We start from the raw sequence: 226,669 nt of genomic DNA, 5'->3' as shown, positions 1-226,669 counted from the left end.
ACCAGGTCCGGAATCGCCGACCAGTCCCCCACGTGAGCGCCGATTCCCATGGTCTGCGCCCCGGTGCGCGCGGCGATTTCCGCCGCGAGGTCCACACACTGCTGTGCCTTGCGGCTCGCGATCACCACATGTGCGCCTTCGCCCGCGAACGCCCATGCCATCGCGGCGCCCAGGCCCCGGCTGCCGCCGGTGATGAGAACTACTTTGTCCCGCAGGTCGTTTCGACTGGTGTCCATATCTCTCTCGGTTCTGTCGGGCAAGCTCAGTACAGCGATTCGCCGCCGTCGACGATGTGATTCACACCGGTGACGAAACCTGCTGCGGGACTGGTCAGATAGACCGCGGCGGCGCCCATGTCGGCCAGGCTGCCGGGACGCCCGAGCGGCACGGTGGCCGCCATCTTCGCCAGGGTCTCGGGATTGCGCTCGATCGACATCGGCGTCGCGGTGATGCCGGGCGACAGCGCGTTGACCCGGACCCCGACGCTCGCCAGTTCGTAGGCGGCCACCCGCACGAACTGGTTGAGCCCCGCTTTGGTCGTCGAGTAGTGGATGGTGCCGGGGCGGGCGCCCAGTGCCCGGATGGACGACACGACCAGGATGGCGGCATTCCGGGTGGGGTCGGGGCGCGTGGCCATGCGGGTGGCGGCCTGGTGGCAGCACCGGAAGGTGCCGTTGAGATTCAGATCGAGGGTCGACTGCCAGATCTCCTCGGTCATCTCCAGGAACGGCACCATCGAGCCGCTGCCGGCATTGGCCACGAGAATGTTCAGGTTGCCGAATTCGGTGTCCACGGCATCGAACATCGCTGCGACGGAGTCGGGTTGGCGAATGTCCACCTCGACGATTTCGACCCGCTGCCCGTCCTGCGCCAGGGCACGCAGCTGCTGCTGGGCCGCCTCCAGTTGCGGACGGCGGCGCGCGGCGATCATCACGTCGGCGCCGGCGCGCACCATGGCTTCGGCGATGCCCAGGCCGATGCCCTCGCTACCGCCGGTGATCAAGGCGGACTGCCCGGCGAGGGCTGCGATGCTGTTGTCGTTGTTCATGAATCCTTCTTTCAGACGTCGAGGATCAGGCGCGCCGACCGAGCTCGGGACACACAGGGCATCATCGTTGTGCCGCAGGCACGTTCGTCGTCGGTGAGCACCGAGTCGCGGTGGTCCGGCACGCCGTCCAGAACCGGTGTTTCGCAGGTCCCGCAGGTGCCTTCCGCACACGAGGAGATGATCTCGACTCCGGCGTCCTCGGCCACCGCGAGAATCGACCGCCCCACCGGCACCCTGACAGTGACACCGCTGAGGGCGAATTCGACCTCGAACGCGGTCTCGGGCTCGTCGGTATCGATCTGCCGCGCAACGAATCTCTCCACTCGCAACGTTCGTGGATGCGCCGGATCGGCGCAGCGTGCCTCGAGCGCCGAGAGCATGCCTTCCGGACCACACGAGTACACGACAGTGTCGGGTTCGGTCGCGGCGATCAGCGCGTCCAGGTCCGGGATCCCGTACTCGTCGTCGGGACGGATCCGGGCCCGGTCACCGAACTGCGCGAGCTGATCGGCATACGCCATGCCGGAACGGGAACGGCCGCAGTAGAACAGATCCCACGGGGTGCCCTCGCCCTGCAGTTTCGCGATCATCGGCAGCAGTGGAGTGATACCGATCCCGCCGGCCACGAACAACACCCCGGGGGCACCTACGGACAACTCGAAATGGTTGCGCGGCAACGAAACCCGGACCATCGAGCCCTGCTCGATGCGCGTGTGCGCATACCGGGACCCGCCGCGGCCCTCGGGCTCGCGCAGAATGGCCACCGACCATCGATCCGCGGCCGGAACGAGACCGGTCAGCGAATACTGCCGCACCAGTTCACCGAGTTCGACATCGATGTGCGCGCCGGGCTCCCACTGCGGCAGCGCGCCGCCGCCGGGCCGGGTGAAGGTCAACTCCACGACGTCGTCGGCGACGACATGTCGTTTCGCGACACACAGTTCCAGATCCATTGCCACTTCCGATAAAGCGAGTCCGAGGGGAAGCCGGTGCCCGGCGAATTCATATCCTTCGCCGGGCGGTCGGCGATTATCCGTAGTCACACCATTCGGTCAGGCGACCATTGTCGAATGTCATGATCGACAACACATTCAGCTTGCAGAACTCACCGGCGCTGCCGAATCCGGGAACGTCCACGGTGGCGGTGCCCTGCCAGGTCGTCTCGCGCATGATCGAATTCCCCGTCGTCGCCCAGCGGGTGGTCTCCCCGATGGAGCGGTCGGGGAAGACCTGGCTCATCTGCTCCACGGTCTGCAGCATCAGATCCCGGCCCTGGGCCGCGACGCCGCGGTTCTGATGAACGACGACGACATTCTCATCGACGAGTTCGCGCAATGCGTCCAGGTCCAGTCGATTCCACGCGTCCACGACGGCATGGGCCAGCGACAGCAGCTCTTCGGAGTTGGTATTGCTCACAGTTCGATCCTTACAACGGGCGATCGGCGGATTACGCTTCGACGTTCACGATAAATTCGTGAATGCCGCGAGTAGGCATGGAGTGGTAGTGCACCGGCTGGTCGGCGGCGAGAGTGAATCGCGGCAACTTCTCGACGATCCGTTCCAGCGCACGGGTCATGATCACGCGCGCGAAGTTGGAACCCAGGCAGCGATGCGGACCTATGCTGAAGGCGATGTGGTTCTTGTCCTTGCGATGCAGATTCCACACGTGCGGATCGGGGAATTTCTGCGGATCGCGATTGGCGCCGTTGTAGGAGGTCCACACCTTGGCGCCGGCCGGCAGATCGGTGGTGCCGACGCTGACCGGACATGTCGTGGTGCGCTGCAGCACGGTCACATTCGCGAACATCCGCAGGCCCTCTTCGATGGCGTCCGGAATGAGCGCGGGATCGGCGACGATCTCCGCGAGGTCGGCGGGATGCGTCGACAGGTGGTGCAGAATGCCGCCCAGCACCGTTCCGGTGGATTCCAGGCCCGCGATCGAGAGCGGAAGGACCACGGCGATCCGCTCCTCGCGGGTGGGCTCGCGGCCACCGACCTCCTGCACCTGACACACCAGGCTGACCAGGTCGTCCTCCAGCGGCGCCGCGGTGCGCTCGCGCACCAGCGCGTCGATCGCGGTGTAGAGGCTCACGAAGGCGGTCTCGGACTCCTCGGCGGTCTCACCCACGAAGATGTCGTGCGCCCATGTCATCCAGTCGTCGATGCGGTCGCCGTCCAGATTCAGCAGATTCGAGAACACCGCGCGCAGTTGCAGCGGACGCAGGAAATCCTCCATCATCCGGAAGCGGCCGGCCGTGATTCCCGTGTCCAGGAGCGCATCGATATCAGCGGTGATCATCGGGAGGAAACGCCGCATCTTCTCCTCGGTCAGTTCCGGATTGAGGAGTTTGCGCCAGTCGGTCTGTGCGGGCGGATCGAGGTCCTCGGGCAGGAATCGGCCCTCGTTCTTCGGCGGTTCGGCGCGATTGTCGTGCCCGAGAATCGCCACGCCCTCCTCGGAGGAGAAACGCTTCCAGTCGCGCAGGATCTTGAATACGTCCGCATAGCGGGTAGCGACGTAGCAAGGGGTTTCGCCCTGGGTGTGCACGGCCAGCGCGTCGTCGGCCTGCAACCGGTTGATTTCCGGCCAGAAGTTCTCGTTGAAGTCCTCCGACCAGAGGTCTATCGGACATTTCGTCGGATGCTCGGTGGGTGATTGCTGGGTCATCGTCGACTTCTCTTTCTCATTCCACCGCGATCGCGGCTTCCGGACAGACGCCATCGATCTCGGCGCCCTGCGTTCCCCCCGGGACCACACCGTCACCGCGCACCACGCCGCGGCCTTCGTCATCGGCGGCGAACAATTGCGGGAATCGCGCATAACAGCGACCGTGCGCCTGACAGAAATCCGAATCGACTGAAATCTTCGCCATGTGAACTCTCCTACGCTCGCGCCAACTGACCGCCGTCGACCGGAATGGCGACACCGTGGATGTAGCGCGCCTCGTCGGAGGCCAGCCACGCGACCGCATTGCTGACGTCTTCCGGCTCCACCCACGGGATCGGCAGCAGCGTCAGCTGAGCGAACAACTCGGCCGCGTCGTCCGGTGTCGGATTCTCGAGGTGCGGCAGGAACATCTTCAGCAGGCTCTCGTTGATCGCCATCGGCGTATTCACCGCGCCCGGATTCACCGAGTTGACCCGAATATTGTGTGGGCCAACCTCATTCGCGAGCGAGAGCATCAATCCCTGCAACCCGTGCTTGGACGCGGAGTAGTGGGATTGCCCCGGTGCGCCGCGCAGGCCGACGGTGGAACTGACGAAGACGACCGAACCCCCGGTGCCACGTTCGATCATGCTCGGCAGCACCGCACGGCAGGCGTGCCAGGCTCCGATCAGGTTGGTGTCGAGAATGTCGGTCCACTGCTGATCGGACAGGCCCACGACCTGGCCCTGATTGGAGATCCCGGCATTGGAGACCAGGATGTCGATGTGGCCGAACTGCTGCAGCGCCTCGTCCACCACCGCCTGTAGTGAAGCCAGCTCACGCACATCGGCGGCGCGAGCGATGATCCGCCGCCCCTCCTTCTCGACCAGCCGCACCGTTTCGGCCAGGTCATCGGGGGTCCCCTGGGAGTAGTCCAGGGCCGCCTGCTCGCGACACAGGTCGACAGCGACGATATCGGCGCCGTCCCGCGCGAGCCGCACCGCATGTGTTCGGCCCTGCCCGCGAGCGGCACCGGTGATGAACGCGACCTTGCCGTCCAACCGCTTCATGTACGCCTCCTCGGCTGATCTGACACGGAGTCATAGCGGCGGACGCGTGCGCGTCCAGCCGACTCATGGTGAAAGTCCCGCTCCGTGACGGGAATCGGCCCGCCGATGGCTTGTGACTGGCGTCACCTCTCGGGCCTCAGAAAGCACTATTGCTCATGAGGAACTCCGAAGTCAAGGGACCCTTGATAATTCCTCATGATATTTTCGCCTGGACAAGATCGGGGCAGGTGAGGGCCCCGAAATGGGCTGGACACACAGGTAGGACAGCACCCGAGAAAAGCGCGCCAACACCGATCGCCGCGACGGGTAGCCACCGCCGCGGTGCTCGTTCTGGACCTCGCGTCCAGCTACCGGATCAACGCACGACCCCTGGCTACAACCATTCGATCGGAGATTCGAGCGGCACGGACAGATGCTCACGGCAGTACTCCACGACACCGCCGAGGTGCTGCCACATCAGCTCCCGGGCTCGCCGGGGGTGCCCCGAGGCGATCGATGACGCGATCTGCAGATGGTCGTCGATGAGCACGTCACGCAATGCGCGTGGATCGTCCAGGACCGCCACGTGGTGCGCGACGATCTGGCCGTAGGTCTCCAGGCTCAACGCCAGTACCCGGTTGCCGGCCAGCCCGGCGACGGCATGATGGAATCCCGCATGCCGCTCCAGATAGTCACCGAGCGCATCCGGTGCGCCGTCCTCGGATTCGTCGTGCGCGTGCACGAAGGGCTCCATGCGAACCGCGCGCAGATCGGCATCCGGGTTCCGGGCAGCGCGCTCGGCGAGTTCGGCCTCCGCCCAGACCCACGCTTCCAGGAGCTCGTCGTACGTCGCGCCCTCCATTGTGTAGAACAGCGCCGACACCCTACCCAGATGGGCGGAGTCGACCGCGCCGACGATCGGACCGCCTCCGGGCCCGCGGCGGATCGTGATCATGCCGTGGACCTCGAGCAGGCGCAGACCTTCGCGCAGCGATTCCCGGCTGACGCCGTACTTGTCGAGCATCGCCGCCTCCGACGGCAGGTTCGCGCCTGCCGCCAGCCCCCCGCTGCGGATATCACCCACGATCGCGCGGGCGACGACCTCGGCCGCTTTGAGGGGTCGCAGCAGGGAAACCTCACCCCGTGCGCCGGAACTGTCTCCATTGACCTCGGTGTTACGCATGTTGGCTGTCAACTTGCTTTCCTGTTCGGCGGTGGCCATGCACTGGACGAAGTCATACACACCTGCGGTATCAGTGCGCTACCGAAGGACGGGAGGCCGAGAGCCCGAGCTGCTCGGCCGCGGCCGCGAGGTTGTCGCGCCGCTCCTCGAGGGTGCGGCCGTGCCAGACCGTATCCGCCCACAGCACAAGATCTTCCATCCCGTGTTCGCGATAGCGGTCCATGTCGGCGGCATCGGGCGCGGCGATGCGCACATAGCACGCAATGGGGGCGGGGCGCCCGAAATCCGCGCACATGTGCCGAATCCGGCTCACCATGTCGTTGCTCTGCGCGAAAGTCGGTGTACCCGAGGTGAACCAACCATCCCCCAAGCGCGCGGCGCGAGCCAGCGCGGCTTCACTGTTCCCGCCCAGCACCACGGGGATGTCGACCGGCCTGGAATGCAATTGCACAGCAGGGAACCGAAAGTGGGCTCCCACATGAGCGAACTCGGCGCCGGACCACGCCTTGCGCAAGATCTCCAGGCACTCCTGCGTGCGCGAGACCCGCGTACGGAACGGCACCTCCAGCGCCTCGAACTCCTCTTTCAGCCATCCGGCACCGATCCCCAGAAGCACTCGGCCCGCACTCAATTCGTGCAGCGTGATCGTGGTGCGCGCAATGTGCAACGGATGCCGCAGCGGCGCCACGTACACCGCGGTGCCCAACCGTATCCGGGTCGTTCGCGCGGCGATGGCAGCGTGCACGAGCAGTGGGTCCACCAACTCTGTCGATTCGGCTACGAGCGGCCCGCTGTGATGCTGCTTCGTCCCTGCCGAGGGATGCTCCCCCGCCTGCACAACCGGCCGCAGCACATGTTCACCCAGCCAAAGGGCGTCGAAACCGGCCACATCCGCACAGACGGCCAGCTCGACGAGGTCGGCTCCCGTCAGTCCATAGGCACTGAGACCCACCGATGGCATCGACCACTCCCATCTCGCTCACGCTTGCCGAGCGTTGCCTCCACGCAGAGTCGATATCGAAAATTTCTCGTGATACAGACCCGTTCACCATGGGTGCCAGCAAACTTTCGCCACAATTTATCATGATGATTATCGCACTGCCAGGTGCAGTTGCCACGCACCGACAGCGCATCGGCGCTCTTCCGGCCGAGCCGTGTGCGACTTCGGCGATCACCCAAGGGCAGCCGCCCACGACGGCTGGGCGGCCGAGGTAGGGCAAGTGGCTGGTGGCCCATGTCTCTCTGCGAGAGCAGCGTGCGGCGAAGAGATCCGGCAGCGGCGTCGCGATGGTCCGGTCCCGCTTCCCGCGGAGGTAGATCGACGGCGTGTCCCGGCTGCTCACGTGAGCAGGGGTGGCGGCAAAGATCGACGAAGGTTCCGGACGCGGCAACTCCACCGCACGTGTGGCTACCGTTTCGTCGACGTCGCCGTAGAGCTGCGCGCGGACGTCGTCGGGATCGAGCCGAGGCCGCCCGTCCGAGTCCGGCAACGCGGGCAGGCCCTCGCCCGGCTCGCCGGCGGTCTCCGCGAGCAGCTCGGCCGGAGATCCGCCGCCGCTTCCTCTTGTCTGGTTCCGGCGGTTCATGTTCGGGGTCAGCTGCCCCGTAGCGTGCCGCAGAAGACCGGCCGGGTCGACTCGAACCGCCTGTCGCCCTTGGGGGTTGGCTTGCCGATGATGTGTCTGCCCGTCCGGTTTCCGTTGGGCCCCATCGGGTGTCCGGGCGCGGCATCCTGGCACCGACTCATCGTCGCCGACGCGGTGGAGCTGCGTCGCGCCGCCGGATGAACCGCTACTTCGCCAGGGCCTTGCCACCGGTCGGCGCGACCGCGAACCAGGTCCCGCCGACGCCCTGCCCCAGCAGATCTGCCGGGCGCTTGTCCTTCGAGAAGAAGTACACCGGCCAGCCTCCGATGGTGATCTGGCACGAGCCGTCCGCGCGCTCGACGAAACCGGTCAGCCGGGGGTTGATACCGTCCACATACAGATTCTGGCCACGACTGACCAGCAGCGGCGGCCAGGTGAGGGCGCAGTCGCCGTTGCAGTTCGACGCGGACGGCTTGGCAGTGTCCTTGTCGAACCGGTAGAGCGAGCGGCCGTCGTGGTCGGTCACGCGCATTCCGACAGCGGGGTCGATGACCACCCTGAGTTCGATCGCATTGGCGCCCGCAGGCGCGGGCCCGTTGTAGATGTTCAGCCACCCTTGGGTTTTCGCAAGCACGGGTGCCGACGCCGACGGCGCTGCCGGATCCGCGATGGCAGCCGGAGCGGCGGACAGGGCCAGCACCCCGGCCGCGGCGACCGCGGCGACCGCGGTGGTGATCATCGTCGTGATTCTCGGCATGGGTTCCTCCGAAGGTGGTTGCGTTGCCAGCGACCGCAATTCTTCGTCTTCGGAGCCGAATGTTCTGTTCGCGCGGTGACATTCGGTGTGTATCCGCGCCGACACAACACCGATACCACGAGCCGCCCTGTGAAGCGCCTGTCGACGGCGCAACCGCTGACGCCGCACGCTACGAGCCTGCTCGGATAACACCGGGTTCGGTGGATGGTTGACGCTCGTCGCGCCAATCGTTCGGCGGCTGAACACTCGCGATATCTTGCTGCCGTCGCTACCAGCGCAAACCGCTCGACATGCGGCATGAGCGCTCACTATCCTTGCCCGCAGTCAGACCTGGGCTGTCCATGCGCGTAGGACACTGGGCCGCAGGAAGCAGTTCCGGCCCTCAACTGCGGGGAGCCGCGTCAGCGGAATCCGAGAGTGGTGAGATAGGTTGCGGTGGCGTTGGTTTCGGGCGCACCAATGCGGCGATAGATCTCGAGGGCTTCGCGTAGGTGGGTGAGGGCGGTGTCGGTGTCGCCGAGGCCCTCCAGGCTGCGGGCAGCGCCTTCCAGCGCACGGGCCTGTTCGTGTCGGCTTCCGATGTCGCTGGCCAGGTCGAGCGCGTCGGTGAACATCTCCAGCGCCTGATCGGGCGCGCCGGTCGCGAGTCGTACTGTCCCGATCCGGTTGAGCGTCTGAGCTTGGCCGTTGCGGCTGCCGATCTCCCGGTGGATCGTCAAGGCCTGCTGGAGCAAGTCGTCGGCTTCGCCATAGGCCCCGGTGTTCGCGCGCACGAAACCAAGGTTCTTGAGTGCCTGAGCCTGACCGAACCGGTCGCCGATCTCCCGGAATATCGTGAGAGCCTGCTGGATAAGGTCGGTGGCCTCACCAAAGGCCCCCGTTTCCGCGCGCACGGTCCCGAGATTGCCGAGAGTGTTGGCCTGGCCGAACCGGTTGCCGATCTCCCGGAAGATCGTCAGAGCTTGCCGATACAGATCGTCCCCCTCGCTGTAGGCCCCGGTGTAGCTACGCACCATGCCGAGATCGTTGAGGGCCTCGGCTTGGCCGAGGCGGTTGCCGATCTCGCGGAAGATCGTCAGCGCCTGCTGGTGCAGATCGGCGGCCTCACCGTAGACCCCGGTCAGTCTATTCACGCTGCTGAGGTTCTGGAGTGCGTTGGCTTGGCCGAGGCGGTTACCCATCTCTCGGAAGATCCTCAGAGCCTGCCGATACAGGTCGACGGCTTCACCGTGAGCCCCGGTCCTGCGGAACGCGGTGCCGAGGTCGTCGAGGGCGGCGGCGTGAGCGAGCCGGTCGCCGAGCCGGTCAGCGGCCTCGGTGGCGCGCTGATGTAGCTGCCGAGCCTGGGACCATGGCCCATCTCGCTCCAGCAACCCCGCCAGCAGCCCGGTCAACACCACCATCCGCGCGGGCTGGTGGGTGGTGGTGTGCTCGAGGCAGGCCAGCAGATTCACCCGCTCGGCCCGCATCCAGGCCAGTGCCGGGATCTCGCCACCGAAATCCCGGCTCGAGCTGCTCGGCAGCGAGGCGATCGGTCCGGAGGTGGGGTTCGTGCGGCGTGCCAGCCACCGGTCCGCGGCGCCAGAAGTGTGCTGGTAGTAGTCCAGCAGCCGATCCAGGGCCTCGTCGTTGTCGCGGTCGGAATCAGAGGTGGTCAGGGCGCGCGCATAGGCGCGCAGCAGGTCGTGCAGCCGGTAGCGGGCCGGGCTGGTCTCCTCGAGCAGGTGATCGGTGTAGAGGGCCTCCAATTCGTGTCGTGCCACCTCGACCGGGATATCGGCCAGGACCGCCGTCGTGTAGGCGTCGATATCAGGTCCTGGATGCAGGCCCGCGCGGCGGAACATCAGCTGCTGGCGGCGTGTCAGGTCCAGGTAGGACAGGGTGAACGCGGCGCGCACCGCGCGATCACCGGTATCGAGTTCGGCCAGCCGATCCGCCGCGACCGCGAACCGGTCGGCCAGCCCGGTGAGAGTCCACATCGGATGGTGGGCAAGGCGTCCAGCCAGCAGCACGATCGCCAGCGGCAGATACCCGCACAACCGAACGATCTCCACCGTCCCCGCTCGCTCCGCCGGGGTCTGGACTGTTCGGCGGGCCAGCGTGGTGAACAACTCGGCGGCGGGGCCGGGGTCGAGGACCTCCAGCGCCAGTGGCAGCGCCTCGTCCAACGCGATCAGGCGCCGGCGACTGGTCACCAAGGTCACACACCCATCGCTGGTAGGGAGGAGGGGTTCGATCTGGGTGTGGTCGCGGGCATCGTCCAACACGAGCAGCACCCGCTTGTCCGCGAGTCGGTCGCGCCACATGTCCCGCCGCCCGGCCAGTGTGTCGGGCAGGAACCGGGGATCGACACCGAGCCCGGTCAGCAACCCTGCCAGTACCTCGGCGGGGTCGGCGGGCGTCTGGCCGGGGGTGTGAGCGTGCAAGTCCACGAAATACTGCCCGTCCGGGAACCCGGGTGTGAGTGCGTGGGCAGCGCGGGTGGCAAGAGCGGTCTTCCCGATCCCGGCCATGCCATCGATAGTGAGGATCGACACCATTCGCTCGGAACCTGCCTCCGCCAGAATGCGCTCCAGCTCCTGGTCCCGGCCGATGAACGTGCGGACATCGCGACGTAGCGCGGCGGTCACCACCGGACGCGACGGTGTCCGATACACCGTCGTCATGTTGACAGGACCGCGGTTGCCACCGCCGATGTTCACTTGCTGGGCATGGTCGCGGGCCTCGAACTCGGCCACAAGGGTTTCCTTCGTCAGGCGAGATTGATAGTGCCGACGTTGTCGCCACGAATGTTGACCTGCCGTGCCTGATCGAACGCCTGCGCCACGAACACATCGACGGCACGGTCCTGCCGTGCCACGGTGACCAGCCGTTCGACCTCGGCGGCGAACCGCGGATCCGCTGCCGCGACCGCACTGATCCCAGCGGCAACCGTCGATGGGTCCCCCGCGCTCGGAGTCGTCTCCACTGTGGTTGTGGCGGTGCCGGATCCGGGATGAATGTGCAGCTTCGCGGCCACGACTTCCCGTAATCGTTCGACTGCTTTCCAGGCACTCCCGCCCGCGTCCTTGGCGAAACCCTCCCCGAACTTCGATGCCAGCAACGCCGCGGCGGCGATTCCCAACGACACCGGCTCCATATCCCCACCTCGACAAGACTCGAAGACTCGGTCATCAGACCACCTCATCGTAGGCCCCGGATCCGTTCCACCGCCGAAATCAGCAACCGGAGACACTCGGGATGTGGCGCTGTCCTCGGCTGCGGATCACTCGACATCGCAGCCTGGCAAGCAATGAATAAGGCTCGCTCGAACACGCGGAACGCGGCATGTGCGAATTTCGCCGAAGCCGGCCGACCCGTGCCTATGACCAACTCCTTTCGACCGGATCAGGGTCGTATCACCTGCCCATTGACCGTCCCGTAGACCAACCCGAGGTAGGCGCTGACCACCTCGGATACCGGGGTGCCCGTCGCGCCGTCACGCCCCATCGACTCGAGCGTCTCCGAAATCCAGCCTGGACTAACCGAATTCACCCGAATCCCGCGCGGCATCTCCAATGCCGCGGCGGGAACGAACCCGTCGAGCCCGGTGTTGACCGCCGCGCCGAACGACAGGCCCGGTTCGGTGGACGGGACGAAACCACTGGTGATCGTGACGAATCCGCCGTCGTTCACTCGTCGCGCCGCCTGGCGGACCAGGCGGATCTGGCCGAGATCAAGGTCGGACGCGAACCTGTGCGCCCAGCCATCTTCACTGTCGGGATCCCCGTCCATCACCGTCAAGATCCTGGCGGAATCTGCCCGGTGACAACTGTTCACATCCCTGGGGCAAGGGCGAACAAGGGCTCTCGCGACCCTTTCGGTGATTCTCGCGCCATCTTCGGCCGATTACCGGTTACCGTCGGGCCCTTGGCGCAGGATGTGTGCGTACGGGTCGGCGTCGGCGCCGATGTGCTCGGGCATCGGGTAGTAGGTCTTGATCAGGAGATTGCCGTCGAAGTCCCAGGCGAAGGTTTCGATGCTGTGGACCATGAGAACGTCATCGCCTGTGCCGAAACGGTTCTCGCACACCCAGGCCGTCTCGTTGCCGTTGACCTGGACGGTCACCATCGTGATTCGCAGCAGTTCCTCCGAACAGATCCCAGCCGTGCGTGGTCGCGGCGGCGAATCCGGTAACTTCACGATCGAGACCCCCACTCTTGACGAGATTGCTGGCGTGGGCGCAGCCGGAGATGCTTCGATGATCGGGTGCCGATGGAGTTCGAGCCCTATCGAGGCGAGTTGGTTGCCTACTGCTATCGGATGTTGAGTTCGGTGCATGAGGCCGAGGACGTGGTGCAGGAGACCATGTTGCGCGCGTGGCGGGCGCGGGATCGGTACGACAGCACCCGCGCATCGGTGCGAACGTGGCTGTATCGAATCGCCACCAACGCCTGCCTCACGGCACTGGACCGACGAGCGCGACGGGCGCTGCCGTCCGGTCTGGGGCCGGCCTCCGACGACCCCGATGCGGAACTTCTTCCGGCACTGGATATTCCGTGGCTGCAGCCGTTTCCCGACCTGCGTTTCGAGACCGCGGCAAGAGATGATCTGCGATTGGCGCTGGTGGCGGCGATGCAACTGCTGCCGCCGCGCCAGCGGGCCGTGCTGATCCTGCGCGAGGTGCTGGAGTTCAGTGCCGTCGAGGTCGCCGGGCAGTTGGACACCACGGTCGCAGCCGTCAACAGCGCGCTGCAGCGGGCGCGGGCCGCGCTGGCCGATGCGCCCGGTGCGGAGCTGATCACCGAACCGGACGATCCCGAGGTGCGCGCGGTGATCCACCGCTACGCACGGGCGTTCGAGGCGGCGGACGTGCCCGCGCTGGTGCGGTTGGTGACCGCCGACGCGGTCATGGAGATGCCACCGGTGCCGCTGTGGTACCGCGGGAGCCACGATTATGGCCGATTCCTGCAACGAGTGTTCCGGATGCGTGGAACCGATTGGCGCATGCGGCATCTCACCGCCAACGGCCAGCCCGCGCTCGCCGCCTACGCGGCCGCACCGGACGGCGGGCATCACTTGCACACGCTGCAGGTCTTCACCGTCGTCGACGGCCGTATCGCCCGCAATGCCGTCTTCGCGGATCCCGCGGTGTTGGGCCTGTTCGGACTGCCCGAGCACATCGGTTCCGAATAATTTCGACCAGAGCGATGAGACGGGGCGCCTGGGCCGGTAGGTACCTGTGAGAGACCGATCAACCCTAAGGACATCATCATGAGCGTTGTCGTCAGCGAGTTCATCACCCTGGACGGACGGGTGAGCGACCCGGATGGCCGGGCGAACACCCCACACGGCGGGTGGGCGTTCCGGTACGGCCCCGAAGCCGTTGCGGGAGACAAGTTCCGGCTCGGAACGCTGCTGGACGAAGGAGTCATGCTGCTGGGGCGCAGAACCTGGGAGTTGTTCGCCGCCATCTGGCCGGGGCGCGACGACCCGTTCGCCGCGCGGATGAACGCCGCGACGAAACTGGTCGCATCCCGGACGCTCACCGACGTCTCGGCATGGAAAAATTCTCAGCTCCTCGACGGCGATCTCATCGAGGCCGTCGAGAGCGAGAAGCGGGATGTGATCATCACCGGCAGCCTGAGCATCGTGCACCTACTGATGGGTGCGGATCTGATCGACGAGTATCGCCTGCTGACCTTCCCGACCGTGCTCGGTAGCGGTGCGCAACTGTTTCCGCCCGACTCACCGATGGACCTGGACTGCCAGGCGATCGAACCGGCGGGTGCAGCGGTTTACGCACGATACGGCAGGCCCGCACAATAACCGGGCACTTCCGCACGCGGCGCGATCGGCCGTATAACTCTGCGGCCGAACCGCAATGGGACCCGGGGGCTACCCGGGTGCATAGTGTCAGCCGGTCAGGGCTGTCCCGTACCGCTCGACTGCCAGGTAGGGATTCAGGTGGGGATGGCGACTGCCGACAGCGACGTCCCGCCAGTACCGCTGCAGCGCGTTCGCCGTGCCGAAGCCGCTCGCGCCGGATAGGTCGAGCATGCGTTCCATGGCGGATCGGCAGGTACGGGCGGCGTCGGCGAGATCCATGTGCAGGCGAGGGCTGTCGTTCTCCGACAGTTCGATCGCGTCGGTGTCGTGGGCGACCGCGAGCATGGCGGTCTCGGCGCGGTGCACCAGGTGAGTGGCCTCCGCCAGCCACTGCCGGGCGCCTGCGGACTCACCCATCCGGGTGTACGTGGTCATGAACGGCTTGCGGTCCGAGGCGAACATCGCGCCGACCACGTCCAGCGCGCCCAGCGTCGCGCCCACAACCGGGCTCAGCACCGTCATCGAGTACAACATCAGGTCCGCGGTCGTGAAGGGCGCGGCGGTCGCGACCCGCTCGGCCGGCACGAGGAGATCGTCGGCGACCACGGTCTGGCTGCCCGTGCCGCACATGCCGGCCATGTGCCAGGTTCGCTCGATGGCGAGATCGGCCACGGGGACGACGGCGAAGGAGAACACGCCGTCCACGACCACGCCGAGCAACGCCCAGACCGCGTCCTCGCATCCTGACACGTTCGGCCAGCGGCCGCTGATCCGCACCCCGCCAACGCCCCGTTCACCCTGTCCCCCTGGGATTCCCGATCCACACCACAGTGCGTCCGGGTCCGCGAAGAGGTCCCCCTCCAGGTGGTACCGCACGGCGATGTTCTTGGCGGTCAGGCAGGTCCCGGTCACCCATGCGCTGGACGGACACGCTCGGCCCAGACGAGTCAGGCACCGGGCGACTGTTTCCACGCTCGCCCACCCACCGCCGTATTCGCGCGGTGTCCGCAGCCCGAACAAGCCCGCGCCACGCAGCGCTTCCAGGCTTTCCGCCGCGAGCCGCCCGCCCTGCTCGGTCTTGTCGGCGTTGGTCCGCAGGACCGCACCGATTTCATCCTCTGTCGCGTCATCGATCACGATGTCAACCCAACCACCCACGGGGCCGGGCAGGCCATACGCGAGCGACCTCGGTACATACGCGGCTGTGCGCGGCGGGGCTGGCTAAAATCGGCCGTATGGACCTGATGAGCGAGGTCATCCGCATGGTTCGGGTCGGCAGCGTGGGCAGTCGCCTGATCAGGCATTCGGACCCTCGGGGACTCAGGTTCCCCGCCTTCTCGGGCAGTGGGTTCCACATCATGTTGCGAGGCACCTGCTGGTTGATCACCGAGGACCGGCCGCCCGTTGCGCTGCGGCCGGGCGACATCGTGCTCACCTCGTCCGGCGCCCAGCACGGATTCGCCCGGACCCGACGAGCGCTGGCCGACCTGCCGCCCTCGGCGATGGGGCCGATCCCGCCCGCGCCGGGGCCGTGCGACTTCGAGTTCCTGTGCGGCGCTTACCGACTGGAGCACGGTTACGCGCCTCAGTACCTGCGCGCACTACCCGACCTCATCGCGGTGTCACCGGATTACGAGCGGTACCCCGAGATGCGGGCGCTGGTCGCGATGCTCGAGGCGGAGGTGGGCCGAGCACGGCCGGGTAGCGGGGCGACACTGCGATCGCTGCTGGACCTGATCCTGGTCCAGGTGCTGAGGCAGTGGCACGAGCAACACGGCAGTGCGCCGGGCAGCGACGATCCCGCGATCGCCGCCGCGCTGCGGCAGATCCACGAGCAGCCGCAGCACCAGTGGACTGTCGGCAGGCTCAGCGATGTCGCGGGGCTGCCCCGTACCGCGTTCAGCCGACGGTTCACCACACTCGTCGGGCAACCGCCGATGAGTTACCTGATCAGCTGGCGGCTCGGGTGCGGTGCCCGGTTGCTCCGGGAGACCGACGCTTCGCTGGCCACGATCGCACGGGAGGTCGGGTACTCGACCGAATTCTCCTTCTCCAATGCGTTCCGCCGCGAGTACGGTATTGCCCCAGGCCATTTCCGCCGTGCTGCGTTCGCCATGCCGATGGCCGAGGTATCCGCGACCGCCGAATGACGCCCGGGGCCGGACGCCCCCTCACGAACGTCCGGACCCGGGACATCACAACGTCAGCGGGTGGCCGGACGACGCACGTAGCGGCCCGTGGGCTGACCGGTCACCTTGCCGTCGGCGAAGATTCGCGCACCGCGCAGGAAGGTGTCGGTCACCGTTGAGCCGACCTCGAGGCCGCGGAACGGGCTGTATTCCTGGGTGGATTCGGAGTCCTCGGGCCGCACGGTCCACGAGCGGTCCGGGTCGACCAGGGCGATGTCGGCATCGAAACCGGGCGCGATATCGCCCTTGGTGTGCAGGCCGTAACGTTGCGCGGGGTTCCACGCGGTCAGCTCCGCGACCTGTCGCATCGACAGACCGCGCTTGCGGCCCTCGCCGACCAGGCCGGCCAGCAGGTATTCGGTGCCGCCGAATCCGGACTTGGCGGCGAAGATGTCCGCCGGGTCGTCGCCGAACTTGGTGGCCTCCTTGCAGCACGCGTGGTCCGAGACCACCCAGCTGATGTCACCGGCGAGCAGATGCTCCCACAGCGCCTCGACATCGGCCCGCGGGCGCAGCGGCGGGTTGACCTTGCCGCCGATGCCGTCCGCGGTGGTGATGTCGGTGAGCAGGTGCCCGATCGTGACCTCGCGCCGGAAGTCCACGTGCGGAAAGGTTTTCGCCATCAGCATGGCCGCCTCGAGCGCCTTGGCCGAGGACAGGTGGAGCAGGTTGATATTCGGCAGCTGAGTCTCGTGCGCGAGATAGGAGGCGATGGTGACCGCGAGGCCCTCCGAATGCGGCGGCCGCGACGCGCTGTACGCCTCGAGCCCGGACAGCTTGCCCTCCTGCTGCACGATCTTCGTGTACGCGGTCATGATCTCGGCCGTCTCACAATGCAGCGACAGCGAGATCGAGTCGGCGATCTCCGGGAAACGCTCGCGCGCCGCCTGCACCCCGCGCATGACGAATTCGAAGTGGGCGATGTCGTAGCGCTCGCCTTCGGGAATCATCAGGAAGGAGTTCTGGTCGTTGGATGCGCCGTGCAGGCCGTGGCTGCCGTAGAACATGAAGATCTTGAACGAGCTCACGCCGTGCTCGCTGATCAGCTCCGGGATCTCCGCGATATGCGAGGCCTGCATGGGCGCGAGGTGAAATGCGTAGTCCACGAAGGACTTTCCCTCGGAGGCGGCGAGCACCTCGGGGAACACCTCCGAGTAGTCCCCACCCCGGTTGAGGTAGTACTGCCCGGTGCGCATGTAGGTCAGCGAGGTGGTGACCCCGCCCTGCGCACACGCGCGGCTCTCGGTGCGGGTGTCCTCGTCGAGCGGGTTGTAGATGCCCCAGTGCTGGTGCGCGTCGACCACGCCGGGAAAGGCCAGCTTGCCGCCACCGTCCACGACCTCACGGGCCGAGGAGACATCGAGGTCCGGACCGACTTCGGTGACCTTCCCGTCACTCACCGCGATATCCGCGAGCGGGGTGTCCTCCACCCCGGGACGGACGACGCGCACATTGCGGATGATCAGGTCGTGGTTGGTCATGAATTACCTTTCAATTCTAGGGAATTCGGCCACCGAGTGCGTGGCCGCGAGGTAGGCGAGGCCCAGCGCGGGCAGCAGCCCGTTACCGGCCAGATATCCGGCCGCGCCGTGACCGGAGATGCCGACGGCCGCGCCGCCGGAGGCATACAGACCCGGAATCGGATCGGAATTCGCATCCAGCACCCGAGCGTGCCGGTCGACCACGAGTCCGCCCTGGGTGTGGAACAGCGCGGGCAGAATTCGCACCGCGTACAGCGGGCCGCTGAGCGGCTGCTCGAATCTGGTGCGGCCGAACCGGTCTCGCAGTTCGTCGCCGCGGGCGACCGCGGACGCCTCGACGAGTTCGGCGGCCAGGGCTTGCGCGGGAACGCCGATGCTGTCCGCGAGTTCCGCGACCGACTCGCCGTGCCGCACCGCGCCACTGTTCACGACATCGACGTAGTCTCCGAAAGCCATTGTGGCACTGTGGATTCTCTCGTCGTAGATCAGCCAGCCGGATGCGCCCGGCTGTCCGGCGAGTACCGCGGCGTACTCGGAGTAACCGGTCGATTCGTCGCCGAATCGGCGGCCGTCGGCCGTGACCACGAAACCGCCGTGCATGACCACGGTCCAGGTGACCAGTGTGCGCGCCTCGGCCGAGAGTCCGGCGTGGCCCTGGTAGGCGTCCAGGTAGGAGACCGCGGCACCGAAATCAGCGCCGATCCGCAGGGCGTCTCCGGTGGAGTACTCGCTGCCGTGGTATTCGGCATCGGCGATCTCGGGCAGATGTTCGGTGACCAGCTCCCGATTCGCGCCATAACCGTTGGTAGCCAACAGAAGTGCGCCGGTGGAGATCTCCTCCTCGCGGCCGTCCGGATAGGACACCGTGACGAGTAGACCCTCCTCGGTGCGTCGTGCCGCGGCGACCCGGCCGGGAATCAGCGTGTCGATCAGCGATTCCTGGGCCACCGCGTCGGCGAGGTGGTGCAGCAGTCGCGAACCGTGCCGTCCGGGAATGGAGTGCACCCGCTGTGCGCTGTGGCCCGGATAATCGAAATCGGTGGGCAGTTCGATCGGGAGCCCGACATGGTCGCCCAGCCATTCGACGAGTTCAGCGCTCATACCGGCGAGCGCTTCGGCGACCGGTTTCGCGAAGTCGCCGTGCGTCTTCGCCGCGATATCGCCGAGGAACTCCTGCGGCGAGTCCTCGATTCCGGCGGCGCGCTGCCAGCGTGAGCCCGCGCCCGGAATCATCGCGGTCGACATCGAGGTGTTGTTACCGCGCAGGTAATGCTCGTTCGCCTCAACGACGAGCACCCGCGCACCCAGCTGCGCCGCCCGCAACGCCCCGGCCAGGCCGCCGCCCGCCCCGGCCACGACCAGATCGACGTCGCTCATATTGCGCCCTCCACAGCCTGAACACCGGCGCGCACGCAAACGCAACCCTGCCGCGGTCGGCCCCGACCACTCATGGCGCAACCCGTTCCAGCATGCGAGGCAGCCTGCGTGGCAACACTCCGCTTCCAGCCTCGACCGCTCATGCCGGACCCGCCAGGAGCCGCAGGGCATCGGCGACCGGATCGACGACGAGCGGGCCGCCCTCGGTGTGCTCGACCTCGACCGCGGAGCAGCCGTTGATCACGGCTGTCGCGCCCCGGGCCGACAGATCGTCCAGCGCGGATCGCATCGCGGCGTTCCAGCGTGCGCCGTCGGCGACCGCGCCCAGATCCAGATCCAGCACCGCGACGCCGAGAAATGAATCGCCGCAACCGTATTCGCGTACCTTGCGGGCCAGCTCGTCGGCGATCACCTGGTTGCGGGTGACCGCGGCGACCCGGTGCCCGTCGGCGACGAGCCGCTCCACGACGACCTGCAACATGCCGCGCTCCCCGGCGGGCACGCCCGGATCCAGAACGCAGTCCGGCATCCGGAAGTCGTAGCCTTCGGCGGTGGCGAACGCGGCCGCGACGGCTTGTTCCGAGGCGTGCAGGTCGGCGGCGCTGGCGAGCTGGGCGGGCGCCGCCGGTCCGGCGTCCACGAGTTCCACGGTGATTCCGTCCGGCGCCAGCTCGTTGTAGCGGCGGCGTCGGCGGTCCAGTTCCTCCGGGTCGACGTGGATCGGCGTCACCGAGAAGATGCGGCGCATCAGGACTCCTTCGTGCGATGGGACGGTCATGCGGCGAGCGGGGCGAGCAGTGCGCGGGCGCCGGGGGCGGCGATCATCCCGTCCACCACCGCGCCGATCGTGCGCACTGCGGTCTGGTCGAGCAGCCCGGTGAACAGCGCGGCCAGGCGGTCGCGGTCGAAGGGCTGGAAGTCGGTGTCGCCGATCGGATTTCCGGCCTCGGCGGTATGCGTGCGCCCGTCCGCGAGGCGCACCGAGATCCGGGCGGCGCGGTTGTCGGGCAGTTTCGCGGTCAGCTCGGGAACCTCGCTGATCCTTACTCCGGCAGCGACTTTCGCGATCTCGGGGGCGTCGTCCGGCAGCAGTGCGGTGTAGCGGGGCGTGACTTCTCCGTACAACAGCGCGGTGGCCGCGACGAACGGTACCGAGAACATCGCGGACAACTGGTTGTGCCAGCTCGTCCGATCGAGTCCCGCGGCGAGTGCGTGCGTCTGCACGTCGATTCCGACGGTCGCGGTTGCTATTTCGGCAGGGTCGGCCTGCGTGCCGAACAGCGCGGTGCGGGCGTCGATCAGCAGGTCCGCGACGGGATGGGTGTACGAGCACGACGAATGCTGCTTGAAGTAGTTGCCGGTGATGTCGAAGCGGGCGCCCAGCTCCCGGCTCAGCTCTTCGGGCGCGAAACTGCCGAGCAGCTCACCCAGTGAGCGGGCGGCGGTCCCGGTGTTGCGTGCCGAACCGGCCAGGGCGAGGCGCGCCGCGGCGATCCCGGACGCGTTCGCCGCACCCAGCCAGGCGTCGCGCACCGGGTTGCCGTCCAGCGCCGAATCGAAATGCCCGGCCACCGGCAACCCGGAACCGGCGTCGATGGCCGCGGCAGTGCGTTCGGCGTCCAGGCCCAGCAGTCGGGCGCAACCCGCCGCGGCACCGGCCACACCCCAGTTGCCGTGCGGGTGCGCACCGCGACGCAATGACGTCGCGCGGCCGAATCGAGCGGCCACCTCGTAACCGGCCAGCAGTGCCGCGGCCAGATCCGGGCCGGGCACATCGAGTTCGGCGGCCAGTGCGAGAACGGCCGGGAACACGTGTGCCGCCGGATGCCCTTTGGCGTACTTGTTGCCCTCGTCGAGTTCCAGGCACACCGTCGCGGGGCCGTTGAGCCAGGCCGCGGTCACCGGATCGGTCGAGCAGCCACCGCCGACGACCGGGCTGTGTCCCGGCGGCGCGGGCCACGCGGCACGAAACGCCCGCTGACCTTCGGTGCGCGCGCCCACCGCGTTCGCGGCCAGAACGTCGAACAGCACGATGCCCAGTCGCTCGGCCACGGGTTCGGCCACGGCGTCCCAGCGCAGTCCGGACACCCAGGTTCCCAGTGCCGTAACGGATTCGGTAACCGAAGAGGTCATCTGCGACCTTCACCGCCTTCCAGAATTTCAGCCGTACCGCTGAGCGGACCGCTGGATATGTCTTCGATCCTGACACTTAGCCGGACTAAACGTCAACCGTTAGCTGCGAAATCCAAAAGATCCACTTGACAGCAGGGGCATACCTGATGCTTTCCTGGAAATCGACAACGTCCGAGCCGTTCCGCTGAACGGTACGACCTTACCGGGAGAGTCATGACCGAGCCCACGCCGGGCACCGAGGCCGCCGCACGCGTCGCCGACGTGCTGCTGCTGTTCACCGACGGACCGTCCCGGCTCGGGGTCAGTGCGATCGCCCGCGAGCTGGGCCTGAGCAAGGCCGTGGTGCACCGCATCCTGCAGTCCCTGGCCACCCGCGGGATGGTCGTGCTGGATCCGGACAGCAGGCAGTACCGGCTCGGCGCCGCGGCCACCGCACTGGGAGCGCGCGCGTTCCGCGACTCGGACCTGCGCGCCAGCGCACTGGACCTGCTGCGAGCGTTGCGTGACGAAACCGGCGAGACCGCGACCCTGACCGCGCTGGTCCCCGACGGCCGGATCTACCTCGACCAGGTCGAGGGCACCCACGAGATCAAGATGACCGTCGAGCTGGGCCGCCGTTTTCCGCTGCACGCGGGCAGTTCCGGCAAGTGCATGCTCGCCTTCCTGCCCGAGGACGCCCGCCGGCGAGCCCTGGCCGGACCACTGGCCGCGCTCACGACCAGCACCGTGACCGATCCCGATTCGCTCGCCGCCGAACTCGACGACGTGCGCGCACGCGGTTTCGCGCAGTCGGGCGGCGAGCGGCAGGCCGATGCGGGCTCGGTGGCCGCGCCGGTCTTCGGCATCACCGGCGAGGTGATCGGCTCGATCTCGGTGTGCGGTCCGCGCTACCGGGTCACCGAGGAATTCGTGGAGAAGATCGCGCCGCGCGTGGTGGACACCGCCGAGCGCATCTCCCGCCGAATGGGTCATCGCGGCTGAAAAAGCCGCTGTACGAGAGGAATTCAGTTGACTGTGCAAGCGTTGGCCGGGATCAAGGTGCTCGATGTGGCCACCCTGTTCGCGGGGCCGATGGCCGCGACTCTGCTGGGCGACCACGGTGCGGAGGTGATCAAGGTCGAGCACCCGCGCGGCGACCCGTCCCGCACCCACGGTGCCAGCAAAGACGGGATCGGGCTGTGGTGGAAGATGTTGGGGCGCAACAAGAAATCGCTCACCCTCTATCTGGGCTCGCCCGAGGGGCAGCGGCTGTTCCGTGAGCTGGCCGCCGACGCGGACGTCATCATCGAGAACTTCCGGCCCGGCACCCTGGAGCGCTGGGGTCTGGGCTATGACGTACTCGCCCAGGACAATCCGGGACTGGTGCTGGCCCGGGTCACCGGATTCGGCCAGTTCGGTCCCTACTCCGCGCGTCCCGGTTTCGGCACGCTGGCCGAGGCGATGAGCGGATTCGCCGCGCTGACCGGTGAACCCGACGGCCCGCCCACCCTGCCGCCGTTCGGCCTCGCCGACGGCGTCGCGGCGCTGACCACCGCGTTCGGCATCATGACCGCCCTGCACGCCCGCCGGGCCACCGGCCGCGGCCAGATCCTGGACATGGCGATCATCGAACCTCTGCTGACCGTGCTCGGCCCGCAGATCACCGCATACGACCAGCTCGGCGTGCTGCAACCGCGCACCGGCAACCGATCCACCAACAACGCGCCGCGCAACACCTACCAGTGCAGCGACGGCAGCTGGGTCGCGGTGTCCACCAGCGCGCAGTCCATCGCCGAGCGCGTGATGCGCCTGGTCGGCCGCGCGGAACTGATCGAGGAGCCGTGGTTCGCGGCCGGTCGCACCCGCGCCGAACACGCCGACGAACTGGACGAGGCGGTGGGTTCGTGGATCGCCGCACGCGGGCGGGACGAGGTGGTCACCGCCTTCGAGGAGGCGCAGGCCGCGGTCGCCCCGATCTACACCGCCGCGGACATCATGGCCGATCCGCAGTACGCCGCGCTGGGCAGTGTGCTGCGGATCGAGGATCCCGAACTGGGCCCGCTGAAAATGCCCAACATCCCGTTCCGGCTCAGCGACACCCCGGGCGAAATCCGCACCACCGGACCGAAACTCGGCGAACACACCGCCGAGATCCTGGCCCGCTTCGGCATCGACGAGCAGCACCTGAGCGAGCTGCGTGAGCAGGGTGTGGCGTGATCGGCAAGGCCCGCAGCTGGCTGTACGTCCCGGCGCATCGCCCCGAACTGCTCGCCAAGGCGATGGCCGGTCCGGCCGACGCGGTGGTGTACGACCTCGAGGACGCGATCGCCGCACCGGACAAGGCCGCCGCCCGCGCGAACGCGGTCACCGCGGCGGCGCAGACCTGGCCCAAACCGCTGTGGATCCGGATCAATTCACCGCAAACCCCTTGGGGCGAAAGCGATGTCGCCGATCTGGCCGGACGCGGAGTGGCCGGAATCCGGGTACCGAAATGCGATGATCCCGATGCCGTGGCACGGATCGCCGACCGCCTCGCGGCTCCCCTGCACCTGCTGGTGGAATCCGCGCTGGGCGTGGAGAACGCGTTCGGGCTCGCCGCATGCCACCCGCTGGTCGCCTCGGTCTCCCTCGGCGAGGCCGACCTGCTCGCCGACCTGCGCGTGCGCGACAACACGGCACTGGAATGGGCGCGCCAGCGCGTGGTCACCGCCAACCGCGCGGCCGGGCTGCCCAGCCCACCGCACGCGGTCTGGACCGACGTCGCGGACCTGCACGGACTGGTCACCGACAGCGCCACCGCCCGCGACCGCGGCTTCTTCGGCCGCTCGGTGGTGCATCCGAAACAGATCGAACCGGTCAACGCCGTGTTCACCCCGAGCCACACCGAGGTCGACGACGCTCGGCAACTCCTGAACTCCTTGCACGGCAAGGATTCCGCCGCCTGGCTGGACGAGCAGGGCCGGTTCGTCGACCCGGCCGTCGTCGCCCGTAGCCGATGGGTGCTCGACCTCGCCGAGCAATTCGAAACAGAAGGGACCACATCATGACCGACGCCGTAACCGGCACCCTGCTCGAGGCCGTCGCGCAAGGACTCCGCACGATCGAGCTGGGCCAGCCGCTGTTCACCGGAATGCCGTGCTCGCCCAACCACCCCGGCTTCCGGATGACGCTGGCTCGTCGGCACGGCGACATGATGCGCCCCGACGGCGGTTCGGCGAGCAACGAGGTGATCATCACCGGCGGGCACGTCGGCACCCACATCGACTCGCTCTCGCACGTGAGCCACAACGGAAAACTGCACGGCGACATCGACGCCTACGCCGCACAGCGCGGCGGGAAGTTCAGCGAGCACGGCACCGAGAAGATCCCGCCGATGATCACCCGCGGCGTGCTGCTGGACGTCGCCGGAACCAAGGGCGTGGACACCCTCGAACCCGGTTACGGAGTCACCGAGGCCGACCTGATCGCCGCGGCCGAGCGCGCCGGTGTGCGCCCCGAGGCCGGTGACGTCGCGCTGGTGCGCACCGGCTGGGCCCGTAACTTCGACGATGCCGCAACGTATCTGGGCCACGACACCGGCGTCCCGGGATTGACCGTGGATGCCGCGTCGTGGCTGGCCGCCCGCGGCGTCGTCGCCACCGGCGCGGACACCACCGCCTACGAGCAGATTCCCGCCGGGGCCGGACACCGCGAACTGCCGGTGCATCGAGTTCTGTTGGTGGAGAACGGAATCTACATCATGGAGCATCTGAACCTGGAGGAGGTCGCCGCCGCGGGGCTGGCCGAATTCCTGTTCGTGGTCGCGCCGCTGCGCATCGTCGGCGGCACCGGTTCCCCGATCCGGCCGTTCGCGGTGGTGGGCGCGTGACACCCACTCCCGCACAGCAACTCGGCGCACTCGCCGCCCGCGTCCACGCCGACGGCCTGTCCGCCGACCTGCGCACCGACCTGGCCGGACGCGTGCTGGACCTGCTGGGCAACTGCCTGGCCGCACTCGGCGAGAAACCGGCGGAGGTCGTTCGCGCGGTGGTCACCGAGTGGGGCGGCCGACCGGCCGCCACCGCACTGGGCATCGAGGGCGGGCTGCCCGCGCCGTCGGCCGCGCTGGTCAACGGAACCCTCGCGCACAGCCTGGATTTCGACGACACCCACCTGCCCTCGGTGCTGCACCCGTCCTCGGCGGTGATTCCCGCTGCGCTCGCGGTCGCCGAACGGACCGGCGCGAGCGGGCCGGCCTTCCTGGACGCCGCGACCGTCGGCATCGAGGTGACCTGTCGGCTCGGCATGGCCGGTTACGACGAGGAGAACGCCAATTCGGTGTTCTTCGATCGCGGCCAGCACGCCACCGCGATCTGCGGGGCGGTCGGGGCCGCGGTCGCCGCGGGCATGCTGCTGGGTCTGGACGCGGACGAGCTGACCTCGGCCATCGGGATCGCGTGCAGTATGGGTTCGGGCGTCATCGAGGCGAATCGCACCGGCGGCACCGTCAAACGCGTGCACTGTGGCTGGGCCGCGCACGCCGGTGTGGTCGCGGCGCAGATGGCGCAGCACGGGCTCACCGGCCCGCCCACGGTGCTGGAGGGCCGGTTCGGCTTCCTGCAGGCGTTCTGCGGCGACCGGTTCGACATCGAGCAGGTCACCCGAGGTCTCGGTGAGCACTGGGAGACGCCCGGCATCTTCTTCAAGCCGTACCCCTGCAACCATTTCACCCACGCGGGTGTGGACGCGGCGTTGCGGCTGCGTCGCGCGGGGATCGATCCGGCCCGGATCACCGAGCTGACTCTCGGTGTGCCCGAACCGGTTCTGCGCACCATCGGCGAGCCGATCGAGGAGAAGCGGCGGCCGCGTTCGGGGTACCACGGGGCGTTCAGCGGCCCGTACACCGTCGCCGCGGCCCTGCTCGGCGGCGGCGGGCTGGGTGTATTCCACGAGGATTTCACCGACAGCGCCGTGCGGGATCCGGCCCGACTGGCGATCGCGGACAAGGTGAACGTGGTCGCCGACGCGGAGTGCACCCGGATCTTCCCCCGTCAGTTCCCCGCTGTGCTCACGGTCCGTCTGGACGACGGAACCACCCGCACGGAACGGGTCTCGCAGAATCGGGGCGGTCCGGCGAACCCGTTGTCACCCGAGGAGCTCACGCTCAAGTTCACCTCGAATGCCACGCGGTCGGTTCCGGCCGACACGGCCGAGCGCCTCGCCGAGGCGATCTGGCGGCTGCCCGCGGGCGGTCCGGTGAACGATATTTTCCAGAACGTTCCTATCAGCGGAACATAACCCGCGCAATTTCCCGAATTCATCGGGCAGTTACGCGAAAACCCTGTGCCGAAACAATTCATGACGCATAGTTTCAGCACCTTTTATTCAATATGTTCCGCCAAGCGGAACGGTGGACAATGAGGTAACCACCATGCGCCAACATTTCCGTTGGGCGACGGTCGCGATGATCGTCGTCCTCGTCATCATCAATTACATCGACCGCAGTGCGGTCTCGTATGCGGTCAAACCGCTCGAGGCCGAATTCGGCATCGACTCCGCCGATTACGGCGTCATCAGTTCCGCGTTCTCCATCGGGTACATGGTGTTCGCATTCCTCGCCGGTCCACTGGTCGACAAATTCGGTCCACGCCGAATTCTGTTGGTGGGCATGGTGTTCTGGTCGGTCGCCACGGCGATCACGCCGATCTCCGGCGGTTTCACCGGTCTGCTGCTGATCCGCATCGTGCTCGGTGCGGGCGAGGCACCCGGTTTCCCCGCGGCAACCCGCGTGATCAGCCGCTGGCTGCCGAGTGTGGAGCGCGGCTTCGCACTGGCTCTGGTCGGCGGCGTCGCGGTGTCGGGCAGCCTGCTGATCGGCGGGCCGATCGTGACCCAGCTGATCGCGAGTCTGGGCTGGCGCGGCATGTTCTGGGTGCTGGCCGCACTCGGTGTGCTGTGGGCGCTGATCGCGGTCGGACTGCTCGCCAACACCCCGGCCGCCTCTCCCCGGGTCTCCGAGGCCGAACGCACGTACATCGAGTCCGGGCAACTGGCCGAGGAAACCTCCGAACGCCAGGAGAAGGTGAACTGGCGGCGGATCTTCACCAACCGCAATCTGTGGATCGTCGGCGTCGGCTACTTCGCCTGGGGCTACATCTTCTGGGCCTTCATGTACTGGCTGCCGGAGTACCTGTCGACCTCGTACCACCTGAGCGTCAAGCAGGTCGGCGCGTTCACCGTCGCACCGTGGGCCGCGGGCGTGGTCGGCGCGCTCATCGGCGGTGTGCTGGTCGACAAGGTGTACGCCCGCACCGGACGCATTCGCAGTCGCTTCACCATCATGGGTATCGCACTGCTGCTGGCCGGCGCCGCGCTGATCCCGATCGTGAGCGCGCCCTCGCTGGTCACGGCCGTGGTGTTCATCTCGATCGGAGTCGGCTGCGGTTTCGTCACCGGCGGAATCTGGTGGGTGGCCGCGATCGACGCCGAACCGAGTCAACCCGGCACCGCCGCCGGATTCGCCGACGCGTGCTTCGCACTCTCCGGCGTGGCCGCCCCGCTGGTGATGGGCTTCATCGTGCAGAGCACCGGGACGTTCGCCAGCGGATTCGTGGTCATGGTGGTGCTGGCGCTGCTGGGCGCGGGGCTGATGCTGTTCGGCACCCGCGAACCCGAGCGGGAGTCGGAAACGACCGAGGCGCAGGCCACCACGCTCTCCTGACGAGGCCGACTCCGGGTGCGTTCAGTGCCGGGCATGCATGCCCGCGCGGTACGCACCCGGAGTCGTTCCCATCGTCTGGGCGAAGGTGTGCACGAACGCACTCGTGGTCGCCCAACCGCAGGCGTGCGCGGTCTCGGTGACCGCCGCACCTTCGGCGAGCATCACCATCGCGGCGAAAACCCTTGTACGAGTTCGCCATTGCGGGTAGGTCATCGCGAACTCGGTGCGGAACAGCCGGGACAGTGTCCGTTCGCCGGTGTGCACTCGGCGAGCCAGATCCGCGAGGGTGCACGGTCGCCGCAGATCGGACTCCACCAACCGACATGCGTTCGCGAGCCGGCGATCCCGCGGCGCGGGCAGCGTGAACGGCTGTTCCGCGACGCAGCGCAGCCGATCCCGCAACACCGCCCGCAGGTGCCGGGTCTCCACGGCGGTGAGCGTCGGGTCGGTGAGGGCGATGAGCAGTTCACGCACCAGCGCGTCGACCGCGATGATCGTCGGCGTCCGGACATCCAGCAACGCGGCGGTCCCCCGCGCCGGGAAACCGACCGTGTGAAATCGGCTGCGGCCGTAGAACCGATGTTCGTGCCAGGTGTTCGCCGGAATCCACAGCGCCCGGTCGTTCGGCGCGATCCAGGATCCGCGTTCGGTGTGGATCGCTAGGACGCCCGAGCTGACATAGATCAGCTGATGGTCGTCGTGCCGGTGCCGATCGATGACGTCTCCGCCCGCGCGGGCCTCGGAGATCGTCGGCGCAACCGGCGTATAGCGGATCGCAGTCATCACCGGTCAGAATACGGCGAATCCGCCACCGGCGAATCCGTCTCGGGACGCCTGATCGGAACACGAGTCACTCATGTCGCGAACTCGTCACCAGGCGATACCGGCTCACGCAGCACCGTGGAGATCGCGATCGCCAGCACCGGCACCGTGGCCAGCACCACCAGCGCGCCGCGCGGACCGTAGTGACCGGCGACCAGCCCCAGCAGCGGCATGAACAACCCTCCCGCGCTGACCGCGAGCCCGAGCGTGACACCGGCCGCGGTGCCCGGACGGCTGGGCAGATAGTCCTGGCCGAGTTTGATCAGCACGGCGAACGGGATGTTCGAGATCAGGCCCACGACCAGCGCCAGCGGCAACGCGGCGTACTTGTCGTGGCAGGCCAGCATGAGCCACAGCGCCGGGAGCATGGCGGCATTGCCGAGCTGCACGGTGCGCACCATCCCGATCCGATCCGCGAGCCTGCCGCCCAGCAGTGTGCCCAGCACGCCGCCACCGAGTTCCAACGTCAGCGCGAGTCCGCCCAGCGCGCTGCTCGCGCCCAGATGCCGGATCCAGTACAGCGAGATGAAGGTGTTCAGTCCTGTCGAGATCGTCGATCGCACGACCTCGACGGCGGTCAGCCCCGCGAACAGCCCGATTCGATCCCGGCCCGCACGTTCGACCGGTCCGGTCACGGCATCGGCCTGGCGGCCCTGCTGCCGGAAGAGGATGAAACCCATGAGCACCGCGGGCGGGATGAACAACGCGGTCGCGCCGATCCCGAGCGTGTCCAAAGCCGGCGTCACCAGCGCCGGTCCGACGAAGAATCCGACACTGCCCCCGGCCGCGAAATAACTCATCGCGGTGGCACTGCCCCCGGCCGCACGCCGGGCATCGCGTCCGGCTGGCGGATGGAACATCGCGATCCCGAACCCGGCCAGCAACAGCAGGCCGAACACCAGCGGATAACTGGGCACCAGCCCCGACAGACCGGCTCCGATACCCGCCAGGCTCACCCCTACCGGCGACATCCACCGCAGCCGCCGCCGATCCGCCAGCAATCCGATCCCCACCTGCGGCAGCGCACTGCCCAACGTCGCGGCCAGCGCCAGTCCCGAGGCCTCGACATAACCGAAATGCCGCTCCAACACGAAATACGGCACGGCCGCGGGCACGAGGCCCTGATAGAAGTCGTCGACCGCATGCGCCGTCGCCCAGACTCGCATCCGCCGCCAATGCCCCACCCCGTCGCCGACATCCCGCGGCCGGATCAATTCCCGAATCGAACTCACATATCAACGATCGGCAATCCCGCGCTGGCGCGCTTCCCGTAATCGGCCGATCGATATCGGAAATCCGCCATTGGACCTGACACGGCTGGAATCGCACCCGAAGTCATTCGGCCACAAGCAATTACATTTCTACCTGAACAATCGATCCACACCGGCCCGAACGACGGCAGCGTATCCCCGGCGTCCGCGCACACAAGCTGCCTGATTCTCGCTCGCATGTCAGGTCCCCAACGCACATCTCTGCACAATAACCTCCACAGCCCTCGACAGTAGCCAATCCCCTTGCGCGCCAGATTGTCTGCTGTCGTGGTTGTCGAGGACGGGCCGCTGTGCCGACGACTCACGCACGCATTACGTCACCGGCAGCGTCATGCGACCGATGCCGCCGCCACCTCACTCGATTCAGACTTCGAGTAGCGGAAACCAGCACGACGACCCGGCAACGATACTCACTGAACGGAACACTCGATGACCACCTTTCCCGCTCCCCCCGCCCCCGCACAGGACCGCCGGTTCGTTCTCGGCACGCATCTGCGCCTGACCGTGCTCACCGCGCCCGAGGAGACCGACGGCCGCCACGATCTGGCCGATGTCACCCTGCCGCCGGGCTCGAATACCCCGCTGCACAAGCACACTCGCTACGAGGAACGGATCTGGGTCGTCGAGGGCGCTGTGACCGTGTGGGCCGGTGCCGACACCTACACGCTGGGACCGGGCGACTTCTACACCATCACGATGAACACCCCGCACGCGCTCGAAGCCGGTGCCGCGGGCGCACGGGTTCTGACCATGAGTTCCCCCGCATATTTCGTCGACCTCATCCGACGGGCCGGCACACCGCAGGCCGACGCGACCCCGGACACCGAGTGGGACCTCGCGTTGTTCGACAGGATCACCGCCGAACAAGGGGATGTCATCCTGGGCCCGCCGGGAATGACACCCGCCGATCTGCCCGGTAACGCGGCGTAGGCCGGAATTCTCGCAGGACGTTGGTGCGGCTGGGCTCTCGAACCCATCACCGCCATTTCCAGCGCGACCCCGCGACGAGGCCCATATCAGCGGCTACCTATGCCGGAGCTTGTGCGGCGAGTAAGTGGCCGAGCACCGGGGACAGCGGATCGGCGAGCAATTCCTCCGGCGTCCCGATCGCGGCGATCCGGCCGTGGTCGACGATCGCCAGACGATCGGCGCGGTTCAGTTGGCCGACCAGGTCGTGGCTGATGAGCAGTACGGTGGTGCCGGTGTCGCGGCGGAGCTGCTCCAGGTGGTCCAGAATGCGTTGTGCCAGTGGCTGATCCAGCGCCGTGGTGATCTCGTCGCAGATCAGTACCCGAGGACGGGACAGCAGAGCGCGGGCGAGGGCGGCGCGTTGGAGTTGACCACCGGACAGTCCTGACGGGTAGCGCGCGGCTTGGTCCGCAGTGATCTCCAGGTCGATCAGGGCTTCGACAGCCTCGCCGCGCGCACCGGTCCGGTCGAGTCCGCGCAAGCGCACGGCGGTGGCCGCGACCTGGTCCAGAACAGTGCGCCGGGGATCGAACGAGGCCGCGGACTCCTGCCACACGTATTGCACAGCGGCGATCTGCGCGCGAGAACGCCTGCGCAGCACCGGGATCGGCTCGTCATCCAGCCGGATCTCCCCCGCGCTCGGGCGCACCAGACCGGCAATACAGCGCGCGATCGTCGTCTTGCCCGCACCCGAGGCGCCTATGACACCCACCAGCTCCCCGCGCCGCAGCTCCAGATCAACTTCGTGGAGGATGGCCGAATTCCGCAGCGCCACAGACACATTGCGCATCCGGAGAATCTTCTCACCGCCCGGTGGTCGCGCGGACTGTGACGGCGCGGCCGGTGCGGCGGGCTCGTCGGCGGCCAGGCGCCCGTCCCGCACGAACACCGTCCGGTCACCGATCTGCTGCGCGGCGACCCGGTCGTGGGTGACCAGCACCACCGCCTTCCCGGACCGTCGCAGGGCCGCCAGTCCGCTCAGGAGTGCGGCCCGTGCGATCGGGTCCAGTCCCACGGTCGGCTCGTCGACCACCACGACATCGGGCTCGCAGACGAGGACCTGGGCCAGTGCGAGCCGGGCACGTTCCCCGCCGGAGAATTCGTGCGGGAATCGACGCATGATGCGTTCCGCCGGATCGGCGTGGAAGCCCGCAGCCGAGAGCGCTTGTGCGACAAGCTCTCTGCGCACCTTCCGCCGGTCCCGCCATCGCCTCGGCCGACCATGACGCAACTGCACCAGTTCCCCCAGCGCGGAACCGATGCGGCGGGCCGGGTTCAGGGTCGAGGCGGCATACTGTGGCAGAAATCCGATCCGCGGCTCGGCGTCGCCGTACCGGATCTCCCCGGAAACCTCGATCCCGGGCCGCTCGATACCGGCCAGAATGCACGCGATGGTCGTCTTCCCAGCTCCCGACGGCCCGAACAGGGTGAGGATCTCCCCCGCGCGCACCTCGAGATCGATATCCTCGACCAGCACGGCATCACCGGCGCACACCCGCACGCCACGAAGCGAAACAAGCACCTCGCCAACCTCATCCACCTCGGCTCACCCGCCGCGAATCGCGCACCGCGACCGTGCGCGGATCGGCGAGCAGATCATCACACAGCAGATTGACGCCGACCATCAACAGCACGATCAGCCCGGCGGGCAGCGCGATCGACCACGGCGCGATGGTCAGCGCGTCCTTGTTCGCCGCGACCGAGACCGCCCAGTCGGTCGAGGTGGTGTCGAACCCGAGCCCCAGGAAGTTCGCCGAGGCCAGAAAGTAGACCGCGGCGGTGAACCGCACCCCGAGGTCGGCGGCGATCGGCCGGATCATCTCGCGCGCAGCATAATTCGCGTAGCGGTGGCGACGGCTCTCGCCCTGCATCCGCAGCGCGTCCATCACCGGACCGTGCACGACCGGCCGCGCGGCCATGCGCACGAAACGCGCGATCGGCGCGACCAGCGCGATACCGATCGCCACGGCGATCGCCACGGCCGACCCGCGGGTGCGCAGCGCGGCCACCATGATGATCAGCAGCGAGGGCAGGCACAGCAGCACGTCCATCGGCCGCATCAGCAACTCGTCGAGCCAGGCGCGCGGAGCCGCCGCGGCAGCCACACCAAGAACGAACCCCACGGTGTAGGAACCGATTACGGTCAACGCGGCGACGAGGAGGAAAGTGTGCCCGCCGACCAGGGCCGTGGCGAGCACATCGCGGCCGAGCCGGTCGGTGCCCAGCGGCGACCACGACGACGGACCGAACGGCGCCTGCCGCTCACGCGGCGCGGATCCGGCGAACGCGGGCCCGGCCAGGGCGATCACCAGCGGAACGGCCACCAGCGTCAGCGCGCACCACCGTCGCGCGGTCATGCCCCGACGCCTTCGCGCGACCGCGGAACCATCCGGCCACCCAGCAGGTCGATCCCCAGGTTGACCACGATCGCGAGCACACCCGTAATGAGCACGATCGCCAGAATCACCGGATCGTCCCGATTACCGATCGCCCCGATCAACTGCGAGGCGACCCCGGGCATGACGAACACGGCCTCCACGATCAACACGCCCGAGAGCAGTCCGTCACCGGTGCGGCCCAACTCCTGCAACGCCGGTCCGAGCGCATTCGGTGCGACGTGCCGGACCAGCAGCGATCCGCGCCCGACCCCGAGCCGCCGCGCCTGCTGCACATACGGCTGGTCCATGACGTCCACGACACCGGATCGCACCAGCCGCACCAGCGGTGCGGCCACCCGGGCGACCATCACGATCAACGGCAGCACCAGATATTCCGGCCGCGTCAGCACCGTCTGCGGATCGGTCCCCAGAAAGGTCGCGGGCAGCAGCCGCAGATCCACCGCCACATAGGTCACCAGCAACACGGCCAGCACGAAATCCGGTATGGAATCCAGCGCGATGCTGACCGAGGTGATCACCCGATCGCGCACCGAGCCCGGTCGCAGCCCTGCGGCGAAACCGGCCGTCACCGCGACGGGCACCAGCAGCGCCAGCGCCAGCACGGCCACCAGACCGGTCATCAGGAACGGCTCCGCGATCAGACTCCCGACCTCCTGTCCACTCGCGTAGGACACTCCGAAATCACCGGTCGCCGCATGTCCGAGCCAGTGCGCGAAGCGTTGCGCCGGTGCGACATCCAGTCCCAGCAGATGCCGGGCCGCGGCGCGCTGATCCGCGCCGAGGATGTCGTTGCTCCGCACGTCCGCGGCATCACCGGGCAGCAGCAGCGACAGCACGAACACCAGTACCAGCAGTACGACCACCTGCCCCGCCCCGATCGCGGCGCGCCGCAGTACGAAGCGAGCTGTCACCGGATCGCGACCACGATGCGGTCGTCGCCGTATTGCCACACGGTTCCCGCCTCGGCGAATCCGGCGGCCGTCGCGAAGGCGAGATAGTCGCGCACGCTCGGCCGATCGTGCACCTTGTGCTCGAATCCGCCGGCCCGCAATCGAACCAGCTCGGCGAGTTCGGGCGCCCGGTCCACCGCATCCCACCACGCGGCCCAGTCCTCGTTCGCGGCCGTCGCCGTGCGGCGCGCACGATGCGCGGTCAGCGCCTTGGCCAGTGCGTCGAGGCGAGGCGCGTGCACACCCTCGTAGAGATGATCACCGTCGAGGAACAGCCCGCCCGTCGGGAGCGCCGCGGCGCAGGTTTCGATCAGCGCGCGCAGCGGCTCCCGGTTCATCCAGTGCAGGGCGGTGGTGCTCACGAACGCGTCCGGAGCCCGGTCCAGTTTCAGGGTGTCGAACCAATTCGGTTCGCGCAGATCGGCTTTCACCGTCCGGAAGCGGTCGCCACCGAGCGTGGCATCGGCCAGTCCCAGCAACAGCGGGTCCGCGTCGACGCCGACGATGCGCGCGTGCGGGAGCCGGTTCAGCAGTCGCGCGGACAGCGTGCCCGGTCCCACGCCGAGATCCACGATCAACGGATCGGCGCGGCCGAGCAGTTCGGCGAGGATGTCACCGATCACCTCGAAGCGCTGCTCGCGATCGGGCATGTAGAACTCCTGCTGGCGATCCCAGCGATCGACCCAGTACTGCGCCCGCGCCGCGTCCAACTCCCCGGCCATCACGCCGCCACCTCGTCGAAGCGGGCCCACTCGTGCGAATTGGGCACCGCGGCAGGAGTATTGCGGAAACCCTCGCGGGCAGCAGTGTTCCAGCGGGTGCTGCCGAAGAAGACGAATCCGCCCCGGTCGTAAAGGATTTCGTGCATCGTGCGGTAGATCGCCGCACGCGCCTCCGCGGTCGGCGTCGCCTGTGCCTTGGCGTACAGCGCGTCGAATTCGGGATCGGACCATCTCGTGCGATTCTGCGGGGCCGTGGTCAGCAGCCGCGAGGCGAAATGGTTCGGGATCGCCAGCGGGCCCGACTGGCCCATCGTGAGCTGACCGGTCTTCAACGCGTCGGCGTAGTAACTGTCCTTGGACCCGATGACCACGTTCACCTGCACACCGCATTTCGCGGCCTGATCGGCGAAAAGTCTTGCCGCTTCGACGAATCCGAAATCCACCGGCGCGGTGAACAGATCGAAGGACAGATCACGCACACCGGCCCGGCTCAGCAGACGGCCCGCCTCGTCGGGGTCGTAGGTGTGCTGGGGCAGTTCGGCGTAGTACTGATATCCCTTGCCGAAGACGTCGTTGGCGACCTCACCGTCCCCTTCGAGCGCGACCTTCACCAGTTCGTCGCGATCGACCATGCGCATCACGGCGCGGCGCACGTCCGGGTTGTCGAAGGGCGGGCGATCGGTCTTCATGGCGAAGAAATAGATGCCGCTGTTCGGCGTCGACCGGACCGAGATTCCCGCCCGGCCCCGCAATACCCGCGCCGCGGACGGGGTCAGGTTGTCGGCGTAGTCGATCTGACCGCTCTGCACCGCCGACAGACGCGCGTCCGCATCCGCGCTGACCAGCCGCAGATGGCGGATGGCGGGCACACCGTCCCAGTATTTCTCGTTGACCCGAGCGGTGAACTGCCTACCCGCCTCGAAGGATTCGAAGACGAACGGGCCCGTGCCCACCGGTTTCGAGAAGTCGGTCGCCCCGTCCTGGACGATCTTGGTGCCGTACGCCGACAACGCCAGCGGAAATTCGAACAATGGTGTGCGCAAGGCGATTTCGACGGTCCGGTCGTCCACGGCCCGGCACTGCGACAGATCCACCTGCGCGAGGGTGGCCGCGGCGATGAACGGCGATCTCTGCGGCGGACCGAGTACTCGCGCCACGGTGTACAGCACGTCACGGGAGGTGAACTTCTTCCCGTCGTGCCACTGCGTGTCGCGCAGGGCGATCCGCCATCGGGTGCCGTCGGCATTCGGCTCGCTCGACGCGGCCAGACGCGGTATCGGGGCCATCGTGTGGTCGATCTCGAACAGCCCGTCGTAGACCGTCTTCATCCGCGCTTCGTCGATGAACAGCGAGGCCACACCCGGATCGATGCTCTCGGCCGCACCGGAACCCTGGAAGGCGGCGGTGAACGTGTCGGTGCTCGCGGCGCCGGACCTGGTCCCGCAGCCCGCAGCCAACGCCCCCGCGGCAATCGCACTGCCCAGCAGGAGATCTCGCCGACTCAACCTCGACCGCATGTCCGACTCCCATCGCGTCTGGCACTTCACGCGAGGAAACATGCACAAGACGAACCACCTGCGGTGATTCTCTCGGCGCATCGACCATATCCGCGTGATCGTGACCGTCCCGGTACTGCCGTCCGCAGGTATCTGGCTCGGCTCGCAGAGCCTCACAGTTGCGGGACAGCGCCGGATTCGCACCGGACTTCCCTACGGATATGCGACATATTACGCATACCTCCCCCGTACCCGGCCGCGACGGTGCCGTTCTCACAGCAGATAGCCGAAAACCCGGGCAGGGCCCGGGTTTTCGGTGTCCGCTGTGGATCAGCGCGTGGCGATGATCGCCGAACCGTGGCCGAACAGCCCCTGGTTCACCGCGATACCCGCCCGTGCGTTCTCCACCTGACGCCCGTCGGCCTGACCACGCAACTGCCAGGTGAGCTCGCAGATCTGCGCGATCGCCTGCGCGGGAATCGCCTCACCGAAGCTGGCCAGTCCGCCACTGGCGTTCACCGGCACGCGACCACCCAAAGTCGTTGCCCCACTGCGCAACAACTCCTCGGCGCCGCCGACCTCACACAGCCCGATGTCCTCGTACCAGTCGAGTTCCAGTGCGGTGGACAGGTCGTAGACCTCCGCGAAGGACAGCTCGTCGGGTCCGAGACCGGCCTCCTCGTACGCTGCGTCCGCGATCGCCGAGCGGAATGCGCGCGGCGGCGCGTCGAACGCCACGGCGGAGTCGGTCGCGAAATCCGGCAGGTCGAGAACGGTTTTCGGGAATGTCGGCGTCACCGTCGACAAGCCGCGGATACGGACCGGATCGGCGATGCCGTGGCGACGCGCGTACTCCATCGAGGTCAGCACCAGGGCCGCGCCGCCGTCGCTGGTCGCACAGATGTCCAGCAGCCGAAGCGGATCCGACACGACCGCCGAGGCCGCGACCTCCTCGGCCGAGACCTCCTTGCGGTAGCGGGCGTACGGGTTGTTCAGGCCGTGGCGCGCGTTCTTCACCTTGACCGCGGCGAAATCGTCGAGGGTTGCGCCGTGCAGCGCCATCCGGCGACGGGCGTACAGCGCGAAATAGATCGGGTTGGTGGCCCCGAGCAGGTGGAAGCGCAACCAGTCCGGATCGTCGCGGCGTTCCCCGCCGACCGGCTGGAAGAAGCCCTTCGGGGCGGCATCCGCACCGACCACCAGCGCGACGTCGGTCAGACCGGCCAGGATCTGGGCGCGGGCGTTGGCGATGGCCTGTGCACCGGAGGCGCAGGCGGCGTAGCTGCTCGAGATCCGCGCACCCGACCAGCCCAGTGCCTGAGCGAAGGTCGCGCCGGACACGAAACCCGGGTAGCCGTTGCGGATGGTGTCCGCGCCCGCGATATACCCGACGTCGCGGTGGTCCACTCCGGCGTCCGCCAGCGCCGCACGCGCCGCGACCAGCCCGTATTCGACGAAGTTGCGGCCCCATTTGCCCCACTGGTGCATACCCGCACCCAGGACGGCGATGTCGCGATTGTTCGTATCAGGCATCGACCGGCCTCCACATCCACACCGTGCGCTCCGCTTCCTCGTCCTCGTACAGCACGCCGAGGGTCAATTCGACCGGCATGCCGACGGCCAGGTCGTCCACGGTCAGTCCGCGCACCACCTGTCCGAGGATCACCATCTGCTCGACCTCGAGTTCCACCGCCGCGACGACGTAGGGCTCGAACGGATCGGGCGAGACGTACGGCGCGGGCGGCTTGTACCGCGCATCGGCGTACGACCAGATCCGGCCGCGCGTGGAGAACAGGTATTCGGCCAGCTCGGAGCCGTCCTTCGGACTTGCACACTGCGGATTCCGGCAGGCCAGCGTGTTCCGCGGGAAGTACGGCGTGCCACACACCCCGCACCGACTTCCCACGAGACGCACCACACCGTCGTCCGCAGTGAACCAATCTGCCACCGCAGGGCGTTGTTCTTTCTGCACACCCCGACGTTATAGGAACACGTTCTACTTTGGCGAGACCCTCCCGATCAGTGATCCACATCCGGAAGTACGACGTCCCGTTCGAGAGACGCCCACGCCGATGACCACCAGGCAAGCCGGGACCCGACGACCACAGTGTCCGCACTGCCGAACCCGCTCTCGACTGCGGGGATCCGTGCCCCGGATCCGGGCTCACTTGCCACCGATCGTCCCGAAATTCCTAGTCCGACCAGTAGCTCAGCATTGCCTCGTCCGCCAATTGCGTTCCCCCTGAGGTGATCACGAGTTCGGCGCGAGACAACATGTACTGCACCCCGGCATTCGTCACGAGAAATCCGCTAACAGTCCGCACCGGGTCATCGATCTCGACCGACGACCCGTCTCCGAGACGCATCCCCTTGTAATACAGGCGACCGACCCCGGTTTCACAGATCACCACGAGCGACGAGACCGTGCGCCCGATGGCCACCGCCGGATTCGTGAAGTCACAGCGCGCTCCCGGATAGGCGAGAAACCCCTGCCTGTCGGTACCCGCCACAAGATCATCGACGCCGCCCGTAGGAGCAGGGGCCGGAGCAGCGGAAGCCGATTCCAGATCCGGATCCGGCGGCGTCGTCACCGTCGGCGCGGTGCCATCGTTCGCCACCGACGTCGGGACGTCCCAGGCATTCGCGGCGACGTCGTGGTTCGACTGCAGCGCGAGAACCCCGCCGAAGACCACCAGCACCGCCGCGACGGCGACCGCGATCAACAACGAATCGACGACCGGAGAGCGGGTAGCCCCACGAGCCGCCGCAACCGGTTGCCCCACCTGCGGATGACCACCGGGCCCGGGTGCCGGGTGACCACCGGGCGGCATCGACTGCCACATGACAGGCGGAACGGATGACAGCGTCGTCGCTCGGCGTCTGTTTCGCGCCCGATGGACGACCAGAAAAATCAGGAGGGCCAGCCAGGGCCATTCGAACAGGCAGCCGACGAAAGTCCTTGCGACAGAGGGGCTCCCTGCACCGAAACCGACCGCGACAGCAGCTCCCAGCCGATAGGGCCACAGCACGAATGCCCAGATCACCGCGAGAACCACCAGCGCGGCAACGATTGTCAGACATCCGCTCCCACCACCACCGGAGCCGCGACCGCCTCGACCGGAATGCCATGCGTGCCCCACCGACAACGGCCCCGCTCCGAATCCGACGCCACGGGTCGACACACCGGCGCGGAACCCGAAGGCACCCAGACCGATTCCCAGTTTCACTCACCCAGCGTATTGGTCAAACCCACTGTGCCTCTAGGGTATTCATGCCTCAATACCAGCGGAGCCGCATACCGACGCCGAATGGGGGGCGCGACCGAGCAGCCGGTTCGCTTCACTCACCAACCGTGCCGTTCATCGCGGGGGCCCACCACTCGAGCCTCCCCGGGATCAGGCGATTCGGAAGTCCGGGATGGTTTTCATCAGTTCGGCCCATTCCGGGTAGTCGGCGAGTTTGCGGTCGTGTACGGCCATGATCTTTGCGGCCAGGTCGGGGTCGAGGTCGTCGGAGACGTCGGGGCCGATGGCCAGGCGGGACAGGTGCGGGATGATGTCCGGATCGCCGGCGAGGTGGATCGGGTCGTACATGTATCGCTCGAGGGCGGCGATGTCGGCGATGCCGACGCAGTAGCCGTGCGTGTAGCCCTCGGTGGGATCGCCGAGGTGTTGGCCGACGGCCGAGAACGATACGGATTCGACGGTCGAGGTGCGCCGCATCAGGGCCAGAACCTGGGCCCTCTGCTCCTCGCTGGTCTCGTCGCGAAATCCGAAGCGCAGCATGTGAACGATCATGACGATCTCCCGGATTGAACTTGCTGGTTCACTTTTGTGAACCGAACAAGAAAATAGCTGGGTTGCACCAGTGAGTTCAAGGGTTTGCACCGAACCGATAATCTGTGGAGGTGACGAAAGCTGCGGGCGGACACGGCCGGATCGATAAGCGGCAGGCCATCCTCGACGGGGCCTTCGCGGTCTTTGCGCGCCGCGGCTACAGCCAGGCGTGCGTGCAGGAGATCGCCGACGAGGCGGGAGTCGCCAAACCGACGGTCTACAACCATCTCACCGACAAGGAAACCCTGTTCCGGCACGCCATCGAAACCGTCGCCGACGCGGTCGGCGCGCAATGCGTCGAGGCTATCGCGCCGTTGCGCGATCCGGCTGCGGATCTGCGTGCGGCACTGAATGATTCGGCACTTCGGTTACTGAAGATCTGTGCGGGAGATCGGTCCCGGTCCCTGCGCTCGCTGACCACCGCGCAGATGCCGGTCTTTCCGGATCTGCTCGAGATCGTGCAGGATCGAACGTCCGGGAGGGTCACCGAGGCGATCGGTGATCGAATGGCGCACCTGATGCTCGCCGGTCGCCTGCGATCGGCCGATCCGGCGACGGCGGCCGAGCAGTTCCTCGCCCTGCTCACCGGGCCACTGCAGATCCGCTCGCGGGCGGGCACCCGCACACTCGCGCTCGCCGAGCTGCGCACACTCGCCGACGCCGCGGTCGACACCTTCCTGCGTGCCTACGAGAATCCGCCGAGCTGACCCGAGCCGATCCTGCCCCCGATACCGTGATGGCCGGGCCCCTCGGATAAAGGCCCGGCCATCACCGATTCCGCCAGTACCGTGGAACGCGAACACGTTTCGACGGCACGAACCACACATAATCCATTGCCTGCGGAGACCGGCCGGGCGGCTCAATGCTCTACCGACCTCCGCGTGCGAGTTCAATTCTCGCGGACCGCGAGGCCGGACCCCATATCGACGCCGACAAACTCGATCCGCCGGATTTTGTCGGTGCCGACAAGCCCGCGCCGACGGTCCCGCGCGCGAGAACGCTCGCCGATTGCTCAGCGCCGATTGCATGATCCGCGACTCCGGTGATCGGCCCGGTAACATCGCGTGGGTGCGTCGCCGTGAACCGCATCCGGACCTTCGGGAACTGCTGGAATCAGAACGACGGCGACTCGACGAAGTCGCCACCGAACTCGTCGTGATGATCCGGGACAACATCGAGATGTACCGGGACGAAGCGGCCGTTCCCACCGCCCTGCTGCAACGATCCGCGCGCAGCAACCTCGAAGGTATCCTGAATTTCCTCGAGTTCGGCCAGGAGGCCGATATCAGCGCTGCTCGACGCACCGGTCAGGAGCGCGCGGCGCAGGATATCGCGCTGCCGGAGGTGCTGCGGGCCTTCCGGCTCGGATTCGTCTGCTTCTGGAACTGGATGCTCACCGCCGCCCGGGAACGCGACGAGCGCGCCGTCACCGCGCTGACCGATATGGTCTCCGAACTCTGGGTGCTCAGCGACGAATTCTCCACCGCCGTGACCGAGAGCTACCGCAGGGAGAAGACCAAACAGGCAGTGGCGCTGGACCGACGCCGTTCGGCACTGGTCGCCGGGCTCATCGATGGCACCCTCGGCGACCACCAGACCCCGTGGGAGATCGCGCAACTGCTGGATATGCCCTTCGAGGGCGCGTTCCTGGTGGTGGTGGCCGAAACCCCGCCGGCCGATGGCCGCGCCCTGCCGCATCTGGAGGACCACCTGTCGCTGCGCGACATCCGATCCGCGTGGCGCTCGCAACCGGATCGCGAGATCGGCATCGTGCACCGCAACCGCCGCCACACCACCGAGGGCCTGCTCGAACTGATCTCCACCACCGCCACCTCCCGAGTCGGCGTGAGTCCGGAGTACACCTGCCTGGACCGGACCTCCCGGGGCGCGAGATTCGCCAGCATCGCGCTGGAAGCGATGCCCGCCGGATCCACCGGGATGAAACAACTCCCCGACACCCCACTGGGCGAACTGGTACTCAGCCATCCGGATACGACCCGCCGCTTCGTGCGACGCGTCCTCGGCGAGATCCTCGCATTGCCCGACGAGGATCGCAGCACCCTGCTGTCCACCGCACAAGCCTGGATCGGCGCCCACGGTTCGGCCGCCGAGGCCGGACGCATCCTCTACTGCCACGAGAACACCGTCCGCTACCGCATGCGCCGCGTGGAGGAACGCCTCGGCATCGCCCTGGACGACCCGATCAAACACGCCGAATTCGCCGCCGCCCTCGAAGCCATCCAGGTCTTCCCGGACCTGTCCACCGTCCGCCTCGAGCCCGACCAGCGGATCTGAGACCGAATCACCCGCCCCGAATCGCCTCCGGGAAGCCGAATGTCGTGACCAGCGCCGGGTCGTGGAATTTGATCACGCGGGAAACGCCTGTGGGAGTGGCGATCAGGACGACGACGCCGTCGGGGTGGAGGGAACCGTCGGTGCCGCAGTGGTACACGACCGCGGCGGGGTGGCCGTTGGCGGTGGTGGGGAGCATGCGCCAGTCGCCAGGGGCGCCCAGGACGTAGGTGGCGAGCATGTGGATGCAGCCGCGGCGACCGGATTGCCAGTCTGCGAACGGGGTCGCCTCGAGGGTGGCGTCGGCGCGCAGGACCTGTTCGAGCATGCGGGCGTCGGAGTGTTCGAAGGCGGCGATGTAACCGTCGAGCAGGGTGCGGGCTCGTGGATCGGTTGGTTCGAGCACAGTTTCGCGGTTCGGGTCCAGGTCGTTCAGGCGGCTGCGGGCGCGTTGGAGGCCGCTTTTCACCGCTGCGGTGGTGGTGTCGAGGATTTCGGCGGTTTCTGCGGCGGAGAACGCCAGTACCTCACGCAGGATGAGAATCGCGCGTTGCCGAGCGGGCAGGTGCTGCAGGCCCGCGATGAGCGCCAACCGGAGCGACTCGCGCGCGATCACCACCGCGGCCGGATCGTCGGCGGTGGGGGTCAGCCAAGCCTCCGGAATCGGCTCCAACCACGAAACCTCGTCCGGGCCAAGGATATTCGGCGGTCCATCGACCGCCTCACACGGACCGGACAGGCCGGAGGGCAGGACACGGATCGAGCGTGGCTCCAAGGCCGTCAGGCAGACGTTGGTGGCGATCCTGTAGAGCCAGGAGCGCACCGAGGAACGTCGCTCGAAGCCCGCATAGGCGCGCCACGCGCGAAGGTACGTCTCCTGCACCAGATCCTCGGCGTCCTGCGCCGAACCCGCCATCCGGTAGCAGTGCGCCAACAGCTCACGCCGAAAATGCCGGGTCTCGGCGGTGAACCGGTCTCGATCCGCCTGCGGATGCGATGTCACCGGCGAAAGCCTAGTACTCAGGGCACGAGGGCGAGTTTGCCGACCGTCGCCCTGGATTCCAGCTCCGCCAGTGCCTTCGGCCCATCGGCCAGGTCGTACACCGTGGGCTCGGCAGGAATCAGCACACCGGCCGCGATCAGCGCGGACAGCTCACCCATCACCTCCCCGAAGATCGCCGGTGCGGCCTGCATCAGCACACCGATATTGAGCCCGATGACATGCACCTGATGCCGATATACCAACTCCCGGTTGGTGATCGGGACTTCGCCGCCCGCCAGCCCGTAGACGACGACGCGTCCGGTGACCAGCTCGGCCGCCGCGAGACTTTCGGCGAACATGGCCCCGCCCGCCGATTCGAGCACCAGATCGACGCCGCGACCACCGTTCAGCGCTCGCACTTCGGCAGCGAGATCACCACCGCGAGAGTCCAATACGTGGTCGGCGCCCAGCGCCAGAACCGTCTCGTGCTTGTCCGGCGAGGCGGTCGCGATGACCGTCGCACCGTAATGCTTGGCCATCCGCACCGCGGCCTGTCCGGTGCCGCCCGCCGCCGCGTGGATCAGCACGGTCTGTCCCGCGGTGATCCCACCGAGCGGCACGAGCGCGGCCAGCGCGGTCGGCCAGTTCACGACCAGCCCCAGCGCCTGTGGATCCGTCCAACCGGACGGCACCGGCATCGCCGCGACCGCGGGCAGAACCATGTACTCGGCGAATGCGCCCGCACCGACACCGACGACATGGTCACCCGATCGCAGACCGCTCACTTCCTGCCCGACCGCGACGATCTCACCCGCGGCCTCGAAACCTGCCACATACGGCGGCTCCGGCCCGTCGGGCGACGTCCCGTGGGCCTGCATCACGTCTCGGAAGTTGCCCCCCGCCGCAGCAACCCGGATCAACACCTCACCCCGCCCGGGACTCGGCACCCGCGCATCGGTGATCAGCCGCATATCCCGCGGTCCGTCCAGGGAGGTCTGCTGCAGCGCGCGCATGGTCGTGGGAATACTCATCGGCGATCGGCCCTTTCGTTCGACACGTGTGAGAGGGCGATCCGGCACAGGCCGTTTCCCTCTCACCAGGTAGACCACCGCCACCGTGAAAAGGAATCGGCCCGCGACGACGAATCCGGTCCGAGAGCCGTCGGCAATCGAACATCGACGGTCCTCGCCGAGGAGTGAGGGTCAGGCGTTCGCACCTTTCAACGCCGGGAGAACACCGCCACCAGGAAATCGGATCGCGGGGTGAACGGGCGCAGATCCCAGGTGGACAGGAGTACGTCGGCGTGCAGGCCCACCGATTCGGCGTCGGCGAGGAATTCGTCGAAGTCGTATCCGCGGCCGCTGCCGAGTCCGACGACCACTCGACCGTCCGTGGCGGTGTGGCGGGCGAATCCGGCCAGCACGTCACGTCGTGTGGACACGGCGACAAAGCCCATCACGTTGCCCGCGCACAGCACCACGTCGAACTTCGTGGCGATCCCCTGTTCAGCCAGGTCGAGCTGGGCCAGATCGCCGACCAGCCAGCGCGGCCCCGGGAAGTCGAGCTCCGCGGCTTCGATCAGTACGGGGTCGACGTCGACGCCCACCACCTCGTGCCCGGCCCGATGCAGATATCCGCCCAGCCGTCCGGCGCCGCAGCCGGCATCGAGCACCCGCGAACCGCGCTCCAGCATCGCATCGACCATGCGTGCCTCACCGAAGATGTCCTGCCCCTCGGCCGCCAGATTCCGGAACCGCTCCGCGTACCGCACCGAATGCGTCGGATCGGCGGCGGTGATCTCCTCCCACTGACTCAATACGCGCGAACTCATCGGCTGCTCCTTCCACACTCTCGGCCCGTTCCGAATTGTGCGGTCACAGACGATTCTGCGCGATAGCCCTGAAGTAACTTTCACCGCTCCCTAGCCGCTGAGCCGCGCACCCGAATCGAATCCCCAGAGCGCCAGCGTCAGAAGAAGATTCACGCAGATCATCACCGTGATACTCGCTCGCATCGCCCGACCGGCAGCCACCCCGACACCTTCCGGGCCACCGCTGGAGTAATACCCGTAATAACACTGGATGGTCGTCGTGATCACCACGAACACAACGGCTTTCGCCAGCGAGTAGACGATGTCGGAGCCGCTGAGCACCATCCGGAAATAGTGCTCGTAGGTGCCCGGCGTCCGGCTGCCCGCGACGCCGATGGCGATCTGGACGGCGAGGAAATTCATCGCCAGACACACCAGATACAGCGGGACGATGGCCGCCACCGCCGCCATCAGCCGGGTGGTGACCAGATACGGGATGGATCGGATGGCCAGCGTTTCCATCGCGTCGATCTCCTCGGAGATGCGCATCGCGCCGAGTTGCGCGGTGAAGCGGCATCCGGCCTGTGAGGCGAAAGCGATCGAGGCCATGATCGGGGCCAGTTCCCGGGTCGAGGCCGTCGCGGAGATCAGCCCGGTCGCCGGGCCCAGACCCAGCAGTTTCAACGCGCTGTATCCCTCGATGCCGACCAGCGCGCCGGCGCTGGCGCCGAGCACGATGATGATTCCGGCGGTCCCGCCGCCCACGATGAGCGACCCGTTCCCCCAGGCCACGACCGAGACCAGGCGCAGGAATTCATTGCGATAGTGCCGCAGCACCACAGGTATCGACAAGATCGCGCGAACGAAGAAGCGCCCCATGTGCCCGAAACGCATGACCAGCCGCAACGGTGCGGCGCTGATCCGCACGAGACCACCGAGCCCGATCGGATAATACGGTGCCGCCATCGCTACAACGCCTCTCGCGGAAACAGCAGGGTATAGATCTCGGTGAAGCCGACATTCACCACCATGAGCAACACGATCGAGGCCACGACGGCGGCGTTGACCGAATCCGCCACACCACTCGGACCGCCCTTGGTACTGAGCCCCTTCTGACACGCGACCACCGTCACGATGAGCCCGAAGACAACCGATTTCACCACCGCCAGATACATGTCCCCGATCGTGGCGAAGGAGGAGAAGGTGGCCACGAAACTGCCTGGCGTCCCGCCCTGCACGTAGACGTCGAACAGATATCCGGCGATAAATCCGACGAAGGCGCTCAATCCGGTCAGCCCCACCGCGACCACCACACCGGCCGCCACCCGCGGCACCACGAGCCGATGGATCACCTCCACGCCCATCACGGTCATGGCGTCGATCTCCTCGCGAATCGTGCGCGACCCGAGATCCGCGCAGATCGCCGACCCCACCGCCGCGGCCAGCAGCATCGCCGTGACCACCGGTGCGGCCTGCCGGATGACGGCCAGCCCGCTCGCCGCACCCGCGAGCGAACTCGCGCCGACCTGTCCGGCGATCAGCCCGAACTGGATGGACAGCGTCGCGCTGATCGGCAGTGCGACCGCGATGGTCGGCACATACGAGGTTTTCACCATGAACGCGGCCTGCTGCACGAACTCCCGGAATACGAACCGTCCCGTCGCGATATCCGAGATCAGGTACTGCACCGCGCGAACACCCAGAACGAATTGGGAGCCGACCGTATCGAGCGAGGCGATCGGATGACGGCGCAGATAGCCGCGTCCCCAACCTCTGACACCCGTTGCCGTGATCGTCATCAGGCCATCTCCACCTTCGCGGCCAGCCACCGACCTGCGACCGAGCGCATCGTCATGATGATCCGGCTCCGATCCATCCGCGGATCGGGACTCACCGCGTTGGTGATCTCCTGATCGACGAACAACATGACCACGACCTGATCTCCGGACGCGCTCTGCACGCTCGCGTCCACGACTTTGCCGACACTGCGGGCCTTGTTGTCGATCAGCATCTTCTTCAGCTGGCTGCTCGACTGCGCGTACATGCTCTTGAAATCGCCTGTGGCGCCGTCCAGGACGTGGGCGTAGTCGTCATCGATGTGCTGGGAATCGATACTGGTGAGCGCCACGGCATAGTTCTGCGCGGTGGACAGTGCTTGCTGGGCCGCCGTATCGACCTCGTCGCGCTGGCGTAGTTTCCAGCCGAAAATCCCGGCGAACACCGAGGATACGATCGCGATGACGATGATCAGTGCGGCGCCCGAACGCACGAACCACCATCTCGCGCTGCACTTTCCGAGGTCGGATACGGTCTCGTCCGATCCGGCTTCGCCGTTCTCGAGGTCGTTGTCGTCCTCTGATCGGGCGTCGTCGGATCGAACGCTCTCCGGTTCGTCGTTCTCGGATTTCTCGGTGACTGTCGAATCGGGATCGGTCCCCGGGACCTCCGACTCCAACTGTGCTGTCGACATCGGTCTACTCCTGAAATACGTTGCCGAGCTGATCATCTGGGCGGTATGTACGGCTCGGGCACGCCGCCGTACGGCGTGGGAATCGACCATCTGCCCTGCGGTGTCGGGTCGGTGGTCGCGAGCGGATTCACCCCGGGCGGCGGATGAGCCGTATCGTCCCCGGGCGGCTGCGGCGCATTGCGCGCGCCGCGCACCACCAGACTCGGATCCGGGTCCGTGCAATAGGTGTACAGGTACGGCTCCGGATAATTCGGCACGGTGATGGGCTTGCGGGGCAGGTTGTAATCGCACTGCTTGCGCGGGTACAGATTCACCAGCGCCCACACCGCGTTGTCGTGAAACGCTCCGGCCAGCGCGTCCACCGCCGAACCGGGACGTTGCTTCGGGAAGAAGAACTCCCGCATCGCCGGTACGTGCAGATACGACATCTGCGCGACGGTGCCGAGATTGCCGAGCAACTGCACCATCGTCGGCGAATTGTCGGCGATGATCTGATCCATCGCATGCAGAGCCCGAGGGCTTTCGGTGACCAGAGTCCGGTAGCCGCCGGTCATCCTGTCCACGCCCGCGGCGGTCCGATCCAGATCGGCGGCCGTCGCAGCCAGGCCCGGAGACAGATCACGAACCGTGGACAGCACGATTTCGCTGTTGCGCAACAGGCTGACCGTCTGCGGCAGAACCGAACCCAGCGTCGTGATCAGCAAGGTGCCGCCCCCGATGATCGCGGCCAGCTTCTCCGGGGCCTGCGGGCTGCCGCCCAGTTCCTGCACGATCGAGGCGAGTTTCGCCGGATCCAGTTGCACGACAGCGCCGTTCATATCGCCGAGCAGTTGCGCCAGCGTCACCGGCGCGGAGGTCCGGTCCACGCCGACGGTCGCGCCATCGGCCAGATACGGTCCGGTCGAGGTCCGCGGCACGAAGTCCAGATACTGCTCACCGGCGGGCGAGAGCGCGGCCACCCGGGCCGTGCTGTCGGCGGGTATCTTCGCCGAACCATCGATCGCGACCACCGCCACGACGACACCGTCGGCGATATCCACCGATTTCACCACCCCGACCCGCACCCCACGCACGGTCACATCCCGATTCGGTTGCAGCCCACCCGATTCGGCGAACCGGACACGAACCAGATACGTCGACCGGAACGGATCTGCCTGCAGCGACCCGAAAACCAGATAACTCGCCCCCAGCACCGTCGTCAGCACCAGCGCGATCCACGAGACGGTCAGCCGATGGCCGGAAAGGTACGCCGCGACCGCACCGAGCGTGTCCCTCGCCCGCTGCCCCCGCATCGCCCGCGTAGCGTTCATCGTCCGGGTCCGATCACCCGATCGTGCAAGCGCTGCAACGTATATGCCAACGATCCGACGAAGTTCGCCCAGTCGGTCCCGTCCGGAATCCGGGCGTCCGGATTTCCGGGGAAGTTGGGATCGGGCGCCGCACCGACCGCGATCTTGGTGACGTCGGCATCCGCACCCGCGCCGGTGGACGAGGCCACCTTGCCGCCGACGATCCCGATCGATGCGTTCAGGACGTTAAGATCCAGTCCCGGCTGCTCGGCCGCGGCGTTCAAACCGGCCGACAGATTGTTCATATCCGTGATGAGACTGCGTTTTCCGGTTCCGTTCACCGAGGGGAATTTCTGGAGTTCCCCCGCGATGCGACTCAATCGGGCCGCGAGATCGACGATGTTCTGCGTGTTGCCGCTCACGGCCCGCACCGCGGGCCCCGCGGCGGCCACGGCCGCATTCACCGTGGACTGCTGTGCGGCGATCGTATCGGTCAGCGTTCCGGTGTCGCGGATCGCCGCCTGGATCTGATCGGATCGCTGTGACAATGTCCGAACCAGCGTCGAGGTCTGGGAGATCAAGTCCGCCAGGCGATTTCCGCGCCCATCGAGATCCGCCCCGAGCCCGTTGACGACCTTCGCCAGATCGCGAACCGCGCCGCCGTTCACCAGCAGGGCGGCCCGGCTCAGCACGGCCTCGATGGTCGCCGCGTCCGAGGTGGCGGGTTCCGGGATGACCGAACCGTCGTGCAGCAGTGCCGATCCCGTGGCGGCGGGCGTGGTCAATGCCACGAATACATCACCCATCGGTGTGGCCGAACGCAATTCAGCGGTGGTGCCGACGGGAAGTTGTACGCCCGAGCGGATTCGCAGGGAGACCACGGCGGTGAAATCGTGCGCGTGCATCTGCTCCACCTCGCCGATATCCGCGCCCTGCAACTTCACCTTCGCCTTGGTCGGGAGGTTCAGCGCATTGGCGAATTCGGCGGTGATCGTGTACGTGTGCGCGCCGACCGAGGGCGCCGGTAGTGGCAGCGAATCCAGTCCGGCCGAACATGCGGTCGTCGTGAGCGCACCGGCCAGGGCGGCCGCTGTCACGCCGCGACGTAGTGTCCGCACATCCTTCGCCGTCATTTCCGCACCCCCGCAATTCCGGCCAGCATCGCGGTCACCCCGAAATCCGGGCCCATATCCGAGGCCTTCCCGGTGGCGCACCCCAACTGTTTCAACTGGAGCAGATTGCACACCTGTTTCACCATCTGGCCGTCCAGAGCGATCTTGTCGACATTCACGTGCACACGTCCGGCGCCGGCCTGCTGATCGATCGCGTTGTACGCGTTGTCGGTGACGAGTGGGAACAGATCCAGGAATTGCCCGATACTGCGCTGATAGTCCGCCAGACTCCGCACCAGCACATTCGCACCGGCCGCGGTCCCGGACACCGTGCCGCGTTCACGCTGCATGAGATCCGCTGTCCGCGTGATGATCTGATCGAGTTTCGCGCCCGTGTCCCCCGATCCCAGGTTCAGATCCGCGAGCATCTCACTCATCTGGTGCACGGCGGCGGCGAACGCGCGGACCTTCCCGTCGTTGTCGGCGGCGGTGGCGGTCAGGGCATTCAGATCGTTCACGATCTCGGTGATGGCGTTCCTGGTCGCCGCACCGCCGTCGTCGCCCATGCGCAACGCCCGGGACAGCTCGTCCAGCGCGGCCTTGATATCCCCGCCGTTGTGTGTGGTCACCGATGCGCCGAGATCGACCATATTCGCCAGGGGCCCATTACCTTTGCCGTCTCCGCCGAGCGAGCGCGACAATCGGTCCGCCGTGGACAGTAGGCTGTCGAATTCGACCGGCGTACGTGTCCGATCGAGGGACAGCACCGTTCCATCGCCCAGCACCGGGCCGGTGCGATAGGCGGGCGTGAATTCGATGTGCCGATCGGTCAGCACCGAATCCGACACGGTCACCGCTTTCGCGTCCGCCGGAATCCGGATCGCCCGATCCAGGCTCATCCTGACCTCGACGAAATCACCTCGCTGCGTAATGCTCTCGATCTTCCCGATCCGGATGCCGAGCACCTCCACCGGATTTCCGGTGTACAGACCCGCGGCATCGGCGAATTGTGCGGTCACCGTGATGGTTCCACTGCCCAACTGGGTCAACGGCACGCTCGCCACACCGACGATCGCGGCGACCGCGACGATGACGGCGATTTTCACCCACCGGGGCATGCCCGCGCTCATCGGCACTCCTGCGAGTACGGGGAGATGTGCACCTGCGGTGCGCGCCCCACGAGCGCGCACATGAACGAGTCGAGGAATGCGCCGGAGGAGGCGGTCGCATCCAGTTCCGGTCCGGTGCCGGTCAGATTCGCCCAGGACTGCCACGGCACCGGCAGGACCTGCAGGATATTGCGCAGCAGATCGTCGTGCCGGCTCAGCATGGCGGTGATCTCCCGCAAATCCCCCAGCAGCGCAACGATTTCGGGCTGATCCTGGATCGCGAGCGGGGCGAGCCGATCCACGAGTGTCGTCGTGGCGGCGACCATGGATTCGATCGCCTGTTTGCGGGCCAGCAGTTCGCGCAGCAGATCGCCGCCCTGATCGAACAGAGCCCCCAGATCCGTTCGCTGACTGTTGATCACGCCGGTCAACTTGCTCGTGGAGGCAAGCAGTGCACCGATCTGCCCGCGTCGTTCGGCGATGACGGTGGACAGCGTTCGGACATTCTGCATCACCGACGGAATCAGTTGGGGCAGGCCGTTCAACCGGCCGGACAGATCCGTCAGCGCCTTGGCCACCCGGTCGGCGTCCACCTGACCGAATGTCGTGGTTGCGTCAGCGAGCGCGGATTCCAGATCATAAGGAACACTACTGTGCTGCAGCGGAATTCGATCAGAGTTACCAGAGCCTGCCGGGTCGAGTTCGACATATCGGTTGCCCAGCAGGGTCGTGAGTTTGATCGCGGCCGTGGAGTCCGGCCCGAGATGCACCGAGTGATGAACGCTCAGCCTCACCGCCACATGACCATCGGTCAATCGGATCGTCGTGACATGCCCGACCGGCACACCGGCGATGGTCACCCGATCCCCCGCCCCCAACTGCGCCGCCTGCGCGAAATCGACTTCCACATCCTTGTCCCCGAAGTTCATCGAATTGACCGTCAGCGCGATCACGATCACGACGATCAACCCGCCGAGCGCGAGCAGGCCGAGCGATACCCGGTTGTACTCCTCGAGCGACTTCCCGCGCCAACGGATTGCGCAGTGCGGCAACCTCTTCCGCAACTCGTCGAACAGTCGTGGCATCCGGCTCACCTGCACTTGGCCGTGTGCTGGACGACTCCACCCGGAGTCAGTGCGGCGAGAATCCCCGGAATCAACGGTGACATGCCCGGAGCCAGCGAGAAGGTCACATCACAGATGTCCGCATCCGCGTAACCACCCTCCTGCGTGATACGGGCCAGCCCTTTGAGAATGAAGGGAAGGTTGAACCCCATGACACCGAACTTGTATTTGTTGTTCAGAAGATGTTGCGCGAAGCCGGGATTCCGGTTCAGGAAAGCATCGAGTGCGGGTTGATCGGCGTCGGCGATCCGCGCCACGCGCTCGACCGTCCCCGAGAGATGATCCACGGACCCGAGCAGCGCGTCCTTGTTCCGTTGCAGCCCTTCGAATATCGCGCGGGTCTGATCGATGACGGTGCCGAGATCGCCGCTGCGAGCGGCCAGGCCGTTCACGATCGTGGTGAGGTTCGTGATCACCTGTCCCAGGACCTGATCCGGACCGGCGAAGGACTGCGCGAGTTCGGTGGTCTCGGCGACCAGCGCGGTGAGCGCGCCGTTGTCGCCCTGCAACGCGGTGATCAGTGCCTGGGTGATGTTGTCGATCGCGCTGCGGTCCAAGGTCCCGAACAGCGGCTCGAATCCCTTCAGCAGCTTGGAGATATCGAAGGACGGCTCGGTGTTCCGCACCGGGATCACCGCTCCCGCGCGCAGTGCCGCCGGCGAGCCGCGCGTGCCCCGGGACAGCCCGAGATACCGCTGACCGATGAGATTCTGATACGTCACCGAGACCACCGTGGTACCGAAAAGTGTTTGATCACGCTGGATTTCGAATCCCACCCGGGCCAGATCACCGTTCAGTTCGATCGAATCCACTCGGCCGACCCGCACACCGGCCATCCGGACGTCGTCGCCGGTACTCAACCCCGAGACATCGGTGAACATGGCCGAGTACTTCGTCGTGGCACCGCTCACCCCGCGTTCGAGCGTGACGATGACGGTCCAGGACAACAGCACCGACACCACGACGAATACGACCAGCACCAGCAGAGATCGTCGGTAACTCACCGCGCGCCCCCGCTCGGATCCGCGGCCACCGCGACCGTCGCCCCACGCGCCAACGGTCCGAACAGAATGTCGGCGGCGACGTTGGGCGTCCCGCCCAGGATGTCGGCGATCTGCTGCTGCTCCGCCGCACTGCCGACCGGACCGATATCGGTCAGCGACAGATCCGCGGGACGAAATGCACCAGGCCGCAGCAGATTCGGCATCGACCCCGGCGCGGCAGCAGTGTCCGGCGCGGTCGAACAGCTGGTCCCGGTCAGAGTGCCGTAGCGCGGGCAGTCAGCGCGCGTGTACTGCCGGTTCGGGGTCAGCTGCACGATCACCTTCGCGGTCACCCGCTGGACGCGCGGATCGAAGGTCTGGTTGAACTTGCCGCTCATCCGGATGACCGAACTGCTGATCTGCGGAAAATGGCTCGCCCCGTCGCCCAGCACATCCAGCGCGGGCGACAGGTGGGTGGTGATCGAAATCAACCTATCGGTGTTGTGCCCCAAGGCATTTCCGATCGTGTCGAAGGTGTGCACCCCGCCGGTGAGCAGATCGGTCAGCTGCTCACGCTCCCGGGCGACGGTCAGCATCGGCCCGATGGTGTGGTGCAGCGTGTCGAGCAGCTCCGGCGCGCTCGCCTGCACCTCGCGCAACGACGTCGACAGCGCGTCCAGTGTGGACGGCGCGGCCTGGACCGAGACCACCTTGTTCAGCTCGACGACGATCCGGCGCAGCTGCGCACCCGCATCCGCGAGCGACGCGCCTCGCCCGGAGGTGGCCTCGGCCAGGGTCTCCAGCATTCCGACGGCGGTATCGGCCCGGTCCCGACCCACCGCGTCCAGGATCCGGCGCAGCTGATCCAGCGAGGTCTGCAGCCGCACGGTCTCCTGGCTGTGATCCTGCCGGATCAGCGCGTTGCCGGTCACCGCCGGGGCGGATCCGTTGTAGAGCAACTGGATCGAGGGCACCGCGAAGACATTGCTCGGCACCACGCGAGCGGTCACCGAGCCCGGGATCTGCCCGGAGTACTGCGGATCGAGCCGGATGCGCACGTAGTTCATCCCCGGTTCGGGGGCCGGCGCGACCCCGGTCACCAGCCCGACCCGAACACCCAGGTACTTCACGTCCGATTTGGCGGGCAGCCCGTCGCCGACGTCGGCCAGCACGGCGGTGATCGGCACCGTCCGGCGGAACGCTCCGCGCGAGACCGCGACCATCGCCGTGGCGATCCCGGCGACGACGAGGAGAAAACAGACGCCGCTGAGCAGCAGGCGCAGCGCCGAGGGGCCCCGCCCGTCGGGCTCGAACAGGATGGACACCGCTCACTCGCTCCCGCGCCCGGAACGCACTCTCATGATCCCGATCCTCCGAGCGAAATCGCCAGTGTCGGACAGGCATCCACCGCCATGCGAACCTTCGGCTCGACGTCATCGGGTGGATTCGAATCCACGACGGTGGACAGATCGTCCGCACCGACCTCGAATACGGTCGGCGCGATACTCGCGCACAGTGCGTGACCCTCGCACCGGTGCTGATCGATGTGTATCTCCATGACTTCCTCCGAATACCGGCCCGCGGAATGCGCCGACCGTTCAGATGTACAGACCGCCGTTGACGCCGATGAGCTGTCCGGTGACGAAACCCGCACTGTCGGAACACAAGTAGGCGCACGCGGCCGCCACATCCTCGGGTGTGCCCACCCGACGCACCGGTGTCATCGGCGCGATGACCTCCACACCGGGGAAGAATCCCGCCTCGGTGGCCTGCTGCGCCATCGGCGTATCGATGATCGAGGGCGGAATGCTGTTGACCGTAATGCCTTTCGGCGACAGCTCGGCCGCCAGCGCCTTGGTCAGGCCGATCACGCCGCCCTTGGAAGCGACGTAGTGCGCCATATTCTTGGCCCCGGATTGCGCACTGGACGAGGAGATCGTCACGACCCGCCCCCAACCCGCCGCGACCATGTCCGGAACCGCGGCCTGAATACAGGAGAAGGTCCCGTTCAGATTCACCGCCAGAATGCGATTCCACTGCTCCCGGGTGATCTCCTCGAACGCCGTGTACTCCTCCACTCCGGCGCTGGTGACCACGATCTGCACCGGCCCGAAATCCTTGCGCACCAGGCGAACCGCCGCTTCGATGGCGTCGGCCTCCGCGACGTCCACCTGGTAGGCGACCGCCTGCAGACCGTCCGCGACCAGTTCGGCCGCCGCCTTCTGTGCGGCCTCTGCGCTCAGGTCGAACAGCGCTACCCGGTGCGATTCCCGCGCAAGCCTTCGCGCAATCGCCAGACCGATGCCCGAAGCAGCACCGGTAACAATTGCCACGCGTGACGGACTTTCGCTGCCATTCGTCTCGACCATCGGTATTCCTCGCTTGTCATCTCGCGGCTTCAGTCCGCCGGCGTGAATTCGATGTGCAACGAGCTCAGGCCGCGCAGGACGTAGGTCGGCTCGTACTGGAAATTGCGCGCATCCGCCGGGCCGTGTTCGGTTTCCGAGATCCGGATGTCGCGCATCCGGTGCAGGATCCGTTCGAAGCTGACCCGAGATTCCATGCGCGCCAACGGACCTCCCGGACACGTGTGAATGCCCCGGGCGAACGAGATGTGCTCGCGCGCATTGGGACGATCGAGGACGAATTCACCCGGATCGTCGAATCGCGACGGATCCCGGTTCGCGGCGCCGGGCAGGACCATCACCATGCTGCCCGCCGGAACCTCGACACCGCCCAGCGTGGTGGCCTGGCAGGCCAGCCGGAAATCGGTTTTGACCGGTGCTTCCAGGCGCAGACACTCCTCCACGAAACTGCCGATGCGGTCGGTATCCTCGCGCAGCTCCTGCTGGATCCGCGGATTCTCCGCGAGCACCCGCAGACCGGCGGTCATCAGCTTGGCGGTGGTCTCCTGTCCGGCGGCGAACAGGAACGAGGCCAGGTGGACCAGGTCGGCGATCTCCGGCAGCGAACCGTCCGGGAATCGCGCGGAAGCCAAGGCGGACAACACATCTGCGCGCGGATCGCGCCGACGCTCCGCGAGATAGCCGGTGAAACGTTCGGCCAGGAATTCCAGCGGATTGCCGACCATCACCTCGTCGTCGATCGCACCCGGCGGCGTGGTGTTGGACAGCACGCGCCGGAAATCGGTGTAGTCCTCCTCCGGGACGCCCAGCAGATTGGCGATCACCAGCATCGCGAAGGGCTGCGCGTAGTTGCGCAGGAATTCGGTCCGGCCCTGCTCGACGAACTCGTCGAGCATGCGATCGGCCTGCACCCACATGAACTCCTCGTTCTCCCGCAGCCGACGCGGTGTGAACAAGGCTTTGAGCAGGTCGCGGTGCATGGTGTGCTTCGGCTGATCGAAGGTGACCATGTGCTCGTGCAGCGGGAACGCCTCGCGATGTTTCTCGATCAACGCGCCGATGTCACCGTCGGCGGGATCGAACGGCAGGCCCGGGAACGGCCCGGTCGGGGCGATACAGCTGGAGAAGGTCCCGTGGTTGCGGTAGACCTCCACGGCGGCGTCGTACCCGGTCACCGCCAGTACGCCGTGGTGCGGCTCGCGCGCCACCGGACACCGGGACCGCAGCGACTCGAAGTAGGGATAGGGGTTCTCGACAATCGATTTGTCGGTGAAGAAGTCGATCTCATCGAACATGCTCACGACGGACTCCTGGTGAAGAGGCAGCATCGGCGCTCTCCGCGCCCAAATGCTAATCAAGTGCTCAGCAATGCTGAGCACATGCTTAGCACACCTCGGCGAAGGCGGTCAAGGTTTCCGGCCCTGACCAGGACCTCCGTGAGAGGCGCGAAAGTTACTCGTCCACAACCGTTTCCGCAGGCGGGTCACCCAGACGCGCCAGATGTTCCCGCACGAAGGACAGGGTTTCCTCGTGTGCGGTCGTCATGCCGAGCGCACCTTCCAGCGCCATCGTCCGGGACACTCCGGCCATCACGAAGGCGACCACCTCCGGTGGCCACACCTCCGGATCGATCCGGTATCGCCGCAGCACGGTCCGCACGATATCGATCTCGGCCTCGCGGAAGCGGCGCGAATAGTCGACCAGCGCCTCGCGAATCACCTTGCGGTGGTTGGCCAGTGCGACGAACTCCATCGTCAGCGCACCGCTCGAGGCCGCCTCCAGGTCGAAAGACCACAGCGCACGCAACGGATTCTCCGCCGCCAGAATGGTCGCCTGACGTTTCAGGCCCTCCTCGGCGCGCCGCTGGAACACCGCGAGGAACAGATCATCCATGGTCCGGAAGTAGTAGTAGACCAGCTGATACTTCAATCCCGCCTTACGGGCGACATTGCGCGAGCTGACCGCGGCATAGCCCTCCTCGAGCATGAGCTGCTCCGCCGCGTCCAGCAGCACCGTCCGGTTCTTCGCGTCCGGCGAACCGATCCGCCGTGTCGATGCCATCATCCGACCTCCGAAATCCACGTCACCGAAATACATGATCGCGGCGCACACCCGCCGAGGTTCGGCCGGGCACCCGACGCCGCCTGTGCCGCATCGTTTCGCATTCCGTCGTAGCATGCTCGGGCGTGCCGGTCGGACGCACCGTCCCGGATCAGCCCGGAAGTACCCCGGTCATCCGCCGTTGTGTGCGGAACGCACTCGGCGCGTCGCCGGAATCCGGTCGGGGCCGGACATCGCCACGCGATCGCTCCAGGGTTGCCAGGTAATTCACCGAACCGCACCCGGCATCAACGCTCTCTCAGCAACTCCCGTAGCGGGTATCGTCTCGATGTCGGCACAGGCGAGGGGTTGGGGTGCGAACCATGGAACAGCCGGATTCACCGCAGGACATCGCGGCCTTGGAGCATCGGTTGCGGCGCCGGGCCGAGCAGGCTGCCGCATTCGATCAGCTTGTGCAGCAGTATGATTCGGCCTTCGCGCACCGGCCAGAGCAGGATCGTGCGGTGGCCGGGCTGATCGAGCGGCTCCGTCCCGGGGCGCGAGTGCTGGATGTCGGCTGTGGCACCGGGGTGCCGACCGCGCGGCAACTGGCCGATGCCGGACTCGAGGTGGTCGGTATCGATATCTCGCCTGCGATGGTCGCGGCCGCCACCGTGGCGGTTCCCGAGGCGAGCATCCGCTGCTGCGATATCGTGGATCTCATCGAAACCGGCTTCGACGCCGCCGTCGCCTTCTTCTCGCTGCTGATGCTTCCCCGCTCGGAAATCCCACTGGCACTGTCGATTCTGCACGATGCCGTCGAACCGGGCGGCTATGTTCTGCTCAGCATGGTCGAGGCCGATCTGGATGACACCCCGATCGAATTCCTCACCACCGACATCCGCGTCAGCGGTTATCCGCGTGCGGAACTGCGCTCGGTCGTGGAACAGGCGGGCTTCACGATCGAGGAGTTCGAGGTCGTCTCCTACACCCCTGCCACACCGGAGGCGGTTCCCGAAGTCGAGCTGTACGTCTCCGCACGTCCGTCGATCGCGGCAAGGTAGTCCGAGACCGCTTGTGCGTCACCGGAATCGGATATCAGCGCGATATAGCCATCGGGACGGATCAGCACGAAGGTGTGGTCACCCGCGCCGTAGGCAGCCGCGAGGTGACCTTCGGTATCGGTGATCTCGCCGGGGCCGGTCGGTTCTTCGACGACGTGGAAAGTCCTGAGATCGAACCGCGTCTCGACCTCGGACCTGTCCCCGAAGCTCAGCAACGTGAAGCGCCCGCCGCGCGTCAGGTCGAACAGCCGGTGAGCACCGTCCACCGTGTGCAGCCCGGTCGCATCGGGGGCGCGGTCACCGGCGCGGAGCGGGGCGCGCTCGTCGCGGTCGTCGCGCGCCAGAGCGGAGTCGCGATAGCTGATGGTCAGCTGCATAGTGTTCGCATCGCCGCGGGTGACCAGGCCCTTCTGCGCGATCGTCTGCTCGAGCCGCGCATTGGACAGGGCCAGGACACCGGCTGCCACCGGTCGCCGCTCGGCCTCGTAAGAGTCCAGCAGTGCCGCCGATCCGCCTCGTACGACGGACGCGAGTTTCCAGCCGAGGTTGTGCGCGTCCTGGATACCGGTGTTCATTCCCTGACCGCCGGCGGGCGAATGGATGTGCGCCGCATCGCCCGCGAGGAACACCCGGCCCCGACGGTATCGGTCGACGAGTCGAATATTGGCTCGCCACAATGATTTCCAGGTCGGCTCGTGCAGACGAACACCGGCGCGGCCGCTGCGCCGGTTCAGGATCGCCTGCATGTTCGCCAGGTCGAGTTCGGCATCCTGGCCGGGCTCGATCATCGCCTGATACTGGAAGACGTCGGTCGAAGGCAGCGGGCAGAGACTGACCAGCCCCTCCTCATGCCGCCACATGTGCCAGGCGTCGCGATCCAGGCCCTCGACGGCGAGATCGGCGACGATCATCCGCACCTCTTCGCGGGTCTGCCCGGCGAAGGCGATACCCGCCTGTTTGCGCACGATGCTGTGGCCACCATCACAGCCGATCAGCCAGTGCGCGGTGATCGTCTCGAGCTTTCCGTCTTGTCTGATCACCGCCGATACGGCCTCGTCCGATTGTTCGAAACCCTCCAGCGTCGTGCCGAATTCGACCTCGCCGCCGAGTTCGGCCAAGCGCAGTCGCAAGGCTTCCTCGATCCGCCATTCGGGCGTGATCAGACTCGCGGGATACGGGATGTCGGGTCGACTCTCGAACGTCGTGGCATTGCTGAGCGTCACCCGGCCGTCGGGTGCGGTCGAACGAATCGGCATCGCCATCCGGCCGTTGGCCAGTACCCGATCGACGATTCCGAGATCGTCGAACACCTCGAGGCTGCGCGGCTGGATCCCCTTGCCACGCGAACCCGGCCGCGGACCCGGCTCGGCCTCGATCAGGCGCAGGGAGATACCGCGACGAGCCAGCTCGCAGGCCAGCGTCAGCCCGGTCGGCCCCGCCCCGACGATCAGGACCGTCGGCATATTCGGCGATCGCTTCGTTGACTCGGTCATCGCCCATCTCCCAGTAAGAAAGGAAATACTTCTCTTTCAGGGTAGGGCTCTTGTCTGGAAATGCAATACTTTCTACTGTGGGATGATGGCCACAGAGGCGTCCGAACCGGTCCGTCGTCGCCGATACGGCGCACAGCTCGAATCCGCACTGCTCGAGGCCGGATGGGCCGAGCTGGTCGAGGTCGGATACGCCTGTCTGACGATGGAATCGATCGCCCTTCGCGCGCAGACCAGCGAGGCCGTGCTCTACCGGCGCTGGGCCAACAAGGACCAGCTCGTGGTCGCCGCGATCGACCACCACCGCGACGCGAACCCGATCCGGACCCCCGACACCGGCAGCCTGCGCGGTGATCTGCTCGCCGAGCTCACGGCCGTAAGCGAGGCTCTCGCAGGGTTTTTCGCGATTGCCGCGGCCGCCGCATTCTCCGGCCTGCTGGCCGATACCGGCCGGACTCCCGCGCAGGTCCGCGACGAGATGTTGGCCGGCCGATCACTCCCGCCCGTCCGGACCATCTACCGCCGCGCCCACGACCGCGGCGAGATCGATCTGGACCACATCCCCGCCGCGGTTCTCGCGATGCCCTTCGACCTGGTTCGACACGACATGCTCATGGAACTCGAACCGCTTCGGCCCGAACGCATCCGCGCCATCGTCGACGAACTCTTCCTCCCCTTGGCGCAGAACTTCGAGGCAGGCCGGACCACACACCTCGACCGAGCGGCCCCGGAGAGTGACAGCCGACGCCCCGGGACCGCACATCGACAAACAGTTAAGCCTCAGACCATTAAGTACTCAACTGTTGCCGGTTCGGCCGGAACAGATCCGGTGCCCACGACCGAACGCAGCCTCGAACTCTTCCGCTCGATCCTGTCGGCACAACGCAAGGCCGCCGAGGCGTGGATCCGCACCCGTGACCTCACCTTCGAGCAGGCCATGGTGCTCGGATATCTACAGCGGCGACCGGGCGCGATCCAGCGCGAGATCGCCCGGATGAGCCACACGACACCGGCGAACGTCTCCCTCCTGCTCAGAGGGCTCGAACGCCGCGGACTCGTCGAGCGCCGCATCGAGGACGGCAACGAACGCAGCAAGTGCGTCTACGCCACGTCAGCGGGTATCGAACTCGTCACCGGGCTCGACGCCGCAATGACCGAAGTGGACGAGGCGATCTTCGCGCCACTCGACGACGCCGAACGAATCGGCCTGCAAAGCCACCTCGACAAAATCAGCGCGCAACTACCGGGACCACCCGAATCACGAGAGTGAAACTGGTCCGATCCGAAGGCGACCACCCGATCGCGGGTCACGGCCAGGACCGAATCCACCGCCGCCCGGTTCCTGCCGAAGTGCACTCAGATGAGATCCGCCGACTGCACAGGCAGATCGGTTCGAGTGCGTTCACCGTCGACGCCCGTCCCCGGCCACAGCCCGCCGCACGGCAGCGGCGGTAGGTCGGGGTTCAGTTCGTGATCGATGGTGACCGACGCGTCCGGATGGTCGCGCATGCGCTCGGCGAACTCCTCGGCCACCGCCTGCGGGCATTGATAGTCCAGATGGATTCCCACCGAACCGAAGACGATGTGCACGTGCCGCCGTGAGGTGCTCAGCACGTACCGGCCCGAATCGACCAGAATCTGCAACGCTGACCGCCGTGCCGAACATTCGGTACCCGCGCAGGCCCGATGTCGCTGCATGATCAGGTGGGATTCGGCGACGGTCAGATCGTCCCGCCGGATCATGCAGCTGATGCTCGACCCGGGAAGTGATTCGAGTGGTTCGCCGTCGGACTCGTCCTGCGCGCGTGTCGGTGCCGGTGTGGTCGCGACGTCTGTGTGATCGATCGTCGCGGTGGTCGCCCGCGGCATCACCGGGCTCCCGGAACTCTCATGGCACACATCGTTCTCTGGCAGGTGACCGGCTCTGCTGCACTCCACGGAGTGCGGCTCCGGCAGGTATAGCGATGGACGCTACACCCGACTCCATAGGACTGTCCAGACAGGAGTCCATCGCACTCTCGGTTCATGAGCGGACCGTTTGGTTTTTCGAACCCGCTCCACAATACCTACTCGATCCCGATTCCTCGCGGCTGGATCCCACACGGTGGAATACACCGGGCCCGCCGTCCCGAGCGCGGCGATGCTGCTCGGTTGCCGCGCGGAGATTTCCGGGCCGCACACGCGGTCCGATGCGTAGTAGGTTCGGTCCGGATGCACGACCTGGACGGGATGTCGCCAGGAGCACGACGGCCGACGTGCCGCATGACCATCGGAAATGGAGGCATGATGAACGAACGTGAGGAAATGCTTCTGCGACAGGCGATTTCGCTTGCCGACGAGGCTTCCGATCGAGGTAATCGTCCATTCGGTGCGGTGATCGTGTCCTGCGAGGGGATGGTGATCAGCCAGGGGCGTAACGAGGTTGCCGAAAGCGGGGTCGTCACCGCGCACGCCGAACTCGTGGCGATCGATGCCGCGACCGTAGCCGGACGGACCGGCGGGATGGTCGGCGCGACGATCTACGCCAGCGGTGAACCGTGCCCGATGTGCAGTGCGGCGGCGGTCTGGGCCGGGATCGGCAGGATCGTATTCGGGGCGGCCGAACCGGAGTTCGCCGCCGTCATCGGCGGATACCCGCGCTTCGGGCTGCGCTGCGCCGAGGTGGTCGGCTCCAGTGACGCGGACGTGGCCGTCTCGGGCCCGCATCTCGGCGGCGAGGCGCTCGCGCCGTTCCGGCGATACCGCGAGAGCTCCGCGGGCCGGGCATGATCCGCGACGCCCTCGCGAACCCGACGGTCGTTATGGTGGATTGATGAGCGAAACCTCGCGGCGGATGTGGGAACTGATGGAGCCCTACCACGCGGTCACCTACTTCGCGCCGGAATCCCAGCATGTATGCGAGGCGCTGGGTGCCAAGGGTTTCTGGATGGGCTACTTCGCGCTGCGGGCCGCACCGCTGGGGCCGGTGCCGGCCGAGGTGGTCGTCGCGACGTTCTACAACTTCCATCCGCGCAAGGTCGCGCATGCCGTCCCCGCCGCCTGGGAGGCCGCCTCCCCCGCGGACTATCTGCGGGCACGTCGGGAGAGCGTCTCGCAGATCCTGCATCGCCTCCTCGGCGACGAGATCCGTTCACTCGGCCTGGCCGAGGCCGCGGAGCTGGCTCGCACGGCCGCACTCGCCGCGCCGATCGCGGGCCGCCCGCTCGGCGCCGCGAACGCCGCACTGGACTGGCCGAGCGAGCCGCACCTGATCCTGTGGCACGCCCAGACGATTCTGCGCGAATCGCGCGGCGACGCCCACGTCGCCGCACTGCTCTCAGGTGGTCTGGATCCGTGCGAGGCCCTGGTCATCTTCGCCGCCGACGGCAAGGTCACCGCCGAACGTGTCCGCACCTCACGCAGCTGGACCGAAGCCGAATGGGATTCGGCCACCACCCGTCTGCGCGACCGCGGCCTGCTCGACGACTCCGACACGCTCACCCCCGACGGCCACGCCCTGCGCGCCTGGGTCGAGGACCGCACCGATCAAGCCTCCCAGCAGCCGTGGAACGTCTTGGGCCCCACCGGAACCGAACGTCTCGCAGAACTGATCCACCCCCTCACCCGCACCATCGCCAACAGCAACGCCTTCGCCGAAGACAATCCGATGGGCCTGCCCAAACCGGCCTGAACCACAACGCGCCCAGGCGATTTCGCCCGATCGGCTCAGGCTTCCAGAACCATCGTGTCCGCACAACCCGGCTGTCGACAGGGTGGACTCGCAGCACCACGGCGAAACCTGCCGACGACCTGAACCAGCCCCCACAGAATCAGCGCGGACACGGAATAGGCTGCACCGCACCAACAACAGCCCACCCAGCCCCAGATTCCGTATGCCTGGGTCGTGGTGATCGCGCCGAGCGCGGACCCGAGGGAATAGAAGGTCATGTAGGCGCCGATGACGCTCCCGGCGCGAGTCGGGTGCGCACCGGTCAACAGGTGCTGACTGCTGACATGTACGGCCTGAACGGCGAAATCGAGCAGGACGATACCGACGACGAGTAGCCACAAGTTCACCTCGGCCCGCGCGATGAGCGCCCAGGAGAGGGTGAGCCCCACCAGCGCCGAACCGGTGATCGCCTGCGCCCGACCGGAATCGGCCCATCGCCCCGCACGGGCGGCCCCGAGGGCTCCGGCGAGCCCGGCGAGCCCGAACAAGCCGATGCGCGCGGTGCCGAGGTGCCAGGGCGCCGCACCGAGCGGGAGGGCGAGCCCGCTCCAGAGCGTCCCGAAGGACGCGAACAGCAGCAAGGCGATCAGCCCTCGGCTCAGCAACAGGCGATCGGTGCGCACCAGAGGACCCATCGATGCCATCGCGTGGACATAACGCGGCCCGCGGTCTCGCCGGTCCGAACCGAACATCACGCGCACGATCACGGCCAGCGCCACACAGAGCACCGCCAGCAGCGCATACACGACCCGCCACCCGAGCACCTCGCCCAGGAATCCCGCCAGCACGCGCGCACCGAGAATGCCGATCACCACCCCCGAGGTGACCGCACCGATGGCCCTGCCCCGCTCACCGGGCCCGGCGATCGCGGCGACGTAGGCGACCGTCACCTGCACCACGACCGCGAAAAGCCCGGCGATCACCAATCCCGTCAGCGCGACCGCACCGTTCGGCGCGACCGAAACCACCGATGCCCCGACGGCCGTGAGCGCCAGATGCACCGTGATCAATCGTCGACGATCCGCTACGTCACCGAGCGGAACCAAGACCGCCAGACCGGTGAAATACCCGAGCTGACCGGCGGCGATCAGCCAGCCCGACGACCCTCGCGCCAATCCCAGACCGGTGCTCGCCACCTCGAGCACCGGCTGAATCGCATAGATCGTCGACACGGCCACCGCGCACACCAGCGCCAGGACGAATCGCTGCGGTCTCGTGATTCCCACCGCCGCCGCACCTCCCAATCAGTAGCAAAATGCAACTCTTCGACGGTAGGGCATAATGGTTTCGAATTGCAACCGATCGGGAGAGGGTCATGACCGCAGCGCTCGGCTCGGACCGCGAATGGACCGATCCCACCTGCCCTGTCGCGCGCACCGTGGACCTGGTGGGCGACCGGTGGAGTCTGATGATCGTGCGCGAGGCCATGGACGGGGCCGCGGCCTTCACCGAATTCCACCAGCGCCTGGGCATCGCCCGGAACATCCTCACCGACCGGCTGCGGCGGCTCGTCGAACACGGAATCCTCACCACGAGCGCAACTTCCGGCGGCAAGCGGCACACGTACGCACTCACCGAGGCCGGACAGGATCTGTTCACCGTCGTCGTGGCATTGCGGCAGTGGGGAGAACGGCACGCCTTCACCGACGACGAACCCCGCTCGGCACTCGTCGACGACGAAGGTGGCCCGCTCGCCGAACTCCGACCCGAAAATGTTGCGGGCGACGCCGTTACCGCTCTGACCAGCCGCATCCGTAAGGTGCGTGCGGACTCGACCGCGCGCGAGGACGTGTAATCGGCTGCACGAGAAGTCGATCCGCTCGGAACTGCCGCTGTCCTGCCGTCGCCCCTACGCCGCCACTGGCTTATTCCCCTGTGGCACAATCGAAGCCGAGCTTCCTAGGCTGAGGAAGAGTTCTAGGGAGTCGACGGTGAAGCAGCGGTTTCTCTTTCTCGTGATGGCGATCATCGTCTGCGCCTCGGTGTTCGACTACGGGAAAAGCGCAGGGCACTACGGGCTCGTGGTCGTCGGCGGGTTGTTCATCCTGTTCTTGTTGGTGGACAAGGTCATCAGCTGATCAGCGTCCCCCGGTGTCGGCCCGGTCGACACCCCTCGGCGAACATGGAGTCATGGCAACTGTGTTCCCGACCTTCGAACAGGTCCTGTCGATACCGGATCCGACCGAGGCGACCGTGACCTCGGACCTGATCGACATGAACGGTCACATGAACGTCGTGCACTACCTGTACCAGGGGTCGGTCGGAGCGGACGCGGTGATGAAACGGGTCGGAGTCGACACGTCCTACCGATCACAACGGCAGATGACCATGTTCACCGCCGAACATCACCTGGTCTACCTCAGTGAACTGCGCGAAGGCGACAAGTTCTCGGTGCACACGCGCATCCTCGGGCGCACGGACAAGGCCGTGCACCTGATGACATTCCTGCTCGACCGCGGCCGGGAGCGTCTGTCGAACACCCTCGAGATCATGCTGCTGCACGTCGACCTCACCGCACGCCGGGCCGTCGCGATTCCCGAGGACATCGCGGCGGGACTGGACGACTACATCGCGCGATCCGCCGCCCTGGACTGGCCCGCGCCCACCTGCGGAGCCATCGCCCTGCGCCGGTGAACATCGGCCCGCGCGAGCCATAGGCGCAGTCAATAGGTGTCATCGCGGTAGCAGGCTGTTCACCGGACAGCGCTACCCGAAAGCCGCGACGTGGTCGGTGCGGAAGGTTCGCAGGCTGCGGGACGACGGGGTCCCGGTGAGTGATGCCACGTCCTCGGACAGCCACGCCGCATCACCGGTCGCGATCAGACCGAAGACCTGGGCGTTCGGGGTCGCCACGGCCCCCGGGACGCCCGCACGGATCATTTCCGCGCGATGCTCGTCGGGAGTGATCCGAGTGATACCGGTCGTGTGCTGGATCTTGTACGAGGCACGCGTGCCTGCATCACGATCTGGAGGACTTCCCGTCACGCACGGTGGTGGATGCCCTGGCCAGCAAATGCTCGCTCTACATCCTCTCGTTGCTCCGGCATGCGGAACGTCCGCTGCGCTTCACCGAATTGCGGCGCCGCATCGAGGGCATCACGCAGAAGTCCCTCACCCAGGCACTGCGGAATCTCGAACGCGACGGACTGATCAGCCGGACCGTCTACCCGACCATTCCACCGCGCGTCGACTAGGTCGTGTCTCCCAATAATTTGAGCCATCCGACGATGAGGGCCAGCGCGAATCCGCCGCGGTAGGTGATCGCGAGTTTGTCGTAGCGAGTCGCGACCGCGCGCCAGTGTTTGACCTTGTTGAACGCGCGCTCGACGACGTTGCGGCGTTTGTAGACAACGGTGTCGAAACCCGGTGGCCGCCCACCGGCACGTCCTCGGCGTTTGCGGTTGGCGATCTGATCAGCACGCTCGGGGATCACTACCCGAATATGCTTGCGGCGCAGCAAAGTCCGGTTCGATGCTGCCGAGTACGCCTTGTCAGCGATGACCGTGTCAGGGTTGCACCGGGGTGGGCCGCCGTCGAGGCGGGGTACCACCACCTGCTCGAGCACCGTGGGCAGCATCGGCGAGTCCGCGGCTTGGCCAGGCGTGATCAGCACCGCCAGACCTCGGCCGTTGCCGTCGGTGGCCACGTGGGCCTTGGTGGTCAGCCCGCCCCGCGAGCGGCCCAGCCCGTGATCGGCGGGTTCATAAATCACACTCCCGTGCCTCGGCTCGGGCACCGGCGGCGTGCTGGTGTGCGCGCACGATCGTCGAGTCGATCGACACCACCCAGTCCAGGTCACCGGTAGTATCAGCCAGCGCTAGCAACGCAGTCAGCACGCGGTCCCAGGTGCCGTCGGCGGCATAACGCCGGTGCCGTTTCCACACTGTCTGCCACGGCCCGAACACCTCCGGCAGATCCCGCCACGGCACACTCGTGCGCAGCCGATACAGCATCCCCTCCACGACCCGGCGGTTCTTGGCGAAGTTACGACCCACGCGCCCTTCGGATTTCGGCAACAACAGCTCCAACAGCTCCCACTGCCTATCCGTCAACACCCGATACCGATCACCAGCCACCATCACCACGACGACCAGGATGCCCGATCAGCCCCGCGCAGCGGAGCTGATCAACAAATCCAATTGGGAGACACGACCTAGCCCTCACCGAACTCGGCGTCGAAGCGGGCGCACTCACCACCGCGATCGCCGACTGGTCACTGGCAAACGCCTCGCGCGTCGAGGCGGCCCGTGCGGTATACGACAACCGACCGGAATAGCCCCCCTCGCAACAACCGTCCGAATCAGGGTGTGGGAGCGGCGATTCGATCGGCTGCTGCCGTGGCAGGTGACCAGGAGCCGGGGATCAGGGCCGCGTTGACGCCCAGCACGGTCAACGCCGCGATGCCGACGGCCGCCATCACACCCGATCCGCAGCAGACTCCGACGACAGGAGCCTGGTAGACATCGGCTCTGGCGAAGAGTTCTTCGAGTTCGCTCACCGGACGCAGGAATCCGTGCGCATCAAGCAGCGCGCGGCCCGGGATGTGCTGGGCTCCCGGGATCGGGTGCCGGATCGGTTCGAAGGGGCGGTCGTACCTGCCACGGGCGTCGATCACGACACCGGCGGCTGGGACGGCGGCGATCTCGGTGAGGGTGGGCAGCTCGCCCCGGTGGAGGTCGTCGTGAGTCAGGTCGATATCGCCCCGATCCGGATGTTCGGGACCGGCGACCATCCCGTGCCCCGCGGCGGTCCAGGCCGCCAGGCCGCCGTCCAGGATGCGCACCTCGCTCGCGCCCGCCGCACGCAGAATCCACCATGCCCGTGCCGATCCGGCACGATTCCAGTTGTCGTACACGATGATCGGCACACCGTTGCGTACGCCCCAGCCTCGCGCGGCCGCCTGTACCGAGCCCCCGGACGGCAGCGGATACGGCCCTTGCCCGTGCACCGAACGATCGGCCAGTTCGTTCTCCAGATCGACGTACACCGCGCCTTCGATATGACCGAGCGCATGGTCCGCACGCCCGTCCGGCCGATCGGGCCGCCACCGGACGTCCAGGATCGTCAGCGGCTGCCCGAGCTCCATCCGGCTGTGCAACTCCTCGGCCGAGATCAGGGTGTCCGACCGGAAAATATCTGCGCGATAAGTCATTTCACGTTCCCTCCGATCCTCGCACACCGAGATCCGGCAACTGGGCCGTCATCGGTTCAGCCGTGGCGGCGGGCTCGCGGGCAGTGCCGGTCCGATCGCGGTCAGGCTGCCGGGGCGTCGCCCACGACCCCAGCCGATCTCGCGACGGTAGTGCCCGAGGTGCTCGGCCGGGATCGCCCGATCGGGCGGCAGCGGAGTCGATTCGGGATCCACGTACAGCGCGTCCGCGGGACAGTACGCCTCGCACATGAAGCAGGTCTGGCAGTCGGATTGCCTTGTGATGACCGGGATTCCGCCGAGGCCCGGATCGAAGACATCGGTGGGGCAGACCTGGATGCAGACATCGCAGGAGATGCAGGCGTCGGCCCGGACGAGTTCGATCATCACGCCACCGCCGCGTCAGCGGGATGCGGCCGATCGATTCCGGTCCACACCGTGTCGAGTCCGCCGCTGACGATGTGATGGTGTTGCGTCGGATCCTGATCCGGGAAATCCGAGCGTTTGCTCATCCCGCGAGATTCGGTGCGCGCCAGAGCCGATCGGTACATCAGTCGTCCCACCGCGGTGATCGCGGCCGCGCGACGGGCACGCACCCGCTCGGATCCTTCCGTGCCGCCCAGCGCCTCGGCGGCATGCCGCCACACCTCGTCCAGCGCATCTGCCGCGCGCTCGATCTGTGCCCCCTCCCGCAGATAGTTCTTCTCCAGCGGCAGCAGTTCGGCCTGGGCCGCCGCCAGGATATCCGCGGCGCCGACATCGCCGGATCCGCTGGGCCGCAACCCTGTTCGTCCCGCACCGCGCAGATTGCCGGGCACGAGCGAACGGCTGCGCAACGCGTGTCCGGCCGCTCCGCGACCCGCCCAGGTGCCCGAGGACATCGCCCACGCCGCATTGTGACTACCGCCGCCGGTGAAACCACCGCAGATCCGCTCCCGGGTGGCCGCATCACCGGCGGCATACAGGCCGGGAACGGTTGTGGCGCAGGCGTCGTCGATCACATCGACACCGCCGGTGCCGCGAACGGTTCCCTCCGCGAGCAGGTCCACCTCGAACCGCTGGGTGAACGGATCGATGCCGCGGCGGTCGAACTGGAGGAAGAAATTGGGCTGCCCCAGGCGCATCCGGGCACGCACTGTCTCGTCGGCGCGATCGAGTTGCGCGAAAACCCTTTCGTGCAACAGAGTTTGCGCGATCACCGACCGACCGCGAGCCGATCCCGCACCCTCGAGGACTCGCCCGTCCTCGTGGAAGAATGTGGCGTACCCGTAGTAAGCGGTCTTGGTGATCGTGGACCCCTTCACCGCGATTCCGTACGCGTTGGAGAACTCCATCCCCGAGAAACGCGCCCCGACCTCGGCCGCCATCAGCGCACCGTCGCCGGTGTCCACGTTGGTGCCCAACGCCCGGGACAGGAAGGCGCATCCACCGGTCGCGAGAACGACCGCGCCGGCGTGGATCCGATAGTCCCGATCCGCCCGCAGCAGATATCCGGCCGCACCGCGCACCACACCGGCATCGTCGACGAGCAATTCCAATGCCGGGGCGTGATCGATGATCCGAACCCCTCTCCGCCGCACCCAGATTCGCATGCGCCGCATATACTCCGGACCTTGCAGCCCGGTGCGGATCTCCCGTCCGGTCGCCGGATCCACCGGGAACGGATAGCGCCCCTCACGCGCCAGCCGATCCATGTTCTCGTAGGTCTGGTCGAGCACCCGATCCATCCAGTGGTGTTCGGCCAGATATCCGCCCAGCTCCTCGCGGCTCGCCTTCGCCGCCGCACGCGCCGCCGGATCCGGTGCGACATACCACACGCCGGTACCGGCCGGTGCGGTCGCGCCACTGGTTCCGCAGTAGCCCTTGTCCACCAGCACGACTTCCGCGCCGCTCTCGCGGGCCGACAACGCCGCCCAGCACGCCGCCGGTCCCCCGCCGATCACCAGGACGTCGGTGTGGATCTGCTCCGGGTCGCTCATCTCGTTCACTCCTTCGATATGGCTCGGCCGGCCCCGTCCAGCCGGTACCCGCCGTCGGGATGCGGCGCCAACGCCCGGTTCGGCGGCTCGCTTCCGCCTTCCGCCCGCCGCCGCTTCGCATCGGCCGCCACCTCGGCGAGAAATTCCACCCGCTCGGGCGACCCCGGCCGCGGCACGGGCGGCGCACTGACGTCGGTGCTGGTCATGGCAACTCCTCGAACATATTTCGCCCAGCCGGGCCGAGATCCGCCGCAGCCGGGACCTCTCCGGGCCCGACGGGGTGAGCAGTCACCGAATGAGGCCCACGACGGGCCGAACCGCTCGGTCGGGCGCCCTCGACGCCGGTTCGACCGTGACGCACCGCGAGACCGTCTCTCGGCGTCGTACTCGGCCCGCACTTCGACTGCGGGACAACCGAGATTCATGATCGACGCCGACCCGCATCCAGGAAATCCTTACGATCACAGCGATTCTGTGTGATCACCAGCTCCCGGTAGTCACCCACAACCAACGCGTCAGCTGTGGCGCGAGAGAGCTTCGGCCCGGTCCGTACTCCTATGCGCTGCGACTCGCGGCGATGATGCTGCTCAAGACGCCGGGATACCGGCCCTCCAACTCCTGGTCACGGAGTTCATGGCGGCGGCGACTGCCTTCCGGACTGACCCGCACGAGTCCCGCCTCGCGCAGCACCTTCAGATGGTGCGACAGCGTGGACATGCTCACCGGCACGTCGAACCCACCGCAGATCACCCCGCCCGCCTCGGCGAGTTGCTGCACCACGCGCAGCCGGATCGGATCGGCCAGCGCGTCCAGCACGGTCGGCAGGTCGGTCGACTCGATCGTCGGATGGTTCAGCGCGCGCACCCGACCAGCCTAACGATATTTCGACACTTTGACACTCATCGAAATCTGACACATGATTTCGATGCACATCGAAATGTATGACCGACTGGAGTTCGAGATGACACGGTTGCACGTACGGGAATGGGGCGACGGAGATCGAGTCGCGCTGCTGATCCACGGCTTGTCGGGAAGCTCCGGGTCCTGGTGGCAGGTCGGCCCCGCGCTGGCCGAGCGCGGATATCGCGTTCTCGCACCCGATCTCGCCGGGCACGGACTCAGTCCGCGGGACGGGTACAGCCGTGAGCAGTGGGCCGACGACCTGCTCGAAGCCGCTCCGGAAAACGTCGAGCTCGCGATCGGACACTCGCTGGGCGGTGTCCTGCTGGCCATGATCGTCGAATATCTGCGGCCCCGCCGGGCGATCTACGAGGACCCCGCCTGGTACCCGGCCGATGCCGGATTCGGGGCCGCCCAACCGGCGATCAGGGCGATGAAGGACTGGGATGCCGATCAGCTCCGGGCCCTGTCCCCGCACTGGAGCGAGTCGAACGTGCAGGCCGAACTCGACGCACTCGCCGCGTGGGATCCGGACACCACGCGCATGCGGTATCTCGAAACTGCTTACCTGCCAACGTTTCCCGTGGTTCCCTCGCTCATTCTGCTGGCCGATCCGAGTGCACTGATTCCACCCCCGATCGCCGAGCGGTATCGCGCGGCGGGTTTCGATACCCGCACCGTGCCCGGCACCGGGCACAGCATCCACACCGACGACTTCGAGGGCTTCCTGGCCGCGCTCGAAGGTTGGGCCTGATTCCGCCGAGACTCTCGAATCGACCGGAATTTATCTCTGTCGCAGTCCGATCCGAGCAGTTCACAGCATATTTCGGATGGTGGGTGCGCGGAACGGATCCGGATCGGCAGCCAGCGTGCGGGTCATACTTTCGGTGTTCGCCTCGCCGAACAGATCCGCACCGATCGTGGTCTGCGGCGTGACCCGCCGCAGAGTACGACCACCGAACAGGACTGCCCGATGAGCGCCGAATTCCTCTGGTACATCCCCAATCAGTCGGCGCCGGGCCACCGTGGGGAACCCGTCACCGCCGACCACAACAGCCTCGACACCCTCGCCGCCCAGGCGCAGGCGCTGGAACAATACGGCTGGCAGGGCGCGTTGGTCGGCACCGGCTGGGGGCGGCCGGACACACTCACCGTCGCGACCGCCCTTGCCGCGCGCACCCGGACGTTCGAACCGCTCGTCGCGGCCCGGCCGGGTTACTGGCGGCCCGCGCATTTCGCCTCTGCCACAGCGACTCTCGATCAGCTCTCCGGCGGCCGGGTCCGGATCAACATCGTCTCCGGATCCGACGACGCGGCCGCCTACGGCGAGACCGAACCGGAGCAGGCCGACCGCTACGCCCGCACCGAGGAGTTCATCGGGCTGGTCCGCCGATTGTGGACCGAGCAGAACGTCACCCATCACGGAAAGCATTACCGCGTCGAGGATTCCACCGTGCTGCCCCGAGTTCCCACGCGCGAAGGTCGACCGCACCCCACTCTCTATTTCGGCGGCGCGTCACCCGCCGCCGAACGAGTCGCCGCGAGCGTCGCGGACGTGCAGTTGTTCTGGGGTGAACCCCTCGCCGACATCCGCGACCGCATCGAACGCCTCCAGCAGTTGAGCGACCGTCGAGGCCGCGAACTCCCACCACTGCAATTCGGCCTGCGCGTGACCACGGTCGTGCGCGACACCACCGAGCACGCCTGGGCCGATGCCCGCGCCCGGGTGGCGGACATGACGAAACGCTCTGCTGCGGAGTTGGATTCGCAACGCAAGACCGCCGTCGGCCAACAGCGCCTCTACGACCTCGCGACCCGCGGCGAGGTGCTCGACGACAATCTCTACACCGCACCCGGCCGGGTCGGCGGCGGTGGCGCGGGAACCACCTGGCTGGTCGGCTCCCCCGACGACGTCGCCAAATCCCTTCGCCGATACCAGGATCTGGGCATCACCCACTTCATCCTGTCCGACACCCCGTATTCGCGCGAGCTCCAGCGTCAGGGTGAGCAGCTACTCCCCCTGTTGCGCTGAACCACTCACGAGACCGGTGGCTGCGCGATCGAGCGCAACACCGCACCGACTGGCGCCGGAGCCCGGTCATCGTGCCTGCCGTCACGGTCGGCCGGTCCGGACCGCCCGCTTCCAGGCGGCGTCCCGCAGCAGCCGCAGACCGTTGAGACCGACGATGACAGTGGAGCCTTCGTGTCCCGCCACACCGAGTGGCAGGGGCAGCGTGCCGAGGAGGTCCCACAGCACCAGGATGCTGATGAAGGTGGCCGCGATGAACAGGTTCGCGACCACGACGCGACGCGCTCGCCGAGACAGGGCGATGACGGCGGGGACGGTGGTGAGGTCGTCGCGGACCACGACGGCGTCCGCGGTCTGCAAGGTCAGATCCGATCCCGCACCACCCATGGCGATGCCGGAGTGCGCCGCGGCGAGCGCGGGCGCGTCGTTGATTCCGTCGCCGACCATGGCGACCTTCGCCCCGTCGGCCTGCAGTGCGCGAATCGCCTCGACCTTGCCTTCGGGCAGCAGGTCCGCGCGAACGTCGGTGATGCCGACCTGCTCGGCGAGGCGCGCAGCGGTGGCGGCATTGTCCCCGGTCAACAGCACCGGGGCACCCCCGGTCACCCGCGCGGCCGCATCCGCCGCGACCTCGGCCTCGGCGCGTAGCCGATCACTGAGGGCGAGTACGCCGATCGGGCGGGTATCGGAGGTCACCACCACTGCCGTGTAGCCGCGGGCCTGGATATCGGACACCGTCGTGGCAAGATCGTCCCGCCCGTGGGTGAGCGAGGCGATCGATCCGACGCCGATGCATCGTCCGCTCACCCGCGCCGAAACGCCCTCACCGGGGTGGGCGGTGAATTCGTCCACTACGGGCAGGTCGAGTCCGCGGGTGCGGGCGGCACGGACGACGGCGGCCGCGAGCGGGTGTTCGCTGGGATGCTCGACGGCGGCGGCCAGGCGCAGAATCTCGTCATCGGTGAAAGCCGGTTCCACACTGTGGATTTCGGCCAGTTCCGGGGTTCCTCGGGTGAGAGTGCCGGTCTTGTCGAACACCACCCGGTCGACGCTGCCGAGCTGTTCCATGACCACCGCGGATTTGGCCAGCACGCCGTGGCGACCGGCATTGGCGATCGCCGCCAGCAGCGGCGGCATGGTCGCCAGCACCACCGCGCACGGAGAGGCCACGATCATGAACGTCATCGCCCGCAACAGGGCCCGCTGCACGGAATCCCCTGCCAGCAGCGGGATCACGAATACCGCGATCGTCACCGCCACCATGCCGAGCGAATACCGCTGCTCGACTTTTTCGATGAACAGCTGGGTGCGCGCCTTGGTCGCGGCGGCCTGCTCGACCAGGGTGGCGATCCGCGCGACCACCGAATCCTGTGCGCGCCGATCCACCCGGATGCGCAATGTGCCTGTGCCGTTGAGGGTTCCGGCGAACACCTCGTCACCGGTGGTCTTGTCCACCGGCAGCGGCTCGCCGGTGATGGTGGCCTGATCGACTTCGCTACCGCCGCCGGTCACGGTGGCATCCGCGGCGATGCGTTCACCCGGGCGCACCAGCACCACATCGCCCACCTCCAGGTCGGCCACCGCCACCGCCACCGTCTCGTCCGCGCCGTCGACGCCGACGCGGGTTGCGGTCTCCGGCGCCAGATCCAGCAGTCCCCGCACCGAATCCTCGGTGCGCGCGGTCGCCAGGGCTTCCAGGGCGCCGGAGGTGGCGAAGATGACGATCAGCAGCGCACCGTCGGCGATCTGCCCGATCCCGGCCGCGCCGATCGCGGCGACCACCATCAGCAGATCCACATCCAGGGTCTTCTCGCGCAGGGCCTGCAGCCCCGCCAGCCCCGGCTCCCACCCGCCCGCGACGTAGCAGATCAGGTAGAGCCCCCACCACGACCAGGACGGCGCCCCCGCCAACTGCGCTGTCAGTCCCAGCAGAAACAGGACCAATGCCGCTGCGGCCCAACGCATCTCCGGCAACGCGAACAGTCTCGTGCGGTGCACCGGCACCCGCACGGCCGCCGGGGCCGCGGGATGTGGGGCAAGGATCGGGACTGCCACGGATCACCTCCAGGAACGGGTACTGCCGACCGGGCCCACAATAACAGAAAGTATGAAGATGTCTTCATGTCTCACCTTCAGGGTAAACTGCCTCGGCATGGGACACGGAGTCGAGGGACGCGACCGGCCCGTGACGCGTCTGGACCCCGATGCCGCCGCCCACGTGGCCAATACGCTGCAAGCTCTCGCCACACCGAGCAGGCTGCTGATCCTCACCCAGCTACGCCAGGGCCCCCTGGCGGTCACCGAACTCGCCGATGCGGTCGGTATGGAACAGTCCGCGGTCTCCCACCAGCTCCGCCTGCTGCGCAACCTCGGCCTGGTCGTGGGCACCCGCGCCGGACGCAGCATCATCTACAGCCTCTACGACAACCACGTCGCCCAGCTTCTCGACGAAGCGGTCTACCACAGCGAACATCTCCGCCTCGGGCTCAGTGACCGGCCCGAAACGGCCGGCTGAACACCTCACCTCGTCGGCGCTTCCCACTCGGCGTCGATCGGGCTCCAGCAACCCACTGCTTGTGTCCGGGCGATCCGATGTCCGCAACATTGGCGCATTCGCACAACGGATTCCGCGAAAATACGCATTTGCGTGGTACTTCGGGGAACGTGCGGCTCGTCGGGTCGATCGGTCGCTGCTGTCGCTGGTGGCCGAACTGCCCGAGAACTGCCATCCGATGGATGTGGTGCGCACCGCGATCAGCCATCTCGGCGCGGAGGATCCGGCCGAGGAGGACAATTCGCCGAAGGCCAACCGCGGGTGGGGGCTTGGGTATGGCGGGACCGTTGCCCTGGGGCGCCGGGGCCACACGCTTGGATGTGGGGTTCAGTTCGTGATGCGACCACCGGCGATGTCGATGGTGAGACCGGTGAGATAGCAGGAGGCGTCCGAGGCCAGGAACAGCACGGCTTCGGCGACATCGGTGGTGGTGCCCAGGCGCCGCATAGGGTGCAGGCCGGCGACCTGTCGCTGCACCGGCTCTGACATATTCGCCGCTACCTTCTCGGTGCGAATTGAGCTGGGCGCGATGGCATTCACGCGCACACCGTGTGGGCCGAATTCGGTGGCCAGTTGCCGGGTCATCATGATGAGCCCGGCATTGGCCACGCCGTAGGCGAGATTGGCTCGACTGGGCTGGCGCCCCGCGGACGAGGACATTGTGATGATGCTGCCGCGGCCGCGTTCGGCCATGCCTGGCAGGAATTCCCGGACGGTCAGGAAGGACGAGGTGAGATCCGAGTCGAGCACCGCACGCCAGCGCGCCTCGCTCAAGTCGGCGGAGGGCACTGGCATTCCCTGCCCTCCGGCGAACGCGCCGAGTATGTCGACCGGGCCGATCCGGTCCTGCACCAGTGTGCGGACCTCGGCGAGCGCCGCGGCGGAGGTGACATCGGCGACCGCGGCGACCGCGGTGCCGCCTGCTGCGGCGATCTCGGCGACGACGGCGTCCAGGGCGTTTTTGTCGCGGCCCACGATGGCGACGTTCACCCCCTGGGCGGCGAGCATGCGGGCGGTCTGTGCGCCGATGCCGCGGGATCCACCGGTAATGACGGCGGTGCGGCCGGCTAGATCGGAGTAGGTGCTGAGCATGATGGTGGCCTTTCGAAGCGGGAGCGTATTCAGCGGCGGTACAGGACGATCGCGGTGGCCAGCAGCCACAGCAGCCCGCCGAACCGGACCACCGGCAACAGGAACAGCAGGCCGGGCACGATCAGCCCGAATGCCGACAGCGCGGCGGCCGCGGCGATGAGCAGGCCCGTCCAGGCCAGCGAGCGCGGGAGCACCGGGCCCAGCAGAGCGGGCACGGCGACACCGAGGACGAACAAGCCGAATCCGACCGCGTAGGCACAGCCGCCGGAGACGAATCCGAGATCGGCGACGACCCGCGCGAGGTCAGGGGAGGCGGTACCGGGCAGGCGTGAGCCGGCCCACGTGAACACGGCGCTCGCGGTGAGCCCTCCGGCTGCGAGCAGGCCGCCGGCCATCGCGATCGGTGGCACACCTGGCATCCGGGCCGACACGGCGCGGTAGATCAGCGTGGCGGCCACGGTCAGTGCCGAGGCCGAGGCCAGCAGCAGCATGGCGCCCAGTTCGAGCAGGCCGCGGTGGGCGGTGTCGTATGCCAGCACCGACGCGGGGGTGGTATCCGGGTGCGGGACACCGGAATTCACCCCGACGTATCCGGCGGTGAGAACGGTGAACGCGAGGGTCGAAGCAAGAACCGGAAGGGCGGTCCGAGCGGGAATCGTGGGGGCGCTCATGGTGGCGATCCTTTCGTCGACGGAGAACCGTGACGCTCGATGACGATTACAGAAAAGAACGATTTCCAACCTGCGAGTCCGCATGGGGCCGAGCAGAACTCAGTCGACGGTGCGCAGGAAGGTCAGCAGGGCGTGGTTCACCTCGTCCGAGCGTTCCTGCTGAATCCAGTGGCCGGCACCGGGAAGCACGATCGGGCCGGTCAGGTTGGGAATGTGGTTCCGCATCCGGTTCGGGTCGGCGAAACGGACAGCGGTGTCCAGGTCGCCGCCGACGAACAGGGCGGGCTGGGCGATGACACCGGTGCCGAGCTCGGGCAGCAGCTCCCAGTCCAGGTCGGCGTTGCGGTACCGGTTGAGTCCGCCGGTGAATCCGGTGCGCTCGTACTCGTCGACGTAGTAGGCCAGGTCGGTCTCGGTAAGCCAGGCCGCAGGCGCTTCCGGTTCGGGCATCTGGTCCAGCAGCACCGCATCCCGAGGCAGCCCGGTCACCATCCGCACGCCCGTATCACCTGCGTCGCCGGACAAGCCGTACATCATCAGCCGCATCGTGCGTGCGACGTCCGCGGACAGGTCGGCCTCGGCCACACCCGGTTCCTGGAAGTACAGCATCCAGTTGAACCGGTCACCGGCGAAGGAGCGCAGCTCGGTCAGCGGCGGGCGCGGCGAACGCGGCCGGTCCGGCACGCTCGGGGCCGCGACCGCCGTGAAACGCTCAGGATGCAGTTCAGCGGCGGCCCACGCCGTGCTCGCGCCCCAGTCATGGCCCACCAGCACGGCGGTCGACTCGCCGAGAGCGTCGAGCACACCGACCGCGTCGGCGACGTGTGCGGCCATGCCGTAGTCCTCGACATCGACCGGGGCCTGCGTCCGGCCGTGTCCACGCAGATCCGGTGCGACCGCGTGGTACCCGGCTGCAGCCAGGACCGGCAGCTGATGCCGCCACGAATACCAGAGTTCGGGAAAACCGTGCAGCAACAACACCAGCGGGCCGGTTCCCGCTTCGGCCACGTGCATCGACAGACCATTGACAGTGATTGTGCGGTGCTGGATGACATCCATGCTGCAACCCCACCCTACGGGGCTACCTGCGCACATCCGTACATGATCGGCCTCCCCCCTACGTACCGCGACGTAGTCCAGCGGCCGGTCGCTCGATCGGGCAGGTCGGAACGTTGCCGGGCAGAGCGAACGGAACCCTCACCGGAGCACTCTCCCGGTGGCGCGAACACGGGTATTCGCTCTGCGCCGCAACAGATCCAGAAGTACGGCAGCGAGATAGCAGCAGGTGGCCACCGCCATGATGGTGAAGCTGGCCGGGGCGGCGGGCAGCAGGTACGAGGCGGTGATACCCGCCCAGACGGCGAACACCGCCAGACCCGCCGACAGGTAGAACGCCCGCCACGGCCGGTTGGTGAGCCGGACCGCCGCGGCCGCCGGAGCAGCCAGCAGTCCCAGGACCACGACCGCGCCGACCAGCGGGGTGGCCTCGGCGACAGCCAGACCGATCAGCGCGAGGAATACCGCACCGAGCAAGCGCACCGGCACACCTGCGGCCCGCGCTACGGCCGGATCGATCGTGGCGAACAGCAGTGGTCGCGAAATCCCCAGCAGCAGAACGATACCCGCGACGGCGATGAGCACGGCCGTGCACGCGGCGGCGGAGTCGATGCCGAAAATGCTGCCGAACAGGACGTTCACATTCGCGTTGCCGTTGCTGCCACCGCTGCGGTGCGTGGTGTAGAAGGTCAGGAACAGTACGCCCAGCCCGAGTATCCAGGAGAAGAACGAGCCGATCGCCACGTCGTCCGAGCCGCCGCGCGCTCCGCCGATCCCCAGGGCGATCCCGGCAACCACGCTGGCGACGAAAAGCCCTGCGTGCAAGTTGATTCCGATGGCGAGCGCCGCCATCGCACCGGTGTAGGCGACGTGCCCCAGCGCGTCACCGGCGAAGACCTCACCGCGTTGCACAAGGAAATATCCGGCCGCACCACACAGCAGCGCCACCGCGGTGCCCGCGATCAGGGCGTGCACGATGAACGGGTGCGCGAACATGCTCGTCATGCCATGACCTCGACAGCAGTACGGTCGGGCCGGGCGACGCGACGTTCGCGCCGGTCCAGCAGCGTACGAATCGCAAGGCCCACCAGGTAGACCCCGAAAGCGAAACTGGCGACCCAGAATCCGATCGGATACGGCGAGAAATACGCGAAACCCATACCGACCCAGGTGACCACCAGCGCGATCACGATCGAGGCCGCGACGCCCAGCCCCGGATGACTGGTCAGCTGATGCGCCGCAGCGGCCGGGGCCACGAGTAGTGCGAACACCAGCAGACTGCCGGTGACCTGACTCGCGCCCGCTGCCGCGACACCGAGCAGCAGCATGAACAGCACAGTCACCGATCGCACCGGAACTCCATGCGCGGCAGCGCTTCCGGGATCGATCGAGGCCCACAGCAGGGGCCGACCGAGGACGACGAGCAGCACGAGACAGGGAACAGCCGCAGCGAGTAGCACATTCACCTGATCCGCGCTCACCCCGGCGATGGTCCCGAAGAGCAGATTCGTCACCCCCGACAGAAAACCCTTGTAGAGACTGACGAACAGCATGCCCGCGGCAAGGGCGAACGCCTGCACGATGCCGATCACCGCCGACCGCTCCGTCGAACCGCGGCCGCGGACCGCCGCGGGCAACGCCCCGACGATCAGAGCCGCACCGATACAGGCGACGAAATATCCACTGCCCGAGGATATTCCGAGCCACGTGGCCGCCGCGGCACCGGGGAACCCGACCACCGCGAGAGTGTGTCCAGCGAAGCTCTCCCGTCGCAACACCATCATCCAGCCCACCGCGCCCGCCACCACCGCGACGATCGTGCCCGCCCGTAAAGCGTTGACCATGAACGGATATGCGGTCATCTGACGCAGATCATCCACCAGATTCCAGGTCGCGACCGGATTCACACCGCATCCCGCCCCGCACTCGGCACATCGTGCATCGCGGGCACGTCGGGCTGGCCGACCACGACCAGGCGCCCGGCGCTGTCGCGTAACACCTCGATCGGGATGCCGTACAACGCCGAGAGCCGCTCGCCCGTGATCACCTCCTCGGGACTGCCGCTCACCACCGTCCCCCGCGCGACGTACACGAGCCGATCCAGGTACGGCAGAATGGGATTCACGTCGTGGGCGACCATCAGCACCGCGATGTTCTCCCGTCGGCAAATGTCCTGGATCAGCGCACTGATCCCGGCTTGACTCGGCACGTCGAGGCTGTCCAGCGGCTCGTCGAGCAGCAGCAGGCTCGGACGACGCACCAGCGCCTGCGCGATCAGCAGCCGCTGCTGCTCACCGCCGGAGCACTGCCCGATCGGGCGGTGCGCGTAAGCACTCGCCCCGACCATCTCGACGACCTGCGCCAGCCGCTCTCGCTCGTCCCGGAAACGTTGTGGCGCAATCGCTCTGGACAACCACGGAATCGGCGTACCCCAGCGGGCCCCGTCCAGCCCCAGCCGCACGACATCGATGCCGCGCACGCGCACACCGGCATCGAAGGCGCGTCGCTGGGGCAGATACCCGATTCCGGCATTGCGACGTCCCGGCGAACCGCCGAGCACTTCCACGCTTCCCTCGACCGGCGTCAGTCCCAGGATCGCATTGAGCAGCGTGGACTTTCCCGCACCGTTCGGGCCGAGCACGGCGACGAACTGTCCCGGCCGCACATCCAGGAAGACCTGCGACCAGATCCGCTTACCGCCCACCACCGCCGCAGTCCCCCTCATACGGACCACGGCGGTGGCGGGCGCGGCCGCATCGTCCTGCGATGCGGCCTTCGCCTCGGAACGAGTCATCACTTATTTGCCGGTGGCGGTGTGCAGCGCATCGGCCAGGGACTGCAACTGACCGGACTGCCAGTCCTGGAAGCTCGCACCGGCCGGGGCGAGCGTCTCGGTGACGGTGGTGACCGCAATGCCCTGCTGCTTGGCCGCATCGACCTGCGCCTGCACATCGGGTGTGCTGTTCTGGCTGTTGAACACGTAGACCTTCAGCGCTTTCGTGGCGATCTGCTGATCGATGGTCGCCTTGTCCGCCGGGGCGGGATCGGCGCCCTCGCTGATGGCCTTCAGGAACTCCGGCGGGGTGATCAGGTCCAGCCCCAGCGCATCGGACAGCGGCGAGAAGATCGATTCACTCGCGCCGACCGGTGTTCCGGCGTACTCGGTCTTGATCTCGGAGACCAGGCCCTGGTATTTCGCCAGGGTCGTGTTCTCGAAGGTCTTCTTGCGATCTTCGAAATAGGCCGCGTCGGCGGGGTCGGCCTTCGCGTAGTCGGCGGTGATGACGTCCACTATCCTGCTCACCGCGTCGGGCGAGTACCACTGGTGCGGATTGCCGTCGTCGGGCACGCCGAGTTGCTTGCCGACGTTCAGCTCCGTACGCCCCGCACCCGGATTCGCGGCCAGCAGCTTGTCCGCCCAGGCGTCGTAGCCGACACCGTTCTCGATGAACACCTTGGCCGCCGCGACGGTCCGCGCATCCGCCGGGGAGGGCTCGTAATCGTGCGGATCGGTGTCGGGACTGGTGATGATGCTGGTCAGATGCACCTTCTCACCACCGAGCTGCGCGGCGATGCTGCCCCACGCATTGATCGTCGAGACCACCTCGAGCTTGCCGGACGACGTACCGGAATCGGCCGTGTTCGATGTGCCGCAGGCCGTGGCGACCGCGACCAGCGCCGTACCGCACACCACCGCCGCCACACGTTTGCTGTAACTCAGACCAACCATCGCGCAACCCTCATCAGAATATGAAACTGAAAACCATTTCCATCAAGTTAGCAGTCTGCTCGCCGGTTATCCAGCCGGACAGCACAGCCACTCCACCCCGGAAACGCATGAATGCGCACATGATGATGCGATGATCGAACAGAGAGCACGGTAAGCACACGAAGGAGGACGACAATGACCAGCACGATGCATGCTCCGCACACCGACCATGAGCACACGCACGGTGAAGGTTGCGGACATGTAGCTGTCCCGCACGGCGACCATATCGACTACGTCCACGACGGCCACCTGCACCGCGCGCACGGCGACCACTACGACGAATGCGAACCGTCCGGCCACAACCCGCACGACGAGCACGCCCACCAGCACGGCGAGGGCTGCGGCCACGTCGCGATCCCGCACGGTGACCACGTCGACTACATCCACGACGGCCACCGCCACGCCGCCCACGACGGCCATTACGACGAGCACTGAGCCGCTACCCATCAGCCCGAACACCCGTCCTGCCCGGAATCACCCGAACCGTCGTCCGACGCCGGAGATTTCGGCCGGGGCGGGCTCGCGAAGATCACCCGGGCGGCCGTGGTGCATGATTCAAGTGCACGCCCCGCCCGGCCGGTCGGCGCCGGCCGCGCCGCGGACCGACAACTGAACTGCTCAGGAGAATCGATGTTGCAAGTAGGCGACACCGCGCCCGATTTCGAACTTTCCGATCAGCACGGTGAGACCGTGCGCCTGGCCACGGTCCTGGAGAAGGGGCCGGTCGTGTTGTTCTTCTATCCGGCCGCGCTCAGCCCCGGATGCACGCGCGAGGCCTGCCATTTCCGCGATATCGTCAGCGAATTCGCCGATCGCGGTGCGACGATCCTGGGCATCAGCGCCGACGACGTGGCCAAGCAGAAGCGCTTCGACGACGCACACAAACTGGGCTATCCACTCCTGGCGGACAACGGCGGGGCCGTCGCCCGCGAGTTCGGGATCAAACGCCTGATTCCCGGATTGCCCGCCAAGCGCGCGACCTTCGTCATCGGCACCGACAAGAAGATCCTGGCCGCGGTGCACAGTGAGGTCAACATGAACGTGCACGCCGACAAAGCCCTTGCCGCCCTGGCGAAGTAGCCCGCACGCCCGATGAACGGGCGGATCGCCGTGCCGCCGGTGCGGCACGGCGATCCGCGCGCCGGATTCGCCTACTCTCCGGATTCCGTTGAGCTGGAACGCATTTCACGACGCTCCGGCAGATGCGCCAGAATCAGGCCGACAGCGGCGATGAGAAAGTTCTGCAGGGCCGCCGAGGACGCGTCGACCTGCTTGTTCGCCCACATCCGGAACCACTCGCCCGCGATGGTCAGGAATCCGCCGACGAACAGCATCGTCACCATGATCCAGCCCAGGCTCGCCAGCTTCGCCGAGGTCACCAGAGCGGCCCGCCGTCCGCGGCCCAGTCCCCACCACCCGTTCGCCGCGGCGGCCAGCAGCACGAAGGCGATCAGGTACTCCCACACCACGATCAGGATGTAGGCGATCAGGGCGACGGTGCCGTTGGTCATCGACCGCCAGTCGGTTCCCGGATTGTGGATGGTGCGGCGCATGGCGAACACCTCGGCCACCCCGCGCCGATTGGTATCGGTATCGGTGCAGTTGGTCACCGCGACGATGAGGTAGTACACGCCGGTGATCGTCGCCAGCACCACCACCGCCATCTCACGGCTACTCGTCACATCCAGAAATCGCTTGCCGGGCAGGCTCATTCGTTCACCTTCGCATCGCTAGCAGAACTTGCGGACGCGACATCGTAGCCGTGCGGCGGCACTGTCACCGTTGCTGACAACACGCCCGTTCCCGCGGCGGGGCGACCGACGGATCAGGGCTGCATGATGTGCTCGTTGCGCACGTTCAGGGGGGCGGTGGCCGGGAAGGTGACCGGGAGCGCGATGAGAGCGCGATGGAAGGGACCGGGGCGCCAGCTGGGCTCGCCCTGGGTTGTATCGAAGCGGATCTCGGGCAGGGCGTCCAGGAGTTGATCGATCGCGTCCTGGGCGATCAGGTAGGCCAGGGACTGGGCCGGGCAGGCATGCGGGCCGATGCCCCAGGCCAGATGGGAGCGGTTTCCGGTGAGATCGGTGGAGCGGATGGCCGGATCGTTGTTGCAGGCGGCCATGCTGATCACGACCGGTTGATGCGCCGGTAGCCAGACGTCCTCGATCAGGATCGGCTGACGGGGATAGGTGACCAGCAGATTCGCCAGCGGCGGGTCGTTGAACAGCACCTCGTCCAGCGCATCGCGCGAGGACAGATTCCCGCCCAGCACACTGCCGCCGAAACGGTCGTCGGCCAGGACCAGCAACAGGCTGTTGACGATGAAGTTCAGTTCGAACTCGATCCCGGTCCCGTACACCTGCGAAACATGGTGTGAGACTTCCACATCGTCCAGACCCGACGGGTGCTGCTGCAACGTCGAGGTGATGTCGTTACCCGGGGTGGATCGCTTGAGCGTCACCAGACTCATCAGCGCCTGGCCGAGCATCTGACTGCCCTTCTCCGCGTCCACGCCCTCGAGCATGGCCGCGGTACCGGCGGCGACCTGCTGGCCGATCTCCGGCGGGCAGCCCAGCATCGCGTTGACCACCTCGAACACCAGGGGGTACACGTACTGGCTGATCAACTCCGCGTGGCCGTCCTGGCAGAAGCCGTTGATCAGCGGGATCGCGATCTCCTCGACGATGTCGTGCATGGCGTACAGGTCCACCGCCTGCACACTGGCGGTGATGGCGCCCCGGTACCGCTCGAATTCCGCTCCGGCGCAACGACTCGCCATCGGACGCCACTCCAGCAGCGGCAGGATCGGGCAGTCCTGCGGCACCGTCTGCTGCCAGGTGCGCGGATCGGCGGGAAAGTGCTCGGGATCGTTCAGGATCCGCACCGCGGCGCGATAACCGATCACCAACGTCGCCGGAACGCCCGGGGCCAATTCGACCGGGGCCAGTGAACCGTACCGGCGGCGCATCTCGGCGTAGGCGGTGTGCGGGTCGTCGGCGAATTCCGGGATGTGCAGCGGCACTCGGGGACCGTCGGTGTCGATCGGGGAACTGTGGGTGAGCGAATCGTGGGCGACAGGGCACGATCCGGCGCGCACCTGGGACTGCGGCGTATTCAAGGACAACTCCAGACTGTTCGGATTACACATTTGCTGCAGTACTGCACCGTGTCGAATCGCTGCTGCGGCGATCAACGTCGAACGTTCCTCGGCAACGACCGGTCGATGGTACAACCGGGTCCGCAACTGCGCGCAAAGGCATGAAAACCGGCCTGCCGGAATCTTTTTGCGGGTTGTCGTGTCATATCAGCAAACGCGCAGGTACCGACACTGCGCGGCGTGTTCGCCCCACCCGCGCCACTGTCTCCAATGTGACTTATGGCCGATATGTGCAGGGGCGCAGGATTTTTACGACAACGGCATCGGCGGCACCCCCGAGACGAGGATGCCGCCGATGCCGTCGCGGAAAACTGTTCAGACGCCGAGAGCATCCAGGGAATCGTGGTCGTCGATCGCGGTCGTGATGCGTTTCAGCAACGTCAGGCAGGTCTCGTTCGACTGCATCTTCGGCTGATACGCCGCCCGCCCGATCGTGAAAGCCCAAGCGGCATAAGCGAACATCGACTGCTGCCGGTACAGCAGCCAGGCATCGTCGAACGAGGGCGCGACACCTCCGGCACTGGCCAGTTCCTCCAGATACGCCTGCAGCAGTTCACGATCCCAGGCCCGGCGATCCTCGGGCTCGCAGCCGGAATTGACCGTGTAGGCGAAATCGTGCGCCCAGCCGCCGCGCATCACCACCTGCCAGTCCACGTACCCCATCCGGCCCTCCCGGGTCAGGTACGTCTGGCCGATGTGCGGATCGCCGTGCAGCAGGGTCGCGGGCACGTCCTCGGTCGCGATCACGATCGCCCGCTCGACACCGGCCCACAGCCGATCCGCCTGTCCGTGCAGGGTTTCGGGGACGACCTCCTGCGCCCGGCCCAGGCCGACTTCGCAGCGCTTGCGCATATCGATGGCGGCCAGGTAGGCGTCGAGCATATAGGCCGGGGTGTTGAGCACCTCGATCGCCGGACTCTCCCAGAACGTCCCGTGCAGGCGGGCGAGATTGCGCACCAGATCCTCGATCTGGTCGCGGGCGATCGGCGCGGTCGGCTCGCTGAACACCGCGCCGCGGGTGGCGGCGATATCCTCCATCAGCGCGATCGAGCGCCAGGACGCCGGATCCGACGCACCCCAGTAGCCGATCGGCGCCTCCATGTCCACGCGCGGCCGGAAGTCCTTGAAGAATCGGGTCTCACCGTCGATCATCTTGCCGCCGCCGAGCAGAATGCGCTGGCTGAACGCTGTCGTGGTCTTCGCGAACAGCTCCCGCGGCAGCCCCGCTTCGATTCCGGCATCGTTGTACTCCACCCGGATCGCCACGCGGGTGGAGGTTCCGCGACTGCCGTTCGAGGTGTCGAAGGACAGTACCTGCGCGCCGGGGACGTCGCGGCACAGCACCGCGGTCAGCCATTCGGGGGTGATGGTCTCGCCCGAGACCGGAACATCCTGGAGCGCGCGAGCTTTCGGTCGCGTGATCGCCTCGCTCGCCATGTGTGCACCGACCGTGACCGATCGCCCGAGCAACCAGAGTTTGTGGTTCATGCGCTTGCCTCGATTCCGAAACTACGACAACACTGACGCACGCCGCCGACCCGCCGGTCGGCGCTCGCAGACAGTACCCCATACGTCCGGAATACATTGCCCGACAATGATCTTGCTGCACAATTGCCGCAGATTCGAAAATGCTTCCCACTGACGGCAACATTCGCAGGATGACTTCGACGGCCGAGTAAGGACGCGAATCATTCTGCCACACTGGAAAACTCGCCCCGCAAACCCAGGGGATCGCCCCCGGCTCAGCCGGGCAGGTGTGCGAGGATCTCCTGTCCGGTGGCACGCATATGACTCGCGGCGAGTTCGCCCGCACGCACGCTGTCACCGGTCGCGACGGCTTCGGTGATGGCGACGTGCTCGTCGAAGATCCGATGACCGTCGTCGCTGTGCCGCAACAGGCATTGCACCCGCCCGCGCAGCGGGCTCAGCGCGCCGTCCAGGACCTCGTTGCCCGCCAGCCGTGAAATCTCCTCGTGCAGCGACATGTTCACCCCGTCCGCGACCGGACGACCACCACCGCTCAGCCCGACGCGTCCGATCTCGAGCAGTTCCCGCAACCGCTGCGCGCCCGCCGGGGTGATCGACTGCGCCGCTTGGCGCGCGGCCAGCGCCTCGAGCGTTTCGCAGACGTCGAACAGATGCGCCACCGACACCGGGTCCAGGGTGCGCACCCGGACCTGCCGGCCGTGCACCGCCACATACCCCTCCGACTCCAGCATGCGCACGGCCTCCCGGATCGGCACCCGCGAGATCCCCAGCGCCACAGCGACGTCCTGTTCGTAGAGCCGCATTCCGGGCGAGAGCAGGCCCTCCACGATCCATTCCCGCAGCACGTCCCGCACCCGGGCGCGCAGTGGCGGCGCACCCGGACCGCATCGGTGCAGTGCGCTGCGCAGACCGGGCGGCACCTCCGGAAGCGGCGCGTGGCCGGGAACGACTGCCGCGGAAAACTCCATGCCCATTGTTAACACCGGAATGCTAATTGTTCGCGCCATTCATGTTTCCGTCGTGTTTCCGGCTACGTATACCTGCCGAAGTATACGTCGCAATTCATTGACTTCGGCTGTTCGCAATTCCCAGAATATCGGCATCGAACTACGCGGAACCGATAGCGGAGGAACAGTTTCATGAGTCCCGACTCACCCGCCAGACCCGGTCCCGACCGCGATTTCACCGGCTACGGACGGCAGGGAGCACCGGCGCGCTGGCCCAGCGGCGCCCGGGTCGCGATATGCCTGATCGTCAATTACGAATCCGGTGCGGAACGCTCGTACTGGGCCGGCGACGCCCGCAACGAACCGCCCCAGGAATTCGGCTATCCCCCGCCGCCGATCCGCGATCTGGGCAATGAATCCATCTTCGAATACGGCAGCCGGACCGGCGTGTGGCGGTTGCAGCGCATTCTCGATCGATATCGGCTGCCGGTCACCTTCCACGGCTGCGCCCGCGCCTTCGAACTGGTCCCCGAAGTCGGGGCCTATATCGCCGAGGCCGGACACGAGGTCTGCGCGCACGGGTGGCGCTGGGAAGAGGTGAGCCGACTGCCGCGCGAGGTCGAACGCGAGCACATCGCCCTGGCGGTTGCCTCGATACAGCAGACCTGCGGGCAGCGCCCGGTCGGCTGGTACAGCAAATGCCCGCCCTCACTGAGCACCCGCGAATTACTCGTCGAGGAGGGCGGATTCCTTTACGACAGCGATTCTTTCGCCGATGACGTACCGTATTTCACCCACGTCGGCGACAAGCGTCATCTGGTGATTCCGTACACCTTCGTCACCAATGATTCGCTGTTCCATCCCGGACAGGCATATTCGTCCCCGGCGGATTTCCTGGACAGTTGTCGCCGCACGTTCGACATGCTCTGGGACGAGGGCGAGCACCGCCCGCAGATGATGTCGGTCGGGCTGCATCCGCGCCTGGCCGGACAGCCGGGGCGAGCGCACGCCCTGCAGACCTTCCTGGAGCACTGCCTCGAGCGCGGCGAAGTGTGGTTCGCCCGCAAGGCCGATATCGCGCACTGGTGGTACGAGCACGCCGCCGAATTCGAACGAGCCGGGGAGGCAGCGTGATTCGCACATCCACACGAAACGACGATGCGCTGTTCGCGCCGCTGAGCAGCCGCCGGGTGGCCTACACGACCGTGGTGGCATTCCTGGCCTGGACGCTGGCGGTCTACGACCAGATCACCTTCGGCAATCTGCTGCCGGTGATCGGTGACGACTTCTCCTGGTCGTCGAGTACGAGATCCTATGTGGCCACGGCGGTTTCGGCGGGCTCGGTCCTGATCGCGCTCACCGTCGGACCGGTGATCGACCGGCTCGGCCGCCGCCCCGCACTGTTGATCACGACCTCCGGGGCGGCGATCAGCTCGGGCCTGGCCGCGCTGGCGTTCGGGCCGATCAGCCTGGTGCTGACGCGTGCGCTGTCCGGCTTCGGCGCGGCCGAACAGTCGGTCAACGCCGCATACCTCAACGAGATCTACGGATCCCGGCGCAAGGGCCTGATGTACGCCATGGTGCAGGCGGGCTGGCCGGTCGGGGTGATGCTGTCCGCCGGGCTGGCCGCGGTGCTCGAACCGGTCGTCGGCTGGCGCGGCGTATTCGCTGTGGCGACGTTCCCGCTGCTGGTGATCCTGTTGCTGCGCACCGGATTACGCGAGTCGCCGCACTTCCTGAAGATCCGGCGGCTGCGCGAATTGCAGTCCGCCGGAGCGAGTTCCGAGGCCGGGACGCTCGCGCGTGGCTGGGGAATCGAACAGCCCGGCGCGGGCCGGGTCACCTATACCGAACTGCTGCGGGGTCGGCTGCTGCGGCCGACGCTCGTGCTGTGCCTGGCGTTCTTCGTCAAACTGATCGCCGACTCACAGCTGACCGTGCTGGCCACGACGGTGCTGCGCGATGTCAAAGGCGTGTCGATCACCAACGCGCTGTGGATGGTCGTCGTCGCGAATCTCGTTGCGATCGCGGGATATCTGGCGCTCGGACACCTCGGCGACCGGATCGGACGCCGGGAGACGGTCATCCTCGCGCAGTGCGCCGCCGCCGCGTGCACCGCCTGGCTGATCTTCGCGGCACACGGCGCGGTGAGTGTGGTGATCGGCTACTCCGCCACGCTGTTCTTCGCCCAGGGCGCGGCCGCGCCGCTGTTCACCTATCTCGGCGAGGCGTTCCCCACGCGCGTGCGCGGCAGTGGCGCGGCCCTGGTCGGCGCGGTCGGACCGCTCGGCGGGATCGTCGGGCCACTGCTGTACGGCGGATTGCAGGACACCGGATGGACCGCCACGGCCGCGGCCGGATCCGGGGTCGTGGCCTGCGCCGTCGCCGCCGCGCTGATGTTCGGTTCGCCGCGGGTGCGTCCCGGCGCGGACCTCGAGGCGGGTGCGTGATGGCCCCGGACCATGCGGCCGACTGCCGCCGGCTGCTCTCGGACGTCGATGCCTCCCGGGTCACCGTCCGGTTGGTCGACGCGACCGGATTTCCCGAGCTCGTCACCGAGGAATGCGCAGCGGGCGTGCGGTCGATGCGCACCTCGACCCGGATCAATCCCGCGGACTTTCCCACCTATCGCCATCTGGTCGAGACCGGTGAACTGCTGATCCAGTCCGACACCCGAACGCACCCGATCCGTCCGCCGCAATCGCTCATCAACGAATTGCGGGTCTACGCACAGATATTGGCGCCGATCAGGCACGGCGGGCGGATCGTCGGCACCCTCTCGGTCCACTTCCAGGACCGGCCCCGGCAATTCTCCGCATCCGACATCGCGACCGTGCGCAGCTGCCGCGAGCGCATCGAAGCCACTCTGGCCGACTGATTTTCCAGGAGTTCTCATGTCCACCTCACCACCGGTCAGTTCCCGGTTGCACAATCCGGATCTGGCACCCGCGACCACCAGGGATTGGAACGGGTACAGCGTGTTCGCGCTCTGGATGTCGGTGTTGCACAACGTCGGTGCCTACACCTTCGCCATCGGCTTCTTCTTCCGCGGACTGAACACCTGGACGGTCCTGGCCGCGATGGCGGTGGCCCTGGTCATCGTCTACGTGCTGATGAATCTCAGCGGCACGATCGGGCAGCGCACCGGCGTGCCGTATCCGGTCGTGGCGCGTATCTCGTTCGGCGTCTTCGGCGCGAATCTGCCCGCGCTGATCCGCGGCGTGCTGGCCGTGTTCTGGTACGGGGTGCAGACCTATCTGGGCTCGGTGGCGGTCTCGGCGCTGGCGCTGCGGCTGCTGCCGGGGCTGGCGTCCTGGCAGACGCACCGGCTGCTGGGTCTGTCGGCGCTGGGCTGGTGCTGTTTCCTCGGGCTGTGGGTGGTGCAGCTGCTGGTCGTGCGACACGGTATGGAAGCCGTTCGCCGATACCAGAATTGGGCCGGACCGGCCGTGTATCTGGTGATGTTCGTGCTGCTGGCCTGGGTGCTGATCCGCACCGGCGGCGCACCGGGTGTCGAGGTCTCCCCCGATCGTGTGCACGGCGGATCGGCGGTCCTGCAGTTCGCGTCGATCGTCGGGCTGATCGTGGCGTTCTTCGGCACCTTCCTGCTCAACATCAGCGATTTCACCCGCTCGAGTCCGTCACAACGGTCCATGCGACGGGCGAATCTGTGGGGTCTGCCGGTGAACTTCCTGGTCTTCGCGGTGACGGTTGCCGTGGTCACCACCGGCAGCGCGAAACTGTTCGGGCATCCGGTGACCGATCCCATCGAACTGGTGCAGCGCATCGACAACACCCCCGTCCTGATCTTCGCCACGATCGTGTTCACCATCGCCACGATCGGGGTCAACGTCGCCGCCAACGTCGTGTCCCCGGCCTTCGACTTCTCCAATATCGCGCCCCGGTACATCACCTTCGAACGCGGCGGCATGCTCGCGGCGATCGGCTCGATCCTGGTGTGCCCGTGGGCGTTGTACTCGAGTCCGGTGGTCGTGGACTATTTCATCGGCGGGCTGGGCGCGTTGCTCGGACCGCTGTTCGGGGTGATCCTCACCGACTTCCATCTGGTGCGCCGCGGCCGCGTCGACGTGCCCGCCCTGTATGTCGAGGGCGGCGGGCCCTACTGGTATCGGCGCGGGGTGAATCCGCGGGCGATGCTGTCGGCCGCGGCCGGGTCCGTGATCGCGATACCGGTCGCACTGATCCCGGCTTGGCATGCGGCAGCGCCGTTTTCGTGGGCGTTGGGTGCGGCCGTCGCCGCACTGACCTATCTCGCCCTGCGGATCGGCGACGTCGCCGATCCGATCGACTCCGGACAGGAGCCCGCCCATGTCTGAACCGCAAGATCTGGTCCCTGCCGCCGGGCCACGGCGCGACTTCGTCGGCTACGGTCCGGTGCCGCCCCGGGTGGTGTGGCCCGACGGCGCGCGGGTGGCGGTGAGCCTGGTGATCAACTACGAGGCCGGGGCCGAGTACAGCTTCGCCGCGGGAGACGGACGCCGGGAGGCGGTGGGCGAGTTCGGTGTGGCGATCAACCCGACGCGTCCGGGCATCCGGGATCTGTGCGTGGAATCGGCCTTCGAATACGAAAGCCGTTCCGGCAGTTGGCGGTTGGCCCGGATCCTGGACGAGTACGACCTGCCCGCCACCGTCAACTGCTGCGGTCGCGCACTGACGGAGAATCCCGCCTTCGGCGAGTACATCCGGGCGCGCGGGCACGAGCCGATGGCGCACGGCTGGCGGTGGGAGGAACCGTGGCGGCTGTCCGAACAGCAGGAACGCGAGGATATCGCCCGCGCGGTCGCCGCCATCGAAACACTGTGCGGGACAAGGCCGGTCGGCTGGCATTCCCGTTGCACCCCGTCGGCCCACACCCGCGAACTGGTCGCGGCCGAGGGCGGATTCCTCTACGACTCCGACGCCTACAACGACGATCTACCGTATTTCACCGACACCGCCGCGGGCCGGCATCTGGTCGTACCGTATTCACTGACGTTCAACGACATGCGCTTCGCCTTCCCCGGATACGCCGATCCGACCTCCTTCACGCGCTACCTCACCATGGGTTTCGACGATCTGTGGGAGGAGGGCGCGACGCATCCGCGGATGATGACGATCGGCCTGCACGGTCGCTGGGCCGGAATGCCCGGACGGGCCCGCGCGGTGCGCGATTTCCTCGATCACGCACTCGGGCGCGGGGAGGTGTGGTTCGCGCGACGTGCCGATATCGCCCGGTGGTGGCTGGCTCACCACACCGAGTTCGAACGATGAGCCGGCCGGGTCGCTCGCTCACCTCGCAGTTCGAGAATTCTGCTCCCATAAACAGAAATCATGTTCTACCTTAAGTGAGAGTTCTGTTCTACCTGTGATCGGGAGACGGACCGCACCCACGGAAGGGAGCCGACCATGCCGCATGCACGTCCCGAGGAGCTGCCACCCGGCGGGGGCGGGCGCTGGCCGCGCAGCGCCCAGGGATTCCGCTCGGAACGCTGGGGCGATATGGAGGTCGGATTCACCCGTTCGGCCGGAGCGCGCGACTGCACCGAGCTCTACCGCGCCGGCGGCATGCCCGGCGGCGTCTGCCCCTGCCCGCACTACGGCTACATCTTCTCCGGAACCATCCGCGCCACCTACCCTGGCACCCGCAACCCCGACGAGACCGCCACCGCGGGCGAGGCGTACTTCTTCCCCGCAGGCCACGTCCTGATCTACGAAGAGGCCACCGAAGCACTCGAGATCAACCCGGCCTTCGCCCTGAGCCAGTGCATGGACGCCATCGAACGCGCCGCCGCCCGCGGCGCGAAGTAACTGCCCGGCGCGGTCGGGTTAGGCCGGGATGCCCTGTCCGGCACGCTGATTCAGCTGTCGTACCGATCCGCCAGTAGCGGCAGGTGCCGCGAGGCGTTGGCGGTACTCGCCGCGTAGGCGCGGAAAGCGGCCCTGGCCGCGGGAATCGACTCACCGAGCGCCGACTCCACGAAGCCGGGGCTGCCGCCGATCAGCACGAATTCGTCGACGGACAGCAGCGCGGCGACCGACCGGTCCGCGGTAGTGAGCAGCACGTCGAACGGGGCCAGGTCCCACCGCCAGTCGGCGACCTCGCCCAGTTCCGCGAGTACCGCCTGCTGCGGCTCGTCCGCACCGAGATCCTCGGTGCTCAGGCAGACCAGTTCACTGTGACCGGCGGCCCGGAACGCGTCCAGCAACCGGACACCGGCTTCGTTGTCCGACAGATCGGGGATCTCCGCCGCGGGCACGACGACGCGCCCCGCGTCGATCCACGCCGGGCTGAAAGCCTGACTCGACTGCAACAGCGCCGCCCGGATATCAACGGCCGCATCGGCATTGAGATATTTCATCGGCGTCCTCGGTCACGGGTTGAAACGATATTTGGCGTCGGGCTGACCCTTCTGCTGAATCGAGATGGTGTCTCGACCGTCGGAGGAGCCGCGCAATGATACATCGCTGCCGTCCGGCAACCGGACGACCTTGGTGCCGTTCGGATACGTCTTGACCTCGTGTCCCTCGGCGATCTCATCGAACTCCCGCTGCGCCTCGGTGCGCCCGCCCGCCTTGGATCGGATCACCGAATCCTTGTCCTTCTCGAGCGTCGAATCCTTGTTCAGGACGTCCTGTGCGCCCGTGCGGTCGTTCACCTTCGGCGTGGCATCCGAGGAATCGTCGCTCGACTCGGCGCTGTCGCCGGACACCGTCATCACCGAGATCGCGGCGATGGCCGCCAGGCCGGTGACGCTCAGCGCCGTGACACCGGCGAAGGCGGCCGCGGCGCCTTCCAGGACGGCGGCGACGAACCCGGAGATCGCGGTCGAGATCGCCTCTCCGACAGCGGCGATCGCCGACGCCCCCGCAGCAGTGCCCGCGCCGGCCTCGACTTCGTCGCCACCGGCCAGGCCGAGCCCGGCGGTGAAGATCGTCGTGATGACCACGACCACCACCACAGCGGCAGCGATTCCGGCGAGTTTCAGCAGCAAGCCGTTGGTCTGCGAGGAGATGTCTCCGCGCAGAGCGTCCAGTTTCTGGTGATGATCGGTCACCAACGGCGTCAGACCCGTTGCGGCACTGTGCAGATCGCCCGCTCCCTTGGCCAGGGTGGTGAAGTGATCGGCGAAGTGGTCGAGATCGGGTGCTTTCAGATCGGTGGTGAGCGTCGTGGAAATCTTCCCCAGCGTGCTGGAGGCATTCTGCACGGTCTGATTACCGGTGAAACTCTTCCAGGCATCCGCGGCGGTCTTCAGCAAGGTGGTGTCGCCGTTTGGCACCGGATGGGAAATATGATCCAGCAGGCCGGGGATATTGGTCGTGATGCCCGCGCCCGGGTGGCCCAGCACCGAATCCGGGATCAGGACCGGATTCTCCGCACCGTAGAGCGGACTGCTCACCTGCGGCTGCACCGGCGGCGGATTGTTCGAGGTGTCACCCCGGACATCGACGGTATTGAAATATTCGCTGGTCGCATAGTTGTAGGCCGCGTACGACAGCAGATCGCCCATGTTCTGCACGGCATTGGCGAATGTCGTTGCCATCGTGACGAAATCGCTCACGTGTTTGTCGTAGGCGCCCGCCCACGTCTTGACCTGAGCGTAGTCACCGGCCATCCCGCTCGAATCGAACAGGACCTGATAGAAGGGATCGAAGGCGGTGCCGAAATCCTTCGCCAGGTTGTAGCACTTGGTCGCCGCCGCGGTGTAGACCGTCGGATCGACCTTCAGCGAGGGGTCCGGCGCCATCGCGATCAGCCTCGCGCCATCCGGACGTTCACGTGCACCGCGTCGCCGTACCGCCCGTGCGCCCGATCGGCGGCCGCACCGGCATCGGTGACGCCCTGCACGAATTCCTGTGCCTCGCCGATCCATTTCGCGTGTGCCGCGGCATAGGCGTCGGCGGCCGAGCTGTCCCAGTGCTGTGCGCGCAGTACCTTCGCCTGCCGATCGATCTCGTCGAACGTATCGGTCAGAAATCCGGACAATCCGCGCATCCGGGAGACGATCCGATCGAGATGTCCCAGATCCACCGCGAAACCTTCGGCGCTCACGAATTCACCTCCGCAATGCGATCCGCGGATCCGTGGTCGCCGTCCCGATACTCGTGGCTCCCGCCGCCGAGCTTGCTCGCCAGTTCGGTCAGGGTGTCGAAGATCTGGTTGCCGCCGTCGCGGCATTCGGCCCAGCCGCGGGCGAATCCCTCCGCGGCCGGACCGCTCCAGCCGGCCGCCATCAGGTCGGCGATTTCGCGATCCATCGAATCCAGTGCGTTGCGCAGGGTTCCCGCTTGGTCGTGGGCGTAGCCGCCCATCTTCGCGACCTCGTCGGGAACCACAGCGATCGGGCGCTCCGAAGCGCTCCCCCCGTGTCCTACCATAGCTTCCACGGTATGCCTGGCAGGATCCCTCCGTCGAGCCGTTTAAATCAGGGGCACAACGGATTTCGGCCACCGAACCATGACATTCGTCCGGTTTGCCCTTCCTGTGAGTCGGTCCGGCCGCGCGGCTACGCGAGGCGATCGCACGAGCGCGCCGAGGTCTCGGTCACCGGAACGGGGGCGGTCGGGTCCGGTTTGCCGCGCGATACTGGCGCTCATGACCGATGACGCAGTTGTGCCACCCGAACCCGACCTGTCGAAATACGGTCCGTGGGCGGTGATCGCCGGTGGGTCCGAGGGGGTCGGAGCCGAATTCGCGCGGCAGCTGGCGCGGGGTGGGGTCAATGTCGTGCTGGTCGCGCGCAAGCCGGGGCCGCTGACCGAGGTCGCCGAGTCCTGTCGGGCGCTCGGGGTCGAAGTGCGCACGCTCGCAGTCGATCTCGTCGACGGCGGGGTGGAGGCGATCATCGAGGCCACCGAGGATCTCGAAGTCGGACTGCTGGTCTGCAATGCCGGGGCCAATACGCACAGCATGGAATTCCTGGACGGCGATCCGCGCGAGTTCCAGCGCGTGATCGATCTGAATCTCACCGCGACGCTAGCGCTGGTACGGCATTACGGGCGTCTCATGCGGGACCGGCAGCGTGGCGGAATTCTGCTGGTCGGCTCCCTGTCGGAGTATGCGGGTTCGATCCGGCACACGATCTACGGCGGGGTCAAGGCGTTCGTGCGGATCTTCGGCGAAGGGCTGTGGCTCGAACTGCGCGATTACGGCGTGGATGTGCTGACGCTGGTGCTCGGCGTCACCCGCACGCCGGCCATGGAACGCGTCGGGCTGAACTTCGACGCCCCGGGCATGGTCGTGTCCGAGCCCGCGGACGTCGCGCGAGAAGGGCTGGCGCATCTGGCGCACGGCCCCGTGCACGTGGTCACCGGTAACGAGAAGTCCGTCGCGTGGCGCACCGGCCCGGACCGGACGAAGATCGTGCTGACCACGCACAAGGCCATGACCGGCCTGATGAACGGCGAGCAGTCCGCCGAGGCGGCCCGCCATGGATGACGCACTGGCCCGCCTCGAACAACGCCTCCAGCGCATCGAGGACGAACTCGCGATACTGCGCCTGCTGACCTCCTACGGACCACTCGCCGACGCCGGAAGCACCGACGCGGCCGAACTCTGGGCCGAGGACGGCGAATACGACGTCGACGGCTGGCGCATGCGCGGTCGCGACGAGGTGCGCGCGATGATCCGATCCGAGGCACATCAGCGGATCATCGGCACCGGCAGCGCGCACTTCTTCGGCCCGCCCAGTATCAGCATCGACGGCGACGAGGCCGTCGCGGTCTGTGAATCGATCCTGGTGCGGCACAACGACGACGGGCCTTACATCTGGCGAGCCGGAGCGCATCGCATCCGGCTGCGGCGGACCCCCGACGGCTGGCGCATCGCGCACCGGATCAGCCGCCAGCTGGATGGTAGTGCGGCAACCCGGCAGGTTCTCACCGGCTCGGACGACTGAACAATCGCCGCGGCGGTGTCGCCTGTGCAGCACTTCACCCTCGGCACACCGCATTGCGTTGCGCTAGAGCGTGTTTCATCAGCCGCGTCCCAATAACCACAGGTTGATCGCGGCGACGTGGACGGTGGCCTGGTAGCGCACGGATCCCACCCCCACACCACCGAGTTCATGAAATGCGGCCTAATGCTTGCCTCGGCGGAAACTGCTCTGCGCGGATCGGGTGATGACCAGGCCCGGGTTTCGCTTGTGTAGTTCGGCGGCGATGTCGTCCAAGGATATCGGGCGCAGCAAGTGTTCCTGCACGGTCACCGGATGGCCGGTCAGAAGCTTGCCCATCGGGCCGTAGATCCATCTGGGCCAATGACTTTCAGCGAACTTCGGACTGGGTTCGACGAGTTCGATGGACAGGTATCTCGTGTTCCGGTTAATTCTCGCTGTGACCACATGTACTCGCGATATCGCAGCCCACGGGATTCGACCGAATGGTCTGAGAACCAGCCCCTGATCGTCGACTGCCACTGCGGGCGAGGGGCGAACGAAGTAGCTCAGCCCGAGCAGGAGCGAGAGGGCGCCTGCGACGATCGGAGCCAACACGGGGAACGTCGGCCTCGAATCAGCGGACATGGTCACTTGGAGCAAGCAGCCACTCGCGATCCCGAGCAGACCCAACACCACCATCGACACCTGGACGCCCGACGAAGATCGAAATACCGTCGGTGGTGCTGAAACGTCCTGCGGCTGATCCACAACCAGAATTGTAATGGTCGTCGTCCGGAGAATTCGCTCACCTGGAATAACGGCCCACCGACCTCGACAACATCTCGATCCACCAACTCCGACTGCGCCGCGCAACAGCTCAGTCGGGCCTGCTGAGGACTCGATTCCCTTGCGGGCGATCCGGACGCCGATCCCGCGATCGAGTACCCATCTGCGCAGTTCTGCACTGTTGTATGCCCTGTCCGCGTGCAGCTTTCCCGGCACTGATCCGATACCCGCTGCGCAGCAGGCAGCGCAACCTCGGACGGCTTCGGCGTAGGCGGTGGATTCGTCACGCTCGAAGATCCAGATGAACGTTGGATACCCAGCAGCATCGCGGCGGGGTTCTCCGGCAGTTTCCGAATAGGCGGATCGGCAGCCCCTGGGCCGATTCACGTGGACCACAGCATACGGACGGCGTCCGGGAATCCAGCCACCCCCGCCGGGCTGAGCAGTGCCAGGTTGACCAGAAACCCGGGCAGGATCGACAAGATTACCCTCGCGAGTGCGTCCGCTGACGCCTCGATCCCAGATTCCTGGCGCCCACGCACCAGCGCAGCAATATCCTGGCTCATGGCGGACGCCGCCTGTTCCAGGCGCTCGGCCAGCACCGGATTGCGCAGGGCCTCTGACCAGACCATCAGCGCCACCGCGGCCAGTTGCTCGTCATGGTGGCGCTTGACCACCGACTCCAGCAGTTGCGCCATCACTTCACCGACCGCACGCTCGCCATCGTCGGCGAGCACTGCGGCACGGAGGACCTCGGCGACGGCGTCGAGGTTCTGTGTGGCGACGCCCACGATCATGTCCTCCTTCTTCGGGAAGTACCGGTAGACCGCTCCCGCGGACTTGCCCGCCTCGACGAACACGTCCTGCATGGTCGTCTGGTGAAATCCGTTGCGCACGAAGCACCGTCGCGCTGCGGCCAGGATTTCGGCACGCTGATCGTCCTTGTACTGCTGGCTCACTCGTGGCATCGGCCGTCCCTTCCTGCTGTTGACACCCACCTTTGGTCGAGCGTAGCTTATCGAAAGCGGATGTCCGTCCTCTTTTAAACAGAAGGCGCGAGGAGAAGATCGATGCGATTGCCCCTGACCCCTCCGACGGACCTGACCGCCGAGCAACGTTCCCTGTACGACGCGTTCCAGAAGATGACCCAGGACGAGGAGTACCAGGGCTTCGAGGTGACCGATGCCGAGGGAAAGTTCGTCGGACCCTGGGGTGTATTACTGCACTTCCCGGGTCTCGCGGTGCCGCTGGGCCAGTTCGTGCATGCGGTCCAGCAGCTACCCGGTCTCAGTGAACGGGCGCGTCAGGTGGTCATCTTGACCATCGGTGGCCGGTTCAACGTCACCTACGAGCTCTACGCGCACGCCCGGCTGGCGGCGCGCGCAGGGCTTCGCCCGGATCAGATCGCGGCACTGAGCGCGGGTGCACGCCCCGTCGACCTGAGCCGGGACGAGCTGCTGGCCGCGGACCTCGCCGCTGCGCTCACCGAGGGCGGCGCAGTGCCCGGGCCGCTGTACGACACCGCGGTGGAGACGCTCGGCCGCACCGGCCTCGACGCGGTGGTGTTCATCGTCATCCACTACCTGGCGCTGGGTGTCCTGCTCAACGCCTACGACGTGCCGGCCGGAGACGCGGCCGTCCAGTTCGAGCAAGGAGAAGATCATGCCTGACGTCAACGAGGTGAAAGCCCTGATCGAGGACCCGGACGCCTTCGGCACATTCGGGCGTTTCACCGAGACGCCTGTCGAGCAGATGCCCACAGCGATGCGTGCGGCGTTCGATTTCATGATCCAGCTGCGCGGCGGCGTACCGGGCCCGCACAAGATCTGGGCGGCAAATCCGACGTTGTTGCAGACGATCGCACCGACCGGCGCCTATTTCCAGACCGACTCGACTTTGTCGAAGGCCGAGATCGAAATCGCCACCTGCGTAGTCTGCGGACATTGGGGCGCGGCATACGCCTGTTTCGAGCACGAGAAGATCGCCGAAGTCCTCGGCAAACTCGACCCGCACAAGGTGCAGGCGCTGATCGCGGGCCTGCCCACCAGCTTCGACGATCCTCGCCAGCAGGTCGTCTACGAACTGGCCACGACACTGGCCGCAGCGCGCGTTGTACCCCTGGGACTGTTCCGCCGCGTCCGCGACCTGCTCGGCGATGCCGGCATCACCGACGTGACGGTCCTGATGGGCTGGTTCAGCGCGGTCTCGCTGACCCTGATGGCCTACGACGTCCCGTCAAACGCCATCGGCCTCGACCAGTAGATACATCGAAAGCCCATAGATGACAGGGATGATTGCCATGGCCATTGCGCCGCTGCCCGAGATCACCATGACACCGATCGCCTACTTCCCGAAAAAGTACTTCCTGGAAAACCTCGTAGTGCGCACCGACGGCTCGGTGCTGATCACCGCCGTACTGCAAAAACAGCTGTGGTATGTGCCCGGACCGGCCCGCACCCTCACCGAGCCGATACTGGTCCACGAATTCGATCACCCGGTCACCGGCATCGTCGAGATCGAACCCGATGTCTTCGTGCTGAGCCTTACCGAGGCCTACACCACCCACGAATCCCACCTGGTCCGGCTCGACCTCAACAGCTGGCCCCCGGGCGACCCGGTGACCCCGGAGGTGATCTTCACCTTCGACGACCGCGCACGCGGACTCAACGGCAGTTGCCTGCTCGGACCGAATGTGCTGGCCATCGCGGACTGCTTCGCCGGCCTGATCTGGCGCGTCGACCTGGCGACCGGGGCGCGCGCGGCGGCCGCGCAAGTCTGGCTCGAGCACGACACCATGGCCGACGACCCCGACAGCGGGGTCCCCTGGCCGCCCCAACCCGGCATCAACGGCATACGCTACGGCGCGAAAACCGGCTACCTGTACTACACCTCCACCGCCCAGAAAGTCTTCATGCGCGTCCCGGTCGACCCGGCCACGCTCGACCCATCCGGCACCGCCGAGTTCATTGCGGCCATCGACAACGCCGACGACTTCTGCCTCGACGAGGACGCAGGCTTCGCATACGTCACCCGCCACCGCGCCAACACCCTCGACCGCGTCCCCTTGGCCCCGCGTCACGGCAGCGAGGTACGGCACCTGCTCGGTGATCCGTTCGACCCGGCACTGGCCGGCCCCTCCAGCGCCTACTGGAGCCGCGAGCACGGCGAGGAGAGCACCGTTATGTACATCACCACCGACGGCGGCACCACGTCCCCTCCCAATGGGATCGTGCGCAAAGCCGCCCTACTGCGCGCGCAACTATCTTCCAACCACATATCCTGAGCCTGCTGCGGCCCCTGCAGGCGCGCCGCTGCACCAGGTGGCGATTCCCTACATCCTTCGCGCAGCCACTACGCATCAAGGATGCGGTCAGGTGTCTGGTTGATCCCATCGCGCTCGAGTGACCGCTTGGCATGAATTCTCCAATCCTATCCGTACGCGCGACTGAGCGTTATCCAGTCGGCCTGTCCGACAAATCAATTACGAGAGAAGAGTAGATTCCATTGGGCACTCGAGAAATGTCGGCCAACAGGTACCTTGCAGAGGCACTGAAGGCGGCTGGCACCACTCACTATTTCCATGTACCCGTCAGCATCCCGGGCGCATTGAAGGAAATGTCCAGGCTCGGCGTGACACCGGTCATGACGCACGGCGAGAAAGCTGCGGCTTACATGGCTGACGGCTTCGCCCGGGTCTCCGGCCGACCAGGGGTCTGCGGGGCACAGATAATCGGGGCGACGAATCTTGCAGCGGGGTTGCGGGATGCCTATATGGCGAGGATTCCCGTCGTCGCTATCACTGGTGGGACCCGGCCCGATTGGCAGTACCGGCTCCAGTACCAAGAGATTGACGACCGCCTGGTGTATGACTCGGTAACTAAATTCAACGTTAATGTGTGGGGTCCCGAGCGTCTCCCCGATCTGCTCGTGAGCGCATTTCGAGCCGCAACCACCGGTGCTCCACAGCCGGTGCACTTGGAGCTGAGTGGCATCGGCGGTGAGGTCGCCCTCGCGGGCAACGTTCGGGCGGATCCCGCCGCGCTGAAAGATTACTCGCGCTATCCATCCATGCGTCCGGCGGCCGAGCAGGACTCGGTGGCCTCTGCTGGGGCCGCTCTGTCTGCTGCGGTTCGCCCGGTAATGGTGGTGGGCGGTGGTGCGAAATCGTCGGGCGCTCGCGCAGAGGTTGTCGCGCTGGCTCAACGGTTGCAGATGCCGGTAGCTCTGGGGCTCAATGCCAAAGGAACCTACCCCGAACGCGATCCTCTCTACCTCGGCATCGTTGGCGAGTACTCTTCGGAAGCGGCGAACCGAGCCGTTTGCGAGGCAGACCTCGTCTTTTACGTTGGCAGCCAGACCGGCGGCATGATCACGCGTTCCTGGTCGGTGCCTCCCATCGAGAGCCGCGTCATCCACCTCGACATCGATCCGCAGAACATTGGGCGGAATTATCCGGATACGCTGGCCCTCTGCGGTGACGCCAGGACGGTACTGCGCCAACTGCTCGCGGTTGTGGAGGGAGTCGTCGACCGGCGGAGCTGGCTGGCGCGAACGGAAGAGCTCAAGGTAGCGTGGAGCACTCGGATCAGCGCGACCGAAGGGTCGGAAGCGATTCCGCTTCTGCCGCAACGGCTCGCCCGAGAGATCTCGAACGCGCTTCCCGCGGACGCAATCCTGGTCGGTGATACCGGTCACACTGGCGCTTGGCTTGCGCAAAACGTACACGCAACTCACGATGAGCAGACCTTTATTCGAGCTCATGGCTCACTGGGCTGGGCCTTTCCGGCGTCCATCGGCGCGAAGTGCGCCGCCCCCGACCGCACCGTCATCTGTTTTACGGGCGATGGTGGCATGTATTACCACCTCAGTGAGCTGGAAACCGCGGTGCGATACGGGATAAACGTCGTCGTTGTCGTCAACAACAACTCCTCCTACAGCCAAGAGCAACCACTCTGGGAGGGCAAGGAAGAGTACGAGAAGAATTGGAAGCTCGTTTCGGCGGACTTCGTCGCCGTGGCGGAGGCATTTGGGTGCTTGGGCCGTCGTGTCGAGAACCCGGACGACATAGGAGAAGCGCTTACGTGGGCCGTTGAAGCGCGGCAGCCCGTCGTCCTGGATGTACGCAGCGAGATGTCTGCGCTATCCATCCCTTCGTGGGATTCCTCGGGCTCGAGCGGGATGTACGACATCGCTTGATCACGACCACAATAGAAGGCAGTTTGCCGATGACGAACACTATTCCCACTCGCCCGAAAACTGAGACCGTCCCGACTCTGACGCATTGGGCACACGGCGCCGCGCTCGCGAGCACATCCGGTCTGCTCGCGGACCGGTTCAGCGCATGGACCCAGGCCGGGCTCTGGCGGCGATTACACCGTGCTGTGCTGGATGAACTCGGCGGCAAAGGCTTGATCGACCGGTCGCGTGCGGTGATCGACGCGGCGTCGGTGCGAGCGAAAAAAGGGGACCGCCGACCGGGTCGAGTCCGGTCGACCGCGGCGAGGCCTCCTCACCCTCGCTGCGACTCTGGCCTGCTACAAGAAACTCGCGAAATCAACGACATGAGACACGGTCTAGGCGCGCGTGAAGCATTCGAGCCGGGACAGCGCCTCCAGTTGCTCGAGATATTCCGTCAGTGAGCGATGCCGCAGGCGAGGCTGAACGATGGTGGCTCCGGCCGCATCGAGTTCGCCGATCATGTCTTCGGCCTGCTGCGGCGAGGAACTCGGGTCGAGCTCCTGGGCGGTGCCGACCACCACGTCGAATTCCTGTGCGGCTGGCTCGTATTCGCGCAGTCTGTCGCGCAGTTGAGCAGGGGTGACGGCCGCGGGAATCCAGCCGTCGCCGAGCCGGGCGGCCCGTCGTAGCGCGGCATCGCTGACACCGCCCACCCAGATCGGCATACGATCCTGCATGGCGTACGGATCGACCACCAGATCGGCGAACTGGAAGTATTTTCCCTCGAACTCGGGCATCCGCTGCCCGAGAGCGGCGCGCAATGCCGCGATCGACTCGTCCGCACGACGACCACGATCGGTGAACGACGCGCCCAGCAGCTCGAATTCCTCACGCGCTGTGCCCACTCCGACACCCAGCACGACGCGCCCGCCGCTGATGCGATCCAGGGTTCCATATCGTTTGGCCAGGGCCAGCGGGTGATGGTATCCGAGCACGATCACGCTGGTGCACAAGCGAATCCGCGTCGTCCGGGCGGCAACATACGACAACGTGGCCAGCGGATCCCAATACCGTGTTCCGCGTCCGCCTTTCAGCATCGTCGACGCGGAATGCTCACCCAGCGCAACATGCTCACTGCAGGTGAGATGATCGAACCCCAGCCGATCACCCGTCTCGGCGATACGTGCGATCTCCTCGATCCCGGCCGTCTGCTCCCACGCGGCCGAACGCCCCGGGATATCCAGCACCACCGGAGTACTGATCCCCATCCGCACCGTCACACCGTCTCCCGTCCGATCACCCGTCGTGAACCGCGCAGGGCGATCAGTTCCGCCCGCGCGGGCATCCCGCGCGGCACACGCTACCGCCGTACGCGCGTGCCGTGACCAGACAGTCCGGTCAGCGGGACCACGGAGCGGCACGACCGGCGCCGCCCTGCACCCTGTCGAAAACGCCAGCCCACAAGCTCCCATGGCCGCCGATTCGAGACAGCATCACTGCGAACCGTGGCCACGCGCGAACCCGTTCCCGATACGTCCGCGCTACCCCTTGTGGCCCAGCAGCATTCGCCGAGCGTCTACCACGCCACGGCCTCGTCCCGATAGTTCACGAACCGCAATCCACCCTCACCGCGATGACGTTCCAGAGTGTCGACCACCCCCGGGATGGACTCGTCGATGCTCAGCGGGGCGTGCGGGCCGCCGAGCCCGGTGCGCACATGGCCGGGGCACATCAGCGCCAGAGTGTGTGCGGCATCGGCGTAGCGGACGGCGTAACTGCGCATCAGCTGGTTCAAGGCGGATTTGCTGGCCCGGTAGACGTCCTGGCCGCCGTTGATGTTCAGCGCGATGCTGCCCTGGCGCGAGGACATGACGCCGATGGTGCCGCTCGGCGCGACCAGTGCACGCAGGGATTCGATCACGCGCATCGGGCTCAGCGCGTTGGTGAGCATCACCTCGACGAACATCTCCTCGGGCACCTCGCCGATCGGGATGTTCCCGCGGGTCACGGCAGCGTTGACGAACAGCAGATCGAGAGTGCGACCGGCGAGGCGTTCGCGTAGTCCCGAAATCTGTTGCGGCTCGGTGATATCCAGCGTCTCGACGGTGACTCGCCCGGCGGATTCCTCGGCCAGCTGGTGCAGTCCGGTGCGCTCCTGGCCACGGACCGTGCCGATGACGTTCCAGCCGCGCCGCGCATACTCCGCGGCCAGCGCCAGGCCCAGACTGCGTGACGCGCCGACGATGAGCGCCGTGCGGTCCTCGCTCATGCCCGCACCGCCGGCGCCAGCACCGAATCGCACCATTCCCGGAAGCTGGTCGGGGTCGTATTCTCCGGAGTCCGGGGCACGCCCTCGTTGAGGCCGTCGTTCACCGCGCGCATCATGTCGAGGTAGCCCTGCACGATCGGTTCCGGGAGCCCATGTCCGGTCAGCGAGTCCCGGAGCTGCTCGAAGCTCTGCCGTTCGTAGCGGATCGGGCGGCCCAGAACGTCGGACATGGTGTGCGCCATATCATTCGGCGACAGGTCCGCCGGGCCGAGCACCGGCACCTCCCCCGTTCCGGTCCAGGAGCGATCGAGTAGCAGGCGCGCGCCGACCGCGCCGATATCGCGGGTGGCGACGGTGGGCAGCCGGTGGTCCGGGTCGACGGTATCGGTGAACACGCCCCGATCCCGGATCGAATTCACTTGCCGCAGTAGGTTGTCCATGAAGGCCGGGTTCGCCAGCGCGCGGTGCGCCACACCGGCGCCCGCGATCAGGTCGCCCATGGCCAGCGACGCGGTCACGTGCCCGGCCCGGCCCGCAACGGCGGTACCGCGCCCGAGCGCCGAGACGGTGACGACGTGTCCGACTCCGTGTGTCACGAACGCTTCAGCGGCGGGCCGGGTGAACCCGGTGTACATGGCCTCGAGACTCGGCGCCGGCGAATTCGAGGGAGCCAGCCAGAACACCGCATCCGCCCCGGCGAAGGCACGGTCCAGCACCTCGCGATCACCGTGCGAACCGGTGACGACCTCGATGCGATCGCGGATCTCCTCGGGCAGCCTTCCCGGATCGCGCACGATCACGCGAACTTTCTCGCCGCTCGTATCTTGCTGGGCGACAACGATTTCCAGAACGCGACTGCCGATTTTTCCGGTGGGAGTGGTGATGACGATCATGCTTCGAGTCTCGGTATCCGCACGCGAACGGTCCAATACCCTTGCCGACAATTGATACCCTGAAGGCATGGATTTCGATCTGCGCAAGCTCCGCTATTTCGTCGCGGTGGCCGAGCAGCGGCACTTCGGCCGGGCGGCCGAGCGGCTGTACATCGCCCAACCGGTGCTCAGTCGCCAGATCAGGGCATTCGAACAGGAACTCTCGTGCACACTGCTCGAACGCACCACCCGCAGTGTCGCGCTGACCCCGGCCGGAGAGCAGCTCTATCAGGAAGCGCAGGGGCTGCTCGCGGCCGTCGACGCCGCGGTGCGGCGGGTGCACGACATCGACCGCGGCGTGCAGCGGCTCGTGGTGGCCTTCTCCCCCGGACTCCATGTGTCCGAGGCGATTCGGGCGTTCACCGCGCGTCATCCGGACGTCGAGACCGACCTGATCCCGGTGCGCTGGTGGGAGCCCGACACGCCACTGCGGGACGGCCGCGCCCAGGTCGGTTATCTACGACGACCGTTCGACGATTCGGGATTGCGCACCATACCCATCGGGCACGAATCGCGCGTCGCCTGCATGCCCGCGACGCACCCGCTCGCCGCGCACGGCGAACTCACCCGCGCGGATCTCGACGGCGAACACATGCTCGACGCCACGACCCGCCGCACCGCCTCGCTCGAGCAGAAGTTCGAGCTCATCGCCGCCGGGCACGGCATCGCCATCGTCCCGTCGAGCGTCGCGCAGGCCTACTCGCGCGCCGACCTGGTGCACCGGCCGCTCACCGATGTCCCGCCCGTCCAGACATGTCTGGTCGCTCCCGCGGACCGCCGCGAGAAACCGGTCCGCGAATTCCTCGACATCGCCGCCGCGACGCTCCGGGCGAGCTGATCAGCCGCAACCCGAATCTGTCACCGGTCCGTATTACTGTGGCGGCGTGGGGTTCAGCGATTACGGACCGGGTGATGTCGTCTATTTCCCGGCGGGGCCGTTCATCGGCATCTGCGGTGTCGTGCACGAGGTGGATGCCCGCCGCGCGACGCTTCGCCTCGAATTCGGCGAGGGTCTCGCGCACCGCGAAGGCGGGGTGCTACGGGAGCGGCGGCACCGTATGACGGTCGGTTTCGACGAGGTCGAACTCGTCTAGCCGCTCCCCTGCCGACGATTCGGCGTGCGGCTCAGCGCAGTTCGGCGATCACCTCGGCCAGGCCGCTCATTCGGGACTCGGACACCGAATAGTGGGTGATCGAGTACTCGTCGCGGTAGTGCCGCAGGGTGTCGGCGATATCGCGCGCGGTGCCGTGCAGGACGCCGGGCAGATAGCGGTACTGCTCCTCGGTCAGCCCCGGATTGAACCTGCGCACCATGCCCAGATCGGACTCGTGGCCTTCCACCTCGATCGCCTGGACGGTCAGGCCCAGTTCGAGATCGGCGAAACGCTCCCCGGCAGCCTCACGAACGAACTCCACACGCCGGGCGAGCGCGGCGACTCCCGCTGCGTCGGAATCGAGGTCCGCACCGACAGGCACCCCGGCCATCGCGACCGTATCGGCGTACTCGGCGGCCACTCGGATCAACCGGTCACCGGCACCGGCCACGAGCACCGGAATCGGGTGCGGCAGCGGCGGCTGATGATCGTTCGCGAACAGCTTGCGGATCTCGCCGAGGGACTCGGCCAGGTTCTCGATCCGCTGCCGCCCGCCCGGGAAAGGCAGTCCGGCAACCTCGAATTCGGGCTTGGCGAAATCCGGTCCGGCCCCGATGCCGAAGTCGAACCGTCCGTCGGTGAGCAGGCCCATACTCGCCACGTCCCGGGCCAGCAGGGCGGGGCGGTAGAAGCCGGAGTTGAGCACCATCGTGCCGACCCGCACCCGGCTGGTTGCCTCGGCCATGGTGATCAGCGCCGGGAACGGGGAGACCATGCCGAGATGGTCGGCGACCTGGACCACGTCGAAGCCCAGATCTTCGGCCTGGCGGGCCCGGTCCTGCCACTCACTGCGCGGGCCGGTGGAGGTTATTCCGACCGCGAAACGAAAAGGCCGCGGTGTCAGGTCATTTCGATTATCGTCCACGTCTGCCCACCGTAGTCGCAGGCGAGGGCGAGGGCATCCGATTACTTTCGCCAGGGGTCAGTGTTCCCCGGACAACGCGTATCGCACGCCGCGAACCGCATCACTCAGCGGACGGCTCTGTTCGTCGGGCGGCTCGGGCACCTCCGGGATGGGCCGGCCGGTCCGGATGTCCTCGGCCATCGCGTGCACGGTCTCGGCCAATCCCGCCGCAGCCGGTGCCGGTGCACCGTGTGCGGTGCGTGCGACCGTCGCGGTCGCGACATCCAAGGCTCGTTCCGCGGCGATGACCGCGGGCCACCAAGCCAGCATGCGACGACTCACCGCCGCGGGTTCGGCGATCGCGCGCTGGAACGAGGTGCGCAGATCCCCGAGGCGGTCGTAGGCCGCGCGGCGCAGCTGCGGCAGATTCGCCTCCTCGGAACCGAAAGCGCCGCCGAAGTATTCGGCGATCGCGTCGAGCGCGTCGGCCAGCCGGGGCCGCACCGGGGCCTGCCAGCTGCCGGGCCACGGCAGATATCCCAGGATCAGCACGATCGCGCAGCCGACGACCGCGTCCAGCAGCCGGATCTCGGCCAATTCCCAGCCGATGTGCGCGGGCAGATCGATGAACAGGATCACCAGCGGCGTCTGGAACGTCGAGAACAGTCCCCAGTTCCGGCGTTTGCCGTACGGCATCGCGAAGGCCAGCAGCGCGATCGGAATCAGCAGCCACGGCCCGTCCGAGGCGATGGCCAGCAGCGCGGCGCCGATCACCGCGCCGACGATGGTGCCCAGCCCGCGTTGCAGCGCACGCGCGAACACCGACCCGAAGTCGGGCTTGAGCACCACTGCCACGGTCAACATCACCCAGTACGACCGTTGCAGCGGGAACAGCTCGCTCACCGCGCCCGCAACCGCCATGCACACCGACAGCCGCAGCGCGAACAAACGCAGCAGGCGACCGGTCCACATCTCCGCCAGCACCGCGCGCACCGGCCGCCGCGGTCGCGCACCGGTCGAGGACTGCACCTGTTCACTCAGATAGTCGCCGTCGACCAGTTCCATCGCACCGGCCAGCGCCGAACGCAGCGCACGCCGCGCCGGAGTCGCCGCGCTCTGCGCATCGGGCATCGGTGTGGCGGTGTGCGGCTCACCGAGAACCGCCGCGGCGATCTGCTCGGCATACCGCGCCGATTTCGGGGCCGCGTCGATACTCTCCAGATCCAGTGCCACGCCCGCATCGCGCACCACACTCGACTGATTCAGCAGCGCAACGAGTCTGGTGCGTTCACGCTGGGAACCCGGCGACCACGAGCGCGCGGCGAGGATGGCTTCGTAGGCGGTGCGCCGCGCCTGGCCGAAGCTCGCGGCAGTGTCGGCGTTCGGGGTGCGCAGGAAATCCGCCAGCGCGCGATAGGTCGCGGCCACGCCTTCGCGTTCGGGGAGCGTCGGATGCATCGGCCAGATCAGCAGGACCAGCAGAATCGTCCAGCAGGCTCCGGCGACGAACATCGCGGCGTTGTGCCACGGCGCGCCGGCCAGCGGCATCCCGGTCGCCACCACGGAGGTGACCAGCAGGTTCAGCCCGGCGACCGAACCGGTACCGCCTGCCCCGCTCAACAGCGCGGCCACCAGCGACAATGCCGTGATGGCCAGCACCGTCCACCAGCCCAGCCCGCGGATGTAGCCGCCCGCGAGGAATCCGGCCGCACCGGCCACCGCCACCACCACGAACCGCAGCGACCGCGCCCGATACGAGCCGCCCTGATCGGCCGCCACCGCGGTGAGCGCACCCATCGCGGGCAACGTCCCGTCGATCAGCCGACCCGCGGCAACCGCGACCGCCAACGGCGTCACCACCGCGATCAGGCACAACGTCATCCGGCCCCAGGGCGGCGTCGCGGGCGCCGGCCGCACCACCTCGACCAGCCAGCCGGGCGCGAGATCCGCGATCGCCCGACGCGAGGCCCACTGCCTGTCCATACCTGCATCCTCGCCCTCGGGAACCGGAAACCGCACAGCATCGCAACGATAACCAACCTCACCCCGGTTTTCGGCGAGAACGACCCGCATCCCAGCAACCGATCAGCACAACGATGCGGTCGGCGGCGCGCGGCATCGCCATATCGCGGACACAGTTGCCGGACGAATACGCGAGATCGGCACGGCAGCAATGAATTTGCGGACGAACGGCGCTGCTCGCCGACTGTCGGCCCGGACGCACAGTCGCGCTTCGCAGGCACCGTGCGCGCCGAGCTGCTTCAGCTCGCGCATGGTCCAACAGTTGCCTGGTGACGAACTCGCGCAGCCTTCGTCAGTACTCGTCCAGCAGCGCGAAGTGTCCGGCGGTCGGATCCAGTGCCCAGGAATTTCGAAGAGTCGCTCGTCCGCCCGTTCGGGCTCGCCCGTGTGTTCGATTGCCGTTCCCGTTGCTCGGCCGGGCCTGTGCCGCACTAGCGTGGAGCTGTCCGCAGACCGACGTTCCGGGCGCGCGGTGTCGGGTCGTCGGCACGGGGTGCGTCCGCGAGAGGAGCTCCGATGGCAAAGATCCTGTTCGTGATGACCGGCGTCGACTATTGGACGCTGGCCGACGGGACCGCGCATCCGACCGGGTATTGGGCCGAGGAGTTCGTCGCACCGTATCGGGCGTTCACCGGGGCGGGGCACGAGATCACCGTCGCCACGCCGGGAGCGGTCGAACCGGTGGCCGACGCTGGCAGTCTGGCGCCGGAGTTCAATGGCGGGGCCGAGGGGGCCGCCGAGGTCGCGGCCGCGCTCGAGGCCGCGAAGGAACTGCGGAATCCGGTCGATCTGGCGACTGTGCGGACGTCCGATTACGACGCGGTCTTCTACCCGGGTGGGCACGGTCCGATGCAGGATCTGGCGGTGAACGCCGATTCCGCGCGTGTGCTCAACGAGATGCTCGCCTCGGGTAGACCCTTGGGCGTGGTGTGCCATGCTCCGGCGGCGCTGCTGGCCACCGAGTCGGCGGCGGGTTCTCCGTTCGTCGGTTATCGGCTCACCGGATTCACCAATGTCGAGGAGAGTCAGGCCGGATTCGCCGACAAGGCCGTGTGGCTGCTTCAGGATCGCCTGGTCGCGCTGGGTGTCGATTTCCGCGACGGCGCGCCGTGGGCCCCGCACATCGAGGTGGACCGGAACCTGTACACCGGACAGAATCCGGCCTCGGCGCAGCCGCTCGCGGACGAAATACTCACTGCCCTGGGCTGATTCAGCGCTGGCGGTCCTCTTGCCAGCGCTGCACCGCCGTCTGCACGGCCTCCTCGTCCTCGAGGGCGTGCGCGCCGGACGCGCCCGCGGCGCCCAGCACCACGTCGCCGTCGGTGATCAGGACGCCGCCCGCCCACGGGACGAAGTCGCCGCCGTAGAGGTGCTGGATGCTGTCGACGATGCTGCCGGGCAGGTCGATCCGGCCGGAGGACCGCAGGGACAGCAACGCGGTGCGCGCCTTGGCCACCGCGATCCGGCTGGTCATCGGCATGCCTCCGTCACCGCGCCGCAGGACGACGACCTCACCGGTGAGGTCCAGGACGGCGACCGCGAGCGGCGGGAAGCCTCGTTCGACGCCGACCGCCAGCGCGGTGTTCACCAGATGGTCGGCCTCGGCCAGCGTGAGCCCGGGAAGGCGTGGAGTATTCGACACGACGCAAAAGTACACCGGCGGTCTGCGGGGCCGTCCCTACCTGCGGTGCAGGGCAACGATATTCGCTCCGGCGGCTCTGCCTCACCGATCCGGGACTCGACCCTCACGCGGATCGCGGGCCGAGGCGGACGTCGCCGCACGCGAGACGGGCAACGGCGCGAGCCGCCCGATCACTCGGTGGTCCCGCCGGTTCGGTAGCGGCCTGGGGTGGTACCGACGATCCCGGTGAAGGCCGCGATGAAGCCGCTGGGGTTGGCCCATCCGCACGCGTGGGCCACGTGGGTGATGTCGTGGCCGTGGGCGAGCAGGACCAGGGCGTGATGAATGCGCACCTGGGTGCGCCACTCGTAGAAGCTCATGCCGAGCTCGTTGCGGAACAGCCGGCTGAGCGTCCGGGCTCCGGCGCCGACGGTGCGGCCGAGTTCGGCCAATGACCTGTTGTCCGAGGGTGTTTCGTACAGCAGCCGGGCGACGGCACGCAATCTGTCGTCCAGCGGCTCGGGCAGTTGCAGCGGTTGTTCGCGGGCCTCGCGCAGTTCGTCGACCAGCACTCGATGCAGCCGGGTGCGCGCGGCGCGGTCGTACTCGCGAGGACCGGTCAGACTCAGCACGACCTCACGAGCCAGACCGGACGCGGTGAAGACGACGGGACGCTCGGGCAGGAGCCGCGCCAGGGACGGCGACAGGAACACGATCCGCATGTCGGTGTCCCCGTGCGCCCGGTGCCGATGCGTGAATCCGGCTGGGGTCCAGGCGATTCGGTTGGCCGGAACGATCGATGTGCCACGTTCGGAGCGCACCGACAGCACGCCGCGGGCCGCGTACACCAGATGTCCGCGACGATGGGAATGCTGCGAGCTCGTTGCCCCGGTCGGCCACAGATGCACCCCGCCGGAGGGCCACAACCGCGATGTGACACCCGTTCGGGAAGGTTGGCGGGCTATGGGCACAGCCTGGCATTCTATCGGTGGGCGGCCATACCGTCACTGCACGACAGTGGGCCTATGCACGACAACCTCCGAACGAACACCACCCACCCGGAACCCGCGAACACAACCACGATGCAGGCGGCGGTCTGCGTCGGCGCGGGAGGCCCGGACGTACTCGAGATCCACGACCTGCCGATTCCGTCGATCCGTCCGGGCTGGACGCTGGTCCGGGTGCGGGGCGCGGGCCTGAACCGGTCCGAGCTCAGAACCCGTCAGGGCCACTCCCCGAGTGTCACCTTCCCGCGTGTGCTGGGCATCGAATGCGTGGGCACCGTGGCGGCCTCGACCGATCCGGCGCTGCCCGAGGGGACGACCGTCGCGGCGGTGATGGGTGAGATGGGACGCGAATTCGACGGCGGCTACGCACAATACGCGCTGCTGCCCGATGCGCTGCTGATGCCGGTCGACACGACGCTGCCCTGGGACGTCCTGGCCGCCCTGCCCGAGACCTACCTCACCGCGCAGGGCGCACTCGACGCGGCCGGGCTCACGCCGGGCACCGGAAGCCGGTTGCTGATCCGCGGCGGAACCTCCTCGGTCGGGCTGGCCGCGGTGTCGATCGCCGCCGGTTACGGCGCCCGGATCGCGGCCACGACCCGGCGACGGGACCGAATCGACGCACTCGTCGCGGCGGGCGTCCAGCACGCCCTGGTCGATGAGGGCGCATCGCTCGCCGACGCCGTGCACGCGGTCTGGCCCGACGGCCCCGATCACGTACTGGATCTGGTGGGCGCCGCGACCGCGGTGGACTCGCTGCGTCTGGTGCGCCGCGGCGGGACGGTGTGCGTGGCAGGCTCGTTGAGCGGCTGGACGCTCCACGATTTCGAACCGATCGCGATGATCCCGTCCGGCACCAAGCTCACCGCCTTTCACAGCAACGACTTTCGAGGCCGTGCGGGCAGAGACGTTCTGCAACGGGTCATTCACCAGGTGGAGTCGGGGGCCTACCGCCCCGCCATCGACCGTGTGGTGGGTCTCGACGAGATCGCCGCGACCCACCGATACATGGAGTACAACGAGGCCGTCGGCAAAGTAGTGCTGCTGCCCTGGGCCGCGGACCGGCTACCGAAGGAGTCCGCGCGCATGGTAGGTCCCGGTGCGGCAGAGCGGTACTGAACATTCGCTGCCGAACCACCCACCGCTGCGGCCCTTGCGCTGCCACTACCGGCGTTGCAGGGCAACGTCGTTCGATCAGGTGGCATTCAATCCCGCTCTGCCACTAAGATTCTCACGACAGTTATCGGGCAAGCTCCACGATTGCGAAAAGAGCCTCGTCATGATTCTCGTGGCCCTTCACCTTCACGAAGCCGTTCTCGCACAGGTCGGCAACCCCACCCCCGAGACACCGCCCGCGGCGGACAAATTGATGAAGCTCGTGCGGTACTTCACCTGGTTCGTCATCATGTCCGGGATCCTCGCAATCGTCTACGCCGGAGGCCATTTCGCCTGGGAGAAGTGGACCGGCGGCGGCTCGCAGTCACCGAAGATGGTGGCGGGAGCCATGATCGGCGGACTCGTCGCGACCAGCGCGGGGACGATCATGAACGCCGTCATCGGGACATAGCCGCAGCCGATCGCCGTCCGGTCGCGACGGCGGTGAACGACAACGCCACCACGGTTCGGATCACGCCGATGGCAAACCTTACGCACCTCGGTGGACCGGCCTAGCCTGCCGGACTGTGATTACTCTCGACCGGACGCCGGGCGGTACCGGTGTCCGGGCCCGCACGGTCGCCGTGGGCAGCATGATCGGCACCACCATCGAGTGGTACGACTTCTACCTGTACGCCACCGCGTCCGCGCTGGTGTTCAAACCGCTGTTCTTCCCGAACGTCTCGTCCACGGCGGGCACGCTGGCCTCGTTCGCCACGTACGCGGCCGGATTCGGGGCCCGGCCGATCGGCGCGATCATCTCCGGGCATCTCGGGGATCGACTGGGGCGCAAGAGCGTTCTGGTCGGCGCGTTGCTGCTGATGGGAGTGGCCACCGCCGCGATCGGTGTACTGCCGACCTATGCGCAGGCGGGTGTTGCCGCCCCGGCGCTCCTGGCGGCGTTGCGGCTGATCCAGGGTCTGGCCGTCGGCGCGGAATGGGGTGGCGCGGCGCTGCTTTCGGTCGAGCACGCCCCGCCCGGTCGGCGCGGGCTGTTCGGCAGTTTCACCCAGCTCGGTTCACCGGCCGGAATGCTGCTGGCCACCGGCGTTTTCGCCGGGACCCGGATCGCGCTGGGGTCGCGGGCGTTCCTCGATTACGGCTGGCGAATCCCGTTCCTGCTCAGCATCATCCTGGTGGTGATCGGTCTGCTGGTGCGATTGCGCCTCACCGACGCCGAGGTGTTCGAACGTCTGCGCCGCGAAGGCGCGCAGGCCAGACTCCCGATCGTCGAGGTGTTGCGCACCCAGCCACGAAATGTGCTGCTCACCACGGGACTTCGACTGTCCCAGATCGCGTTGTTCGTGCTGCTGACCACCTACTCGCTGACCTACCTGGACACCGTCTTCGGCAAGGGCAGTCAGGTCGGTCTGATCGCGGTGCTGATCTCCTCGGCGCTGGGTTTCCTGAGCACCCCCGGATGGGCGCTGCTGTCGGATCGGGTGGGCCGTCGCCCGCTGTATCTGTTCGGCGCGGTGGCGGGAGTGCTCGCGCTGGTGTTGTTCTTCGTGGCCGCCGCGACCGGATCGGCGATCGCGGTGGTACTGGCGATCGTGGTGGGGGTCAACATCGTGCACGATTCCATGTACGGTCCGCAGGCCGCGTGGTTCGCCGAACTGTTCGACGTCCGCGTGCGCTACAGCGGCGCATCACTGGGATATCAGATCGGCGCGGTGCTCTCGGGCGGGTTCGCGCCGCTCATCGCGGCCGCGCTGCTGTCCGTCGGCGGCGGGCGGCCGTGGCTGATCGTGGTGTATTTCGCTGTGCTGGCGGCGATCACGTTCGTCTCGGCGCGCGTCGCGCGGGACACCTACCGCGATGATCTCGGGGAGCACGTATGAGTCGGATCCATCTCAACGCGTTCGACATGGCCTGTGTCGGACATCAATCGGCGGGCCTGTGGCGGCACCCCGACGATCAGGGCCATCGCTATCGCGAACTGAGCTATTGGACCGAACTGGCCCGGACCCTGGAGGACGGCGGTTTCGACGCGTTGTTCCTGGCCGACATCCTGGGCGTGTACGACGTCTACGGCGGATCCCGGGACGCGGCGGTCACCGATGCGGCGCAGTTCCCGGTCAACGATCCGAGCCTGGCGATCTCGGCCATGGCCGCGGTGACGCGCACACTGGGTTTCGGCGTCACCCTCTCGCTCACCTACGAGCAGCCGTACGCACTCGCGCGCAGGCTCTCGACGCTGGACCATCTGACCGGCGGCCGGGTGGCCTGGAATATCGTGACCTCCTATCTGGACAGTGCCGCACGCAATCTCGGGCTCGGCACGCAGATTCCGCACGATCAGCGCTACGAGATCGCCGAGGAGTATCTCGAGGTCTGCTACAAGCTGTGGGAGGGGTCGTGGGAATCCGATGCGGTCGTGCGCGATCGCGAGCGCGGGGTGTTCGTCGATCCGTCGAAGGTGCACGACATCGACCACAGCGGACGGTATTTCACCGTGCCGGGCCCGTTCCTGTGTGAGCCGTCCGCGCAGCGCACGCCCGTGCTGTTCCAGGCGGGAGCCTCGCCGCGCGGTGTGCGGTTCGCCGCCGCACATGCCGAGGCGGTGTTCGTCTCGGGTCCGACCCCGCAGGTCGTGCGCGGACCGGTGCGCGCATTGCGTGCCGCCGCAGCCGAATTCGGCCGCGATCCGCGCTCGATCAAGGTCTTCACCATGGTGACACCGATCGTCGCCGAGACGCACGAGCGGGCCGCGGCGAAACTCGCCGAGTACCGGAAACTGGTGAGCACGAACGGCGCGTTCGCCCTGTTCGGCGGCTGGACCGGGGTGGATCTGGCCCAACTCGATCCCGACGAACCGTTGCGCTACACCGATACCGACGCCAACCGATCCGCCCTGTCCTCCTTCACCACCGCCGACCCGGACCGCACCTGGACCCCGCGCCAACTCGCCGAGGAGATCGGGCTGGGCGGTCGCGGGCCGCTCCTGGTCGGCGACCCGCGCGAAGTCGCCGACGAGCTGGAACGCTGGATCGCCGAGGCCGACGTGGACGGCTTCAACATCGCGTACGTCACCACTCCGGGCACCTTCGCCGATTTCGGCCGTCTCGTGGTCCCCGAACTGCGCCGCCGTGGCCGAGTCCCCGCCCACCCCGAACCCGGCACTCTGCGCGAACGACTCGGCGGCGCGGGATCGCATCTCGCACCGGACCATCCGGGCGCGACCTACCGTCACGTTCACCCCACGTCACCGACATCCGCCTGATCCGCGATATCGACTCGCGATCGCCGAGCAGTTCGGACCCCTCCCGCTGCGGGGATATACCGTTGTCGCATAGCCGATCCGGTTTCGCATCCGAGGAGACTGAACTGTTGAACAGCGCCGACCCCATGACCGACCAGCAGCGATCCCCTGTGCTGATGGCCGACGAACGGATCGGCGTGAACGATGCCGTGGCGGCCGCGGTGACCCGTTCGGTGGGCTCGATGCCCACCCTGTACCTGGTGCTGGTGGCGTTCACCGTGTACGCCGCACTCGCGACCTGGTGGCCTCCGCTGCACCGGGCCGATCCGTATCCGTTCCCGTTCCTGCTGTTCCTGAACAACGTCGCGCAACTCGTGCTGTGCCTGGTCATCCTGGTGGGCCAGCGAGTCCTGAGCGCCGCGGCGGACCGCCGCTCGGTGCAGACCTACGAGAACACGGAGATGGTGTTCCAGCAGGTCGTGGATCTGCAGGCGCATCTGGACCGGCAGGATCGGGAGTTGAGTCGCGGGCTGAGCCTGCTCGAGTCGAGTCCGCATCCGTGGATCGAACAGCACCGGGTGCAGGATCCGCCGCAGGCCGCCGATCAGGCGGTCACCCTCAACGACCGGATCGCGGCGTGGCTGACCACCCGGCTGGGCAGCGTCTGGGCGTTCTATCTGGCGGCCGGAACGCAGATCCTGTGGATCGTGCTGGCGCAGACCGGGGTTCAGCGGTTCGACCGATATCCGTTCCTGTTCATGACGTTTCTGTCCTCGCTGGCCCAGCTGGTGTTCATGATCGTGATCATGGTCGGCCAGGATGTGCTGGGCCGCACCGGAGATCGCCGCTCCGAGCAGACCTTCCTGGACGCGCAGGCGGTACTGCACGAATGCCGCCGGATGAAGCAGCGGTTCATCGCGCAGGACCGGGTGATCGACAGTCTCACCGGATACGTCACCGGTCAGGTCACCGAGCGGCTGGCACAGGCGATGCACGATACGAGCGAACGCGTGGCACATCAGGCCCGGGTGCACGAGGCCATGACCACCGGCCGGGTCCCGGCCGAGGCCGATGTGCTGCGCCCGTGGGCGGAGCTGGCCGACCGCAAGCGTGCGGCGAGCCGATTGCAGGCCCGCCGCATCGGCGAGAACCTCGCCGCGATCGGCTGTTTCATGGTGCCGGCCTTCGACCAAGAGTTGGCGGCACAACTCGACGACGCCGAGGTGCGCAGACTCGCCGAACTCGAATACGGCCACTGGATGCAGGACCGGATCACCGCGCGATTCACGAATCTGTCCGAATGGCACGACCGGGACGATGCGCTGCCGCTGCCCTGGGAGGAATTGCCCGACGCCGCGCAGCTTCAGCATCTGCGCGCGGCCCGGCGTATTCCGATCGTGGTGGAGCAGGCGGGTTTTCAGGTGTTGCGCGCCGCGCCTGCCGCGGGATGACCAGGGCGGCTCAGGATTCCGTCGTCGCACCGGCGGCCACGAGCCGGTCCGCGAGAGCGCGGCAGCGCTGTGCGAGTTCGGGCGGGTCGAGCACGGTGAACTCGTGCCCGAGCAACAGAACGTGCAGCAGGACCAGGTCCAGATCGTCCGCGCCGCTGAGGATTTCGCAGCTTCCATCATCGCGCGGGCGCACGACGGCGGCCTGTCCGGGGATCTGCGTGCGCACCGTCTCGGCCGGTGCCCGCACGAGCAGATGGGCCCGGTGCGGATACGCTCGCACCGCGACCCCCTCCTGCACGTACGACGCCGCGGGCGGCATCTCGCGCGGCCGGAAACGCCATGTCCGCGCGGCGACCTCGGTCATCCGGTCCACCCGGAAGCTGCGCCAGTCGTCCCGGTCGAGGTCGTAGGCCAGCAGATACCAGCGCCGGTCCGAGGCGACCAGGCGATAGGGTTCCACGCGCCGCCGATCCGGCGGGGTGGAGGACGGGTAGCCGAACCCGGCCTCGACCTCGTCCCGGCACGCGCGGGCCAGGGTCATCAGCACCCGCGGATCGACCGGCGCGCGGCCTCCGCCGAAGGATTCCACCGCACCGGCCAGTGCGGCCACCTCGGGCCGCAGGCGAGTGGGCAGCACCCGGTCGAGTTTGGTCAGCGCCCGCAGTCCCGCGTCGCCGTTGCCGGTGATCGCGCCGCCCGCGCCGACGAGCAGGGCGACCGCGGTGGCGATGGCCTCCTCGTCGTCGAGCAGCAGCGGCGGCAGATCCGGACCGGGGCCCAGGCGGTAGCCGCCGCCGATACCGTGCCCGGAGTGAACGGTGTAGCCGAGGGTGCGCAGCCGCTCGACGTCACGCCGCACCGTGCGCGAGGTGACCCCGAGCCGGTCGGCCAGTTCCGGACCGGTCCAGATCTGACGCTGCTGCAACAGCCCGAGCAGGGTCAGCACCCGTTCGGTGGTACCTCGCCCGTCATCATCGACCGTATCCATATCTTCAGACTGCCAGAGGCTGCGGACCGTTTCTGTCCGCAGGTCGTGTCAGGGTGTGCCCATGACCACAGACCAACTCGATTGGAACCGCGTACTGCGCGAGCAGTGTGAATACCACTGGGAGAACCAGGTGCGCCCGCGCCTGGCCGGGCTGACCGACCAGGAGTACTTCTGGTCCCCGGTGCCCGATCCGTGGAACGTTCACCCGCGCGGCCACTCGACCGCCGCCATCCAGGGCGGCTCGGGCGAGTTCACCATCGATTTCGCCTACCCCGAACCGGATCCCGTGCCGTTCACCACGATCGCCTGGCGGCTGGGACACGTCATCGTCGGTGTCCTGGCCATGCGCAACGCGGCGCATTTCGGCACGCCCGCAACCGATTACAACACCTGGGACTACGCCGGAGACGCGGCCACCGCACTCGAACAGCTCGAAACCCAGCTCGATATCTGGCTGACCGGAGTGCGCGGCCTCGACGAGGATGCCCTGTGGACCCCGGTCGGCGAGAAGGAGCCCTTCCCGAAGGAGCCGATGGCCACCCTGGTCCTGCACATCCACCGGGAGTTCATCCACCACATGTCCGAGGTCTGCCTGCTGCGCGACCTCTACCTGCACACCGAGGGCGCGACCCGATGAGCCGCGAAATCCAGATCACCGTCGACGCACACGACCCGCGCGCACTGTCCACCTTCTGGCGCGAGGCGCTGGGCTACATCCACCCGGGCCCGCCCGGTGTCACCCTGGCCGCCGGAGCCGACCCGCTCGCCGCCTGGGACGAGTTCCTCGCCGGCCTGGGCATCCCGGAGGATCAGCGCAACACCAGATCCGCCCTCGAGGATCCCGACGGCCGCGGCCCACGCGTGTTCTTCCAGCAGGTGCCCGAGGACAAGATCACCAAGAACCGCCTGCACCTCGACCTACGCGCCGCCCCCGGCCTGCGGGGCCCGGACCGCATGTCGGCCCTGGAAGCCGAATGCGACCGCCTCGTCGCACTCGGCGCCACCCGGCAACAACTCCACGACCCCGCTCCCCCGATGTCCGCGGGCCACATCGTCATGGCCGACCCAGAGGGCAACGAGTTCTGCCTGGACTGACAACCCCCGGTTGACTATCCGGCCCTCGGCAGGAAGTCACGATCAACGAAACTCGCGTAGTCCGGAAGGCCGACCGAGCGATCGACCGCCCCCTGCGACTCCGCCCAGTTCACCTGGGCGGCAAGGCATGTCGAAGCGATCGCACGGTAAACCGGCACGCCGTAAGAAGGCGAGCCGCCTGGCAACAGGGAAGGCGGCGACGACAAAGAAAACCCATGAGCTGACTTCTTCGAGTTCGTCGTCGAGAGTATGTCTCCGGGCGGGGTCTACGTCGGTGCCGAGTAGACCCTCCGGCGGTGGAGGAATTTTGAGGAACGATTGTTCTTGACTGATCGTTCCTCAAAGGTTTATCGTCGTTGCATGGGCAGGAGAAGGGCGTTCGACGAGGACGAGGTGGTGCACGCCGCCGTGGGGTTGTTCGGTGGCCGCGCGTATGACGGGGTGTCCGTCGACGACCTCGTTGCCCACCTCGGCGTGCACCGCAACAGCCTGTACAAGACGTTCGGCAGCAAGCGTGGCCTCTACCTGGTCGCCCTGCGCCGCCACCTCGCCGACGACGTCGGTCCCTTGGTCGAAGCGCTCGCCGCGGCTACCGATGCCGCGTCCGCGCTGCGGATCATCGCGTCGGCCGACCTCGGTCTGCTACTGCTCGCGGCAGTCGAGCGGGCACCGGTCGACGAGGAGGTGGCCGCCGAGGTGGCCGCGGCGCTGGCCGCCATCGACCAGGCGATCGCCGACGCGCTCGGCATTTCCACTGCCCTGGCCGCTGGGCTCACGGCTGCCGCGCTGGGCATCGGCCTGCGGGGCAACCCCGACGGTGTCGGCGCCGCGCTGACCCAACGCCTCGATCCTCTCAACTGACGATTCTCTCCACTGACAAGGAATAAGACATGGCATTGGTCCACATCGCCGGCGACGACCTCGTTGTCGTGATCGAGGGTCTCGACAAGCTCTGGGCCTTCAAGAGCAGCCTGACCATCCCGCTGGCCAACGTCCGCGGCGCGACCGCGGATCCCGGCATCGCCGCCGACCCGAAGGGGATCCGCGCGCCGGGTGCCCATGTGCCCGGCATGATCGCGGCGGGCACGTTCCACCTCGACGGCGAGAAGGTCTTCTGGGACGTCAAGGATCCGTCGAAGGCCGTCGTGATCGAACTTGCCGACGAGCGCTACGCGCGCCTGGTCGTCCAAGTCGACAACCCGCGCGCGACCGTCGCGCTGGTCGAGAACGCCCTGCGCTGAAAGAGGTAAGCCGATGTTCTTCCGCCTCGCCGCGGTCGTGATGCCGCTGGCCGTCGTGACCGCGGCCCCGGTCGAGGCGACGCCCGGCCTCGTGCCCGCCGCCGACCGCGAAGTCGTCTTCACCGTCGACGGGACGACGACGTACGGCACCCTGCATCTTCCCGCGCACCGTGCCGGGCAACGGCTGCGCGCCGCACTGCTGCTGCCCGGCAGTGGACCCACCGACCGCGACGGCAACCAACCACGCATGTCCCCGAACACCCTGGCGCAGGTGGCCGACGCGCTGGACGGCGGCCGGGTCGCCACACTGCGGTTCGACAAATACGGCACCGGCCGCACCGGGCTCGGCGCCTACCACGACCACCCGGAAACACTCGACTACCCGGCGTTCGTCCGTCAGGCAGCGGCCGCCTACGAGTCGTTGCGCGATCAGCCGGAGACCGATCCGCATGCGCTGATGGTCCTGGGGCACAGCGAAGGCGCGATGACCGCCCTGCTGCTCGGCGGCACCGTCGACCCGCGCCCGACCGGCCTGGCACTGTTGCAACCGCAGGCGATCCGCCTATTGGACCTGGTCGCGCTGCAACTGCACGCCCAGATCGCCGCGGCGGCCCGGCAGGGTCAGATTTCCTTGGAGCAGCAGAGCGCGATCGACGCGGCGATCGACGCCGCCATCACCGCCCTACGCGAGCACCGACCGGTCGACACCACCAACCTGCCGCCTGCGGTCGCCCAACTCTTCCAGACCTTCCAAGGACCGAGCAGCCGGTTCGTGGACAGCGACGACGCCATCTACCCACCGGACACCGCTGCCACTCTGCGGCCGGCGACCAGAGTACTGCTGACCTGTGGCACGAACGACACCCAAGTCCCTTGCGCCACAACGGACGCCCTGACCGCCGCCCTACGCCGTGCGGACGTCGGCGGCCCGGGCCGGGTGCCACTGCCCGGAGTGGACCACCTGCTACACGACGCCGACCACCCGAATACCCCCGCCCCGGCCGTGCTCGACGCCCTGCACCAGTTCGCGGGGCACTGACGTAGACCGAGGACGAAACCCCGAGCCCGTGCGAGGCGTACCACGCAACCATCGAGGCCCTCGCGCAGGAGACCGGGACGTTTCGCGGCATGTTTCCGGGCAGGCACACCGCATACCAAACCCACCCCGCCGAGTTCACTGCCCGGGCTGGACGTTCTGTATCGGACAACGTTAGACGCCTTCGGCGGCACCCACCCAGTCTAGAACGCCAACGAATTTACGACTCGAGAAACTAGCATGTCCGGGTGTTCAGCGCCTTGCGGATAAGCTCTCTTGCTGCCTCGCCGGTCACCGACTGTCCGGCGAGAGTGTCAAACGTCTGACCGTACACCGTGATCTCTCTCGGCTGCGTAACGGTCAACTCCGCCGCTGGCGTCTCCACCATCACCTTTTTGTCATCGAACATGACAAAGTTAGTAATCTGCATCGGCAATTCAGCGGTAGCCGGGACAACACCGAATCTTACGCGCGGTAATCCGATAGCAGCAAGCAACCGATCCAACTGCCCTAGCATGACGCCATTACCGCCAACAGTGGTGTATAACGCTTGCTCTGCCACGATAATATGAAACCGGCGATCTCCTCGGTACAAGAGTTGTTGCCGCCCCAAACGCTTGGCTACACCGGCTTCCAAGTCGTCGGGTATCCGATGGCGCTCGATTGAACGTTTAAGAATTTCTTGTGCATACTCCGCTGTCTGCAAGATTCCGGGTATCAGCGTTGGCTGATAAACCCGCATAAGCCTTGTAGTCTCAGCGAGTTGTACCGACATGTGCTGTCGTCGCCTGGTCCCCGCGTTGAGGACACGCCTCCATTCGAGGTATGCGGACGCTATGTTTCTCGCCGTAGCGATCAAGTCGGATACTTGGTCCTGCGTGCCTGTGAGTTCACACCACAGCCTTATATCCTGCTCGGTCGGCTTGGTCTTACCGTATTCGATTTTCGGAACTCGGGTTTGATGCCAGCCAGCCCTACGGGCTAGCTCGCTTCCGCTGAGTCCAGCACTGAGGCGCAACTCCCTGAGCCGCGCCCCAAGCGCCTCTTGCTGTTGTTGAACTGAATTTGTCACGATGCGGAGTTCACCGACGACGCAATGTATTCTCGGTACGGAATCGACTGCCGCCACAACCGGGCTTGAACCGCAGTACACGATTCGGTGATTCGAGGATCTGTTGTCACAGCCGCACCGGCAGGCTTACCGGAATGATCAACCAGATTGAATGCAACCTTCTGGCTGTCGAATATCCAGAAATCGTCCGTCGGCACCTCCGATAAATCGACTAGATGCCTAGGCAGATACCGAATGTCTTCCCCGGCATCTACGTTGCTCCCGGTTATCGACAGCAACCACCGGTGATAGTCACTATGTGGAATCGTCACAACACGTACCCGGCTGACAGATACGCCCCGCGCGGTAGTTTCTTCTATCAGTTCGTTCCAGGCACGCTTGCCATACTCTTGCGCTGGCTCTCCGGCAAGAAACCGCCGTAAGGGCTCCGATTCGCTCGGAACGGCGTAAGAGTCTCTGACTTCGAGGTGAAAAGCCGATTTCCGAGTGTGCCGGAACAGTTCAGGCCAAGGCGTAGTCTTAATCAACTCCACCGTAGTAAGTCCTCCGTTTCTTCGGAACCTCGATAGCGGTTTCATCGTCCGCCAAGGTGAGTTGGGCTAGTACGTCTGGTTCGGTCACCGGTCGACCAGTGAGCCGGAACGTCCCCCGGCCGGTGTCGTCCAGGTCCGCACCGATGAACGTGTCCGGTTCGGCGGCGAACCCGGTCAGTAGATGCGGAATCTCTACAGTGCCAACAGTGTTCGTCTCCCAACCTTGCACAAGGTAGGTGTCCAGGTCGGTGGCGTACAACGTCGGGCAGTCTCCGTCACCCGATCCGCCTTTGCCCAGGAACCTTAACCGCATGATCTGGCCTCTCATTCGAGTTAGGCGCAACTATGCTCACACCAGTACCCAGGATGCCTACAGGCCAGGCAAAGATCCAGGGTAAAAGCTAGTTTCAGCATAGTTCGGCATACACATAGACGCGCTTGGTTTCGTCTTCGTAGCTTCGAATCAGCACCCGGGGCTGGTGAGAGAGGCCCCGGTCCCGGGTTGCTTTCCACTGGCCGACTACAGGGGTCGAGATGAGCGCAGACGGAGACAGACAACGCAGGGGCACAAGGCTTTACACGTTTCCCGGTGGCGTGTTCGAGGTAGAGGAGTCCCCCGAAGACGAACCAGGCGTAGGGGTGTATCTGGAGCACCACCCCCGACAGTCGGGGAACGACGCTCGGGCGTTCGGCACCGAGGAGGGGATGCAGAGGCTCAGGCTGGTCAACAGCGAGACGGAACTCATCGGGAACGGAGTTCCCTCCGGAGAGCCGCTCTCCGATCGGACTCACCAGTGATGGGGCTGTGTCTGGCCTTCGGGGTGCCGTTGGCGGCGTTCTTCGCCTTGCTGCTCTGGCCGCGTAGGGGTGAGGACCAGTGATTGATCACGGCCAGCGATCGGAGATCGCACAGCCCTGGCCGACACGCAGCGAGCCCGGAACGTATATGCCTCCGGAGATGGCTACCGGAGCTAAGGCAGAGCCGTTGCCAGTCGAGGTAATCGTTCGGTTTCGGGACGCGCTCAAACACGCGGTCAACGATTGTGACTTCATATTCCCTGCGAATCATCCGGACGTACGCTCTCCGCAGATAACCGGCGGAGGTCTGGCCGGGTGTGATGCCCCGCCCGACTCGCATCGAGTGCAATTGGCCCTGGAGTACGAACAGGGTGGACGCTGGGTAGTCGCATCCGTGAAGACCGACAACGCCGTTCCACCGACCTTCAAGTCGGGCGGACGCCGCTACGAGGTGTCTACCGCGTGTTACGCCGGTACCTGGCGGTTGGCGGTAGCCATCCGCGGAACGATCCAAGGTCACCAGTTCCGTTTCGAAGACCACTCGGGCAGTGTGGAAGTACCCGCCTCCACGTGACCCACGTTTCCAAGGAACCCGCGATGACGACTCCCGAGCCAGTCAAATTCCCGATAGACCCGGAGAGCCCCCCGGAGTTTCCTGGAACGATGCCTGGAGACGTGGCTAGGGACTTCTGCGACCGGCTACAGGCGATCGCCGAGGAGGCCAACGCCTACCTCGGTCCGGAGCACCAGGCGCTCGAGGCTCTGGACCTGGCCGCTCACGAACTGATGATCACAACCCCATTCACTCCTCGGTACGCCGAGTACGACCCGGAGAACTGAGCTTTCCGGGCGGCAGCGTCGGCTACGAGCCTGTAGCAAGCCCACCAGCGTCGACCATGAACCGGGAACCCCCGGTCGACTATCCGGCCTTCGGCAGGAAGTCACGATCAACGAAACTCGCGTAGTCCGGGAGGGTGACCGAGCGATCGACCGCCCCTTGCAATTTCGCCCAGTTCGCCTGGGCGGCAAGGGCTCCGGGGAGGTCTGCGGGGAGCTGGATGGTGTAGTCGAACTCCGGGAGGATGCGGGTGAGCAGGTCCGCGGGGAGTTGAGTGGCGGCGGCGACGGCCGAGATCGCCGGGGCGGCGCGGGTGGTGAGTTGGGCGCTCGCGTCGTTCAGGGCGGCGAGGAAGCCGGACAGTGCGGCGGACTTGCCGGATACCGCCGTATCGGTGGCCAGGTAGAGGCTGTGCTGATCGTAGGTTCCACCGGCCAGTTCGACCGCGTCACTGCCGAGGGCCTGTTCGACCTGGGCCTGGTAGGGCTGGAAGATGGCGATCGCGTCGACGTTGCGCTGCGTCGCGGCGGTGACCGCCGCGGGCGGCGCGACCTGGACTAGTTTCGCATCGACATTGCTGTGCGACAACGCATTCGAAGCGAAGTAGGCCGCACTGGTACCCAGCGGGGTGCCGATCGATTTCCCGGACAGGTCGTTCACGGAGCTGATTCCGGCGCTACGACGGGCGACGATCCGCGAGCCCTGCCACCGCGAGCCGTCACCGATGATGCGCAGGGTCGGCGTGCGGGTCAGCGCCGCGGCGGTGGGCACATCGGCGGCGGTGGTGACGTCGACTTGGTGGGCGGCCAGCGCCTGCAGCGCCTCTACACCGGTGGCGAAGTCGACCACCTTCACCTTCACCCCGCGCTTGGCGAAGTAGCCGCTCTGCTCGGCGACGGGTATCTGCGCCCACGAGGGATCCACGACGAAGCCGACCGTGAGGGTCTTGGGATCGGAATCACCGGTGCCGGTGCAGGCGACCAGGGATCCGAGCAGGGCCAGGAGTGCGGCGACCACGGTGATCGGCCGAAGAGTACGCGATGTCATGTTCTTGCCTTCGTAATTCAGCGTGACGTCGAAGTAGTTGCGGGAGAGATGGTTTCGTGATCGCGATCGATCCCGAGTTCGTGGTGCAGCGTGCGGCGCAGCTCGCTGTATCCGGGTTGGTCGGCGAGGGTGTCCGCGGGGCGGGGCCGATCGAGCGGGTTGGTGATCCGGTTCGTGATGCGCCCGGCGTGCAGCACGCTGATCGTGTCGGACAACCGGATCGCCTCGTCCACGTCGTGTGTGACGAAGACGATCGTGCGCCGCAGCCGGGTCCACAGATCGATCAGCAGATCCTGCATATTGAGCCGGGTCAGGGCATCGAGCGCGGCGAACGGCTCGTCCATCAGCATGATGTCGGGTTCACCGGCCAGCATCCGGGCCAGGCCCACCCGCTGGCGCATGCCGCCGGAGAGTTGATTGGGCCGTTTCCCGGCGATGTCGGCGGGCAGACCCACCAGTTCGAGCAGTTCCTCGATCCGCTCGCGACGCTGCCCGGCGGGGAATCGCCTTGCCCGCAAGGCGAATTCGATATTGCCCGCGACGCTCATCCACGGGAACAACACGTCGCGCTGGAAGGCGACGCCCCGGCGCGGATCGGGGGCCAGCACCGGCTCACCGTCGTCGGTGACCGTGCCCGAGGTGGGCGCGATCAGCCCGGCAAGACAGTGCAGCAGTGTCGATTTCCCGCTCCCGGACGCGCCGACCAGCACGGTGAACGCGCCGTCGGGCACCGCCAGATCGATACCCCGTAGGGTCGGATGTGGATTTCCCGGGAACTGCAGGACCAGATCCCTTGTCGCGATAGCCATTTCAGCGCACCTCCTTGGCCCAGCGCAGCACCGGCGCGGTGATCGCGACGATCACCAGATCGCAGAGCGCGCCGAGTATTCCGAGCACGATCAGGCAGAAGATCAGCCGATCCGCCTGCGAATACAGCTGCGCCTGATAGATCCGATAGCCGATTCCGGCGGTGGTTCCGGTCATCTCGGCCACCACGATCAGCACGAAAGCCATTGCCGCGCCGACTCTTACCCCAGCGACCACATCGGGTATCGCCTCGGGGATCACGATCCGGGTGAGCGTCTGCCGCCGCCCCGCGCCCAGGCATCGCGCGGCTTGCAGATAGTCCGGCGGGGTACCGGAGAATCCGGAGTGACTGTTCATCCAGACCGGCACGAACACACCGAGCGCGATGACCAGAATCTTGCTGTTCTCACCGAGCCCGAACCACAGAATCGCCAGCGGGACCAGGCCGATCGTGGGCACCGGCGCCAGCAGCCGCAGCACCGGCTGCAGCAACCGACGGCCCGCGCCGGTGTTCGCGGTGAGGATCGCCGCTCCGATCCCGACGATGCCGCCGACCACCAGCCCGAGCATCGCCCGGCCCAGGCTCGCCCCCAGATCGGGTAGCAGGAGTCCATCGGTGTACAGCCCGCGCCCCGCGCGGAGGATCTGCGGCACGGCCGGAAACAGTTGGCGCGGAAAGACTCCGGTGGCGGCCACCACGGACCACAGCAGCGCCGCCAAGACGATTCCGGCGATCGTTCCCCCGGCCACACGCCAACGTCGGCCGAGTAGTCCAGGCAGTTTCCGCCACCCCCGCGCCCGGTCGGGCGCGAAGTTCGTCGTCGCCGGGTCCGCATGCCCGGCCCTGATGTGCAGGCTCGATGTCATCTGCTCCGAACTCTCTGCTATGCGCTCGAATGCGCGGTGGTGCGCAGATCGACTGCGACGGGCGCGGTTTCGGGCGCGCCGAGCGGCACCCAATCGAAAGGCACGGCCTGGGCGCGGTAGACCATCGGCGTCGAGGTGAGACGATCCACGCCCGGCACGCGCGGCTCGCCCACCTCGGGCTCACCACCCACACCGAGTCCCTCGTAAGGCGACACGTACTCCCACACCACGCGTCCTTCGGGAGTGACCTGGAAGATCCGGCCCTGCATCCCCTCGGTGATCAGCGTGTTGCCGTTGGGCAGGCGCTGGGCGTTGCCGACGAAGGAGCTGAAGAACGTCCACGACGGCAGCCCGGAGTCCTCGGCGGTGTACTGCCAGACGATCTGCTCGGTGACCGGATCGATCTCGAGCACCCGCGATCCGGCGTAGATGCCCAGGGGCGCAGGCGGATACCCGGCTCCGCCCTGATTGTCGAAGACGAGGATATTGCCCGCGCCGGGCAGTCCGTCGGCGATCAGATGCGGATTGTGCTGTCCGGAGATCTGATCGAGCGCACGCGGCACCTTGTGCGCGTTGATGCGCTGATGTTGCGCGCCCGGTGCCGCGTCGAAGTACGGACCCACCTGCCAGACAATCGATGTGGTCACCTTGTCGATCAGCGCGATGATATTCGCCTTGCGAGAGCTGATCAGGATGTTGTCCGGATGGAACACGCCGTTCGGATCGGCGCGATGCCAGCGGTTGGGTCCGAGCGACTTGGCGCTGTTGATCTCCAGATAGCCCCAGGGATCGTCCGGATCGCGAGCAACGGTCTCGCGCAACGCATCCCAGCCCGACTCGGAGAACCCCAGTTCGGCCAGGTGGTCGCCCACGCGCCACTCCCACACGATCGCACCGTCCGGATCGACCTCGTAGAGCCCTTGATCGCCGACCGGATGCGGCCCCAGCTCGGGTACCACGCGCGGAATGGTCACCAGCAGCAGCCGGTTCCCGTTGGGCAGTAGTTCCCAGTCGTGGTTCTGCCGCGCCGCGCCGCCCGGGGCCTGGGTACCCCATTCCCAGACCGGCTCGCCGGACCAGTTCAGCTGTCCCACAGTGCCGTTCGCGTAGATGCCGCCGCGCGGATCGCCGCTGAACGACAACCGCAGCCCGACCTCGCCGAGCCGCCCGCCTGTCAGCGCCGGATCGATGATGCGCGGCGGCACGCCCGCGAAGGGCCACTCGTGCCGGACCGCGCCGCTGGTATCGATCAGGCGGGTGATCGAATCGGCGCCGGTGAACAGGATGTAACTGTCATGAGCCGAGTCCGGGTCGTGATAGGTGACGCCGGTGAGTCGTACGAAGGCCATGCAGTTCACTCCATCAGTCGGTTGTTAAGCGTCCGGATCACGGATGTTACGAATCTAATCGATTTGCGCAGCACGTTATATGCGCTGAGACTGTAAGAATCAGAACGATTTCAAGCATGGCCCGATGCGACGCGGGCGAGGACATTGGAGCGGATGTGACTGCCAAACGTGCGACCCTCGCCGATGTGGCCCAACGCGCGGGCACCTCCACGGCGGTGGTCAGCTATGTACTCAACGACGGCCCGCGACCGGTGTCGGACCGCTTGCGCGCCAAGGTCCTTCGCGCGCTCGACGAGCTGGACTACCGCCCCGACCACGCCGCGCGGGCGCTCCGCCGGGTGCGCCGCTGGCGGCACCTCGGGCTGCTGGTGCCCGACGTGCGTCTGCCGCTGTTCGGCACCCTGGTCGGCCAGATCGAGATCCAGGCCCGCGCACGCGACCACCTCACCCTCCTCGGCAACACCGGATACGACCCGGAACGGGAGATCGAATTCGCCGGAGCCTTCGCCGATTCCGGTATCGACGGACTCGTCGTGGTCGGCGGCGCGAACGGCAGGGCCACCGCCGAGTTGTGCCGCCAGTCGCGCATCCCGATCGTGTGGGTGCACAACAACCGCGACCACGTCGAGTCACAGGTGGTCGGGGCCGATCACGTCGACTCGGGCAGGCTGGCGACCGCACATCTGGTGGAGGCGCACCATCGCGAGAACATCGCATTCGTGGGCGGTTTCACCGCCGCGGAGGTCGAGCACGGCGACCGCGAGACCGTCGCACAGCGATACGCCGGATACGTCTCGGTCGTCGGCGAGAGCGCCGCACGGCACCTCCCCACCGATCTCACCCCGTCGGGCGCCTACCGCGCGGTGAGCCGTCATCTCGCCGCCGGACCGCCGCCCGACGCCCTGGTCGTGGGCACCTACGGCCAGGCCGCGGCGACCGTGCGTGCGGTGACCGACGCGGGTCTGCGTATCCCGCAGGACATCTCGGTGGTCGGTTACGACGCCGACCCCGCGAGCGCATATACCCAGCTCACCCTGACCAGCGTCCAGCAACCCATCGCCACCATCGCCCGCGCGGCCCTCTCACGCGTCCTGGACACCCCCGCACGCGCCGCCGACACCCCACTCCCGCCGATCGAGATCGAGCTGGCCATCGGCGAAAGCTGCGGATGCGCGATCCCGGACACCGGACGGTCGTGAACCTTCGCCAGGTTCAGTACTTGGCCATCAGATACGACCCGGCGATGATCAGCGCGCACGCTGCCACCCGCTGCGGATTGATCCGCCGACGCGGAAAGCCCATCACGCCGAAGTGATCCATCGCCGTGGCCAGGAACATCTGCCCGGCGATGATCACGGCATTGAACGTGCTGACCCCGACACTGGAGGCGACGGTGATCATCGCGAAGATCGCCGCGCCACCGGTGAGCCCGCCGAACGGCGCCCACTTGGGCATCGCCGCCAGATCCGCCCGCGTCGGCCAGCGCCGCGACGCACGCGAGGAAAACAGCAGCGACACAACAAGTATCAGGCCCACACCCGTGAGCGCGACGGCATACGAGATCACCCCGCACAGCCAGACGTTCTTCAGCGCCAGCTTCATCGAGTTCTGGCAGCCCGCCTCGACCGAGCGCAGTGCGCCGCCGATCAGCATGAACGCGAAGACCAACGCCATCATCGAGCGCGGCAGCGCGGGGCGGGCAGCGACCGGGGCAGTGGTGGTCATCGGGAAACCCTTTCGCTCACAGGGGAAATGGCCGAGTCGGCCGGTGCGGAGTCCTTCGCCATGAGATAAACCGCCGCGCAGATCAGCCCCGCGGCCACCAGGCGAGGCGGGGTGGCGTGCCGGACGGCGAACCCCATGAGCCCCAGATCGTCCATGACCAGCGCGACGAGCATCTCGCTCACGATCACCACCGCGTTGAACGTCGCGACACCGACATACCGCGCCACGGTGATCATGCCGACCACCGCCACCCCGCCGACCAGCCCCCCGAACGGCGCCCACCACGGCAGATGTCGTAGGTCGGCGATGCTGGGCCAGGGCGTTTTCGACACCAGCACCGAGATCAGCAGGAAGATCGAGAATCCGGTCAGCGCAACGGCATACGAGATCACCGCACACAGCCAGATATCGCGCACATACAGCTTCTGCGTGTTCTGGCAGCCGACCTCGACGGACCGTAGTCCGCCGGCGATCAGGATGAACAGGAAGACGAATCCAAGAGTGAACACGGCCACGAGCAGACGACCTTCGGACTAGAGCAGTCATGGATGCCACGCCCCGCCGAGGCCCGTACACACAACGGTTCCGACCGAACACCCACCCGGGGCGTGACGCGTTCAATGTACCGTCAAATAACGGCACTATCAATAGCGACATATGTAACCCGGTGGCGCGGACCCGAATTCACCTCCGGCGACCGATCAGGTCCGCCCCAGCCCTTGCCGCCTGCGACGGATCCAGTGATCCCGCAGCCATCGCCGGCCGATCATCCGAACGTCCTAGTCGAATCCGACCGGCGTCGGATGCCGCCGCTTTGTGCACTGCGACACAGTTGTCAGCCACATCACATGACTGACGAGGAGCGGCGATGGATCCATCACACAACAGCGACGGACGTGGTCGACGATGACCACGGCCACCCCGGACATTCGCGTACACCTCCCGCCCCGGGCCCGGATCGCGCGGGTCGAACAGGGCTATCTGGTGCTCGGCATCGCCGTGCTGGTCTGCCTCGTGGGCGGGCCGGCAACTCCGAACTTCCTGTCGCTGAACAACTTCACCAGCATCGCGAGCCTGTCGGCGGCCTTCGGAATCCTGGCCGTCGGTGAGGCCGTTGTCATCCTCGGCAAGGGGATCGACCTCTCGGTCGCCGGAATCGGACTGGGATCGGCGCAGGCGACGCTGGCGTTCATGAATCGCGGTATGCCCGAGGGCCGAGCGATCCTCCTGATGGCCGGGCTGGCACTGCTCATCGGCGTGGTGAACGGCGTGCTGATCGCATACTTCGAGGTGCCGGCACTGTTCGCGACGCTGGCGACCGGGATGCTCGCCATCGGCGGGGTGGACATCCTGTTCCTGAGCCAGAACGTCTACAACGTGCCGGGCGGATCATCGATCGCGGCATTGAGCAACGGCTCGGTACTGGGCATTCCGCGTCCGGTGCTCGTGGCCGCCGCGATATTCGTCCTGGCATGGCTGTTCATCTCCTACACCTCGCCGGGCCGCCTGATCCGCGCCATGGGCGACAACTTCGATACCGCCCGCGCCACCGGCGCACCGGTGCGTCCGCTGCAGGTACTCACGTATGTGATCGCCGCTCTGCTCGCGGTACTGGCCGGATACGTGACGGTGTCGATTCAGGGCAGCGTGCAGACCACGGTGAGCTCGTTCGATCCGATCCTGTTCACCGCCTTGACCGTTGCCGTGATCGGCGGTGTGTCGCTGTCGGGCGGTCGCGGCACGATCCTCGGCGTGCTCGCGGGTTCGCTGTTCGTCGGTGTCCTCGACAACCTGCTGGTCCTGCACGGGCTGACCACCGCCGTGCAGGACCTGATCCGCGGCGCGGTGCTGATCGCCGCGATCGCCTTCGACGCCTGGCTGCATCCGCGCAACGTCGAGACCGAGAAGTCGGGCGAATTGTAATGCCCTCCCCCACAAGTGTTTTCCCTATCCACGACAACTCACACAGCAGAAGGGTTCGACGATGAACCGTAAGAAGATACCCGCCCTGGTGATGGCCGCCCTGGCGGCGTTCGCCATCGCCGGATGTTCGGTCCAGGGCGGCTCCGGTTCCGGCGCAGCCGCATCGGGCGAACATGCCTTCGGCGCGAATGTCGAGATGAACGCCGCGGTGCAGAAGGCCCACGACGTGATGAAGGGCAAGAGGATCGCCTTCGTCCCGATTCTCTACAAAGGCTATGCGCTGACCGAGAACTGGGGTTCGACGATGCAGCGGGCGTTCGGCAATCTCGGCGCCGACTTCCAGGTCTACGACTCCAATTTCTCCAGCGACCGGATGATCAGCACGATCAACGACCTGATCGCCCGCAAGGCGGCCGATGTGCTCGTACTGCAGAATCAGGATTTGGGCCTGCTGGACAGCGCGATTCAGTCCGCCGAGCGCGCCGGTATCTACACCGTGGTGCTGAATATGATGTCGACCCGGCTCGGGGACGCGTTCATAGGTGTCGACGTCGCGCACGCTGCCCGCACGATCGCGCAACGCGCGGCCGATGATTGCGGTCGCCGCAACGCACCGAAACAGGTCGCGGTGATCGACGGCCCCGGCAACGACCCGGCGTCGATCCAATGGGACCGGGGCATCCACGAGGTGCTCGATCCGCTGGGATACACAGTGAACGTCGCTCATTCGCAGTTCCAGAACGCGGTCGCGCAGCAGGCGGCGGAGTCGATGCTCCAGCAGTCGCAGGGCAAACTGTGCGGTTTCCTGGTGACCTACGACGTCAACGCGGTCACCGTCGGCCAGACCGTCGCCAATGCGGTCGGCCGCGGCCAGGTGACGCCGGGTTCGGTGGGCACCTACACCTTCGACGCCGACAAGAGCTGGTGTGATGCCCTGAAGCAGGGCCTGGTCACCGCCTCGGTCGCCTACGACGTGCAGGGCATCGGTGAGGCTGCGGCGGTCGCCGCCCAGCAGCTGATCCAGTCCGGCGTCAAACCTGGTGGCAATCACACCGTCTCCTTCGTCGCCGACGCGATGGTCGACAAGTCGAATGTCGACGCCGTCTCCATCGCCTGCTACAAGGGCCAGTAAGCATGACCGCGAACCCACTCGTCGAAACCCCGCCGCCCGCAACGTCTTCCAGGACGTTGACGCGCGGGCGGCTGGGGATAACCTACCTGTCTCGAGGCGTGGACTCCTTCCCGCTCACCGGCGGTAGATGGTCCGACCGCATCGCGCGCTACCGCACGCTCTCGGAGCTGTTCGAGAAACGCTGGATGGAGGGCGCGGTCCCCCTCGGACTGGCGCTGATCCTCTGCGCCGTCGTGCTGTCCACCACCCGGGTCGGCGCCGACAACACACCCCTCATCCTCGACCAGGCGACCGAATACGGCCTGCTCGCAATCGGTTTGACGGTGGTATTGGTCGGCGGCGGCATCGATCTGTCGGTCGGTTCCGTCGTCGGGGTCGCCTCACTCGGCGCGATGGTCGCCGACCGGGTGTGGAACTGGCCGATGCTGCTCGTGGTGCCCGCGGCGGTCGTGATCGGGGCCGCGCTCGGCGCGATCAACGGCTTCCTCATCGCCCGTCTGAAGATGCGGCCGTTCATCACCACCCTGGTGACGCTGATCGCCTTCGGCGGCGCGGCCTCCGCACTGCAGAGCGCGTACAGCACGAAGATCGGCATCGCCAAGCCCGACATCATCTGGGATTTCCTGAGTTTCGGCAAGATCGCGGGAATTCCGACGGAGTGGTTCATCTTCCTCGTGGTGCTGATCGTCGTCCACCTCGGACTGACGCGCTCCCGCTGGGGCTGGTGGGTCACCGCGGTCGGCTCGGATCGACGTTCCGCGCGCCGCAACGGCATTCCGGTCGTCGCCACCACCTTCTGGGTCTATGTGATCTCCGGGGCGCTCGCGGGCCTTTCCGGCCTGCTCACCGCTGCCCGGCTCGGGCGCACCGATCCCAACGTCGGAAACGGCTGGGAGATCATCGCGCTGACCGCGGTGGTACTCGGCGGGGTGAGCCTCAAAGGCGGTCGCGGTTCGGTGCTGCGGGCGACGGTCGGTGTGCTCGTCGTGGCGATCATCCAGCAGGCCACCATCGCCGAGGGCGCCCAGGGGTCCTATTACACGGTGATCCTCGCGGCCGTGCTGCTGTTGTTCACGGTCCTCGATCTCAAATGGGGCAAATATCGTCAGCGCACGGTCGACAAGCTCAAGATCGACCCGGCGAAACTGGTTCTGCCGCCGCTCGCCGATATCACCGCGCCCGGCAGTATCTGGAATCTCAACAGCCGCCTGACCGACGCGCCGCCGATCGGTCTGGGGCAGATCCGCGGTGCCGAGGACTGTGCAGTCGACGACGACGGCAATGTGTTCTGCGGTGATCAGCGCGGCTGGGTGTGGAAGTTCGCTCCCGACCGCACCGAAGGTGAGATCTTCTCGCGCACCGGCGGTTTCCCCTGCGGACATGTCTTCGACCGCGACGGGCAGCTGGTGGTCGCGGTCGGCGGAATGGGCATCTACCGGGTCTCGCCGGACGGGGAATCGGAACTGCTGGCCAACAAGGTCAAACGCAGCCCGTTCTCCCTGCTGGACGACTCCGGGCTGCGCGCCATCGACGACCTCGATGTCGCCCCCGACGGGTCGATCTACGCCTCGGACTTCTCCACCCGCAACAACACCGCCGACTTCCTGGTCGAGCTGGTGGAATTCCGGGCCAACGGACGCGTCGTGCGCGTCGACCCCGACGGCAGCACCGAGGTGGTCGTCTCCAACCACGTGTTCCCCAACGGAATCTGCACCTCCCACGACGGACAGTCGATCCTGATCGTCAGCACCGGACTGTGCCGGGTGGATCGGTTGTGGATCGCCGGGCCGAAACAGGGTCAGCTCGAACCGGTTCTGGAGAACCTGCCCGGTTACCCGGACAATCTGAACCGGTCCTCGGACGGCAACTACTGGCTGCCGCTGTGCGCGATGCGGACCCCGATGTCGGATCTGCTGCGCGAATATCCCGGCGTGCGACGGCGCATGACTCGCGAAGTGTCGCTGGACAACTGGGTCGTTCCGCAGCTGAACATGTCGTGCGTGATCAAGTTCGACGATCGCGGACGGATCCTTCAGGTGCTGTGGGACGAGACGATGGCGAACTACCCGATGGTGACCTCGGTCAAGGAACACTCCGGCCACCTGTACCTGTGCGGTGTCAGCAACAACCGCATCGGCCGACTGCCGCTGCAACCGAGTGAAATCGGCTCCATCGACCCCAATCACGTTCCGGGACTTACGGATACAACGCACGCACCCGCCGGGGTGATCGGATGAACCGCACGTTCGCCACCCTCGCCGAATGGATCGATCCGAGCCGGGGACAGCACCGCACCGTACCGCCGATGGATGCCGGGCTGCGGCCCAACCGGCGACTGGACGAGGCGCAGCAGTTACTGCCGAACGATATCTACGAACCCGACGACATCGTCATCGCCGAATCCGGTTCGGTCCTTTTCAGCAGTGGCAGGTCCCTGTTCTCGCTGCGCGACGGCGAGGTCCGGACCCTCGCAGAACTACCGGGGCCGGTGGGTGCGCTCGTCCGCCGCGGCAGCGTGGTGATCGCCGCTGTCGAGGGCACCGGCCTCGTCGCCGTCGACGTCTCGGGGACGGTGACCGAACTGTGCACCGACCCCGTGATCTCCACGTGCGTCACCGACCTCGCGGTCCTTCCCGACGGTGCGCTGATCGCCACGGTCGGTTCGCGAAACCATGACGCGCGCAACTGGTCTCGGGCGCTGGTGCAGGGAGATCGGTCCGGCCTCATCGTCCGGTTGGACGGCTCGCGGGCACGGGTCCGAGCGCAGGGGCTGGGGTGGCCCTCGGGCATCGAGATGGCCTCCGACACCGAGGTGCTGGTGTCGCTGAGTTTCGAGCACCGCATCGAACTGCGCTCGCTGGATTCGCTCGCCCACTCGTCGCGTGCGATCGCCCGCAATCTGCCGGTCTATCCGGGGCGGTTGGCGGCGGCCGGTGACGGCTGGTGGGTCGCGGCGCCTTACATCCGCAATCGAGTGACCGAAATGTTGCTCGACGAACCCGCGGTCATCGAGGAGATGGTGGCACGGATCGATCCCGAGGACTGGTTCGTGCCGCGACTGCGCTGCACCAACCCCTACACCGACACCATGCAGATGGGTCAGCTGCGCGTGCTCGGTGTGGTCAAACCGTGGGCGCCGGCGCGCTCGTGCGGGGTGGTGCTGCGCATCGACCGGACCGGACGGGTGGTGGAGAGCGCGCACGCGCGCGTCGACAGCAAGCGGCACGGCGTGACCGGCGTCGCGGTCTGCGGCGGCCGAATCGTGGCTGCCGCCAACGGGTTCGGCAATCTCCTGCACCTGGCCGCCGAGAAGGAACGAGGTGAAACGAATGCCTGACGCGGACAACGAGACCACTCAGCCGGTGATTCGGCTGTCGCAGGTGAGTAAACGCTACGGCGGCACCTACGCCCTGCGCGCGGTCGATTTCGATGTGCGGCCCGGTGAGATCCACGCCCTGCTCGGTGAGAACGGCGCCGGCAAATCCACGATGGTGAAGATCATTTCCGGCGCCGTCACCCACGACAGCGGAACGCTGGAGGTGGACGGCACCGAGCGCACCTTCACCGCGCCGAAGGATTCGGCGGAAGCCGGAATCTCGATGGTGTACCAGGAGGGTTCGCTGGTCGAGACCATGACGGTGGCGCAGAACCTGTTCATGGGCAACGAGAAGGTCTTCAACAACCTCGCGCACCTCGACATCGTGGCGCGAGAACTGCTGGAATCGCACAACTTTCACATCCGCCCGGATGTGGCGGCGGGCGCGCTGGGTGTGGGCCGGAAGCAGATGGTCGAGATCGCGCGCGCGGTTCACCGCCACGCGAAGGTGGTGATCCTCGACGAGCCGACCTCCTCGGTGACTCCCGAGGAACGGCTGCAGCTGTTCATGTCCATGCAGCAGCTCAAGCGCAAGGGCATCGGCGTCATCTTCATCACCCACATGCTCGACGAAGCGTTCGAGGAAGCCGACCGAATCACCGTCCTGCGCGACGGCGAAGTGCAGGGCACACTGTCCGGACCCGAGTTCAGCCACGACGACGTGGTGCGAATGATGTTGGGGCGCAATGTCGAGATGGGCCGCGTAGCGCCCGGCCGGGAACCCGATCCGATGCCGGTCCTCGAGGTCGAGGACGTGACATTACTACCGGCGGTTCGCAATATGTCGTTCTCCGCCTACGCCGGTGAGATCGTGGGCATCTACGGTCTGGTCGGCGCCGGCCGCAGCGAGGTCGCGATGATAGTCAGCGGCATCATGAAGCGGCGCCGATTGCGCGGCGGCACAACCAGACTGAACGGCCGTGAGGTGCGATTCCGTACACCGCGGCACGCGCGCAAGGCGGGCATCGTCTACATCACCGAGGATCGCAAGGCCTCGGGCTTCTTCAGTCACCTGACCATCGCCGACAACATCTATCTCGGTCATCTGTGCAGTGCGCCGCGGCTGCCGTTCCTGGTCCGCCCGGGAGTGAAAAAGTCTGTGGCGCAACGATTCGTCGAGCTGTTCCAGGTTCGAACCCTGGAACCGCACCGGGCCACGCTGGAGGAACTCAGTGGCGGCAATCAGCAGAAGGTCGTCCTCGCCAAGGGGCTGACCCGCAAACCTCTGGTCGCCATCATCGACGAACCCACCCGCGGCGTGGATCTGGGTACCATCCCCGAAATTCACGCCATGATCCGCGGACTGGCCGACGACGGTGTGGCAGTCGTGGTCATCTCCTCGTACATGCCCGAGATACGGGCCCTGTCCGACCGAATCCTGGTCGCCAAGAACGGGACGATCGCCGCCGAATTCGCCCCGGAGGAGGCCGATGAGACCCAGCTGATGTTCGCGGCCGTTCACTAGGGCGACTCCTGCCCGCACAGCCCCGGCTCGACGCGAGCCGGGGCTGGAGCGCGTTCCCGTACCTGTTGCGGCACAGGGACAACGCCCAGGACCGTCGTCGGTGATGTCGCCCAGCGGCGACGCGCTGTGGGTTCTGGGCACCGACCGGCCAGAACATCCTGCGCCGCTACCACATCGGCGAGGACGGCGTCCTCGCTCCGGACGACAGCACGATCATCGCGACCGGGACGCGCGTCGCGGACGGACGCACGCTGACCCTCGCGCCCGGCCGCTGATTTACCGACGCGGGCCTGACCGAGGGCACGGGCAGGTGCGGCGGTTGCGACCGCCGCACCTGTCGCACATCGAGCGGCCGAAATTCTTCCATCCCTGTGGCACAACGCAACTCGCCCTGGCGGCAGGCAGAACCTGCGACCAGGGCGAGTCTTCTACGTCTTCCGGTGGTCGTCTGTCCTCAGAACTCGATGACCGCCTTGCCCCCGGTCTGCTTGTCGAATTCGCGGTAGGCCCGGTCGGCGTCGGCCAGTGTCCAATGGTCGGTGAAGATCTTGTCCACGTCCACGCCGTGATCGGCGATGAACCGCGCGCAATCACCCTGTCCGACAACGGAGAAGGTGTAGGAGCCGACGATGGTGAGCTGTTTGCGGATGATATCGGGGCTGACGTTCAAGGTGACCTGACCGCCCTCACCGACGAACCCCACCCGGCCCCACGGCGCGGTGGCCTGAACAGCCGCGGCCCGGGCGGCCGGCGCGCCGGAGCAGTCCAGGGCACAGCTCACCCCCTTGCCCCCGGTCAACTGGCGAATCGCTGCCACCGGGTCGGTCGCACTGGAGTCGACGGCATAGGCTGCACCGAATTCCGTTGCCCGGTCGACTCTTTCACGCGCGACATCGACAGCGATCACCTCGGAGCCCATCGCCGCGGCCAACTGCACCGCGGACTGCCCGACCGGGCCCTGCCCGAACACGGCGATGGTGTCGCGCGCGTTCAGACCCAGCCGCACCAGACCACCGAAGGCCGTCCCGGTCCCGCAGGCGATGGCTGCCCCGGCCGCGAAACTCAGTTCGTCGGGCAGCGGAACCAGCGTTCGCGCAGGCACTTTGATGTAGTCGGCATGGCCGCCATGAGCCGTGGCGCCGAAGATCTCGGCGCCACGCTCACACATCTGCGTCCACCCGCCGCGGCACCGGTCGCAGAATCCGCACCCGTCGTAGTGGTGCACCATCACCCGGTCCCCGACCCGCACCGCCCGCGAATCCACTTCGGATCCGAGCGCGACCACCACACCGCACGGCTCGTGCCCGGCGATGATGCCGGTGTCGTCGCCCTGCAATCCGAACGCCGCCAGCGCCTCACCGGCGGGGGCGCGGTAGAACCGGAGATCGCTACCGCACATCCCGGACGCCTTGATCTGCACGACCGCGTCCGCCGGTCCCGGCTCGGGATCGTCGAACGAGATGATTTCGAGGTTGCGATCACCGTTGAACACAACGCCGCGCATCGGCCCTCCTCTGCCTCCGGCCACCGCCGGGTCGAACGAATGATGGTGTCAGGACAAGGAATCCGCCAGCGAGGGCGGCAGTCCGTAGGACTTGGGCTCGACGTATCCGTCGAACCCTTCCGGCCCGGCCTCACGCCCGATGCCGCTGCATTTGAAGCCGCCGATGGGCGCGTGGAAACCGACCAGGTTGCCGTTCAATTCCACTGTGCCCGTGCGGATCCGGCGGGCCACCGCCAGCGCGTGTTCGTCGTCGGAGGTGAAGACCGAGCCGTTGAGGCCGAACATCGAGTTGTTGGCGATCGCCACGGCCTCGTCCTCGTCGGCGAAACTCAGCACCGACAGGACCGGGCCGAAGATCTCCTCCTGCGCGACGCGCATATCCGGCTGGACTCCGGTGAAGATCGTCGGTTCCACGAACCACCCTCGATCCAGTCCGGCGGGGCGGCCGCCGCCGATGGCGACCTTGGCTCCCTCGTCGCGGCCGATCTCGAGGTAGCTCTCGATCATCGCGCGCTGGCGGGCGCTGACCACCGGCCCGATCTCGGTCGCCGGATCGGCCGGATCACCGACCGGCATCGATTCGACCATCGCGACCAGCCGCTCGACGAGTTCGGCCTCGCGGGAGCGGGCCACCACGATCCGGGTCTTATTACTGCAGGCCTGGCCGTTATTGCGCATCGAGAGCTTGCGGATCTGGCCGATCGCGAGATCGAGATCGGCATCGTCGAGCACGATCGCCGCGGACTTACCGCCCAGTTCCAGGGTGACCCGCCGCAGATCGCGTCCGCAGAGTTCGGCGACGCGGCGGCCCGCGGCCGTGGAGCCGGTGAACGACACCTTGTCGACATCCGGGTGGGTGACCAGGTGCTCGCTGACCCCGCGATCGGCGGGCAGGATGTTGACCACGCCGTCCGGCAAGCCTGCCGCGTGCAGGATCTCGGCGAAGATGTAGGCGTTCAGCGGCGCTTCGACCGCCGTCTTGAGCACCACCGTGCATCCGGCGAGCAGGGCGGGCCCGAGCTTGAGCATGGTGATCTGCAACGGCACATTCCACGGAATGACCGCGGCGACGACACCGACCGGTTCCCGGGTGACCAGGGCAGTGCCCATCGCGGAGCGCCGGATACTGCTCCACTCGTAGCTCGGCGCCAGTTCCAGGAAGGCGTCCAGCAGCAGTTTCGCGCCCAGGGATTGAGTGCTGCGCGACAACGTGATGGGGCTGCCCATCTCGGCGGTGATCAGTTCCGCGATCTCCTCCTGGCGTTCCCCCAGCCCGGCACTGACACGGGTCAGAATCTCGATCCGCTCGTTCAGCGACATCTGCGGCCACGGGCCGTGATCGAACGCGTGCCGGGCGGCAACGACGGCACGGTCGGCGTCACTGGCCGCGGAGTTGGGCACATGCGCCACGGTTTGCTCGGTATAGGGCGAGATCACCGCGATCTTCTCGGTGGCGGTGGGCTCGGCCCAGCGGCCGCCGATGAACAGCTTCGAATAGTTGCCCTGATAGACCATCGTTCTTCTCCTCGCACCGGCCGAGTCATCGCTCGCACCGGTCCTGTCATGGGCCGCCGGAGCCGAACACGGCGACGGCCCGATCGTGGCGCTGCGCGGCACGCTGCCTCGAGTGTGGCGCAGCACACACCCGGCCGGGTATCCGTCGCCGGTCGTATCCGACTGCGACCTTCAGCAGATGGCGGTCACTTCGCGGCGAGCCGCACGACCGTCGCGAAGTCGTCGACATTCTCGAGATCGAAGACCGCCGCCACGATCTGATCCATCCGCGATTCCGGAATGACGCCGTCGGCATTGACGCGGAACTTGGCGATCAATTCCGCATCGGTCATCCGCGTCTGCGCGTCCGGGGTCGGGCTGCCCTTCGGATACACCCGGTCGGCGACGAAAGTTGTTCCGCGGGCGTCGACTTCGATCCGGGCGGGCCGGGCGGACGGATGCGCGGACAGGGCCGCGAAGTAGTCCGGATGCGGCTGGAAGGTGACCCGCTCCATCAGATCCAGGACCGAACGGCTGAACACGAGTTCCGGATCGTGCCACGCCTTGCTCGGGGTGATGTTGTGCGCGCCGACCGCCAGGCCGTGCGCGATGCTGAACTGCGCGTCGTGGGTGTGTTCGATGGCGTTGCTCAACCACAGCGGGTGCAGCACCGCCGCCTCGCCCCAGCACCGGATCGCTTCGATCTCCGCCGGTTTCAGATCGTTGTTCTCCACGATCTCGGTGAGCGCGTGCAGCGGCGCGTGCAGGATCCGGCAGTGCGGATACGGCTTGAAGGTCTGCTCCGCGGGGAACAACCATTCCTCGCCGAGTCCGGCGGTGATGTTCTGCGGTTCCCAGCGCCGCGTGCCGATGAAGCGCCGGTAGCCGAGTTCGGCGTCGTCGAGGACCGGCAGATCGCCGCGGTGGCCGAGCTCGGCCATATAGGCCGCGGTGAGCGAGGCGTTGGTGAGGGCGCCGGCGAGCGAATACTTGATCGTCGCGGTCGGCGCGTGCGCCAGCCACGACCGCATCGAATTCACCGGCGAGGTGCTGGCGGCGATCGCGAGCGCGTTGGCGAGCACCTCGGCGGAATAGCCCGCGAGCTTGCCGATCGCGGCGGTGGCGCCGAAGATGGTGTTGCTGTAGCCCAAGACCGGCGACAGGTTCATCTCGGTGTCGGTGCGGTCGCGCAGATAGTCCACGGACTTGTAGAACCGGAACGACATCTCGTGCGACAGCCCGATCGCGGCGATCACCTCCTTGCCCGGACGCTGCCGGCTCTCGGCCACCGCCATGGTCTGCGGCAGGACATACGGCGTCACATGCCCGGGCGGCAGCACCGCGTCGAAATCCAAGGCGTTGATCAACTCGCCGTTGGCGAAACTGGCGCCCAAGACCGACACCCGGTCCTCGGTGCCGATGATGGTGGCATCGCCCGTACCACCGGCCAACCGGCCGTATTCGATGCCGATCTTGCCCTTGTGCTGGTCGATCGCGCCCAGGGCGCAGCCTATCGAGTCCAGCAGAATGCGCTTCGCCTCGACGACGACCTCCGCCGGCAGGCGCGAGTAGTCGACCCCGGTGGTGAAATCGGCCAGTTGTTCGACGATGGTCTTCGACACGAAGCGCGTCCTCTCAGTGCAGCCGCGGCGGTGATGGGCGACTCAACGATGCCGCCGATCGAGTGCGCCGACATCCGCCCCTGGTCGGATTCGGCTCCGACCTTCGGCCGATGGCCCGCAGTTCCGCGAATTTCCGATATCGGTGACCACCTTACCGATAGAATTCAACATTATATATTGTCTTCTCGAAGTACTGGAGCGATCGTGGCACCCGCAGCAATGGATTCGCGCCACCGGGATGTGGCGCTGGACGGCGATCTCGGTGACCGGATCCGCGACCTGGTCGCCGATGCGGGCAGCACCCTGGGCCGGGAGTTCCCCGCACGCGACCTCTCCCGCGCGGTGAGCGCCAAACAGGTGCTGCGTTACCTCTGGGAGGCGACCGTCGCGGATCTCCTTCGGGCGACCGATATCCGGCCCGGAGAACTGGCACGGCTGACGCTGCTGCTCAACCGGATCCGCGAGATCGAAAGCGCGGTCGACGAGGCTCGGCTGAGCGAGGGTGTCGAACTGCTGCGCCGGGTGCGCCGGGCGCTGGCCCGCATGCACGACGCGACGACCGTCGACGAACTGTTCACCCGCGCCCCCGAGGCGGCGTGCACTCTCGGATTCGATCGGGTGCTGGTGTCGACCGTGGAGAATTCGACGTGGAAGCTGCAGACCATGTGTGTGGTCGGCGATCCGAAGCTCGCCGAGGACATGGTGGCGGCCGGTCGTGACAACCCGCCGCACTTGGACGGCACCCTGATCGAATCCGATATCGTCGCGCACCGGCGCGCTGGCCTGGCCCTGGATGTGCAGCGGAATCCACGAGTGGAGCGCACTCTGGTGAAGATGTCGCGCTGCACCTCCTACGGTGTGGCCCCGCTGGCCGTGCAGGGGCAGGTGGTGGGCATGGTGCACGGCGACTGCTACCGGCCGCATCGCGAGGTCGACGCCTCCGACCGCGCGGTGCTCAATCTGTTCGCCGAGGGCCTGAGCCACAGCCTGTACCGGGTGCGGGTGTTGCAGGGCGTCGCCGATCTCCAACGCGGATTGCAGCAGCTCACCGGTGACACCCGGCTCACCGCTCGGCAGGCTCTCCCGGCTCCGGCCCAGCCGCACCCACTGCTGTCGAGCCGCGAGGTCGAGGTCGTCGAACTGCTCGCCGCGGGTGAACCCAATCGCCTGATCGCCCGCAAGCTATCGATCTCCGAGGGCACGGTCAAGACGCACGTCACCCATATTCTGCGCAAACTCGGTGCCGCCAACCGCGCGGAGGCGGTGGCGTATTGGCTGCGCGACGCTTCGGTCGTCCGCGCGCGCTGAGCGAACCCTGGGAGCCTCGGGACAGGTCGCACCCACGCGCACACCATTTGAAAGTATAATATATTGTGCATGAGGATCGGCGGCTGTGCATACTCTGGGCTGCCAGCTGTTCGCGGGACGCGAGGAACGCCACAGCATCGAGGCATTCTCGCTCCCGGGCAGCTTTCCCATGCGCCCATCTCGACATCCTGTCGCTGCAGGGCCGGGTCGGGCACGATGACCGCGCGACCGTACGCCGATAGGCATCGGCGGCGTGAAACAGCAAGCACAACAGGGCATTTCGAACGTCCGCAGTGAAGAGATCGTGGAGGATCATGTGACCACAGACCATTCGACCCGGACCCCGCTGGCGGGCTTGCGAATCGTCGAATTCGCCAGTTTCGTGGCGGGCCCGTCCGGGGGAATGACGCTGGGCCAGCTCGGCGCGGATGTCATCCGGGTCGACCCGATCGGCGGTGCCGCCGACTACACCCGATGGCCGCTGTCGCAGCGAACCGGCCGCAGCCTGTACTGGACCGCACTGAACCGCGGAAAACGCTCGGTCGCCGTCGATCTCCGCTCCCCCGAGGGCCGAGAGTTGATCATCGGGCTGGCCACCGCGCCCGGTCCGGATTCGGGCATCGTGGTGGACAACAACGTCGGGCGGCCGTGGCTGTCGTACGAGGCCCTGAGCGAGCGGCGCGCCGATCTGATCCAGGTGCATATCGACGGCTACGCCGACGGCCGGGCAGCGGTCGACTACACGGTGAATCCCGATGCGGGAGTTGCCGATATGACCGGCCCGTTGGATGCGGCCGCACCGGTGAACCACGTCCTGCCCGCCTGGGATCTGCTCGCCGGTATGACCGCGACCACCGGTCTGCTCGCCGCCCTGCACCGCCGCACCCGCACCGGCGAGGGATCGTTCATCCGCCTCGCCCTCGCCGATGTCGCCTTCTCCTCGCTGGTGAACCTGGGCTGGCTGGCCGAAGCGGACGAACTGGGCCACGCCCGCCACAAACACGGCAACCAGGTCTACGGCAGCTATGGCGCCGATTTCGAGACCGCCGACGGCAGCCGCATCATGGTCGTCGCCCTCACCCGCCGCCACTGGGACGCCCTGCGCACCCTGACCGCCACCGGCGATGTGTTCGACGCGCTCGAGAAATCCCTCGACGCCAACTTCCGCACCGAGGACGACCGCTACCGCCACCGCGACATCATCACCGCCGTCCTGCGCCCCTGGTTCGCCGCCCGCCCCCTGACCGAGATCGACCGCGCCCTCACCGAATCCGGAGTCCTGTGGAGCAAATTCCGCACGGTGCACGACGTCGCGGCAGGCTACCGCTCCGAGGGCTCCCCCGCCATCTTCGGCGAAGTCGACCAACCCGGCGTCGGCCCAGTCCTGACCAGCCGCTCTCCCCTGCGCATCGACTCCGAATACGGCGACTACGCGGTCGCACCGGATCTCGGCGAACACACCGGTGAGGTCTTGTCCGAGGTCCTGGGGTTGAGCGACGCCGAATTGGGCCGCCTGCACGATGCGGGTGTCATCGAGTCGAAGTAGATATATCTCGCCATTTTGCTCGATGAGGTCCGCTGACAATCCGGGTCGAGGTACCCGTCCTGATGGCGACGGTCGGTACGAATATCGCTTCTGCCCTGTGCATTTCGATGCCGTACCGACCGCGCGCCGCACCTCCCGATGTAAGTCGCCACACCGGTTCCTACACCGCGCTCGTCACACCGCTTCCAGGGTGGCGGCCAGGCCCTGACCACCACCGATGCACATGGTGGCGAGCCCCTTCCCGCCGCCGCGGCGATGCAGTTCGTGCAGCAACGTGGTCACCATGCGCATACCCGTCGCCCCGATCGGATGTCCGAGCGAGATGCCGGAGCCGTAGACGTTGAGCCGATCGTGATCGCGCCAGCCCCATCCCTCCAGCACCGCGAGCACCTGCACGGCGAATGCCTCGTTCAACTCGACCAGATCGAGTCCGTTCAGCAGCTGCCGAGTGTCGATCCCCTGGCGCGCAGCGAGTTTCGCGACCGCGGGTACCGGGCCGATACCCATCCTCGACGGATCGCAACCGGCGGCAGCCCATCCGTCGAGATATCCGATCGGCGTCAACCCGAGTTCGGCGAGGCGGTCCTGCGCGACCACCAGACAGGCCGAGGCCGCGTCGTTCTGCTGACTGGCGTTTCCGGCGGTCACCGTGCCGCCGGGCTGGATCGAGCGGAGTTTGGCGAGGGTTTCGGTGGTGCTGTCCGGCCGAACTCCCTCATCGGTGGCGACGATTCGCGGCTCACCACGCCGCTGCGGCACCGAGACCGGCACCACCTCGTCGTCGAACCGGCCGTCCTTCCACGCCGACGCGGCACGCTGATGGCTGCGCGCGGCATAGGCGTCAGCGGCCGCGCGGTCGATCTTGTAGTCGTTCGCGAGATTCTCGGCGGTTTCGATCATCCCGGAGATCCGGCCGAACCGCTCCTGCGGCTGCGACCGCTCGCGCCCCCGGTCGAGCCGATCGTAGAGCGACACCGTGCCCGCTCGCGCACCCCAGCGGGTCGCGGTCGAGTAGTACTCGATGCGGCTCATCGACTCCACACCGCCGGCCAGCACGACATCGGCGGCACCGGTCTGCACCATCATCGCCGCGGTCACCAGCGCCTGCAGTCCGCCGCCGCAGCGCCGATCCAATTGCATGCCGGGGACCCCGATCGGCAGTCCGGCGTGCAGCGCCACCCAGCGCCCCACACACGGCACCTCGGAGTTGGCGTAGGACTGCGCGAACACGACGTCGTCGATGCGCTCGGGGTCGACACCCGAACGCGCGACCACCTCTCGCACCACCGTCGCCGCCAGATCCTCCACCGCGACGTCGCGCAGTGCGCCACCGAAGGTCCCGACGGGAGTCCGCAGTGGATCCACGATCGCGACCCGACGCAACATTTGCTGATTCGACAACTTATCTCTCACCCATTCCGATCGATCGACCCGATGGCAGCCACCGGTCCGCCCCGGCTTGCCGCACATACATTTTATATAATATTCTTACATCAGACCAGAGGACGGTGATCGATATGCCCGAGGTGGGCCCCGAGGACTTCAAGGCGATCCTGGCACATGTGCGCGAATTCGTCCGAACGAAAGTCGTGCCGCGCGAACAGGAGATCATGGAGGCCGATGCCATCCCCGACGATCTGCGCAAGCAGGCCGCCGAGATGGGCCTGTTCGGGTACGCCATCCCCCAGCAGTGGGGCGGGCTGGGCCTGGACCTGACCCAGGACGTCGAGCTGGCCATGGAATTCGGCTATACCTCACTGTCGCTACGCTCGATGTTCGGCACCAACAACGGCATCGCGGGGCAGGTGCTGGTCAACTTCGGCACCGACGAGCAGAAGTCGCAATGGCTCGAGCGCATCGCCTCCGGCGGGGTGGTGGCCTCCTTCGCACTCACCGAACCGGGCGCGGGATCGAATCCGGCCGGTCTGCGCACGAAAGCCGTTCGCGACGGCGAGGATTGGGTGATCGACGGGCAGAAGCGCTTCATCACCAACGCGCCGATCGCCGATCTGTTCGTCGTCTTCGCCCGCACCCGCCCCGCCGACGAGTCGGGCCCGGGGATAGCGGTGTTCCTCGTACCGTCCGACACCCCTGGCCTCGAGGTCGGCGTCAAGGACAAGAAGATGGGCCAGGAAGGCGCCTGGACGGCCGACGTCGTGCTCTCCGGCGTTCGCGTCCCCTCCTCGGCGTTGGTGGGCGGGTCCGAGGACGTCGGCTACCGAGCGGCGATGACATCGCTGGCGCGCGGCCGCGTGCATATCGCCGCACTCGCCGTCGGCTCGGCGCAACGCGCGCTGGACGAATCGGTCGCCTACGCCGCCTCCGCCACCCAGGGCGGGCGCCCGATCGGCGAATTCCAGTTGGTGCAGGCCATGCTCGCCGACCAGCAGACCGGCGTGCTGGCCGGGCGCGCGCTGGTGCGCGAGACCGCGGCCCGCTACGTCAGCGGTGAGGACCGGCGCATCGGCCCCTCGGCGGCGAAGCTGTTCTGCACCGAAATGGTCGGCAAGGTCGCAGATCTCGCCGTCCAGATCCACGGCGGTACCGGATATATGCGCGAGGTGCCGGTCGAGCGGATCTACCGCGATGTGCGGTTGTTGCGACTGTACGAGGGCACCAGCGAAATTCAGCGTCTGATCATCGGCGGCGGGCTCATCCGGGATGCCCGGCGGCGTACATGATCGCGACGATCCACCCGGCCCCGACGTTCCGACGAAACGGAGTTCGACATGTCACAATCCTTGCTGCACAACCGCACCGCGGTGATCACCGGCGCCGCGCAGGGCATCGGCTACGCCATCGCGGAGAAGTTCATCGACGAGGGCGCCCGGGTGGTGCTCGGTGATCTCGACGCCGACACGGTGAAGCAGGCCGCCGAACGACTCGGCGGCCCGGACAAGGCGATCGGCGTCCGCTGCGATGTCACCGATTCCGCCGATGTCGACGCGCTGCTACAGGCGGCGCTGGATACCTACGACAGCCTCGACATCATGGTCAACAACGCCGGTATCACTCGCGACGCCACCATGCGCACCATGACCGAGGAGCAGTTCGACCAGGTCATCTCGGTGCACCTCAAGGGCACCTGGCACGGCACCCGCAAGGCGGCGGCGATCATGCGCGAGCGCAAGCGCGGCGCGATCGTGAATCTGTCGTCGCTCTCGGGCAAGGTCGGGCTGGCGGGCCAGACCAACTACTCCGCCGCCAAGGCCGGAATCGTCGGATTGTCCAAGGCCGCCGCGAAAGAGGTTGCCCACCACGGCATCCGGGTCAACGCCATCCAGCCGGGGCTGATCCGCACACCCATGACCGAGGCCATGCCGGAGAAGGTATGGGAGCAGAAGATGGCCGAGATTCCGCTGGGCCGCGCGGGCGAGGTGAGCGAAATCGCCTCGGTCGCACTGTTTCTCGCGTCCGACCTGTCGTCCTATATGACCGGCACAGTCCTCGAGGTCACCGGCGGAAGGTTCATGTAGTGCCCGAGCGGGGCCGGACGGTTCACACATTCACCGACCTCGATCAGCTCCGTGCCGCCCTGGGCGAGCAACTGGGCCCGAGCGAGCCGCTGATCGTCGACCAGCATCGTATCGACACCTTCGCCGGGGCGACCGGCGATCACCAGTGGATCCACGTCGATCCGGCCGGCGCGATCCTCACCACGCGGTACGTGGTGCAGGCCGCCGACGCGGCCGAACCGGCCCGCGTCGCCGATACTTTGGTGCTACTCACCTGACAGCGACCGTGGTGGGGCCGCCCTGTCGGAACCGAGGGCCCCGTACGAGGCGAACTCGTGCGGGGCCCTCGTCGTATTCCGCACTGTGATGACACGAACAGGCAATACTTGCGACATATCTTATATATTATGTATTAGCGCCGATTTCGTGCGCACACCCGACCGGGAGGCGAGGCGTGGTCGACAACTTGATCCGGATCCACGGCAATGGCGGCCGGCAGCAGCTGCCCGAAGAGGTGGCGTCCTATGTGCGCGAGTTGATCATGTCCGGTCAGGTGCGGCCGGGGGAATTCCTGCGGATGGAACCGATCGCCGAGGCCGTCGGGGTCAGCAATACACCGGTGCGTGAGGGTCTGCTCTCGCTGCGCAGCGAGGGTTTCGTCGAGTTGGTACCCCGTCGCGGATTCGTCGTGGCACCGGTCACTCAGCAGGATGTGCACGACTTGTTCTGGGCGCAGGCACAATTCGCGGCGGAACTGGCCGCCCGCGCCGCGACGACGATCACCGCCGAGCAGATCAGGGAACTCGAGGCGATCAACATTCGTCTCGACCGAGCGATCGCCGCCGACGACCGCGGCGCCATCGCCGTGCACGGGCACGAATTCCATCGCCATATCAATCTGGCCGCGCATTCGCACCGGCTGACCCTGCTGCTGGGCTCGGTCGTCCGGCATCTGCCGAACCGCTTCTACGCCTCCCTGGAGGGCCGATTGGCCGCGATCGGCAATGACCATCCGCAGATGATCGAGGCGCTGCGCGACGGCGACTCGAATCGGGTCCGGGAGTTGACGGAGCGTCACATTCTCGACGGCGCCCAGGGCGTGCTCGGAATGTTGGAGCGCAGCGGTCCGTGGACCGTCCCCGGAAACCCCTAGCCGACACCTCGGGCCGAACTATTCGTGCAAACCTCACCCAATTTTGCGTTTTCCCCGCATTTTCCGCGAGGTTTGCACGATCAGTCCACGCCGCACATGCGCCACCGGCTCCGGGAACTGATCTTCCGGAGCCGGTGGCGTCGAACCCATTAATCTGATCCGCTAGACGCCGATCGCGTCGGCCAGTTCGATGACCGCCTCGGCGGTCTTCACATGGGCCAAGTCGATGTGCACACCTTCGAAATCGACCGCACCGCTGCCCGCGGCCTCCGCATCGCGGAATGCGGAAATCATGCGGCGGTAGTAGTCGACGGACTCCTGCGACGGGGTGAAAACCTCGTTGGAGACAGCGATGTGCGAGGGGTGGATGCACACCATGCCCCGGAAACCCAACCGCCGCGAATCGTCCGCAAAACGCCGGAACCCGTCCAGATCCTTGATGTCCTGCCACACACCGGTCACCGGATGGGTTTGTCCCGCCGCCCGCGCCGCGACGATGATCCGGCTGCGCTGGTACAGCGTTTCCAGCCCCTCGGGGGTGAATTCGAAGCCCAGTTCGCGACCCACGTCGGCATTCGGCCCGGTCGCGCCCAGCAGGCTCCACACCCGCGGGCACGCGGCCGCGATCTCCTCGCAGTGCGCCACCGAGACCGCGGTCTCGAAGCTGATGATCAGCCCGACCGAACCCGGCTCGAGCCCTTCGCGTTCCTCGATGTGGGAGACCACCGCGTCGATGCGGCGCACCTCCTCGACGTTGTACACCTTCGGCAGGAACAGCCCGGCCACACCCGGCACGATCACGGCTTCGGCGTCGGCGCCGAAATGCCCGCTGTCGTAACTGTTCGGCCGCACCCACACATCGGGCCGCACATTCTGCTCGCGCAGCCGCCCGAGGGTCTCCCGTACGGTGACGCGGGCGGCGGCCTTGTCGGCGGCCGGTACCGAATCCTCCAGATCGAGGATCAGCGCGTCGGTTCCAGCGGCGACCGCCTTCTCCGCCCAGGTCGGTTTGTGCCCGGGCACGAACAGCATCGAGCGATACGGCTTCACAGATCTTCTCCTTGTTCGGGTGTGCTCAAAACCGGGGGCTGCGGCGTTCGAGATGCGAGGCCAGACCCTCACGCACCTCCGGGCCGCCGAAGCCGTAGAACTCCAGCGCCAGCGAGGCATCGAATATGGAGCCGGCGACCTGCCGGTACCAGTTGTTCAGCGACTGCTTCGTCCAGCGGATCGCGGTGGGCGCACCGGCGGCCAGTTCGCGGGCCACCTCGCGCGCGGTCGGCAGCAGGTCGGAATCCTGATCGACACACAGCGAAACCAGGCCGATGCGCTCGGCCTCCTCGCCGGTGAGCGGGCGGCAGGTCATCAGGTAGTACTTGGCCTTTGCCATCCCGCACAGCAGCGGCCAGCAGATCGCGGCGTGGTCGCCGGCGGCGACACCGAGGCGGGTGTGCCCGTCGATGATCTTCGCGGTCTTCGTGGTTACCGAGACATCGGCCAGCACAGCGGCGACGAGCCCGGCGCCGACAGCCGGCCCGTGGATCGCGGAGACGATCGGCTTGCCGCAATCGAGAACGTTGTAGACCAGATCCCGCGCCTCCCGCATCACCCGCGTGCGCACCTCGTAGTCGTCGCGCATCCGCTCGACCATCGAGAACGCACCGCCGGCGGACAGCCCCTTCCCCTCCCCGCGGATGATCACGGCCTTGACCTCGGGATCGGCGTCGAATTCGCGCCAGATCTCGGCCAGATCCGCGTGCGCGCCCTCGCTGACCGCATTCAGATTGGGAGCGTCGAAAATCAGTTCGGCGACTCCGGCGTCATCGGGCCCGTCCACTCGCAGGTGTTCGAAGCGCGCGTAGCGACTCATATCCATCCTTCCGTAACCACGGGATACCGACTTCAATACAAACATTATATATTAAGTACTGTAGGACTGTGGCACCCCGGCCCGGACATCGCCGCCCGGATCGGGGACCTCCGGCGGCCGGTAGCGCCGATTCGGCGGCGACCGGCCGACGAACAGCACAGAACCGCTGCACCGCAACGGTTTTCGAGGAGGAAGGGAGTATCGCGAATGGATCGCGCATTCTTCCGGATGAAATACGCCGAGACCGAGGAATTACATCCCGAACCGTGCGCCGCCAGCGGGTGGGGCACCGCGCACATGCGGGGCCTGGCCGTCAGCGGCGCGCTGGCGCGCGAAACCGAGCGAACCATCGACACCCTCGGCCGACACGACCTACAGCCGGTGCGATGGACCCTGGACATGTTCCGGCCTGCGAAAATGGAGCCCTCGGTGACCTCGGCGACCGTCGTGCGCGACGGACCGCGGCTGTGCCTGATCGATGCGGTACTGAGCCAGAACGGGCAGCCGGTCGCCCGGGCGAGCGGACTGTATCTGCGGCCGAGTGCGACACCGGACGGGACGGTCTGGTCGGGCGGCGCCTCCCCCACCCCACCCGAGGTCCCCGCACCGCCGAAGGACCGAGAGCGCCTGTACTTCGATCCCGACCACGGCTGGGGCGAATGGACCGACGGCTTCCAGCGCAGCGCACGGAAACAGATCTGGCACTTCCCGATTCCGGTCGTGGAGGGCGAAATCTTGACACCTTTTCAGCTGGCCGCCTCGGTCGCCGATGTGACGAACCTGATCTCCAACCTCGGCAGCGCGGGCTTGGAATTCATCAATCCCGACCTCACGCTGGCCATCGCGCGGCTGCCCGAATCGACCGACCTGGGCCTGGCACTCACCGAACGCGTGGAGCAGCACGGCCTGGCGGTCGGCACCGCGGTCGTCTTCGATCGCCGGGGCGTCCTGGGCACCGTCACCGCGTCCGCCCTGGCCAATTCTCACCGCACCGTCGGCCGCTACGCGCTGCGCCAACACTGAAGGACCACCGGTGCCACGCGAGAAACGCCTCGACCTCCCGCCGCCGCGCACCGAGGCCTGGGACTGGCAACTACACGCCGCCTGCCGCACCTGCGACGTGAACATCTTCTACACCGACGACGCACCCGAGCCCGCCAAACGCGTGTGCGCGCGCTGCCCAGTGCTGACCCGCTGCCGCGAGCATGCTCTCACTTCACATGAGCCGCACGGGATTTGGGGCGGAATGACGCCGGGCGAACGAATGGAATTCCGCTGGACTCGTCGCCGCGATCTCGCGAATCGGTGGACAGCATGATCGTCGACCGAGATGGGGTCTTGTTCCGCATCAAGCCGGAACATCCCAGAACTCGAGCTCGAACCGGAGACCTCGCAGGAAAAGATGTTCGGCGCGGGCCGGGTCGACGGCGGCCTCGTCGAGCATCCGAGCGCAGCGCCGAGTCGATGCGGCGAATTCGGGATCGGCGTAGGTCTCGATCCATCGCCGATAACGCGGCTCGGCCGGCAGGGTCCGCGACAGGATCGCACCGAGTGTCGAGTAGCCCCACATACACGGGTACAGGGCGGCCAGGCCGTCGGCGTAGGACGACGCCGAATCCAGCACGAACGCCGAATACCTCGCGCACGTCTCGCCTTTGGTCGCGCCGTCGAGATCGGCCCCGAATTCGGCGGCCAGCGAGCGATGCAAGGACAGCTCGTCGTGATAGGTCACGTGTGCCAGATCCACGAGGTCGCCCAGATGAGTCGCCGGCGCCTGCCAGGCCAGTCGCGCGAAGACCCGGACATAGTCGAGCAGGAACAGATAATCCTGCTCGAGCCACGACCGGAAGGTTCGCTCCGGCAGATCACCACGGGCGATCCCGGCCACGGTGGGATGCGCAAGCTGTTGCCGGACATGCGGAAGCCCGAGTTGTTCGAGGCGCGCGGAAAGACTCATCCGTCGAGTCAATCAGCCGACAGCCTCCGAGAAGCTACGCGGTGGACTTCTTCTCTTCCTGCGACCACAACCCCTGCGCCTCCAGCATGGCGACCAACTCGTCGGCGCCCTCCATGATGTGGTCGCGCATCAGGGTGTTGACCGCTTTCCCACGGCGCTTCTGCAATCCCTCGAGGATCGCGGGGTGTTGTTTCAACGTATCGGCGCTGTGGCCTTCGATGTCGTTGTAGAAGCGGTTGGGCAATTGACGCACGATCGAGCGCAGCAGCATCGCGAGGCGACGGGAGTCGGCTGCCAGATTGATGGTGCGATGGAAGTCGTGGCCGAGCTGGACCACCAGGTCGGGATTGTTACCGGACGCGAAAGCCTCGGCGTGGCGAGCGTTGATGTCGGCGAGATGGTCGAGCTGGACGGGCGTGATCAATTTCGCCGCGCGCCCGGCCAATTCGCCCGCCAGAGTGGCCTGAGCCCAGAAGATGTCGCGTACGTCCTGGCGGCTGAACGCCGACACCATGAAACCGCGACGCGGGACGAGTTCGACGAAACCCTCACCGCTCAGCAGCAGCAAACCCTCGCGCACGGGAGTGTTGCTGACCCCGACCGCTTCCGCGATCGGTTCGGTGCGCAGGAAATCGCCGGGCCGGACCCGACCCGAGATGATCAGCTCACGGACATAGCTCGCGACGTCCTCGGACAGCTGCTGACGCTGGGAGTTCGAGCTGCGCGGCAGACTCCGCGACGTCGGTTCCATGAACTCGGTCCTTTCCGATCGGCACTTTCATGCATTATGCCTCATACTTTCCGGAGGGACAGGTCCGGCAGCTCACCGGGTAACGCCGAATTCCTCGCGGATGGCATCGGTATCGGCCCCGAGTTCCGGCACGCTGCCCGCCCGTGCCGACCAGTCCCGCGCCAGTGCGGGCGGCAACAGCGCGGGCAGCGGTCCGGCCGGTGAATCGACCTCCCGCCAGCGATTCCGCTCGGCCAGTTGCGGATGTTCGGCCAGCTCCCGCACCCCGTTCAGCTGAGCGTTCCCGATCCCGGCCGCGTCGGCCCGACGCTGAATATCGGCCAGATCCCGCTGCGCGCACCACCCGCCGACGATCTCGTCCAATTCGTCGCGATGAGCGACTCGATCGTGGTTGTGCCGGTATCGCGGTTCCTCCGCCAGATCGGGCCGCTCGAGCAGATCCGTTGTGAGACGGCGCCATTCGCGATCGCTGGTGGTGCCGAGCACGGCAGTCTGCCCGTCTGCGGTCGGGTAGGCGCCGTAAGGAGCGATCATCGGCGAACCCATGCCGACGGGCTCGGGTTCGGTACCGGCATGGATCACCTGGTTCAGCGCGAAACCCATCATCTCGGCGACCACATCGAGCATCGCGACGGGAATCAGCGCGCCTTGCCCGGTGCGCTCACGGCTGTAGAGCGCGGCGAGGACAGCGGAATAGGCGTAGAGCGCGGTCCCGACATCGGCGACCGGAATTCCGGGTTTGGCGGGGGCGCCGGGTGTCCCGGTGATGGAGCACGAACCGCCCTCGGCCTGGACCAGCAGGTCGTAGGCACGCTTATGGTCCAGCGGCCCGCCGCGGCCGTACCCGGAGATATCGACCACGATCAGCCGCGGATAGCGTTCGAGCAGTTGCTCGGGCTCGAATCCGAGGCGGCCCAAAGCTCCCGGGCCCAGATTGGACACCAGCACATCGGCCTGTTCGAGCAGACCGGTGAACACCTCGAGATCCGCGGCTGCGGTCAGATCGAGCGCCGCGGATTCCTTACCGTGATTGAGCCACACGAAGTGGGCCGCCATCCCCTTGACGACCCGGTCGTAATGCCGCGTCGAATCGCCGAAACCCGGCTGTTCGACCTTGATCACCCGAGCGCCGAGATCCGCGAGATGGCGTGTGCACAGCGGCGCGGAGATGGCCTGTTCCAATCCGACGACGGTGATCCCGGCCAACGGGGCTGTCATAGATTTTCCTCCGAGTATGCCTGTGCGACAACGGGTTCACCGTCGCATGCGTTATCCGAAACGGTCCATGCGGCGATCAGCTCGGCCACCTCGAGGTGCTGCGTACGCGGTACCGAGGGCGCGCGGGCGGGCGTGCGGCTCAACCGCGGTGCCGGGGCAGGCTGCAGCACGCCGCCGACCCGCTGGAACAGCTCACGCCCGGCATTGTGCGGATCGTCGGCCGCCTCGTCGAAACTCAGCACCGGAGTGACACAAGCGTCGGTGCCCTCAAAGATTCCGGCCCATTCCGCGCGGGTCCGGGTCGCGACCGCGGCGGCGATCAATTCGCGCAGCCGCGGCCAACTGTCGCGATCATCCTGATCGGGCCACTGGCGGGTGTCGACGCCCAGCCGGGACAGGAATTCGGCATAGAAATCGGGCTCGAGCGCGCCGACCGCGATGTAATGCCCGTCCGCACAGCGGTAGGTGTCGTAGAACGGCGCACCGGAATCCAGGTAGTTGGTACCGGGCTCGTCGGAGTAGAGCCCGGTCGCGCGCAAGCCCTGCAGTTTCGCCGTCAGCAGCGCCACGCCGTCGATCATGGCCGCGTCGACGACCTGACCGCGCCCGGACTTCCACGCCTCGAGCAGCGCGCAGACGATGCCGAAGGCGCCGATCGCCGCACCACCGGCGTAATCACCGAGCAGATTGATCGGCGGGCGCGGCGCCTCCCCCGCCCGCGCCATCGCGTGCAGCGCACCGGTTTGCGCGACATAGTTGATGTCGTGCCCGGCCTCGGTGGCGAGCGGGCCGCTCTGACCGTATCCGGTCAGGTGCGTGTAGACGATCTCCGGATTCCGCGCGAGCACGACATCCGGTCCGAGACCGAGCCTTTCGGCCACACCGGGCCGATAGCCTTCGATGAAGACATCCGCGCCCGCGACCAGCCGCAGCACATTCTCGATGCCCTCGGGATCCTTCAGATCCACCGCTATCGCATCGCCGCCGCGGTTCACCACGTCGAATTCCGCACGCAGCCCGTCGGTTTGGCTCAATGCGCGAGCCGACCGGTGCGGCGGACGCACCACCCTAACCACCTGAGCGCCCATATCCGCCAGCAACATTCCGACGAAGGGCACCGGGCCCATCCCGGCCAGGACCAGCACCCGCACTCCCCTCAGCGGTCCGCTCATCACCACACTCCTGTTTCGTTGGAAGACGACGCCGGCCGCGACCTGTGACTGACGGCGGCCGGCGTCGTGCCCGAGATCCCCTGCAAAAGGGTGATCAGTAGGACCTCGGGAGTCCCAGCACCTGCTGCGAGATGTAGTTGCGCACCATCTCCTGCGAGAACGGCGCATTGCGCAGCAGGCGAACCTCACGCCACAGTCGTTCGACGTGGTATTCCTTCGAGTAGGCGTACCCGCCGAAGGTCGACAACGCGCGATCGCACGCCTCGAAACCGGCTTCGGCGCCAAGGTATTTCGCGGCCGCCGCTTCCTTTCCGCACGACTTGCGCGCCTCGAACAGTTCGGCGGCGTGCATGCAGACCCGTTCGGCGGCCTCGAGCCGGATCCAGGAGTCGGCCAGCGGATGCGCGACCGCCTGGTTCTTGCCGATCGGCCGGTCGAATACGACCCGGTCCTTGGCGTACTGGGTGGCCAGCTCCAGTCCGGCGCGGCCCAGACCGACGCCTTCCAGGCCGACCACGATGCGCTCGGGGTTCAGCCCGTCGATCAGGTACTTGAAACCCTTGCCGACCTCGCCGATCACCTCGTCGTCGCGAACCTCGAGGTTGTCGATGAACAACTCGTTGGAGTCGATCGCCGAGCGGCCCAGCTTCTCGATCTCACGCACGGTGATCTTGCTGCGATCCAGATCGGTGAAGAACAGGGTCATCCCGTCGAGCGGCTTGTTCTCATCGCGCGGCGAGGTGCGCGCCACGATGAGGATCTTGTGTGCGTTCTGGGCGTTGGTGATGAACACCTTCTGCCCGTTGATCACCCAGCCGCCCTCGGTCTTGGTGGCCTTGGTGCGGATGCGCGAAGTATCCACGCCCGCAGTCGGTTCGGTGATGGCGAAGGCCATCAGGATCTCACCGGAGGCCAGCTTCGGCAGCCATTCGCGCTTCATCTCCTCCGAGCCGTAGCGCAGGATCGGCGCCGGCGGGAAGACGTAGAAGTGGATGGCCGAACCACCGCTCATACCCGCGCCGGACGCGGCCACCTCCTGCAGCATGATCCCGGCCTCGGTCAGGCCCAGCCCCAGACCGCCGTACTCCTCGGGGATCATCACACCCAGCCACCCGGCCGCGGCGAAGGCCTTGACGAACTCCCAGGGGTATTCGCCTTTCTTGTCCTTCTCGCGCCAGTAGTCGTAGCCGAACTTGCGGGCCAGTTCGCGCGTGTTCTGGCGAACCAGTTCCAGATCGCCTGCGTCGGTGAGTGTCACTGTTGATCTCCTGATCGGGTCGGGATGCCGTCGATGGGCGTGGCGGGATCCAGGGACGACAGATCCCCTTGCGAGAGGCCCAGATAGCGCGAGCGGATGGCGCGGCGCATGATCTTGCCGTTCTTGGTCTTCGGAAGTGCCTGCACCACATGCAGACTCGGCGCGAACGAGCGGCCGATGTTGTGGACGGCGGTGGTCTTCAGATCCTCGTGGTCGATGTCGTCGCGGATCACCACGAAGGCGACAACCCGTTGTCCCCGTTGCGGATCGGGTTCGCCGATGACAGCCGCCTCGACGATGCGACGATCCTTCAACAATGCCGCCTCGATCTCGGCGGGGCCGACGCGGCGGCCGGAGACCTTGATGGTGTCGTCGGAGCGGCCGTGGATATGCCACACTCCGTGCTCGTCGACCGCGGCCAGGTCGCCGTGCACCCACACGTCTTCCCAATGGCTCCAATAGGTTTCGAGATAACGTTCGCGGTCCTGCCAGAACGCGTGCGTCATACCGGGGAAGGTGTCGAGGACGGCGAGTTCGCCGACTTCGCCGATCACCGGTTTCCCGTCCCCGTCCAGCACCGCCACATCCGCGCCGATCAGCGGCGCGTTGAACGAGGCCGGGTCGATGGGCAGGAACGGATAGGCGACCAACAGGCCACCACCCACCTCGGTGCCGCCGCTGAAGTTCACGATCGGCCGCTTCGCACCGCCGACGACGTCGAACAGCCAGCGCCAGGTCGGCTCGTCCCATGCCTCACCGGTGGACACGAAGGTTCGTAGCGTGCCCAGTCCGGCGGGAGCGCCGTCGGTGCGCGCCATGACCAGCCGCATCGCGGTGGGCGCCACACCCTGCACGGTGACGCCGTTGCGATCGATGATCTCCCACATCCTCGTGGGCGTGGGATGATCGGGCACGCCCTCGGTGAACACGACCGTGGCGCCGAGTTGCAGACCACCCGCGATCAGCATCGGCCCGACGAGCCAGCCCATATCCGAGATCCAGGCGATGACGTCGTCGTCGTGCACGTCGAAGCTGTAGCCGAAGTCGACGGCGGTTTTCACCGCGAATCCGGCGTGCGAATGCACGATGCCCTTGGGACGTCCGGTGGTTCCGGAGGTGTAGACGATGGTGAGCGGATCATTGGATTCGACCGGCACCGTCCGCACCGGTTCCGGGTTGTCCGGCAGTTCGTCCCAGTAGATGTCCCGTCCGTCGCGCATCTCGACGCCATTGTCGAGATGACGGACCACCACGCTGTGGCGGACGGACGGGGCCGACTGCAGGGCTTCGTCGGCAGTCTCTTTGAGCGGCACCACTTTTCCGCGGCGCGTCGTTGCGTCGGCGGTGATCAGCAGGACCGCTTCGGAGTCTTGCAATCGGGCGGCGAGGGCTTCGGGGCCGTATCCGGTGAAGGCCGGTACCGAGATGACGCCGATCATCGCGCAGGACAGGAAGGCGACGATGGTTTCGGGCACGACGGGCGCGAACAGCACCACCCGGTCGCCTCGCGAAACGCCCAGTGCGGCAAGGTTGGCCGCGAATCGGCGCACCTGCTCGTCGAGTTCGGCGTAGGTCAGCGTACGCCGGGAGCCGTTGTCACCCTCGTAGACCACTGCGGTCTTGTCCGCGATCGGGCCGGCGGCGTGCCGATGGGCGCACAGGGTGGCCAGGTTGAGTCGACCGCCCGGAAACCACCGCGGAAAAGGCGTGCCGTCACTGTCGTCGAGGACCCGTTCGAAGGGCTCGGCGAATTCGATGCCGAGATCCTCGATCGCGGCGCGCCAGAACCATTCCGGATCGTCGACCGACGTCCGGTGCAACTGGGCGAGGCTGCTGTAACCCCATTTCGCCATCGCCGTCAGCAGGCGGCTACGGGCACGCACGTCGTCGGTGGGCATCCATACCGACGGTTGGGGCGTATCGGCGGGACCTGGTCCTCGCATCGGGCACATCCTTTCTCGGCGCGACTGGTCTTCGGTGTCAGGACGCGGTCGCGGGCTCCGTCGCGGCAGAGCGCTTGAGCATCAGACCGGCGCGCAGGCAGTCGCAGACCACCTCATCGCGCTGATTGATGCCCTGGTGCCGGAAGTTGACGATGCCGGAATCGTTGCGGCTCTTGGATTCCCGCTTGCTCACGATCTCGGTCCGCACCCGGATGGTGTCCCCGTGGAACACCGGCGCCGGGAACTTCACCTCCTGGAATCCGAGGTTGCCCAGGGTGGTGCCCAGCGTGGTGTCGGGAACCGTGATGCCGGAGACCAGTCCGAGAATGAACAGGCTGTTGACCAAGCGCTGCCCGTGAATGGAGTTCTTGGAGTACTCGGCGTCCAGATGCAACGGCGCGACATTGAGGGTCAGCGTGCTGAACAGGACGTTGTCGGTCTCGGTCACCGTCCGCCGCGTCGCGTGCTCGATGACGGTTCCGGGTTCGAACTCCTCGAAGTAGAGGCCGGCCATGACGAGTCCTTTCGATTCGATGAGGGTGCATCCCCGGTTCCCCGCGGTCGAACCCAGCTTACAACATTATATATTATATTGTCACGCGCCGGACAGCTGGACCTGTCCGGCATCCGCCGGGCCTGCTACTCCCGCCAGCTGACGACCTCGTTCAGCGGAGCCCGAGCTGTGCGATAGCTGTTGGCGGGGTGATCGAGATCGGGGTAGCCGAAGGAGACGCCGACGACGATCTTGCGATCGTCGGGAATGGCGAAGTAGTCGCGGATGAACGGGGAATGCCCCGCCAGCGCCGCCTGCGCGATCGTGGCGATACCCATGCTGTGCGCGGCGAGCAGAAGGGTACCGACGTACAAGCCGGTGTCGACGGCGCCGTAGACACTCTGTTCCGTGTCGGTGGTGATGATCGCGACGTGCGGGGCGCCGAAGAGGCGGAAGTTCTCGAACGCCTGCCGCGCCGAGGCTTCGCGGTCGCCACGCTGGACTCCGACCGCCTCGTACAGCTGCCAGCCGCTGGCCCGGCGGCGCTCGCGATACACCCCGCGATACTGCACGGGCGCCTCGAAATCGAATTCAGGCGAATTCTGTTGGCGCGCATGCTCACTCAGCGCCTCGCGGAAGCGGTCGGTGGCCGCGCCGGAGGTCACGACGGCCTGCCAGGGCTGAGTGTTGCACCACGACGCCGAGCGCTGTGCGAGCGTGAACAGCCGCTCGATATCGGCCTTGGGGACTCGGCGCGACTCGTAGGCGCGGCAACTCCACCGCGTGTCCAGCAGTTTCTCCAGCTCCGCCGAGGCATCGGTCATCAGGTCCTCGCTCGACATACATACTCACTTACTGTTGTTGGAAGACAATATGTTTCGACGCGGGGATCACCCCTCGGCGTAGAGCACCTCGGCCTCGACCAGTTCCTCGATCCGCTCGGGCGAATACACCTCGGCGGCGACAGCACGGCTGTGCGCGCCGACCCTGGGCGCGGTCCCCGGCCGATCCGGGCGTTCACCGTCGAATTTCCACGGCGGGCGCATCAGCGCGAGCCCGTCGGATTGCCGTTCGACCAGCTCCAACCACTCGACCTGTTCGTGTTCGAGATATCCGGTCATCGACAGCACCGGCGCGAAGGGCACATCGGCCGCGGTCAGGGCCTGTTCCCAGTGCTCGACCGGCTTGCGGTCGAATTCCGCGGCGACGATCGGAGCGAGTTCGAAATAGTTGGCCTCGCGCGGCCGGTATTCGGCGAAGCGCGGATCCTCGGCGAGATCGAGGCGGTCCATGGCGGTGCACAACGCACGCCAGAACTTCTGCGAGGACGACAGGTGGATCGCCAGGAATTCCCCGGAGGCGGTCTGGACACAGAAGTTCTGCGCCTGCGGATGGCGGCTCTGCCGGCTCGGATCGGCGCCCAATTCGAAGGACTGGGTGATGCCGTCGGTGGTCAGGCAGCTGACCGCTTCCATGATCGAGGTCTCCACACGCTGCGGTGCGCCCGTCTTCAACCGGCCCACCAGGGCGGCCAGCACGCCGGTAGCCGTGCTGAGGCCGGTGACCAGATCGGCGCTCAGCCCGCCGGCCAGCTGCGGATGCCCGGCATCGCCGAACAGGGAGTACAGCCCACCGAAGGCATGCCCGATGGTGTCGTAGGCCGGGCGATTGGCCAGCGGGCCGCCGCCGCCGAAGCCGGTGACCGAGCCGTAGACGATGTCGGATCGCAGCGCACGGCACTCCTCGGGCCCCAGGCCCATCGCCGCCAGCTTGCCGGGGCGCAGATTCTCGAGCACCACGTCGAAGTGCGGCACCAGCGCCGTGACCAGGGCGACCCCCTCAGGCTTCTTCAAATCGACCGACAAGCTGCGCTTACCTGTGTTGTATTGACGGAAGTAGGGGCTCCCGTCGTTCTGCAGGCGCCGGAAGTCCTCACCGACCACCGGCTTCTCGACCTTCACCACCTCCGCTCCCAGCGCGCACAGGATCGACGTGGCGAACGGTAGGGATATATAACCCCCGATCTCCAGGATCCGAATCCCATCGAGCGGCTTGTGCTGCATGTCGTGCCCTCCAGACTCTCGCCTCTTTAATATAATATAATATTTACAGTGCCGATAGAGGCGGCGAATAGCTCGGACCCCTTCGAGATCAGCAACATCCGCAGCCACGCGCATCCCTCGGGATCACCCCATGGCGGTGACGAAATATTATATATTCCATACTGGGACGGCAACCGAGACCGTGTGAGCAGTTTCTACAGCTCCCTTCGACCGGGTCATCCCGCACCAACATCAGCAGGAGGAACATCCATGGCCAACCGCACGATCGAGGAAGCCGCCGCCGTACTGGTCACCGAGCTCGCCTTCGAAGCAATCCCCTCCGATGCGCTGACCGGCGCCCGCCGACTCATGGAGGACCAGCTCGCGTTGCAGATCGGCTGCTCATCGCTGCCCTGGTGTCAGGCCGTGCTGAACCTGACACGCGCATCGCATGCGCCGGGCACCGCCTCGGTCACCGGCTCCGAAGACAAGTTCAGCGCCGCCGACGCCGCTTTCGTCAATGCCACGTTCGGGCACAGCTTCGAGTACGACGACGCCCACAGCGCGAGCCTGAGCCACCCCGGCAGCTGCGTGGTCTCGACCGCGCTCGCCATCGGTGAGGAGATGGGCGCCGACCTGCGACAGGTGCTCGAGGGGATCGTCGCCGGGTACGAGATCTACACGCGGATCGGCACACTCGCCGCCCCGATGCTACTGACCAACGGCTTCCACCCGCACGCCGTGCTCTCGCCGTTCGGCGCTGCCGCGGTAGCCGCGAAGATGCGGGGCTTCGACGCGGCGACGACCCGGCACGCACTCTCGATCGCTTTCAGCCACAGCTCTGGAACCACTGAATACACCTCGTCCGGAGGATCGATCAAACGCGTCCACTCCGGAATCGGCACCCGCAATGGAATCCGGTCCGCGGAGATGGCGGCTGCCGGGATCACCGGCCCGTCCGGGTTCCTGTCCGGGGCCAAGGGCCTCTACAACACATTCGTCACAAGGGATCTGACCGATGCCGATACCGACCGCTTCGCGCTGGACCGGCCGTTCGAGATCGCCGGCCCACTGTTCAAGCCATACTGCGCCTGCGGCTACAACCATGCATTCATCGATGGCGCCCGTCGCTTCTCCGACCGCGTCAGCTACATCGCGGCCGTAGAGCTGGCCATCCAACCCAGTGGCGACGTAGTGGTCGGCAACAAGAACATCAACGCCTGGAGCCCGCAAACGATCGAGCAACTGCAATACGCCCTGCCGTTCCAGTTCTCACTCGCCGTGCTCGGCATCGGCAATGGCTACCAGGTCCATAAGTCATACCTGGACGGTGACCTCGACCTGGGCGCGGAGAGTGAGATCGCCAAGTTCGCACAGAAGATCACCATCCGGCCCGAGCCCGAACTGGACAAGGACTACGGCCGCAAAATGGTCGGCAATATCGCTGTCACCTTCGCCGACGGCAGTCGCGAGCACGTGTTCGTCGAAGACTCGGTGGGCTCGGCGGCCAACCCGATGTCCGAGCAGGCGCTGGACGAGAAGTTCCGCGACCTGGCCATCGGCGAGCTCGGCGAGCGGCGGGCAAAAGAGCTACTCGACACCATCAAGAACGCCCCGCTGGACACTTCTGCCGCGGACTTGGCAGCGCGGCTGCGCCGCTGACTCGGCTGGTCCGGCGGACCGCTGCGAGAGTGCCCGGCGCCACAGCGTTCCAGCAGTGATCCAGGCGCCGAGCATTTCTCCAGGATGGGCGAGGTCATGACACCACGCAATGAATCGATGATCGAACGAGTCGTGCGGGTTCTCGAGGCGTTCAAGGAAACGGGCGGAGCGCTGACTGCGTCGGAAATCGCGCGACAGACCAATATTCCAGTCCCCTCCGCACACAGAATTGTGACCGAACTCGTCGAACTCGGCATCCTCGAGCGAAACTCCGACCGCAAGGTCAAGGTGGGAATGCGCCTGTGGAGCCTCGTAGCCAGATCCTCGGATGTCCGCTCGCTTCGCGAATGCGCCCTCCCCTACATGGAGGACCTGCGTGCGGTGGTCAACGCACCCACACTGCTGTCGATCCTGGATCGCAATGACGTCGTGAACATCGAAACGCTCTCCGCGCGACCGCCCAGCGCCACGAACGTCACGCAGCCGGGGGTACGTCTTCCCATATTGGCGTCGTCACCAGGTCTCGTCCTGGCCGCGTTTGCGACACCCCGAGCACGCGAACAAGTTCTCGAGTCGGCGAAGGTCACCCGATTCACAGAACACACCGTGGTCGACCGCGCCGAGCTCGCACGAATCGTTCAGGAAGCACGACGCCTCGCGTATGTTGTTGCACGGCGGTGGATCACCAATGATTCGGTGGGAGTTGCTGTTCCGGTTCTTTCCGACGACGGCACGGCAATGGCTGCTCTCTCCGTGACCATCCCATTCGATACCGGTGTTCCTTCGGATCTGTTGCCCGCATTGCATACGACTGCTCGGGGGATTTCACGCGCCGCGCTCGGCCCGAGCCGACGCGTGGACCCCCGCATTCATTTATTGCTGCACAGGATCCGTCATGCGACCGAAGTCAAGTGAACCGTCCGGTTGCCGGGATGGGCAGCCATGACCGCCACCGGAGCGGGCACCAGCAGCTGACCGGCCAGCGTCCCCGAAGCCATGACTTTCCCACCTCATTTGCGAATTCCCGGCCGGCCGAGTTTGCCCGCACTGCTGGGTTCCGAAGCCCGGTTCTTCCGCAGCAGTGCCAGTGCGGTCGCCACGGTGATTCCCAGGGGAACCAGTGCGAGCAGATACAACGTCTTCGGTGTGACCGCAGCGAGCGCATAGCCCGCGATGATCGGCGCCAGCGTCGCGCCGACCCGCCCGACGCCGAGCATTGCTCCGTATCCCTTGGCCCGAGCGAGCACCGGGTAGCCGGCCGGAATCATCGCGGTGTATCCCGACATGGCGGCGAACACCGTCATGCCCAATATCCCGGCGAAGGCATATGCGAGCAGATGCGGCAGCAGCAGAGCGAACGCCGCCAGAGAAACCATCGCGGTAACGAGGAACACCCAGACCATGTGGACAGCTGCGAAACGCAGCCCCAGCAGTGCGAATGTGATGGCACCGACGAGAGTGCCCACACTGACCACGATCCCGGCAACAGAACCCGCATCGGCATCGTTGGTGGCGTCGGTGATGAGCTGGGGCGTCCAAGTCCCGACGAAATAGTATGCCGCAGATACCATCCCGTATCCGGCTGTCAGCAGCAGCGTGGTTCTCCGCAGCCCGCGGCCGAGAAGGCGGGTGTCGTTGTCATCGAGCGCATCCGCACTGTCGATTCGATCGTTGGCTGCCGCTGCCGTCGCGCCGATGGTGAGGTCACCGGGATTGCCCGCGCGCTTCGCGAGGAAGGCAGCGGATTCGGGCACCGCCAGCCAGCCGATCACGAGTCCGATGGCACCCAGAACGGCGCCGAACCAGAACAAGGATTGCCAGGCGTGCCCGGTGAGCGACAGAACCCACGCTCCCCCGAGTCCTGCCACCGTGCTGCCCAGCGGAAACCCGAGCATGACAATTCCGGTCGACAGGTTGCGATACCTCGGAGGCGAAGATTCCTGTGCGATAACGACGATCACCACACTGATCGTTCCGACGCCCAGTCCGGTGACGAAGCGTCCCGCCATCAACATCTGATAGTTGATCGCCAGCGCCGATGCGGCCAACCCGATGATGTTCAGCACTATGCCCGCGAGCACGGTCGAGCGTCGTCCGAATCGGTCCGCCAACCGGGCAAGGGCGACGGCTCCGACTCCCATTCCGATCAGTGCCAGACTGATCACGAGGCCTTTTTGTCCCGACGTTGCGAATCCGGACGGTATATGGGGCAGGGCGAACCCGACAATGAACAGGTCGAAGCCATCGAGCATATTGAGAAACATGCAGAGGATGACGACGGCGAACTGCGTCACTTTCATGGTGTTCTGTTGCGATGAAGAAGATGGGAGCACAGTCGAGAACACGGTTTCCGACCTTTCGGATTCACACGGCGTAATTGCTGTCAGGGCTCAGGGGAAGTAAGAGTTCCCTGGCTACGTCCCGCGTGAATTCCAGCTCCAAGATGGATCCGATCAACGCCTCCGAGATATCAATGGACACCGGAAGAACCGAATAGGGCACACACATCCGGAACTTGTCGATGAAATCCTGCTCGGTGAACGGGTTGTTCGGATGCCCCTTCACGTACGTGTTCTCGGTGGTAATTTTCCGGCCATCGCGAAGCGTGGTGTGCACTCGGGCACCCCAATCCGCGACGACACCGAACTCTTCCGCGGTGATTCTGGTCATGAGTTCGCGTACATCGTCACGTCGACGTGCCTCGGGGCTATAGGAGTCGATGAAAACCTTCTGGTCGAATGCCGCCGTGGCGACGGCATAGGGCAGGCTGAACTGGCACTCCGGAACGGTCTGGGGACTCCATTTCTTATCTGTCGGTTCGCAGACCGCGCGCCAGCCGGAGGTGGAGACCTCGATATGGATGCTCGCGATATCCGAGGCCCCGAATTCGTGAGTCACCATCTGCCCGATGATTCCGTCGATCGATGAATGGGAGAAGTAGCACGCGCTGTGCTTTTTGGTGGTGATCCGGGTCATCTCCCATCGTTCCCCGAGATCGCGCGTGAGAGCTTCGGGGTCGGTGTCCCACCGAGCAGTACGCAGAAAACCGTTCGGACCGGTGAGAACCGATTCCCTGGGACCGGTGATCCCCTTCGCCGCGAGCAGGCACGCGGTGATTGCGGACTGACAGACAAGCCCGTGGTGCACCCGAACCATCAGGGTCGCGGGAGCATAAATGCCCATCGTGTGCGGCTGCGTCAGCGTTCGAGCGATACCCTGCGCGTTTTCCAGCTGTTCCGCGGTGAATCCGAGCAGCTTCCCGACAGCCGCGACCACACCGAACACATAGTGGCCGCCCGCGTCGTTCGACTTCACCGCGTTGCTGATGACCTTGTACGCCGATCCGATTCGAATGAGGATCTCCTGCCCGACGACGAGCGCCGCAAGAAATTCTTCGCCGGTCACCTGCGGGCGAAGACCCGTGGCGGCCAACAGCCCGGCGACGATGTACTCGCTCACGTGGCCGGCCTCTTCGTGCAGGTCACCGCAGTCCATGGCGCGCGGCATGGGACCGATCGCGAGCGCGGCTTCCGCCGCCGGCACGCGGCCACCGTAGAACGGCAGGACGGTCTGCTCTTTTCCACCCTTTTCCTTGACGAGCTCCACGATCTCGGGGATTCCGTCCATTCCGGAACCGCCGATCATCACCGCCATGCAGTCGAGCAGCGTGTGTTTGGCGTGGCGGACCACCTCGTCGGGCAGGTCGCGATATCGCGTCTCGATGGCCATCCGGCACAGGGTGCTCATGGGGTCTTCGTTGTTCTGGATTGTGTATCGAGTCATCCTCTGAACCTTCGTAAGCATGGCGGAAATGCGAACCGGGCGAGCGGACGAATTCCGTCGCGATGGACAATCGCAACGGTCCGGCATACCCCGTGGTTCCGAAAGGGGCCTTCTCGTTCAACGAGAGACAAGATGTGGACCACGTCTCAGACACTCTCGCGTGCGGTTCGGACCGCGGGGACGACGGTCACTCCGCCTCAGACAATGGAACTCCGCCGACCAACGCGCAAAGGGCAACCCAATTCGCACAAGTGGTCGGGCCGCATGCGGCGGCTATATCTCACACCGGATCGTTGCCCCTCCGTCACCAGATCGATCACAAGAATGGTGACGCCTCCGAACGCGTGGTAGCGCATTCGGAGGCGTCACCCTTTCCCCGCCTGCCCGAACCTATCGGTCCAGTGGGTATCTCTCAGCTCTGATTTGCCGCCAGCTTCTCGCGGAAGAACGGGGTGAACTCCGCGACCGCACGATCGACGTACTTGGGCACGTCGTAGAAGTCCATGTGGGCGCCGCCCTCCACGATCACCAGCTTCTTCTCGCCGCGTGCCCGCGAATACAGTTCGGTGCTGTGCCACAGCGACCCGGCCTCGCTACCGGCCACGATCAGGGTCGGCTGGGTGAGCAGGTCCTCCACCAGGTGGAAGGCGTCGAAGGCGAGGATGCGCGGAATGCTCAGTGCCAGTGAGTATTTGTTCTGCGCGTTGGGGTGCTGGGCGCGCGGGGTGAGGTAGTAGTCGTGGGCCTCGGCCAGGTCACGCGGCACGCTGCCGTCCAGTGTGCTCGGCACGTACTCGGCCATGAAGGCGTCGGCGCCGCCGGCTTCGGCGGTGCGCTGGGTGGACGCGGCGTCGCGCACCGGTACGGCGGCCGAGTCGGGCTCGGTGCCGAACCAGCCCTTGCGCCAGGCGCTGCCGATATTGAGTGCGCTGACCGTGGCGATCGCCTTGATCCGCGAATCGGTCATCGTGGCGTTGACGCCGTAGCCGCCGCCCGCACAGATTCCGACCACACCGATGCGCTCGGTGTCGACATAGTCGAGGGACTGCAGGTAGTCCACGGCGGCGTGCACATCTTCCACGCGCCGCGACGGGTCCTCGAGGAAATGCGGTTCACCGCCGCTGTCACCCTGGTAGGAGGCATCGAACGCGAGGGCGACGAAGCCCTGCTCGGCCATCTTGCTCGCGTACAGCCCGGCCGTCTGCTCCTTCACACCGCCGCCCGGATGCACCGTGACGACCGCGGCGTAGCCGCCCTTCGGATCGAAGTCGGGCGGAAGGTGCAGATTGCCGGCCATCGTGATCGGGCCGTTGGCGAAGGTGATCGCTTCCATGGTCACTCCCTTGCTGTGCTGATTCGCTCGGCCGGTCGGCTCGAGCGCTGTATTCAGCCTGCGCCGCTGCACGCACGAGAGGGAGAGTGCGCTTATAGGGGGTACCGCCAGCCTCTCCTTACTCGACCGAAACGCGCCTAGCCTGGGCGTATGGAAATCGCGAAGGACATCAGGGACTTTCTGATGACCCGGCGAGCGAAGGTCACCCCGCAACAGGTGGGGCTGCCCGCGGCGGGTCGCCGCCGGGTTGCCGGGTTGCGGCGCGAGGAAGTGGCACGGCTGGCCGGAGTGAGCACCGAGTACTACATCCAGGTCGAGCGGGGACGGGTCGCCGGAGTGTCGGACGAGGTGCTGCACGCTATCGCCAGGGCATTGCTGCTCGACGAGGCCGAGACCACCCATCTGTTCGATCTGGCCCGCGCGACCACAGCGAAACCGCGCCGACGCCGAAGCGCCCGCCAATCGGTGCCCGATACCGTGCAGGCGCTGCTCGACGCGATGGTGACCGCGCCCGCGGTCGTGCAGAACGGGCATCTGGACCTGCTCGCCGCCAACGCATTGGGCCGGGCCGTCTACGGCGACGTGTTCGAACGGTCCTCGGGAGCGACGCCCAACCTGGCGCGGTTCATCTTCCTCGATGACCACGCCGAGCAGACCTTCCCCGACTGGAATCGGGCCGCCGACGACGCGGTCGCGCTGCTGCGGGTGGAGGCGGCCCGCTCGCCCTACTCCCCCGCGGTCACCGGACTGATCGGCGAATTGGCAACTCGCAGTGAGCAATTCCGCACCCGCTGGGCAGCACACGACGTGCGCGCGCACCGGCGCGGCAGCAAGCATTTCCATCACCGGATGGTGGGCGACCTGACGCTTCGCTACGAAGCGCTCGAGATTTCGGCCGACGCCGGTCTCACGATCATCGCTTATACCGCGGAACCGGATTCGCCCGCGCAGGAGGCGCTGCTGTTGCTCGCGAGCTGGACCGCGCCGGAATTCGACGCGACCGGCAACCGGCACCACGAGTCCACGCTGCCGAGCCCGGCCGACGACTGAGACGCGAAATCGCCCGTCGCACATACCTGCCCCGCACAGCACCGAAGCACTGACAACCAGCCCACCGGATTCGACGGAGGTACCGCTATGCCCTGGACAAGCGATCAGCTCGACCGCATCGGCGACGCCGAGGAACTGCACATCACCAGCTACCGCGACGACGGCAGTCTGCGCCGGTGGATACCCATCTGGGTGGTACGGGTCGGCGACGACCTCTACATCCGCTCCGCCTACGGCGCCGCCGGCGGCTGGTATCGCAACGCCATGCGCCACCGCGCCGCCCGCATCCGGGCCGACGGCGTCGAATGCGACGTCACCCTCGATCTCATCGGCGACGCCGACACCAATGCCCTGGTCCGCCGCGCCTACGAAGCGAAGTATCGTGATCAGCCCAGCGCTCTCGAGCCGATGGTGGCCCCGACCGCCGCGGAAACGACGCTCCGGGTAACCGCCGCCGGATAGCTGCCGCGGGCAGCGAGTTGCTGTCGGCTCATCCGGCCACCGGGGCGACAGCCGTGCCGGGAGTGTTCGTTCTCGCTGGCCCGTCGCTGTCTCGGCTGGCCCAGGCGATCTATTTCCGCTGGGAGATGAGTACCGGATGGAAGATCCGCCTGTCGGCGCGGGCGCGCTGGGGTCAGGGGCGACACTCGCCTATCGGCTTCCGACCTACCTGGTGCAGGCTGAACTGACGGAATTCCGCAACCGCGAACATCAGTTCAGTATAATATATTATCTCTCGTGTTCGTGAGGCAACCCGGGTCATCGCCCGCCGCACACGAGTAGGCTGAGGTCGCGAGGAGGTAACGGTGCCTGAGCAAGTACACACCGACCCCCGGCTGAGTTTCCACACCGGAGATGTCGACGCCGCCATCGAGCAGGTCACCAAGACGTTCGCCCAGCACGAGGTGCAACTGGCGGATGCGCGCGATCTCGATTTCCAGCTCGATCTGGCACCGGCGCCGCGACTGACCGTCGCCCGGATGAGCTACGGCACCGAGGCGACCATCCACGGCCCGCCCATGCAGCTCTGTTATCACGTGAATCTCCCGGTGACCGGCGAGAGCGTGGTCGCGCAGAACGGTGTGCGCCGCACCATCGCCGGTGGTGAGGCCGGGGCGGTGTTCGTCCCCCGATACCCGGTGATGGTGGCTTGGAGTGCCGGATCGTGGCAGTACCACGTCAAGATCCCCAAGGAGTTGCTGGAGGCGCACGCCGCCAAACTCACCGGCGTCCCGGTCGACGATGGAATTCGCTTCGATGTCGATTTCGACCTGCGCGGTGGACTGGGTTCGGCGCTGATAGCGACCACCGGTTTCCTCTACGCGGAACTGAACCGCCCGGGTGGGCTGGCGACCGTGCCCAGCGCGTGCCAGGAATTGGAAGCGGCGCTGATGACGCAGTTGCTGATGGCGGTGCCCAGTCAGCTCAGTCCCCTGTTGCACAGCAAACCGGCCCATACCCGGCGCTCGAAGATCCGTGAACTCATGGACTACATCGACAACCATCCGGAGGCGGAGATCACCACCGCGGATCTGGCGGCGCGCGCCGGGATCAGTCCGCGTGCCCTGCAGGCCGGTTTCCAGGACATCGTCGGCATGTCGCCTACCGCGTATCTGCGCGGCGCGCGCCTGGATCGCGTGCACCTGGAATTGGCCTCTGGCAATGCGTCCTCGATCACCGACGTCGCGGCGAAGTGGGGTTTCTACCACCTCGGCCGCTTCTCCCAGCAGTACCGCGACCGTTTCGCGGTCACACCGTCACAGACGGTCGGCCGCGCACACCAGTGAGCCGGGCCCGCGCCAACGCGGTGGCGGACCCGGCTCAGTGTGTGCCGCAACAGGTTTCGCGGTGGCTGTGTGGGTTGCGGTCAGCTTTCGTCGAAGACGATGGTCGAGGCGTCGACCGCGGCGCCTCCTCCGTCGGCCACCAGAACGTGCCCGGTGACGATCGATGCGTCCCCGGAGGCCAGGAAGGCGCAGACCGCGGCGATCTCCTCCGGCTCGGCCGCGCGCCGCAACGGGACGTGCGCAGTGGTCAGGTCGTAGGCCTGATCGAGACTGATGCCCTCGCGCTGGGCCAGATAGGCCATCGCGCCCTCGCCGAGCTGGGTGCGGATCCAGCCGGGGCAGACCGCGTTGACCCGGACCCCCTTCGGACCGTATTCCCGCGCCAGCCAGCGGGTGATGCCGATCAGCGCCGCCTTCGCCGCGGTGTAGCCGACGGTTCCGGGCGGGCCCGCGATCAGTCCGGCGGTCGAGGCGAACAGCACCAGCGAACCTCGCCGCTCCACCAGATGCGGCATCACCTCTCCAGCGAGGTAGTACGAGCCGTTCACATTGACGTCGAGCGCTTTCTGGTACGCCGCAGCATGTTTCGGGTTCGCGGTCCCGGAGATCGCGGCGCCCTGCGCGGCGATGACGGTGTCGATGCCGCCCAGGTCAGCCGCCGCGCGGGCGACGACGTCGTGGATCGCGTCCCGGTCGGCGCCGTCGGCGGGCAGGGCCAGTGCGCCGGTTTCCTTCGCGAGTACCGCGAGCCGATCGGCGTCGATATCGGTCACCGCGACCTTCGCTCCGTCGGCGACCAGCCGACGGACCACCGCCGAGCCCACCCCACCGGCGGCACCGGTGACGAGTGCGAATTCGGGTTTACTGCGTGCGCCGCTCATCGGACCACCTCACTGTTGTCGCCGCCCGCGCCGACGGCCTGCTCGGCCGGCGCCGGATCGGCGGATTCGACTGTCACGCCGACACTTTCGTACTGCGCGCGCAGCTTGTATTTCAGGATCTTGCCCGAGGCGTTGCGCGGGAGTTCGTCCTGACGGATGAAGTACTTCGGGATCTTGTAGGAGGCCAGCCGGTCCCGGCAGTAGGCCCGCAGCGCGTCGTCGTCGACGTCGACGCCGGCCTCGAAAACCAGCACCGCGCAGCCCACCTCGGTGTACTTCTGGTCCCGCACTCCGACCACCGCGGCATCCTGAATTCGCGGATGCGCGGTGAGTACGCTCTCGATTTCGGCGGGATACACGTTCTCCCCGCCGCTGCGGATCATATCCTTGGCCCGCCCGGCCAGGACGAGGAAGCCGTCGGCGTTCACGTATCCCAAATCGCCGGTGCGGCACCAGCCGTCGACGAAGGTGTCCCGGTTGGCGTCGGGGCGGTTCCAATAGCCGGCGCTGACCGCGCCGCTGCGCACGATGATCTCGCCGACCTCACCGGGCCCCGCCGCACCGCTCGACATATCCCCCTCGCCCGTCCACACCTTGGCCTGGGCCAGCGGGAGTGGGCGACCGATGCTGTCGGGCTGGGAATCGAAATCCTCGTCGTCGAGGGTGGTGGCGATGGCCCCGCCCTCGGTGAGCCCGAACACCTGGGTGAGCCGGATTCCGGGCAGCCGCCGCCGGACCTCGGCGACCATCCACGGCATCATGGTGTCGCCGCCGATGATGAAGTGCCGCACCGACTTCGGGATCCGGTGCTCGATGTCGTCCATGCGCAGCATCTCCCCGAGCATGAACGAGAACAGCAGGCAGTCGGTGACCTGCTCACGTTCGATCACCTCGAGCAGATGGTCGACGGTGAAGTTGCCCGAGGCCAGCGCGACGATCGTGCCGTGCATCAACAGCGCGGGCGCGGCGACCGCCTCGAATCCGCCCGCGTGATAGAGCGGCCCCGGGACGAGAGCGACGGTCTGCGGGGAGAAGCGCCAGCGCAGCGACTGCATGGTGGCCGCGGCGAGGGTGTTGGCGTGGGTCCAGATCGCGCCCTTGGGCAGTCCCGTCGTGCCGGATGTGTAGAGCAGCGACATCGGGTCCTCCGCCACGACGTCGGCTGCCTCGGCGAGCGGCTCGCCACCTTCGAGTACCTCGAAGGGCTGCGCCCATTCCGGTGTCGGATGCTCGGAATCGCTACGCACGATGAAGGTTTCGACCGCGAGGTCCGCGCGTATCGGCTCGGCCTTGGCGAGCAGGCTGCTGTGGATGATCACCGCCTTACATCCCGAGTCGTCGAGGATGAACCGCAATTCGGCCGGTGCCAGCCGGAAGTTGAGTCGCACCGCGATCAGGCCCAGCCGCATCGCGGCGAAACACAGGGGAAGGTACTCGGCGTCGTTGTACAACATCAGCCCGAGCCGATCGCCCTTGCCGAGCCCCAGTTCCGCGAGGGCCCGGGCGTAGCGCAGCGATGTGCCGAGCAGCTGTTCGTAGGTGATCCGCTCGCGACCGTCGAATGCGACCGCGACCCGATCGCGCCCGCACGCCGGGATCTGGTCGAGCACCGAGTCGAGAATCCGAGTGAAGTTCACGACGTACCGTCCTTCCTGCGCGCCCGTCGATCACGGGCCCGCCGTACCGGCGTCATCTGTCCGTTGTGCATGGTCAGACGCCCGGTCCGATCACGATCTGCTTGAGCTCGGTGAATTCCTGAATTCCCTCCGGCCCGGATTCCCGGCCCCAGCCGGAGCCCTTCACCCCTCCGAACGGTGCGCTGACCGCCGGGCCGAAGGTGTTGATCGCCACCGACCCCGACCGGATACGGGCCGCTGTGGCGAGGGCCGCCTCGCGGTCGGTGGTGTAGACCGACGCGGCCAGGCCGAACCCGGTGTCGTTGGCCAGCCGCACGCCCTCGTCCAGGTCCCGGTAGGTCTGAACGACCGTCACCGGGCCGAAGACCTCGTTGCGCACCAGATCGGCCTCGGGCGCCAGGCCGGTGATCAGTGTCGGCTCGTAGTACCAGCCGGTGTCGGTATGCCGTGGCCGGCGCCCGCCGGCGACCACGTGGCCGCCCGCACCGACCGCGCGTTCCACGAATCCCTCGGTGCGGCGCAGCGCTGCCTGATTCACCAGTGGGCCGATCCGGGTTTCATCGTTGAGCGGATCACCGATCCGCAGCACCGCCCACGCCGCCCGCATCTGCTCGATCAGCTCGTCGCGGCGCCGCTCGGAGATCAGGACCCGCGACAGCGCCGCACAGACCTGCCCGGTACCGCCGGTCGCGCCCGGCACGAGCGATTTCAGGACCCGATCCAGCGGTGCGTCGTCGAGGATCAGTGCCGGAGATTTACCGCCGAGTTCCAGATGCGTGCGGGCGAAGCGAGGCCGGGTGGCCTCGATGATCTGTTGTGCCGCAACATGTCCGCCGGTCAGCGAGACCATATCGACGCGCGCGTCGGCGGTCAGCATCCGCCCGATCGTCACATCGCCGCACAGGATGCTCAGCGCGCCCGGCGGAAGACCCGCGGCCTGCGCGCACTCCGCGACGAGCCGCATGATCAGCTGCGATTCGACGGCGGCCTTCACGATTACCGGGCAGCCGGCCAGCAGCGCCGGAATCACCTTGGTTCCCATGGTGACCAACGGGCCGTTGTAGGCCATGATCGCCAGCACCACACCGGCGGGTTCGCGCCGCACGACGACCTCGCCGAGCAGGGATTCGCGGGGATCCTCGCGCAGCGCGTCGACCGCGTATTCCAGGGCCGCCGACCACGCGCCGGCCGCACCGAACTTGTGCAGGGTCGCGCTGTAGCGGACGGGCATGCCCGCCTCCGCGGCCCACACGGTGCCCATCTCTGCGAATCGCGCCTCGAGCGCCGCGCAGAACCGAGCACAGATCTCGACCCGAGTTGCGACCGGGACCTGCCCCCACTCCCGGCCCGCGTCCGCGGCCTGCAGAGCGGCGCGGGCCTGCTGCTGCGAAGGCAGCGCGACCTCGGCGATCACCTGCTCGGTGGCAGGTGACACAACCTCGTAGGCGGACCCGTCGGCGGTGATCCACTCACCGCCGACGAATACCGAATCACTGTGCGGGACAGTAACTCCCGCGACCTCGACCGCACTCATCGGCAATCCTCACGAACCGTTCGCGATGAAGAACGGGCTGGCCGGCTTCAGGAACATGGTCGAGAACGGATTGATCATGAAGTCCGGAATCACCATCTCCCCGGAGATCAGTTGGCGCTTCACCTCGCTGCGGAAGCCCTCGAGATCGCCGATCGTCTCGTAGATCGCGAGATGACCGAGATCCACCGCGTCCACCCCGGGCAGCGGCTTGACCTCCGACACCTCGAACCGCTCGGCCCGGATGACCCCCGGGGCGGCCATGATCTGCGGAATGTGCACCTCGTCGTACCACTTCGCGAACGTGTCGTCATCGCCGGTATGCCGGCTCCACGCGAAGAACAGATGCCGGTCGTCCAGCGATTCGGTGCTCGCGAACTGCTCCGACAGTTGTGGTTTGCTCACCGATTTCGCGAACAGAGCCTTGAACGGCTGCACCATGTAATCCGGCAGCACCATCTCCTGCGAGATCAGTTTGCGCTTGACCTCCTCGCGGAAGCCCTGGGCGGAGCCCTCCATCTCATAGAGGGCCAAATGCCCGAAGTCGACCGAGGCCGCACCGGGCAGCGGTTTGGTGTCGGCGATCAGGAAGCGTTGTGCGCCCAGCATTCCGGGAGCGGCCATCACCTGCGGGATATGTTCCTCGTCGTACCACGTGGCGTAGGTGTCGTAGTCGGTGGTGTAGGTGCTCCACGCGAAGAACAGGTTGCGATCGCTGGGGTTCGGCACGGCCGCGGAAGCCATCGGATAACTCCTCGTTGATTGTGAATTGTCTTGTGCGGGTCGGGAAATGCTCAGTGCCTCGCTCGCAGCGCCGCCGTCGCCTGTTCGTCGATGCGCAGACCTTCGGGGTCGTAATGCGGATCACCGACGACGACCACGCCGTAGTCCCGGGCGGCGCCGGCGATGCTGACGTATTCGTCGCGCACGTCGCGCAGCACCTTGTCGGGGGCACGTTCGAACGGTTCGCCCCAGCCGCCGCCACCGTTGGTCAGGCAGCGCAGCACCGATCCGGCCTCGGTCTTCCACGTCTTCTCGCTGGCGAAGTAGTGGTAGCTGCCGTGGTCGGGATCCAGGGCCTTGGTTCGCGGATCCAGCACGCCCGCGACCGGGGTGCTGTTCGCGTAGACCGCGGCGGTGGTGCCGATCAGATCGTCCCGCCCGCCGGTTCCGGGCTGCGGCGGAAAGATCCAGATCGCGCCGGTCGGTCCCGCCTGTCCGCCGTTGGCGCCCACACCGCTGGGTTCCTTGGTGCGGAACGGCGACAGGTAGTGGTCGGCGGCGGTGAGCCACAAGGTGTCCTTGAGGTTGGCCGCACCGCCACGGTGTTCGCCCGCGCCGCCGGTGTCGATCGCGTGTTCCTTGCGCAACATCACGACGGGCGAATCGTGTTCGATGGTTTCGGTGGCCGGGTCGAGGTTGTTGAGGTTGAACAGCACCGTGTAGCTGTCGCCGTCGGCCTCCTTGGTCGCACCCCACGGGCCGTGTTCGCCGCCGCATTGGGTGGCGCTGGTCCACGGTGTCCCGTCCGGGCGCAGGCCGTTGGCATTGTGGGTGTTGGTGGAGCCGTAGTCACCGCCGACACCCTCGGCGCCCAGAACCGGGTTGAGCGCGTTGAAGATCGCCGCGATCAGCGCACCGGAGGACTCCCAGAACATCATGGGGGCGCCCTCGGGCGGCATCGCGGTGAGGAAGGTGCCGGGCGGTGCGACCAGATCGATCGTGCGCCAGGTGCCCGAGGTGAACGGGATCTCGGGATCCAGCAGCATCGTCAATGCCACCCCGAGCGCCGTTTTCGCGTCCAGCACACCGCAATTGATGCAGGTGCGGGCTTGGGCCGACGTCCCGGACAGATCGGCTTCGATGAGCGATCCGCGTTTGCGCAGCATGACGTGCACCGTGTAGTCGACGGTGTCGTCGAGTCCGTCCGCGTCCACACACGCCTGCCCGGTGTAGTCGCCGTCGGGAATGCGCGAGATGGCCTCCCGCATCTTCTCCGCCGACGTATCGCAGGCATAGGTCAAGGTGCCGAGATAGGCTGCCAGCCCGTATCTTTCGATGTTCTCCCGGATCAGCCGCTCCCCCAGCTGCAACTGCTGGTGCATACTCTTGAAGTCCGGCATCAGCATCGCACCCCAGCGGGTGTTGTCGAAGATGAGGCTGAAGGTCGAGCGCACCGGCTGGTCCTTCGACCACAGCAGCATCGGCGGAATGACGAGGCCGTTCTCGAAGACGTTCATCTTCGTCGCGGAGAACCCACCCGGCACGGTGCCGCCCATATCCAGTTGGTGGGCACGCATATTCACGAACGAGACGATCTTTCCGTCCTCGAACACGGGCCGGGTGAACAACACGTCGTTGACGTGGGTGCCGCCGCGATACGGGTCGTTGCAGATCAGGACATCACCAGGCGAGAGGTTCTCCGGGCCGAATTCCTCGACGGCATTGCGCCCGGCATCGGGCATGGTGCCGAGGAACGGGGTCAGGCTGTTGCTGACCACCGCCATCCGGTAGTCCTGCTCCGGCGGTCCGCTGATGGTGCACGCGAAGTCGTACCAGTCGCGGATGATCGGTGAGAAGGCCTCCCGCAGGAAGGCGGTGGACATATGTCCCACAGCGTATTTCAGCCGGTTGACGATCACCGACGCGGTGAACCGGTCACAGCCGTAGGAGTCGTGGAACTGCTGGTCGGACAGATCACGGATGCGGACCGCGGGGTCGGTGGTGTTGTCGGCGCTCATGATCTTCACTTCCTCCGGATGACGAGTTCGCCGTAGCGGCCGACGGTCATGCGCTGACCGGTGCCGATGTGGGTGGTGGACAGTCCCTCGTTGACGATGATCGGGCCGTCCAGCTCATCGCCGGCTCGCAGCGCCTCGCGGTGGTAGACCGCAGCGCGCTGCCCGGATTCGATGTCGTCGGTGTCCAGGTCACCGAGGTAGCGCAGCGTGACCGTCCGAGCCGGGATCAGAGGTTCGTCGGGGCCGCGTTCGGGCACCGGCGGGTAGTTCACCTTGGGGGTGTCCAGCACCGCGCGCACCCGAAAGGTCACGCCTTCCACCGGCACCATGTCGAATCGGTTGCGGGAACGCTCTTCGTAGGTGTCGTGGAACGAGCCGATCATCGTCGCGACGGCCGCCTCGTCGATGGTGCCGCCCGGCACCGGCACGAACGGAGTGTCCCAGCTCTGACCGACCAGATGGCCGTCGAAACTGCGCTCGAAACTCACAGGCGCGTCGTGTTCGAGCCGCTCCCGCAACTGCGCTTCCATCTCCGTGAACAGGGCGTCGATCCGCGGCGCGACCTCGGGAGTGAGAACCGTGTACGCGCTGCGGTTCACGGTGAACACCTGATCCGCCGACAGCAGGCCCAGCGCCGAGAACAGCCCCGGATTCGGGGGCACGATCACCTGTTTGCAGTGCACGGCATCCATCGCCGCGGGCAGCAGCATCGGACCGGCGGCGCCGTAGGCGACCAGGCTGTAGTCGCGCGGGTCGACGCCGTTCTTGATCGCGACGTTGAACACGCCCTCGGCGATATTGTGTACCGCCATCTCGTAGGCGTACCGAACCCGTTGGGCCAGTGTGAATTCCGAATCCAGCCGCTCGAACGCCTGCCGCGACAGGTTGCGATCGAGGCTCACCTGGCCGCCGGCGAAGGTTTCGCTGTCGATGATGCCGATCAGCAGGCAGGTGTCGGTGGTGGTCGGCTCGATGCCGCCGCGGCCGTAGCAGGCCGGGCCGGGCGTCGAACCGGCACTGCCCGGGCCGACCTGGATCGCACCGGTCTGGCCGATGCTCACCAGACTGCCGCCGCCCGCGCCGATCGCGGTGACATCGTTGGCGAGGGCGTTGACCACCAGATCGTGTTCGAGCTCGAAGGTCGTATTCACATACGGCTCACCGCCGGTCACCACGCTGATATCGCAGGAGGTGCCGCCCACGTCGGCGCACAGCAACTGCGATTCACCGATCAGCGCCCCGAAATGCGCGCTGGCGACGGTACCGGCGGCCGGGCCGGAAAAGACGATCCGGAACGGATGCTCCATCGCCCGTTGCGAGGGCACCAGGGTCGCAGCGCAGTCGGCGAAATTTAGTTGACCGGTGAAACCCAGGTCCGCCAAACCCTTTTCGAGTTTCGCGGTGTAATCGGCGTAGATGAGTTTCATCAAGGCATCCACCACGGTGGTGGATGCGCGAGCGTATTCCTTGGCCAGCGGGGAGACCTCGCTCGACACCGAACACGGCACATCACCGAGCACTTCGCGCACCAATTCGCGCAGCCGCAGCTCGTGTGCCGGATTGACGTAGGCATTGATCAGGCAGATCGCCACACCCGCCACACCGCACTCGCGCAACACCTCCAGCTCGGCACGCGCCTGGTTCTCGTCGAGCTCGAACAGCACACCGCCGTCGGCGGTGATGCGCTCCCGGATGCCCCGGCGCAGATAGCGCGGGATCAGCGGGCGGGCGGCGTCACCGAAGCTGCGCCGCCACCGCGGATCGAGAATGGCCTCCGCCGGACGCCACACGCGCCCCATGTCGAGAATGTCGCGGTGGCCCTCGGTCGCCAGGAAACCGATCTTCGGGAGCTGGCGAGTAATCACCGCGTTCAAACCGTGCGTGCTGGCGTGATTGAACACTGCGGAGTTCTCGACACCGAGCAGCGCCGCGCCCTGCAGCACCGGTTTGGTCACGTCGGAATAGTCGGTCGACACCTTCGCGGTGTGGATTCGTCCGTCCCGCAGGGCCACCACATCGGTGAATGTGCCGCCTACATCGACTGCGATCATCGTTGATCCCTTTTCACTACAGCTGGTCGGAAAGAAGCTGAATCGGCCCGAGTCGCGGTCCCCGGACCCGACTGACGGAGTGCAGGCAGTTCTGGCACTTGACCACGTCGAACCAGCCTCCCTCCGAATTGACGGGATACCGCCTCAACTCCCCGTCACATCGGGGGCACGCCCCCTCGACGAGCTCGCGCTCCAGGCGCGGCGCCTGGTCGTCCCGGTTCTGGCTCATCCGTTCAACTCCACTGTCGAGTCGGTCACCGACGCTCGTGCGCCGCTGCACCGACGCTATGGGATCTGAGATGTGCATCACTATCCGTAAACCGCCGACATTGATCCGGAAAACGAAGACGACGGGCAGCACGTTCGACGGCACACATCACCAGGTAGTCGCCCTGTCCCCGGTATGGATATATTATATTTTAAGTGAGATAGATCACGGGAGCGTGGATATGAGCAGTTCATCGATCCGATCGGAGTCCGCCGACCTGGCGGCAGCGGTACGAGAGATCGCCGAGGAAGCCGCCGGCTTGCTCGATTGCGATCCGCTCGGCGCACCACCGGTCACGGGTCCGTCACCTGACGTCCCGACGCTGGACGACCTCTGGCAACTGGTGGCCGCCGAGGCACTGCGCGAAGCGGGCGGCAGCACCCCTGGCCGACTGACCCCTTTGATCGGTCTGCTCGACCGGATCCGCGAGGCGGAGGCGATGCAGGCTCGGCTGCGGCTCGCGGATCGCACCCGCACCCTGGCCAAGGTTCGCGCCGCACTCGCGGGTGTAGCGAATGCGCGATCGGTGGATGCGCTGCTCGCTCGCGCTCCGGAGGCGGCATGCGGTCTCGGATTCGACCGCGCACTGGTGTCCACCGTCGACCGGACGTGGCGGCTGCACACGATGTGTGTCGTGCGCGAGCCCCGATGGGCCGAGGAGATCGTCGCGGTGGGCCGGGCGAACCCGCCGGTGCTCGACCGCAGCTTGGTCGAGCACGACCCGGTGGTCGACGCACGCGCCGTACTGGTCTCCGAGGTCCAGGACAACCCCCGGGTCAATCGCCCGCTCGCCGAGATCACCAAATCGTCGTCCTACGGGATCGCGCCGCTTTTGGTCGAGGGTGAGGTGATCGGGTTGGTTCACGGCGACTGTTATCACCAGCGGCGCGTGCTCACCGAAGTCGATCGGATGGTGCTGTCGGCATTCGCCGACGGCCTGAGCCAGCACCTGGCGAGAGTCGTTGTGCTGGAGGGCCTCTCATCCGTGCGATCGCAGCTCGACGGACTGACCGGATGGCGTACCCCGGCGCCGGCGATCGCTGAATCCGTCGCCTCGAGCCGCGATGACGATTCGGTCCTGACCCGCCGGGAGGCGCAGATCGTGCGCCTGATGGCGGCCGGTGATTCGAACGGCAGGATCGCCCGCCGCCTCACAATCTCCGAGGGCACCGTGAAATCCCACGTCACGCGGATCCTGCGCAAGCTGGGCGCCGCGAATCGGGCCGAGGCCGTGTCGATTTGGCTGCGCAGCTCCGCGACCGGTTCCATCGCGCGAGTCTGACGTCCCCACCGACCGGTTCGGCCGAAGGTCGTACGAATCCCTTACCTGCGTCGGATGTAGTGCAGAGCACGCCGCGAGACAGTGAGCTGCACCACAAAAGCGGCGCCTGTTCCGGGTTCATGCCGCTGCAGCACAGGGCACTGGAGGCGCAGTATGACGCAGAGCGAGCGGGCGGCCGACTGGATCGTCGGCATCGATGTCGGTGGGACCTTCACCGACATCATCGGCCTGAATCAACACACCGGAGAGATCCGCGACGGAAAGGTTCTGTCCACCCGCGAACAAGAGGTCGGGGTGCTCGACAGCATCGCGGCCGTCGATCTCGAGATCCCCGACATCGCCGAGATCGTGCACGGCCACACCGTCGGCATCAACGCCCTGCTCAGCCGGACCGGCGCGCCGACCGGTCTGATCTCGACCCGCGGGCACAAGGATCTGCTGGACATCGGCCGGATGCACCGCGAATTCGGGGATCGCTTCTACGACCCCACCTGGGTGCGCCCGCATCAGGAGCGGCCGATCGTTGCGCGCGCATCGCGCTACGGTGTCGCCGAGCGACTGCGCTACGACGGTTCGGTGCTGCTGGCGTTGGACGAGGACGAAGTCCGCCGGGCCGCGCGGGAATTGGCCGACCGGGGCACCGAATCGGTGGCGGTGTGCCTCATGAACTCCTACACCAATCCCGAGCACGAGCGTCGCGCCGCCGAAATCGTCGCCGAGGAACTGCCGCACGCCTACATCCAGACCTCGGCGCTGTATCCGGTGACCAAGGAGCACGAGCGCACCACCACCGTGGCACTCGACGCATACGTCGGCCCGGCGGTCGTGGGCTATCTCGACCGGCTGATGGATCGCCTGGCCGAGCGCGACTATCGCGGCACGCTGTGGATCATGATGATGAACGGCGGTGTCGCCACCTTCGCCGATGCCGGGAAAGCCCCTGTGTTCCAACTGGTTTCAGGACCCGTGGGCGGAGTGAGCGGCAGTGTGAAACTCGCGAACGAGGGCAGCTCACCGAATCTGCTCACCATAGATGTGGGCGGCACGAGTACCGATGTGGCCGCTATTCGCCGCGGCAAGACCCCGTTGACCGACACCTGGACGCTGGAGACCGGGCTCACGCTGACGATGCCGCTGGTCGATGTGGAGAGCATCGGCTCGGGCGCGGGCAGCCTGATCCGGCCCAACGCGCTGGGCAACGTCGCGGTCGGACCGGCATCGGCGGGCTCGAATCCCGGACCGGTGTGTTACCAGCGCGGCGGCACCGAACCCGCCCTCACCGACGCCTGTGCCGCGCTGGGAATCCTCCAGCCGGATCTGTTCGCCAACGGAGCGATCCGGCTCGATGTCGACGCCTCACTGGCGGCACTCGTACGGACCGGCGCGCAGTGGGGTATGTCGGCGGTCGAACTGGCCTCTGCCGCATACGAAGTCGCCTGCCAGGACATCGCCGCGAAGGTCCGCACGATTTCGGTCTATCGCGGGCTGGACATGCGGGAGTTCGCGTTGCAGCCGTCGGGTTCGGCCGGGCCGATGCTCGCCGATCGCGTGGGGCAGATTCTCGGTCTCGACAAGGTGATCGTTCCCGCGAGCCCCGGCCAGTTCTCCGCGCTGGGGCTGCTGCGCAGCGATCTGATGGTCACTCGCGCTCAGTCGATCATGACACCGCTGGACCCGGCGCACGCCGATGCCATCGAGGCCGCCTTCGCCGCCCTGCAGGATCGCATCCGCGACGAGCTGAAAACTCAGGGCGCCGACGTCGAACGGATTCTCTTCGAGCGCGCCGTGTTCGCCATGTACCGCGGCCAGACCTGGGACAACCGAATGCCGATCTCGGCCGGCACGCTCACCGCCGACACCGCGGCCGCGCTCGTTCCCGAATTCCACGAGTTCTACCGGGAGTCCTACGGATTCGCGGCCACCGAGATCCCCGTCGTGGTGTCGACGGTCGAGGTGACCGCGATCATCGCGCGCGAACAGCGCAAGCCCGAAACCGCGCCCGAAGACGGCGAATCCTTCCTGCGCACAACACAACTCATCGTGCCCGGCACCACCGAGCCCGTCGAGGTTCCCATCCACGTCCGCGAACGCCTCGGACGCGACGAGCAGGTGCACGGTCCCGCACTGATCGCCGAGAAGTACGCGACGACGCTGGTGCTGCCCGGGCGGACCGCATCGCTGGACGACGACCTGAACCTGATCATCGAGCCCCGGAGCTGAGGAACGACAATGACCACCACCACCCCCGAAACCACCGGCCCCGCCGTGGACGTCGAGCTGGACATCCTGCGCTACGGACTCACCGAAGTCGCGCGCGAAATGCTGGATTCGCTGATGCGCAGCGCCTTTTCGCCGGTGTGCCGCGACATCCTCGACTGCACGGTCGTCATCCACATGCGCACCGACGAGGGCTGGGAGGCCGCCGCGCTGTGGGAGGGCTGTATGCAGCACGCCTTCGTCGCCCCGCACATCGCGAATTTCGTGATGGACGACTGGGATATCGACACCATGCGGCCCGGCGACGTCATCTTCACCAACGATCCGTGGCGCGGCTCGCTGCATCAGGCCGATGTGAATCTGTTCCGTCCGGTCTTCGTCGACGGCCGAGTCGAATTCCTGCTGCAGTCGACCTCGCATCTGGTGGATCTCGGCGGCCCGATCCCGGGTGGGTTCTCCAACGGCGCGCAGACCCATTTCGAAGAACAGCTGAAGCTGCCGCCGACCTTGCTGTACGCGGACGATGTGCCAGTGCGCCCGACGTTCAACTTCCTGCTCGAGAACAACAGGGTTCCGCAATTGGCGCTCGGTGATCTGCGCGCCCTGCACGGCTGTCTGGTCGTCGGCGAGCGCCAGTTGCACGATCTCATCGCTCGCGGTGGGCTGGAACAGGTTCGGGCCGCCGGACGGTACGCGATCGACGCCACCGAGGCGAGTATGCGACGCGGTATCGCGAGCATCCCCGACGGCGACTACACCGCCGAGGATTTCCTCGACGAGGACGGCGTGACCGACGAGCCGATCCCGGTGAACGTCACCGTGAAGGTGCGCGGCGACCGGATGGAGATCGACTTCTCCGGTTCGGGACGCCAGCCGCTGGGCAACTGCGGGACCGCCTGGTGTGAGGCGGGACGTTGCATCGAGGCGGTGAAGCTGATGGTCGACCCGTCGACACCGGTCAACAGCGGCACGCTGCGGCCGATCGATGTGCTGCTCCCCGCGGGCAGCGTGGTGCAGGTGCTGCCGCCGTCGAGCTGCTCGAGCCACGCCGACATCGGGCCGCGTGCGATCAACGTGGTGACGCAGGCACTGAGCCAGGCGGTCGAGGAGTCCTTCGCACCGGACACCGGAACCGCGCTCTATGTCGGCTTCAGCGGAATCGACAGCCGCCCCGGACATGAGGGAACCCCTTGGGGCGCTTACGGTCTCGCGGGTGGCGGCTGGGGCGGCACCTGGAAGCAGGACGGTGTCTCGTTCTGCGTCGTCCCGATCGGCAACTGCCGCACCTCGGTTCAGGAACACGTCGAGATCGAGAGCCCACTGATCGTCGTGCAGCACGAGATCGTGATCGACACCGCCGGAGCGGGGCAGTTCCGCGGCGGTCTGGGCTCGGTCTACTCGATCTACGCCGAATCCGACACGCTGGTCACCGTGGTCGCCGATCGGCTCCGTCGCGGCGCACCCGGCTCCAAGGGCGGCGGCGCGGGCACCTCGGCGTACGGCTGGTACATCGAGAACTTCGATCTCACCACCCACGGCGATCCGCTCGATCTGCGTGGGGCCGAACCGCTGTTCGGCATGTTCGACGAGCAGGGCCGTCCCGACCCGAACGACGGCGAATTCGGTCGCGGCGCCCGCTACACCTCCGGCAAGTTCTCCAACCTGCTGTTGCGGGCCGGCGATGCGATTCGCTTCGTCATCGGTGGCGGCGGCGGATGGGGTGATCCGCTCGTACGCGAGGTGGAGCGAGTCGGGGCGGATGTGCGGGCCGGGTTGGTCAGCGCCGAATTCGCCTCCGCCGCATACGGAGTGGTGATCGTGGACAGTGCGGTCGACGAGGCCGCCACCGCCGCACGGCGGGCGCATCTGGCCGGAGAACGTGAACAGGGTCGCTGGCAGGTGCCGGTTGCGAACCCCGTCAGCTGGACCATCTGAGCGAAAGGCGTACCCATGGCAGTCGATCGACTCCTGTTCCCCCGTCCCGAAACACCACGCGTGTACGTCGAGCGGACTCCCGTCGACGGCGCGTGCCCGGAGTGCGGCGCAGAGGATCTGGCCCGTTATCCGGTGGCGAACTACCTCGGCCCGCGCATGGTGGTGAAGTGCCAGCAGTGCCTTCACCAGGTTTCGGTCACGCGCCCCGAACCCGAGGACCACTGGCCGGCGTGGCGGTCGCCCGCCCGGGACTGGCCCGCCTCGCGGGTCGGCTGAGACCGACGCTCGAACCCGCGCAAACGCCTCGAGCCGCACGGTATTTGCGCGAGAAGCCGCTGAGGCGCACGCCCGCCGTCGAATACCCAGCGCGGCACACATCGAAAGGATTCATCTCATGTCAGGGCTGTTGCTCGACGGGAAAGTTGTACTCATCACCGGCGCGGCCGGTGGGATCGGGCGGGCCGCGTCGTTTCTCGCGGCACAGGAAGGCGCGCGACTGGCGCTGACCGATATCGCCGACGAGGGGGTGCGGGCAGTCGCACAACAGGTGCAGGCGAACGGCGGTGACGCCCTACCCCTTCCGGCCGACCTCACGAACGGCGATTCGGTCGACGCGATGGTCGCTGCCGCCGTCGAACACTACGGACGACTCGACGGCGCTTTCAACAACGCCGGTGTCAGCGGCGGGCAGATCGGGCAGGGCGGCCGTCGCGTCGGCGAATGGGACGAGGCGGCGTTCGATCGGGCCATCGCCGTGAACCTCAAAGGTGTCTGGCTGTGCCTGCGGGCCGAGCTGAAGCAGATGGAGTCTCAGGGCGGCGGCGCGATCGTGAACACCGCGTCGCTGGCGGGCCTGACCGGCTTCAAGACCACCGCCGGATACTCGGCGGCCAAGCACGGCGTGATCGGCCTGACGAAGACCGCCGCGATCGAATACGCCCCGACCGTGCGGATCAACGCGATCTGTCCCGGGTACACCGACACCGATCTGATGAAGGATGCCAAGGCGCGCAGCGGTGACACGATCATGGCGCGCATTCCCTTCACCCGGCTGGCGCAGCCGGTGGATATCGCCGAGATGGCCGTGTGGCTGCTGTCCGAGCGGGCCGGTTACGCGACCGGCGGCGAGTTCGTCGTGGACGGCGGGTACCTGGCCGGATAGTGATATAGCACAATATATTCAATATGCTCCGGTGCGGCCGGGGCGATTCCGACAGAAAGAATGTTGTTATGACCGCCTTGACCGCCGGGGCAGCGAGCTATATCGACGGACGCTGGACAACCGGTGACGCCGAGCCGATCGTCTCGATCAACCCGAGTACCGGCAGGCAGATCGCGGTGACGCCCTCGACCGGTCCGGCGCAGGTCGCGGCAGCGGTGTCCGCGGCCCGCCGGGCCTTCGACGGCGGCGAGTGGAGTCACCTCTCCCCCGCCGACCGCGGCGCACTGCTGCACCGATTCGCCGATCTGCTGATCGAACGCCGCGAGGCCATCGTCGGTCTCGCCGCCACCGAGATCGGCACCCCGATCAGCAGTGCGGGCACCTTGCATGTGGATCTGCCGGCGAAGTTCTTCCGATGGTTCGCCGACGCCGCCGCGCGCGGCCCGCACGACGGCTACGAACAACCCCTGCCGCTGGACCATGATCCGATCACCTCCAGCAGCATGCTGGTGCGCGAACCCGTCGGGGTGGTGGCCGCCATCGTCGCCTACAACGTGCCGGTCATGATGTGCGCGTACAAGTTGGGCGCCGCACTGGCGGCGGGGTGTTCGACGGTGCTCGTCACCTCGCCGCGCGCGATCCTGCTGACCTCGGCGATCGTGCGGTTGTTCGAAGAGTCCGGATTCCCTTCCGGCGCAGTCAATCTGGTCTTCGGCCCGCCGAGAACCACGACACTGGTGGTCGAGTCGCCCGAGGTCGATATGGTGAGTTTCACCGGATCTGCCGCAGTGGGCAGCAAGATTCTGGCGCTGGCGGCACCGACATTGAAGAAGGTCGTGCTGGAGCTCGGCGGTAAATCACCCAATATCGTCCTGCCCGGTACCGATCTGGACCAGGCGGTGCCTGCGTCGGCCCTGCGCTTCACCCGCAACAGCGGGCAAGCCTGTGGTGCCACCACACGAACTCTGGTGCCGCAGGCGGACTTCGACGAATATGTCGAGCGATCAGGGGCTTTCCTGCGCAGTCTCACCGTCGGTGACCCGCTGGCACCCGAGACCATCCTCGGTCCGCTGATCACCGGCGAGCATCGGGCGAAGGTCGAGGGATTCCTGGCCCGCGCGCAACAAGCCGGCGCCCACCTGCCTGTCGGTGGTGGCCGACCGGCGGGACTGGACGAGGGCTTCTTCCTGGAGGCGACGCTGGTGACCCATGTCCCCAACGAGGCCGAGATCGCGCAGGAGGAACTCTTCGCCCCGGTGGGTGTGGTAATGCCCTACACCGATCTCGACGACGCGGTCCGCATGGCAAATGACGCGAAATATGCTCTGAACGCCAATGTTTGGGGACCGACCGCCGAGGCGATCGCGTTCGGCCGCCGACTGCGCTCGGGCACCGTCACAATCAACGGCGGCGGCGGGATGCGGGCCGACGCGCCGTGGGGCGGGCCGGGGCACAGCGGCATCGGCCGCGAAGGCGGCGAGGAGGGCCTGCGGGAATTCTTCGAGATCAAACATATGCAGTGGCCGTTGTAGTCATACGCGAGAAATCAACCGCCGCAACGGCATTGCTGAACATGACGTCGAGCTTGCCGAACTCCGTCACCGCCGTGCCGACCAGCGCCCGCATCTGTTCGGCAGAGGTGACGTCGGTATGGACGTACCGCGCCGCGCCACCCAGACGCGCGGCCGCCGCGGCCCCCTTCTCGCCCCGTGTGCGACGAACGATTCGGCGGCGGCCAAGCCCATCCCACTGGCGGAGCCCGTGATCACGGCCACTTTGTCTTCGATCGAGCAGGGTGGACTCACCGGCCGGTCGGCCAACCCGACAGGTTGCATTAGATATTTTATATAGTATTTTGTGATGGGAAGCACAGTCACGCTCCGCAGGGAAGGAACTTCATGGGTGGCGAGCATCTGAACAAGACGGCACGGCGGGTGATCGCCGGGCGGGACGCGGACGGCAAGTCGGCCGTCGTCGTGGACGAGAACACGGCCACCCGGGTGGCTCTCCCGGCGTTCACGGTCAACGACGTCTGGCGGGTCGATTCCCTGCCGGGCCGGTATCGGGACGACGACACGTTGAAACCGGAGGTGGAACTCGACCCGCCGGCGAGCGGGCTGGTCGTCCGGCTGGCCACCTTCCCGCCGGACAGCGAGATCGATCCCGCGGTGTACGCGGAGTCGATCGGGAACCTGCACGGCGAACAAGCCAATGCCGAGAGCGAAGGCATCGTCGGACTGCACGCGACCGAGACCATCGATATCGCCACGATCCTCGACGGCGAGATCTACGCCCTCTACGAAACCGGCGAGACCCTGCTTCGGCCGGGCGACACGGTCATCAACCGCGGAATCGAACATGCCTGGAGCAACCGCACCGACAAACCAGTGACGATGGTCGCGGTCATGCTGCCGGCGAACGACTGAAGGAGAAGTATTCATGTTGTCATTCGACGGACGCGTCGCCGTGGTCACCGGCTCGGGACGCGGCCTCGGGGCGTCGCACGCCAAGTTTCTGGCATCACGCGGCGCGGCGGTGGTGATCAACGATCTGGGCGGTTCTGCTCAGGGCACCGGAGCCGACACGACTCCGGCGCAGGACATGGTGGGCGAGATCGTCGCCGCCGGCGGTCGTGCGGTGGTGAACTTCGATTCGGTCACCGAGAACCCCGAGGGAATCGTGCAGGCCGCGATCGACGCGTTCGGCCGCCTCGACATCCTGGTCAACAACGCCGGCATCAACCAGGTGCACTCCTTCGGGCCCGACATCGTGCCGTCGATCCGGCAGCACATGGAAGTGCATTTCTTCGGCACCGCCGGCGTCACCGCCGCAGCCTGGCCGCACCTGGTGAACAGCGGGTCCGGGCGCATCGTGAACACCACCTCCCCCACGCTGATCGGCTTTCCGCAGCAAACGCCCTACGTCTGCGCGAAGGGCGCGATCTTCGCCTTCACCCGGACCCTCGGCCTCGAGGCGGCCGAGGTGGGCATCAAGGTCAACGCGATCGCCCCGACCGCGGCGACACGGATGTCCGACGAGGCGGACATCTCGGAAGAGTTCAAGCAGTTCATGCGCGACAACCTGCCGACCTCGCTGGTCAGCCCGGTGGTGGCCTATCTGGCCCACGAGGACTGCGCGATCAACGGTGAGGTGATCCAAGCCCAGGGCGGCGAGGTGCAGCGGCTGGTGCTGGGCTTCAACACCGGCTTCACGAGCAAGGAACTCACTCCGGAGTTGGTGCGGCAGCACCTCGACGAGATCCTCGATCCCGCGACGCATGTGCCGTTCAAGCAGATCGACGAGCAGGACCTCAGCGCCGTCGGCAAGTAGAGCGGTCAGGACGCTGCCGAGGCGGCGGCTGTCAGGGCGACCTGGCCGAGCAGGGTCGCCGCCGGAGCGGCGTACGGCGATCCGGGAAGCGGAGTCAGTGCACCGTCGGCGTGCACATCGAATCCGGCGATCGACCGGCCGATGGCATTCGGCACACAGAGGCGGCGGCCGTCCGCGGTGACGACCGCACCGTGCGGCACCCCATCGGTCCGATAGGGCGGCCCCGGAGTGGGCGTCAACCTGCCGTCGGCACCGATCGCGAACCCGGACAGATTCGTCCCGAATTCGTTGCTCGAGTAGAGCTACCGGCCATCGCGCGTATAGCCGGGCCGGATCGGGCCGAGTTCGACGCGAGTCGGTCCGAGCGGCGTGAGAGCGCCGTCGGGCCCAATTACGAAGTTGGACAACGTATTTCCGATGTATGTCGCCACGCGCAGATAAGGCCCGTTCGGGTCGACACTGGCCATCCCGACCGCGCTCAGCCCGTCCACCGTCACCGGCGGCGCACCTGTCAGGCTCAACGCGCCCGACGGCGCGACCGCGAACGACACCACATGCCCCGGGACGCCGCCGACCACCACGAACAGGTGCGATCCGTCCGGGGTCAGCTGCGCGGCGGTCGGAGGACCGTCGAGCGGACCGTCGCGCCGGGTATCGGGTGCGGCGCGCCGTCGTCGTCGAGCCGGTAACCGCTGACCGCGAGGTCACCGACGTGCGGCACGTACACGGTCCGCCCATCGGGCGCGAGGACCAGCGACAGGATGCCGAATCCGGTCGGGAACGGGCTGTCCGGCACCTGTGTCAACGCACCGTCGTCGCCCACCTTCACCACGCCGATCCCCATCGATGCGTCGCCGGCGACGACAAGAAATCGAGGATGCGTCGCCGGGACAGCCGACGCTTCGGGGATCGGCGGCGCGACGATCCCGGTCACGCCGAGGAGAGCACAGCCACGGATACCGTTGCCGCACTGCTGAACCCGCGTCTCCTCCGGCGCGGGCCGACTTTACCCGCCCGCCTCGATCGTGCTCGTGTACGCGTGAACGTCGTCATCGACTTTCCTCCCGGATTCGGAGTTGATACGTCCGGGCGTACCGCAATTGGTTTGCGGCACAGCCGGTTCCGCACGTCGCGGGAACGCGTGTCGAAACGCGCTCCCGGCCGCTCGAATCCAGGTGGATTTTCAGCGCTTCACCGTCCAGAAAAATGCACAGTCCGACCAGCAGCGGCATGATGCGATCGGCTGCGGATGTTTCATCTTCTGGTCACTTCGTCGATATTCAGCGGTGGTGACGGCGGAAAGACAACCGGTAGCTCGGTCAGAGCGCGGTGGAAAGGCCCCGGGCGCCAGCTCAGTTCTTCGGCGCCGTATGCGAGCCGCATTTCCGGTAGCGCGTCGACCAGTTGATCGATCGCGTCCTGCGCCACCAGGTACGCGACCGACCGGGCCGGGCAGGCATGGGGACCGATACTCCACGACAAATGTGCGCTGTTGTCCAGGTACACACCGATATTCACCGCCGGATCGTTGTTGCACGCGGCCATACTGATGACCACGGGCTGATGGGCGGGCAACCAGACGCCGTCGATCAGGATCGGCTGACGCGGGAAAGTGGTGCACATATTGGCCAGCGGCGGATCGGTGAACAGCACCTCGTCCAAGGCGGCGCGCGTGGTCAGACTCCCGCCGAGCAGGCCGCCCGCGAACCGATCGTCGGTGAGCAGCATTCGCAGGGTGTTGACGATCAAGTTCTGCAGCGGTTCGATTCCCGCACCGTAGAAGCTGACGAGCTGGCTGATCATCTCGATGTCGTCGAGCCCGGCCGGGTGCCGCAACAGCCGTGAGGTGATGTCGTCTCCGGGTTCGTCGTGCCGCAATGCCGTCAAATCGGCCAGTGCCGCGACGAGCATCGCATCGGCCTCGCCGGTATCGGAACCGTCGAATATCGCTGCCATGGCCTCGGCGGCGCGCTGCCCGATATCGGCCGGGCAACCGAGCATCGAATTGACCACTTGGAAGGTGAGCGGAAAGGCGTACTCGCCGATGAGTTCCGCCGTTCCCGTCGCACAGAAGGAATTGATCAACGGAAACGCGATCTGCTCGACCATGCCGTGCAGCGGGAACATCTCGACCTCGTTCAGCGCGGCGACGGTGGGGGCGCGATAGCGCGAGTGCTCGGGATCGTTGAGGATCCGCCGGGCGATCTGATAGTCGATCACAAGTGTGGCAGGCACGCCCGGGGCGAGTTCGATCGGCACCAGCGCACCGAACCGGTCGCGCATCTCCCGGTAGACCCGATGCGGGTCGGTCGCGAATTCCGTTGTGTACAGCGGTATTCGGGCACCGCCACGGTCGGTCGGCGAGCCGTGTGGAGCAGGCCCGCCGGGGGCACGCGCTGAGGTGGTCATGAAGGGACTGTTGCTCGCTGTGTGGCAATCCGTAGGCGCCTCGAGTGACCCGATGGCTCGCTGCCAGGCACGCCGTTTGTCGAGGAGGTAAGGGCGTCGTCGTGCCGACGGGGCGAGCTCGGTTGAATTTTTGCGAATTCCGATTTCGAAAAAGGCCAATTGACCTGCCTTGCAGGCGATGCCACGATGCAGAAAGTATTCGTCGCGATCGGCGCGAAATATTCGGCCCGACCGCATTCATGTTTCCAGAGGAGTTGGGTCGATGAGGACACGGGGCGCGGTGCTGCTCGAATCTCCGGGCCGCTACGAGGTCGTCGAGTTGGAAATGGACGATCCCAGGCCGGGCGAGATCCGGGTGAAGATGATCGCCAGCGGTCTGTGTCATTCCGACGACCACTTCGCGATCGGCGACCAGACTCCGGGCATCCTGCCGATCACCGGTGGACACGAGGGTGCGGGCATCGTGGAAGCGGTCGGGCCGGGGACCATCGGCTTCACCGAGGGCGACCACGTGGTGTTCTCCTTCCTGCCGGTCTGCGGGCGCTGTAAATGGTGCGCGAAGGGTCTGCAGAATCTGTGCAATCTCGGCGCGTTCCTGGCCACTGGCGCGCGCTTCGACGACCCGACCTCGTTCCGGCTGTCGATGGACGGCAAGCCGGTGGGACAGCTGGCCGGATTGGGCACCTTCTGCGAACACGTGACGGTGTCGACCGCATCGGCCATCCGCATCGATCCGTCGATCCCGCTCGATGTCGCGGTGCTCACGGGTTGCGGTGTCGGCACCGGATGGGGTGCTGCGGTGAATTCGGCTGAGGTGCGGCCGGGTGATGTGGTGATCGTGATGGGCATCGGCGGCATCGGCGTGAACGCCGTACAAGGTGCCGCGCATGCCGGTGCGAGTGCGGTCATCGCCGTCGACCCGGTGCAGTTCAAGCGCGATTCCGCACTGAAATTCGGTGCCACACACGCGTTCTCGACCATGGAGGAAGCCGGGGAACTCGCACGTTCGATGACCGACGGCCAAGGCGCGGACGCCTCGATCGTGACCGTCGGCGTGACGACCGGACGGCATATCGGCCAGGGATTGCAGGCGGTGCGCAAGGGCGGGACCTGTGTCGCCGTCGGCATCGGCGACACCACCGTCAAGGACGGCGATATCAACCTGCACGATCTGACGCTGTCCCAGAAACGGTTGCAGGGCGCGCTGTTCGGCGCCTGCTCCCCCACCGCCGACATCCCTGCCCAACTGGCGATGTACCAGCAGGGCAAACTCGAGCTGGAGGGCCTCGTGACCGCCCGCTACTCGCTGGATCAGATCAACCAGGGCTTCGACGACATGAAGGCCGGGCGCAACTTGCGCGGCGTCATCGTGCACGACACCTGACAACTTCGACACCGAAGGCCGCGCACACCCCTGCGCGGCCTTCGGCCGTGGCGCGGTACACAGCAACAGCGTGCGACCATCGCTACCTCGGTAACAACCCGACCCCCGGTCTCAGTGGATCTCAGGACTGCGAGGTGGAACCCATTGCTCCGCCGGGTGAGGTGTGCCGATAATTCGGGTGGGCCGCCGCCCAGGAGGCGAGGAAACGCAGCGCTTCCTCGGAGGCACTTCCGGGCTCCGCAGTCCAGATGACGAGCTGCTGGCCGGGATCGGCCGAACTCGCAAGATTTTCCCATTCCAGCGTGAGATCACCGGCGATCGGGTGGCGGATCGTCTTGATGCCGAACGTCCGGTGCGCCACGTAATGACCCGCCCACCAGGTGCGAAACTCTGGACTCTGCACCGACAGTTCGCCGACCAAGGCGCTCAAGCGCGGATCGTCGGGGTCGCGCGCGGCTTCCATACGGAGGTAGGCCACACAGTCCCGCGCAACGATTTCCCACTTCAGGTAGCGCTCACGCATGATCGGATCGGTGAAGAGTATTCGCGCGTAGTTGCGCCGGTTTTGCGGAATCTCGGCGAAGTCGGTGATCAGCGCGGCAGCGAGATCGTTCCACGCGAGAATGTCCATCCGTAATCCGAGAATGAATGCGGGGATATCGGTGAGCGTCGCGAGCAGACGCTCCAGCGGCGGCCGGATCCGCTGAGATTTCAGCCGACGGGGCCGCGGATTGCCCTTACCTGCCAGGTCGAACAGATAGCCGCGCTGGTCCTCGTCCAAGCGCAGTGCGTCGGCCAGGGTCGTCAATACCGGCGCGGAAGCCTGGATTCGTCCCTGTTCGAGGCGTGTGTAGTACTGGGCGCTGATCGACACGAGCTGGGCGACTTCCTCTCGTCGCAGCCCCTGCACACGTCGCGGTGACCCGTTGTCTGGGATGCCCACTGCCTCGGGAGTGAGTTCCGCGCGCCGAGCCTTGAGAAACTGTCCCAGCTCAGCCCGGTTTTCGATGCTACCCATATCACTACGGTACGGCCGCCGGCGCCGTTGCGACTGTCACCGTGGGGGTAGGAATCTCTACCCCCGAACCGGCTCGCCCTCGCGGTCCGGTCGAAATCTTCGGGCAGTCATCGTCTACGACGGAAGCCACTCGCTCTGTCGTGCCGAGTATTCCTCGAGAAATGTCGAATCGTTGATTCGAAATGTATCAATTGACATCGCCGGTCCTGCCCGCCGTACTCTGCATATATCCGATACTTCGATTTCGGCTCGAAATACATTTGCAGGCAGTCTGCGCACACCATCGGACGGACGCGCGGCACCGAAAGGGATAGGATGAGCGCGAGCAGGGTTAAGCAGCACCGTCCGAATTCGATCGATCTCGAGGCCCTCGGACGGGCGGCCGTTCGCGGATTGAAGACCGGGCGTCCCCTACAGGATCCGACGAGACTGTTCCGGGTGGCCGTCGGAATGATCGTCGCCACGGTCGTCGGCTATTTCCTCTACGACACAGAGGCTCAGAATCTCATCTGTGTCGGCGCGTTCCTGGGCGGTATCGCCGCCCTCATGCCCCATCACCGCAGCCGCATCGTCGCTGCGGTCGGCACCGGCGCCGCTGAAGTGGTCGCGGCCTCCATCGGCATCCTGCTGCACGACAGCTGGTGGCTGCTGCTACCGCTGATCGCTGTCGGCTTTTTCGCCGGCGGTGTGGTCCGAGTGGTCGGCATCGGTGTGAGCATGCGCGTATTGGTCGTCACCATCATCGTGGTCGCCTTCGCCGAGATCACACCTTCCGCCCAGGCGGGCGCACACGAACTGGCTCTGTTCAGCGGCGGCGTCGCGATCATGGCGGCATGTCAGTTTCTCCCACCGTTCGAACCACGCCATGCCGTCCAGCGTGAATCGGTCGCGGCTCTGTACGACGCGCTTGCCGCGGGCGGGAGCTACGGACCAGCGCTCATGGCGGCGGATCACAGCCTTGCCCTGGTGCACCGTTCCGGAAGCCGGGAAGTCGCGCGATTGACTCGACTGACCGAGCAGGGCGAGCACATCGGTCAACTGCTCCACGCGCTGGACAACCGATCCGAAGCCTCCACCGCCGACGACGGACGCCGCGGCGAACTCGCACAGGTACTGTCCGAGCTCGCCGACGGCGTCCGGCACCGGAGAACTCCGAATAGACGATCCGTACGTCCGGCAGAGGCGGACGGCCTCTGGCTCGCCCTGGACACATCCATCGCCACAGCCATCGAACTGATTTCGGGAACCGTTGTCGATGACGTGCCGGACAACCGCACTCCGCCAACGCCATTCGAACTGGTCCGCGACGAACTGCATCCCGGGGCGCCGATGTTCCGCCACGCGGTGCGCCTGGCGACGGCCGGTGTCGTCGGCGAGCTGGTCGGCCGGGCCATCGGATTCTTCGCCGGCCCCGATCTGCTTCCCGCACACGGATTCTGGGTCTGCCTCACCGTGGTACTCGTGCTGTTTCCCGACTACGGAGATGCCTCGAGCCGGGGTATCGGACGCACCGTCGGAACCGTGATCGGAGCCCTTGCCGGCGTCGCGATCTCTTTCCTGCCCGCCAACCAGGTACTGCACACCGTCGTGCTGATCGTGCTGCTGCTCGGATATCTCACATTCCGCAGTTGCGGACAACCCTGGACCATGATGTGGGTTGTCATGTGGATCTCCACGCTGTCCACCGGCCCACTGGGGGCCGTGACCCGAGGACTGGACACGGTTGTCGGAGCGGCGCTGGCGTTGTGCGTCTATCTGCTGCTGCCGACCTGGCAACGCGAACGCCTCGCCGGGCTGATGGCCACGTGGATGCGTTCGCAGGCCGATCAGATCCGCGCACTTCGACGGATGTGGGCCCGCCCCGACGAGACCGGCGCGGCCGAAGTCGCGCACGCCACCGTTCGCAGCCGCTTGGCCCGCCTGGAGTTCTCGGCGGCCGCGCAACAGGCGCGCTACGACCCCGCCGACCCAGCGGGGCGATGGAAAGACGCTGAAATAGAACAGGTTTCACGCAGGGTGTACGAGGTCGCCAAACAGAGCGCCGTGGTCGCGGCACTCGGACCCGGGCCCGACGGAACCGCGGATGCCGAAACACTGAGCGCCACAGGCGAGTTGGCCGCAGACCTCGACGACCTCGCCGACCGGATCGAGCATGTCCACGCATCGCGAAATCGAAGCCCACTGCAGTCGACCGGCCTCGTGGACGACGCGGAATCAGATATCCGGATCGCCACATCTCGCGCGGCCGAGGCGATCGGCGAACTCGCCGCCGCACTGCGATACGCCCTGGGAAGTGGCTGAACAAACCGGCCCGAGGGGTAGGAATCTCTACCCTGCCGGCGTCGCCGCGAACGTGACACCGTGAAGAGTGCGTGGAGATCAGCATCCGCCCGCAATTGCTCCGAGCCGCCGCGAACTCTCCCGCGATGAACCCATTCCGAAGACCAACCGAACAGGAGTTCCGATGGCAACCGACAACATCGAACATGTCAGTATCAAGGCATTGGCCTGGGATATCGCCGCGGATATCTACTACCCGCCCGGATTCGACAACACCCACAAATACCCCACCATCATCAGCGCCCACCCGATCGGCAGCTGTAAGGAACAGACCTCGGGGAACGTATACGGCAGCGCGCTGGCACAGGAAGGGTTCGTCGTCATCGCCTTCGACGCCAGTTTCCAGGGCGCCAGCGGCGGCGAACCACGCTTCATCGAGGACCCGACCCTGCGCGTGCAAGACTTCAGCTACGTGATCGACTACCTGGTCACGCAGCCCTACGTCGACGACAACCGGATCGGGGTTCTCGGCATTTGCGGCGCCGGTGGATATTCGGTGAACGCGACGATGACCGAACGGCGCATCAGCGCGCTCGCCACGGTGACCGGAGCGAACTACGGACGGCTGATGCACGAGTCCTTCACCGGCTACGACCCGATCGGCGCGCTGGAGGCCATGGCCGCGCAACGCACCGCCGAAGCGCGCGGCGCCGAATTGCGAGTCGACGATCTGCTGCCGGCCTCTCCACAGGAGGCCAGGGACAAGGGCTTGACCGAGATCGACCTGTTGGGCGCCACCGAGTACTACCGCACCGACCGCGGCCGAAAGCCGAACGGGCGCAATCGTTCCTTGTTCTCCCACCAGGCGACGGCGGTGGGCTGGGACGCGTTCAACCGGGTCGAGGTGCTACTCACCCAGCCCCTGTGCATCGTTGTCGGCGACAAGCCGGGCGCCTTCGGTGCTTACCGCGACGGCGTCGAGCTCTACCGTCGCGCGGCCTCCAAGGACAAGGAGCTCGTCGTGGCCGAGGGGTGGTCACATTACGACCTCTACGACCAGCCCGAACCGGTCGCCATCGCGTTGAGCCACCTGATTCCGTTCTACAAGAAGCACCTCTGAGCGTGCCGCCACCGGTCGGGCAGAAGATCAATCGCCTCGGCCCGACCGGACCGGCTGTCAGGATTCGGTCTTGATGAGCTGTCGAAGACGGTGGTTGTCGGCCCCGATGTCGTGCGCCGAATGCAGTGGCGGCGGGCGCTTTCCGTCGAACGACAGCGGCAGGCCGACCACAGCGATGTCGTCCTCCGACGGCTTGCCGAGGATCGCGAGAGCATGGGTCTGCTCGTGGCCGACGATCTCGGCGGTGGTCTGGGTAGGCGCGACCGGGATACCGGCGTCCTGCAGAATGTGCTTCCAGTGCTCGCGGGGGTGTGTGAGGATCTGCGCACCGATCAGGCGGTCGATCTCGTCGCGGTTGGTCAATCGTGCTGCGTTGGTGGCGAATCGGCAGTCGGTTGCCCATTCCGGATGCCCCAGCGCCGCACACAGTCGAGCGAACAGCGCGTCGTTCGCGCAACTGACCACGAGATAGCCGTCGGCCGCCTCGTACGCGCGATGCGGCACGATGAACGCGACTCCGGATCCGTGCCGGCCGCCGATCTCACCGTCGGCGGTGTAGTTGGCGATGCCGACACTCATCCAGGTAATGGCGGTTTCCAGCAGTGAGCTGTTCACCGTCGCGCCCGCGTGTTTGGCCTGACGCCGGAACAGGGCGGCGAGGATTCCGATCACCGCCCACATACCGGTGCCGAAGTCGACGATCGACACTCCCGCGCGCACGGGCGCCTGCCCCTCCTCGCCGGTGATGCTCATGATCCCCGAAAACGCCTGCATCAGTGGGTCGTAGCCGGGCAGTGTGTTCATCGGCCCGGTGTGGCCGAACGCACCGACCTCGGAGTAGACCAGCTCGGGTTTGGTGACCCGCAGGCTGTCGGCGTCGAGTCCGTAGCGCGCGGCCGAACCCGGCCTCAGATTGTGCAAGAAGACGTCCGCGCGGGAGGCGATCAGCTCGTGCAGCGTCGCCAGCTGCTCCCGATCCTTGATATCGATACGGATACAACGCTTTCCACGGTTGAGCGCGTGAAACGCGGCGCCACTGCCCTGCCACATGCTCGGGCCCCAGCCACGCGAGGAGTCCCCCGTCGGGCGCTCCACCTTCCACACCTCGGCGCCCAATTCCGCGAGTATCTTGCCCGCAAACGGAGCCGAGGCGCTGTCGCCCAGCTCGACCACCGTTATTCCGGCCAGCGGCAGATCGCTCGTCATGGTTGCCTCCGATTCCTATTCGCCCGGCGCAGCACGGTCGGCTTCGTATGCGGCGCCGGAGTTCAACAGTTGTTCGATTTGCGCGGCGCCGAAACCATATTCGGACAGCAGTTGCGCGGAATGCTCGCCGAGCCGTGGCGCCGGATACCGCAGTTCCGGCCGGCTTTCGCTCCACTGCTGCGGGATGCCCAGCGATTTGAGCCTGCCCTCGGAGGGGTGGTCCTCGTCGATGAAGAAGCCGACATCCTTCATGTGCGGATCGTCCAGCAGCGAACCGGGGGTGTTCATCTCGATGACCGGAATGTCCGCCTCGGTCAGGATCTGCACCCACTCGGCGGTCGACTTCGTGGCGAAGGTCCGCGCCAGAAACTCGTACAGCTCAGCGATATTCGCGGTCCGCCCGTGGATGTCGGCGAAACGCGGATCCGCTTTCATCTCCGGATGCCCGGACAGGTCGAAGAACCGGTGCCAATGCTTATCGGTGTAGACGTTGACGCCGAGGTAACCGTCGGTGGTGCGATAGGGGCGCCGGTCCGGATTCATCATCCGGGCGTACCCCCAATCGCCGACCGGCGGATCGAAGGTGTATCCGTAGAGGTGATCGCCCATGACGAAATGCGCGAAGGTCTCGAACATCGGCACCTGAACCTCTTGGCCGCGGCCGGTCCGCTCGCGGTGGAACAGCGCCATCGATATGGCGGTGGAGGTGGCCATGCCGACCACCCGATCGGCGATCGCGGTGGCGACATAGTCCGGCGGACCGATCTTGCGGCTCTGTAGCACCGGCATACCGACCGCAGCCTGGATCAGGTCGTCGTAGGCCGGACGGGACGCGTAGGGCCCGTTCTGGCCGAAACCGAATGCGCCGCAATAGATCACCGTCGGGTTGATAGAGCGGACCTCGTCGTAGGACAGACCGAGTTTCGCCATCGCCTGCGGGCGCAGGCTGTACAGCAATACGTCGGCGGACTCGAGCATCTGCTTCAGCGCCGCATTGCCGTCCGCGGTTTTCAGGTCGAGCACGATGCTGCGCTTGTTGCGGTTGAGGTGCAAGAAGATCGCGCTCATCCCGCGATTGCGGCACGGCCCGACACCGCGCGTGGTGTCGCCTGCGCGGGCTTCGACCTTCGCTACGTCGGCGCCCATATCGGCGAGCAGCAGCGACGCGTAGGGACCCATGAAATTCGACGTCAGGTCGAGAATCCGTATCCCGTCCAATGGTCCGGTCATCGTTGAAACCTCTACTTGTGTGCCACCGGTCGTTTCCGGCCCGCGGTCAATGAATTGTCAGTCCACCGGTCGGGCTGAGTGTCGATCCGGTGAGGTAATGGGCGTCGTCGGAGGCCAGGAAGGCCACGACATCTCCGATGTCGGGCGGGGCGGCGACACCGAAGGGTGCGCGGGCGAGAATTTTCTCGTATTGCCTGCGATGCGCTTCGGAAACTCGGCCCTCACCTTCGAAGGCGGCGACCCACGATGGTGAGTCACGAACGACGGTCACACAGACGCAGTTCACTCGGATCCGGTCGCGCGCCAACTCCTTGGACAGCACCTTGCTCGCCTGGATCAGCCCGCCTGAAAAGGTCGCGATGGCGGTCTGCCCTGGTGTCGGTGCCCGGCCGCCTTCGGAGGTCACGAAAACCACGCTGCCCGAGCCGCGTTCGCGAAGATAAGGAATCGCCGCCTGCACCACGCGTAATTTCGCGCCCACCGCCTGGCCGACGAAATCGGTGACGCGGTCGAGATCGATATCGGCGAAGGGTCCGCGGACCTCGGGGGAACGGGCCTCGTCATCGTTCCCACCGGCGTTGGGGACGACAATGTCGATGCCGCCGAAACGCTCGACGGCCTGTGCCACGAGCGCATCCATATCGCGTCGGGACCGGATATCGCCGACGATGAATCCCCCGTGCCCGCCCAGGCGGCGAATGTCGGCGAGCACCGCATCGGCTTTGCGTTCGTCGCGGCCGTTGAGTACTACCGTCGCGCCCCTGGCGGCCAGGCGCCGCGCGATACCCGCACCGATGCCCCCGGTCCCGCCGGTGATCACGGCGACCTTGCCGGTCAACGTGTCGTTCATCGGGCCGCCCCCTCCGCCGCGGACACTGCGCCGCTGTCGACGAGTTCGCCGATTTCCGCACCGTCGAAGCCCGCTTCGCTGAGCAACGCGAGCGAATGCTCACCCAGACGCGGTGCCGGATAACGCAATTCGGGCGCATCGGCGCTCCAGCGCTGCGGAATGCCCATGGTGCGCACCGGCCCCTCCGAGGGGTGCTCCTCGTCGACGAAGAAGCCGACTGCTTTCATGTGCGGATCATCGAGAAGTGTTGCGGGCGTATGCATCCGGATCGACGGGATATCCGCGTCGGTCAGCAGGCGCATCCACTGCGCGGTGGTCTTGGTCGGGAACACCTCCGACAAGAACTCGTAGAGAATTCCCAAATGTTCTGCCCGGCTGTGGATGTCGGTAAAACGAGGGTCCGCGGCCAGCTCCGGGTGGCCGGACACCGCGAAGAACGAATTCCAATGCTTGTCAATGTAGAGATTGACCGCGATGTAACCTCCGTCGGAGGTCGGATACGGCCGCCGTCCGGGATCCATGGTCCGGGCATACCCCCAGTCGCCGATCGGCGGATCGAAGGTGTAGCCGTAGAGGTGATCGCCGAGCACGAACTGGGCGAAGGTCTCGAACATCGGCACCTGCACCTCCTGCCCGACCCCGGTGATCGACCGCCGATACAGCGCAGCGGTGACCGCCGTACCGGCGGCCAGCCCAACCGCGCGATCGGCCAATGGCGTCGCCACGTTCTCGGGCTCACCGGTTTTGCGGCTCTGCAACACCGGAAGCCCGACGCCGGCCTGGATGAGGTCGTCGTAGGCCGGACGGTCGGCGTAGGGGCCGTCCTGACCGAAGCCATACATTCCGCAGTAGATGATGCGCGGATTGCGCAGCTTCGCGCTCTCGTAGGTCAGTCCCAGCCGCGCCATCGCCGTCGGTCGCATACTGTGCATCAGCACATCGGCGGTGCTGATCATCCGCAGCAATGCCTCGATCCCGGCCGGGTTCTTCAGATCGAGCGCGAGGCTGCGCTTGTTGCGGTTGAGGTGCAGGAAGTTCGCACTCATCCCCGGATGACGGGCGGGCCCCACATTGCGGATCGTGTCGCCCGCGGGCGGCTCGATCTTCCACACATCGGCACCCAGATCCCCGAGCTGCAGCGAGGCATAGGGGCCCATCACATTCGTGGTCAGGTCCAGCACGCGCACACCGTCCAATGGGCCTGCCATGTCAATCACCCACCGGCGCAACAGATGTCGCGCCAGCGAAGACGGGCAGTTTCTGCCCGCCGCGCTCGACGAAACGCACCCGCACCGGCATGCCGATCTCGATCGTGTCCGGATCGCCGTCGATCTGGGTGAACAGGTGGTACCCCTCGGCCAGTTCGACGAATCCGACGGTGTAGGGCACGATTGCCGCCCAGACGGGGGTCGGGCCGCGACCGATCGTGCTGTAGGAGTACACGGTTCCGACTCCCTGCGATTGCTGCCAGGTCAGTTCGGCGGCATCGCAGTGCGGGCAATGCGAATGCGCCGGCCACACCGCTTCGGCGCAGGCGCCACAGCGCTGGTAGGTGAGGCGCTCGTCGGCCAGCGCCGCCCAGTACGGTTCGGAATCGAGTTGGCGGTAGGGTTGCGGCCACTCGTTCAGGTGTTGCGTATCACTCATGTCGTAGTCCTTTTCCCTGGTCAGGCCGCCGACGACAGCACCATGACGCTTCCGGCGGCGATCATGCCGCCGGCTCCCTGGACGAGCACCGTTTCCGGTCGCTTCGCCGGTGCCGCGCCGAGTGCGGTGCCGCGCAATTGCCGGACGGCCTCGACGAGGCTGTCCATGTTGCAGGAGATGCCGGGTTGCCCGAACGACAGCCAGCCGCCGTTGGTGTCGGTCGGCAGATCTCCGTCGATGGCGGTGCGGCCCTCGCGGTAGATGTCGATGCCGCGGCCCTTCTCCGCGAACCCGAGATCCTCCAGCACGATCGGGCCCATATGCGCGAAGTTCACCGACAGCTGCAGCATGTCGATATCCGACGGGCCGAGACCGGACATACCGTAGGCCTGGCGGGCGGCTTCGGCCGTCGCGGTGTGGGTGAGGTTCGGCAGCACACCCAGGCCGGGGAATCGACTGTGCCGCAGGTTCATCCGGTCGGTGAGGTACTCGTGGGTACTCGCCGAACCGTAGCCGTGGACGTAGACCACCCCCTCGCGGTCACCGACATTGTCGGGCGAGGTGACGATCAGCGCGCCGCCGGTGCCGCCGCCCCACGTCGAGCACATCCACCGCCGCAGCGGCGTCGCGACATACGGCGAGGACAGCACCTTCTCCCGGTCGATCTCGCCGAACCGCGCCTTGGCGGCATGCGGGTGGTGCACGCCCCAGCGCTGATTCGCGATCGCGACATCCGCCAAATCTGCTTCGGTGATACCGAATTCGTGGAAGTACCGGCACGCCGCCTGCGCGTACAGCGACGGGATGGTCGCACCGTAGGGAACCTCCACCTGGGGATCCGAATCCGCCTCCGCTCCCATCGCCACGGCATCGACGAACAGCTCGGTCGCATCGCTCTGCAGGCACAGCACGTATTCGGCCTGTCCCGCCGCGATCATCTGCGAGGCGATCGCGATGGACGAGGTGAGACCCGCACCGTGCATGGTGATTTCGCTGTCGATGATCACCGGCATGTGCATGTGCGAGATGAAGATGTTCGACCACTGCGAACGTTTGTCGGCCCAGGGCGAGCGGCCGGTGAAGACCGCATCGACCTGATTCTTACGGATACCCGCGTCGGCGAGGGCGCCGTAGGTCGCTTCCACCGCGAGCTGCATGGGGTCCTTGCGGTCTTCGCGCGAGGCGTACGCATCGCCCATGCCGATAATCGCGGCGACAGGAGTGGCAGGCACGGATATCAGTCCTTCGGGCGCTCGGTCGGAACCGACGAGCCGACCAGCGCGTCGAGATCCTCGCGCTTGCGCAGCATCAGCAGACTCCACTCGCTCTTCTGCACGACATAGCCGTCCTGGTTGAGGGCCTTCATCAGGAAGGTGACGACACCGTACTTGTCGTCCTTGTCCTTCTTGCCGATGACCTCGGCCGTTGCGTAGACGGTGTCGCCGATGACTACGGGCTTCAGGTAGCGCAGATTATCGATCCCGTAGTTCGCCTGAATGGACGGCCCGAACTGGATCAGACCGGTCATCAGCGAGTAGGTCAGCGACCCCTGCACGATCCGCTCACCGAAACGGGTCTGCGAGGCGTAGTGCACATTGGAGTGGATCTCGATCCAATTGCCGGTCAGCGCACAGAAATTCACCACATCGGTTTCGGTGACCGTCCGGCCGCCCGAGCGGAACACCGCGCCGATCTCGATCTCGTCGAGCGGCATATCGATGCGATTGTTGATGGTTACCATCGATTCCTCCTGAAGGTACTGCGGGGCAGGCGGTTACGCGTTCGCGGACAGTCGCATCGACTTGGCGATGATGGTGCGCTGGATCTGCGAGGTGCCGCCGCCGATCGTGGACTGGACGCTCTCACGCAGGTAGCGCTCCATATCGGCCTCGGGCAGGTTGGCGTAACCGCCGAGAATCTGCATGCCGTCCAGCGCGCTCTGCTTGAGAGTCTCCGAGCCGTACAGCTTGGCCATCGAGGTCTCACTCGCCGCGGGCAGGCCCTCGGCCTTCATCTTCGCGGCGCGGTAGCAGAGCAGGCGGGCCGCGTCGACCCGGGTCTGGTTCTCGGCCAGCATGTGCTTGAGCACCTGGAACTCGTAGATCGGCTTGCCGAACTGGACGCGCTCGTGGGCGTACTTGTTCGCCACCCGCACCGCTTCCTGCGCGTTGCCGGTGTAGGCCGCGGCGACCGCGCAGCGCTCCAACTCGAGGTGTTCGGTGATGATCTTCCAGCCCTGGCCGACCTCACCGAGCAGCGCGTCGGCGGGGACACGGACCTCGTCGAGGAAGATCTCGGTGGTGCCGGTCGCATGCCGCGACAGCGTGGGCAGCCGCCGGATGTCCAGGCCGGGAGTGTCGTTCGGGATCAACAGCACCGACAGGCCGCCGTGTTTGTCGCCGGTGTCGGTGCGCACCAGCATGGCGATCACCGTGTCCTTCGCGGCGGCGCCACTGCACCACAGCTTCTGACCGGACACGATCCAGTCGCCGTTCTCGTCGCGGCGGGCACGGGTCTTGGTGTTGGAGGCGTCGGATCCGGCGTCGGGTTCGGAGATCGACACCGAGAACCGGATCTGCCCGTCGATGAACGGCTTGACGTAGCGCGCCTTCTGCTCCGCGGTGCCGTACTTGATGATGTTCATCGCGGTGAAGGTGGGAACCAGCACCGAGCAGGCGAAGTCGAATCCGAATTTGCCCAGTCCCTCGGCCATCAGCGAGTAGTCGAAGATGTCACCCCCGGAGCCGCCCTCCTCCTCCGGGATGAGAATGCCCAGCCAGCCCTGCTTCGCGATCTTCTCGTACGCCTCGTACGGGTATTCCCGGCCAGAGTCACACTTGCGCACATATTCGACGGTGATCTCGTGGTCCATGAATTTGTTGACGACGTCGAGCCAGTCCGCCTGGGATTCGGTGAGAAAGTTCGAATTCATTTCGCGTTCGCTCCAAACAGTGATGTATGAGCCGGTGTTTTTCGGATTCGCCCCCGGTATCGAGACTAAACTGCCGGTCCCGACGATCCAAGTGATAAATTGCGAACCAGCGATTCGACGGAATCGAATAATCCGATCGCCTATTTCCCCGGCACCGGAACCGGATCATGCGATCGCACCGGCGACGCGCAGCGCCGACAGCCGCTCCGGTGAAAATCCCCAGTCGCCGAGTACCTCGTCCGTGTGCTCCCCCGGGCGCGCCGGCGGCCGCTGGACGGCGCCCGGCGTACGACTGAATCGCGGTGCCGGGGCGGGCTGAACCACGCCCTCCACCTCGATGAATGTTTCCCGGGCCCGCAGATGCGGATGTTGCGGAGCCTCGCCCAGCGACAGCACCGGCGCGAAGCACACATCCCGTCCTTCGGCCAGCGCACACCATTCGTCCCGGGTGCGGGTGGCGATCACTTCGGCGAGGCGATCGTGCATTTCGGGCCAGCGTGACCGGTCGTGCTGGTCGGGCATTTCGGCCTCGTCCAATTCCAGGATGCGAAGTGTGTTGCGCCAGAAACGCGCCTCGTTGGAGCCGATGGCAAGCCATTGTCCATCGCTGGTGCGGTAGGTGTTGTACCAGGGCGCACCGGAATCGAGGCGGTTCACGCCGCGCTCGTCACGCCAATAACCCGCCGCGTGCAGTCCGTAGAACAATGTCATCAGCGAGGCCGACCCATCGACCATGGCCGCATCGATCACCTGTCCCCGCCCCGAACGGTGCCGTTCCAGCAATGCGGCGACAATGCCGAAGGCAAGATACAGTGAACCGCCGCCGAAATCGCCGGCGAGATTCAGCGGAATCACCGGTGGTCCACCCGCGGATCCGATCGAATGCAGAACTCCGGTCAGTGCGATGTAATTGATGTCGTGCCCGGGCGCCTGCGCCAGGGGGCCGTGCTGACCCCAGCCGGTCATCCGGCCGTACACCAAGCCGGGGTTCACCGCCGTGCATTCGTCGGGGCCCAGCCCCAGCTTCTCGGCGACGCCGGGACGAAAGCCTTCGATCAGAACATCGGCCCGGCGCACCAGATCGAGCACTGCCGCAACGGCTTCCGGCTTCTTCAGATCGATGGCCGCACTGCGCCGCCCCCGATTGAGCAGGTCGAATCGCGGTTCGACCGGTGCACCACCGTCGTATCCGGCCGGCCGGTCGATGCGGATGATGTCGGCGCCGAGATCGGACAGCAGCTGACAACAGAACGGGGTGGGTCCGACTCCGCCCAATTCGACAACCTTGATGCCCGACAGTGGGCCGGTCGATTCGCTCATGCGCACTCCGCGGTAGCCATGGATTCCGTCTCATCCGATGGCCAGGTCGCGAGGCAACCCGACCGACTTGAACTCGATGAACTCGTCGAAACCTTCGGGCCCCAGCTCCCGGCCGAGCCCGCTGTCCTTGACTCCCCCGACCGGTGCGGCCAATCCCACCGGATTGCCGTTGATTTCGACCGTTCCGGTCCGGATCCGGTCGGCGAGCGCGACCGCATGCTGTGGGTCGGAGGTGAAGATCGCGCCGTTGAGTCCGTACGAAGAATCGTTGGCGATGGCGACCGCCTCGTCCTCGGTGTCGTACTCCAGCACCGACAGCACCGGCCCGAAGATCTCCTCCCGCGCGATCCGCATATCCGGCCGCACCCCGGCGAAGATGGTCGGCTCGACGAACCACCCGGTGTCCAGCCCCGCGGGCCGACCGCCGCCCAGAACGGCTGTCGCGCCTTCCGCACGCCCGGCCCGGATATATCCCTCGACGGCCTCGCGTTGCCGCGCGGAGACCAGCGGACCGAATTCGGTGGCTGGGTCCGACGGGTCTCCCACGGGCATGGATTCGGTCGCGGTACGTAGGGCATCGATGAATTCCGTTGCACGCCTGCGCGATACCACCACCCGGGTCTTGGAGCTGCACACCTGCCCGGTATTGCGGAACGCGCCGACCCGCAGTGCTTCGACCGTGGATTCCAGATCGGCATCGTCGAGGACCAGGGCGGCCGACTTACCGCCGAGTTCGAGCGCGGCCCGCCGGATGAGGCCACCGCACAACGAGCCTATCCGGCGCCCAGCACCGGTGGAGCCGGTGAACGAGACCATGTCCACTCCGGGGTGGGTTACCAGGTACTCACTCGGATCACGGTGCGCGGGAACGATATTCACGACACCGTCGGGAAGTCCAGCGCGGGAGAGAAGTTCGGCGAGCAGATAGGCATCCAGGGGTGTCTCGGGCGAGGGTTTGAGCACGACCGTGCACCCCGCCAGCAGCGCGGGCGCCAGTTTCATCATCGTCACCAGATGCGGGGCGTTCCACGGCACGATCGCCGCGAGCACCCCGACCGGTTCCCGGGTAACCCGGGCCCGACCGGAGGGGGCCTCGCGGATTTCGTCGAACGGATACTCCTGCGCCAACTCGATCATCGCATCCACGATCAAGCGCGGTCGTAGCGCCTGAATACTGTGCGATTGCGTTATCGGGCAACCCATTTCGGCGGTCACCACCTCGGCCATCGAGGCTTCGGCCGCCCGCATCTCCGCACTGAGCCTGCCCATCACCTCCAGTCGGTCGGCGAGCGAGATCCGCGGCCAAGGCCCGTGATCGAACGCTCGGCGCGCTGCCGCGACGGCGGCATCGATGTCGGCGTTCGCACCGGCGGGGACATGAGCGATCGTCTGCTCGGTATACGGCGACACCACGTCGATGAGCTCATCGGTCGACGGAGCCACCCATTGTCCACCGATGAACAAGCTGTCGTATTTTCCTTGCCATACCATGGTGTCAGCTCCCGGGATACTCGAAAGTGCATGCGTAGCGGACCGAGACAGGCCCGATCACAGCGAGGCTATTCCGCTTCCACAGATATTCCAATTGGCGAAATATGAATTCGCGATTCGAATTATTCGAACCGCTTTCACCTACCGGAAACTGCCGAATCGTGGATATCATGAAGTTCGGTTTGCCGTAGGCCGCACTCGCCCAGCCATCGGTGCGCGATGAACCCAATGATACCCATTTCGCCTGGGCAGCAAGCATTCTCGTGAGCCCTGCAGCGGTGACAGCCTGGAAGGCCCTGGATACCCGCCGGCTGCGGACCTCGGGCAGAATATTGGAGGAAAGATGAGTAGAGCTCCGTTCTCGGAGTCCTGGTGGAGCGAAATCGAAGGCGCGTCCCCCGCCGATGCGGCCGCGATTCAAAACGAACGCCTGCGCGAGCAGATCCGGTATCTCGCGGCGCGCAGCGATTTCTATCGCGCGAAGTTTGCCGAACACAGGGTCGACCCGGAAAAGGTGCGTACGGTCACCGATCTGGCTGTACTGCCGTTCACCGAGAAGCAGGAGTTGCGCGACAGCCTCGCGCAGACACCACCGCTGGGCGCACACGTCGCGGCTGCCCCGGAGGAGATCGTGCAGATTCAGGCGTCCTCCGGCACGACGGGTAGCCCCAGCTACGTGGGTCTGACCCCGAGCGACATCGAGACCTGGTCCGAACTGGGCGCACGGGCGTTGTACGCCAACGGATTCCGCCCCGGCGACCGCCTGCTGCACGCCTTCGGCATGAGCAAGGGTTTCGTCGGCGGCCTGCCGATCGTGCAGATCCTGCAGTACATGGGAATCGTGGACATTCCGATCGGCGCAGAGGCCGGTGCCGAGCGCCTGTTGCGCGTGCAGGCCGATCAGCGACCCGACGCGTTGATCGGCACCCCCTACTTCCTCACCTATCTGGCCGAACAAGCCCCCGAGATCGTCGGGCAGAAGGCTCGCGATCTCGGCGTCCGTGCGATCAGCGTCGGCGGCGAGCCCGGCGGCGGACTGCCCGCCGTGCGGCAGCGGCTGGAATCCCTGTGGGGCGCCACAGCGCGAGAGATGCTGGGCGGCACCGACATCGCCTGCACGTACTGGGGTGAATGCGCGGCCGGTGAGGGGATGCACTTCCTGTCCCCCGACCTGATGGTCGCCGAGCTGATCGACCCCGTCACCGGGGATATCGTCGATCCGGTCGAGGGCGCCCAGGGCGAGTTGGTCTATACGGCGCTGCGCCGGCAGGCCTCGCCGCTGTTGCGTTTCCGCACCCGCGATCACGTCGTCGTCACCGGAACCGAATGTTCCTGCGGCCGAACCGGATACAAGGTCCGATGCGTAGGACGCACCGACGACATGCTGATCGTGCGGGGCATCAATCTGTTCCCGTCCGCGGTGAAGCAACTGGTTGTCGAGATGGAGCCGGAGACGACCGGTGAGATGCGTATTCGCGCGGACTTCGAGGGGCATTCGACGCAGCGGCCGCTCCCGCTCGTCGTCGAGCACGCGGCCGGGTTGAGCCAGGAGCGTCGAATCGCGTTGAAGGCTGCCATCGAGGAGAGGGTCCGCTCGGCGCTCAATGTGAAGACGATTGTCGAGCTGGTGCCCGACGGTACGTTGAAGCGCCCCGATCACGTGAAGGTCGCGCTGGTGGAGCGAGTGAGTTCCTGAGCAGGGGTTCGTGGCACCGCGGCGTAGCGGTGCCACGAACATCACGGCCTCCCCGCTCAACCCACTGGGGCGTCGTGGGCGGCCAAGGCCGCACACAACGATTCCTCAGCGGCGTCGCCCTCGACCGGCCGGGCCGACAGCTGATGAATGAACGCCTGCGCGGCCGGGCTCGGCATGCGACCGCTCGGAGTCGCGATGTGGATTCGGCGCACGGCCCAGGGTTCATCGAATTCCAGCACCGTGACCCTGGACAGCAGCGCGTGGTCGAGCAGACATTCCGGAACAACGGTGACGCCCAGGCCGGCGTGCACGAGTTCGATGGCGACTTCGCAACTGCGCACGCGATGCGGTGACCGGAATTCGTCCCCGAGCCGCTTGGCCGCGGCCCGGAACGCACCGACCATCGCGCGCGGTGCGATCAGCCGCTCCGAGGCGAGATCCTGGAATGTCACCGCGGTGTTCGCCCCCAGCCGATGGCCTTGCGGAACCACGGCGACGAGCCGGTCCTGCCGGTAGGGAATGACGTCGATGCCGTCGAGATCCAGATCGTAGGCGGCCGCGAAAACGCCCATATCCGCCTCGCCGCGCGCGACCTGCCGCACGATGTCGACATTCTCCGTCTCGTGCAACCCCACCTCGACCATCGGATACTCACGTCCGAATTCACCGATCTCGCGCGCGAGGAACGGCACGACGATGGTGCGCGCCGAGACGACGGACAACTCTCCCTGTACCCCTTCGGTGAGCGCGGCGATTTCCGAGCGCATCGCATCGAGGCTGCCGAAGATCGATCGCGCATAGCGTTCGAGTACCGCGCCCGCCGGGCTGGGCAGCACCCCCTTGGGTCCGCGTTCGAGCAGTTCGACACCGGCGATGTCCTCGAGGACCTGAATCCGCTTGGTAGCGGTCGACGGTGCGATGTTCTCCCGGATGGCGGCGAGGCCGATCTGCTGTTCCTCGATTGCCGAGAGGAACAACCGCAGCGTGAACAGGTCGACTTGCCGGATCAGGTGAAGCCTGTTGAACGTTCCCATCTGGACCTCGCGATACAACTCCGGGGATCTGCGCCGATCCCGCTAGATCTCGATCACACCGCCATGACGAATATGGCGCGAATCACTACGAGGCCGTAGTCTACATCATATTTACGAACACTATGTTCGTATATATGAACGCCGACGGCAGCCGCGATCACTGTGATGGGATGAACCGATGTCGACCAGGAACCAGGCGACCACGCCGCAGGAACACCGGACGGTGTCGCGCGTGGTCACGATCCTCGAACTCGTCGCCCGCAACCCCCAGGGGCTGACACTGGCCGAACTCGCGACAGCCTTGGAAGCCCCGCGCTCCTCGGTGCACTACATCGTGAAGGGTCTCGTCGCCACCGGCTATCTCACCGACGTCGGCGTCTACACCCTCGGCCCGGCCGTGGAGACACTGCTCGGCGCCCGCTCGTCCTCGGTCGAACATCTGGCGCGCCCCGGCCTGGAATCGCTGCATCGCGAATTCGACGAAACAGTTCTGTTGTGCATGCGCATCGGTGAACAGATCGTCTATGCCGATGTCATCGAATCCACTCGGCCCGTGCGGTTTTCGGCCCGCATCGGCGAACGCCGCGCTCTCTACCCGTCCTCGGCGGGCCGCTGCTTCCTCGCCTACAGCGACCGGAGATTCCGCGACGACTACCTCACCCGCCACATCGACGACCCGGATACCCGCGCCCGTCTGCACGAGGAATTCTCGCGCACGACACGAGAGGGCGTGTCCTTCTCGGACCGGCAGATCACCCCGGACCTGGGCGGAGTCCACGCACCGATATTCCGCGCGGGTGTCCACGTGGCCGTGTTGACCTTCGCGGGCCCGGCGGCCCGTATCGATGCCCGGCTCGAACCGATCACCGCGGCCGTCACCGCCGAAGCCCGGCGGATCAGCGAACGCCTCGACCGCATCGGCTGACCGGCGCAGTCACCCGAACTCGTGGGCGATTGAAATACTTCGAAGTTTCAATTCGAAAATCGCCAATTGCCTTCTCGCACATTTCATTCAATCATCAGTGATGCATTTCACTCACGCCCGGTTCCGGGCCAGCACATAACCAGAACACCCGTGGCGCACACCGTGGTTCGCCCCTGTCTTCATCCGGACAGTCGGACCGTCGACCTGCGGCTCATGCCGCTGCGCCCGTAACGAGGAGCCGACCATGTCGACCGAGTTCAACGATTCCCTCCGAACCCTGTACGTCGAATGGAGCGGACGGATGCGAGCCGATCCGCAGATGTCCGTGGAGACCATGCGCGATATGCAGGAGGGGTGGCATACGGTCGCCACGGAGCCCACCTCGGTGAGCTACGAGTCGGTCGACATCGACGGTCTGCCCGCGATCTGGTGTATTCCGGCCGACGCCGATCCGAACTCGGCGGTTCTGTACTTCCACGGCGGCGGGTTCATCGTCGGATCCACCAACTCGCACCGGAAGATGGTCGGCCACATCGCGAAGGCCGTCGGTGCTCGGGTGCTGCTCGTCGAGTATCGCCGCGCGCCCGAGGTGCTGTACCCGGCGCAGGTCGACGACGGCGTGAAAGCGTATCGGTGGCTGATCGCCGAGGGATTCGACGCCGGCCGAATCGTCAGCGCGGGCGATTCCGCCGGCGGCACACTGGCTCTCGCTCTCGTAGTGCAGCTGCGGAAGCTGGGAGAGCCGCTGCCCGGCGCGGTGTTGACGTTGTCCCCCGGCCTCGACTGGGACGGAAACTGGATGGTCAACGAGAGCAACGACATGCTCGCGAGCAAGGCGGTGATCGTAACGATGGGGTCGATCGCGTTCGGCGGCCGGAGCACGACGGATCCGCTGTGCAATCCGCTGTACGCCGATCTCACCGGCTTCCCGCCGGTCTATATCTCGGTAGGCGGTCACGAGAATCTGCTCGGCGGCGCAAGGGAATTCGTGAAAGCCGCAGAGGCAGTGGGCGTCGAGGTGACGCTCGACGTCGCCCCCGCCCGCCAGCACGTCTATCCGTTCGCGGCGGGCAACGACCCGGAGGCGGACCGGACGATCGCCGAATCCGCCGCGTGGGCCCGGCAGCGCATCGCATGACGACACGCCGAGCGACACCGCCTCGAGCCGTCGGCCGACCACTATCGACAGCAGAAACCGGAGAAACCATGAAGCACCAGGCACGTCGCGTCGTCACCGGACACGACTCCGAAGGCCGTTCGATCGTGACATCGGATTCGCTGGTCGAGGCGTTCGAGGCGTCCCCCACGGCGTTCGCCACCCGGCTGTGGGCCACCGACGAGTTCCCGTCCGACAACACCGACGACCAGGACGGCGCACAGCTGATCGAGACCTTGGCCTCCGACAACGGCACCGCCTTCTACATCGCCGACTGGGCGCCCAACAGCGAATTCCCCGCGCACCGCACCAGGAGTATCGACTACGGCGTCGTGCTCAGCGGTCAATTGGAGGCCGTGCTCGACAGTGGCCAGGTCGTGCGCTTGGGGGCCGGCGAGAGCATCGTCCAACGCGGCACCCTGCACGCCTGGCGCAACTCGACCGACGAATGGACCAGAACCGTCTTCGTTCTCATCGCCAGCCGTCGATTGGTCATCGACGGACAGCCCGTCGAACCGACCATGTAGTCCCCAGCGTGCCGTATTGCGTTGCAGGGCACAGATATTCGCAGAGCGATCACATCCCGCGATCGAGCAGTGAGAGTGAGGAAGCCGAAAGTGAAAACGACCGCTGCCATTCTTTGGCGAGCACCGGACACCTGGGACGTTCGGGAGGTGGATCTCGACGAGCCCCGCGAAGGTGAGGTTCTGGTCAAGGTGATGGCCTCCGGCCTGTGCCACTCGGATGACCATTTCGCCAAGGGCGACATGCAGTTCCACTCCTATCCGGCGTGCGGTGGGCACGAGGGTGCGGGCGTGGTCGAAGCCGTCGGTCCCGGCGTCACCCGCGTGCGGCCCGGCGACCATGTGGTGACGTCGTTCATCGCCGCATGCGGTCACTGTCGCATGTGTGTGGCCGGGCACCAGAATCTTTGCGACGCAGGCCATCTCATCACCGTCGGCACGCGACCCGACGGCACATTCCGGATGCACACCGACGGCCGGGGTATCGCACAGAACGCATGCCTGTCGACATTCTCGGAGTGGACGACGGTGCCGCAGGAATGCGTGGTGAAGGTTCCCGACGACATCCCGTTCCGGACCGCGGCGATCGTCGGCTGCGCGGTGCCTACCGGATGGGGATCCTCGACGCGCGCCGCCGATATCGACGTCGGCGATGTGGTGGTCGTCGTCGGCACCGGCGGCATCGGCATGAGCGCCGTGCAGGGTGCGGCATTCCGCGGCGCGGGCCGCGTGATCGCCGTCGACCCGGTGCCGATGAAGCGCGAACTCTCGCTCACACTCGGTGCGACCGATGCCGTCGAAACGATCGGTGCGGCAGCCGATCTGGCGCGATCGGTCACCAACGGTCAGGGCGCGGACTCGGTCGTCGTCTGTATCGGCGTGCCCACGCAGGAGCAGCTGAAGCAGTCGTACGACGCGCTGGGCAAGCGGGGAACCCTGGTGGTGACCAGCGCGGCGCCGCACACCTTGACGGAGATGTCGGTACCGGTACTGGATCTGACGATGAGCGAGAAGCGCATTCAGGGCGCGCTGTACGGAATGGCCGGCCCGCAGAACGAGGTCCCCATGCTGCTGGAACTCTACAAGCGGGGTGCGCTGCGGCTCGACGAAATGATCACCCGCACATATCGACTCGAACAGGTCAACGAAGCGTACGAGGATATGCACGCGGGCCTCAATATCCGCGGCGTCATCGATTTCGAGGGCCGTCACTGACGGCGCGGCCGTCGATCCGGCACACTCGACCTCTGTAATTCGCTGCTGTCGAACGACTGCCGGTCACCCGACGATCTCTGATCGTCCGGCATACATGATGCGACTGCGCCGTTCACCGGATCAGGGCGGACGGCGCAGTCGCCCGAGGCCGTGAGCCGATTCCGAATAGGCGCGGCCACAACAACATCGGGTTTCAGTGCCAATTCCGCGGCCGCACCGCCGCAAAATCAAATACTAGATGTTATATATTATGCGTGCTATGCTGTGATCCCCGACACCCGGAACGGCACTTCGCCGATTTCCCACAGGATCGGAAATAACGCATTCGGCGTTCACATTTCCGCTCACCCGACTTGATATTCGTCGGTGCCTCGAGGAGAAAAATATGTTCAAGAGTTTCGTCACCGCATCCACGGCCGCCGCGGTAACTCTCGCCGTGTGTGCGGGCTCCGCGGGCGCGGCGCCGGCCGACAAGGTGAGCTACAAGGTTGCCACGACCGACCGATCCACCGTGATCACGACCGACGCGGGAACGATGGACGCCGACGACGGCGTGTTCCGGATCAAGTCCTCCGACGGCAAAGTACTGGCGGGCAGCGAACTGTCGTTCCGGGTGGACGATTTCGTCTTTCCCATCACCGCCGAAATCCGCGATCACACCGCGATATTGACTCCCCGATTCGATATGCGGCACGCGGTCTACCAGCCGGTCGCGCTGCCGTACGAGGATTCGGCACCGTGGAAGACGCCCTACGACCGTGAACAAGCGGCGTGGAATCGCATGTCCCAGACCATCACCACCGGCGCGACCGTGGGAACCCTGGTAGGCGGGCTGGCCGGCGGGGCGGTCGGATGCGTTCTCGGCGGAATCGCGGGAGCGACGGTCGCTGCCGCGACCATCGTCGGACTCTTCGGCGCATTCGTTCCCGCCGCCGCCGTCGGCTGCCTCGGCGGCGTCATCGCGGTGGGCGCACTGGGCACGCTCGCGGGCCAATTGCTGGTGACCGCACCGGTGGCGATCATGGCCGCCGTTCAATACTTCACCACCACCAACCAGCCTTTCCACCCCGCGAAATAACAGACCGCGGAACGCAATACCCGACACCACTTTCCGTGGTGCATTTTCACCCAGGAGAAAATATGGAGCTCACCGCTCCGCGCGCACGCAGCGGACTTTTCGTGGTCGCGTTGTGTTTCTTGACGATCGTCGCCGATGGTTACGACCTGATCGTCTACGGCGCCACCGTACCGAATCTGCTCGACGAACCTCATTGGCATATGACCGCCGCGACAGCCGGATCCATCGGCAGCTGGACGCTGGTCGGCCTGATGGTGGGCTTCCTGCTGGCCGGCCCGATGACGGACCGGATCGGCCGCCGCAAGGTCATGATGATGGGGATCTTGTGGTTCTCGGTCGGCTCCGCGATCTGCGCCCTCGCCCAGTCCCCCGAATTCCTCGGGGCCGCCCGGTTCGCCACCGGCATAGGCCTCGGCGGCGTTGTGCCTTCCGCGGTCGCCCTGACCGTCGAGTACGCGCCACGAACTCGGCGTCAGATCTACAACGGACTCACGCTGACCGGTTATTCGCTGGGCGGCATCATCGCGGCACTTGCCGCGCTCGCCCTGCTACCCGACCACAGCTGGCGACTGCTCTACGCGTTCGCCGCCCTGTACCTGTTGATCCTTCCGGTCATGTACTTCTCCTTGCCGGAGTCGGTGAACTACCTCATCCTGCGGGGCCGAACGGACGACGCTCGCCGCGTCGCGTCCCGATACAGTCTGGACTTCGATGCAGCCTCCCGAGAGCACGCCGTACAGCCCGCCAAGGCGGTGGCCGACGGGGCGGGCACGCGTGGCTATCGGCTACTGCTGTCGAGGCGGTACGTCGGCGCGGCAGCGCTGTTCGTGATCACCTGCTTCTGCTCACAACTGATCGTGTACGGCCTGAATACGTGGCTGCCGCAGCTCATGCGCAAAGCCGGATATCCCCTCGGCTCGTCGCTGCAGTTCTTGCTCGTCCTGCAACTCGGCGCGGTGGTGGGAACCCTCGGTGGCTCGCTGCTCGCCGACCGTTTCGGCTCCAAACGCGTGATCGTCGCGGCTTTCCTGGTGGGAGGGGTCTCGTTGCTCGCGCTCAGCCGCCCACTCGATGTCGGTTTCCTGATGATCGCGGTGGCGGGCGCGGGATTGGGAACGGTCGGGACATCCTCGCTGACGTATGGCTATGTCGCCACGCATTTCCCGGCCTCGTGCCGCGGTTCGGCGGTGGGAGCGGCGATGGGCCTGGCCCGCGCCGGCGCCATCCTCGGCCCGTTGATCGGAGGGTGGATCGCGGGCTCCGCTCTCGGGGTCGAGTGGAACTTCTACGCCTTCGCCCTACCCGCCTTCGTCGCCGCTGCGGTTGCCTCGCTGATCTCCCGATCGAAGCCCGTATCGGATTCCGCCGGCCCGGAAGAGATCCCGGGAGGTGTGGCGCTCCCGGAGCCGATCAACTGATTCGCAGGGCAGACCGGCGGCGCGCAGGCCCCCGCCGCCGGCCTGCCCAGCGCGCCGACGCCCGGCGACCGCGGGCGTCGGCACCTTTGTGTCCAAAATTCAGACATCCGCCACAGGCCGACGATATTAGTGTCGGGATTCCGGCGTAGCCGGAAGAGATCATCACCCAGGTGGCCGAGGCCGGTGCCGCCGATGTGGACTCGGCGATCCGGGCGGCACGACACGCCTTCGACACCGAACGCTGGCTGGGATTGTCCTCGACGATCGGATCAACGTCGACGGCTCCGGTATCTCGCTCGGACACCGCGTCGGCGCGACCGGCGTGCGCGTCCTCGCCACCATGCTGCGCGAACTCGACCGCCGCCAGGCTCGCTTTGCGGTCGAGACCATGTGTATAGGCGGAGGGCAGGGCCGCGCCGCCGTCTTCGAGCGCGAGTCCTGAAACATCCACTCGCTCAACCAGTTACAGGAGAACACTGGGGCCCGCCGCAGCAGCGCATCGCTGCTCCGGGCGACCGTGCACTCCACCAGCTGCTGAGATGACGTTGCGACCGTCATCCGCTTGCCCGCTCGGGATCATTCGGTTTCGCCACGGACGAGTAAACGAACGTCCCCGGAGACGGAGCGTAATTGCCGTAACCCATCGAAACGGTGATCCTCGGCGATACGCTGGCAGCGGCGATGGGTAGGCACATGCCGCCCAGCACCTGAGATACCTTGGCATGCAGATGACGGATGACTGACGAACCGCAGCAGACGCGTCGTGAGGTGGTTGCTCCTCTTACGGCGGAATTAGCGGCCGCCGGTTTTCAGGATGCCGTCGAGATCGGGCGCGGCGGGTTCGGTGTGGTGTATCGGTGTCGGCAGGAAGCATTGGACCGGACCGTCGCGGTGAAAGTTTCGACCGCGGAACTGGACGCCGACAACGCGGCCCGGTTCGTTCGCGAGCAGCAAGCAATGGGCCGCTTGACCGGGCATCCGAACATCGTGACCATTCTCGAGGCCGGTTGCACCGAGAGCGGGCGTCCTTATCTGGTGATGCCGTACCACCCAGCGGATTCACTTGATCGCTGGATTCGCGAGCACGGTCCGATTTCCCTGCAGAAGGCGCTCTCGATCGGGGTGAAGATCGCCGGTGCGCTGGAGAGCGCGCATCACCTCGGCATCGTGCACCGGGATGTGAAGCCCGGAAATATCCTGCTCACCGATTATGGCGAGCAGGCGTTGACCGACTTCGGCATTGCTCATATCGCCGGCGGTTTCCGGACCGCTGCGGGCACATTGACCGGCTCGCCCGCATTTACCGCGCCCGAAGTGCTCGAAGGTGGCGCACCGAGCCCTTCCTCGGATGTCTACGGACTCGGTGCCACCCTGTTCAGCGCGCTCACCGGCCATGCCGCATTCGAACGCCGCAGCGGGGAGAATATGGTGACGCAATTCGTGCGCATCACCACCCAATCGGCACCCGACTTGCGGGACAACGGAATACCCGAGGACGTGGCCGCGCTCGTAACCAAGGCGATGAGCCGCAATCCCGACGAACGTCCCTCGGCAGTTGCCTTCGGCGAGGCCATCCGTGAGATCCAACAGCGCCTCGGATTCCCGGTCGAGGAAATGGCACTGCGGGGCGAGCCCGACCTGGATATTCGCAAGATCCGGGTTCCGACCTCGGCACCGCATTCGGACGGCGGGAATCTGCCGGCGGAATTGACGAGTTTCATCAACCGTCGCACTGAACTGTCGGAAATACGGAATCTCTTGGCGTCATCGCGGCTGGTCACGCTCACCGGTATCGGTGGTGTCGGAAAGACGCGGCTGGCTCTGCGCGCGGCATCGGCTCGAGGACAGGGCTTCCCCGACGGAACATGGTTTGTGGAGCTCGCCGATGTATCCGCCCCATCGCTTCTGGCCGGCGTGGTCGCCACCACCCTGGGCATCCGAGACGAACCGGATGCCTCGTTGCTCGAGGTGCTGATCAGGCGTCTGAAGCGCAAGAAGACGCTACTGATACTGGACAACTGCGAGCAACTGGTGGAGGCCGCGGCAAGACTGACCGACACTGTCCTGCGGAACTGTCCTGATCTGCGCATTCTCGTGACAAGTCGTGAACCGCTGAACATCGCCGGTGAGTCGGTGGTTCGGGTGGCTCCGTTGGCCACGCCGGGTGACCAGGAACGCACACTCCATCGAGGGCCCCGCTTCGACGCGGTGACATTGTTCTCCGAGCGTGCCGCCGCTGCCGTGCCAGGCTTCCAACTCGACGACAAGAACCAATCCGCCGTCACCCAGATCTGTACCCGGCTGGACGGCTTGCCTCTGGCGATCGAACTCGCTGCGGCCCGGCTGCGTTCGATGTCAGCCCAGCAGATCCTGCAACACCTGGATGACCGCTACTCACTTCTCACCCACGGAAGTCGCGCTGCACCGACACGACAACAAACGCTCCGATGGTGCATCGACTGGAGCTATAACATATGCACTCCGATCGAACAGCAAGTCTGGGCCCGGCTGGCCGTGTTCGCCGGCACCTTCGAACTCGACGCCGCCGAGCAGGTAGCAGGCTGGGACCTGACACCGCACAGAGCGCTCGATGCGCTATCCACCCTGGTGGACAAGTCGATTCTGGTCCGAGAAGAAGTCGATACGGTCGTGCGCTACCGGATGCTCGAAACACTGCGCGATTACGGTCGACAGCGACTGCGGGATTCGGGCGAATATCACGAACTGCGTCGGCGCCACCGAGACTGGTACCAGCAGTTGGCCCTGGATGCCGAGGCCGGTTGGCTCAGCCACCGGCAACCGGAATGGATAGCCCGCATAGACAGGGAGCAAGCCAATCTTCGCGAAGCCCTCGATGCCTTGCTCGGCGACGAGACCGCGCAAGCCGCTGACGCCGCACTGCGCACCACTGCCGCCTTGTACGAATTCTGGTTCTTCCGAGGCCAATACGGAGAAGGAAGGCTCTGGCTCGAGCGTGCCATCGCCCGCTCCGATGCCCGATCGATCCCCGACCGCGCCAAAGCACTCCGGGCCAATACCCAGCTTGCTGCCGCACACGGCGATTTCGATGCCGCGGAAAATTCTTTGCAGAAGGCACGCCTGCTCGGTGAGGAGGACCAACGCCCCATCGTCCAGGCGCAGATCGACCACGCCGACGGCATACTCGCCCTGATACGCGGTGACATCGGTCGCGCGTGCACATCACTCACGAACGCGGTGGACAAACTTCCCTCACGCGAACCGTCCGTGATGTACGTCAATGCTCTGGCATACCTCGGCTGGGCATACGAAGTGCGCGGGGACCTGGCGCAGGCGGACAGCTGTTGCCGGAAGCTGCTGTCCATCACCGAAACGTCCGGCGAGTTGTCCTATCGCTGCGGCGCGCTTCGCGGAATGGGCGTGGCCGCCTGGCAGCAGGGCGACATTCCGCGTGCGGAGCAACTGATTCGCACCGCACTGCAACTCAACCGCACGTT

221 protein-coding genes, 5 pseudogenes and 1 riboswitch (2 of these 227 running past the window's edge) are annotated in these 226,669 nt (G+C 66.5%); of the genes and pseudogenes, 92 read left to right on the top strand and 134 right to left on the bottom strand.

From position 1 onward, the window contains the following. The 14 genes from K7711_RS11550 to K7711_RS11485 form a co-directional block, all read right to left on the bottom strand. A protein-coding gene (locus K7711_RS11550; protein WP_222968245.1) for an SDR family NAD(P)-dependent oxidoreductase crosses the window boundary here: on the bottom strand, positions 1 to 236 show its start. It extends 529 nt beyond the left edge of the window; the window shows 236 of its 765 coding nt (coding positions 1–236); it begins with the start codon at positions 234 to 236; its stop codon lies beyond the left edge, outside the window. 26 nt (positions 237 to 262) lie between these two features. Then, positions 263 to 1,048: an SDR family NAD(P)-dependent oxidoreductase gene (locus K7711_RS11545; RefSeq protein ID WP_222968243.1), complete on the bottom strand. Its 786-nt coding sequence runs from the start codon at positions 1,046 to 1,048 to the stop codon at positions 263 to 265. 11 nt (positions 1,049 to 1,059) lie between these two features. After that, a complete protein-coding gene (locus K7711_RS11540; protein ID WP_222968240.1) occupies positions 1,060 to 2,001 on the bottom strand; it encodes a PDR/VanB family oxidoreductase in 942 nt (313 codons plus the stop codon). A 76-nt stretch (positions 2,002 to 2,077) separates the two neighbouring features. After that, positions 2,078 to 2,464, bottom strand: a complete 387-nt coding sequence (locus K7711_RS11535; RefSeq protein WP_222968238.1) for a nuclear transport factor 2 family protein — start codon at positions 2,462 to 2,464, stop codon at positions 2,078 to 2,080. Between the two features lie 31 nt (positions 2,465 to 2,495). Next, positions 2,496 to 3,716 carry a cytochrome P450 gene (locus K7711_RS11530; RefSeq protein ID WP_222968236.1) on the bottom strand — a complete coding sequence of 407 codons (1,221 nt, stop codon included), beginning with the start codon at positions 3,714 to 3,716 and terminating at the stop codon, positions 2,496 to 2,498. A 16-nt stretch (positions 3,717 to 3,732) separates the two neighbouring features. Further along, positions 3,733 to 3,921, bottom strand: a complete 189-nt coding sequence (locus K7711_RS11525) for a ferredoxin (protein ID WP_222968228.1) — start codon at positions 3,919 to 3,921, stop codon at positions 3,733 to 3,735. 10 nt (positions 3,922 to 3,931) lie between these two features. Continuing rightward, positions 3,932 to 4,765 (bottom strand): mycofactocin-coupled SDR family oxidoreductase, encoded by an 834-nt coding sequence (locus K7711_RS11520; RefSeq protein WP_222968220.1) that lies wholly within the window; start codon positions 4,763 to 4,765, stop codon positions 3,932 to 3,934. Between the two features lie 373 nt (positions 4,766 to 5,138). Next, complete coding sequence (locus K7711_RS11515) at positions 5,139 to 5,939, bottom strand: FadR/GntR family transcriptional regulator (protein ID WP_235747013.1); 801 nt, start codon at positions 5,937 to 5,939, stop codon at positions 5,139 to 5,141. A 58-nt stretch (positions 5,940 to 5,997) separates the two neighbouring features. Continuing rightward, positions 5,998 to 6,888, bottom strand: coding sequence for a TIGR03619 family F420-dependent LLM class oxidoreductase (locus K7711_RS11510; protein WP_222968212.1), 891 nt, complete (start codon positions 6,886 to 6,888; stop codon positions 5,998 to 6,000). A gap of 830 nt (positions 6,889 to 7,718) precedes the next feature. Next, positions 7,719 to 8,270, bottom strand: coding sequence for a hypothetical protein (locus tag K7711_RS11505; RefSeq protein WP_222968204.1), 552 nt, complete (start codon positions 8,268 to 8,270; stop codon positions 7,719 to 7,721). A 401-nt stretch (positions 8,271 to 8,671) separates the two neighbouring features. After that, positions 8,672 to 11,008, bottom strand: coding sequence for an ATP-binding protein (locus tag K7711_RS11500; RefSeq protein WP_222968202.1), 2,337 nt, complete (start codon positions 11,006 to 11,008; stop codon positions 8,672 to 8,674). 14 nt (positions 11,009 to 11,022) lie between these two features. Beyond that, positions 11,023 to 11,409: a hypothetical protein gene (locus K7711_RS11495; RefSeq protein ID WP_235747012.1), complete on the bottom strand. Its 387-nt coding sequence runs from the start codon at positions 11,407 to 11,409 to the stop codon at positions 11,023 to 11,025. Between the two features lie 248 nt (positions 11,410 to 11,657). After that, the gene (locus K7711_RS11490; RefSeq protein ID WP_222968197.1) at positions 11,658 to 12,044 is read right to left on the bottom strand and encodes an SDR family oxidoreductase; all 387 of its coding nucleotides are present in this window, start codon (positions 12,042 to 12,044) and stop codon (positions 11,658 to 11,660) included. A gap of 114 nt (positions 12,045 to 12,158) precedes the next feature. Next, a complete protein-coding gene (locus K7711_RS11485; protein WP_222968194.1) occupies positions 12,159 to 12,452 on the bottom strand; it encodes a hypothetical protein in 294 nt (97 codons plus the stop codon). A gap of 72 nt (positions 12,453 to 12,524) precedes the next feature. Between K7711_RS11485 and K7711_RS11480 the strand changes: the two genes are divergently transcribed. Both K7711_RS11480 and K7711_RS11475 read left to right on the top strand, forming a co-directional pair. After that, entirely contained in the window at positions 12,525 to 13,445 is a 921-nt protein-coding gene (locus tag K7711_RS11480) for an RNA polymerase subunit sigma-70 (RefSeq protein ID WP_222969305.1), read from the top strand. 78 nt (positions 13,446 to 13,523) lie between these two features. Then, positions 13,524 to 14,078, top strand: a complete 555-nt coding sequence (locus tag K7711_RS11475) for a dihydrofolate reductase family protein (RefSeq protein WP_222968191.1) — start codon at positions 13,524 to 13,526, stop codon at positions 14,076 to 14,078. Positions 14,079 to 14,165: 87 nt separating this feature from the next. On the opposite strand, the gene K7711_RS48890 is transcribed toward K7711_RS11475, so the two are convergent. Further along, positions 14,166 to 15,215 carry an acyl-CoA dehydrogenase family protein gene (locus K7711_RS48890; RefSeq protein WP_222968180.1) on the bottom strand — a complete coding sequence of 350 codons (1,050 nt, stop codon included), beginning with the start codon at positions 15,213 to 15,215 and terminating at the stop codon, positions 14,166 to 14,168. Positions 15,216 to 15,313: 98 nt separating this feature from the next. Between K7711_RS48890 and K7711_RS11465 the strand changes: the two genes are divergently transcribed. After that, entirely contained in the window at positions 15,314 to 16,228 is a 915-nt protein-coding gene (locus K7711_RS11465) for an AraC family transcriptional regulator (protein ID WP_222968178.1), read from the top strand. Between the two features lie 53 nt (positions 16,229 to 16,281). On the opposite strand, the gene K7711_RS11460 is transcribed toward K7711_RS11465, so the two are convergent. The 4 genes from K7711_RS11460 to K7711_RS11445 all read right to left on the bottom strand — a co-directional run bounded on the left by K7711_RS11460 (position 16,282) and on the right by K7711_RS11445 (position 21,258). Continuing rightward, positions 16,282 to 17,748 (bottom strand): dihydroorotase, encoded by a 1,467-nt coding sequence (locus tag K7711_RS11460; RefSeq protein ID WP_222968176.1) that lies wholly within the window; start codon positions 17,746 to 17,748, stop codon positions 16,282 to 16,284. 3 nt (positions 17,749 to 17,751) lie between these two features. After that, entirely contained in the window at positions 17,752 to 19,125 is a 1,374-nt protein-coding gene (locus K7711_RS11455) for an FAD-dependent oxidoreductase (RefSeq protein WP_222968174.1), read from the bottom strand. A gap of 139 nt (positions 19,126 to 19,264) precedes the next feature. Beyond that, positions 19,265 to 19,873 carry an aspartate/glutamate racemase family protein gene (locus K7711_RS11450; protein WP_222968172.1) on the bottom strand — a complete coding sequence of 203 codons (609 nt, stop codon included), beginning with the start codon at positions 19,871 to 19,873 and terminating at the stop codon, positions 19,265 to 19,267. A gap of 26 nt (positions 19,874 to 19,899) precedes the next feature. Continuing rightward, positions 19,900 to 21,258, bottom strand: coding sequence for an MmgE/PrpD family protein (locus tag K7711_RS11445; protein ID WP_235747011.1), 1,359 nt, complete (start codon positions 21,256 to 21,258; stop codon positions 19,900 to 19,902). A 213-nt stretch (positions 21,259 to 21,471) separates the two neighbouring features. On the opposite strand from K7711_RS11445, the gene K7711_RS11440 reads away from it, so the two are divergent. The 6 genes from K7711_RS11440 (at position 21,472) to K7711_RS11415 (ending at position 27,937) form a co-directional block, all read left to right on the top strand. After that, on the top strand, positions 21,472 to 22,239 hold the full coding sequence (locus K7711_RS11440) for an IclR family transcriptional regulator (protein ID WP_222968170.1): 768 nt from the start codon (positions 21,472 to 21,474) through the stop codon (positions 22,237 to 22,239). Between the two features lie 33 nt (positions 22,240 to 22,272). After that, entirely contained in the window at positions 22,273 to 23,454 is a 1,182-nt protein-coding gene (locus tag K7711_RS11435) for a CaiB/BaiF CoA transferase family protein (protein ID WP_308014701.1), read from the top strand. Next, positions 23,451 to 24,284 (top strand): HpcH/HpaI aldolase/citrate lyase family protein, encoded by an 834-nt coding sequence (locus tag K7711_RS11430; protein WP_308014638.1) that lies wholly within the window; start codon positions 23,451 to 23,453, stop codon positions 24,282 to 24,284. The genes K7711_RS11435 and K7711_RS11430 overlap by 4 nt, the downstream gene beginning before the upstream one ends. Continuing rightward, positions 24,281 to 25,105, top strand: a complete 825-nt coding sequence (locus K7711_RS11425) for a cyclase family protein (RefSeq protein WP_222968168.1) — start codon at positions 24,281 to 24,283, stop codon at positions 25,103 to 25,105. Before K7711_RS11430 ends, K7711_RS11425 begins: the two co-directional genes overlap by 4 nt. Next, positions 25,102 to 26,514 (top strand): MmgE/PrpD family protein, encoded by a 1,413-nt coding sequence (locus K7711_RS48885; RefSeq protein ID WP_222968166.1) that lies wholly within the window; start codon positions 25,102 to 25,104, stop codon positions 26,512 to 26,514. The genes K7711_RS11425 and K7711_RS48885 overlap by 4 nt, the downstream gene beginning before the upstream one ends. Positions 26,515 to 26,647: 133 nt before the next feature. Then, positions 26,648 to 27,937: an MFS transporter gene (locus tag K7711_RS11415; protein WP_222968164.1), complete on the top strand. Its 1,290-nt coding sequence runs from the start codon at positions 26,648 to 26,650 to the stop codon at positions 27,935 to 27,937. A 21-nt stretch (positions 27,938 to 27,958) separates the two neighbouring features. On the opposite strand, the gene K7711_RS11410 is transcribed toward K7711_RS11415, so the two are convergent. Together K7711_RS11410 and K7711_RS11405 are read right to left on the bottom strand one after the other, a co-directional pair. Beyond that, a complete protein-coding gene (locus K7711_RS11410) occupies positions 27,959 to 28,720 on the bottom strand; it encodes an AraC family transcriptional regulator (protein WP_222968162.1) in 762 nt (253 codons plus the stop codon). Between the two features lie 71 nt (positions 28,721 to 28,791). Beyond that, entirely contained in the window at positions 28,792 to 29,925 is a 1,134-nt protein-coding gene (locus K7711_RS11405; protein WP_222969297.1) for an MFS transporter, read from the bottom strand. A gap of 534 nt (positions 29,926 to 30,459) precedes the next feature. Here K7711_RS11405 and K7711_RS11400 point away from each other — a divergent pair. Continuing rightward, positions 30,460 to 30,960, top strand: coding sequence for a cupin domain-containing protein (locus tag K7711_RS11400; RefSeq protein WP_222968149.1), 501 nt, complete (start codon positions 30,460 to 30,462; stop codon positions 30,958 to 30,960). Positions 30,961 to 31,057: 97 nt separating this feature from the next. On the opposite strand, the gene K7711_RS11395 is transcribed toward K7711_RS11400, so the two are convergent. The 9 genes from K7711_RS11395 to K7711_RS11355 all read right to left on the bottom strand — a co-directional run bounded on the left by K7711_RS11395 (position 31,058) and on the right by K7711_RS11355 (position 40,363). After that, entirely contained in the window at positions 31,058 to 32,539 is a 1,482-nt protein-coding gene (locus K7711_RS11395; RefSeq protein WP_222968147.1) for an ABC transporter ATP-binding protein, read from the bottom strand. Beyond that, positions 32,532 to 33,356, bottom strand: a complete 825-nt coding sequence (locus K7711_RS11390) for an ABC transporter permease (protein ID WP_222968145.1) — start codon at positions 33,354 to 33,356, stop codon at positions 32,532 to 32,534. Before K7711_RS11390 ends, K7711_RS11395 begins: the two co-directional genes overlap by 8 nt. Continuing rightward, complete coding sequence (locus tag K7711_RS11385) at positions 33,353 to 34,309, bottom strand: ABC transporter permease (protein ID WP_222968143.1); 957 nt, start codon at positions 34,307 to 34,309, stop codon at positions 33,353 to 33,355. Before K7711_RS11385 ends, K7711_RS11390 begins: the two co-directional genes overlap by 4 nt. Continuing rightward, entirely contained in the window at positions 34,306 to 35,070 is a 765-nt protein-coding gene (locus K7711_RS11380) for a class I SAM-dependent methyltransferase (RefSeq protein WP_235747009.1), read from the bottom strand. The genes K7711_RS11385 and K7711_RS11380 overlap by 4 nt, the downstream gene beginning before the upstream one ends. After that, complete coding sequence (locus K7711_RS11375) at positions 35,070 to 36,587, bottom strand: ABC transporter substrate-binding protein (RefSeq protein ID WP_222968113.1); 1,518 nt, start codon at positions 36,585 to 36,587, stop codon at positions 35,070 to 35,072. The genes K7711_RS11380 and K7711_RS11375 overlap by 1 nt, the downstream gene beginning before the upstream one ends. Before the next feature lie 106 nt (positions 36,588 to 36,693). Then, a riboswitch (cobalamin riboswitch) is annotated at positions 36,694 to 36,802 on the bottom strand. 94 nt (positions 36,803 to 36,896) lie between these two features. Then, positions 36,897 to 38,099: a lipid-transfer protein gene (locus tag K7711_RS11370; protein WP_222968106.1), complete on the bottom strand. Its 1,203-nt coding sequence runs from the start codon at positions 38,097 to 38,099 to the stop codon at positions 36,897 to 36,899. Beyond that, the gene (locus tag K7711_RS11365) at positions 38,092 to 38,538 is read right to left on the bottom strand and encodes a Zn-ribbon domain-containing OB-fold protein (RefSeq protein ID WP_443678087.1); all 447 of its coding nucleotides are present in this window, start codon (positions 38,536 to 38,538) and stop codon (positions 38,092 to 38,094) included. The genes K7711_RS11370 and K7711_RS11365 overlap by 8 nt, the downstream gene beginning before the upstream one ends. Before the next feature lie 220 nt (positions 38,539 to 38,758). Then, positions 38,759 to 39,349 (bottom strand): hypothetical protein, encoded by a 591-nt coding sequence (locus K7711_RS11360; RefSeq protein WP_222968098.1) that lies wholly within the window; start codon positions 39,347 to 39,349, stop codon positions 38,759 to 38,761. Positions 39,350 to 39,961: 612 nt separating this feature from the next. Next, positions 39,962 to 40,363: a Dabb family protein gene (locus tag K7711_RS11355; protein WP_222968096.1), complete on the bottom strand. Its 402-nt coding sequence runs from the start codon at positions 40,361 to 40,363 to the stop codon at positions 39,962 to 39,964. 110 nt (positions 40,364 to 40,473) lie between these two features. On the opposite strand from K7711_RS11355, the gene K7711_RS48880 reads away from it, so the two are divergent. Beyond that, positions 40,474 to 41,109, top strand: coding sequence for a TetR/AcrR family transcriptional regulator (locus K7711_RS48880; protein ID WP_222968094.1), 636 nt, complete (start codon positions 40,474 to 40,476; stop codon positions 41,107 to 41,109). A 361-nt stretch (positions 41,110 to 41,470) separates the two neighbouring features. Continuing rightward, positions 41,471 to 42,697 (top strand): PucR family transcriptional regulator, encoded by a 1,227-nt coding sequence (locus K7711_RS47510; protein ID WP_222968081.1) that lies wholly within the window; start codon positions 41,471 to 41,473, stop codon positions 42,695 to 42,697. Between the two features lie 7 nt (positions 42,698 to 42,704). On the opposite strand, the gene K7711_RS11340 is transcribed toward K7711_RS47510, so the two are convergent. From K7711_RS11340 to K7711_RS11265, 16 genes are all read right to left on the bottom strand, one after another. Continuing rightward, positions 42,705 to 43,697: an RNA polymerase subunit sigma-70 gene (locus tag K7711_RS11340; protein WP_222968079.1), complete on the bottom strand. Its 993-nt coding sequence runs from the start codon at positions 43,695 to 43,697 to the stop codon at positions 42,705 to 42,707. Positions 43,698 to 43,714: 17 nt separating this feature from the next. Next, positions 43,715 to 44,707, bottom strand: coding sequence for an NADPH:quinone oxidoreductase family protein (locus tag K7711_RS11335; RefSeq protein ID WP_222968077.1), 993 nt, complete (start codon positions 44,705 to 44,707; stop codon positions 43,715 to 43,717). 188 nt (positions 44,708 to 44,895) lie between these two features. Beyond that, on the bottom strand, positions 44,896 to 45,507 hold the full coding sequence (locus tag K7711_RS11330; RefSeq protein WP_222968075.1) for a class I SAM-dependent methyltransferase: 612 nt from the start codon (positions 45,505 to 45,507) through the stop codon (positions 44,896 to 44,898). A gap of 90 nt (positions 45,508 to 45,597) precedes the next feature. Continuing rightward, a complete protein-coding gene (locus K7711_RS11325; protein WP_222968073.1) occupies positions 45,598 to 46,452 on the bottom strand; it encodes an ABC transporter permease in 855 nt (284 codons plus the stop codon). 2 nt (positions 46,453 to 46,454) lie between these two features. After that, entirely contained in the window at positions 46,455 to 47,285 is an 831-nt protein-coding gene (locus K7711_RS11320) for an MlaE family ABC transporter permease (protein WP_222968070.1), read from the bottom strand. Further along, a complete protein-coding gene (locus tag K7711_RS11315) occupies positions 47,285 to 47,956 on the bottom strand; it encodes an Rv1363c family protein (protein ID WP_222968068.1) in 672 nt (223 codons plus the stop codon). The genes K7711_RS11320 and K7711_RS11315 overlap by 1 nt, the downstream gene beginning before the upstream one ends. A 32-nt stretch (positions 47,957 to 47,988) precedes the next feature. Beyond that, entirely contained in the window at positions 47,989 to 49,266 is a 1,278-nt protein-coding gene (locus K7711_RS11310; protein ID WP_222968065.1) for an MlaD family protein, read from the bottom strand. Next, positions 49,263 to 50,378, bottom strand: a complete 1,116-nt coding sequence (locus tag K7711_RS11305) for an MlaD family protein (protein WP_222968056.1) — start codon at positions 50,376 to 50,378, stop codon at positions 49,263 to 49,265. Before K7711_RS11305 ends, K7711_RS11310 begins: the two co-directional genes overlap by 4 nt. Further along, entirely contained in the window at positions 50,375 to 51,487 is a 1,113-nt protein-coding gene (locus tag K7711_RS11300) for an MCE family protein (RefSeq protein WP_222968046.1), read from the bottom strand. The genes K7711_RS11305 and K7711_RS11300 overlap by 4 nt, the downstream gene beginning before the upstream one ends. After that, complete coding sequence (locus K7711_RS11295) at positions 51,484 to 52,551, bottom strand: MCE family protein (RefSeq protein ID WP_222968044.1); 1,068 nt, start codon at positions 52,549 to 52,551, stop codon at positions 51,484 to 51,486. Before K7711_RS11295 ends, K7711_RS11300 begins: the two co-directional genes overlap by 4 nt. 5 nt (positions 52,552 to 52,556) lie before the next feature. After that, on the bottom strand, positions 52,557 to 53,594 hold the full coding sequence (locus K7711_RS11290) for an MCE family protein (RefSeq protein ID WP_222968042.1): 1,038 nt from the start codon (positions 53,592 to 53,594) through the stop codon (positions 52,557 to 52,559). Next, the gene (locus K7711_RS11285) at positions 53,591 to 54,898 is read right to left on the bottom strand and encodes an MlaD family protein (protein ID WP_222968039.1); all 1,308 of its coding nucleotides are present in this window, start codon (positions 54,896 to 54,898) and stop codon (positions 53,591 to 53,593) included. The genes K7711_RS11290 and K7711_RS11285 overlap by 4 nt, the downstream gene beginning before the upstream one ends. A 32-nt stretch (positions 54,899 to 54,930) precedes the next feature. Then, positions 54,931 to 55,131 carry a ferredoxin gene (locus tag K7711_RS11280; protein ID WP_222968037.1) on the bottom strand — a complete coding sequence of 67 codons (201 nt, stop codon included), beginning with the start codon at positions 55,129 to 55,131 and terminating at the stop codon, positions 54,931 to 54,933. A 40-nt stretch (positions 55,132 to 55,171) separates the two neighbouring features. Next, the gene (locus tag K7711_RS11275; protein WP_222968035.1) at positions 55,172 to 55,942 is read right to left on the bottom strand and encodes an SDR family NAD(P)-dependent oxidoreductase; all 771 of its coding nucleotides are present in this window, start codon (positions 55,940 to 55,942) and stop codon (positions 55,172 to 55,174) included. A 29-nt stretch (positions 55,943 to 55,971) separates the two neighbouring features. Further along, the gene (locus tag K7711_RS11270; RefSeq protein WP_222968027.1) at positions 55,972 to 57,240 is read right to left on the bottom strand and encodes a cytochrome P450; all 1,269 of its coding nucleotides are present in this window, start codon (positions 57,238 to 57,240) and stop codon (positions 55,972 to 55,974) included. 151 nt (positions 57,241 to 57,391) lie between these two features. After that, positions 57,392 to 58,003: a TetR/AcrR family transcriptional regulator gene (locus K7711_RS11265; RefSeq protein ID WP_308014635.1), complete on the bottom strand. Its 612-nt coding sequence runs from the start codon at positions 58,001 to 58,003 to the stop codon at positions 57,392 to 57,394. A 359-nt stretch (positions 58,004 to 58,362) separates the two neighbouring features. On the opposite strand from K7711_RS11265, the gene K7711_RS11260 reads away from it, so the two are divergent. Next, positions 58,363 to 59,043 carry a class I SAM-dependent DNA methyltransferase gene (locus K7711_RS11260; protein ID WP_222968025.1) on the top strand — a complete coding sequence of 227 codons (681 nt, stop codon included), beginning with the start codon at positions 58,363 to 58,365 and terminating at the stop codon, positions 59,041 to 59,043. Here K7711_RS11260 and K7711_RS11255 read toward each other — a convergent pair. Continuing rightward, on the bottom strand, positions 58,965 to 60,536 hold the full coding sequence (locus tag K7711_RS11255) for an FAD-dependent oxidoreductase (RefSeq protein ID WP_222968017.1): 1,572 nt from the start codon (positions 60,534 to 60,536) through the stop codon (positions 58,965 to 58,967). The two genes, K7711_RS11260 and K7711_RS11255, sit on opposite strands and share 79 nt — an antisense overlap. Before the next feature lie 85 nt (positions 60,537 to 60,621). Here K7711_RS11255 and K7711_RS47505 point away from each other — a divergent pair, with 85 nt between their 5' ends. Further along, entirely contained in the window at positions 60,622 to 61,803 is a 1,182-nt protein-coding gene (locus K7711_RS47505) for a TetR/AcrR family transcriptional regulator C-terminal ligand-binding domain-containing protein (protein WP_235747008.1), read from the top strand. A gap of 86 nt (positions 61,804 to 61,889) precedes the next feature. On the opposite strand, the gene K7711_RS11245 is transcribed toward K7711_RS47505, so the two are convergent. Then, entirely contained in the window at positions 61,890 to 62,402 is a 513-nt protein-coding gene (locus K7711_RS11245) for a hypothetical protein (RefSeq protein WP_222968015.1), read from the bottom strand. Between the two features lie 417 nt (positions 62,403 to 62,819). On the opposite strand from K7711_RS11245, the gene K7711_RS11240 reads away from it, so the two are divergent. Together K7711_RS11240 and K7711_RS11235 are read left to right on the top strand one after the other, a co-directional pair. Further along, positions 62,820 to 63,302, top strand: a complete 483-nt coding sequence (locus K7711_RS11240; protein ID WP_235747007.1) for a nucleoside deaminase — start codon at positions 62,820 to 62,822, stop codon at positions 63,300 to 63,302. Positions 63,303 to 63,345: 43 nt separating this feature from the next. Further along, on the top strand, positions 63,346 to 64,203 hold the full coding sequence (locus tag K7711_RS11235; protein WP_222968011.1) for an SCO6745 family protein: 858 nt from the start codon (positions 63,346 to 63,348) through the stop codon (positions 64,201 to 64,203). Between the two features lie 35 nt (positions 64,204 to 64,238). Here K7711_RS11235 and K7711_RS11230 read toward each other — a convergent pair whose 3' ends face one another. Then, positions 64,239 to 65,468, bottom strand: a complete 1,230-nt coding sequence (locus K7711_RS11230; protein ID WP_222968009.1) for an MFS transporter — start codon at positions 65,466 to 65,468, stop codon at positions 64,239 to 64,241. An 89-nt stretch (positions 65,469 to 65,557) separates the two neighbouring features. Between K7711_RS11230 and K7711_RS11225 the strand changes: the two genes are divergently transcribed. From K7711_RS11225 to K7711_RS11215, 3 genes are all read left to right on the top strand, one after another. Next, complete coding sequence (locus K7711_RS11225) at positions 65,558 to 66,037, top strand: winged helix-turn-helix transcriptional regulator (protein WP_222968007.1); 480 nt, start codon at positions 65,558 to 65,560, stop codon at positions 66,035 to 66,037. Between the two features lie 136 nt (positions 66,038 to 66,173). Then, positions 66,174 to 66,320: a hypothetical protein gene (locus tag K7711_RS11220; RefSeq protein WP_222967999.1), complete on the top strand. Its 147-nt coding sequence runs from the start codon at positions 66,174 to 66,176 to the stop codon at positions 66,318 to 66,320. Between the two features lie 52 nt (positions 66,321 to 66,372). Then, positions 66,373 to 66,876: a thioesterase family protein gene (locus K7711_RS11215; RefSeq protein ID WP_222967997.1), complete on the top strand. Its 504-nt coding sequence runs from the start codon at positions 66,373 to 66,375 to the stop codon at positions 66,874 to 66,876. 72 nt (positions 66,877 to 66,948) lie between these two features. Here the strand turns inward: K7711_RS11215 and K7711_RS11210 are convergent, their stop codons facing one another. Continuing rightward, a complete protein-coding gene (locus tag K7711_RS11210) occupies positions 66,949 to 67,122 on the bottom strand; it encodes a hypothetical protein (RefSeq protein WP_222967995.1) in 174 nt (57 codons plus the stop codon). Between the two features lie 110 nt (positions 67,123 to 67,232). Here K7711_RS11210 and K7711_RS11205 point away from each other — a divergent pair, with 110 nt between their 5' ends. After that, complete coding sequence (locus K7711_RS11205) at positions 67,233 to 67,436, top strand: winged helix-turn-helix transcriptional regulator (protein ID WP_308014633.1); 204 nt, start codon at positions 67,233 to 67,235, stop codon at positions 67,434 to 67,436. Here the strand turns inward: K7711_RS11205 and K7711_RS11200 are convergent. From K7711_RS11200 to K7711_RS11175, 6 genes are all read right to left on the bottom strand, one after another. Continuing rightward, positions 67,433 to 68,321, bottom strand: a protein-coding gene (locus K7711_RS11200; protein WP_372460130.1) for an IS5 family transposase whose coding sequence is annotated in 2 segments (ribosomal slippage) — positions 67,433 to 67,949 and positions 67,948 to 68,321 — 891 coding nt in all. Because the reading frame shifts where the segments join, the coding sequence is not laid out codon by codon here. The genes K7711_RS11205 and K7711_RS11200 overlap by 4 nt on opposite strands. Positions 68,322 to 68,542: 221 nt before the next feature. After that, positions 68,543 to 69,394, bottom strand: coding sequence for a sulfurtransferase (locus tag K7711_RS11195; RefSeq protein ID WP_222967993.1), 852 nt, complete (start codon positions 69,392 to 69,394; stop codon positions 68,543 to 68,545). 48 nt (positions 69,395 to 69,442) lie between these two features. After that, positions 69,443 to 69,778: a 4Fe-4S dicluster domain-containing protein gene (locus K7711_RS11190; RefSeq protein ID WP_222967991.1), complete on the bottom strand. Its 336-nt coding sequence runs from the start codon at positions 69,776 to 69,778 to the stop codon at positions 69,443 to 69,445. After that, complete coding sequence (locus K7711_RS11185; RefSeq protein ID WP_222967983.1) at positions 69,778 to 71,370, bottom strand: FAD-dependent oxidoreductase; 1,593 nt, start codon at positions 71,368 to 71,370, stop codon at positions 69,778 to 69,780. The genes K7711_RS11190 and K7711_RS11185 overlap by 1 nt, the downstream gene beginning before the upstream one ends. A 5-nt stretch (positions 71,371 to 71,375) precedes the next feature. After that, a complete protein-coding gene (locus K7711_RS11180; protein WP_222967981.1) occupies positions 71,376 to 71,576 on the bottom strand; it encodes a hypothetical protein in 201 nt (66 codons plus the stop codon). A gap of 349 nt (positions 71,577 to 71,925) precedes the next feature. Continuing rightward, entirely contained in the window at positions 71,926 to 72,234 is a 309-nt protein-coding gene (locus K7711_RS11175; protein WP_222967978.1) for an ArsR/SmtB family transcription factor, read from the bottom strand. Positions 72,235 to 72,331: 97 nt separating this feature from the next. On the opposite strand from K7711_RS11175, the gene K7711_RS11170 reads away from it, so the two are divergent. Both K7711_RS11170 and K7711_RS11165 read left to right on the top strand, forming a co-directional pair. After that, the gene (locus K7711_RS11170; RefSeq protein WP_222967976.1) at positions 72,332 to 73,024 is read left to right on the top strand and encodes an alpha/beta fold hydrolase; all 693 of its coding nucleotides are present in this window, start codon (positions 72,332 to 72,334) and stop codon (positions 73,022 to 73,024) included. Between the two features lie 219 nt (positions 73,025 to 73,243). After that, positions 73,244 to 74,302: an LLM class flavin-dependent oxidoreductase gene (locus tag K7711_RS11165; protein WP_222967974.1), complete on the top strand. Its 1,059-nt coding sequence runs from the start codon at positions 73,244 to 73,246 to the stop codon at positions 74,300 to 74,302. Positions 74,303 to 74,383: 81 nt separating this feature from the next. On the opposite strand, the gene K7711_RS11160 is transcribed toward K7711_RS11165, so the two are convergent. Then, positions 74,384 to 76,354: a heavy metal translocating P-type ATPase gene (locus tag K7711_RS11160; protein WP_372460123.1), complete on the bottom strand. Its 1,971-nt coding sequence runs from the start codon at positions 76,352 to 76,354 to the stop codon at positions 74,384 to 74,386. A gap of 97 nt (positions 76,355 to 76,451) precedes the next feature. On the opposite strand from K7711_RS11160, the gene K7711_RS11155 reads away from it, so the two are divergent. Together K7711_RS11155 and K7711_RS11150 are read left to right on the top strand one after the other, a co-directional pair. Further along, entirely contained in the window at positions 76,452 to 76,814 is a 363-nt protein-coding gene (locus K7711_RS11155; protein WP_040832199.1) for an ArsR/SmtB family transcription factor, read from the top strand. A 145-nt stretch (positions 76,815 to 76,959) separates the two neighbouring features. Further along, positions 76,960 to 77,109 (top strand): annotated as a pseudogene (locus tag K7711_RS11150) (citrate/2-methylcitrate synthase); the annotation flags it as partial. A gap of 71 nt (positions 77,110 to 77,180) precedes the next feature. Here K7711_RS11150 and K7711_RS11145 read toward each other — a convergent pair. The 7 genes and pseudogenes from K7711_RS11145 to K7711_RS11115 all read right to left on the bottom strand — a co-directional run bounded on the left by K7711_RS11145 (position 77,181) and on the right by K7711_RS11115 (position 83,402). Continuing rightward, positions 77,181 to 77,945 carry an SDR family NAD(P)-dependent oxidoreductase gene (locus tag K7711_RS11145; RefSeq protein WP_222967972.1) on the bottom strand — a complete coding sequence of 255 codons (765 nt, stop codon included), beginning with the start codon at positions 77,943 to 77,945 and terminating at the stop codon, positions 77,181 to 77,183. 29 nt (positions 77,946 to 77,974) lie between these two features. Further along, positions 77,975 to 78,616 (bottom strand): DUF4386 domain-containing protein, encoded by a 642-nt coding sequence (locus K7711_RS11140; RefSeq protein ID WP_222967970.1) that lies wholly within the window; start codon positions 78,614 to 78,616, stop codon positions 77,975 to 77,977. 99 nt (positions 78,617 to 78,715) lie between these two features. Next, on the bottom strand, positions 78,716 to 79,630 hold the full coding sequence (locus K7711_RS11135) for an alpha/beta fold hydrolase (RefSeq protein ID WP_235747006.1): 915 nt from the start codon (positions 79,628 to 79,630) through the stop codon (positions 78,716 to 78,718). A 183-nt stretch (positions 79,631 to 79,813) separates the two neighbouring features. After that, entirely contained in the window at positions 79,814 to 80,677 is an 864-nt protein-coding gene (locus K7711_RS11130; RefSeq protein WP_222967965.1) for a metal ABC transporter permease, read from the bottom strand. Continuing rightward, positions 80,674 to 81,579, bottom strand: a complete 906-nt coding sequence (locus tag K7711_RS11125) for a metal ABC transporter permease (RefSeq protein ID WP_222967964.1) — start codon at positions 81,577 to 81,579, stop codon at positions 80,674 to 80,676. The genes K7711_RS11130 and K7711_RS11125 overlap by 4 nt, the downstream gene beginning before the upstream one ends. Next, a pseudogene (locus tag K7711_RS11120) lies at positions 81,576 to 82,343 on the bottom strand (metal ABC transporter ATP-binding protein); the annotation flags it as partial. The gene K7711_RS11125 and the pseudogene K7711_RS11120, both read right to left, overlap by 4 nt. A 126-nt stretch (positions 82,344 to 82,469) precedes the next feature. Continuing rightward, a complete protein-coding gene (locus tag K7711_RS11115) occupies positions 82,470 to 83,402 on the bottom strand; it encodes a metal ABC transporter solute-binding protein, Zn/Mn family (protein WP_222967962.1) in 933 nt (310 codons plus the stop codon). 174 nt (positions 83,403 to 83,576) lie between these two features. Here K7711_RS11115 and K7711_RS11110 point away from each other — a divergent pair, with 174 nt between their 5' ends. Then, complete coding sequence (locus K7711_RS11110; RefSeq protein WP_222967955.1) at positions 83,577 to 83,876, top strand: hypothetical protein; 300 nt, start codon at positions 83,577 to 83,579, stop codon at positions 83,874 to 83,876. Positions 83,877 to 84,074: 198 nt separating this feature from the next. Then, complete coding sequence (locus K7711_RS11105; protein ID WP_222969285.1) at positions 84,075 to 84,521, top strand: peroxiredoxin; 447 nt, start codon at positions 84,075 to 84,077, stop codon at positions 84,519 to 84,521. A 71-nt stretch (positions 84,522 to 84,592) separates the two neighbouring features. On the opposite strand, the gene K7711_RS11100 is transcribed toward K7711_RS11105, so the two are convergent. The 4 genes from K7711_RS11100 to K7711_RS11085 form a co-directional block, all read right to left on the bottom strand. After that, complete coding sequence (locus K7711_RS11100) at positions 84,593 to 85,153, bottom strand: DUF2165 domain-containing protein (RefSeq protein WP_222967946.1); 561 nt, start codon at positions 85,151 to 85,153, stop codon at positions 84,593 to 84,595. A 113-nt stretch (positions 85,154 to 85,266) separates the two neighbouring features. Then, complete coding sequence (locus K7711_RS11095) at positions 85,267 to 86,559, bottom strand: cytochrome P450 family protein (protein ID WP_222969283.1); 1,293 nt, start codon at positions 86,557 to 86,559, stop codon at positions 85,267 to 85,269. 354 nt (positions 86,560 to 86,913) lie between these two features. Further along, positions 86,914 to 88,086 (bottom strand): aminoglycoside phosphotransferase family protein, encoded by a 1,173-nt coding sequence (locus K7711_RS11090; RefSeq protein WP_222967944.1) that lies wholly within the window; start codon positions 88,084 to 88,086, stop codon positions 86,914 to 86,916. A gap of 254 nt (positions 88,087 to 88,340) precedes the next feature. Beyond that, complete coding sequence (locus K7711_RS11085; RefSeq protein ID WP_222967942.1) at positions 88,341 to 89,060, bottom strand: GntR family transcriptional regulator; 720 nt, start codon at positions 89,058 to 89,060, stop codon at positions 88,341 to 88,343. Positions 89,061 to 89,225: 165 nt separating this feature from the next. Between K7711_RS11085 and K7711_RS11080 the strand changes: the two genes are divergently transcribed. From K7711_RS11080 to K7711_RS11055, 6 genes are all read left to right on the top strand, one after another. After that, a complete protein-coding gene (locus tag K7711_RS11080; RefSeq protein ID WP_222967940.1) occupies positions 89,226 to 90,167 on the top strand; it encodes a polysaccharide deacetylase family protein in 942 nt (313 codons plus the stop codon). Continuing rightward, on the top strand, positions 90,164 to 91,483 hold the full coding sequence (locus K7711_RS11075; protein ID WP_222967927.1) for an MFS transporter: 1,320 nt from the start codon (positions 90,164 to 90,166) through the stop codon (positions 91,481 to 91,483). Before K7711_RS11080 ends, K7711_RS11075 begins: the two co-directional genes overlap by 4 nt. Further along, positions 91,483 to 91,911, top strand: a complete 429-nt coding sequence (locus K7711_RS11070; protein WP_222967925.1) for a GAF domain-containing protein — start codon at positions 91,483 to 91,485, stop codon at positions 91,909 to 91,911. The genes K7711_RS11075 and K7711_RS11070 overlap by 1 nt, the downstream gene beginning before the upstream one ends. A 16-nt stretch (positions 91,912 to 91,927) precedes the next feature. Then, positions 91,928 to 93,370 carry an NCS1 family nucleobase:cation symporter-1 gene (locus K7711_RS11065; protein WP_222967923.1) on the top strand — a complete coding sequence of 481 codons (1,443 nt, stop codon included), beginning with the start codon at positions 91,928 to 91,930 and terminating at the stop codon, positions 93,368 to 93,370. Next, positions 93,363 to 94,304 (top strand): polysaccharide deacetylase family protein, encoded by a 942-nt coding sequence (locus tag K7711_RS11060; RefSeq protein ID WP_222967921.1) that lies wholly within the window; start codon positions 93,363 to 93,365, stop codon positions 94,302 to 94,304. Before K7711_RS11065 ends, K7711_RS11060 begins: the two co-directional genes overlap by 8 nt. 135 nt (positions 94,305 to 94,439) lie before the next feature. Beyond that, positions 94,440 to 94,841 (top strand): cupin domain-containing protein, encoded by a 402-nt coding sequence (locus K7711_RS11055; protein WP_235747004.1) that lies wholly within the window; start codon positions 94,440 to 94,442, stop codon positions 94,839 to 94,841. A gap of 50 nt (positions 94,842 to 94,891) precedes the next feature. Here the strand turns inward: K7711_RS11055 and K7711_RS11050 are convergent, their stop codons facing one another. The 4 genes from K7711_RS11050 to K7711_RS11035 are packed head-to-tail and all read right to left on the bottom strand — an operon-like array spanning position 94,892 to position 97,412. Further along, positions 94,892 to 95,392 (bottom strand): hypothetical protein, encoded by a 501-nt coding sequence (locus K7711_RS11050; protein WP_222967919.1) that lies wholly within the window; start codon positions 95,390 to 95,392, stop codon positions 94,892 to 94,894. A gap of 12 nt (positions 95,393 to 95,404) precedes the next feature. Continuing rightward, positions 95,405 to 96,781: a hypothetical protein gene (locus K7711_RS11045; protein WP_222967909.1), complete on the bottom strand. Its 1,377-nt coding sequence runs from the start codon at positions 96,779 to 96,781 to the stop codon at positions 95,405 to 95,407. A gap of 5 nt (positions 96,782 to 96,786) precedes the next feature. Next, a complete protein-coding gene (locus K7711_RS11040) occupies positions 96,787 to 97,086 on the bottom strand; it encodes a WXG100 family type VII secretion target (protein WP_222967907.1) in 300 nt (99 codons plus the stop codon). Then, the gene (locus K7711_RS11035) at positions 97,083 to 97,412 is read right to left on the bottom strand and encodes a WXG100 family type VII secretion target (RefSeq protein WP_222967893.1); all 330 of its coding nucleotides are present in this window, start codon (positions 97,410 to 97,412) and stop codon (positions 97,083 to 97,085) included. The genes K7711_RS11040 and K7711_RS11035 overlap by 4 nt, the downstream gene beginning before the upstream one ends. A 217-nt stretch (positions 97,413 to 97,629) precedes the next feature. Here K7711_RS11035 and K7711_RS11030 point away from each other — a divergent pair, with 217 nt between their 5' ends. Continuing rightward, the gene (locus K7711_RS11030; RefSeq protein ID WP_222967890.1) at positions 97,630 to 98,472 is read left to right on the top strand and encodes an SDR family NAD(P)-dependent oxidoreductase; all 843 of its coding nucleotides are present in this window, start codon (positions 97,630 to 97,632) and stop codon (positions 98,470 to 98,472) included. After that, positions 98,465 to 98,932: a nuclear transport factor 2 family protein gene (locus tag K7711_RS11025; protein ID WP_222967885.1), complete on the top strand. Its 468-nt coding sequence runs from the start codon at positions 98,465 to 98,467 to the stop codon at positions 98,930 to 98,932. The genes K7711_RS11030 and K7711_RS11025 overlap by 8 nt, the downstream gene beginning before the upstream one ends. Positions 98,933 to 99,112: 180 nt before the next feature. On the opposite strand, the gene K7711_RS11020 is transcribed toward K7711_RS11025, so the two are convergent. The 3 genes and pseudogenes from K7711_RS11020 to K7711_RS11015 form a co-directional block, all read right to left on the bottom strand. Beyond that, positions 99,113 to 99,679, bottom strand: a complete 567-nt coding sequence (locus tag K7711_RS11020; RefSeq protein ID WP_222967883.1) for a hypothetical protein — start codon at positions 99,677 to 99,679, stop codon at positions 99,113 to 99,115. A gap of 123 nt (positions 99,680 to 99,802) precedes the next feature. After that, positions 99,803 to 99,910 (bottom strand): annotated as a pseudogene (locus K7711_RS47500) (IS5/IS1182 family transposase); the annotation flags it as partial. 170 nt (positions 99,911 to 100,080) lie between these two features. Then, a complete protein-coding gene (locus tag K7711_RS11015; RefSeq protein ID WP_222969279.1) occupies positions 100,081 to 100,665 on the bottom strand; it encodes a TetR/AcrR family transcriptional regulator in 585 nt (194 codons plus the stop codon). 102 nt (positions 100,666 to 100,767) lie between these two features. Here K7711_RS11015 and K7711_RS11010 point away from each other — a divergent pair, with 102 nt between their 5' ends. The 4 genes from K7711_RS11010 (at position 100,768) to K7711_RS10995 (ending at position 104,893) form a co-directional block, all read left to right on the top strand. Then, on the top strand, positions 100,768 to 101,367 hold the full coding sequence (locus tag K7711_RS11010) for a carboxymuconolactone decarboxylase family protein (RefSeq protein ID WP_222967881.1): 600 nt from the start codon (positions 100,768 to 100,770) through the stop codon (positions 101,365 to 101,367). Continuing rightward, positions 101,360 to 101,959, top strand: coding sequence for a carboxymuconolactone decarboxylase family protein (locus K7711_RS11005; RefSeq protein WP_222967879.1), 600 nt, complete (start codon positions 101,360 to 101,362; stop codon positions 101,957 to 101,959). Before K7711_RS11010 ends, K7711_RS11005 begins: the two co-directional genes overlap by 8 nt. Positions 101,960 to 101,996: 37 nt before the next feature. Beyond that, positions 101,997 to 102,980: a hypothetical protein gene (locus K7711_RS11000; protein ID WP_222967877.1), complete on the top strand. Its 984-nt coding sequence runs from the start codon at positions 101,997 to 101,999 to the stop codon at positions 102,978 to 102,980. Between the two features lie 236 nt (positions 102,981 to 103,216). Further along, positions 103,217 to 104,893 carry a thiamine pyrophosphate-binding protein gene (locus K7711_RS10995; RefSeq protein WP_222967875.1) on the top strand — a complete coding sequence of 559 codons (1,677 nt, stop codon included), beginning with the start codon at positions 103,217 to 103,219 and terminating at the stop codon, positions 104,891 to 104,893. A gap of 377 nt (positions 104,894 to 105,270) precedes the next feature. On the opposite strand, the gene K7711_RS10990 is transcribed toward K7711_RS10995, so the two are convergent. From K7711_RS10990 to K7711_RS10980, 3 genes are all read right to left on the bottom strand, one after another. Next, complete coding sequence (locus tag K7711_RS10990; RefSeq protein WP_308014699.1) at positions 105,271 to 106,149, bottom strand: TIGR03619 family F420-dependent LLM class oxidoreductase; 879 nt, start codon at positions 106,147 to 106,149, stop codon at positions 105,271 to 105,273. A gap of 302 nt (positions 106,150 to 106,451) precedes the next feature. Continuing rightward, positions 106,452 to 107,144 carry an SDR family NAD(P)-dependent oxidoreductase gene (locus K7711_RS10985; RefSeq protein ID WP_222967873.1) on the bottom strand — a complete coding sequence of 231 codons (693 nt, stop codon included), beginning with the start codon at positions 107,142 to 107,144 and terminating at the stop codon, positions 106,452 to 106,454. Further along, entirely contained in the window at positions 107,141 to 108,037 is an 897-nt protein-coding gene (locus K7711_RS10980) for an NAD(P)H-binding protein (RefSeq protein ID WP_222967871.1), read from the bottom strand. Before K7711_RS10980 ends, K7711_RS10985 begins: the two co-directional genes overlap by 4 nt. 67 nt (positions 108,038 to 108,104) lie before the next feature. Between K7711_RS10980 and K7711_RS10975 the strand changes: the two genes are divergently transcribed. After that, positions 108,105 to 108,914 (top strand): LysR family transcriptional regulator, encoded by an 810-nt coding sequence (locus K7711_RS10975; RefSeq protein ID WP_222967869.1) that lies wholly within the window; start codon positions 108,105 to 108,107, stop codon positions 108,912 to 108,914. Positions 108,915 to 108,960: 46 nt separating this feature from the next. Continuing rightward, a complete protein-coding gene (locus K7711_RS10970; protein ID WP_222967867.1) occupies positions 108,961 to 109,170 on the top strand; it encodes a hypothetical protein in 210 nt (69 codons plus the stop codon). A 31-nt stretch (positions 109,171 to 109,201) separates the two neighbouring features. On the opposite strand, the gene K7711_RS10965 is transcribed toward K7711_RS10970, so the two are convergent. Both K7711_RS10965 and K7711_RS10960 read right to left on the bottom strand, forming a co-directional pair. Further along, positions 109,202 to 110,095 carry a TIGR03621 family F420-dependent LLM class oxidoreductase gene (locus K7711_RS10965; RefSeq protein ID WP_308014631.1) on the bottom strand — a complete coding sequence of 298 codons (894 nt, stop codon included), beginning with the start codon at positions 110,093 to 110,095 and terminating at the stop codon, positions 109,202 to 109,204. Positions 110,096 to 110,152: 57 nt separating this feature from the next. After that, positions 110,153 to 112,057 carry an FUSC family protein gene (locus K7711_RS10960; RefSeq protein WP_222967865.1) on the bottom strand — a complete coding sequence of 635 codons (1,905 nt, stop codon included), beginning with the start codon at positions 112,055 to 112,057 and terminating at the stop codon, positions 110,153 to 110,155. Between the two features lie 555 nt (positions 112,058 to 112,612). Here K7711_RS10960 and K7711_RS10955 point away from each other — a divergent pair. After that, on the top strand, positions 112,613 to 113,305 hold the full coding sequence (locus tag K7711_RS10955) for a type 1 glutamine amidotransferase domain-containing protein (RefSeq protein WP_222967856.1): 693 nt from the start codon (positions 112,613 to 112,615) through the stop codon (positions 113,303 to 113,305). A 1-nt stretch (position 113,306) separates the two neighbouring features. On the opposite strand, the gene K7711_RS10950 is transcribed toward K7711_RS10955, so the two are convergent. After that, the gene (locus tag K7711_RS10950) at positions 113,307 to 113,738 is read right to left on the bottom strand and encodes a GlcG/HbpS family heme-binding protein (protein ID WP_222967854.1); all 432 of its coding nucleotides are present in this window, start codon (positions 113,736 to 113,738) and stop codon (positions 113,307 to 113,309) included. Between the two features lie 170 nt (positions 113,739 to 113,908). Beyond that, positions 113,909 to 114,688, bottom strand: a complete 780-nt coding sequence (locus K7711_RS10945; RefSeq protein WP_222967852.1) for an AraC family transcriptional regulator — start codon at positions 114,686 to 114,688, stop codon at positions 113,909 to 113,911. 54 nt (positions 114,689 to 114,742) lie between these two features. On the opposite strand from K7711_RS10945, the gene K7711_RS10940 reads away from it, so the two are divergent. The 5 genes from K7711_RS10940 to K7711_RS10920 all read left to right on the top strand — a co-directional run bounded on the left by K7711_RS10940 (position 114,743) and on the right by K7711_RS10920 (position 120,532). Next, positions 114,743 to 115,843, top strand: a complete 1,101-nt coding sequence (locus K7711_RS10940; RefSeq protein ID WP_222967844.1) for a zinc-binding dehydrogenase — start codon at positions 114,743 to 114,745, stop codon at positions 115,841 to 115,843. Positions 115,844 to 116,003: 160 nt separating this feature from the next. After that, positions 116,004 to 116,291, top strand: a complete 288-nt coding sequence (locus tag K7711_RS10935; RefSeq protein ID WP_040832168.1) for a hypothetical protein — start codon at positions 116,004 to 116,006, stop codon at positions 116,289 to 116,291. Between the two features lie 181 nt (positions 116,292 to 116,472). Then, complete coding sequence (locus K7711_RS10930) at positions 116,473 to 117,720, top strand: MFS transporter (RefSeq protein ID WP_222969272.1); 1,248 nt, start codon at positions 116,473 to 116,475, stop codon at positions 117,718 to 117,720. Then, on the top strand, positions 117,717 to 119,102 hold the full coding sequence (locus K7711_RS10925; protein ID WP_222967842.1) for an LLM class flavin-dependent oxidoreductase: 1,386 nt from the start codon (positions 117,717 to 117,719) through the stop codon (positions 119,100 to 119,102). Before K7711_RS10930 ends, K7711_RS10925 begins: the two co-directional genes overlap by 4 nt. 107 nt (positions 119,103 to 119,209) lie before the next feature. After that, positions 119,210 to 120,532 (top strand): DUF1003 domain-containing protein, encoded by a 1,323-nt coding sequence (locus K7711_RS10920; protein ID WP_222967840.1) that lies wholly within the window; start codon positions 119,210 to 119,212, stop codon positions 120,530 to 120,532. Between the two features lie 10 nt (positions 120,533 to 120,542). Here the strand turns inward: K7711_RS10920 and K7711_RS10915 are convergent, their stop codons facing one another. Continuing rightward, the gene (locus K7711_RS10915) at positions 120,543 to 121,520 is read right to left on the bottom strand and encodes a helix-turn-helix transcriptional regulator (protein WP_222967838.1); all 978 of its coding nucleotides are present in this window, start codon (positions 121,518 to 121,520) and stop codon (positions 120,543 to 120,545) included. Between the two features lie 61 nt (positions 121,521 to 121,581). On the opposite strand from K7711_RS10915, the gene K7711_RS10910 reads away from it, so the two are divergent. The 5 genes from K7711_RS10910 to K7711_RS10890 all read left to right on the top strand — a co-directional run bounded on the left by K7711_RS10910 (position 121,582) and on the right by K7711_RS10890 (position 124,895). After that, on the top strand, positions 121,582 to 122,157 hold the full coding sequence (locus tag K7711_RS10910; RefSeq protein ID WP_222967828.1) for a DinB family protein: 576 nt from the start codon (positions 121,582 to 121,584) through the stop codon (positions 122,155 to 122,157). Then, positions 122,154 to 122,615, top strand: a complete 462-nt coding sequence (locus tag K7711_RS10905) for a VOC family protein (protein WP_222967826.1) — start codon at positions 122,154 to 122,156, stop codon at positions 122,613 to 122,615. The genes K7711_RS10910 and K7711_RS10905 overlap by 4 nt, the downstream gene beginning before the upstream one ends. A 360-nt stretch (positions 122,616 to 122,975) precedes the next feature. Then, positions 122,976 to 123,476, top strand: coding sequence for a TetR/AcrR family transcriptional regulator (locus tag K7711_RS10900; protein ID WP_235747003.1), 501 nt, complete (start codon positions 122,976 to 122,978; stop codon positions 123,474 to 123,476). Between the two features lie 29 nt (positions 123,477 to 123,505). After that, a complete protein-coding gene (locus tag K7711_RS10895; RefSeq protein ID WP_222967821.1) occupies positions 123,506 to 123,856 on the top strand; it encodes a hypothetical protein in 351 nt (116 codons plus the stop codon). A gap of 13 nt (positions 123,857 to 123,869) precedes the next feature. Beyond that, positions 123,870 to 124,895: an alpha/beta hydrolase family protein gene (locus K7711_RS10890; RefSeq protein ID WP_222967813.1), complete on the top strand. Its 1,026-nt coding sequence runs from the start codon at positions 123,870 to 123,872 to the stop codon at positions 124,893 to 124,895. A 232-nt stretch (positions 124,896 to 125,127) separates the two neighbouring features. Here K7711_RS10890 and K7711_RS47490 read toward each other — a convergent pair whose 3' ends face one another. From K7711_RS47490 to K7711_RS10880, 4 genes and pseudogenes are all read right to left on the bottom strand, one after another. Then, on the bottom strand, positions 125,128 to 125,667 hold the full coding sequence (locus K7711_RS47490) for a DUF5753 domain-containing protein (RefSeq protein ID WP_235747094.1): 540 nt from the start codon (positions 125,665 to 125,667) through the stop codon (positions 125,128 to 125,130). Positions 125,668 to 125,772: 105 nt separating this feature from the next. Continuing rightward, positions 125,773 to 125,964 (bottom strand): annotated as a pseudogene (locus K7711_RS48385) (helix-turn-helix domain-containing protein); the annotation flags it as partial. Then, on the bottom strand, positions 125,961 to 126,542 hold the full coding sequence (locus K7711_RS49275; protein WP_372460122.1) for a DUF6879 family protein: 582 nt from the start codon (positions 126,540 to 126,542) through the stop codon (positions 125,961 to 125,963). The pseudogene K7711_RS48385 and the gene K7711_RS49275, both read right to left, overlap by 4 nt. Beyond that, positions 126,484 to 126,825 carry a hypothetical protein gene (locus K7711_RS10880; RefSeq protein WP_235747002.1) on the bottom strand — a complete coding sequence of 114 codons (342 nt, stop codon included), beginning with the start codon at positions 126,823 to 126,825 and terminating at the stop codon, positions 126,484 to 126,486. The genes K7711_RS49275 and K7711_RS10880 overlap by 59 nt, the downstream gene beginning before the upstream one ends. 206 nt (positions 126,826 to 127,031) lie before the next feature. Between K7711_RS10880 and K7711_RS10875 the strand changes: the two genes are divergently transcribed. Then, positions 127,032 to 127,295: a hypothetical protein gene (locus K7711_RS10875; RefSeq protein ID WP_222967809.1), complete on the top strand. Its 264-nt coding sequence runs from the start codon at positions 127,032 to 127,034 to the stop codon at positions 127,293 to 127,295. Positions 127,296 to 127,892: 597 nt separating this feature from the next. Further along, positions 127,893 to 128,135 (top strand): hypothetical protein, encoded by a 243-nt coding sequence (locus tag K7711_RS10870; protein WP_222967807.1) that lies wholly within the window; start codon positions 127,893 to 127,895, stop codon positions 128,133 to 128,135. Between the two features lie 79 nt (positions 128,136 to 128,214). On the opposite strand, the gene K7711_RS10865 is transcribed toward K7711_RS10870, so the two are convergent. From K7711_RS10865 to K7711_RS10850, 4 genes are read right to left on the bottom strand one after another with little or no spacing between them, the layout of a single operon-like run. Beyond that, on the bottom strand, positions 128,215 to 129,180 hold the full coding sequence (locus K7711_RS10865) for an ABC transporter substrate-binding protein (RefSeq protein WP_222967805.1): 966 nt from the start codon (positions 129,178 to 129,180) through the stop codon (positions 128,215 to 128,217). A 17-nt stretch (positions 129,181 to 129,197) separates the two neighbouring features. After that, complete coding sequence (locus tag K7711_RS10860; RefSeq protein WP_222967797.1) at positions 129,198 to 129,989, bottom strand: ABC transporter ATP-binding protein; 792 nt, start codon at positions 129,987 to 129,989, stop codon at positions 129,198 to 129,200. A gap of 1 nt (position 129,990) precedes the next feature. Continuing rightward, positions 129,991 to 130,854 (bottom strand): ABC transporter permease, encoded by an 864-nt coding sequence (locus tag K7711_RS10855; RefSeq protein WP_222967795.1) that lies wholly within the window; start codon positions 130,852 to 130,854, stop codon positions 129,991 to 129,993. 17 nt (positions 130,855 to 130,871) lie between these two features. Further along, positions 130,872 to 132,203 (bottom strand): arylsulfotransferase family protein, encoded by a 1,332-nt coding sequence (locus K7711_RS10850; protein WP_222967793.1) that lies wholly within the window; start codon positions 132,201 to 132,203, stop codon positions 130,872 to 130,874. 155 nt (positions 132,204 to 132,358) lie between these two features. On the opposite strand from K7711_RS10850, the gene K7711_RS10845 reads away from it, so the two are divergent. After that, positions 132,359 to 133,402: a LacI family DNA-binding transcriptional regulator gene (locus K7711_RS10845; protein WP_308014629.1), complete on the top strand. Its 1,044-nt coding sequence runs from the start codon at positions 132,359 to 132,361 to the stop codon at positions 133,400 to 133,402. 13 nt (positions 133,403 to 133,415) lie between these two features. Here K7711_RS10845 and K7711_RS10840 read toward each other — a convergent pair whose 3' ends face one another. Both K7711_RS10840 and K7711_RS10835 read right to left on the bottom strand, forming a co-directional pair. Then, a complete protein-coding gene (locus K7711_RS10840) occupies positions 133,416 to 133,928 on the bottom strand; it encodes a DMT family transporter (protein WP_222967791.1) in 513 nt (170 codons plus the stop codon). Next, entirely contained in the window at positions 133,925 to 134,437 is a 513-nt protein-coding gene (locus tag K7711_RS10835; protein WP_222967789.1) for a DMT family transporter, read from the bottom strand. Before K7711_RS10835 ends, K7711_RS10840 begins: the two co-directional genes overlap by 4 nt. A 397-nt stretch (positions 134,438 to 134,834) precedes the next feature. Here K7711_RS10835 and K7711_RS10830 point away from each other — a divergent pair, with 397 nt between their 5' ends. From K7711_RS10830 to K7711_RS10810, 5 genes are all read left to right on the top strand, one after another. After that, complete coding sequence (locus K7711_RS10830; RefSeq protein WP_222967787.1) at positions 134,835 to 135,851, top strand: ABC transporter permease; 1,017 nt, start codon at positions 134,835 to 134,837, stop codon at positions 135,849 to 135,851. A 61-nt stretch (positions 135,852 to 135,912) separates the two neighbouring features. Next, positions 135,913 to 136,983 carry a sugar ABC transporter substrate-binding protein gene (locus K7711_RS10825; protein WP_222967785.1) on the top strand — a complete coding sequence of 357 codons (1,071 nt, stop codon included), beginning with the start codon at positions 135,913 to 135,915 and terminating at the stop codon, positions 136,981 to 136,983. Between the two features lie 2 nt (positions 136,984 to 136,985). Continuing rightward, entirely contained in the window at positions 136,986 to 139,220 is a 2,235-nt protein-coding gene (locus K7711_RS10820) for an ABC transporter permease (protein ID WP_222967783.1), read from the top strand. Beyond that, entirely contained in the window at positions 139,217 to 140,320 is a 1,104-nt protein-coding gene (locus tag K7711_RS10815) for an NHL repeat-containing protein (protein ID WP_222967781.1), read from the top strand. The genes K7711_RS10820 and K7711_RS10815 overlap by 4 nt, the downstream gene beginning before the upstream one ends. Beyond that, entirely contained in the window at positions 140,313 to 141,824 is a 1,512-nt protein-coding gene (locus tag K7711_RS10810; protein WP_222967779.1) for a sugar ABC transporter ATP-binding protein, read from the top strand. Before K7711_RS10815 ends, K7711_RS10810 begins: the two co-directional genes overlap by 8 nt. A gap of 454 nt (positions 141,825 to 142,278) precedes the next feature. Here the strand turns inward: K7711_RS10810 and K7711_RS10805 are convergent, their stop codons facing one another. The 3 genes from K7711_RS10805 to K7711_RS10795 all read right to left on the bottom strand — a co-directional run bounded on the left by K7711_RS10805 (position 142,279) and on the right by K7711_RS10795 (position 146,444). Beyond that, positions 142,279 to 143,328 (bottom strand): zinc-dependent alcohol dehydrogenase family protein, encoded by a 1,050-nt coding sequence (locus tag K7711_RS10805; RefSeq protein WP_222967764.1) that lies wholly within the window; start codon positions 143,326 to 143,328, stop codon positions 142,279 to 142,281. 48 nt (positions 143,329 to 143,376) lie between these two features. Continuing rightward, on the bottom strand, positions 143,377 to 144,843 hold the full coding sequence (locus tag K7711_RS10800; protein WP_222967762.1) for an aldehyde dehydrogenase: 1,467 nt from the start codon (positions 144,841 to 144,843) through the stop codon (positions 143,377 to 143,379). Between the two features lie 185 nt (positions 144,844 to 145,028). After that, the gene (locus K7711_RS10795; protein WP_222967760.1) at positions 145,029 to 146,444 is read right to left on the bottom strand and encodes an MmgE/PrpD family protein; all 1,416 of its coding nucleotides are present in this window, start codon (positions 146,442 to 146,444) and stop codon (positions 145,029 to 145,031) included. Between the two features lie 204 nt (positions 146,445 to 146,648). Between K7711_RS10795 and K7711_RS48875 the strand changes: the two genes are divergently transcribed. Continuing rightward, positions 146,649 to 147,752 (top strand): helix-turn-helix transcriptional regulator, encoded by a 1,104-nt coding sequence (locus K7711_RS48875; RefSeq protein ID WP_222967758.1) that lies wholly within the window; start codon positions 146,649 to 146,651, stop codon positions 147,750 to 147,752. 316 nt (positions 147,753 to 148,068) lie between these two features. Beyond that, positions 148,069 to 149,298, top strand: a complete 1,230-nt coding sequence (locus K7711_RS10785) for a CoA transferase (protein ID WP_222967756.1) — start codon at positions 148,069 to 148,071, stop codon at positions 149,296 to 149,298. A 174-nt stretch (positions 149,299 to 149,472) separates the two neighbouring features. Here K7711_RS10785 and K7711_RS10780 read toward each other — a convergent pair whose 3' ends face one another. Further along, positions 149,473 to 150,684: an acetyl-CoA C-acetyltransferase gene (locus tag K7711_RS10780; protein ID WP_222967748.1), complete on the bottom strand. Its 1,212-nt coding sequence runs from the start codon at positions 150,682 to 150,684 to the stop codon at positions 149,473 to 149,475. Between the two features lie 131 nt (positions 150,685 to 150,815). On the opposite strand from K7711_RS10780, the gene K7711_RS10775 reads away from it, so the two are divergent. The 4 genes from K7711_RS10775 (at position 150,816) to K7711_RS10760 (ending at position 153,906) form a co-directional block, all read left to right on the top strand. Then, complete coding sequence (locus K7711_RS10775) at positions 150,816 to 151,979, top strand: acyl-CoA dehydrogenase family protein (RefSeq protein ID WP_222967746.1); 1,164 nt, start codon at positions 150,816 to 150,818, stop codon at positions 151,977 to 151,979. A 48-nt stretch (positions 151,980 to 152,027) separates the two neighbouring features. Beyond that, positions 152,028 to 152,774, top strand: a complete 747-nt coding sequence (gene fabG, locus K7711_RS10770; RefSeq protein ID WP_222967744.1) for a 3-oxoacyl-ACP reductase FabG — start codon at positions 152,028 to 152,030, stop codon at positions 152,772 to 152,774. Next, on the top strand, positions 152,774 to 153,031 hold the full coding sequence (locus K7711_RS48870; protein WP_308014628.1) for a MaoC/PaaZ C-terminal domain-containing protein: 258 nt from the start codon (positions 152,774 to 152,776) through the stop codon (positions 153,029 to 153,031). Before fabG ends, K7711_RS48870 begins: the two co-directional genes overlap by 1 nt. 176 nt (positions 153,032 to 153,207) lie before the next feature. Next, positions 153,208 to 153,906, top strand: coding sequence for a GntR family transcriptional regulator (locus K7711_RS10760; protein WP_308014627.1), 699 nt, complete (start codon positions 153,208 to 153,210; stop codon positions 153,904 to 153,906). A 162-nt stretch (positions 153,907 to 154,068) separates the two neighbouring features. Here K7711_RS10760 and K7711_RS10755 read toward each other — a convergent pair whose 3' ends face one another. Together K7711_RS10755 and K7711_RS10750 are read right to left on the bottom strand one after the other, a co-directional pair. Then, on the bottom strand, positions 154,069 to 154,956 hold the full coding sequence (locus K7711_RS10755; protein ID WP_222967742.1) for an HpcH/HpaI aldolase/citrate lyase family protein: 888 nt from the start codon (positions 154,954 to 154,956) through the stop codon (positions 154,069 to 154,071). A 25-nt stretch (positions 154,957 to 154,981) separates the two neighbouring features. After that, the gene (locus K7711_RS10750; protein WP_372460121.1) at positions 154,982 to 155,776 is read right to left on the bottom strand and encodes an enoyl-CoA hydratase/isomerase family protein; all 795 of its coding nucleotides are present in this window, start codon (positions 155,774 to 155,776) and stop codon (positions 154,982 to 154,984) included. Between the two features lie 207 nt (positions 155,777 to 155,983). Here K7711_RS10750 and K7711_RS10745 point away from each other — a divergent pair, with 207 nt between their 5' ends. Together K7711_RS10745 and K7711_RS47470 are read left to right on the top strand one after the other, a co-directional pair. After that, the gene (locus tag K7711_RS10745; protein ID WP_222967740.1) at positions 155,984 to 156,799 is read left to right on the top strand and encodes an acyl-CoA thioesterase domain-containing protein; all 816 of its coding nucleotides are present in this window, start codon (positions 155,984 to 155,986) and stop codon (positions 156,797 to 156,799) included. A 10-nt stretch (positions 156,800 to 156,809) separates the two neighbouring features. After that, positions 156,810 to 157,094, top strand: a complete 285-nt coding sequence (locus K7711_RS47470; RefSeq protein WP_222967738.1) for a WhiB family transcriptional regulator — start codon at positions 156,810 to 156,812, stop codon at positions 157,092 to 157,094. Positions 157,095 to 157,124: 30 nt separating this feature from the next. Here the strand turns inward: K7711_RS47470 and K7711_RS10735 are convergent, their stop codons facing one another. From K7711_RS10735 to K7711_RS10695, 9 genes are all read right to left on the bottom strand, one after another. Beyond that, positions 157,125 to 157,733, bottom strand: a complete 609-nt coding sequence (locus K7711_RS10735) for a TenA family protein (protein WP_222967736.1) — start codon at positions 157,731 to 157,733, stop codon at positions 157,125 to 157,127. Between the two features lie 34 nt (positions 157,734 to 157,767). Next, entirely contained in the window at positions 157,768 to 158,484 is a 717-nt protein-coding gene (locus tag K7711_RS10730) for a GntR family transcriptional regulator (RefSeq protein ID WP_222967734.1), read from the bottom strand. Between the two features lie 72 nt (positions 158,485 to 158,556). Next, positions 158,557 to 159,702, bottom strand: coding sequence for a CaiB/BaiF CoA transferase family protein (locus tag K7711_RS10725; RefSeq protein ID WP_222967726.1), 1,146 nt, complete (start codon positions 159,700 to 159,702; stop codon positions 158,557 to 158,559). Continuing rightward, entirely contained in the window at positions 159,699 to 160,874 is a 1,176-nt protein-coding gene (locus tag K7711_RS10720) for a CaiB/BaiF CoA transferase family protein (RefSeq protein WP_222967724.1), read from the bottom strand. Before K7711_RS10720 ends, K7711_RS10725 begins: the two co-directional genes overlap by 4 nt. Before the next feature lie 94 nt (positions 160,875 to 160,968). After that, positions 160,969 to 162,132, bottom strand: coding sequence for an acyl-CoA dehydrogenase family protein (locus K7711_RS10715; RefSeq protein WP_222967722.1), 1,164 nt, complete (start codon positions 162,130 to 162,132; stop codon positions 160,969 to 160,971). Next, positions 162,129 to 164,075, bottom strand: a complete 1,947-nt coding sequence (locus K7711_RS10710) for an AMP-binding protein (protein WP_222967720.1) — start codon at positions 164,073 to 164,075, stop codon at positions 162,129 to 162,131. The genes K7711_RS10715 and K7711_RS10710 overlap by 4 nt, the downstream gene beginning before the upstream one ends. A 37-nt stretch (positions 164,076 to 164,112) precedes the next feature. After that, positions 164,113 to 164,589, bottom strand: coding sequence for a MaoC family dehydratase (locus tag K7711_RS10705; RefSeq protein WP_222967712.1), 477 nt, complete (start codon positions 164,587 to 164,589; stop codon positions 164,113 to 164,115). Between the two features lie 125 nt (positions 164,590 to 164,714). After that, the gene (locus K7711_RS10700) at positions 164,715 to 165,410 is read right to left on the bottom strand and encodes a nitroreductase (protein ID WP_222967710.1); all 696 of its coding nucleotides are present in this window, start codon (positions 165,408 to 165,410) and stop codon (positions 164,715 to 164,717) included. Between the two features lie 48 nt (positions 165,411 to 165,458). After that, positions 165,459 to 166,631 carry a CaiB/BaiF CoA transferase family protein gene (locus tag K7711_RS10695; RefSeq protein ID WP_222967708.1) on the bottom strand — a complete coding sequence of 391 codons (1,173 nt, stop codon included), beginning with the start codon at positions 166,629 to 166,631 and terminating at the stop codon, positions 165,459 to 165,461. A gap of 48 nt (positions 166,632 to 166,679) precedes the next feature. On the opposite strand from K7711_RS10695, the gene K7711_RS10690 reads away from it, so the two are divergent. Together K7711_RS10690 and K7711_RS10685 are read left to right on the top strand one after the other, a co-directional pair. Further along, a complete protein-coding gene (locus K7711_RS10690) occupies positions 166,680 to 168,272 on the top strand; it encodes an MmgE/PrpD family protein (RefSeq protein WP_308014626.1) in 1,593 nt (530 codons plus the stop codon). Positions 168,273 to 168,356: 84 nt separating this feature from the next. After that, positions 168,357 to 169,187, top strand: coding sequence for an IclR family transcriptional regulator (locus K7711_RS10685; RefSeq protein WP_235747000.1), 831 nt, complete (start codon positions 168,357 to 168,359; stop codon positions 169,185 to 169,187). 95 nt (positions 169,188 to 169,282) lie between these two features. Here the strand turns inward: K7711_RS10685 and K7711_RS10680 are convergent, their stop codons facing one another. The 3 genes from K7711_RS10680 to K7711_RS10670 all read right to left on the bottom strand — a co-directional run bounded on the left by K7711_RS10680 (position 169,283) and on the right by K7711_RS10670 (position 173,388). Further along, positions 169,283 to 170,524, bottom strand: coding sequence for an MFS transporter (locus tag K7711_RS10680; RefSeq protein WP_235747087.1), 1,242 nt, complete (start codon positions 170,522 to 170,524; stop codon positions 169,283 to 169,285). A 112-nt stretch (positions 170,525 to 170,636) separates the two neighbouring features. After that, the gene (locus K7711_RS10675; RefSeq protein WP_222967706.1) at positions 170,637 to 172,055 is read right to left on the bottom strand and encodes an MmgE/PrpD family protein; all 1,419 of its coding nucleotides are present in this window, start codon (positions 172,053 to 172,055) and stop codon (positions 170,637 to 170,639) included. Positions 172,056 to 172,467: 412 nt separating this feature from the next. Further along, complete coding sequence (locus K7711_RS10670) at positions 172,468 to 173,388, bottom strand: alpha/beta hydrolase (RefSeq protein ID WP_222967704.1); 921 nt, start codon at positions 173,386 to 173,388, stop codon at positions 172,468 to 172,470. Positions 173,389 to 173,538: 150 nt separating this feature from the next. Here K7711_RS10670 and K7711_RS10665 point away from each other — a divergent pair, with 150 nt between their 5' ends. The 3 genes from K7711_RS10665 (at position 173,539) to K7711_RS10655 (ending at position 176,225) form a co-directional block, all read left to right on the top strand. Then, positions 173,539 to 174,438, top strand: coding sequence for a helix-turn-helix domain-containing protein (locus tag K7711_RS10665; protein ID WP_222967702.1), 900 nt, complete (start codon positions 173,539 to 173,541; stop codon positions 174,436 to 174,438). Between the two features lie 87 nt (positions 174,439 to 174,525). Then, positions 174,526 to 174,900: a DUF2255 family protein gene (locus tag K7711_RS10660; protein WP_222967694.1), complete on the top strand. Its 375-nt coding sequence runs from the start codon at positions 174,526 to 174,528 to the stop codon at positions 174,898 to 174,900. Between the two features lie 344 nt (positions 174,901 to 175,244). Further along, positions 175,245 to 176,225 (top strand): AraC family transcriptional regulator, encoded by a 981-nt coding sequence (locus K7711_RS10655; RefSeq protein WP_222967693.1) that lies wholly within the window; start codon positions 175,245 to 175,247, stop codon positions 176,223 to 176,225. Positions 176,226 to 176,305: 80 nt separating this feature from the next. Here K7711_RS10655 and K7711_RS10650 read toward each other — a convergent pair whose 3' ends face one another. The 6 genes from K7711_RS10650 to K7711_RS10625 form a co-directional block, all read right to left on the bottom strand. Further along, entirely contained in the window at positions 176,306 to 177,106 is an 801-nt protein-coding gene (locus K7711_RS10650) for an SDR family NAD(P)-dependent oxidoreductase (RefSeq protein ID WP_222967691.1), read from the bottom strand. Further along, entirely contained in the window at positions 177,103 to 178,743 is a 1,641-nt protein-coding gene (locus tag K7711_RS10645) for a class I adenylate-forming enzyme family protein (RefSeq protein ID WP_222967688.1), read from the bottom strand. Before K7711_RS10645 ends, K7711_RS10650 begins: the two co-directional genes overlap by 4 nt. Positions 178,744 to 178,816: 73 nt before the next feature. After that, complete coding sequence (locus K7711_RS10640) at positions 178,817 to 180,277, bottom strand: aldehyde dehydrogenase family protein (protein WP_222967686.1); 1,461 nt, start codon at positions 180,275 to 180,277, stop codon at positions 178,817 to 178,819. 9 nt (positions 180,278 to 180,286) lie between these two features. Continuing rightward, on the bottom strand, positions 180,287 to 181,018 hold the full coding sequence (locus tag K7711_RS10635) for a hypothetical protein (protein ID WP_222967684.1): 732 nt from the start codon (positions 181,016 to 181,018) through the stop codon (positions 180,287 to 180,289). A 50-nt stretch (positions 181,019 to 181,068) separates the two neighbouring features. Further along, on the bottom strand, positions 181,069 to 183,015 hold the full coding sequence (locus tag K7711_RS10630; protein ID WP_222967676.1) for a hydantoinase B/oxoprolinase family protein: 1,947 nt from the start codon (positions 183,013 to 183,015) through the stop codon (positions 181,069 to 181,071). Between the two features lie 5 nt (positions 183,016 to 183,020). Further along, positions 183,021 to 185,066 (bottom strand): hydantoinase/oxoprolinase family protein, encoded by a 2,046-nt coding sequence (locus K7711_RS10625; RefSeq protein WP_222967674.1) that lies wholly within the window; start codon positions 185,064 to 185,066, stop codon positions 183,021 to 183,023. 299 nt (positions 185,067 to 185,365) lie between these two features. On the opposite strand from K7711_RS10625, the gene K7711_RS10620 reads away from it, so the two are divergent. From K7711_RS10620 to K7711_RS10595, 6 genes are all read left to right on the top strand, one after another. Further along, complete coding sequence (locus K7711_RS10620; RefSeq protein WP_235746999.1) at positions 185,366 to 186,616, top strand: helix-turn-helix transcriptional regulator; 1,251 nt, start codon at positions 185,366 to 185,368, stop codon at positions 186,614 to 186,616. Positions 186,617 to 186,769: 153 nt separating this feature from the next. Further along, the gene (locus tag K7711_RS10615) at positions 186,770 to 188,836 is read left to right on the top strand and encodes a hydantoinase/oxoprolinase family protein (RefSeq protein WP_222967667.1); all 2,067 of its coding nucleotides are present in this window, start codon (positions 186,770 to 186,772) and stop codon (positions 188,834 to 188,836) included. A gap of 9 nt (positions 188,837 to 188,845) precedes the next feature. After that, a complete protein-coding gene (locus tag K7711_RS10610) occupies positions 188,846 to 190,768 on the top strand; it encodes a hydantoinase B/oxoprolinase family protein (RefSeq protein ID WP_222967665.1) in 1,923 nt (640 codons plus the stop codon). 15 nt (positions 190,769 to 190,783) lie between these two features. Beyond that, on the top strand, positions 190,784 to 191,044 hold the full coding sequence (locus K7711_RS10605) for a hypothetical protein (protein WP_222967663.1): 261 nt from the start codon (positions 190,784 to 190,786) through the stop codon (positions 191,042 to 191,044). A gap of 118 nt (positions 191,045 to 191,162) precedes the next feature. After that, the gene (locus K7711_RS10600) at positions 191,163 to 191,930 is read left to right on the top strand and encodes an SDR family NAD(P)-dependent oxidoreductase (RefSeq protein ID WP_222967661.1); all 768 of its coding nucleotides are present in this window, start codon (positions 191,163 to 191,165) and stop codon (positions 191,928 to 191,930) included. Positions 191,931 to 191,998: 68 nt separating this feature from the next. Then, positions 191,999 to 193,462 carry an aldehyde dehydrogenase family protein gene (locus tag K7711_RS10595; protein WP_222967653.1) on the top strand — a complete coding sequence of 488 codons (1,464 nt, stop codon included), beginning with the start codon at positions 191,999 to 192,001 and terminating at the stop codon, positions 193,460 to 193,462. On the opposite strand, the gene K7711_RS49270 is transcribed toward K7711_RS10595, so the two are convergent. Continuing rightward, entirely contained in the window at positions 193,437 to 193,607 is a 171-nt protein-coding gene (locus K7711_RS49270; RefSeq protein WP_372460129.1) for an SDR family NAD(P)-dependent oxidoreductase, read from the bottom strand. The two genes, K7711_RS10595 and K7711_RS49270, sit on opposite strands and share 26 nt — an antisense overlap. Before the next feature lie 221 nt (positions 193,608 to 193,828). Here K7711_RS49270 and K7711_RS10585 point away from each other — a divergent pair, with 221 nt between their 5' ends. After that, the gene (locus K7711_RS10585; RefSeq protein WP_235746998.1) at positions 193,829 to 194,356 is read left to right on the top strand and encodes a cupin domain-containing protein; all 528 of its coding nucleotides are present in this window, start codon (positions 193,829 to 193,831) and stop codon (positions 194,354 to 194,356) included. A gap of 13 nt (positions 194,357 to 194,369) precedes the next feature. Then, positions 194,370 to 195,260, top strand: coding sequence for an SDR family NAD(P)-dependent oxidoreductase (locus K7711_RS10580; RefSeq protein WP_222967645.1), 891 nt, complete (start codon positions 194,370 to 194,372; stop codon positions 195,258 to 195,260). 5 nt (positions 195,261 to 195,265) lie between these two features. On the opposite strand, the gene K7711_RS10575 is transcribed toward K7711_RS10580, so the two are convergent. The 4 genes from K7711_RS10575 to K7711_RS10560 form a co-directional block, all read right to left on the bottom strand. Then, complete coding sequence (locus K7711_RS10575) at positions 195,266 to 195,499, bottom strand: hypothetical protein (RefSeq protein WP_222967643.1); 234 nt, start codon at positions 195,497 to 195,499, stop codon at positions 195,266 to 195,268. 63 nt (positions 195,500 to 195,562) lie between these two features. Beyond that, positions 195,563 to 195,841 carry a hypothetical protein gene (locus K7711_RS10570; RefSeq protein WP_222967641.1) on the bottom strand — a complete coding sequence of 93 codons (279 nt, stop codon included), beginning with the start codon at positions 195,839 to 195,841 and terminating at the stop codon, positions 195,563 to 195,565. Positions 195,842 to 195,864: 23 nt separating this feature from the next. Continuing rightward, complete coding sequence (locus K7711_RS10565) at positions 195,865 to 196,194, bottom strand: lactonase family protein (protein WP_222967638.1); 330 nt, start codon at positions 196,192 to 196,194, stop codon at positions 195,865 to 195,867. A gap of 320 nt (positions 196,195 to 196,514) precedes the next feature. Further along, entirely contained in the window at positions 196,515 to 197,669 is a 1,155-nt protein-coding gene (locus K7711_RS10560; protein WP_222967636.1) for a cytochrome P450 family protein, read from the bottom strand. Between the two features lie 262 nt (positions 197,670 to 197,931). Between K7711_RS10560 and K7711_RS10555 the strand changes: the two genes are divergently transcribed. Next, positions 197,932 to 199,053, top strand: coding sequence for an NDMA-dependent alcohol dehydrogenase (locus K7711_RS10555; protein WP_222967634.1), 1,122 nt, complete (start codon positions 197,932 to 197,934; stop codon positions 199,051 to 199,053). A gap of 121 nt (positions 199,054 to 199,174) precedes the next feature. Here K7711_RS10555 and K7711_RS10550 read toward each other — a convergent pair whose 3' ends face one another. Continuing rightward, the gene (locus K7711_RS10550; RefSeq protein WP_222967632.1) at positions 199,175 to 200,071 is read right to left on the bottom strand and encodes a helix-turn-helix domain-containing protein; all 897 of its coding nucleotides are present in this window, start codon (positions 200,069 to 200,071) and stop codon (positions 199,175 to 199,177) included. Between the two features lie 438 nt (positions 200,072 to 200,509). On the opposite strand from K7711_RS10550, the gene K7711_RS48865 reads away from it, so the two are divergent. After that, positions 200,510 to 202,372 carry an FUSC family protein gene (locus tag K7711_RS48865; protein WP_222967630.1) on the top strand — a complete coding sequence of 621 codons (1,863 nt, stop codon included), beginning with the start codon at positions 200,510 to 200,512 and terminating at the stop codon, positions 202,370 to 202,372. A 163-nt stretch (positions 202,373 to 202,535) separates the two neighbouring features. Continuing rightward, positions 202,536 to 203,471: an alpha/beta hydrolase gene (locus K7711_RS10540; RefSeq protein ID WP_222967628.1), complete on the top strand. Its 936-nt coding sequence runs from the start codon at positions 202,536 to 202,538 to the stop codon at positions 203,469 to 203,471. A gap of 57 nt (positions 203,472 to 203,528) precedes the next feature. Here the strand turns inward: K7711_RS10540 and K7711_RS10535 are convergent, their stop codons facing one another. The 10 genes from K7711_RS10535 to K7711_RS10490 form a co-directional block, all read right to left on the bottom strand. Then, positions 203,529 to 204,677, bottom strand: coding sequence for a CaiB/BaiF CoA transferase family protein (locus K7711_RS10535; protein WP_222967626.1), 1,149 nt, complete (start codon positions 204,675 to 204,677; stop codon positions 203,529 to 203,531). A gap of 15 nt (positions 204,678 to 204,692) precedes the next feature. Next, positions 204,693 to 205,907, bottom strand: coding sequence for a CaiB/BaiF CoA transferase family protein (locus tag K7711_RS10530; protein WP_222967624.1), 1,215 nt, complete (start codon positions 205,905 to 205,907; stop codon positions 204,693 to 204,695). Between the two features lie 46 nt (positions 205,908 to 205,953). Further along, on the bottom strand, positions 205,954 to 206,757 hold the full coding sequence (locus tag K7711_RS10525) for an SDR family NAD(P)-dependent oxidoreductase (protein WP_222967622.1): 804 nt from the start codon (positions 206,755 to 206,757) through the stop codon (positions 205,954 to 205,956). Further along, the gene (locus tag K7711_RS10520; protein WP_222967620.1) at positions 206,754 to 207,965 is read right to left on the bottom strand and encodes a CaiB/BaiF CoA transferase family protein; all 1,212 of its coding nucleotides are present in this window, start codon (positions 207,963 to 207,965) and stop codon (positions 206,754 to 206,756) included. Before K7711_RS10520 ends, K7711_RS10525 begins: the two co-directional genes overlap by 4 nt. Before the next feature lies 1 nt (position 207,966). Further along, on the bottom strand, positions 207,967 to 208,404 hold the full coding sequence (locus K7711_RS10515) for a Zn-ribbon domain-containing OB-fold protein (protein WP_222967618.1): 438 nt from the start codon (positions 208,402 to 208,404) through the stop codon (positions 207,967 to 207,969). A gap of 20 nt (positions 208,405 to 208,424) precedes the next feature. Beyond that, positions 208,425 to 209,636: a thiolase family protein gene (locus tag K7711_RS10510; protein WP_308014624.1), complete on the bottom strand. Its 1,212-nt coding sequence runs from the start codon at positions 209,634 to 209,636 to the stop codon at positions 208,425 to 208,427. A gap of 5 nt (positions 209,637 to 209,641) precedes the next feature. Then, positions 209,642 to 210,145, bottom strand: coding sequence for a MaoC family dehydratase (locus K7711_RS10505; protein WP_222967616.1), 504 nt, complete (start codon positions 210,143 to 210,145; stop codon positions 209,642 to 209,644). 33 nt (positions 210,146 to 210,178) lie between these two features. After that, on the bottom strand, positions 210,179 to 211,336 hold the full coding sequence (locus K7711_RS10500; protein WP_222967614.1) for an acyl-CoA dehydrogenase family protein: 1,158 nt from the start codon (positions 211,334 to 211,336) through the stop codon (positions 210,179 to 210,181). Between the two features lie 165 nt (positions 211,337 to 211,501). Further along, positions 211,502 to 212,656, bottom strand: a complete 1,155-nt coding sequence (locus K7711_RS10495; RefSeq protein ID WP_222967612.1) for a CaiB/BaiF CoA transferase family protein — start codon at positions 212,654 to 212,656, stop codon at positions 211,502 to 211,504. 30 nt (positions 212,657 to 212,686) lie between these two features. Next, complete coding sequence (locus tag K7711_RS10490) at positions 212,687 to 214,147, bottom strand: aldehyde dehydrogenase (RefSeq protein WP_222967610.1); 1,461 nt, start codon at positions 214,145 to 214,147, stop codon at positions 212,687 to 212,689. 343 nt (positions 214,148 to 214,490) lie between these two features. Between K7711_RS10490 and K7711_RS10485 the strand changes: the two genes are divergently transcribed. Beyond that, positions 214,491 to 215,843, top strand: coding sequence for a phenylacetate--CoA ligase family protein (locus K7711_RS10485; RefSeq protein ID WP_222967608.1), 1,353 nt, complete (start codon positions 214,491 to 214,493; stop codon positions 215,841 to 215,843). Positions 215,844 to 215,899: 56 nt separating this feature from the next. On the opposite strand, the gene K7711_RS10480 is transcribed toward K7711_RS10485, so the two are convergent. Further along, complete coding sequence (locus K7711_RS10480) at positions 215,900 to 216,877, bottom strand: LysR family transcriptional regulator (protein WP_235746997.1); 978 nt, start codon at positions 216,875 to 216,877, stop codon at positions 215,900 to 215,902. A gap of 178 nt (positions 216,878 to 217,055) precedes the next feature. On the opposite strand from K7711_RS10480, the gene K7711_RS10475 reads away from it, so the two are divergent. The 8 genes and pseudogenes from K7711_RS10475 to K7711_RS10440 all read left to right on the top strand — a co-directional run. Further along, positions 217,056 to 217,802 carry an IclR family transcriptional regulator gene (locus tag K7711_RS10475; RefSeq protein WP_222967606.1) on the top strand — a complete coding sequence of 249 codons (747 nt, stop codon included), beginning with the start codon at positions 217,056 to 217,058 and terminating at the stop codon, positions 217,800 to 217,802. Positions 217,803 to 218,046: 244 nt separating this feature from the next. Next, a complete protein-coding gene (locus K7711_RS10470; RefSeq protein ID WP_222967605.1) occupies positions 218,047 to 218,940 on the top strand; it encodes an alpha/beta hydrolase in 894 nt (297 codons plus the stop codon). A 68-nt stretch (positions 218,941 to 219,008) separates the two neighbouring features. After that, positions 219,009 to 219,485, top strand: a complete 477-nt coding sequence (locus K7711_RS10465; protein WP_222967603.1) for a cupin domain-containing protein — start codon at positions 219,009 to 219,011, stop codon at positions 219,483 to 219,485. 90 nt (positions 219,486 to 219,575) lie between these two features. Then, positions 219,576 to 220,697, top strand: coding sequence for an NDMA-dependent alcohol dehydrogenase (locus K7711_RS10460; protein ID WP_222967601.1), 1,122 nt, complete (start codon positions 219,576 to 219,578; stop codon positions 220,695 to 220,697). 385 nt (positions 220,698 to 221,082) lie between these two features. Beyond that, positions 221,083 to 221,775 carry a DUF8020 domain-containing protein gene (locus K7711_RS10455; RefSeq protein WP_222967599.1) on the top strand — a complete coding sequence of 231 codons (693 nt, stop codon included), beginning with the start codon at positions 221,083 to 221,085 and terminating at the stop codon, positions 221,773 to 221,775. A gap of 62 nt (positions 221,776 to 221,837) precedes the next feature. After that, positions 221,838 to 223,193, top strand: coding sequence for an MFS transporter (locus K7711_RS10450; RefSeq protein WP_222967597.1), 1,356 nt, complete (start codon positions 221,838 to 221,840; stop codon positions 223,191 to 223,193). 262 nt (positions 223,194 to 223,455) lie between these two features. Then, a pseudogene (locus K7711_RS10445) lies at positions 223,456 to 223,635 on the top strand (acetyl-CoA C-acyltransferase); the annotation flags it as partial. 293 nt (positions 223,636 to 223,928) lie between these two features. Beyond that, positions 223,929 to 226,669: the 5' portion of a protein kinase domain-containing protein gene (locus tag K7711_RS10440; protein ID WP_222967595.1), read on the top strand. It continues 526 nt past the right edge of the window; the window shows 2,741 of its 3,267 coding nt (coding positions 1–2,741); its start codon is at positions 223,929 to 223,931; the stop codon falls past the right edge of the window.

The sequence above is a fragment of the Nocardia coffeae genome, assembly GCF_019890715.1.
Lineage (GTDB): Bacteria > Actinomycetota > Actinomycetes > Mycobacteriales > Mycobacteriaceae > Nocardia > Nocardia jiangxiensis.
Note: the sequence above shows the minus strand (reverse complement) of the source record. Positions and strands in the feature narration are given on the sequence as shown.

What these genes read in the sequence shown, in the direction of transcription:
- K7711_RS11545 (WP_222968243.1), bottom strand. Translation starts at nt 1,048, where the DNA reads ATGAACAACGACAACAGCATCGCAGCCCTCGCCGGGCAGTCCGCCTTG.
- K7711_RS11540 (WP_222968240.1), bottom strand. Translation starts at nt 2,001, where the DNA reads ATGGATCTGGAACTGTGTGTCGCGAAACGACATGTCGTCGCCGACGAC.
- K7711_RS11530 (WP_222968236.1), bottom strand. Translation starts at nt 3,716, where the DNA reads ATGACCCAGCAATCACCCACCGAGCATCCGACGAAATGTCCGATAGAC.
- K7711_RS11525 (WP_222968228.1), bottom strand. Translation starts at nt 3,921, where the DNA reads ATGGCGAAGATTTCAGTCGATTCGGATTTCTGTCAGGCGCACGGTCGC.
- K7711_RS11520 (WP_222968220.1), bottom strand. Translation starts at nt 4,765, where the DNA reads ATGAAGCGGTTGGACGGCAAGGTCGCGTTCATCACCGGTGCCGCTCGC.
- K7711_RS11510 (WP_222968212.1), bottom strand. Translation starts at nt 6,888, where the DNA reads ATGCCATCGGTGGGTCTCAGTGCCTATGGACTGACGGGAGCCGACCTC.
- K7711_RS11505 (WP_222968204.1), bottom strand. Translation starts at nt 8,270, where the DNA reads ATGCCGAGAATCACGACGATGATCACCACCGCGGTCGCCGCGGTCGCC.
- K7711_RS11495 (WP_235747012.1), bottom strand. Translation starts at nt 11,409, where the DNA reads ATGGAGCCGGTGTCGTTGGGAATCGCCGCCGCGGCGTTGCTGGCATCG.
- K7711_RS11490 (WP_222968197.1), bottom strand. Translation starts at nt 12,044, where the DNA reads ATGGACGGGGATCCCGACAGTGAAGATGGCTGGGCGCACAGGTTCGCG.
- K7711_RS11480 (WP_222969305.1), top strand. Translation starts at nt 12,525, where the DNA reads ATGGAGTTCGAGCCCTATCGAGGCGAGTTGGTTGCCTACTGCTATCGG.
- K7711_RS11475 (WP_222968191.1), top strand. Translation starts at nt 13,524, where the DNA reads ATGAGCGTTGTCGTCAGCGAGTTCATCACCCTGGACGGACGGGTGAGC.
- K7711_RS11465 (WP_222968178.1), top strand. Translation starts at nt 15,314, where the DNA reads ATGGACCTGATGAGCGAGGTCATCCGCATGGTTCGGGTCGGCAGCGTG.
- K7711_RS11460 (WP_222968176.1), bottom strand. Translation starts at nt 17,748, where the DNA reads ATGACCAACCACGACCTGATCATCCGCAATGTGCGCGTCGTCCGTCCC.
- K7711_RS11455 (WP_222968174.1), bottom strand. Translation starts at nt 19,125, where the DNA reads ATGAGCGACGTCGATCTGGTCGTGGCCGGGGCGGGCGGCGGCCTGGCC.
- K7711_RS11450 (WP_222968172.1), bottom strand. Translation starts at nt 19,873, where the DNA reads ATGCGCCGCATCTTCTCGGTGACGCCGATCCACGTCGACCCGGAGGAA.
- K7711_RS11445 (WP_235747011.1), bottom strand. Translation starts at nt 21,258, where the DNA reads ATGACCTCTTCGGTTACCGAATCCGTTACGGCACTGGGAACCTGGGTG.
- K7711_RS11440 (WP_222968170.1), top strand. Translation starts at nt 21,472, where the DNA reads ATGACCGAGCCCACGCCGGGCACCGAGGCCGCCGCACGCGTCGCCGAC.
- K7711_RS11425 (WP_222968168.1), top strand. Translation starts at nt 24,281, where the DNA reads ATGACCGACGCCGTAACCGGCACCCTGCTCGAGGCCGTCGCGCAAGGA.
- K7711_RS11415 (WP_222968164.1), top strand. Translation starts at nt 26,648, where the DNA reads ATGCGCCAACATTTCCGTTGGGCGACGGTCGCGATGATCGTCGTCCTC.
- K7711_RS11410 (WP_222968162.1), bottom strand. Translation starts at nt 28,720, where the DNA reads ATGACTGCGATCCGCTATACGCCGGTTGCGCCGACGATCTCCGAGGCC.
- K7711_RS11405 (WP_222969297.1), bottom strand. Translation starts at nt 29,925, where the DNA reads ATGCGAGTCTGGGCGACGGCGCATGCGGTCGACGACTTCTATCAGGGC.
- K7711_RS11400 (WP_222968149.1), top strand. Translation starts at nt 30,460, where the DNA reads ATGACCACCTTTCCCGCTCCCCCCGCCCCCGCACAGGACCGCCGGTTC.
- K7711_RS11390 (WP_222968145.1), bottom strand. Translation starts at nt 33,356, where the DNA reads ATGACCGCGCGACGGTGGTGCGCGCTGACGCTGGTGGCCGTTCCGCTG.
- K7711_RS11380 (WP_235747009.1), bottom strand. Translation starts at nt 35,070, where the DNA reads ATGGCCGGGGAGTTGGACGCGGCGCGGGCGCAGTACTGGGTCGATCGC.
- K7711_RS11375 (WP_222968113.1), bottom strand. Translation starts at nt 36,587, where the DNA reads ATGCGGTCGAGGTTGAGTCGGCGAGATCTCCTGCTGGGCAGTGCGATT.
- K7711_RS11370 (WP_222968106.1), bottom strand. Translation starts at nt 38,099, where the DNA reads ATGCCTGATACGAACAATCGCGACATCGCCGTCCTGGGTGCGGGTATG.
- K7711_RS11355 (WP_222968096.1), bottom strand. Translation starts at nt 40,363, where the DNA reads ATGATCGTTCACATGCTGCGCTTCGGATTTCGCGACGAGACCAGCGAG.
- K7711_RS11335 (WP_222968077.1), bottom strand. Translation starts at nt 44,707, where the DNA reads ATGAGTATTCCCACGACCATGCGCGCGCTGCAGCAGACCTCCCTGGAC.
- K7711_RS11330 (WP_222968075.1), bottom strand. Translation starts at nt 45,507, where the DNA reads ATGAGTTCGCGCGTATTGAGTCAGTGGGAGGAGATCACCGCCGCCGAT.
- K7711_RS11325 (WP_222968073.1), bottom strand. Translation starts at nt 46,452, where the DNA reads ATGGCGGCACCGTATTATCCGATCGGGCTCGGTGGTCTCGTGCGGATC.
- K7711_RS11320 (WP_222968070.1), bottom strand. Translation starts at nt 47,285, where the DNA reads ATGACGATCACGGCAACGGGTGTCAGAGGTTGGGGACGCGGCTATCTG.
- K7711_RS11315 (WP_222968068.1), bottom strand. Translation starts at nt 47,956, where the DNA reads ATGTCGACAGCACAGTTGGAGTCGGAGGTCCCGGGGACCGATCCCGAT.
- K7711_RS11310 (WP_222968065.1), bottom strand. Translation starts at nt 49,266, where the DNA reads ATGAACGCTACGCGGGCGATGCGGGGGCAGCGGGCGAGGGACACGCTC.
- K7711_RS11305 (WP_222968056.1), bottom strand. Translation starts at nt 50,378, where the DNA reads ATGACGGCGAAGGATGTGCGGACACTACGTCGCGGCGTGACAGCGGCC.
- K7711_RS11300 (WP_222968046.1), bottom strand. Translation starts at nt 51,487, where the DNA reads ATGAGCGCGGGCATGCCCCGGTGGGTGAAAATCGCCGTCATCGTCGCG.
- K7711_RS11295 (WP_222968044.1), bottom strand. Translation starts at nt 52,551, where the DNA reads ATGCCACGACTGTTCGACGAGTTGCGGAAGAGGTTGCCGCACTGCGCA.
- K7711_RS11280 (WP_222968037.1), bottom strand. Translation starts at nt 55,131, where the DNA reads ATGGAGATACACATCGATCAGCACCGGTGCGAGGGTCACGCACTGTGC.
- K7711_RS11275 (WP_222968035.1), bottom strand. Translation starts at nt 55,942, where the DNA reads ATGGTCGAGACGAATGGCAGCGAAAGTCCGTCACGCGTGGCAATTGTT.
- K7711_RS11265 (WP_308014635.1), bottom strand. Translation starts at nt 58,003, where the DNA reads ATGATGGCATCGACACGGCGGATCGGTTCGCCGGACGCGAAGAACCGG.
- K7711_RS11260 (WP_222968025.1), top strand. Translation starts at nt 58,363, where the DNA reads ATGGAACAGCCGGATTCACCGCAGGACATCGCGGCCTTGGAGCATCGG.
- K7711_RS11255 (WP_222968017.1), bottom strand. Translation starts at nt 60,536, where the DNA reads ATGACCGAGTCAACGAAGCGATCGCCGAATATGCCGACGGTCCTGATC.
- K7711_RS47505 (WP_235747008.1), top strand. Translation starts at nt 60,622, where the DNA reads ATGGCCACAGAGGCGTCCGAACCGGTCCGTCGTCGCCGATACGGCGCA.
- K7711_RS11245 (WP_222968015.1), bottom strand. Translation starts at nt 62,402, where the DNA reads ATGCCGCGGGCGACCACCGCGACGATCGATCACACAGACGTCGCGACC.
- K7711_RS11240 (WP_235747007.1), top strand. Translation starts at nt 62,820, where the DNA reads ATGAACGAACGTGAGGAAATGCTTCTGCGACAGGCGATTTCGCTTGCC.
- K7711_RS11235 (WP_222968011.1), top strand. Translation starts at nt 63,346, where the DNA reads ATGAGCGAAACCTCGCGGCGGATGTGGGAACTGATGGAGCCCTACCAC.
- K7711_RS11225 (WP_222968007.1), top strand. Translation starts at nt 65,558, where the DNA reads ATGACCGCAGCGCTCGGCTCGGACCGCGAATGGACCGATCCCACCTGC.
- K7711_RS11215 (WP_222967997.1), top strand. Translation starts at nt 66,373, where the DNA reads ATGGCAACTGTGTTCCCGACCTTCGAACAGGTCCTGTCGATACCGGAT.
- K7711_RS11210 (WP_222967995.1), bottom strand. Translation starts at nt 67,122, where the DNA reads ATGATCCGTGCGGGCGTCCCGGGGGCCGTGGCGACCCCGAACGCCCAG.
- K7711_RS11195 (WP_222967993.1), bottom strand. Translation starts at nt 69,394, where the DNA reads ATGACTTATCGCGCAGATATTTTCCGGTCGGACACCCTGATCTCGGCC.
- K7711_RS11190 (WP_222967991.1), bottom strand. Translation starts at nt 69,778, where the DNA reads ATGATCGAACTCGTCCGGGCCGACGCCTGCATCTCCTGCGATGTCTGC.
- K7711_RS11185 (WP_222967983.1), bottom strand. Translation starts at nt 71,370, where the DNA reads ATGAGCGACCCGGAGCAGATCCACACCGACGTCCTGGTGATCGGCGGG.
- K7711_RS11180 (WP_222967981.1), bottom strand. Translation starts at nt 71,576, where the DNA reads ATGACCAGCACCGACGTCAGTGCGCCGCCCGTGCCGCGGCCGGGGTCG.
- K7711_RS11170 (WP_222967976.1), top strand. Translation starts at nt 72,332, where the DNA reads ATGACACGGTTGCACGTACGGGAATGGGGCGACGGAGATCGAGTCGCG.
- K7711_RS11165 (WP_222967974.1), top strand. Translation starts at nt 73,244, where the DNA reads ATGAGCGCCGAATTCCTCTGGTACATCCCCAATCAGTCGGCGCCGGGC.
- K7711_RS11155 (WP_040832199.1), top strand. Translation starts at nt 76,452, where the DNA reads ATGGGACACGGAGTCGAGGGACGCGACCGGCCCGTGACGCGTCTGGAC.
- K7711_RS11145 (WP_222967972.1), bottom strand. Translation starts at nt 77,945, where the DNA reads ATGCTCAGCACCTACTCCGATCTAGCCGGCCGCACCGCCGTCATTACC.
- K7711_RS11140 (WP_222967970.1), bottom strand. Translation starts at nt 78,616, where the DNA reads ATGAGCGCCCCCACGATTCCCGCTCGGACCGCCCTTCCGGTTCTTGCT.
- K7711_RS11135 (WP_235747006.1), bottom strand. Translation starts at nt 79,630, where the DNA reads ATGCACGTGGCCGAAGCGGGAACCGGCCCGCTGGTGTTGTTGCTGCAC.
- K7711_RS11130 (WP_222967965.1), bottom strand. Translation starts at nt 80,677, where the DNA reads ATGACGAGCATGTTCGCGCACCCGTTCATCGTGCACGCCCTGATCGCG.
- K7711_RS11115 (WP_222967962.1), bottom strand. Translation starts at nt 83,402, where the DNA reads ATGGTTGGTCTGAGTTACAGCAAACGTGTGGCGGCGGTGGTGTGCGGT.
- K7711_RS11110 (WP_222967955.1), top strand. Translation starts at nt 83,577, where the DNA reads ATGACCAGCACGATGCATGCTCCGCACACCGACCATGAGCACACGCAC.
- K7711_RS11100 (WP_222967946.1), bottom strand. Translation starts at nt 85,153, where the DNA reads ATGAGCCTGCCCGGCAAGCGATTTCTGGATGTGACGAGTAGCCGTGAG.
- K7711_RS11090 (WP_222967944.1), bottom strand. Translation starts at nt 88,086, where the DNA reads ATGAACCACAAACTCTGGTTGCTCGGGCGATCGGTCACGGTCGGTGCA.
- K7711_RS11085 (WP_222967942.1), bottom strand. Translation starts at nt 89,060, where the DNA reads ATGGGCATGGAGTTTTCCGCGGCAGTCGTTCCCGGCCACGCGCCGCTT.
- K7711_RS11080 (WP_222967940.1), top strand. Translation starts at nt 89,226, where the DNA reads ATGAGTCCCGACTCACCCGCCAGACCCGGTCCCGACCGCGATTTCACC.
- K7711_RS11070 (WP_222967925.1), top strand. Translation starts at nt 91,483, where the DNA reads ATGGCCCCGGACCATGCGGCCGACTGCCGCCGGCTGCTCTCGGACGTC.
- K7711_RS11065 (WP_222967923.1), top strand. Translation starts at nt 91,928, where the DNA reads ATGTCCACCTCACCACCGGTCAGTTCCCGGTTGCACAATCCGGATCTG.
- K7711_RS11060 (WP_222967921.1), top strand. Translation starts at nt 93,363, where the DNA reads ATGTCTGAACCGCAAGATCTGGTCCCTGCCGCCGGGCCACGGCGCGAC.
- K7711_RS11055 (WP_235747004.1), top strand. Translation starts at nt 94,440, where the DNA reads ATGCCGCATGCACGTCCCGAGGAGCTGCCACCCGGCGGGGGCGGGCGC.
- K7711_RS11050 (WP_222967919.1), bottom strand. Translation starts at nt 95,392, where the DNA reads ATGAAATATCTCAATGCCGATGCGGCCGTTGATATCCGGGCGGCGCTG.
- K7711_RS11045 (WP_222967909.1), bottom strand. Translation starts at nt 96,781, where the DNA reads ATGGCGCCGGACCCCTCGCTGAAGGTCGATCCGACGGTCTACACCGCG.
- K7711_RS11035 (WP_222967893.1), bottom strand. Translation starts at nt 97,412, where the DNA reads ATGGTAGGACACGGGGGGAGCGCTTCGGAGCGCCCGATCGCTGTGGTT.
- K7711_RS11030 (WP_222967890.1), top strand. Translation starts at nt 97,630, where the DNA reads ATGACCGATGACGCAGTTGTGCCACCCGAACCCGACCTGTCGAAATAC.
- K7711_RS11025 (WP_222967885.1), top strand. Translation starts at nt 98,465, where the DNA reads ATGGATGACGCACTGGCCCGCCTCGAACAACGCCTCCAGCGCATCGAG.
- K7711_RS11015 (WP_222969279.1), bottom strand. Translation starts at nt 100,665, where the DNA reads ATGCCACGAGTGAGCCAGCAGTACAAGGACGATCAGCGTGCCGAAATC.
- K7711_RS11010 (WP_222967881.1), top strand. Translation starts at nt 100,768, where the DNA reads ATGCGATTGCCCCTGACCCCTCCGACGGACCTGACCGCCGAGCAACGT.
- K7711_RS11005 (WP_222967879.1), top strand. Translation starts at nt 101,360, where the DNA reads ATGCCTGACGTCAACGAGGTGAAAGCCCTGATCGAGGACCCGGACGCC.
- K7711_RS11000 (WP_222967877.1), top strand. Translation starts at nt 101,997, where the DNA reads ATGGCCATTGCGCCGCTGCCCGAGATCACCATGACACCGATCGCCTAC.
- K7711_RS10995 (WP_222967875.1), top strand. Translation starts at nt 103,217, where the DNA reads ATGTCGGCCAACAGGTACCTTGCAGAGGCACTGAAGGCGGCTGGCACC.
- K7711_RS10985 (WP_222967873.1), bottom strand. Translation starts at nt 107,144, where the DNA reads ATGAGCGAGGACCGCACGGCGCTCATCGTCGGCGCGTCACGCAGTCTG.
- K7711_RS10980 (WP_222967871.1), bottom strand. Translation starts at nt 108,037, where the DNA reads ATGATCGTCATCACCACTCCCACCGGAAAAATCGGCAGTCGCGTTCTG.
- K7711_RS10975 (WP_222967869.1), top strand. Translation starts at nt 108,105, where the DNA reads ATGGATTTCGATCTGCGCAAGCTCCGCTATTTCGTCGCGGTGGCCGAG.
- K7711_RS10960 (WP_222967865.1), bottom strand. Translation starts at nt 112,057, where the DNA reads ATGGACAGGCAGTGGGCCTCGCGTCGGGCGATCGCGGATCTCGCGCCC.
- K7711_RS10955 (WP_222967856.1), top strand. Translation starts at nt 112,613, where the DNA reads ATGGCAAAGATCCTGTTCGTGATGACCGGCGTCGACTATTGGACGCTG.
- K7711_RS10940 (WP_222967844.1), top strand. Translation starts at nt 114,743, where the DNA reads ATGCACGACAACCTCCGAACGAACACCACCCACCCGGAACCCGCGAAC.
- K7711_RS10935 (WP_040832168.1), top strand. Translation starts at nt 116,004, where the DNA reads ATGATTCTCGTGGCCCTTCACCTTCACGAAGCCGTTCTCGCACAGGTC.
- K7711_RS10930 (WP_222969272.1), top strand. Translation starts at nt 116,473, where the DNA reads ATGATCGGCACCACCATCGAGTGGTACGACTTCTACCTGTACGCCACC.
- K7711_RS10925 (WP_222967842.1), top strand. Translation starts at nt 117,717, where the DNA reads ATGAGTCGGATCCATCTCAACGCGTTCGACATGGCCTGTGTCGGACAT.
- K7711_RS10915 (WP_222967838.1), bottom strand. Translation starts at nt 121,520, where the DNA reads ATGGATACGGTCGATGATGACGGGCGAGGTACCACCGAACGGGTGCTG.
- K7711_RS10910 (WP_222967828.1), top strand. Translation starts at nt 121,582, where the DNA reads ATGACCACAGACCAACTCGATTGGAACCGCGTACTGCGCGAGCAGTGT.
- K7711_RS10905 (WP_222967826.1), top strand. Translation starts at nt 122,154, where the DNA reads ATGAGCCGCGAAATCCAGATCACCGTCGACGCACACGACCCGCGCGCA.
- K7711_RS10900 (WP_235747003.1), top strand. Translation starts at nt 122,976, where the DNA reads ATGGGCAGGAGAAGGGCGTTCGACGAGGACGAGGTGGTGCACGCCGCC.
- K7711_RS10895 (WP_222967821.1), top strand. Translation starts at nt 123,506, where the DNA reads ATGGCATTGGTCCACATCGCCGGCGACGACCTCGTTGTCGTGATCGAG.
- K7711_RS10890 (WP_222967813.1), top strand. Translation starts at nt 123,870, where the DNA reads ATGTTCTTCCGCCTCGCCGCGGTCGTGATGCCGCTGGCCGTCGTGACC.
- K7711_RS47490 (WP_235747094.1), bottom strand. Translation starts at nt 125,667, where the DNA reads ATGTCGGTACAACTCGCTGAGACTACAAGGCTTATGCGGGTTTATCAG.
- K7711_RS49275 (WP_372460122.1), bottom strand. Translation starts at nt 126,542, where the DNA reads ATGAAACCGCTATCGAGGTTCCGAAGAAACGGAGGACTTACTACGGTG.
- K7711_RS10880 (WP_235747002.1), bottom strand. Translation starts at nt 126,825, where the DNA reads ATGAGAGGCCAGATCATGCGGTTAAGGTTCCTGGGCAAAGGCGGATCG.
- K7711_RS10875 (WP_222967809.1), top strand. Translation starts at nt 127,032, where the DNA reads ATGAGCGCAGACGGAGACAGACAACGCAGGGGCACAAGGCTTTACACG.
- K7711_RS10870 (WP_222967807.1), top strand. Translation starts at nt 127,893, where the DNA reads ATGACGACTCCCGAGCCAGTCAAATTCCCGATAGACCCGGAGAGCCCC.
- K7711_RS10865 (WP_222967805.1), bottom strand. Translation starts at nt 129,180, where the DNA reads ATGACATCGCGTACTCTTCGGCCGATCACCGTGGTCGCCGCACTCCTG.
- K7711_RS10860 (WP_222967797.1), bottom strand. Translation starts at nt 129,989, where the DNA reads ATGGCTATCGCGACAAGGGATCTGGTCCTGCAGTTCCCGGGAAATCCA.
- K7711_RS10855 (WP_222967795.1), bottom strand. Translation starts at nt 130,854, where the DNA reads ATGACATCGAGCCTGCACATCAGGGCCGGGCATGCGGACCCGGCGACG.
- K7711_RS10850 (WP_222967793.1), bottom strand. Translation starts at nt 132,203, where the DNA reads ATGGCCTTCGTACGACTCACCGGCGTCACCTATCACGACCCGGACTCG.
- K7711_RS10840 (WP_222967791.1), bottom strand. Translation starts at nt 133,928, where the DNA reads ATGACCACCACTGCCCCGGTCGCTGCCCGCCCCGCGCTGCCGCGCTCG.
- K7711_RS10830 (WP_222967787.1), top strand. Translation starts at nt 134,835, where the DNA reads ATGACCACGGCCACCCCGGACATTCGCGTACACCTCCCGCCCCGGGCC.
- K7711_RS10825 (WP_222967785.1), top strand. Translation starts at nt 135,913, where the DNA reads ATGAACCGTAAGAAGATACCCGCCCTGGTGATGGCCGCCCTGGCGGCG.
- K7711_RS10820 (WP_222967783.1), top strand. Translation starts at nt 136,986, where the DNA reads ATGACCGCGAACCCACTCGTCGAAACCCCGCCGCCCGCAACGTCTTCC.
- K7711_RS10815 (WP_222967781.1), top strand. Translation starts at nt 139,217, where the DNA reads ATGAACCGCACGTTCGCCACCCTCGCCGAATGGATCGATCCGAGCCGG.
- K7711_RS10810 (WP_222967779.1), top strand. Translation starts at nt 140,313, where the DNA reads ATGCCTGACGCGGACAACGAGACCACTCAGCCGGTGATTCGGCTGTCG.
- K7711_RS10805 (WP_222967764.1), bottom strand. Translation starts at nt 143,328, where the DNA reads ATGCGCGGCGTTGTGTTCAACGGTGATCGCAACCTCGAAATCATCTCG.
- K7711_RS10800 (WP_222967762.1), bottom strand. Translation starts at nt 144,843, where the DNA reads ATGGTCTATCAGGGCAACTATTCGAAGCTGTTCATCGGCGGCCGCTGG.
- K7711_RS10780 (WP_222967748.1), bottom strand. Translation starts at nt 150,684, where the DNA reads ATGTTGCGTCGGGTCGCGATCGTGGATCCACTGCGGACTCCCGTCGGG.
- K7711_RS10775 (WP_222967746.1), top strand. Translation starts at nt 150,816, where the DNA reads ATGCCCGAGGTGGGCCCCGAGGACTTCAAGGCGATCCTGGCACATGTG.
- fabG (WP_222967744.1), top strand. Translation starts at nt 152,028, where the DNA reads ATGTCACAATCCTTGCTGCACAACCGCACCGCGGTGATCACCGGCGCC.
- K7711_RS10750 (WP_372460121.1), bottom strand. Translation starts at nt 155,776, where the DNA reads ATGAGTCGCTACGCGCGCTTCGAACACCTGCGAGTGGACGGGCCCGAT.
- K7711_RS10745 (WP_222967740.1), top strand. Translation starts at nt 155,984, where the DNA reads ATGGATCGCGCATTCTTCCGGATGAAATACGCCGAGACCGAGGAATTA.
- K7711_RS10735 (WP_222967736.1), bottom strand. Translation starts at nt 157,733, where the DNA reads ATGAGTCTTTCCGCGCGCCTCGAACAACTCGGGCTTCCGCATGTCCGG.
- K7711_RS10730 (WP_222967734.1), bottom strand. Translation starts at nt 158,484, where the DNA reads ATGGAACCGACGTCGCGGAGTCTGCCGCGCAGCTCGAACTCCCAGCGT.
- K7711_RS10725 (WP_222967726.1), bottom strand. Translation starts at nt 159,702, where the DNA reads ATGACAGCCCCGTTGGCCGGGATCACCGTCGTCGGATTGGAACAGGCC.
- K7711_RS10720 (WP_222967724.1), bottom strand. Translation starts at nt 160,874, where the DNA reads ATGAGCGGACCGCTGAGGGGAGTGCGGGTGCTGGTCCTGGCCGGGATG.
- K7711_RS10710 (WP_222967720.1), bottom strand. Translation starts at nt 164,075, where the DNA reads ATGCGAGGACCAGGTCCCGCCGATACGCCCCAACCGTCGGTATGGATG.
- K7711_RS10705 (WP_222967712.1), bottom strand. Translation starts at nt 164,589, where the DNA reads ATGGCCGGCCTCTACTTCGAGGAGTTCGAACCCGGAACCGTCATCGAG.
- K7711_RS10700 (WP_222967710.1), bottom strand. Translation starts at nt 165,410, where the DNA reads ATGTCGAGCGAGGACCTGATGACCGATGCCTCGGCGGAGCTGGAGAAA.
- K7711_RS10695 (WP_222967708.1), bottom strand. Translation starts at nt 166,631, where the DNA reads ATGCAGCACAAGCCGCTCGATGGGATTCGGATCCTGGAGATCGGGGGT.
- K7711_RS10685 (WP_235747000.1), top strand. Translation starts at nt 168,357, where the DNA reads ATGGGCGAGGTCATGACACCACGCAATGAATCGATGATCGAACGAGTC.
- K7711_RS10680 (WP_235747087.1), bottom strand. Translation starts at nt 170,524, where the DNA reads ATGCTCGATGGCTTCGACCTGTTCATTGTCGGGTTCGCCCTGCCCCAT.
- K7711_RS10675 (WP_222967706.1), bottom strand. Translation starts at nt 172,055, where the DNA reads ATGACTCGATACACAATCCAGAACAACGAAGACCCCATGAGCACCCTG.
- K7711_RS10670 (WP_222967704.1), bottom strand. Translation starts at nt 173,388, where the DNA reads ATGGAAGCGATCACCTTCGCCAACGGCCCGATCACGATGGCCGGCAAT.
- K7711_RS10665 (WP_222967702.1), top strand. Translation starts at nt 173,539, where the DNA reads ATGGAAATCGCGAAGGACATCAGGGACTTTCTGATGACCCGGCGAGCG.
- K7711_RS10660 (WP_222967694.1), top strand. Translation starts at nt 174,526, where the DNA reads ATGCCCTGGACAAGCGATCAGCTCGACCGCATCGGCGACGCCGAGGAA.
- K7711_RS10650 (WP_222967691.1), bottom strand. Translation starts at nt 177,106, where the DNA reads ATGAGCGGCGCACGCAGTAAACCCGAATTCGCACTCGTCACCGGTGCC.
- K7711_RS10640 (WP_222967686.1), bottom strand. Translation starts at nt 180,277, where the DNA reads ATGAGTGCGGTCGAGGTCGCGGGAGTTACTGTCCCGCACAGTGATTCG.
- K7711_RS10635 (WP_222967684.1), bottom strand. Translation starts at nt 181,018, where the DNA reads ATGGCTTCCGCGGCCGTGCCGAACCCCAGCGATCGCAACCTGTTCTTC.
- K7711_RS10630 (WP_222967676.1), bottom strand. Translation starts at nt 183,015, where the DNA reads ATGAGCGCCGACAACACCACCGACCCCGCGGTCCGCATCCGTGATCTG.
- K7711_RS10625 (WP_222967674.1), bottom strand. Translation starts at nt 185,066, where the DNA reads ATGATCGCAGTCGATGTAGGCGGCACATTCACCGATGTGGTGGCCCTG.
- K7711_RS10620 (WP_235746999.1), top strand. Translation starts at nt 185,366, where the DNA reads ATGTGCATCACTATCCGTAAACCGCCGACATTGATCCGGAAAACGAAG.
- K7711_RS10615 (WP_222967667.1), top strand. Translation starts at nt 186,770, where the DNA reads ATGACGCAGAGCGAGCGGGCGGCCGACTGGATCGTCGGCATCGATGTC.
- K7711_RS10610 (WP_222967665.1), top strand. Translation starts at nt 188,846, where the DNA reads ATGACCACCACCACCCCCGAAACCACCGGCCCCGCCGTGGACGTCGAG.
- K7711_RS10605 (WP_222967663.1), top strand. Translation starts at nt 190,784, where the DNA reads ATGGCAGTCGATCGACTCCTGTTCCCCCGTCCCGAAACACCACGCGTG.
- K7711_RS10600 (WP_222967661.1), top strand. Translation starts at nt 191,163, where the DNA reads ATGTCAGGGCTGTTGCTCGACGGGAAAGTTGTACTCATCACCGGCGCG.
- K7711_RS10595 (WP_222967653.1), top strand. Translation starts at nt 191,999, where the DNA reads ATGACCGCCTTGACCGCCGGGGCAGCGAGCTATATCGACGGACGCTGG.
- K7711_RS10585 (WP_235746998.1), top strand. Translation starts at nt 193,829, where the DNA reads ATGGGTGGCGAGCATCTGAACAAGACGGCACGGCGGGTGATCGCCGGG.
- K7711_RS10580 (WP_222967645.1), top strand. Translation starts at nt 194,370, where the DNA reads ATGTTGTCATTCGACGGACGCGTCGCCGTGGTCACCGGCTCGGGACGC.
- K7711_RS10560 (WP_222967636.1), bottom strand. Translation starts at nt 197,669, where the DNA reads ATGACCACCTCAGCGCGTGCCCCCGGCGGGCCTGCTCCACACGGCTCG.
- K7711_RS10555 (WP_222967634.1), top strand. Translation starts at nt 197,932, where the DNA reads ATGAGGACACGGGGCGCGGTGCTGCTCGAATCTCCGGGCCGCTACGAG.
- K7711_RS10550 (WP_222967632.1), bottom strand. Translation starts at nt 200,071, where the DNA reads ATGGGTAGCATCGAAAACCGGGCTGAGCTGGGACAGTTTCTCAAGGCT.
- K7711_RS10540 (WP_222967628.1), top strand. Translation starts at nt 202,536, where the DNA reads ATGGCAACCGACAACATCGAACATGTCAGTATCAAGGCATTGGCCTGG.
- K7711_RS10535 (WP_222967626.1), bottom strand. Translation starts at nt 204,677, where the DNA reads ATGACGAGCGATCTGCCGCTGGCCGGAATAACGGTGGTCGAGCTGGGC.
- K7711_RS10530 (WP_222967624.1), bottom strand. Translation starts at nt 205,907, where the DNA reads ATGACCGGACCATTGGACGGGATACGGATTCTCGACCTGACGTCGAAT.
- K7711_RS10525 (WP_222967622.1), bottom strand. Translation starts at nt 206,757, where the DNA reads ATGAACGACACGTTGACCGGCAAGGTCGCCGTGATCACCGGCGGGACC.
- K7711_RS10520 (WP_222967620.1), bottom strand. Translation starts at nt 207,965, where the DNA reads ATGGCAGGCCCATTGGACGGTGTGCGCGTGCTGGACCTGACCACGAAT.
- K7711_RS10515 (WP_222967618.1), bottom strand. Translation starts at nt 208,404, where the DNA reads ATGAGTGATACGCAACACCTGAACGAGTGGCCGCAACCCTACCGCCAA.
- K7711_RS10505 (WP_222967616.1), bottom strand. Translation starts at nt 210,145, where the DNA reads ATGGTAACCATCAACAATCGCATCGATATGCCGCTCGACGAGATCGAG.
- K7711_RS10500 (WP_222967614.1), bottom strand. Translation starts at nt 211,336, where the DNA reads ATGAATTCGAACTTTCTCACCGAATCCCAGGCGGACTGGCTCGACGTC.
- K7711_RS10495 (WP_222967612.1), bottom strand. Translation starts at nt 212,656, where the DNA reads ATGAGCGAATCGACCGGCCCACTGTCGGGCATCAAGGTTGTCGAATTG.
- K7711_RS10490 (WP_222967610.1), bottom strand. Translation starts at nt 214,147, where the DNA reads ATGGTATGGCAAGGAAAATACGACAGCTTGTTCATCGGTGGACAATGG.
- K7711_RS10485 (WP_222967608.1), top strand. Translation starts at nt 214,491, where the DNA reads ATGAGTAGAGCTCCGTTCTCGGAGTCCTGGTGGAGCGAAATCGAAGGC.
- K7711_RS10480 (WP_235746997.1), bottom strand. Translation starts at nt 216,877, where the DNA reads ATGGGAACGTTCAACAGGCTTCACCTGATCCGGCAAGTCGACCTGTTC.
- K7711_RS10475 (WP_222967606.1), top strand. Translation starts at nt 217,056, where the DNA reads ATGTCGACCAGGAACCAGGCGACCACGCCGCAGGAACACCGGACGGTG.
- K7711_RS10470 (WP_222967605.1), top strand. Translation starts at nt 218,047, where the DNA reads ATGTCGACCGAGTTCAACGATTCCCTCCGAACCCTGTACGTCGAATGG.
- K7711_RS10465 (WP_222967603.1), top strand. Translation starts at nt 219,009, where the DNA reads ATGAAGCACCAGGCACGTCGCGTCGTCACCGGACACGACTCCGAAGGC.
- K7711_RS10455 (WP_222967599.1), top strand. Translation starts at nt 221,083, where the DNA reads ATGTTCAAGAGTTTCGTCACCGCATCCACGGCCGCCGCGGTAACTCTC.
- K7711_RS10450 (WP_222967597.1), top strand. Translation starts at nt 221,838, where the DNA reads ATGGAGCTCACCGCTCCGCGCGCACGCAGCGGACTTTTCGTGGTCGCG.